Origin of the sequence: Acidovorax sp. (assembly GCF_034519795.1) — a bacterium.
In the GTDB taxonomy this organism is placed as follows: domain Bacteria; phylum Pseudomonadota; class Gammaproteobacteria; order Burkholderiales; family Burkholderiaceae_C; genus Acidovorax.
Genome location: NZ_JAXHOB010000012.1, coordinates 397124 through 617436 on the forward strand (window position 1 = coordinate 397124; position 220313 = coordinate 617436).

At 67.9% G+C, this 220313-nt stretch carries 223 protein-coding genes and 2 pseudogenes (2 of these 225 running past the window's edge); 100 read left to right on the forward strand and 125 right to left on the reverse strand.

The genetic code is table 11. The features are described from left to right. The 4 genes in view from kaiC to U5N23_RS15340 are tightly spaced (at most 5 nt apart) and all read left to right on the forward strand, a layout consistent with a single transcriptional unit that may run on beyond the window. Positions 1-286, forward strand: the 3' portion of a protein-coding gene (gene kaiC / locus U5N23_RS15325; RefSeq protein ID WP_322593644.1) for a circadian clock protein KaiC. The gene continues 1448 nt to the left of window position 1, outside the view; only the last 286 of its 1734 coding nucleotides appear in the window; the start codon falls outside the window, past its left edge; it ends in the stop codon at positions 284-286. Positions 287-291: 5 nt separating this feature from the next. Next, positions 292-618, forward strand: coding sequence for a circadian clock KaiB family protein (locus U5N23_RS15330; RefSeq protein ID WP_322593645.1), 327 nt, complete (start codon positions 292-294; stop codon positions 616-618). A gap of 5 nt (positions 619-623) precedes the next feature. Further along, positions 624-962, forward strand: a complete 339-nt coding sequence (locus U5N23_RS15335) for a circadian clock KaiB family protein (RefSeq protein WP_322593646.1) — start codon at positions 624-626, stop codon at positions 960-962. After that, positions 959-3268: an ATP-binding protein gene (locus U5N23_RS15340; protein WP_322593647.1), complete on the forward strand. Its 2310-nt coding sequence runs from the start codon at positions 959-961 to the stop codon at positions 3266-3268. Before U5N23_RS15335 ends, U5N23_RS15340 begins: the two co-directional genes overlap by 4 nt. A gap of 90 nt (positions 3269-3358) precedes the next feature. Here the strand turns inward: U5N23_RS15340 and U5N23_RS15345 are convergent, their stop codons facing one another. From U5N23_RS15345 to U5N23_RS15385, 9 genes are all read right to left on the reverse strand, one after another. Further along, on the reverse strand, positions 3359-3610 hold the full coding sequence (locus U5N23_RS15345) for a hypothetical protein (RefSeq protein ID WP_322593648.1): 252 nt from the start codon (positions 3608-3610) through the stop codon (positions 3359-3361). Positions 3611-3722: 112 nt separating this feature from the next. Beyond that, on the reverse strand, positions 3723-5675 hold the full coding sequence (locus tag U5N23_RS15350; protein WP_322593649.1) for a response regulator: 1953 nt from the start codon (positions 5673-5675) through the stop codon (positions 3723-3725). A 3-nt stretch (positions 5676-5678) separates the two neighbouring features. Continuing rightward, positions 5679-6542, reverse strand: coding sequence for a sensor histidine kinase (locus U5N23_RS15355; protein ID WP_322593650.1), 864 nt, complete (start codon positions 6540-6542; stop codon positions 5679-5681). Beyond that, positions 6539-7543 (reverse strand): ATP-binding protein, encoded by a 1005-nt coding sequence (locus U5N23_RS15360; protein ID WP_322593651.1) that lies wholly within the window; start codon positions 7541-7543, stop codon positions 6539-6541. Before U5N23_RS15360 ends, U5N23_RS15355 begins: the two co-directional genes overlap by 4 nt. Then, positions 7534-7938, reverse strand: coding sequence for an anti-sigma regulatory factor (locus U5N23_RS15365; RefSeq protein ID WP_322593652.1), 405 nt, complete (start codon positions 7936-7938; stop codon positions 7534-7536). The genes U5N23_RS15360 and U5N23_RS15365 overlap by 10 nt, the downstream gene beginning before the upstream one ends. Further along, positions 7928-8302, reverse strand: coding sequence for an STAS domain-containing protein (locus tag U5N23_RS15370; RefSeq protein WP_322593653.1), 375 nt, complete (start codon positions 8300-8302; stop codon positions 7928-7930). Before U5N23_RS15370 ends, U5N23_RS15365 begins: the two co-directional genes overlap by 11 nt. Positions 8303-8318: 16 nt before the next feature. Next, positions 8319-9170, reverse strand: coding sequence for an STAS domain-containing protein (locus U5N23_RS15375; protein WP_322593654.1), 852 nt, complete (start codon positions 9168-9170; stop codon positions 8319-8321). Positions 9171-9338: 168 nt separating this feature from the next. Continuing rightward, positions 9339-12167 carry a PAS domain S-box protein gene (locus U5N23_RS15380; protein ID WP_322593655.1) on the reverse strand — a complete coding sequence of 943 codons (2829 nt, stop codon included), beginning with the start codon at positions 12165-12167 and terminating at the stop codon, positions 9339-9341. A 114-nt stretch (positions 12168-12281) separates the two neighbouring features. Continuing rightward, positions 12282-13367: a sensor domain-containing diguanylate cyclase gene (locus U5N23_RS15385; RefSeq protein ID WP_322593656.1), complete on the reverse strand. Its 1086-nt coding sequence runs from the start codon at positions 13365-13367 to the stop codon at positions 12282-12284. A gap of 202 nt (positions 13368-13569) precedes the next feature. On the opposite strand from U5N23_RS15385, the gene U5N23_RS15390 reads away from it, so the two are divergent. The 8 genes from U5N23_RS15390 (at position 13570) to U5N23_RS15425 (ending at position 18758) form a co-directional block, all read left to right on the forward strand. Beyond that, positions 13570-13773 (forward strand): BLUF domain-containing protein, encoded by a 204-nt coding sequence (locus U5N23_RS15390; RefSeq protein ID WP_322593657.1) that lies wholly within the window; start codon positions 13570-13572, stop codon positions 13771-13773. A gap of 200 nt (positions 13774-13973) precedes the next feature. Then, positions 13974-14258 (forward strand): BLUF domain-containing protein, encoded by a 285-nt coding sequence (locus U5N23_RS15395; RefSeq protein WP_322593884.1) that lies wholly within the window; start codon positions 13974-13976, stop codon positions 14256-14258. A gap of 212 nt (positions 14259-14470) precedes the next feature. Continuing rightward, the gene (locus U5N23_RS15400) at positions 14471-16129 is read left to right on the forward strand and encodes a methyl-accepting chemotaxis protein (protein ID WP_322593658.1); all 1659 of its coding nucleotides are present in this window, start codon (positions 14471-14473) and stop codon (positions 16127-16129) included. Between the two features lie 294 nt (positions 16130-16423). Next, positions 16424-16633 carry a hypothetical protein gene (locus U5N23_RS15405; protein WP_322593659.1) on the forward strand — a complete coding sequence of 70 codons (210 nt, stop codon included), beginning with the start codon at positions 16424-16426 and terminating at the stop codon, positions 16631-16633. A 120-nt stretch (positions 16634-16753) separates the two neighbouring features. Further along, positions 16754-17107: an RNA-binding protein gene (locus U5N23_RS15410; protein WP_322593660.1), complete on the forward strand. Its 354-nt coding sequence runs from the start codon at positions 16754-16756 to the stop codon at positions 17105-17107. Between the two features lie 200 nt (positions 17108-17307). Further along, positions 17308-17760, forward strand: coding sequence for an Hsp20/alpha crystallin family protein (locus U5N23_RS15415; RefSeq protein WP_322593661.1), 453 nt, complete (start codon positions 17308-17310; stop codon positions 17758-17760). A gap of 28 nt (positions 17761-17788) precedes the next feature. Then, entirely contained in the window at positions 17789-18193 is a 405-nt protein-coding gene (locus U5N23_RS15420) for an Hsp20/alpha crystallin family protein (protein ID WP_322593662.1), read from the forward strand. 52 nt (positions 18194-18245) lie between these two features. Then, positions 18246-18758: an Hsp20/alpha crystallin family protein gene (locus U5N23_RS15425; protein ID WP_322593663.1), complete on the forward strand. Its 513-nt coding sequence runs from the start codon at positions 18246-18248 to the stop codon at positions 18756-18758. Between the two features lie 98 nt (positions 18759-18856). On the opposite strand, the gene U5N23_RS15430 is transcribed toward U5N23_RS15425, so the two are convergent. Then, positions 18857-19084, reverse strand: a complete 228-nt coding sequence (locus U5N23_RS15430; protein ID WP_322593664.1) for a hypothetical protein — start codon at positions 19082-19084, stop codon at positions 18857-18859. A gap of 90 nt (positions 19085-19174) precedes the next feature. Further along, positions 19175-19990, reverse strand: coding sequence for an EAL domain-containing protein (locus U5N23_RS15435; protein WP_322593665.1), 816 nt, complete (start codon positions 19988-19990; stop codon positions 19175-19177). 208 nt (positions 19991-20198) lie between these two features. Between U5N23_RS15435 and U5N23_RS15440 the strand changes: the two genes are divergently transcribed. Both U5N23_RS15440 and U5N23_RS15445 read left to right on the forward strand, forming a co-directional pair. Next, positions 20199-20696: a hemerythrin domain-containing protein gene (locus U5N23_RS15440; RefSeq protein ID WP_322593666.1), complete on the forward strand. Its 498-nt coding sequence runs from the start codon at positions 20199-20201 to the stop codon at positions 20694-20696. A 100-nt stretch (positions 20697-20796) separates the two neighbouring features. Beyond that, positions 20797-21180: a hypothetical protein gene (locus U5N23_RS15445; protein ID WP_322593667.1), complete on the forward strand. Its 384-nt coding sequence runs from the start codon at positions 20797-20799 to the stop codon at positions 21178-21180. A gap of 169 nt (positions 21181-21349) precedes the next feature. On the opposite strand, the gene U5N23_RS15450 is transcribed toward U5N23_RS15445, so the two are convergent. Beyond that, complete coding sequence (locus tag U5N23_RS15450; protein ID WP_322593668.1) at positions 21350-22450, reverse strand: YihY/virulence factor BrkB family protein; 1101 nt, start codon at positions 22448-22450, stop codon at positions 21350-21352. Positions 22451-22647: 197 nt separating this feature from the next. Here U5N23_RS15450 and U5N23_RS15455 point away from each other — a divergent pair, with 197 nt between their 5' ends. Continuing rightward, a complete protein-coding gene (locus U5N23_RS15455) occupies positions 22648-23097 on the forward strand; it encodes a CBS domain-containing protein (RefSeq protein WP_322593669.1) in 450 nt (149 codons plus the stop codon). Here the strand turns inward: U5N23_RS15455 and U5N23_RS15460 are convergent. Next, positions 23094-24026 (reverse strand): restriction endonuclease, encoded by a 933-nt coding sequence (locus U5N23_RS15460; protein ID WP_322593670.1) that lies wholly within the window; start codon positions 24024-24026, stop codon positions 23094-23096. The genes U5N23_RS15455 and U5N23_RS15460 overlap by 4 nt on opposite strands. Positions 24027-24218: 192 nt before the next feature. Here U5N23_RS15460 and U5N23_RS15465 point away from each other — a divergent pair, with 192 nt between their 5' ends. From U5N23_RS15465 to U5N23_RS15490, 6 genes are all read left to right on the forward strand, one after another. Next, positions 24219-25850: a hypothetical protein gene (locus U5N23_RS15465; protein WP_322593671.1), complete on the forward strand. Its 1632-nt coding sequence runs from the start codon at positions 24219-24221 to the stop codon at positions 25848-25850. Positions 25851-26052: 202 nt separating this feature from the next. Next, positions 26053-28275 (forward strand): putative bifunctional diguanylate cyclase/phosphodiesterase, encoded by a 2223-nt coding sequence (locus tag U5N23_RS15470; RefSeq protein ID WP_322593672.1) that lies wholly within the window; start codon positions 26053-26055, stop codon positions 28273-28275. Positions 28276-28423: 148 nt separating this feature from the next. Next, positions 28424-28666 carry a hemin uptake protein HemP gene (gene hemP / locus U5N23_RS15475; RefSeq protein ID WP_322593673.1) on the forward strand — a complete coding sequence of 81 codons (243 nt, stop codon included), beginning with the start codon at positions 28424-28426 and terminating at the stop codon, positions 28664-28666. Positions 28667-29220: 554 nt separating this feature from the next. Further along, positions 29221-29403, forward strand: a complete 183-nt coding sequence (locus U5N23_RS15480; RefSeq protein ID WP_322593674.1) for a hypothetical protein — start codon at positions 29221-29223, stop codon at positions 29401-29403. A 270-nt stretch (positions 29404-29673) separates the two neighbouring features. Beyond that, a complete protein-coding gene (locus tag U5N23_RS15485) occupies positions 29674-30045 on the forward strand; it encodes a hypothetical protein (protein ID WP_322593675.1) in 372 nt (123 codons plus the stop codon). Positions 30046-30136: 91 nt separating this feature from the next. Continuing rightward, a complete protein-coding gene (locus U5N23_RS15490; RefSeq protein ID WP_416208616.1) occupies positions 30137-30538 on the forward strand; it encodes a VOC family protein in 402 nt (133 codons plus the stop codon). Here U5N23_RS15490 and U5N23_RS15495 read toward each other — a convergent pair. The 4 genes from U5N23_RS15495 to arsA all read right to left on the reverse strand — a co-directional run bounded on the left by U5N23_RS15495 (position 30535) and on the right by arsA (position 35696). Further along, positions 30535-31737, reverse strand: a complete 1203-nt coding sequence (locus U5N23_RS15495; RefSeq protein WP_322593677.1) for an MFS transporter — start codon at positions 31735-31737, stop codon at positions 30535-30537. The genes U5N23_RS15490 and U5N23_RS15495 overlap by 4 nt on opposite strands. Before the next feature lie 38 nt (positions 31738-31775). Further along, a complete protein-coding gene (locus U5N23_RS15500; RefSeq protein ID WP_322593678.1) occupies positions 31776-33248 on the reverse strand; it encodes an NAD(P)-binding domain-containing protein in 1473 nt (490 codons plus the stop codon). Positions 33249-33314: 66 nt separating this feature from the next. After that, complete coding sequence (locus U5N23_RS15505; RefSeq protein WP_322593679.1) at positions 33315-33635, reverse strand: metalloregulator ArsR/SmtB family transcription factor; 321 nt, start codon at positions 33633-33635, stop codon at positions 33315-33317. 54 nt (positions 33636-33689) lie between these two features. Further along, complete coding sequence (gene arsA, locus U5N23_RS15510) at positions 33690-35696, reverse strand: arsenical pump-driving ATPase (protein WP_322593680.1); 2007 nt, start codon at positions 35694-35696, stop codon at positions 33690-33692. 514 nt (positions 35697-36210) lie between these two features. Between arsA and U5N23_RS15515 the strand changes: the two genes are divergently transcribed. Further along, the gene (locus U5N23_RS15515; RefSeq protein WP_322593681.1) at positions 36211-37689 is read left to right on the forward strand and encodes a SulP family inorganic anion transporter; all 1479 of its coding nucleotides are present in this window, start codon (positions 36211-36213) and stop codon (positions 37687-37689) included. Positions 37690-37699: 10 nt separating this feature from the next. Then, positions 37700-38557: a universal stress protein gene (locus tag U5N23_RS15520; RefSeq protein WP_322593682.1), complete on the forward strand. Its 858-nt coding sequence runs from the start codon at positions 37700-37702 to the stop codon at positions 38555-38557. 66 nt (positions 38558-38623) lie between these two features. Here the strand turns inward: U5N23_RS15520 and U5N23_RS15525 are convergent, their stop codons facing one another. From U5N23_RS15525 to arsC, 8 genes are all read right to left on the reverse strand, one after another. Continuing rightward, a complete protein-coding gene (locus U5N23_RS15525; protein ID WP_322593683.1) occupies positions 38624-39514 on the reverse strand; it encodes a sterol desaturase family protein in 891 nt (296 codons plus the stop codon). Between the two features lie 17 nt (positions 39515-39531). Continuing rightward, complete coding sequence (locus tag U5N23_RS15530) at positions 39532-40092, reverse strand: arsinothricin resistance N-acetyltransferase ArsN1 family B (RefSeq protein ID WP_322593684.1); 561 nt, start codon at positions 40090-40092, stop codon at positions 39532-39534. 46 nt (positions 40093-40138) lie between these two features. Continuing rightward, positions 40139-40618 (reverse strand): MarR family winged helix-turn-helix transcriptional regulator, encoded by a 480-nt coding sequence (locus tag U5N23_RS15535; protein ID WP_322593685.1) that lies wholly within the window; start codon positions 40616-40618, stop codon positions 40139-40141. A gap of 99 nt (positions 40619-40717) precedes the next feature. Further along, positions 40718-41431 carry an arsenical resistance protein ArsH gene (arsH, locus tag U5N23_RS15540; protein ID WP_322593686.1) on the reverse strand — a complete coding sequence of 238 codons (714 nt, stop codon included), beginning with the start codon at positions 41429-41431 and terminating at the stop codon, positions 40718-40720. Between the two features lie 32 nt (positions 41432-41463). After that, positions 41464-41958, reverse strand: a complete 495-nt coding sequence (locus tag U5N23_RS15545; protein ID WP_322593687.1) for an arsenate reductase ArsC — start codon at positions 41956-41958, stop codon at positions 41464-41466. A 43-nt stretch (positions 41959-42001) separates the two neighbouring features. Next, on the reverse strand, positions 42002-42505 hold the full coding sequence (locus U5N23_RS15550) for an arsenate reductase ArsC (RefSeq protein WP_322593688.1): 504 nt from the start codon (positions 42503-42505) through the stop codon (positions 42002-42004). A 147-nt stretch (positions 42506-42652) separates the two neighbouring features. Then, positions 42653-43051 (reverse strand): helix-turn-helix domain-containing protein, encoded by a 399-nt coding sequence (locus U5N23_RS15555; protein WP_322593689.1) that lies wholly within the window; start codon positions 43049-43051, stop codon positions 42653-42655. A 47-nt stretch (positions 43052-43098) separates the two neighbouring features. Then, on the reverse strand, positions 43099-43530 hold the full coding sequence (arsC, locus tag U5N23_RS15560; RefSeq protein ID WP_322593690.1) for an arsenate reductase (glutaredoxin): 432 nt from the start codon (positions 43528-43530) through the stop codon (positions 43099-43101). Between the two features lie 115 nt (positions 43531-43645). Between arsC and U5N23_RS15565 the strand changes: the two genes are divergently transcribed. Further along, the gene (locus U5N23_RS15565; protein ID WP_322593691.1) at positions 43646-44932 is read left to right on the forward strand and encodes an arsenic transporter; all 1287 of its coding nucleotides are present in this window, start codon (positions 43646-43648) and stop codon (positions 44930-44932) included. A 67-nt stretch (positions 44933-44999) separates the two neighbouring features. Here U5N23_RS15565 and U5N23_RS15570 read toward each other — a convergent pair whose 3' ends face one another. From U5N23_RS15570 to U5N23_RS15590, 5 genes and pseudogenes are all read right to left on the reverse strand, one after another. Beyond that, entirely contained in the window at positions 45000-45131 is a 132-nt protein-coding gene (locus U5N23_RS15570) for a hypothetical protein (protein ID WP_322593692.1), read from the reverse strand. Positions 45132-45506: 375 nt separating this feature from the next. Then, positions 45507-46184, reverse strand: a complete 678-nt coding sequence (locus U5N23_RS15575) for a hypothetical protein (RefSeq protein WP_322593885.1) — start codon at positions 46182-46184, stop codon at positions 45507-45509. Positions 46185-46195: 11 nt separating this feature from the next. Further along, entirely contained in the window at positions 46196-47212 is a 1017-nt protein-coding gene (locus U5N23_RS15580) for an MlaD family protein (protein WP_322593693.1), read from the reverse strand. Positions 47213-47233: 21 nt separating this feature from the next. Then, entirely contained in the window at positions 47234-48034 is an 801-nt protein-coding gene (locus U5N23_RS15585) for an MlaE family ABC transporter permease (protein ID WP_035204758.1), read from the reverse strand. Positions 48035-48292: 258 nt separating this feature from the next. Then, a pseudogene (locus U5N23_RS15590) lies at positions 48293-49208 on the reverse strand (NADP-dependent oxidoreductase). On the opposite strand from U5N23_RS15590, the gene U5N23_RS15595 reads away from it, so the two are divergent. Further along, positions 49101-49409 (forward strand): hypothetical protein, encoded by a 309-nt coding sequence (locus tag U5N23_RS15595; protein WP_322593893.1) that lies wholly within the window; start codon positions 49101-49103, stop codon positions 49407-49409. The pseudogene U5N23_RS15590 and the gene U5N23_RS15595 sit on opposite strands and share 108 nt — an antisense overlap. Here U5N23_RS15595 and U5N23_RS15600 read toward each other — a convergent pair. Next, on the reverse strand, positions 49381-49986 hold the full coding sequence (locus U5N23_RS15600; RefSeq protein ID WP_322593694.1) for a TetR/AcrR family transcriptional regulator: 606 nt from the start codon (positions 49984-49986) through the stop codon (positions 49381-49383). The genes U5N23_RS15595 and U5N23_RS15600 overlap by 29 nt on opposite strands. Positions 49987-50053: 67 nt before the next feature. On the opposite strand from U5N23_RS15600, the gene U5N23_RS33145 reads away from it, so the two are divergent. The 3 genes from U5N23_RS33145 to U5N23_RS15615 all read left to right on the forward strand — a co-directional run bounded on the left by U5N23_RS33145 (position 50054) and on the right by U5N23_RS15615 (position 51916). After that, on the forward strand, positions 50054-50317 hold the full coding sequence (locus U5N23_RS33145) for a bluetail domain-containing putative surface protein (RefSeq protein WP_416208617.1): 264 nt from the start codon (positions 50054-50056) through the stop codon (positions 50315-50317). Positions 50318-50441: 124 nt separating this feature from the next. Continuing rightward, on the forward strand, positions 50442-50681 hold the full coding sequence (locus tag U5N23_RS15610) for a hypothetical protein (protein WP_322593695.1): 240 nt from the start codon (positions 50442-50444) through the stop codon (positions 50679-50681). Between the two features lie 89 nt (positions 50682-50770). Continuing rightward, positions 50771-51916, forward strand: a complete 1146-nt coding sequence (locus U5N23_RS15615; RefSeq protein ID WP_322593696.1) for a hypothetical protein — start codon at positions 50771-50773, stop codon at positions 51914-51916. A 20-nt stretch (positions 51917-51936) separates the two neighbouring features. Here U5N23_RS15615 and U5N23_RS15620 read toward each other — a convergent pair whose 3' ends face one another. Continuing rightward, complete coding sequence (locus U5N23_RS15620; protein WP_322593697.1) at positions 51937-52398, reverse strand: MerR family transcriptional regulator; 462 nt, start codon at positions 52396-52398, stop codon at positions 51937-51939. 80 nt (positions 52399-52478) lie between these two features. On the opposite strand from U5N23_RS15620, the gene U5N23_RS15625 reads away from it, so the two are divergent. The 4 genes from U5N23_RS15625 (at position 52479) to U5N23_RS15640 (ending at position 55938) form a co-directional block, all read left to right on the forward strand. Beyond that, a complete protein-coding gene (locus tag U5N23_RS15625; RefSeq protein WP_322593698.1) occupies positions 52479-54647 on the forward strand; it encodes a heavy metal translocating P-type ATPase in 2169 nt (722 codons plus the stop codon). Beyond that, complete coding sequence (locus tag U5N23_RS15630) at positions 54644-55255, forward strand: hypothetical protein (RefSeq protein ID WP_322593699.1); 612 nt, start codon at positions 54644-54646, stop codon at positions 55253-55255. The genes U5N23_RS15625 and U5N23_RS15630 overlap by 4 nt, the downstream gene beginning before the upstream one ends. Then, positions 55252-55647, forward strand: a complete 396-nt coding sequence (locus tag U5N23_RS15635; protein WP_322593700.1) for a DUF3703 domain-containing protein — start codon at positions 55252-55254, stop codon at positions 55645-55647. The genes U5N23_RS15630 and U5N23_RS15635 overlap by 4 nt, the downstream gene beginning before the upstream one ends. Before the next feature lie 105 nt (positions 55648-55752). Continuing rightward, on the forward strand, positions 55753-55938 hold the full coding sequence (locus U5N23_RS15640; RefSeq protein ID WP_322593701.1) for a CsbD family protein: 186 nt from the start codon (positions 55753-55755) through the stop codon (positions 55936-55938). A 53-nt stretch (positions 55939-55991) separates the two neighbouring features. Here the strand turns inward: U5N23_RS15640 and U5N23_RS15645 are convergent, their stop codons facing one another. Beyond that, positions 55992-56876 (reverse strand): YihY/virulence factor BrkB family protein, encoded by an 885-nt coding sequence (locus U5N23_RS15645; RefSeq protein WP_322593702.1) that lies wholly within the window; start codon positions 56874-56876, stop codon positions 55992-55994. 31 nt (positions 56877-56907) lie between these two features. After that, on the reverse strand, positions 56908-57444 hold the full coding sequence (locus U5N23_RS15650) for a pyridoxamine 5'-phosphate oxidase family protein (protein ID WP_322593703.1): 537 nt from the start codon (positions 57442-57444) through the stop codon (positions 56908-56910). Positions 57445-57690: 246 nt separating this feature from the next. On the opposite strand from U5N23_RS15650, the gene U5N23_RS15655 reads away from it, so the two are divergent. Further along, the gene (locus U5N23_RS15655) at positions 57691-58266 is read left to right on the forward strand and encodes a hypothetical protein (protein ID WP_322593704.1); all 576 of its coding nucleotides are present in this window, start codon (positions 57691-57693) and stop codon (positions 58264-58266) included. Between the two features lie 43 nt (positions 58267-58309). On the opposite strand, the gene U5N23_RS15660 is transcribed toward U5N23_RS15655, so the two are convergent. From U5N23_RS15660 to U5N23_RS15700, 9 genes are all read right to left on the reverse strand, one after another. Next, positions 58310-59305: a Bug family tripartite tricarboxylate transporter substrate binding protein gene (locus tag U5N23_RS15660; RefSeq protein WP_322593705.1), complete on the reverse strand. Its 996-nt coding sequence runs from the start codon at positions 59303-59305 to the stop codon at positions 58310-58312. A gap of 113 nt (positions 59306-59418) precedes the next feature. Further along, positions 59419-60219 carry a class II aldolase/adducin family protein gene (locus U5N23_RS15665; RefSeq protein WP_416208618.1) on the reverse strand — a complete coding sequence of 267 codons (801 nt, stop codon included), beginning with the start codon at positions 60217-60219 and terminating at the stop codon, positions 59419-59421. A 22-nt stretch (positions 60220-60241) separates the two neighbouring features. After that, entirely contained in the window at positions 60242-61798 is a 1557-nt protein-coding gene (locus U5N23_RS15670; RefSeq protein WP_322593707.1) for a fumarate hydratase, read from the reverse strand. A 7-nt stretch (positions 61799-61805) separates the two neighbouring features. After that, positions 61806-62798, reverse strand: coding sequence for a Bug family tripartite tricarboxylate transporter substrate binding protein (locus U5N23_RS15675; protein WP_416208623.1), 993 nt, complete (start codon positions 62796-62798; stop codon positions 61806-61808). A gap of 25 nt (positions 62799-62823) precedes the next feature. After that, the gene (gene maiA / locus U5N23_RS15680) at positions 62824-63480 is read right to left on the reverse strand and encodes a maleylacetoacetate isomerase (RefSeq protein WP_322593709.1); all 657 of its coding nucleotides are present in this window, start codon (positions 63478-63480) and stop codon (positions 62824-62826) included. Continuing rightward, a complete protein-coding gene (locus U5N23_RS15685; RefSeq protein WP_322593710.1) occupies positions 63477-64463 on the reverse strand; it encodes a fumarylacetoacetate hydrolase family protein in 987 nt (328 codons plus the stop codon). Before U5N23_RS15685 ends, maiA begins: the two co-directional genes overlap by 4 nt. A gap of 31 nt (positions 64464-64494) precedes the next feature. Beyond that, the gene (locus U5N23_RS15690; protein ID WP_322593711.1) at positions 64495-65460 is read right to left on the reverse strand and encodes an MBL fold metallo-hydrolase; all 966 of its coding nucleotides are present in this window, start codon (positions 65458-65460) and stop codon (positions 64495-64497) included. 25 nt (positions 65461-65485) lie between these two features. After that, the gene (locus tag U5N23_RS15695) at positions 65486-65692 is read right to left on the reverse strand and encodes a DUF2783 domain-containing protein (protein WP_322593712.1); all 207 of its coding nucleotides are present in this window, start codon (positions 65690-65692) and stop codon (positions 65486-65488) included. Next, complete coding sequence (locus U5N23_RS15700) at positions 65667-67319, reverse strand: FAD-dependent oxidoreductase (protein WP_322593713.1); 1653 nt, start codon at positions 67317-67319, stop codon at positions 65667-65669. The genes U5N23_RS15695 and U5N23_RS15700 overlap by 26 nt, the downstream gene beginning before the upstream one ends. Before the next feature lie 162 nt (positions 67320-67481). Between U5N23_RS15700 and U5N23_RS15705 the strand changes: the two genes are divergently transcribed. Then, a complete protein-coding gene (locus U5N23_RS15705) occupies positions 67482-68282 on the forward strand; it encodes a helix-turn-helix transcriptional regulator (protein WP_322593714.1) in 801 nt (266 codons plus the stop codon). Here U5N23_RS15705 and U5N23_RS15710 read toward each other — a convergent pair. The 4 genes from U5N23_RS15710 to U5N23_RS15725 form a co-directional block, all read right to left on the reverse strand. Further along, a complete protein-coding gene (locus U5N23_RS15710; RefSeq protein ID WP_322593715.1) occupies positions 68277-68894 on the reverse strand; it encodes an exopolysaccharide biosynthesis protein in 618 nt (205 codons plus the stop codon). The two genes, U5N23_RS15705 and U5N23_RS15710, sit on opposite strands and share 6 nt — an antisense overlap. Positions 68895-69015: 121 nt before the next feature. Continuing rightward, positions 69016-71538: a cbb3-type cytochrome c oxidase subunit I gene (locus tag U5N23_RS15715; RefSeq protein WP_322593716.1), complete on the reverse strand. Its 2523-nt coding sequence runs from the start codon at positions 71536-71538 to the stop codon at positions 69016-69018. Between the two features lie 838 nt (positions 71539-72376). Further along, entirely contained in the window at positions 72377-73297 is a 921-nt protein-coding gene (coxB, locus tag U5N23_RS15720; RefSeq protein WP_322593717.1) for a cytochrome c oxidase subunit II, read from the reverse strand. 35 nt (positions 73298-73332) lie between these two features. Further along, positions 73333-73695, reverse strand: coding sequence for a c-type cytochrome (locus tag U5N23_RS15725; protein WP_322593718.1), 363 nt, complete (start codon positions 73693-73695; stop codon positions 73333-73335). Positions 73696-73757: 62 nt separating this feature from the next. Here U5N23_RS15725 and U5N23_RS15730 point away from each other — a divergent pair, with 62 nt between their 5' ends. Further along, positions 73758-74642 carry a c-type cytochrome gene (locus tag U5N23_RS15730; RefSeq protein WP_322593719.1) on the forward strand — a complete coding sequence of 295 codons (885 nt, stop codon included), beginning with the start codon at positions 73758-73760 and terminating at the stop codon, positions 74640-74642. Between the two features lie 155 nt (positions 74643-74797). Here the strand turns inward: U5N23_RS15730 and ggt are convergent, their stop codons facing one another. Continuing rightward, positions 74798-76432 (reverse strand): gamma-glutamyltransferase, encoded by a 1635-nt coding sequence (gene ggt, locus U5N23_RS15735; RefSeq protein WP_322593720.1) that lies wholly within the window; start codon positions 76430-76432, stop codon positions 74798-74800. A gap of 86 nt (positions 76433-76518) precedes the next feature. Then, positions 76519-77511, reverse strand: coding sequence for a tripartite tricarboxylate transporter substrate binding protein (locus U5N23_RS15740; protein ID WP_322593721.1), 993 nt, complete (start codon positions 77509-77511; stop codon positions 76519-76521). A gap of 133 nt (positions 77512-77644) precedes the next feature. Here U5N23_RS15740 and U5N23_RS15745 point away from each other — a divergent pair, with 133 nt between their 5' ends. Both U5N23_RS15745 and U5N23_RS15750 read left to right on the forward strand, forming a co-directional pair. Continuing rightward, positions 77645-78580 carry a LysR family transcriptional regulator gene (locus U5N23_RS15745; RefSeq protein ID WP_322593722.1) on the forward strand — a complete coding sequence of 312 codons (936 nt, stop codon included), beginning with the start codon at positions 77645-77647 and terminating at the stop codon, positions 78578-78580. 558 nt (positions 78581-79138) lie between these two features. Further along, positions 79139-79810: a YitT family protein gene (locus U5N23_RS15750; protein ID WP_322593723.1), complete on the forward strand. Its 672-nt coding sequence runs from the start codon at positions 79139-79141 to the stop codon at positions 79808-79810. A gap of 174 nt (positions 79811-79984) precedes the next feature. Here the strand turns inward: U5N23_RS15750 and U5N23_RS15755 are convergent, their stop codons facing one another. Both U5N23_RS15755 and U5N23_RS15760 read right to left on the reverse strand, forming a co-directional pair. After that, positions 79985-81208, reverse strand: coding sequence for an EAL domain-containing protein (locus U5N23_RS15755; RefSeq protein WP_322593724.1), 1224 nt, complete (start codon positions 81206-81208; stop codon positions 79985-79987). A 305-nt stretch (positions 81209-81513) separates the two neighbouring features. Beyond that, a complete protein-coding gene (locus U5N23_RS15760; RefSeq protein ID WP_322593725.1) occupies positions 81514-85089 on the reverse strand; it encodes an EAL domain-containing protein in 3576 nt (1191 codons plus the stop codon). Positions 85090-85264: 175 nt separating this feature from the next. Here U5N23_RS15760 and U5N23_RS15765 point away from each other — a divergent pair, with 175 nt between their 5' ends. The 8 genes from U5N23_RS15765 to U5N23_RS15800 all read left to right on the forward strand — a co-directional run bounded on the left by U5N23_RS15765 (position 85265) and on the right by U5N23_RS15800 (position 91723). Further along, complete coding sequence (locus tag U5N23_RS15765) at positions 85265-85717, forward strand: hypothetical protein (RefSeq protein ID WP_322593726.1); 453 nt, start codon at positions 85265-85267, stop codon at positions 85715-85717. 243 nt (positions 85718-85960) lie between these two features. Further along, a complete protein-coding gene (locus tag U5N23_RS15770) occupies positions 85961-86278 on the forward strand; it encodes a hypothetical protein (protein WP_322593727.1) in 318 nt (105 codons plus the stop codon). Then, the gene (locus tag U5N23_RS15775; RefSeq protein WP_322593728.1) at positions 86275-87711 is read left to right on the forward strand and encodes a TolC family protein; all 1437 of its coding nucleotides are present in this window, start codon (positions 86275-86277) and stop codon (positions 87709-87711) included. The genes U5N23_RS15770 and U5N23_RS15775 overlap by 4 nt, the downstream gene beginning before the upstream one ends. A gap of 1 nt (position 87712) precedes the next feature. Further along, positions 87713-89104 carry a copper oxidase gene (locus tag U5N23_RS15780; RefSeq protein ID WP_322593729.1) on the forward strand — a complete coding sequence of 464 codons (1392 nt, stop codon included), beginning with the start codon at positions 87713-87715 and terminating at the stop codon, positions 89102-89104. A gap of 18 nt (positions 89105-89122) precedes the next feature. Continuing rightward, the gene (locus U5N23_RS15785; protein ID WP_322593730.1) at positions 89123-89644 is read left to right on the forward strand and encodes a cupredoxin family protein; all 522 of its coding nucleotides are present in this window, start codon (positions 89123-89125) and stop codon (positions 89642-89644) included. Positions 89645-89667: 23 nt separating this feature from the next. After that, a complete protein-coding gene (locus tag U5N23_RS15790; RefSeq protein ID WP_322593731.1) occupies positions 89668-90159 on the forward strand; it encodes a DUF411 domain-containing protein in 492 nt (163 codons plus the stop codon). Beyond that, a complete protein-coding gene (locus U5N23_RS15795) occupies positions 90156-90551 on the forward strand; it encodes a copper-binding protein (RefSeq protein ID WP_322593732.1) in 396 nt (131 codons plus the stop codon). The genes U5N23_RS15790 and U5N23_RS15795 overlap by 4 nt, the downstream gene beginning before the upstream one ends. Positions 90552-90631: 80 nt before the next feature. Next, positions 90632-91723 (forward strand): hypothetical protein, encoded by a 1092-nt coding sequence (locus U5N23_RS15800; protein WP_322593733.1) that lies wholly within the window; start codon positions 90632-90634, stop codon positions 91721-91723. A gap of 53 nt (positions 91724-91776) precedes the next feature. On the opposite strand, the gene U5N23_RS15805 is transcribed toward U5N23_RS15800, so the two are convergent. Together U5N23_RS15805 and U5N23_RS15810 are read right to left on the reverse strand one after the other, a co-directional pair. Beyond that, a complete protein-coding gene (locus tag U5N23_RS15805) occupies positions 91777-94440 on the reverse strand; it encodes a hypothetical protein (protein WP_322593734.1) in 2664 nt (887 codons plus the stop codon). Between the two features lie 182 nt (positions 94441-94622). Next, positions 94623-97178, reverse strand: coding sequence for a hypothetical protein (locus U5N23_RS15810; RefSeq protein WP_322593735.1), 2556 nt, complete (start codon positions 97176-97178; stop codon positions 94623-94625). A gap of 166 nt (positions 97179-97344) precedes the next feature. On the opposite strand from U5N23_RS15810, the gene U5N23_RS15815 reads away from it, so the two are divergent. Beyond that, complete coding sequence (locus U5N23_RS15815; RefSeq protein WP_322593736.1) at positions 97345-98391, forward strand: P1 family peptidase; 1047 nt, start codon at positions 97345-97347, stop codon at positions 98389-98391. A gap of 36 nt (positions 98392-98427) precedes the next feature. On the opposite strand, the gene U5N23_RS15820 is transcribed toward U5N23_RS15815, so the two are convergent. Continuing rightward, positions 98428-98568: a diguanylate cyclase domain-containing protein gene (locus U5N23_RS15820; protein WP_416208619.1), complete on the reverse strand. Its 141-nt coding sequence runs from the start codon at positions 98566-98568 to the stop codon at positions 98428-98430. A 33-nt stretch (positions 98569-98601) separates the two neighbouring features. Next, positions 98602-99411 (reverse strand): hypothetical protein, encoded by an 810-nt coding sequence (locus U5N23_RS15825; RefSeq protein WP_322593737.1) that lies wholly within the window; start codon positions 99409-99411, stop codon positions 98602-98604. A gap of 190 nt (positions 99412-99601) precedes the next feature. Between U5N23_RS15825 and U5N23_RS15830 the strand changes: the two genes are divergently transcribed. Beyond that, positions 99602-100444, forward strand: coding sequence for a FadR/GntR family transcriptional regulator (locus U5N23_RS15830; RefSeq protein ID WP_322593738.1), 843 nt, complete (start codon positions 99602-99604; stop codon positions 100442-100444). 16 nt (positions 100445-100460) lie between these two features. Here the strand turns inward: U5N23_RS15830 and U5N23_RS15835 are convergent, their stop codons facing one another. Further along, positions 100461-101141, reverse strand: coding sequence for a nitroreductase (locus tag U5N23_RS15835; protein WP_322593739.1), 681 nt, complete (start codon positions 101139-101141; stop codon positions 100461-100463). Positions 101142-101248: 107 nt separating this feature from the next. Between U5N23_RS15835 and U5N23_RS15840 the strand changes: the two genes are divergently transcribed. Genes U5N23_RS15840 through U5N23_RS15860 form a run of 5 tightly spaced genes read left to right on the forward strand, consistent with a single transcriptional unit; the run spans position 101249 to position 105903 of the window. Next, positions 101249-102523 carry a CoA transferase gene (locus tag U5N23_RS15840; protein WP_322593740.1) on the forward strand — a complete coding sequence of 425 codons (1275 nt, stop codon included), beginning with the start codon at positions 101249-101251 and terminating at the stop codon, positions 102521-102523. A gap of 11 nt (positions 102524-102534) precedes the next feature. Then, positions 102535-103728, forward strand: a complete 1194-nt coding sequence (locus U5N23_RS15845; RefSeq protein ID WP_322593741.1) for a thiolase family protein — start codon at positions 102535-102537, stop codon at positions 103726-103728. Beyond that, positions 103725-104180, forward strand: coding sequence for a Zn-ribbon domain-containing OB-fold protein (locus U5N23_RS15850; RefSeq protein WP_322593742.1), 456 nt, complete (start codon positions 103725-103727; stop codon positions 104178-104180). Before U5N23_RS15845 ends, U5N23_RS15850 begins: the two co-directional genes overlap by 4 nt. Positions 104181-104226: 46 nt before the next feature. Beyond that, entirely contained in the window at positions 104227-104703 is a 477-nt protein-coding gene (locus U5N23_RS15855) for a MaoC/PaaZ C-terminal domain-containing protein (RefSeq protein ID WP_322593743.1), read from the forward strand. A gap of 42 nt (positions 104704-104745) precedes the next feature. Then, entirely contained in the window at positions 104746-105903 is a 1158-nt protein-coding gene (locus U5N23_RS15860; protein WP_322593744.1) for an acyl-CoA dehydrogenase family protein, read from the forward strand. Between the two features lie 96 nt (positions 105904-105999). On the opposite strand, the gene U5N23_RS15865 is transcribed toward U5N23_RS15860, so the two are convergent. The 3 genes from U5N23_RS15865 to U5N23_RS15875 form a co-directional block, all read right to left on the reverse strand. Next, entirely contained in the window at positions 106000-106335 is a 336-nt protein-coding gene (locus tag U5N23_RS15865; RefSeq protein ID WP_322593745.1) for an NIPSNAP family protein, read from the reverse strand. After that, positions 106332-108086 (reverse strand): FAD-dependent oxidoreductase, encoded by a 1755-nt coding sequence (locus U5N23_RS15870; protein ID WP_322593746.1) that lies wholly within the window; start codon positions 108084-108086, stop codon positions 106332-106334. Before U5N23_RS15870 ends, U5N23_RS15865 begins: the two co-directional genes overlap by 4 nt. Positions 108087-108170: 84 nt before the next feature. Continuing rightward, positions 108171-109139, reverse strand: coding sequence for a tripartite tricarboxylate transporter substrate binding protein (locus U5N23_RS15875; protein ID WP_322593747.1), 969 nt, complete (start codon positions 109137-109139; stop codon positions 108171-108173). A 221-nt stretch (positions 109140-109360) separates the two neighbouring features. Between U5N23_RS15875 and U5N23_RS15880 the strand changes: the two genes are divergently transcribed. Genes U5N23_RS15880 through U5N23_RS15890 form a run of 3 tightly spaced genes read left to right on the forward strand, consistent with a single transcriptional unit; the run spans position 109361 to position 112204 of the window. Further along, entirely contained in the window at positions 109361-110773 is a 1413-nt protein-coding gene (locus tag U5N23_RS15880) for a hypothetical protein (protein ID WP_322593748.1), read from the forward strand. Next, positions 110770-111894 carry a CaiB/BaiF CoA-transferase family protein gene (locus tag U5N23_RS15885; protein WP_322593749.1) on the forward strand — a complete coding sequence of 375 codons (1125 nt, stop codon included), beginning with the start codon at positions 110770-110772 and terminating at the stop codon, positions 111892-111894. Before U5N23_RS15880 ends, U5N23_RS15885 begins: the two co-directional genes overlap by 4 nt. Before the next feature lie 13 nt (positions 111895-111907). Further along, positions 111908-112204, forward strand: a complete 297-nt coding sequence (locus tag U5N23_RS15890) for a hypothetical protein (RefSeq protein ID WP_322593750.1) — start codon at positions 111908-111910, stop codon at positions 112202-112204. 304 nt (positions 112205-112508) lie between these two features. Here the strand turns inward: U5N23_RS15890 and U5N23_RS15895 are convergent, their stop codons facing one another. Further along, positions 112509-113723 carry a hypothetical protein gene (locus U5N23_RS15895; protein ID WP_322593886.1) on the reverse strand — a complete coding sequence of 405 codons (1215 nt, stop codon included), beginning with the start codon at positions 113721-113723 and terminating at the stop codon, positions 112509-112511. A gap of 122 nt (positions 113724-113845) precedes the next feature. Next, positions 113846-114907: a saccharopine dehydrogenase NADP-binding domain-containing protein gene (locus U5N23_RS15900; protein ID WP_322593751.1), complete on the reverse strand. Its 1062-nt coding sequence runs from the start codon at positions 114905-114907 to the stop codon at positions 113846-113848. Between the two features lie 88 nt (positions 114908-114995). Here U5N23_RS15900 and U5N23_RS15905 point away from each other — a divergent pair, with 88 nt between their 5' ends. Next, positions 114996-115634: a TetR/AcrR family transcriptional regulator gene (locus U5N23_RS15905; RefSeq protein WP_322593752.1), complete on the forward strand. Its 639-nt coding sequence runs from the start codon at positions 114996-114998 to the stop codon at positions 115632-115634. Between the two features lie 26 nt (positions 115635-115660). Here U5N23_RS15905 and cydX read toward each other — a convergent pair whose 3' ends face one another. The 6 genes from cydX to petA form a co-directional block, all read right to left on the reverse strand. Next, entirely contained in the window at positions 115661-115810 is a 150-nt protein-coding gene (gene cydX / locus U5N23_RS15910) for a cytochrome bd-I oxidase subunit CydX (protein ID WP_322593753.1), read from the reverse strand. Between the two features lie 9 nt (positions 115811-115819). After that, complete coding sequence (gene cydB / locus U5N23_RS15915; RefSeq protein WP_322593754.1) at positions 115820-116974, reverse strand: cytochrome d ubiquinol oxidase subunit II; 1155 nt, start codon at positions 116972-116974, stop codon at positions 115820-115822. 14 nt (positions 116975-116988) lie between these two features. Then, entirely contained in the window at positions 116989-118575 is a 1587-nt protein-coding gene (locus tag U5N23_RS15920) for a cytochrome ubiquinol oxidase subunit I (protein WP_322593755.1), read from the reverse strand. A gap of 40 nt (positions 118576-118615) precedes the next feature. Then, entirely contained in the window at positions 118616-120316 is a 1701-nt protein-coding gene (gene cydC / locus U5N23_RS15925) for a thiol reductant ABC exporter subunit CydC (protein ID WP_322593756.1), read from the reverse strand. Next, the gene (gene cydD / locus U5N23_RS15930) at positions 120313-122019 is read right to left on the reverse strand and encodes a thiol reductant ABC exporter subunit CydD (protein WP_322593757.1); all 1707 of its coding nucleotides are present in this window, start codon (positions 122017-122019) and stop codon (positions 120313-120315) included. The genes cydC and cydD overlap by 4 nt, the downstream gene beginning before the upstream one ends. Before the next feature lie 124 nt (positions 122020-122143). Then, positions 122144-122752, reverse strand: a complete 609-nt coding sequence (gene petA, locus U5N23_RS15935; protein ID WP_322593758.1) for a ubiquinol-cytochrome c reductase iron-sulfur subunit — start codon at positions 122750-122752, stop codon at positions 122144-122146. Between the two features lie 373 nt (positions 122753-123125). On the opposite strand from petA, the gene U5N23_RS15940 reads away from it, so the two are divergent. Then, positions 123126-123572 carry an OsmC family protein gene (locus tag U5N23_RS15940; RefSeq protein ID WP_322593759.1) on the forward strand — a complete coding sequence of 149 codons (447 nt, stop codon included), beginning with the start codon at positions 123126-123128 and terminating at the stop codon, positions 123570-123572. A gap of 58 nt (positions 123573-123630) precedes the next feature. On the opposite strand, the gene U5N23_RS15945 is transcribed toward U5N23_RS15940, so the two are convergent. After that, a complete protein-coding gene (locus U5N23_RS15945; RefSeq protein WP_416208624.1) occupies positions 123631-124953 on the reverse strand; it encodes a sigma-54 interaction domain-containing protein in 1323 nt (440 codons plus the stop codon). A gap of 375 nt (positions 124954-125328) precedes the next feature. Here U5N23_RS15945 and U5N23_RS15950 point away from each other — a divergent pair, with 375 nt between their 5' ends. The 6 genes and pseudogenes from U5N23_RS15950 to U5N23_RS15975 all read left to right on the forward strand — a co-directional run bounded on the left by U5N23_RS15950 (position 125329) and on the right by U5N23_RS15975 (position 132125). After that, positions 125329-125523 (forward strand): DUF2892 domain-containing protein, encoded by a 195-nt coding sequence (locus U5N23_RS15950; protein WP_322593760.1) that lies wholly within the window; start codon positions 125329-125331, stop codon positions 125521-125523. A 33-nt stretch (positions 125524-125556) separates the two neighbouring features. Next, positions 125557-126434, forward strand: a pseudogene (locus U5N23_RS15955) (MBL fold metallo-hydrolase). Positions 126435-126485: 51 nt separating this feature from the next. Then, positions 126486-128153 carry a TIGR01244 family sulfur transferase gene (locus tag U5N23_RS15960; RefSeq protein ID WP_322593761.1) on the forward strand — a complete coding sequence of 556 codons (1668 nt, stop codon included), beginning with the start codon at positions 126486-126488 and terminating at the stop codon, positions 128151-128153. Positions 128154-128165: 12 nt separating this feature from the next. Next, positions 128166-129953 (forward strand): SulP family inorganic anion transporter, encoded by a 1788-nt coding sequence (locus tag U5N23_RS15965; RefSeq protein WP_322593762.1) that lies wholly within the window; start codon positions 128166-128168, stop codon positions 129951-129953. A 75-nt stretch (positions 129954-130028) separates the two neighbouring features. After that, positions 130029-131324, forward strand: coding sequence for an HD-GYP domain-containing protein (locus tag U5N23_RS15970; protein ID WP_322593763.1), 1296 nt, complete (start codon positions 130029-130031; stop codon positions 131322-131324). Between the two features lie 39 nt (positions 131325-131363). Continuing rightward, complete coding sequence (locus tag U5N23_RS15975; RefSeq protein ID WP_322593764.1) at positions 131364-132125, forward strand: hypothetical protein; 762 nt, start codon at positions 131364-131366, stop codon at positions 132123-132125. A gap of 43 nt (positions 132126-132168) precedes the next feature. Here the strand turns inward: U5N23_RS15975 and U5N23_RS15980 are convergent, their stop codons facing one another. From U5N23_RS15980 to U5N23_RS15995, 4 genes are read right to left on the reverse strand one after another with little or no spacing between them, the layout of a single operon-like run. Continuing rightward, positions 132169-132606: a methyltransferase family protein gene (locus U5N23_RS15980; RefSeq protein ID WP_322593765.1), complete on the reverse strand. Its 438-nt coding sequence runs from the start codon at positions 132604-132606 to the stop codon at positions 132169-132171. A gap of 26 nt (positions 132607-132632) precedes the next feature. Further along, positions 132633-133133 (reverse strand): hypothetical protein, encoded by a 501-nt coding sequence (locus U5N23_RS15985; RefSeq protein WP_322593766.1) that lies wholly within the window; start codon positions 133131-133133, stop codon positions 132633-132635. A 17-nt stretch (positions 133134-133150) separates the two neighbouring features. Continuing rightward, positions 133151-133531 carry a rhodanese-like domain-containing protein gene (locus U5N23_RS15990; protein ID WP_322593767.1) on the reverse strand — a complete coding sequence of 127 codons (381 nt, stop codon included), beginning with the start codon at positions 133529-133531 and terminating at the stop codon, positions 133151-133153. A 54-nt stretch (positions 133532-133585) separates the two neighbouring features. Next, the gene (locus U5N23_RS15995) at positions 133586-134464 is read right to left on the reverse strand and encodes an MBL fold metallo-hydrolase (protein WP_322593768.1); all 879 of its coding nucleotides are present in this window, start codon (positions 134462-134464) and stop codon (positions 133586-133588) included. A gap of 131 nt (positions 134465-134595) precedes the next feature. Between U5N23_RS15995 and U5N23_RS16000 the strand changes: the two genes are divergently transcribed. The 6 genes from U5N23_RS16000 to U5N23_RS16025 all read left to right on the forward strand — a co-directional run bounded on the left by U5N23_RS16000 (position 134596) and on the right by U5N23_RS16025 (position 137561). Further along, positions 134596-134940, forward strand: a complete 345-nt coding sequence (locus tag U5N23_RS16000) for a metalloregulator ArsR/SmtB family transcription factor (RefSeq protein ID WP_322593769.1) — start codon at positions 134596-134598, stop codon at positions 134938-134940. Beyond that, the gene (locus tag U5N23_RS16005) at positions 134930-135361 is read left to right on the forward strand and encodes a YeeE/YedE family protein (protein ID WP_322593770.1); all 432 of its coding nucleotides are present in this window, start codon (positions 134930-134932) and stop codon (positions 135359-135361) included. Before U5N23_RS16000 ends, U5N23_RS16005 begins: the two co-directional genes overlap by 11 nt. Positions 135362-135379: 18 nt before the next feature. Continuing rightward, entirely contained in the window at positions 135380-135826 is a 447-nt protein-coding gene (locus tag U5N23_RS16010) for a YeeE/YedE family protein (RefSeq protein ID WP_322593771.1), read from the forward strand. Between the two features lie 25 nt (positions 135827-135851). Next, positions 135852-136502 (forward strand): DUF599 domain-containing protein, encoded by a 651-nt coding sequence (locus U5N23_RS16015; RefSeq protein WP_322593772.1) that lies wholly within the window; start codon positions 135852-135854, stop codon positions 136500-136502. 98 nt (positions 136503-136600) lie between these two features. Then, on the forward strand, positions 136601-137227 hold the full coding sequence (locus U5N23_RS16020; RefSeq protein WP_322593773.1) for a TetR/AcrR family transcriptional regulator: 627 nt from the start codon (positions 136601-136603) through the stop codon (positions 137225-137227). A gap of 46 nt (positions 137228-137273) precedes the next feature. Further along, positions 137274-137561, forward strand: a complete 288-nt coding sequence (locus U5N23_RS16025; RefSeq protein ID WP_322593774.1) for a hypothetical protein — start codon at positions 137274-137276, stop codon at positions 137559-137561. A 44-nt stretch (positions 137562-137605) separates the two neighbouring features. Here the strand turns inward: U5N23_RS16025 and U5N23_RS16030 are convergent, their stop codons facing one another. Continuing rightward, positions 137606-138148: a peroxiredoxin-like family protein gene (locus tag U5N23_RS16030; protein WP_322593775.1), complete on the reverse strand. Its 543-nt coding sequence runs from the start codon at positions 138146-138148 to the stop codon at positions 137606-137608. 61 nt (positions 138149-138209) lie between these two features. Between U5N23_RS16030 and U5N23_RS16035 the strand changes: the two genes are divergently transcribed. Continuing rightward, positions 138210-139001: an AraC family transcriptional regulator gene (locus U5N23_RS16035; RefSeq protein WP_322593776.1), complete on the forward strand. Its 792-nt coding sequence runs from the start codon at positions 138210-138212 to the stop codon at positions 138999-139001. A gap of 145 nt (positions 139002-139146) precedes the next feature. Here U5N23_RS16035 and U5N23_RS16040 read toward each other — a convergent pair whose 3' ends face one another. The 4 genes from U5N23_RS16040 to U5N23_RS16055 form a co-directional block, all read right to left on the reverse strand. Beyond that, the gene (locus tag U5N23_RS16040) at positions 139147-139650 is read right to left on the reverse strand and encodes a DUF1801 domain-containing protein (protein ID WP_322593777.1); all 504 of its coding nucleotides are present in this window, start codon (positions 139648-139650) and stop codon (positions 139147-139149) included. 315 nt (positions 139651-139965) lie between these two features. Then, a complete protein-coding gene (locus tag U5N23_RS16045; protein ID WP_322593778.1) occupies positions 139966-140280 on the reverse strand; it encodes a putative quinol monooxygenase in 315 nt (104 codons plus the stop codon). Then, entirely contained in the window at positions 140280-141299 is a 1020-nt protein-coding gene (locus U5N23_RS16050; RefSeq protein WP_322593779.1) for a zinc-binding alcohol dehydrogenase family protein, read from the reverse strand. Before U5N23_RS16050 ends, U5N23_RS16045 begins: the two co-directional genes overlap by 1 nt. 51 nt (positions 141300-141350) lie before the next feature. After that, complete coding sequence (locus U5N23_RS16055) at positions 141351-142475, reverse strand: alkene reductase (protein ID WP_322593780.1); 1125 nt, start codon at positions 142473-142475, stop codon at positions 141351-141353. 156 nt (positions 142476-142631) lie between these two features. On the opposite strand from U5N23_RS16055, the gene U5N23_RS16060 reads away from it, so the two are divergent. Beyond that, on the forward strand, positions 142632-143549 hold the full coding sequence (locus tag U5N23_RS16060) for a LysR family transcriptional regulator (protein WP_322593781.1): 918 nt from the start codon (positions 142632-142634) through the stop codon (positions 143547-143549). A gap of 18 nt (positions 143550-143567) precedes the next feature. On the opposite strand, the gene U5N23_RS16065 is transcribed toward U5N23_RS16060, so the two are convergent. Next, a complete protein-coding gene (locus tag U5N23_RS16065) occupies positions 143568-144989 on the reverse strand; it encodes a PLP-dependent aminotransferase family protein (protein WP_322593782.1) in 1422 nt (473 codons plus the stop codon). A gap of 169 nt (positions 144990-145158) precedes the next feature. On the opposite strand from U5N23_RS16065, the gene U5N23_RS16070 reads away from it, so the two are divergent. Beyond that, positions 145159-145284 carry a hypothetical protein gene (locus U5N23_RS16070; protein ID WP_322593894.1) on the forward strand — a complete coding sequence of 42 codons (126 nt, stop codon included), beginning with the start codon at positions 145159-145161 and terminating at the stop codon, positions 145282-145284. Between the two features lie 38 nt (positions 145285-145322). On the opposite strand, the gene U5N23_RS16075 is transcribed toward U5N23_RS16070, so the two are convergent. The 4 genes from U5N23_RS16075 to U5N23_RS16090 all read right to left on the reverse strand — a co-directional run bounded on the left by U5N23_RS16075 (position 145323) and on the right by U5N23_RS16090 (position 150601). Further along, positions 145323-147575: an EAL domain-containing protein gene (locus U5N23_RS16075; RefSeq protein WP_322593783.1), complete on the reverse strand. Its 2253-nt coding sequence runs from the start codon at positions 147573-147575 to the stop codon at positions 145323-145325. Further along, entirely contained in the window at positions 147572-149821 is a 2250-nt protein-coding gene (locus tag U5N23_RS16080) for an ATP-binding protein (RefSeq protein WP_322593784.1), read from the reverse strand. Before U5N23_RS16080 ends, U5N23_RS16075 begins: the two co-directional genes overlap by 4 nt. A 327-nt stretch (positions 149822-150148) precedes the next feature. Beyond that, positions 150149-150379 carry a hypothetical protein gene (locus U5N23_RS16085; RefSeq protein WP_322593785.1) on the reverse strand — a complete coding sequence of 77 codons (231 nt, stop codon included), beginning with the start codon at positions 150377-150379 and terminating at the stop codon, positions 150149-150151. A gap of 18 nt (positions 150380-150397) precedes the next feature. Then, a complete protein-coding gene (locus U5N23_RS16090; protein WP_322593786.1) occupies positions 150398-150601 on the reverse strand; it encodes a hypothetical protein in 204 nt (67 codons plus the stop codon). Between the two features lie 103 nt (positions 150602-150704). Between U5N23_RS16090 and U5N23_RS16095 the strand changes: the two genes are divergently transcribed. The 3 genes from U5N23_RS16095 (at position 150705) to U5N23_RS16105 (ending at position 154535) form a co-directional block, all read left to right on the forward strand. Continuing rightward, positions 150705-151670, forward strand: a complete 966-nt coding sequence (locus tag U5N23_RS16095; protein ID WP_322593787.1) for a DUF6910 family protein — start codon at positions 150705-150707, stop codon at positions 151668-151670. Positions 151671-151684: 14 nt separating this feature from the next. Beyond that, entirely contained in the window at positions 151685-152413 is a 729-nt protein-coding gene (locus U5N23_RS16100) for a phytanoyl-CoA dioxygenase family protein (RefSeq protein ID WP_322593788.1), read from the forward strand. A gap of 139 nt (positions 152414-152552) precedes the next feature. After that, positions 152553-154535, forward strand: a complete 1983-nt coding sequence (locus tag U5N23_RS16105) for an NACHT domain-containing protein (RefSeq protein WP_322593789.1) — start codon at positions 152553-152555, stop codon at positions 154533-154535. Positions 154536-154609: 74 nt separating this feature from the next. On the opposite strand, the gene U5N23_RS16110 is transcribed toward U5N23_RS16105, so the two are convergent. Further along, on the reverse strand, positions 154610-155449 hold the full coding sequence (locus U5N23_RS16110) for a LysR family transcriptional regulator (RefSeq protein WP_322593888.1): 840 nt from the start codon (positions 155447-155449) through the stop codon (positions 154610-154612). Positions 155450-155575: 126 nt separating this feature from the next. On the opposite strand from U5N23_RS16110, the gene U5N23_RS16115 reads away from it, so the two are divergent. Beyond that, positions 155576-156007 carry a hypothetical protein gene (locus U5N23_RS16115; RefSeq protein WP_322593790.1) on the forward strand — a complete coding sequence of 144 codons (432 nt, stop codon included), beginning with the start codon at positions 155576-155578 and terminating at the stop codon, positions 156005-156007. A 54-nt stretch (positions 156008-156061) separates the two neighbouring features. Here the strand turns inward: U5N23_RS16115 and gor are convergent, their stop codons facing one another. After that, on the reverse strand, positions 156062-157456 hold the full coding sequence (gene gor, locus U5N23_RS16120; protein ID WP_322593791.1) for a glutathione-disulfide reductase: 1395 nt from the start codon (positions 157454-157456) through the stop codon (positions 156062-156064). A gap of 124 nt (positions 157457-157580) precedes the next feature. Then, on the reverse strand, positions 157581-158333 hold the full coding sequence (locus U5N23_RS16125) for a type II CAAX endopeptidase family protein (protein WP_322593792.1): 753 nt from the start codon (positions 158331-158333) through the stop codon (positions 157581-157583). 131 nt (positions 158334-158464) lie between these two features. On the opposite strand from U5N23_RS16125, the gene U5N23_RS16130 reads away from it, so the two are divergent. Beyond that, positions 158465-158920: a hypothetical protein gene (locus U5N23_RS16130; RefSeq protein ID WP_322593793.1), complete on the forward strand. Its 456-nt coding sequence runs from the start codon at positions 158465-158467 to the stop codon at positions 158918-158920. Positions 158921-158926: 6 nt separating this feature from the next. Here U5N23_RS16130 and U5N23_RS16135 read toward each other — a convergent pair whose 3' ends face one another. The 4 genes from U5N23_RS16135 to U5N23_RS16150 form a co-directional block, all read right to left on the reverse strand. After that, positions 158927-159670, reverse strand: coding sequence for a CPBP family intramembrane glutamic endopeptidase (locus U5N23_RS16135; RefSeq protein WP_322593794.1), 744 nt, complete (start codon positions 159668-159670; stop codon positions 158927-158929). Between the two features lie 62 nt (positions 159671-159732). Further along, the gene (locus U5N23_RS16140; RefSeq protein ID WP_322593795.1) at positions 159733-160821 is read right to left on the reverse strand and encodes a sensor domain-containing diguanylate cyclase; all 1089 of its coding nucleotides are present in this window, start codon (positions 160819-160821) and stop codon (positions 159733-159735) included. Positions 160822-160936: 115 nt separating this feature from the next. Next, positions 160937-161329, reverse strand: coding sequence for a copper-binding protein (locus tag U5N23_RS16145; RefSeq protein ID WP_322593796.1), 393 nt, complete (start codon positions 161327-161329; stop codon positions 160937-160939). A 37-nt stretch (positions 161330-161366) separates the two neighbouring features. Next, positions 161367-162818, reverse strand: coding sequence for an MFS transporter (locus U5N23_RS16150; RefSeq protein WP_322593797.1), 1452 nt, complete (start codon positions 162816-162818; stop codon positions 161367-161369). Between the two features lie 121 nt (positions 162819-162939). On the opposite strand from U5N23_RS16150, the gene U5N23_RS16155 reads away from it, so the two are divergent. Further along, positions 162940-163830, forward strand: coding sequence for a LysR family transcriptional regulator (locus U5N23_RS16155; RefSeq protein WP_322593798.1), 891 nt, complete (start codon positions 162940-162942; stop codon positions 163828-163830). A gap of 152 nt (positions 163831-163982) precedes the next feature. On the opposite strand, the gene U5N23_RS16160 is transcribed toward U5N23_RS16155, so the two are convergent. From U5N23_RS16160 to U5N23_RS16205, 9 genes are all read right to left on the reverse strand, one after another. After that, the gene (locus U5N23_RS16160; RefSeq protein WP_322593799.1) at positions 163983-164798 is read right to left on the reverse strand and encodes a helix-turn-helix transcriptional regulator; all 816 of its coding nucleotides are present in this window, start codon (positions 164796-164798) and stop codon (positions 163983-163985) included. Positions 164799-164883: 85 nt separating this feature from the next. Next, a complete protein-coding gene (locus U5N23_RS16165) occupies positions 164884-166443 on the reverse strand; it encodes a cryptochrome/photolyase family protein (RefSeq protein WP_322593800.1) in 1560 nt (519 codons plus the stop codon). Beyond that, complete coding sequence (locus tag U5N23_RS16170) at positions 166440-167792, reverse strand: DASH family cryptochrome (RefSeq protein ID WP_322593889.1); 1353 nt, start codon at positions 167790-167792, stop codon at positions 166440-166442. The genes U5N23_RS16165 and U5N23_RS16170 overlap by 4 nt, the downstream gene beginning before the upstream one ends. Beyond that, positions 167789-167962 (reverse strand): DUF2256 domain-containing protein, encoded by a 174-nt coding sequence (locus tag U5N23_RS16175; RefSeq protein ID WP_322593890.1) that lies wholly within the window; start codon positions 167960-167962, stop codon positions 167789-167791. Before U5N23_RS16175 ends, U5N23_RS16170 begins: the two co-directional genes overlap by 4 nt. A gap of 26 nt (positions 167963-167988) precedes the next feature. Beyond that, positions 167989-169011 (reverse strand): NAD(P)/FAD-dependent oxidoreductase, encoded by a 1023-nt coding sequence (locus tag U5N23_RS16185; protein ID WP_322593801.1) that lies wholly within the window; start codon positions 169009-169011, stop codon positions 167989-167991. Next, positions 169008-169589: a lipocalin family protein gene (locus tag U5N23_RS16190; protein ID WP_322593802.1), complete on the reverse strand. Its 582-nt coding sequence runs from the start codon at positions 169587-169589 to the stop codon at positions 169008-169010. The genes U5N23_RS16185 and U5N23_RS16190 overlap by 4 nt, the downstream gene beginning before the upstream one ends. Positions 169590-169669: 80 nt before the next feature. Further along, complete coding sequence (locus tag U5N23_RS16195) at positions 169670-170608, reverse strand: fasciclin domain-containing protein (RefSeq protein ID WP_322593803.1); 939 nt, start codon at positions 170606-170608, stop codon at positions 169670-169672. Positions 170609-170727: 119 nt separating this feature from the next. Further along, complete coding sequence (locus U5N23_RS16200; protein WP_322593804.1) at positions 170728-171183, reverse strand: fasciclin domain-containing protein; 456 nt, start codon at positions 171181-171183, stop codon at positions 170728-170730. Positions 171184-171320: 137 nt separating this feature from the next. After that, on the reverse strand, positions 171321-172214 hold the full coding sequence (locus tag U5N23_RS16205) for an NAD(P)/FAD-dependent oxidoreductase (RefSeq protein WP_322593805.1): 894 nt from the start codon (positions 172212-172214) through the stop codon (positions 171321-171323). A 109-nt stretch (positions 172215-172323) separates the two neighbouring features. Between U5N23_RS16205 and U5N23_RS16210 the strand changes: the two genes are divergently transcribed. Together U5N23_RS16210 and U5N23_RS16215 are read left to right on the forward strand one after the other, a co-directional pair. After that, positions 172324-172782 carry an Rrf2 family transcriptional regulator gene (locus U5N23_RS16210; protein ID WP_322593806.1) on the forward strand — a complete coding sequence of 153 codons (459 nt, stop codon included), beginning with the start codon at positions 172324-172326 and terminating at the stop codon, positions 172780-172782. Between the two features lie 339 nt (positions 172783-173121). Beyond that, complete coding sequence (locus U5N23_RS16215) at positions 173122-173490, forward strand: DUF1428 domain-containing protein (protein ID WP_322593807.1); 369 nt, start codon at positions 173122-173124, stop codon at positions 173488-173490. 284 nt (positions 173491-173774) lie between these two features. Here U5N23_RS16215 and U5N23_RS16220 read toward each other — a convergent pair whose 3' ends face one another. The 3 genes from U5N23_RS16220 to U5N23_RS16230 form a co-directional block, all read right to left on the reverse strand. Continuing rightward, positions 173775-174497: an SDR family NAD(P)-dependent oxidoreductase gene (locus U5N23_RS16220; protein ID WP_322593808.1), complete on the reverse strand. Its 723-nt coding sequence runs from the start codon at positions 174495-174497 to the stop codon at positions 173775-173777. Between the two features lie 310 nt (positions 174498-174807). Continuing rightward, positions 174808-175215 (reverse strand): hypothetical protein, encoded by a 408-nt coding sequence (locus tag U5N23_RS16225; RefSeq protein WP_322593809.1) that lies wholly within the window; start codon positions 175213-175215, stop codon positions 174808-174810. A 196-nt stretch (positions 175216-175411) separates the two neighbouring features. Further along, the gene (locus U5N23_RS16230; protein WP_322593810.1) at positions 175412-176317 is read right to left on the reverse strand and encodes a LysR family transcriptional regulator; all 906 of its coding nucleotides are present in this window, start codon (positions 176315-176317) and stop codon (positions 175412-175414) included. Positions 176318-176432: 115 nt separating this feature from the next. On the opposite strand from U5N23_RS16230, the gene U5N23_RS16235 reads away from it, so the two are divergent. The 5 genes from U5N23_RS16235 (at position 176433) to U5N23_RS16255 (ending at position 180338) form a co-directional block, all read left to right on the forward strand. Continuing rightward, entirely contained in the window at positions 176433-176825 is a 393-nt protein-coding gene (locus tag U5N23_RS16235) for a RidA family protein (RefSeq protein ID WP_322593811.1), read from the forward strand. A gap of 341 nt (positions 176826-177166) precedes the next feature. Continuing rightward, positions 177167-178135: a porin gene (locus U5N23_RS16240; RefSeq protein ID WP_322593812.1), complete on the forward strand. Its 969-nt coding sequence runs from the start codon at positions 177167-177169 to the stop codon at positions 178133-178135. Positions 178136-178346: 211 nt separating this feature from the next. Continuing rightward, positions 178347-178934 carry a sigma-70 family RNA polymerase sigma factor gene (locus U5N23_RS16245; RefSeq protein WP_322593813.1) on the forward strand — a complete coding sequence of 196 codons (588 nt, stop codon included), beginning with the start codon at positions 178347-178349 and terminating at the stop codon, positions 178932-178934. Next, on the forward strand, positions 178931-179677 hold the full coding sequence (locus U5N23_RS16250; protein ID WP_322593814.1) for an anti-sigma factor domain-containing protein: 747 nt from the start codon (positions 178931-178933) through the stop codon (positions 179675-179677). Before U5N23_RS16245 ends, U5N23_RS16250 begins: the two co-directional genes overlap by 4 nt. Before the next feature lie 106 nt (positions 179678-179783). Then, positions 179784-180338 (forward strand): tetratricopeptide repeat protein, encoded by a 555-nt coding sequence (locus U5N23_RS16255; RefSeq protein ID WP_322593815.1) that lies wholly within the window; start codon positions 179784-179786, stop codon positions 180336-180338. A gap of 18 nt (positions 180339-180356) precedes the next feature. Here the strand turns inward: U5N23_RS16255 and U5N23_RS16260 are convergent, their stop codons facing one another. Further along, positions 180357-181289, reverse strand: a complete 933-nt coding sequence (locus tag U5N23_RS16260) for a LysR family transcriptional regulator (RefSeq protein ID WP_322593816.1) — start codon at positions 181287-181289, stop codon at positions 180357-180359. A 127-nt stretch (positions 181290-181416) separates the two neighbouring features. Here U5N23_RS16260 and U5N23_RS16265 point away from each other — a divergent pair, with 127 nt between their 5' ends. Together U5N23_RS16265 and U5N23_RS16270 are read left to right on the forward strand one after the other, a co-directional pair. Next, positions 181417-182004, forward strand: a complete 588-nt coding sequence (locus U5N23_RS16265; RefSeq protein ID WP_322593817.1) for an NAD(P)H-dependent oxidoreductase — start codon at positions 181417-181419, stop codon at positions 182002-182004. Beyond that, positions 182001-182855, forward strand: coding sequence for a pirin family protein (locus U5N23_RS16270; RefSeq protein WP_322593818.1), 855 nt, complete (start codon positions 182001-182003; stop codon positions 182853-182855). Before U5N23_RS16265 ends, U5N23_RS16270 begins: the two co-directional genes overlap by 4 nt. Here U5N23_RS16270 and U5N23_RS16275 read toward each other — a convergent pair. From U5N23_RS16275 to U5N23_RS16290, 4 genes are all read right to left on the reverse strand, one after another. After that, entirely contained in the window at positions 182852-183418 is a 567-nt protein-coding gene (locus U5N23_RS16275) for a hypothetical protein (protein ID WP_322593819.1), read from the reverse strand. The genes U5N23_RS16270 and U5N23_RS16275 overlap by 4 nt on opposite strands. Positions 183419-183438: 20 nt before the next feature. Beyond that, positions 183439-184266: a thioredoxin family protein gene (locus U5N23_RS16280; RefSeq protein ID WP_322593820.1), complete on the reverse strand. Its 828-nt coding sequence runs from the start codon at positions 184264-184266 to the stop codon at positions 183439-183441. Positions 184267-184393: 127 nt separating this feature from the next. Next, positions 184394-185086 (reverse strand): hypothetical protein, encoded by a 693-nt coding sequence (locus tag U5N23_RS16285; RefSeq protein WP_322593821.1) that lies wholly within the window; start codon positions 185084-185086, stop codon positions 184394-184396. A 51-nt stretch (positions 185087-185137) separates the two neighbouring features. After that, entirely contained in the window at positions 185138-186424 is a 1287-nt protein-coding gene (locus tag U5N23_RS16290) for a helix-turn-helix domain-containing protein (RefSeq protein WP_322593822.1), read from the reverse strand. An 89-nt stretch (positions 186425-186513) separates the two neighbouring features. Between U5N23_RS16290 and U5N23_RS16295 the strand changes: the two genes are divergently transcribed. The 3 genes from U5N23_RS16295 (at position 186514) to U5N23_RS16305 (ending at position 188149) form a co-directional block, all read left to right on the forward strand. Beyond that, positions 186514-186993 carry a MarR family winged helix-turn-helix transcriptional regulator gene (locus U5N23_RS16295; protein WP_322593823.1) on the forward strand — a complete coding sequence of 160 codons (480 nt, stop codon included), beginning with the start codon at positions 186514-186516 and terminating at the stop codon, positions 186991-186993. 29 nt (positions 186994-187022) lie between these two features. Next, positions 187023-187424: a DUF1398 domain-containing protein gene (locus U5N23_RS16300; RefSeq protein WP_322593824.1), complete on the forward strand. Its 402-nt coding sequence runs from the start codon at positions 187023-187025 to the stop codon at positions 187422-187424. A 104-nt stretch (positions 187425-187528) separates the two neighbouring features. After that, a complete protein-coding gene (locus U5N23_RS16305) occupies positions 187529-188149 on the forward strand; it encodes a hypothetical protein (RefSeq protein WP_322593825.1) in 621 nt (206 codons plus the stop codon). Here U5N23_RS16305 and U5N23_RS16310 read toward each other — a convergent pair. From U5N23_RS16310 to U5N23_RS16320, 3 genes are read right to left on the reverse strand one after another with little or no spacing between them, the layout of a single operon-like run. Next, the gene (locus U5N23_RS16310; protein ID WP_322593826.1) at positions 188101-188484 is read right to left on the reverse strand and encodes a RidA family protein; all 384 of its coding nucleotides are present in this window, start codon (positions 188482-188484) and stop codon (positions 188101-188103) included. The two genes, U5N23_RS16305 and U5N23_RS16310, sit on opposite strands and share 49 nt — an antisense overlap. Before the next feature lie 16 nt (positions 188485-188500). Beyond that, positions 188501-188947, reverse strand: coding sequence for a hypothetical protein (locus tag U5N23_RS16315; RefSeq protein ID WP_322593827.1), 447 nt, complete (start codon positions 188945-188947; stop codon positions 188501-188503). A gap of 23 nt (positions 188948-188970) precedes the next feature. Beyond that, positions 188971-189366, reverse strand: coding sequence for a hypothetical protein (locus U5N23_RS16320; RefSeq protein WP_322593828.1), 396 nt, complete (start codon positions 189364-189366; stop codon positions 188971-188973). A 197-nt stretch (positions 189367-189563) separates the two neighbouring features. Here U5N23_RS16320 and U5N23_RS16325 point away from each other — a divergent pair, with 197 nt between their 5' ends. After that, positions 189564-190610: a helix-turn-helix transcriptional regulator gene (locus U5N23_RS16325; RefSeq protein WP_322593829.1), complete on the forward strand. Its 1047-nt coding sequence runs from the start codon at positions 189564-189566 to the stop codon at positions 190608-190610. A gap of 254 nt (positions 190611-190864) precedes the next feature. After that, complete coding sequence (locus tag U5N23_RS16330) at positions 190865-192481, forward strand: tannase/feruloyl esterase family alpha/beta hydrolase (RefSeq protein ID WP_322593830.1); 1617 nt, start codon at positions 190865-190867, stop codon at positions 192479-192481. A 41-nt stretch (positions 192482-192522) separates the two neighbouring features. Here the strand turns inward: U5N23_RS16330 and U5N23_RS16335 are convergent, their stop codons facing one another. From U5N23_RS16335 to U5N23_RS16365, 7 genes are all read right to left on the reverse strand, one after another. Further along, positions 192523-193248 carry a Fic family protein gene (locus U5N23_RS16335; RefSeq protein WP_322593831.1) on the reverse strand — a complete coding sequence of 242 codons (726 nt, stop codon included), beginning with the start codon at positions 193246-193248 and terminating at the stop codon, positions 192523-192525. After that, complete coding sequence (locus tag U5N23_RS16340) at positions 193241-193756, reverse strand: type IV toxin-antitoxin system AbiEi family antitoxin domain-containing protein (protein WP_322593832.1); 516 nt, start codon at positions 193754-193756, stop codon at positions 193241-193243. Before U5N23_RS16340 ends, U5N23_RS16335 begins: the two co-directional genes overlap by 8 nt. 197 nt (positions 193757-193953) lie before the next feature. After that, the gene (locus tag U5N23_RS16345; RefSeq protein WP_322593833.1) at positions 193954-196128 is read right to left on the reverse strand and encodes a TonB-dependent siderophore receptor; all 2175 of its coding nucleotides are present in this window, start codon (positions 196126-196128) and stop codon (positions 193954-193956) included. Between the two features lie 277 nt (positions 196129-196405). Further along, positions 196406-197623: a PepSY-associated TM helix domain-containing protein gene (locus U5N23_RS16350; RefSeq protein WP_322593834.1), complete on the reverse strand. Its 1218-nt coding sequence runs from the start codon at positions 197621-197623 to the stop codon at positions 196406-196408. 59 nt (positions 197624-197682) lie between these two features. Beyond that, a complete protein-coding gene (locus U5N23_RS16355) occupies positions 197683-200199 on the reverse strand; it encodes a TonB-dependent siderophore receptor (RefSeq protein ID WP_322593835.1) in 2517 nt (838 codons plus the stop codon). A gap of 277 nt (positions 200200-200476) precedes the next feature. Next, positions 200477-200896, reverse strand: a complete 420-nt coding sequence (cutA, locus tag U5N23_RS16360) for a divalent-cation tolerance protein CutA (protein WP_322593836.1) — start codon at positions 200894-200896, stop codon at positions 200477-200479. Between the two features lie 914 nt (positions 200897-201810). Continuing rightward, positions 201811-202716 (reverse strand): LysR family transcriptional regulator, encoded by a 906-nt coding sequence (locus U5N23_RS16365; RefSeq protein WP_322593837.1) that lies wholly within the window; start codon positions 202714-202716, stop codon positions 201811-201813. A gap of 70 nt (positions 202717-202786) precedes the next feature. Here U5N23_RS16365 and U5N23_RS16370 point away from each other — a divergent pair, with 70 nt between their 5' ends. Then, the gene (locus U5N23_RS16370) at positions 202787-204109 is read left to right on the forward strand and encodes a sulfatase (protein WP_322593838.1); all 1323 of its coding nucleotides are present in this window, start codon (positions 202787-202789) and stop codon (positions 204107-204109) included. A 79-nt stretch (positions 204110-204188) separates the two neighbouring features. Next, positions 204189-205223 carry a tripartite tricarboxylate transporter substrate binding protein gene (locus tag U5N23_RS16375; RefSeq protein WP_322593839.1) on the forward strand — a complete coding sequence of 345 codons (1035 nt, stop codon included), beginning with the start codon at positions 204189-204191 and terminating at the stop codon, positions 205221-205223. Positions 205224-206162: 939 nt separating this feature from the next. On the opposite strand, the gene U5N23_RS16380 is transcribed toward U5N23_RS16375, so the two are convergent. Next, on the reverse strand, positions 206163-207146 hold the full coding sequence (locus tag U5N23_RS16380; RefSeq protein ID WP_322593840.1) for a FecR domain-containing protein: 984 nt from the start codon (positions 207144-207146) through the stop codon (positions 206163-206165). A gap of 7 nt (positions 207147-207153) precedes the next feature. Then, positions 207154-207675: a sigma-70 family RNA polymerase sigma factor gene (locus U5N23_RS16385; protein WP_322593841.1), complete on the reverse strand. Its 522-nt coding sequence runs from the start codon at positions 207673-207675 to the stop codon at positions 207154-207156. Between the two features lie 117 nt (positions 207676-207792). Between U5N23_RS16385 and U5N23_RS16390 the strand changes: the two genes are divergently transcribed. Further along, complete coding sequence (locus U5N23_RS16390) at positions 207793-208548, forward strand: phytanoyl-CoA dioxygenase family protein (RefSeq protein ID WP_322593842.1); 756 nt, start codon at positions 207793-207795, stop codon at positions 208546-208548. Between the two features lies 1 nt (position 208549). Further along, positions 208550-209164 carry a hypothetical protein gene (locus U5N23_RS16395; RefSeq protein ID WP_322593843.1) on the forward strand — a complete coding sequence of 205 codons (615 nt, stop codon included), beginning with the start codon at positions 208550-208552 and terminating at the stop codon, positions 209162-209164. 64 nt (positions 209165-209228) lie between these two features. Here the strand turns inward: U5N23_RS16395 and U5N23_RS16400 are convergent, their stop codons facing one another. After that, positions 209229-211259 (reverse strand): DNA/RNA non-specific endonuclease, encoded by a 2031-nt coding sequence (locus U5N23_RS16400; protein ID WP_322593844.1) that lies wholly within the window; start codon positions 211257-211259, stop codon positions 209229-209231. Next, positions 211154-211915, reverse strand: coding sequence for a hypothetical protein (locus U5N23_RS16405; protein ID WP_322593845.1), 762 nt, complete (start codon positions 211913-211915; stop codon positions 211154-211156). Before U5N23_RS16405 ends, U5N23_RS16400 begins: the two co-directional genes overlap by 106 nt. A 14-nt stretch (positions 211916-211929) precedes the next feature. On the opposite strand from U5N23_RS16405, the gene U5N23_RS16410 reads away from it, so the two are divergent. Together U5N23_RS16410 and U5N23_RS16415 are read left to right on the forward strand one after the other, a co-directional pair. Next, positions 211930-212736, forward strand: a complete 807-nt coding sequence (locus tag U5N23_RS16410) for a lectin (protein ID WP_322593846.1) — start codon at positions 211930-211932, stop codon at positions 212734-212736. Positions 212737-213057: 321 nt separating this feature from the next. Next, positions 213058-213561: an EF-hand domain-containing protein gene (locus tag U5N23_RS16415; RefSeq protein ID WP_322593847.1), complete on the forward strand. Its 504-nt coding sequence runs from the start codon at positions 213058-213060 to the stop codon at positions 213559-213561. Between the two features lie 110 nt (positions 213562-213671). On the opposite strand, the gene U5N23_RS16420 is transcribed toward U5N23_RS16415, so the two are convergent. The 5 genes from U5N23_RS16420 to U5N23_RS16440 all read right to left on the reverse strand — a co-directional run bounded on the left by U5N23_RS16420 (position 213672) and on the right by U5N23_RS16440 (position 219457). Further along, positions 213672-214370, reverse strand: a complete 699-nt coding sequence (locus U5N23_RS16420) for a hypothetical protein (RefSeq protein ID WP_322593848.1) — start codon at positions 214368-214370, stop codon at positions 213672-213674. 5 nt (positions 214371-214375) lie between these two features. Continuing rightward, positions 214376-215992 carry a DUF2235 domain-containing protein gene (locus U5N23_RS16425; RefSeq protein WP_322593849.1) on the reverse strand — a complete coding sequence of 539 codons (1617 nt, stop codon included), beginning with the start codon at positions 215990-215992 and terminating at the stop codon, positions 214376-214378. Positions 215993-216234: 242 nt separating this feature from the next. Then, positions 216235-216798 (reverse strand): S8 family serine peptidase, encoded by a 564-nt coding sequence (locus tag U5N23_RS16430; protein ID WP_322593850.1) that lies wholly within the window; start codon positions 216796-216798, stop codon positions 216235-216237. A gap of 66 nt (positions 216799-216864) precedes the next feature. Next, positions 216865-218685, reverse strand: a complete 1821-nt coding sequence (locus tag U5N23_RS16435; protein WP_322593851.1) for a S8 family serine peptidase — start codon at positions 218683-218685, stop codon at positions 216865-216867. Positions 218686-218836: 151 nt separating this feature from the next. Next, the gene (locus tag U5N23_RS16440; protein ID WP_322593852.1) at positions 218837-219457 is read right to left on the reverse strand and encodes a LysE family transporter; all 621 of its coding nucleotides are present in this window, start codon (positions 219455-219457) and stop codon (positions 218837-218839) included. A gap of 118 nt (positions 219458-219575) precedes the next feature. On the opposite strand from U5N23_RS16440, the gene U5N23_RS16445 reads away from it, so the two are divergent. Next, positions 219576-220061, forward strand: a complete 486-nt coding sequence (locus U5N23_RS16445; protein WP_322593853.1) for an Lrp/AsnC family transcriptional regulator — start codon at positions 219576-219578, stop codon at positions 220059-220061. Positions 220062-220135: 74 nt separating this feature from the next. After that, on the forward strand, positions 220136-220313 hold the start of the coding sequence (locus U5N23_RS16450) for a glutathione S-transferase family protein (RefSeq protein ID WP_322593854.1). It continues 524 nt past the right edge of the window; only the first 178 of its 702 coding nucleotides appear in the window; its start codon is at positions 220136-220138; the stop codon falls past the right edge of the window.

Here is a 220313-nt window from a genome sequence, read left to right on the forward strand (position 1 = left end):
ACGCATCGCGCACGAGGCGCAGGTGCAGGCCGCCAATGAGCTGCGCGGGCGCGACCACGAGCGCCGCCTGCGCGATCTGGCCAACCGCCGCGAAGCGCTGGACGCGCAGATCGCGGCGCTGAATGCGCAGTTGCTGGAGCGGGCCGGAGAGGTCGAGTTCGCCATCGAGCGCGAAACCATGGAGGCCCTGGGCGCGCAGGAACGTGCCCGCAGCATTGCGGCCAGGCGCGGTACCGCCAGCACCGGCGGCAAGGCCGCCTACCAACCCGCGTCGGGCAAAGGATGATCGATATGGCAAGCCCCACTACCCTGCGCGAAAGGCCCGCTGCCGCGCCGCTGAAACCCGAGTGGCAGCTCAGGCTGTATGTGGCCGGCTCCACCCCCCGGTCCAGCGCCGCGCTGGACAACCTCAAGCGCCTGTGCGAGACGCACCTGGCCGGGCGCTACAGCATCGAAGTCGTGGACCTGCTGCTCAACCCGCAGTTGGCGGCGGGCGACCAGATCCTGGCCGTGCCCACCCTGGTGCGCAAGTTCCCCGAGCCGATCCGCAAGATCATCGGCGACCTGTCGAACGAAGAGCGCGTGCTCGTCGGGCTCGATGTGAAGCCCCTCGTTTGAACTCCATGGCCACTATCGGAACCCCGCATGCCCAGCCCGCTCCGCCCGCCGAGGTTTCGCCGCCCAACGACTACCGGCTCTACGTGAGCATGGCGTCTCCGATCTCACTGCGCGCCATTGCCAATGCGCGCCGCATCCTGAACGAAGCGTATCCCGGCACCCACCAGCTCACGGTGCTGAACATCGCCGAGCATGTGGATCTAGCGCGTGCCGACCAGATCATCGTCTCGCCCACCTTGCTGCGCCTGGCGCCGCTGCCGCAGCGCCGCTTCATCGGCGACCTGTCGGACCTGGACCGCCTGCGCAGGGCCTTCGGCGTGCTGCCCGCACGGGGGGCCGCATGACGGCCGACGGATTCGACCCCACCCCGGGCCTGGGCATCCAGACCGACTTGGCCGCCGAGAACGCCACGCTGCGGCTGCGGCTGCAGGAGCTTGAGGAAACGCTGCATGCCATCCACACCGGCGATGTGGATGCGCTCGTGGTCAACAACGCCATCTACACGCTGGAGAGCGCACACGCAGCCACCGACCAGTTGCGCCAGGACGTGCTGGGCCAGATGGAGGATGCCGTCTTCGCTTTCGACCAGGATGGGCTGGTGATGTACATCAACGCCGCCGCCGAGCAGCTCTATGGCGTGCGGTCCTCCGATGTGCTGGGGCAGCCCCGGCAATTCATCTTTACCGAGATGCCCGGCCTGGGCGAGCCGGATGTGCCACCTGCCGACCCCGGGGCGCTGGCCACCCTGGGCACATTGCACCGCCTGAACGATGGCCGGCTGATCGATGTCGAGGCCGTGGTCTCGCCCCTGCTTGGCCCGCTGGGCCGGCCCCTGGGCTCGCTGGCGGTGGTGCGCGACATCACCCAGCGCCGGCGCGCGGAGCACTGGCGCAACCTGCTGGCGCGCCTGCCAGAGCGACTGCGCGAGGTGGGCGACCTGCCGGGCATGGCGCGGGAAGCGGCGCGCCTGCTGGGCGAGACACTGCGCCTGGCGCGTGTATGCTACGGCACCATCGATGGCACCGGCGAGCTGTGCACCATCGACCAGGACTGGTGCGTGCATGGCCTGGCCACACTGGCAGGCACCTGGCGCATGCACGACCTGGGTTCCGTCGCCGATGGCCTGTGGCAGGGAGAACCGCTGGTGGTGGCCGACACCGGGGCCGACCCGGACCGCTACCCCGAGGGCACGCTCGATACGCAAGGTGTGCGCGCCTTGCTGAGCCTGCCGCTGATCGAGCAGGGCAAGCTCGTGGCCATCCTGTTCCTGCACCATGCCGACGCGCGCCACTGGAGCAGCGAGGAAATCGACTTCGTGCGCGAGTTTGCCGAGCGTATCCGCTCCGTTTCCGAGCGGGTGCGCAGCGCCAATGCACTGGCGCTGAGCGAGGCCCGGCTGCGCGATGCGAATGAAAACCTGGAAGCCGCCGTGGCGGCGCGCACGGGCGAGCTGATGGCGGTGGAAGAGGCGCTGCGCCAGTCGCAGAAGATGGAGGCCGTGGGCCAGCTCACGGGCGGCATCGCGCACGACTTCAACAACCTGCTGGGCGCCGTGAGCGCCAGCCTGCAGGTGCTCAAGGTGCGCATGCGCCAGGGCAAGCTCGACCAGGCCGAGCGCTACATCGCGATGGGCCAGGACTCCGTCAAGCGCGCCGCCGCGCTGACCCAGCGGCTGCTGGCCTTTGCCCGGCGCCAGACGCTGGACCCCAGGGCCACCGACCTCAACCGGCTGGTGGCCGGGCTCGAAGAGCTGGTGCGCCGCTCGGTGGGGCCGGACGTGCAGGTCGAGTGCACGGCCGCCGAGGACCTTTGGACCACCCGGGTGGACCCCTCGCAACTGGAGAACTCGCTGCTCAACCTGTGCATCAACGCGCGCGACGCCATGCTGCCCGGCGGCGGGAACCTGTCCATCGCCACGGCCAACATTGCGGCCACGAACGATGTGCTGCGCAGCCTGGGCCTGCCTGCTGCGGACTACGTGTGCCTCTCGGTCACCGACACCGGCTCGGGCATGCCGGCCGAGCTGATCGAGCAGATCTTCGACCCCTTCTTCACCACCAAGCCCACCGGCCAGGGCACGGGCCTGGGCCTGTCGATGGTGTATGGCTTCGTGCGCCAGTCGGGCGGCCATGTGCGCGTGCAGTCCGAGGTGGGCGTGGGCACCACCATGCGCCTGTACCTGCCGCGCCATGACGGCCAGGTGCTCGAAGACGCGGCCGACGGCACCGCCGATACCGTGCAGCAGGGCGAGGGCGAGACCCTTCTGGTGGTGGAGGACGAAAGCACCATCCGCACGCTGACCGTGGAAGTGCTCAAGGATGCTGGCTACCTGGTGGTCGAGGCCCACGATGGCGCGAGCGCCCTGCGCACCCTGCAAGCCATGCGCCGCGTGGACCTGCTGATCACCGACGTGGGCCTGCCCGGCGGGCTCAACGGCCGCCAGGTGGCGGACGCAGCCCGCCAGGACCGGCCTGAATTGAAAGTGCTGTTCATCACCGGCTTCGCCCAGAACGCGGCGGTGGGCAACGGCCTGCTCGATGCCGGCATGGAGGTCATGACCAAACCCTTCGAGCTCACGGCCCTGGCCCGGAAGGTGCGCGACATGATGGACGGGCAGACCGACCGCACGCGGGCTGGCGGGCCCGGGTAAGAGACGGCACCGCCGAAGCAGTGTCGGCTGCGCCTGTTGCGCAGCGCGGGGTCTCGGGATGTGCAGGCCATGCAGGGCATGGCATGCCCGTCATTCGGAGGAATCGGACGGCCCGGCGGCCTTTGCCAGCGACGTGGCGGGTGCCGCCTGGGCCTGCACCTCGGCGGCCTTGCTGCGCCAGAAGCCAGGGTCCATGCTGTTGGCCAGCACCATGGCCAGTACCAACAGCGCCCCCACCACTTCGGCGTACAGCAGGCCCCGGCTTTCCCATGGCGAAACGGGCTGCGGGAACTCGCCGGCAGGGCGGCGGCCAGGGGTGGCGGGCGGGGGCTGGATGGTCACGGCATGCTCCTTGGAAGTGGGTAGCTGAAAATAAGCTGCGCCACGTCCCGGGCTTGTCAGACGGCATCCCCAAGCGATGTCATGCAGGCAAAAAACCTGCCGGCACGGCCGATCAGGCGAGTGCCTGGAGCAGCAGGTGCGGCTGCAAAGGCTTTCCCATGTGCTGATCGAAGCCTGCGGCGAGGGCGCGATCACGGTCCTGCGGGCGGGCGAAGGCCGTGAGGGCAATGGCGCGCAGGCGCGGGTGGCCTGCCGCAGCCTCCATCTCCCGGACCTTGGCGATCAGGTCATGGCCGTCGCGCCCGGGCAGGCCAATGTCGCTCACGAACAGGTCGGGCCAGGCCTTGTCGAACTGGGCGATGGCAGTCTCGTAGCTGTCTGCGACGCGCACGAGCGCACCTTCGTCGGACAGCACGATGCTCAGCATTTCGCTGGTGTCGGCGTTGTCGTCCACCACCAGGATGTCCTTGCCCTGAAGCAGACGGACTTCCTTGCCAAGGGGAAACGCTTGCCCGCCCTCGCTGGGTGCGCTGGGCTCCTCGTAGGCCACCATCAGGCGGGCCGTCATGGAAGTGCCTTTGCCAGAGCCTTCGCTGAACGCAGAAATGCTGCCCTGGTGCAGTTCCACCAGGTGCTTGACGATGGAAAGGCCCAGGCCCAGTCCGCCATGCGCCCGGTTTCCGGGGGTACCGCTTTGCGTGAAGCGCTCGAACAGGAAGGGCAGGAATCCATCGGCAATGCCCACCCCATGGTCCTTGACGACCAGCGTCAGCACATCCCCATCGCGCAGCAGCCGCAGCTCGACCGTGCCGCCTGTCTCGGAGAACTTGATCGCGTTGGTCACCAGGTTCCACACGATCTGCTGGAACCGCGTGACGTCCAGCCATGCAGGCTCGTCGGTGTCATCGGCCTGTACCGACAGCACGATGCCCTTGGCCTGGGCCAGATCGCGCAGCGCATCCAGCGAAACGCGGGTCAGCTCCATCGGGTGGGCCCACTCGCGGTGCAGGCGCAGCTTGCCGGACGCGATGCGGGAGACATCCAGAATGTCGGAAATGATGCGCCCCTGCGCCTTGGCCCCGCGCTCGATCGAGTCGATGCCGCGCTTGAGCATGTCGGCACTGCAGTTGGGGCGCTTGAGCATGTGCACCCAGCCGGTGATCAGCGTGAGGGGGGTGCGCAGTTCGTGCGACAACACGGCCACGAAATCATCCTTGGTGCGGCTGTGCCGCTCGGCCAGCACGCGCGCGGCCTGTTCGCGCTCCAGGAGTTCCTCGCGACGGCGTTCGAAATCGATCCGCTCGGACAGGTCGGATGCAATGCCGATGCGCACGCCGGGCTCCACATGGCTGGACATGCTCCAGTCCAGCAGCATCTGCTGCCCATCGCCCCGCACCATCGGAAACTCGCCCTTCCAGGCGATGTCTTCGGCGCTCTCCAGCCGGGCCTTCACGAAGTCTTTCCAGGCTTCGGGCACCAGCTCGGCCACCGCCATGCCGATCAACTCACCGCGCGGGCGCTGGATGAGCGCTTCGGCGGCGGGATTCACGTCTGCAAAGCACCCCGCGGAGTCGATCAGCATCATGGCCACGGGCGCCTGCCCGTAGATGGCACGGAACCGGCTTTCGCTGCGCCGCAGCTCTTCTTCGGCGGTGCGCGCCCGTATCAAGGCCTGCAAGGTGGCCACCATCAAGGGCGGCTCGGCCGGGTGCACCATGTAGGCGTCGGCCCCCGCATTCAGGCCTGCCACCTTGTGCTCGCTCTTCATGTAGGTGGCAGACAGATGGATGATCGGGGTCAGCGCCGTGCGCATGTCCGCCCGCAAGACCCGGCAGACGTCGAAGCCGTCCATGTCGGGCAGATGGACATCCAGCACCACGGCCGAGATGTTTTGCCTGGCAGCGGCTTCGATGGCTGCCCGCCCCGTGGCCGCCTCATCGGTCTGAAAACCCGCTGCACGGATGACGCGCGCCGTGGAATAGCGCGTGACGGGGTTGTCATCGACCACCAGAACGGTGTGCAGGCTCCGGTCAAGGCTTGGCAAGATCACTCCAGAATGGGGCATGGCTCACTCGGCTGCAGTGGCTTTTGCCGGCAGCAGCTGCGCGGGCACGATGACCGAAAAGACCGAGCCTTCCCCCACCACACTGCTCACCTCGATGGATCCCCCGAGCAAGGAGGCCAGTTGCCTGGACAGTGCCAGGCCCAGTCCGGTGCCACGCAGTCGTTTCTGTATGGGCGCATCCACCTGGGTGAAGTCATTGAAAAGGGCCGGAATATGCTCCTGAGCGATGCCGATGCCGGTGTCGGACACGGAAAAGCGCACCATGTCGCCCGCCTCGCGGACCGCAGACACCCGCACTTCACCGTGCGCCGTGAACTTGAGGGCGTTGGAGATGAAGTTGCGCAGGATCTGCGACAGCTTGCGGTCATCGGTGTACAGCCTGGGCAAGCCTTCTGCCTCCTCGAACACCAGGTTCAGCGCAGCGTTGTCCAGGATGGGCTTGAACATGCCACGCAGCGCCGTGAAAAGGTCCATCATCTCGAACCACTCGGGGGAAATATCCACCCGGCCGGCTTCGATCTTGGCCAGGTCCAGCAGGTCATCGACCATGTTGGAAAACTCCTGGCAGGTCGTCTGGATGAACTCGACCTGGCGCTCCTGCTCGGCAGTGAGCGGGCCATCCACATGGTCGAGCAAAAGCCGCGCAATGCTGAGCGTGGCGCCGATGGGCGTGCGGAACTCATGGCTCATGTACGAAAGAAAGCGGCTCTTGAGCTGCGTGGCATGCTTGAGTTGCTCGGCCTGCTCATCGAGCTCGGCATAGAGCGCCACCACGCCGCGGTTGGTCTCTTCGAGTTCGGCGCGCAGCGCCAGAACTTCGGCGCGGCATTGATCCAGCTCGGCCTGGGTCGCTTCGCTCACGGTCATTCTCCCTGTTTCACCACGACCACGGTGGCGTCGTCCCGGCCCCGCGTGTGCTGCCAGAGCAAAGCGGCCGCAATCAATGCGGGATCGCGCTGCAGCAGCGGCACCAGGCTGTCGGCTTTCCACCGCGATGCAATGCCATCGCTGTGCACCACCGTCACGGCGTGCGCGGGCACTTCGATGCTGGCCACGTCGGGCCTGCGGACCTGCACCCCCACGGTGCCATGCTGCGTCATCAGGGACTTGTCCGAAACCCCTGAAATGACACGCCCCATGACATTGCCGGCACCGGCATATTGCAGGCCTGACGTGTCGTCCATCTGCAGCACGAGGAGCGCTGCCCCGCGTGTGGCCTGCAAGCCGGCATGGGCATCGTTGAGCAGGGCCTGCAGGGAGGCAAACGGGTTGCTGGCAAACACATCCAGCGCAGCGTTGGCCGCCACTGCGGCATGCGGCCCATGGCCCAGGCCATCGGCGACCACCAGAGACACCTTGTCGCCGTCGAAGGCAACGGCCCAGGCATCGCCGCACACCGTTTCACCCGGGGCGGCCAGGCTCACCGCACCCAGCCTGGGCGGAGCCAGGGGCCCCTGCGCAGCAGGCCGCACGCGCGCCAGGCACAAGGTCCCCGCGCCGCTCGAATGGATGCTGAAATCGTTGGCCAGGCGGCGTATCGCTCCCAGGCCCGTGCCTGGGGACCCGGAGCCGGTGGACACCCCGTCCTGGATGGCGCGCTGCACGTCGGCGATGCCGGGGCCCTTGTCCAGGGCGATGATCTCCACCTCCAGCGCTGCGTTCTTGATGGCGATCCACAACTCGCCCTGCACGGCATGGCGCAGCAGGTTGGTGCCCAGTTCGGTCACGACCAGCGACAGGCGCCCCGCATCCACCTCGGACCAGTCCCAGTCCTGCACCGCACGGGCGCAGTAGCGCCGCGCCTCCCCCACACAGCTCGCGTCCGTGATCTGGAAGGGGCGGTGGATCCAGCTGCGTATCACTTCCATTGGGTGATGCTCACGCGCGTCCCGCGTCCAGGCGCAGAGTCGATCTCGAAATCACTGACCAGGCGCTTGCTGCCGGGCAGGCCCAGGCCCATGCCAGAACCCGAGGTCCAGCCATCGGTCATGGCCAGCTTCAAATCGGCGATGCCGGGGCCCTCGTCTTCAAAATGCAGGACCAGGCCCATGCGGGGCCCGGCTTGCAGCACCTCCCAGCGCATGCGCCCTCCTCCGCCATGGATGAGGGTGTTGCGAGACAGCTCACTGGCCGCCGTGATCATCTTGGTCTGCTCGACCAATGACAACTTCAGGAGCTGGCACAGCGCGCGCACCGTCTGGCGACTGGCCACGACCTGCTGCTCGGACGCAAGGGGAAGGGTGCCAACGCGCTCAACCGACAAGGCCGCTCTCCTCGCGCGCCCGGCGCAGCACTTCCAGGCCGCGCTCCACGTTGAGCGCGGTTTTCACGCCCTCCAGCGACAGGCCCAGCTCCACCAGGGTGATGGCCACGGCAGGCTGCATGCCCACGACGACGGTGGTGGCCGACAGGATGCGTGCAATGCCGGAAATGCTGGCCAAAATGCGGCCCACAAAAGAGTCCACGATCTCCAGCGCCGAGATGTCGATCATCACGCCGCTGGCGCCGGTCTTTGCGATGCGTTCGGCCAGGTCGTCCTGCAGGGCCAGGGCGGTCTGGTCGAGCATGTCCACCTGGATCGTGACCAGGAGGGTGGAGCCCATGCGCAGGATTGGTATGCGTTCCATAGGGGTTCCTGCTGGCTTAGGCCTGGCGCGTCACGCGCCAACCGGTGCGCTGCAGTGCCAGCGACAGGGCGTCGGCCAGGCTGGCCTTGGTGCTGATGCCCTGCAGGTCGATGCCCAGGTGCACGATGGTCTGCGCGATCTGCGGCCGGATGCCGCTGATGATGCAGTCGGCCCCCATCAGGCGGATGGCCGTCACGGTCTTGAGCAGATGCTGGGCCACCAGGGTGTCCACGGTGGGCACGCCGGTGATGTCGATGATCGCCAGCTCGGAGCCGGTCTCCACGATCTTCTGCAGCAGGGTCTCCATGACGATCTGGGTGCGGTTGCTGTCCAGGGTACCGATCATGGGCACCGCCAGCACCCCTTCCCACAGCTTGACGACGGGGGTGGACAGCTCCAGCAGCTCTTCCTGCTGGCGGTTGATGATCTCCTCGCGGGCATGCTGGAACGTGGTGGCTGTGAACTGCGCCATGCTGTCCACCAGCTTTGTCAGGCCCCAGAACGCAGCCATCAGCTGCGCACTGTCGCCCCCCGCCGCCCGCGTCTGCAGCCCGCCGAGCAAAGGCTTCTTGAGCGCGAGCACGAACACGCTGGTGTCACCCGCGGTCTGGCCTTGCGCCGCACGCGAGCGCGACAGGGCAGAAAGCACCTGCTGCAGCGGCGACCAGCGGGGGTCGCGAAAGGACTCGACGTCGGCCCCCCCTTGCAAGGATGCGCCAAAGGCAGCGACCACCTCCGTGGCGTCTGCCGTGGCGGACTTCGCCAGGTCGGGGTTGCTGGTGCGGGCCTCGGCGATCCAGTCCTGTATCAATGCCGCACTGTGGGGGGCTTGCAGCGCGTCAAGGATGTACGTGGTCAGGTTGTTCATGAAATCGGTGGATCCGTGTGCGCGAGGCCTTCATGCCCTTGCGTGGGTTGTCGTAAAAATTTGTAGCACCAGGGTACAGCCTAAACAGGGCCGGGACGCGACCCGTGCACTCTTCGCGGCGCTGTCCTACGCGCACTGGCACCAAAACAACCTTGGGCGGGTCGCCATTCACCCCTCGGGATGCTCACGGGCGCCCAGCATCTGCCTGAGCTTGCGCGCCAGGTCTTCGCGCGCATAGGGTTTGCTCAGCAGCGCCACCCCGGCATCGAGCCGCCCGCCATGCACGATGGAGTTCTCGGTGTAGCCCGAGGTGAACAGCACCTCGATGTTCGGCTGCACCAGCCGCGCCTTGCGCGCCAGCTCGGGGCTGCGCAGCGGGCCGGGCATGACGACGTCGGTGAACAGCAGGTCGATCTGCACGCCGCTCTCCACCACCGCCAGGGCGCTGTGCGCGTCGGGCGCCTTGAGCACCTTGTAGCCCATGTCGGTGAGCAGCTCGACCACGGTCTCGCGCACCTGGGCATCGTCCTCCACCACCAGGATGGTCTCGGTGCCCCCCTCCACCTCCACCAAAGGCTGCAGCCCGGCAGCCAGTTCGGACTCCAGCGACCGGGGCAGGTACAGCCGCACCGTGGTGCCGTGGCCCACCTCGCTGTAGATCTTGATGTGGCCGCCGCTTTGCTTGACGAAGCCGTACACCATGGACAGGCCCAGGCCCGTGCCGTGGCCCTCGGGCTTGGTGGTGAAGAAGGGCTCGAACACGCGCTGCACGATGTCTTCGGACATGCCGCAGCCGGTGTCGGACACGGCGATCATCACGTACTGGCCAGGCACCACGTCGCCGTGCGCCAGTGCATAGGCATCGTCCAGGCTGGCGTTGCCGGCCTCGATGGTCAGGCGGCCATGGCCCTGCATGGCATCGCGGGCGTTGATGGCCAGGTTGAGCAGCGTGTTCTCCAGAAAGCTGGCGTCGGCCAGGGTGTTCCACAGGCCGCCGGCCACCACCGTCTCCAGCTCCACCGCCTCGCCCAGGGCGCGGCGCAGCATGTCGTTGAGCTCACGCAGCAGGCGCCCGGCGTTGAGCACCACGGGCGACAGCGGCTGCTTGCGCGCAAAGGCCAGCAGGTGCGAGGCCAGCTTGGCCCCGCGCGCCACGCCGTCCAGCGCGCCGTTGATTCGGCGCAGCGCCGCCTCGTCGGCGGCCAGGTTCTTGCGCAGCAGGTGCAGGTTGCCGGAGATGATCTGCAGCACGTTGTTGAAGTCGTGCGCCACGCCCCCCGTGAGCTGGCCCACGCTCTCCATCTTCTGCGACTGGTGCAGGGCAGCCTCGGTGCGGCGCAGCGCCTCCTCGGCAGCGCGGTCGGCGGTCACGTCGCGGCCCACGGCGTGGATCTCGCCGGCCTCCGGCACGGCGGTCCACATCAGCACGCGGTAACTGCCATCCTTGCACCGGTAGCGGTTGTCGAAGCGAAAGGTGGTCACACCGCGCGCCAGGCCGCTCATCTCGTCGAGGGTGGCGGCCTGGTCATCGGGGTGCACCAGGTCCATGAAGCTGCGGCCCAGCAGTTCGCTGGCCTGCCAGCCCAGCAAACGGGTCCACGCAGGGTTGACGGACAGCACCGTGGCCTCGAAATCGGCCACCAGCATCACGTCGGTGGACAGGCGCCACATGCGGTCGCGCTCGGCCGTGCGCTCGGCCACTTCGCGCTCCAGGTTTTCATTGAGGTGGGCCAGCGCCATGGCGGCGGCCCGCTGCTCCTCGATGTCGGTGTTGGTGCCCACCCAGCGCACAACGCTGCCGCCCTCGTTGCGCAGCGGCACGGCGCGCGCCAGGTGCCAGCGGTAGGTCCCATCGGACCGGCGCAGTCGAAATTCGGTTTCATAGCCCACGCCGCTGGCCAGTGCCTGGGCCCACTTCTCACCAGCCTGGGGAAGGTCGTCGGGGTGCACGATGCGGGCCCAGCCGGCGCCCAGCAGTGCGGCCGGCAGCAGCCCGCTGTACTCGGGCACCTTGTCGTTGAGCCAGTCGAGCAGGCCGTCCGGCCCGGCCGCCCACACCTGGTTGGGCATGGCCTGCGCAAACACCTGGAACTGCGCCTCTCGGCGACTCGCCTCTTCCTCGGCCAGAACCCGCGGCGTCACGTCGGAGCCCTGCACGAAGATGCCGGCCACCTGGCCCTGCGCGTCGCGCAGCGGGTGGTACATCACATCAATGTAGCGCCTTTCGTACGCGCCGTCGGGCGGGCGCTGCAGCGTGGCAGGCAGCGCCGTGCCGAAGAATGGCTCACCCTTGCCATACACCTGGTCGAGCAGTTCGAAGAAGCCCTGCCCTGCAATCTCCGGCAGGGCCTGGCGCACCGGCTTGCCCAGCACCGGGCGGTGCCCCACCAGCTGCATATAGGCCGGGTTGGCCAGCTCGAACACATGCTCCGGCCCATGCAGCAGGGCCATGAAGCCCGGGGCCTGCTCGAACATGCTGCCCAGGCGCTCGCGCTCGCCCTGCACGCGCCTTTCGGCCTGGACCTTGGCCGTGGTCTCGGTAAGGATGGCCATCACCCCCACCGGCTGGCCTTGCCCGTCGGGGATGGGCGAATAGTCCAGGTCCAGGTACACCTCTTCCGGCACGCCGTTGCGGTGCAGCACGAGAAACTGGTCGCGAAAGCTCAGCGTGCCGCCCGCCAGGCATTCGGTGATCACGCGGTCGTTGAAAGCCTCGGCCTCGGGCCAGGCCTGGCGCGCAGGCATGCCCAGTATCTCGGGATGGCGTGCGCCGGCGATGGCGGCATAGCCATCGTTGTAGAGCAGGATGCCTTCGTGCCCCCACAGCATGGCCATGGGCACGGGCGAGCGCAGCATCAGGTCCACCGCCACGCGGACGCTGGGCGGCCAGGCATGCTCGGGCCCCAGTGCCGTGGCGGACCAGTCGAATCGGGCGAAGGCCTGGCGTACGGGGATCGTGGGCTCGACAGGCGTGGCAGGAGGTGGAGCGCTGTACATACACAGTGGGTTGCAAGGGGCCGAAAACGCACGCTGGTGCACGGTGCCGAGGGCAGGTTCCAGGCGAGATCCTGGCAATACAGCAAAGAGAGACCTGCGGGATTCTCACATGGTTCAGGCCTGGGCCACCCTGTTTCGGCCCGCCTCCTTGGCCGAATACAGCGCCGCATCGGCCCGGGCATACAGGCTGCAGGCGGCTTCCCCGTCCTGCAGGGTGACCGCGCCGATACTGATGGTCACGCCGCCGTGGGCCCCTGGCGCCTGGGCCACTGCCAGGCGCATTCGCTCGGCCACCTCGAAGGCGCCCTGCGCGCCCGTGTTCGGAAGCAGTACGGCGAATTCTTCCCCGCCCACACGGGCAACGATATCGATGACCCGGGCGCCCGCGCTCAGGACCTGCCCGATCATCTGCAGCACCTGGTCCCCGGCATCGTGGCCCAGGCGGTCGTTGATGCGCTTGAAGTGGTCCACGTCCAGCATCAGCAGGCTCAGCGGCGAACGGTGGCGCTCCACGATGGCCAGCTCCAGCGCCAGGCTGTGGTCGAACGCGCGCCGGTTGCGCAGGCCGGTGAGCGAGTCCGTCGTGGCCAGTTCGGCCAGGGCGCGGTTCAGTTCGTCCACCCGCTGCAGTTGCTCCAGCAGGCGCGCGTTGAGCGCGTCCGATTCGCGCACGGCCCTGCGCAGCTGGATTTCACGCATGGCCGAATGGGCCAGCTCGGTCAGGACTTCGACGTCGGTCTCGGTCCATTGCCTGGGCTTGAAGTCCACCGCGCAGAAACTGCCCAGCACCTGCCCCTGGGCAGTCACCAGAGGAATGCCGGCATAGGCCCGCACCCCCAGCGAGCGGACGGTGGGGACGTCGCAAAAGCCCGCCAATTGCGTGACATCCGCGAGCACCAACGGCCCATCGGACACCATGGCATGGTGGCAAAACGAACGGCCCTCCAGCTGGCGTGTGGTGTTCAGCGGCTCGCCCAGGCCGAAGGCGCTTTTGTAGAAGTCCCGGCTCGCATCCACCAGCGACACGAAGGTGACGGGGGCCCCGGTAAGCCTGGCCGCCAGGCGGGTCAACCGGTCAAAGCTCTCTTCGGGCGGGGTGTCCAGCAGGCCGGTGTCCCGGACCGCCGCGACACGGCCTGGATCCGCCAATGCCGCCAGGATGCTGGCTTCGTCTGCGGGAACGGGAGACGGTGTTTCCATGGGACGCAGCACCTTGTAAAAGTATCGGGACGTTACACGATCGCCCGAAGCGGCGCCCGGCGGGATGCAAAGCCCCTGAACACCCTCGAAGCCAAACGGGCATCCATCCCCTGCGTGCAATGGCGAGCGGATTGGCGGGGTATTCGCGCCCCGCACCACCTTGTCGCCCAGGGCTGACACACTCGGCGCCTCGGAGGCAAACATGTTGATACAACTGATCTACGCGAGCCGCTGCTCGCGCGTTCTGGGGCCCGCAGATGTCAAGGACATCCTGGGTGCATCGCAGCGCAACAACACCCGCGCGGGCATCACGGGTGCGCTGCGCCTAGGGCGTGTCATCAATCATTTCGCCCCCGCGCTGGCCCCGGCATGCGGATGGATGCGCGAAGCGCGGCGCAGCCAATAGCGGGCTATTGGCAAGCCGAGCGACAAAGCAGACGCCGCATGCCGGGGCCAGCCCGCAGGGAAAGCCTGCAGCGCAGCGCATTGCGGCGTTGCCCTTCGCTTGTGTAGCCGTGCTACACGGCACTCAGGGCGCCTTGCATTGCACCGCGCTGCAGGCTTTCGCGGGGGTGAAATGATTGATGACACGCCCTAAACAACGGCATCTTTCTGCAGTTGCTCGAAGGCGACCGCACTGCGGTGAATGCGCTGTACCACCGACTGCTCAAGGATGAGCGCCACCGCGACACGGCGATCCTGGACATGAGCGAAATCCCGCACCGCCGCTTCACGGGTTGGTCCATGGGGCTGATCGCATCCCTGGAGACCAACCGGCAGTTGTTCCTCAAATACTCGGGCACGGCGGATTTCGACCCCTACACCATGAGCACAGCGAGCCTGCGCAGCTTCTTCGAAGAGATCCTGCAGAACGTGCGCTGGCTGGAGTAGGTGGATTCCAGCCCCTGCGCGAGCGTCCACGCGCCTTGCAGCGCTCCAATGGCTGTGCCCTTACTATCGGGTAAATAGAATTTACCAATCAGTCATTTTATGACCAGTTGGTAAATTCGTGATGAAATGTAAATGCCCATGCGACAGCCGACGCGCTGTCGACATGCGGTTTTTTCCCTCGTCGTCACCATTCCCCTCTGAGGCACTCTTCAATGCATACGTGGAAAATCAGTCACCGTCTCATGGCCGGCTTTGGCCTGGTGATCGTGGCCTTGCTGGGCATGTCGATCTACAGCGTGATCATCGCGCGGGGCATCGACAGCGCATTGACCGCCAATGCGACGCAGAACGCAGCCATCCAGCGCGCAGCCATCAACTTTCGGGGCTCGGCCCATGACCGCTCCATCGCCGTGCGCGATGTGGTGCTGGCGCCCAGCGAAGAGGCGCGCAGGAAGGAGGTCGAATCCATTGCGCGGCTGGCAGATTTCTACGCCCAGTCGGGCGCCCAACTCGATGCGGTACTCAAGGCAGCCAGCCAGGTCCCCCCGGAGGTCGGGCCCATGGTGCAGGCACTCAAGGACATAGAGGCACGCACCGTGGCCACCACCGGCAAAGTGGTGGCACTCATGCAGGCGGGCGATCGCGCCGGCGCGGAGGCCCTGCTCTGGACCGAAGCCAAGCCGCAGTATGAACAGTGGCTGGCAGCCGCCAACAGGCTGATCGACTACGAAGAAGCCCGCATCATCAAGAACAGCAACACCGCCAACCAGGATGCCAGCCAGTTCACCGGCGTGATGCTGTCCATCACCTTGCTGGCCGTGCTGATCAGCGTGGCAGCCACGGTGACGGTCTCGCGCAGCATCGGCCGCGAGTTGGGGGCAGAGCCCAGCGAAGTGCGGGCGCTCGTGCAATCCATGGAACAGGGCAACCTCACGGTCGCCGTGCATGTGAAGCCGGGGGATACCAGCAGTGTGATGGTGGCGGTGAGGGACATGCAGCAGCGCTTCCACGAACTGGTGTCGGCAGTGCGCGACAACATCCAGCAACTGCGCGTCGCCAGCGACCACATCAGCAGCGGCAACCAGAACCTTGGCAACCGGACCGAGCAGGCCGCCAGCAGCCTGGAACAAACGGCGGCCAGCATGGAAGAACTCACCGCCACCGTGCGCCAGAGCGCCGACTCGGCTCGCCAGGCGAACCAGTTGGCCACGGCAGCGGCCGGCACCGCCACCAAGGGCGGCGAGGTCATGCAGCAGGTGGTCAGCACCATGCAGGACATCCACCACAGCAGCAAGAAGATCGCCGACATCATTGGGGTGATCGATGGCATCGCGTTCCAGACCAACATCCTGGCCCTCAATGCGGCGGTCGAAGCCGCGCGGGCGGGGGAACAGGGGCGCGGCTTCGCGGTGGTGGCATCCGAAGTGCGCAGCCTGGCCCAGCGCAGTGCCGCCGCCGCCAAGGAGATCAAGTCGCTGATCCAGAACAGCGTCGAGAAGGTGGATTCAGGCACCCAACTGGTGGCCAATGCAGGCGCGACGATGGATGAAATCGTCCAGGGCGTTCAGCGCGTCAACGGCATCATCGGCGAGATCAGCACCGCTGCCGCAGAGCAGAGCGACGGCATTTCACAGGTGAACGTGGCGGTTACCCAGCTCGACCAGATGACCCAGCAAAACGGTGCTCTGGTGGGCGAGAGCACCACGGCCGCAGAGAATCTGCGCGAGCAGGCCCGGCGCCTGGCCGAGCTCGTGGCGGTGTTCCAGGTCGCTGGCGGTGGCGCAGCAGACCACTCGGGCGCCTACAGCCCACAGAGCGTCCCCGGCGCCCTGCAGTCAGCGCACAGACCCCGTCTTGCACGGGTAACGTGAAAGCGGCTTGGGACGGGAGAATTTCCGCACCCAAGCCTTCATGGAAAAAAAGAATATAAATTTGCAATTTAATAAAAAAAGGCAATATAATCGGGGCTGTTGCAGTGAAGGCTCTTGACGAAAGCTTGCACCGCAACGCTCGCCGGATGGCTCCCCGCCCTCGGCTTGCGCCTTTTGCGACCTCTGTCGCCCGTGTTGGTCTGTAGAGCTGCAGCCAACCGCGTTTGTTGATGCTCACGCAGGCTTACGGGCCTGTGATCCTGACTGAACCAGATTCCAAAAACCGCCATTTCCATGGGCAAGTTCGTCGTATCGCCCGCGACACACCCGACCGACTGCGGCAACTTCCGCGCCTCATTTTCGGTCCATCGATCCCAGGGCAACGGCAGCTACTGCCGCGTGTTCCGCTTCGACAAAGCCTTTGCCTCGCGCGAAGCCGCCCGGCTCTATGCCGTCACCCAGGGCTGGCTGCAAACGTGCATGCCGCACCCTCCCACGTGCTGATGCTCTGCTGACCGCAGACGCCATCCACCCCCTCCCGTTGCGGCCGGCTTGCGGCCCGCACACCCCTCTCCCCAACGGTGCGTCACTCGTTGCGCGCCTTCACTCCGAAAGGCTCTTCTCATGAGCAGCAAAATCTATGTGGGCAACCTGCCCTATTCCGTGACCGACTCGACCCTGGAAAGCAATTTCTCCGAGTTCGGCAACGTCACCTCGGCCAAGGTCATGATGGACCGCGAAACCGGCCGCTCCAAGGGCTTCGGCTTCGTGGAAATGGCATCTGCCGAAGTCGCCCAGGCGGCCATCACCGCACTGCACGGCATGTCCGTCGACGGTCGCTCCATCGTCGTGAACCTGGCGCGCCCTCGTGAAGAGCGCAGCGGTGGCTCCGGTGGTTACAGCGCCGGTGGCTACACCTCGGGCAACCGCCAGGAAACCGGCTACGGCACGGGCGGCTACGGCGGCGGCCGCTACTGATCCAGTAGCTCTGTGCGAAAAACCGGCTCCTTCGAGCCGGTTTTTTTTCGTCCCGACTTTCGTCGATGGACCTCCAGACGGTGCCCGGGGCAGCAACAAAAATCCCCTCTTGAAACCTCTTGAGGAGGCTCTATTTCTGCAATCGAACCGGCGGGGGGCGGTCTCCGGCCGGTGTCATTCAACCCAACGGAGGACACACCATGTATGTATCGTTGTTGAGTCAACCGAGCAGCCTGTTCGGCCCATTCGAGCGGCTGCGCCGCGAACTGGATGACGTTTTCGGTGCACCGGGGCTGCCCAGCAGCATCCGCTCGGTCAACGCGGGCACGCTGCCTGCGATCAATGTGGGGCGCACCCCCACCAGCGTGGAGGTGTATGCCTTTGCGCCGGGGCTGGAGGCCTCGAAGATCGACGTGAGCCTGGACCGGGGCGTGCTGCGCATTGCGGGCGAGCGCGCGTCCGGCATCCCCGCGGCCGACCCCAAGGTGCAGGTGTATGCCAGCGAGCGCAGCGTGGGCTCGTTCACGCGCACGGTGTCCTTGCCGGACGACGTGGACCCGGCCCAGGTGAATGCCAGCTACCGCGACGGGGTGCTGCAGATCAGCATCGCGCGGCGCGAGTCGGCCCAGCCCAGGCGCATCACCGTGCAATGACCCCCATCGCATCCCCAGGAGAACCATCATGAGCGAACAGAAACAAGTGGCCACCACCTCTTCGCCTGCATCCACTTCGGCGGCGGCCGACCGCGATCCGCAGCGCGCGCTGCTCCCAGCCGTGGACGTGTTCGAGGACAGCGCCGGCATCACGCTGCTGGCCGACATGCCCGGCGTACCCAAGGAGCAGTTGGAGCTGAAGGTCGAGGGCGAATCGCTGCTGATCGAAGGCAGCGTGCGGCCCCACGCAGCCGACGGCCTGGAGGCCATCTACGCCGAGCTGCGGGTGCCGCGCTACCGCCGCAGCTTCACGCTCAGCCGCGAACTGGACACGGCCCGCATCGAGGCCAGCCTGAAGGACGGCGTGCTGTGCCTGCGCATCCCCAAGCAGGCGCATGCGCAACCGCGCAGGATCGCCGTGACGGCAGGTTGAGGGCGAGGCCGACGCAGATTGCAATGACAGTCTTGTTCAGAAAGGAGGAAACATGAACCCCATTGCAGAACAAGCCGCCCAAGGCGCTGGACAGGCCGGCAGTGCGCTGTGGCAAGCATGGAACAAGGTCGCCAGCCGGGCCAGAAGCGCCCTCGCGCGCCTTTGGTCAGCGCCAGCCAAAACCGACCGGCGCGGGCCGCCAGCGCCGCTCAGCGCAGTGCCGCGATTGAGGGGATGGGCCTTCACGACGGCGCACATCTTCGATGGCCCCAGCAAGGTGGTCGTGCGCGTCGAGGCCCCCGGCATGCGCCGTGAGGACTTGCGCATCAAGCTCCATGGCCATGTGCTCACCGTGTGGGGCGAAAAGCGCATCCACCAGGCCGGCGCTGTGGGCCGCTGGCACATCACGCGGTATGCCTGTGGCCCTTTGCGCCGCGACCTGTCGCTTGCGGCGGCGGTGGATGCCTGCAACAGCAAGGCCAGCTACCGCGACGGGGTGCTGCGCATCGAGCTGCCCAAGTCCGACGCGGTACGGGGCGGTGCCATTGCGTTGCACCTGGCCTGACAGCCTGCGCTGCCCTTGCAGCACAACGATCCGCCCGGCTTCGTCCGGGCGATTTTCATGGCACAGCCGCTCAATGGCGTGGTAAAGGCTTGCGCATTTCAGTGCAGCTGGCGCCCGTCTCCCTGGGCGCCGGCTCGCTCGGGCGCGCGCAAGCCCGCTTCCAGGAGCGTGGACGTGCGCTGCACCCGCCGCAGTGCCTCGCGCGCAAGGAGATAGGCGTCGGTCTGCAGCTGCGACAGGTAGCGCAGCGATGAACCGCTGCGCCGGGCCGCACCACGGCTGGCACGGTCTGCTCCCGAAGAGGGAGATGGGGAATGCGAATTCATGGTCAAACTCCTTTCTTGGAAGGTGAGACTAGTGCTCGTGGCAGGGGTGGCGCGAGGCCGGGGAAATGATAGGAAATCACCGCCGGAATTTCAAGACCGGGCGCCGAACAGGGAGGCGTCCACCTGGGCGATGGAGCGGAAGGCCGGCCGGGCGAACAGGTAGCCCTGCATCAGGTGGATGCCTGCATCGCGCAGAAAGTCGCGCTCCGCGGGCGTCTCGATGCCTTCGGCAACCACCTCGATGTCCATGTCCTTGCACAGCGACACCAGGCTGCGCACGATGGCCTGGCGCGCCCGGTTGGCGTCCACGTTGCGGACCAGGTCCATGTCGATCTTGATGATGTCGGGCTGGAAGTCGGACAGCAGCTTCATCCCCGCATACCCGGCCCCGAAGTCATCGATGGCGGTCTTGAACCCGCAGCGCTTGTACTCGCGCAAGATGGATGCGAACCAGGGCCCGTCCTGCACGCGCTCGCCCTCGGTTACCTCGAAGATGATCTGGTCAAGCGGAAAGTGGTGGATGCGGGCGGCCTCCAGCGTCGTGCGGATGCAGACCTCGGGCTTGTAGATGGCGTTGGGCAGAAAGTTGATGGAGACCGGCTCGCGTATGCCCAGCTCGCTCGCCCCCTTGATGGCCTTGACACGGCAGGCCTGGTCAAAGCGGTAGCGGTTGCCGTCGTTGACCTGGGACAGCACGGTCATGGCGCCCTCGCCTGCCGGCCCGCGCACCAGGGCCTCGTGCGCGAAGACTGTGCGGCGCTCCAGGTCCACGATGGGCTGGTAGGCGTAGTCGAACTGAAAACCCAGCTTCTCCCCTTTGCCGCAGTCCTCGCAGTCCTGCCGCGTGCCTTGCAGCGGGATGAAGTCGGCGGGGAAACCAGGGTTTGCGTTGGATAGGGGCAGCATGGTTGCAGTTTAAGGGCGCAGAAAGGCTGGTGCTGCCCCGGGTTTTTGCCATGCCAGCCGGCAGCGCGAACGCAAGCAGCACGCAGCAGTGCGCACGCCCCGATTGCCGCCGATTGCTGCTGCTCCTACGTGCGCTGCGAGGCTGCACCTACAGTGCCGGCGCGCCCGCCGCCCAATGATCAAGGCCCCACTATCTACGGAGCCCACGATGCCCACCACCACCCCAGCCCGCCGCGAGAAAGATGCCTGCGACCTGCTCGATGCAGACCACAAGGCCGTCAAGAAAATGTTCAAGGAGTACGAGGAGCTCATGGAGTCGAAGGCCCGCGCTGCCAAGCAAAAGCGCCTGGAACTGGCCATGCAGATCTGCAAGGAACTGACCGTGCACGCCCAGATCGAGGAAGAGATCTTCTACCCCGCCGTGCGCGCCGCCATCAAGGAAACCGACCTGCTGGCCGAAGCCGAGGTGGAGCACCAGACCGCCAAGGACCTGATCGCGCAGATCGAGGCCGCCACGGAGGTGGACGAGCAGTTCGATGCCAAGGTCATCGTGCTGGGCGAGTACATCGACCACCACGTGAAGGAAGAGCGCAACGAGATGTTCCCCAAGGCCCGCGCGGCCAAGAAGCTCGACCTGGTGTCCATGCGCGATGCGCTCGAGGCGCGCAAGACCGAGCTGATGGAAGCCGAGCTCGCGCCCGCATAAGTTCTGCGCAGGGGGCCTTCGGGCCCCTTCTTAAAGATGGCGCGCCAGGCCCGTACGAGCGCGGATGCCGCTCAGCCGCCCTATTGCCGGAGTCCCGTGGATGCGCCTGATCCTTACCTACCCGGAAGATGCCAAAAGCCAGGACATGGCCGATGCCGCCGTCGCTGCGGCGCGCAGGGTTTGCGACGAGGCGCAAGAGCATCCCTACATGGCGTGGCGCGACCACTCCATGGTGAACTCGGGGCTCCACATTCCAGGATGGGTGTTCTCGGACACGGAAGTCCACGCAGCGCTCGTATGGGCCAAGGCCCTCTACGCCGCAGAGCACTACCTGACCGTACCCGAATACTGCAGCGTGGAAATCGAGGTCGAATTCGAGCCTGGGGATACGGTGCCCGGCGATCTGCCCGGCCCCGACCGCAGGGTGCTGCGCGAATGCTGGTACTGGCGCATGCACTCCAGCGCCACAAGAAGCGCGCCGTGAGCACGGTTGCAGCCACGCCGCAGCACACCAGTGCGCATGTGCAGTGGCCGCTCTCGCGGCAAGACACCTTGCGGCAATTGCCTCGGCGCTTTAGGCAGCAATTCTTTCCGCTGGAAATCCCGAAACCCACCGAGTGACCGGCCAGGCTCGGGCGCCGGTAGCTGCAGCGTCAGCCTTGGCCGGCGCGCACGCGCCGCTTTCTGCCATCGATCCATTGCACGGCGGCAGCGCGCGCGGCAAAGAGCCCTCCGACCAAGGCCACCAGGGCGATGCGGGTGGCCAAAGGAAGATCTTCACCATGGCCACCGCCCCGCGCGGCAACCGGGACCGGGTCGGCAGGCAAGCCCATGGGCGGGTGCGTGGCTTCGGGCACGGGGTCCTCGCTCTTCACCGGGGTTTCGGGTGCCTGGGTCTTGGGCGCATCGCGGTGCGAGCCGTACTCGGTGGCATACACCTTGGTGAACTCGGCGCCCAGCAGGAAGATCTGCGCCGCGTAGTACACCCAGATCAGGATGATGGCGATGGAGCCGGCCGCGGCATAGGTGGAGCTGAGGCCGGCCTTGCCCACGTACAGCCCGATCAGCACCTTGCCCAGCTCGAACAGCGCCGCCGTGACGGCGGCCCCCACCCACACGTCGCTCCAGGCAATGCGCGTGGAAGGCATGAGCTTGAAGATCATGGCGAACAGCAGGGTCTCGACCACCACCGAGAGGGCCATGTTGAGCCCCTGCAGCACGATCTCCCAACCCGGCAGCAGCGCCGAGAACCAGGTGCCCAATGCGGCTACCGCCGCACTCACGGCCAGCGATGCCATGAGCAGGAAGGCCAGCCCCAGGATCAGGCCGAACGACAGGAAGCGCGCGCGCAGCAGGCCCCACAGGCCGCTGGGCTTGGCTTTCTCGGGCACATGCCAGATGCGGTCGAGTGCGCTCTGGATCTCGGCAAACACGGTGGTCGCGCCCACGACCAGAAAGACGATGCTGATGCCGCTGGCGACCACGCCCTCGGTGGGCTCGCGCGCGCTGCTGACCAGGCCCTGGATGGCGGCCGCGCCATCGCTGCCCACCAGGCCCGATATCTGGCCCTGCAGCGCCCCGCGTACGGCCTCCTCGCCAAACACATAGCCCGCAATCGCGATCACGATGACCAGCAATGGCGCAATCGAAAAAGCCGTGTAGTAGGAGATGGCGGCCCCCATGCTGGGGGCGTAGTCGTCCACCCAGGCCATGGCGGTCTTTTTGCAGATATCGAACAGGGTGGAGAGTTTCATGGCGGGTAGGGGCAGTGTCTGGGCCATTTGTACCTGCGGACAAGACAGCGGCGTGTAGGCAATGAGCGCGCCCGTCGCCCATCTCGCGGGGTCAGGCAGCAGCCTTGTATGCAGCGCGTGCGAAAAGCTTGTGCTCCTACAGACGCCACCGCAGCGCCGGCATAGATTGGACCCTTTGCCCCTCAAGGAGAACCCGCATGACAACCGTATCCGACGTGATGACCCGTGGCGTGCGCAGCCTGGCGCCTACCGACAGCGTGGTGCTGGCGGCCCAGGCCATGGAAGAGCTCAACGTGGGGGCCATCCCCGTGTGCGAAGGTGATCGGCTGGTGGGCATGGTGACCGACCGCGACATCGTGCTGCGCTCGGTGGCGCAGGGCGGCAATGCCGGAACCACCCAGCTCAAGGACGTGATGAGCAGCGACGTGGAGTCGACCCGCGAGGGCGAATCGATCGATGCCGCGCTGCAGCAGATGTCGCGCGCACAGATTCGCCGCCTGCCGGTGCTGGACGGCGACCAGCGCCTGGTGGGCATTCTGTCGCTGGGCGACGTGGCGGTGAAGGAGCGCGGTGAGGCCCTGGACGTCGCCGCGTCCCTGTCCGATATCTCAGCACCAGCCCAGCCAGACCGCTCAGGTCAACCCTAATCCACCTGCCGCACCCCGCGGCATGCCGGGAAGGTGGAGCAGCCCCAGAATGCGCCCCCGGCATTGTTGCCCGTGCGCGCGATGCGGCGAACCATGCCGCAGCCGCACTTGGGGCAACCGGGCTGGGCACTGGCACTGGCAGGGGCGCCGGCCGGGGCGGCTGCGGCGGACTGGGCCGATGGCACGGGCGGGGGGGCCGGCGGTTCGTGGTGCACCCCGCCATGGGCGGCGATGACCGCCGCCACCGCTGAGCGGGACTGCTGCGCCTGTTGGAGCATGGCCAGCAGGCGCGGCCCGTCCACCAGTTGCAGGTTGCGCCCCTGGGTGAAGAGCCTGGCGTCGTTGGTGAAGCGCCCCGAGGTCACCACGAAGCCGCCCGTGGCGCCCCGCGCGGCCATCACGCCGTAGAGTTCGCGCACGGTTTCCACACCCACCTTGAAGGCCTTCCACTGCTTGCACTGCACGAAGAACTTCTCGCCGCCCCGGGTGAGCACCAGGTCCACGCCGCCATCGGGCCCGCCGCCGCCGGTCTCGGCCACCTGAAAGCCCTGCAGCCGGTAGGCCTCGCCCACCAGCATCTCGAACTCGGTCCAGGACATGCCGTCGATGGTGCTTGCAGCGGGCGCCTGGGCCACCGCGTCCACCAGGGCCCGGCGCTGCCGGCGCCGCCAGGCCGACAGCGCTGCACCGCCCAGGCAGACCACGGGCGCCACGTACTGGGCCATCGTCGCCAGGCCGCCGAGCAGCGCGCCCTGCACCATGGCCCCGATCTGGCCGGGCCGGGGCGGGGCCGGCTGGCTCAAAGACGCCGCCAGCTGGCTGAGCAGCAGGTAGCTGAGCACTGCCAGCCCCAGGCCTGCCCACCAGGGCAGCAGGGCGATGAGGTCCATGGTGTCTTCCAGGGGGCTGTTTTTGGTGCGCCGTGCCATGGTGGGTTTGCTCCCGGTTGCTGGGTGTTGTACGCATTATTCGAAACAGGGGGTGCTTGGCTAGTTTTGAATTGCACGGCACTGCGCTCACAGGCCAGGCCACTATTTCTCTTGACGCGCCGCGCGCGCACACAGACCATCGCGCACCTGCAGTCCGCCTGCGGCGGATGCACCACCGGGAGCGCGATCGACATGCCTGCTGCGACCTACAAGGCCCCCTACTTCCCCATCGTCTATGTGCGTGGCTACGCCATGACGCAGGGCGAGATCGACCAGACCACGGCCGACCCGTTCTGCGGGTTCAACGTGGGCTCGACGGTGCACCGGGCCGTGCCCGACAGGCGCAGCAAGCCGCGCAAGCACGTGTTCGAGTCGCCGCTGGTGCGGCTGGCGTCGGAGTACGGCTATGCCGATGCCTACGAGGACGGCTACGACATCGTGGACCCCGAGTGGGCCACCACGGCCGATGGCAAGCCCACGGGCCACGTGCTCACGGGACAGAGCATCATCATCTTTCGCTATTACGACAGCGCCTCGACCCTGCTGGGCGATGGCAAAACGCCGGACATCGAGGGCTTTGCGAAGGAGCTGAGCCGGTTGCTGGCGCGCGTGCGCGAGCTGGTCTGCGCCAACCCGGCGAATGCGGTAGCGCCTGCGGACTTTCGCTGCTATCTGGTGGCACATTCGATGGGCGGTCTGGTGTGCCGGGCCATGCTGCAGAACCCGGCGCTGGACCCTGAAGGCATGCGGCCCCAGGTGGACAAGTTCTTCACCTACGCCACGCCGCACAACGGCATCGACGTGGCGGGCATCAACGCGCCGGCCTGGCTCTCCGCCATGGACATCAGCAACTTCAACCGCAGCCAGCGCATGGTGCAGTACCTGGACCTGGCGCCCGCCTACGCCACGCACCAGCGCGTGGACCTGCTGCCCGAAGCGCGGTTTCCGTCACGCCGGGTGTTCTGCATGGTGGGCACCAACCGCCTGGACTACGAGGCCGCGGCCGGCCTGTCGCGCACCTTCGTGGGCAACGGCAGCGACGGCTTGGTGCGCATCGAGAACGCCACGCTGCACGGCCTGAACGCCGACGGCAGCGTGGGCGAGCCCTGTGCCAAGGCGTTCGCCTACCGGGCGCACTCGGGCTTCTTCGGCATCGTGAACAGCGAGGAGGCGTTCCAGAACCTGGCGCGCTTCCTGTTCGGCGACGTGCGCGTGGACCTGTGGGTGGACATCGAGGACATCCGCCTGCCCACGGCCGTGCAGGCCCAGGTGGACGCGGGCCAACAGGTCAACGCGCTCTACCAGATGGAGCTGCGCGCCTCGCCGCGCGGCAAGCTGTGGTACCTGACCCGGCGCACCGCCGAGGAGGACTCGGTGGCCTGCATGGCCCACGCCAATTGGCAGAGCGACCGCCACCACTACCTGTCCAGCGTGTTCCTGGCCAACAGCGCGCGCGTGAACCCGCGCCGCCGCTCGCTGGCCTATGGGCTGGAGTTCGGCGTGCGCGCGCCCGACTACGAGATCGAGAAGCGTCTGTGGATCAACGAGCACTACGAGGGCGGCTACCTGTTTCGCAACGCGCTGATCCTGGAGATGGAGCCCCCACCCAACGACGCCACGCCCTGGAAGGTGAAGTATTCCTGGCAGGGCACGGGCATGGTGCAGGCGCAGACTGTGCTCGACGTGCAGCCGCTGGGCGACGGCCGGGTGGAGGTGGCGATCCCGTTCGACAGCTACACCGTGGACGGGCGCGGCACGCAAAAGCCGGCGCACCCCGGCGTGCGTGGGCAGTTGCGCTTCGTGATATCGGCCTGGAACTCGTAGGCCCCCGCAGCCGCCCGTGGCAATAAACATGGCGGTGTTTTGAACGGCCCGTGGTAGAAGTTCAGGACGATCACTAACTTTCCCGGAACCGGTCGATTCTGTCAGCGCCGTCTTACAGCGCGGACCACGACAAGCGGTTATTTTGGGGATGTGGCACGCGTCTCCGGGGGCGGAGACTTGGCCACGCTACCTGGAGGCTCGCATGAAGTGCCCCCCTACCCTGCAGAGCGAGGAGGCGCGGCTGCAGGCTCTGGCAGACCATGGCCTCGAACGCGAACAGGCGCTGCCCAGCCTGGACCCGGTGGTACGCATTGCAGCGCGCATGTTCGGCATGCCCGTGTCGGCCGTGAACATGATCGGCAGCGACCATGTGTTCTTCGCGGCCAGCATTGGCGCAGGCGAACTGGACATGGGCCGCGACGTCTCCTTCTGCGCCCATGCCATTGCGCAAGGCGGCGTGATGGTGGTGCCCGACACGCTGCAGGATGAGCGCTTTCACGACAACCCCCTGGTCACCGGCCCGTCCAACGTGCGCTTTTACGCCGGTGTGCCCCTGCTCTCGCCCGAGGGCCATGCCATGGGCGCGCTGTGCGTGCTCGATGACCGCCCGCACGACGACTTCAGCGCGGAAGACCAGGAGCGCCTGCGCGAGCTGGCGCGCATGGCCTCCGACCGGCTGGAGCTGCACCGCATCGAGACCTCATCCGAGCGCACACGGCCCTCGTTCGACGAGTACGCGGGCAACTCCACCACGCCGGTGGTCTGGTTCGACGAGCAGCGGCGCGTCGTGGCCATCAACACCGCCGCCGCCGCACTGCACGGCTACCACCCGGCCGAATGCGTGGGCCAGCCGCTGGACCTGCTGCTGGCCGAGCAGGAGCATGCCACCCTGCGCGAGGGGATTGCGCGCGCGGTAGAAGCGGCTTCGATGCAGGACCTGCAAATCCCCACCGAAGTGTGCGGGCGGCGCAAGGACGGTACGCATTTCATGCTGGGGATTGCGCTGTTCATCTGGCGCCACAACGGGCGCCTGCGCTTCGAGGCGGTGCTCAGGGACCTGACGGCACAGAGGCGCGAAGAGGACGACCTGCGCCGCCAGGCCAACAGCGACCCGCTGACCGGCCTGGCCAACCGCGCCTGCTTCTACCGTCGCGTGCAGGAGGCTCTGCTCGGCCCCTTGCCGGATGCCGCTGCCGCCGTGCTGATGCTGGACCTCGATGGTTTCAAGGACCTGAACGACACGCTGGGCCATGCCGTGGGCGACGGCATCCTGCAGGAGGTGGCGCATCGGCTGGCCCGGCTGGCAGGCCACGCACTGTTCAAGGCGCACCAGAGCCGCGGCCCCATTGCAGCCCGGCTGGGGGGCGACGAGTTCGCCCTGCTGCTGCCCGGCGTGGCTGACCCCGATGCCGCCAACCAGTTGGCCCAGCGCGCCATCAGCGCCATCCACCAGCCCATCACAATCGCCGGGCACGAGGTGCGCGTGGGTGCCAGCTGCGGGGTCTCCGTGGCGCCCCTGCAGGCCCACGAGGCGCTGGAACTGGTCGGCAACGCCGACCTGGCGCTGTCGCAGGCCAAGGCCGAGGGGCGCGGGCGCAGCTTCGTCTTCGCTCCCGCCCTGCGCATGGCAGCGGTGGCGCGGCGCCTGTACGGCATGGAGCTCGACCGGGCGGTGGGCCAGGGTGAGTTCGTGCTGTTCTACCAGCCCCAGGTGCACCTGGAGGACGGCTCGCTCTCGGGCGCCGAGGCACTGATTCGCTGGCAGCACCCGCAGCGCGGCCTGCTGGCACCGGCCGCCTTTCTGCCCGCGCTGGAAGGCGGGCCCCTGGCTGCCAGCGTGGGCTCGTGGATCCTGGACGAGGCCTGCGCGCAGGCGGCCTACTGGCGGCGCAACGGCGCGCCCACCCTGCGCGTGGGCGTGAACCTGTTCGGCGTGCAGTTCCGCGTGGGCGACCTGGCCGCCGAGGTCATGGAAACCCTGGCGCGCCACGGCCTGCCGCCCGATGCGCTGGAGCTGGAGATCACCGAGAACATCGTGCTCGACCACGACGACGTGGTGCCCGGCATGCTGCGCCGCCTGCGGGACCAGGGCGTGGGCATCGCCTTCGACGACTTCGGCACCGGCTACGCATCGCTGAGCCTGCTCACCACCTACCCGCTCACGCGCATCAAGATCGACCGCGCCTTCGTGCAGGGCATGCTGCAGTCGCGGCGCGAGGCCTCGGTGGTGCGCGCCATCCTGGACATGGCGCGCAGCTTCGACCTCCAGGCCATCGCCGAAGGCGTGGAGACACAGGCGCAGTGCGAGCGCCTGCGCAGCGAGCACTGCGGCGAGGCCCAGGGGTATCTCTTCGCCCGGCCCATGTCGGTGCAGCAGTTCGGCGAAGCCTATGGGCTCGGCGCGCTGCGCAAAGCCACCGCCTGAGCGCTGCCGCAGGTGCTTCGCGCTCTGCAGATTTACCTATTGTTTCAAAAGCTAATGAGACACATTCTCATTTAATACCCTATACTTCACCCATACCGCAGAACAGCACCCGCTACCCAGTCCACCAACCAACCGATTCCTGCACACCATGTCGACACTTGCCATGCCTCGCCCCGTCCTTCGACTGCAGCGCCCCGTGGCGCCGCGCGCGTCGGCAGTTGCCGATGATGCGACGGCGCAGGCGCCGGCCGAGTCGACAGCTGCAGGTTTTCTGCGCAGCATCAACAGCGCCACCATGCTGGGCACGGCCAAGGTCGTGAACATCCTGCACAACGGCTCGGTCTACCAGCTCAAGACCACTAAGCTCGGAAAGCTGATTCTGACGAAATAGGTTTCATCGTGGGGAGACTCCCGGGACCTCAGTCTCGAAGGGTCTTTTTTTGCTAGCCACCCGTAACCCGGCAGCCATGCTTTTTTTCCCCGCGCACAACCCCTGTCATCACAGGCCCGACCACCAGCCATCCGCACCCAAGGTGCCACAGTCTGGCGCCACGCCCCCGCAGCATGTGGCGCCTTCTCTTTCCCCCTTCCCGCCGGCGTGACGCATCGCGTTACATGCCGGCGCCTGCACTGCCTTGACGGGCGGTTTTATGCCGTGCCCAGGCCCAGACAAGGGGCCGCTTGCAAGCATCTGCAACAGCTGCAGCCACCGCGTGTTTGCAGGCCTTGCAGGTGGGCAAGAACCCACCGCATTTCAGGAAGGCGCAGCCGCCTTTGGCACCCGCACGCAACCACCCGTAACAGCCGTCACAGACCTCATGAATCGCTGTTGTCTTACACACGGAACTGGGACACTTTGCTGAAATCAAACCACTGGCCATTGAGGCTGGTTGGGGTCATTGAGGCCCCTGCCCCGGATTGTTTTCACCCACCAGGAGTCGTGCCATGAAATTCCATCACCTGCCTCCCCGCATGCGTGCCGCTGCCGCGTTTGCGGCGACCGTCGTGCTGGCCTTCCTGGCGGCGGCAACCCTGCTGATGCCCGACATCATGGTGCAGTCGGTGGACTCCATGGTCCGCCTGCCCGGCGGTGTGGAGCAGATCCTCACGCAAGGATTCCCCGGGTAAGGATGCACGTGGTGCGTGAGCCCAGGGGCCCTGCGGGTGCCCTGGTATTCGCCGCGATTCGTGGATCCTCTGCCTGCGCATTCGCTGCAGGCTTTCCATCCACCTGGGTGTCCAGCAGCCTTTCGCGCGCCGGGCACGCGCAAATCACCCCCCAAACAAGGCGCCAACGCAACGCCGGTGCGGAGCCTGCTGGCAAAAAGAGGAGCACGAGAGTACCATCTGGCGCGCACACCGGAATTTCCGGCGCTGCACACCCGTAGGAGGAATACCGTGAACCCACGTTTCCTGACCCCTGGCCACCAAAGCCCGGCCGTTCTGGCCACCACCCTGGTGCTCTCCCTGTCGGCCCTGCTGGCAGGTTGCTCCAGCCCCCGCGAAGGCTCGCTCGACGAATTTGCCCGCTGGCACGACCAGGCCAGGGCGCAAGCCCAGGCCGGCGCGCTGATGTGGAGCGAGTTCTACAAGCAGAGCTTTGACCGGCTGACCGCCCTGCCCCCCTCGATGCAGCAGGACACGCGGCTGGAGAACACCGTGCTGCTGCTCTCCACCGCGCGCAAGTACGAGTCCAGCGAAATCACCGCCCTGCAGTTCAACACCGAACGCGAGCACATCGAGACCCAGCTCGAAGCGCGCCTGCGCTGAGCCTGGCGCGTCACCCCAGGCCCCGCGACGATGAAGCGCGGTGGCCCCTGGCATGCCAGGGCGGTGCCAGCCTTTTTCCCTCTGCCCACCCATGCATATCCATCTTCGAATCGCACGCCCCGTGAGCGATCTGGCCCGCTCGGTGGCCCAGTACACGCAAGGCCTCGCAATGGAGCAACTGGGCAGCTTCACCGACCACGACGGCTTTGACGGAACCATGCTCGGCACTCCCGGCGCCGGCTTTCACTGCGAGTTCACTGTCTGCAAAAGCCACCCGGTCGTACCGGCACCGACGCCTGAAGACCTGCTGGTTTTCTATGTTCCGGAGCCCGAAGCCTGGCGGGCACGCTGCGAGGCCATGCGCCGTGCAGGCTTCGTAGAGGTGCCGTCTTTCAACCCCTACTGGGGCCAGTCAGGCCGCACCTTCGAAGACCCCGATGGCTACCGCACTGTCATCCAGTGCGCCGCATGGGGCGGAAACAAGCCGGCTTAGGCTTCGCGTGCGCGGGGCCCGGCACCGGCTGGTGATGCCACCGCCAGCAGCGCGAGGAAGGCCGCGACACCCAGCCCGGCAGACACCCACAGCGCCCCCGCCCCCAGCCGGTCCAGGCACAGGCCGAACAGCCATGGCGCTGCCGCCTGCGCGATGCGCGCCGGCACCATCAGCAGCCCCTGCCGATGCCCGTAGCCCGCCGGGCCGAACAGCACCAGCGGCAGCGTGCCCTTGGCAATCGTCAGGATGCCGTTGCCCGCGCCATGGAACAGCGCGAACACCGCCGCCACCGGTGCCCCGGCCACGGCCAGCAACCCAGCGCCCAGCGGGTGCATGAGCGCCGCCAGGCGCGCGGACAGCAGCGGGTGCACGTGGCGCAGCAGGCCGAACTCCAGCAGGCGCCCCGCCACCTGCGCCGGCCCCACCAGGGCGCCCACGGCCACGGCGGTGGCCAGCGTGGCGCCGCCCTCCTGCAGCAGGCGCGGCAGGTGCGCCGCCATGGCGGTGCTGGTGAACCAGGTAGCGGCAAACACAAAGGCCAGCAGCACCGTGGCGCGCCGGGCATGGGCAGGCGCCGCATCGGCCGCAGGCGCTGCGGCGCCGGCTGCCGTGCCCACGGGGGCTGCCTCGGCCGCCGCCCTGCGCGGCGTCCACGCATTGAGCGGCAGCCCCAGCACCAGGTGCAGCGCAGCCCAGGCCCAGCAGGCACCGCGCCAGCCCCACTGCGACTCCATCCACATCGACAGCGGCCAGCCCACCGTGCTGGCGAAGCCGGCGATCAAGGTGATGCCGGTGATCGAGTTGCGCGCGTTCTTGCCGTGCAGGTGCACCAGTGCGGCAAACGCGGCCTCGTACAGCCCGCTGCCCATGCCGATGCCGAGCAGCACCCAGGCGGCAAACAGGCTCCACGGCCCTTGGGCCATGGCCAGAGCGGCCAGCCCGAGCGCAAACACGCCACTCGTGGCCATCAGCACCGGCCGGCCACCCCAGCGGTCAATGCTGCGGCCCGCATACGGCCCCAGGAGCGCAGAGACGACGAGTGCGCAGGAGAAGGCCGCGAACACCATGGCCACCGAGATGCCCATGTCCCGTGCCATGGGCACGGCCAGGATGGCCGGCAGGTAGTAGGTCGAGGCCCAGGCCAGGGTCTGGGCCGTGCCCAGGCGGGCGACGGTGGTTGCTGATTGAAGGCGTTGCAATGGGTTTCCTCTTTCTTATGCCACGGCCGAGATGGACATCAGCCGCAGCATGGCGCCCTGGCTGGCGCCACCTGCGGCAAGGGTGCGGCCTTGGCCGCTGCGGGCGCCACCGCCGAGCTACAGCCACACCCCGCGCTGCCTTGGGCCTTCTGCGCCTCATCCAGCGCGCAGCAGGCCGATGTGTCTTGCACGGCGGGGCCACCGCAGCAAGCCGAGGCAGCCGAAACCTGCCCCGTTGGCGGTTCGGCAAGGTCCACCGAGCACACGCCCGTCTGCGGCAGGTCGAGCTGTACCTGGTTCGCCGCCACCCAGTCGCCGGCAATGGCGGCCACCACCGAGCGCGCCTGCTCATAGCCCGTGGCCATCAGGAAGTTGGGCGCACGCCCGTAGCTCTTGGCGCCGATGGCATAGAAGCCGGGCTCCGGATGGGCCAGCTCCCGGTGGCCGTGGGGCCGCACGGTGCCACAGCTGTGCAGGTTGGGGTCGATCAGGTCGGCCAGGGCCTCGGTGCTTTCGATCCAGGGATCCAGGCGCGTGCGCAGTTCGCGCGCCAGCGACAGATCGGGGCGCGAGCCCGCGGCCACGATGATTTCGTCGATGCCCTCCACGGGGGCCACGGTCGGATCGATGGCGCGCACGGTCATGCGGCCCGCGACCCGCTCCACGGACTGCACGCCAAAGCCCAGGTGCAGGACGATGCGCTGCTGCCCGACGAGGTCGCGCAGCCGGGTGCCCAGGGCGCCGCGCGCCGGCAGCCCATCGGCACTGCCGCCGCCGAAGGTCTTGCGCAGGTCCTTGCCCCGCACCGCCCAGTGCACGCGGGTACCAGGTTCGTCGTCTGCCAATGCGGCCAGCGCCAGCAGGTTGCCGGCAGCGGAATGGCCCGCCCCCACCACCACTACCGAGCGGCCTGCATACCGCCCACGGGCAGCCCCGAGGATGTCCGGCATGCCATAGGCAATGTGCTGCCCGGCAGCGCGCTCGCCCAGGGCCGCAAAGCCATGGATGCCCATGGGATTGGGCTGGCCCCAGGTGCCCGACGCGTCGATCACGGCCTGGGCCTGGATCTCTTGCACCCCCTCGGCGGTCTGCACCACCAGCACGAAGTCCGCATGCTCCCGTCCAGCCGTCTTGACCTTGTCGAAGCCCGCGCGCGAAATGCCCAGCACCTGGTGGCCGAAATGGATGCGCGGCGCAAGCGCCCTGTGCGCCGCCAGCGGCCCCAGGTAGCGCTCCACCAGTTCGCCGGCTGTGGGCAGGCCATCGGGATCGGGCATGGCCCAGCCGGTGCTTTCCAGCAGCGCACGCGCCGCCGTGTCCACGTTGTAGCGCCAGGGCGAGAACAGGCGCACGTGGCCATACGACTGCAGATGCGCGGCAACGCCGGATCCGGCCTCAAAGACCTCCACCGCCAGACCGCGCCCGACCAGATGGGCAGCGGCCGCCAGCCCGATGGGGCCGGCACCGATCACGGCCACCGTGAATGCAGAGGAGGATGTGGAATCAGCCATGGGGATCTCCTTCGTATTTCGTAGATTAACGAATATTCATGACAAAAAGAAGAGGCCTCGGCCTCCTCACAGGGACTGGACCAGTTGCTTGAGCTCGGCGAGCCGCGCAGGGTTGATGCAGTAGCAGGTGCGCTGCTCCTCGGCGGAGCCCAGGATCAGGCCCGCCTCCTTGAGCACCTTCACGTGCTGCGAGGTGGTGGACGGCGCCAGGCCCACCACATCGGCCAGGCTGCCGAAGTAGCACTGGCCATAGCTCGACAGGTGGCGCAGCAGCTGGATGCGGGCCGGATGGGCCAGCGCCTTCAGCAGCATGGCCAGCTCGGCCGTGCGGTCATCATCGAGCAGGACCAGGACGTCCACTTCTTCTTCACCAGGGCAGCAGGACATGGCGGCTCTCTTCATTCGTAATTTTACGAATGATCGATCTTTGGATCAACCATGTCAAGGGTGCTGACCAGGCAAAGCCGAAATGACCAGTCTGGACAGTTCGGCAACGCCCACCGGCGCACGGGTCAGCCAGGGAATGGTGAAGGTGCGCTGGGCCAGGCCATCGGCCATGCGTGCCATCTGCCTGCGCTCGCCATCGAGGCGGGCCGCGAGCAGAGGGTCGCGCGTGCCCGCCGCCAGAACGCTCTTGTTGAGCACCCATGCATAGGGCTCGATGCCGGCACGCCGAAGGTCCTCCTGCAGCGCTGCGGCCTGCGACACGGGCGTGACCTCGGGCAGGGCCACCAGGATGATCCTGGTGTATGCCGCATCCTGCAGCCGCATCAAGGGCGTGACGAGCCGGCCCGCACCATGCCCTTCGAACTCGCGCACCATCTGGCGGTGGTAGGCGCCAGTGGCATCCATCAGCAGCAGGGAGTGCCCGGTGGGCGCCGTGTCCAGCACGACGAAGGCGCTGCGCGCCTCGCTGACGATGCGCGAGAAGGCGTGGAAGACAGCGACCTCTTCGGTGCACGGCGAGCGCAGGTCTTCCAGCAGCAGCGCCTGTTCCTGGGCGTCCAGACCGGGTGATTTGGCGGCCATGATCTTGTCCACGTAGCGCTGCGTTTCGACCTTGGGGTCGATCCGGTCGACGCGCAGGCCCGGCACCTGGCCATCGAGCGTGCCCTGCAGGTGGGCGGCCGGATCGGTGGTGCTCAGGTGCACGGTCTTGCCGCGCTGCACCAACCCCAGCGCCAGGGCGGCGGCGACGGTGGTCTTGCCCACGCCGCCCTTGCCCATCACCATGATCAGCCCGTGGCCGGCAGCGGCCAGTTCATCGGCCAGGGCGGACAGACCCGGCAGGGGGGCGGTGCGCTCGGTGGCCGGCGCCGGGCGGGGCGCGGCGTGGTGCACTTCCGTGGACAGCAGCGCCCGCAAGGCAGGAAGGCCGACCGTGTCGAAGCTGCGCAGCGGCACCTGGTCCTGGGGCAAGGCGCGCAGGGCGTCGGGCATTTCGGCCAGGGCCTGCTGCCCCAGGCTCTCGATGGCGACGGCCACCCCATCCATGCGCTCGCTGGCGTGGAACACGCCGTTGACCACGAGCCGCTGGTTGTTCAGCCCCAGCGCATGCAGTTCCTCGCAGGTTCGCGCCGCCTCGGCGATGGCGCCCTTGTCCGGCCGGGCCACCAGAACCACCGTGGTCCTGGCAGGGTCGCTCAGGGCGTCGAGGGCCGCCTTGAAGCGGGCCTCCTGCATCTTCAGGCCCGAGTGCGGGCCCAGGCAAGAAGCCCCGCGGTCATTGCCGTCCAGAAAGCCACTCCACGCCTTGGGCAGGCTCAGGAGCCGCAGGGTATGCCCCGTCGGCGCGGTGTCGAAGACGATGTGCTCGAATGCCCCGCCGTCGCCCGACAGCAGGGAGGCGAACTCGTCGAACGAAGCAATCTCGGTGGTGCAGGCGCCCGACAATTGCTCGCGCACCGTCGCGCGCTCGGCATCGCTGGCGCCAGTGCCCATCTGCACCAGCACGCGCTGGCGGTAGGACTCTGCCGCCGTGTCGGGGTCGATGTTCAGCACCGACAGCCCCGGCGCACCGGGCACCGGCGTGGGGATGTTGCGCAGCGCGATGCCGAGCATTTCGTCCAGGTTCGACGCGGCATCGGTGCTGACCAGCAACACCTTCTTGCCGCCATCGGCGAGCGCCAGCGCAGCGGCCGTGGACAGCGACGTCTTTCCAACCCCGCCCTTGCCGGTAAAGAACAGGTGGCGGGTGGGATGGCTCAGAAACCCCATGGGCTTCAGCCAGGCCTGCACCTGCTGGTGCGATGGAACCCCGCCGCTGTGCACCACCCGGCCGTCGATAATGACGGCGGGGGTGGCCATGACACCGGCGCGCCGGATTTCTGCCATGTCCTCGATCTGAAGGATCTCCACCTCGACCCCCGCATCCCGTGCGGCCCGTTCAATGGTGCCGACCGTGCTGTGGCATTTGCTGCAGCCCGGTCCGAAAACTGTGATTTGCATGTGCTGCCTTGGTGCGTGGGGGTGGCATGGTGGAGGATCTGCGGCCTGTATGACTGGGCATGGCGGCCTTTCTGGCACCCTGATTGGGCACCGTCCGCTGCACGAGGAGCTGACCTGGATCGAGTCCACGGCAAGCGGCAGGAAACCAGCATAGGCCTTGGGCGCCCGGCGTCTGTGCGCCGTCGCACCGAGGGGCCATTTTGCCGCGCGCACCGGTGCCTGCCTGTTGCACGACCCCTCGGCCGCGCCCGTCTACAATGGGGCCGTGCTGCAACCGCTCCAGAAATGCTCAGAAGCCACGGTGTTCGTTCCGAACCGTGAGCTGCCGCTTGGGTATTTCTGCTCCGTCACTCCGCCATAGCCTGGCGCGCTTCAAGTCCCTTCTCTAGCGGACTTTCTCTCTCTTTTTACGTGCTTCCTCGCTGCCTTCTGGCGGCTTGACGCTGCGCATTTCTCTCGTTGTTTCCGTAGTCTGCAGCGCATCGGCGGTCGTCGGTGGCGTTGCCTTTTTCCCATGAATCTTTCTTCCATCCGGCAAACCTGGTTTGCCAATGTCCGGGGCGATCTGCTTGCGGGCATCGTCGTTGCGCTGGCGCTCATTCCCGAGGCCATCGCGTTTTCCATCATCGCGGGGGTGGACCCCAAGGTGGGGCTGTACGCCTCGTTCAGCATCTGCGTGATCATTGCGTTTGCCGGCGGCCGGCCAGGCATGATCTCGGCGGCCACGGGCGCCATGGCGCTGGTCATGGTGACACTGGTCAAGGACCATGGCCTGCAGTACCTGCTGGCAGCCACGGTGCTTACGGGGGTGCTGCAGATCCTGGCGGGCGTGCTCAAGCTGGGGGTGCTGATGCGCTTCGTCTCGCGTTCCGTGATCACGGGCTTCGTGAATGCGCTGGCCATCCTGATCTTCATGGCGCAACTGCCCGAGCTGACCAACGTGAGCTGGGTGGTGTACGCCATGACGGCAGCGGGCCTGGCCATCATCTACGGCCTGCCCTACCTCACCAAGGCGGTTCCCTCACCCCTGGTGACCATCGTCGTCCTTACCGCTGTCTCCATCGCCATGGGGCTGGATATCCGCACCGTGGGCGACATGGGCGAGTTGCCCAGCAGCCTGCCGGTCTTTCTGTGGCCCGACGTGCCGCTGAACCTGGACACCCTCAAGATCATCTTGCCCTATTCGATGACCTTGGCTGTGGTGGGTTTGCTGGAGTCGATGATGACGGCCTCCATCGTGGACGACCTCACCGACACCCCCAGCAACAAGAACCGCGAGTGCATGGGCCAAGGCGTTGCCAACATTGCCACGGGCTTCATCGGCGGCATGGCGGGCTGCGCCATGATCGGCCAATCGGTCATCAACGTGAAATCGGGCGGACGCGGGCGCCTGTCGGCGCTGACGGCAGGGGTTCTGCTGCTGGTGATGGTGGTGTTCCTGGGCCGCTGGGTCAGCCAGATCCCGATGGCCGCCCTGGTGGCGGTGATGATCATGGTCAGCATCGGCACCTTTAGCTGGGATTCGGTGCGCAAGCTGCGCGAGCATCCGCCCAGCTCGTCCATCGTGATGATTGCCACGGTGGTGGTGACAGTCTCGACACACGACCTGGCCAAGGGAGTGTTTGTGGGGGTGCTGCTGTCGGGCATCTTCTTTGCGCACAAGGTGGGCCGGGTGCTGCGTGTGGACCGCAGCAGCGAGGACCAGGGCCGCACGCGGGTGTACGGGGTGGTGGGGCAGGTGTTCTTCGCATCTTCCGAAGCCTTCCTCTCGGCCTTCGACTTCAAGGAGGTCGTTCCCCGTGTCCGCATCGACGTGACGCGCGCACACTTCTGGGACATCACCGCCGTTGGCGCACTGGACAAGGTGGTGCTCAAGTTCCGGCGCGAGGGCACAGAGGTCGAAGTCATCGGCATGGACGAAGCCAGCAGCACGCTGGTGGACCGGTTCGCCGTCCACGACAAGCCCGGCGCTGTCGAACAACTCATGCACTGAGGAGATACCCATGAAGAAGGTTTACGCTTGCATCGATGGCCTCACGACGACGCCCGCAGTGATCGACTGGGCCGCCTGGTCGGCCCGGCGCCTGGAGATACCGCTGGAGCTGCTGCACGTGCTGGAGCGCGACCCCGACATGGCCGCCGTGAGGGATTTCAGCGGTGCCATCGGCTTGGGTGCCCAGGAGACGCTGCTCAACCAGTTGAGCGACCTGGATGCCCAGCGCGGCAGGCTCGCCCAGGAAGCCGGGCGCCAGATGCTGACGAGCGCACAGGAGCGCGCCCGCTCTGCAGGGGTGAAGCAGGTGGACGGGCGCATGCGCCACGGCGAGGTGGTGGACACGGTGCTGGAGATGGAGCCCGATGCGCGCCTGTTCGTGCTGGGCGATCACCAGCGCGCAGGCAAGACCGGAAAGCTGCACCTGGACCACCATGTGGAGCGCGTGGTGCGGGCGGCGAAATGCCCGGTACTCGTGGCCACGACCGGGCAGTTTGCAGAGCCCACGCACTTTGTCCTTGCCGATGACGGCAGCGCCACGGCCACCAGGATGGTGGAGACCGTAGCGCGCAGCCCCCTGCTGGCCGGCCTGCCCTGCACCATCGTCCGGTGCGGCCCGGACAACCCAGAGACGCGCCGTTCCCTCGTAGAGGCCCAGCAGATCCTGCAGGCTGCCGGCTTCACGGCCGGTGCGCAATCGCTGCAGGGCGAGGCGCACGAGGCGATACCAGACTGGCTTGCCACGCAAGGGGCGTCGCTGCTGGTGATGGGCGCCTATGGGCACTCCCGCATCCGCCACCTCGTGGTGGGCAGCACGACGACCACCTTGCTGCGCCTGAGCCCGTGCCCGGTGCTGGTGCTGCGATAGGAGGACATCGCGCCGGAGCAGGCGCGGCTGCGCCAGGTCGCCCTGTGATCCGGCGGGTAACCGCGTTCAGGCGCGGCAGCACCCCGGCAGGAACATCGACTTCAACTGGACCCAGTAGCCCGCACGCGCCGGATAGCGCGCGCTGGCCGCAAACAGGCCTACCCGCGCCGGGTCGTTGCCTGCGGGCGTGTAGCGAAAGGTGCCGAAGACCTGGTCCCACAGCACGAAGGCGCTGCCGAAGTTGGAGTCACCCTCGCTGCTTTCGGTGGAGTGGTGCCAGCGATGTACTTCATTGGTACTGAACACGTAGTTGGCCCAGCCGCTGCGCAGATCGAGGTTGGCGTGCTGCAGCATGAGCACTGGTTGCGAGATGGCGAGGTAGCACAGGATCGCCTCGGCCGAAAAGCCCAGCAGCAGGGCCGGCAGCATCGACAGGGCGAAGTTGATGGCGTGGTTGAGCGGGTGAAAGCGCAGGTTGTTGAGCGCGTACAGGCGCTCGCTGCCATGGTGCATGGCATGCAGCCACCACAGCGGCGCCAGCCTGTGGTGCAGCCGGTGCGCCCAGTATTTGCCGAACTCGATGAAGAGCGCTGCCAGAACGACCTGCAGTGCAAAGGGCAGGTTTTGCAACCACGCCGAGCTGCCTGTATTGCCGGGCCCGCTGTGCCCATAGACTGCGAGCAGCGCCAGCGTGCCCAGCAGCTTGAGCAGCGGCTCCACCACCGCGACCAGGGTGGCTGCGCTGGCCCAGTCGGTGGCGCGGTCTCCGTTCGGCTGGTTCCAGCGGGTCCGGTAGGGGTAATAGCGCTCCAGCACGCTGGCCAGCAGCAGCGTCAAAACCGAGGCGAGCAGCACCACGGGCTCCAGCGGGCCCCCGGCAGCGCGGACGGCGGCGAACGCACCCAGACCGGCCACAGCGACCAGAACCAGGAGATGGCGGGACAAGAAGACGGGCATGGTCGGTCCTTTCGTGGTCAGACCTGGAACGCGTCGGTGGGGTGCGCCAGGGCATCGAACTTCAGCGGGACGGCGGGCTGCGCCGGCGACTGCAGGCTGCACTGCCACCAGCCCACGTCGTGCCACTGCCCGTGCTTGAAGCCGACCTGGCGGTACACGCCCAGCGCCTCGAAGCCCACGGACTCGTGCAGCGCCACGCTGGCCTGGTTGGGCAGGGCAATGCCGGCGAATGCCTGGCAGTAGCCGAGCCCGACGAGGATGCGCTTGAGCTCGCCATACAGACGCTTGCCGGTGCCCTGCCCCCGCGCGTCCTCGCGGATGTAGGCCGTGGTATCCACAGACCACTGGTAGGCCGGGCGCTCGCGGTGCTTGCTGGCATACACGTAGCCGTTGACCCGGCCCTGCGCGTCCTCGCTGACCAGCCAGGGCAAGGTCTGCAGGGTCTGGGCGATGCGTTCGCGCATCTGCTCCACGGTGGGCACCTCCAGCTCGAACGAGATGCTGGTGTGCTGCACGATGGGCGCATAGATGGCGGTGATGGCGTCAGCGTCGGTGGGTGTGGCGGTGCGGATGGTCATGGGTCAGCGTCTGGTGGTACAGGGTGAAGAAAGAGCACGGCGCTGTTCAGCAGCACGGCCCCGCGTCCTTGGGCGGGCGCGGCAAGGTGCAGCAAGGCACGGCCTGGTCTTGCCGCAGCGCCTTCATGAGCAATTGCAGCGACTTCTCGACGGCGGCGCGGTCGCGCTCGCTCAGGCACCCGAGCAACTGCGCCGCGTGGGCGTCCAGGGTGGTGTTCAGTTCGCGGACCCTGCCCTCCCCCTCGGCGGTGAGCGTGACCAGCCAGCTGCGGGCATCCGCCGGGTTGGGCTCCTTGCTCACCAGGCCGCGCACGGCCATGGCCTCCACCGCGCGCGAGACCCAGCTCTTTTCCAGGCTGACCCGCGCGCCGAGCTCGGACAGTGGCAAGGGCCCTGAGCGCCCCAGCTCGGTCAGCAGGTGGCACTGCGTATTGGTGGTGTGGCTGCATTCGGCCACCACGCGCTGGGCGCGGGTATACATGCGGGCCACTTCGCGCAGCAGGGCTCCGGAATCGGCAGCGGTCATTTGGGTGTGTATAGCAACTAAATCACAACAGGTTAAGCACCGCACAGTTAGTTGTCAATAGCAACTTCATGGGCGAGCCGGACCCTTGCGGGACAGGGCTCAGATCGATGCCTGGTTGACGCGGCGCATCAGCGCCTCACCCGACTCCTTGCGCTCGCTGTAGCGGTCCACCAGGTACGGCGACACGTCGCGCGTGAGCAGGGTGAACTTCATGAGTTCTTCCATTACGTCCACGATGCGGTCGTAGTAGGCCGAGGGCTTCATGCGGTTGTCGTCGCCGAACTCCTGGAAGGCCTTGGCCACCGAGGACTGGTTGGGGATGGTGAGCATGCGCATCCAGCGGCCGAGCACGCGCATCTGGTTCACGGCGTTGAACGACTGCGAGCCGCCGCACACCTGCATCACCGCCAGGGTCTTGCCCTGCGTGGGGCGCACGGCCCCCTGGGCCAGCGGGATCCAGTCGATCTGGGTCTTGAGGATGCCGGTCATGGCGCCATGGCGCTCGGGCGAGCACCAGACCATGCCCTCGGACCAGGCGGCCAGCGCGCGCAATTCCACCACCTTGGGGTGCGTGTCCGGCGCGCCGTCGGCCAGCGGCAGGCTTTCGGGGTTGAAGATTTTCACCTCGGCGCCCAGCGCCGTGAGGATGCGTGCGCCCTCCTCGGTGGCCAGGCGGCTGAACGAGCGCTCGCGCAGGGAGCCGTAGAGCATGAGGATGCGCGCGGGATGGGTGGACGCCAGCGGTGCGGACAAACGCGCGGCGTCGGGCACCTGCAGCAGTTGGGCGTCGATGTGGGGCAGGTCAGAAAGCATGGGGCAGGCCGTGGTGCGGTAATGGTGGATGCTCAGCTGTGTGCGATCCGGTTCAGCTGGGTCTGCAGGTCGGCGTCGCTCAGGTCGGCCAGGGGCAGCTCCAGCAATTGCAGCATGCGGTAGCCGATGGCCTGGCGGGTGATCTCGAAGGCCTGGCGTTTGGCCTCGTCGCCGCCCTGGGCATTGGAGGGGTCGGGGTAGCCCCAGTGCATCTGGATGGGCGTGCCCGGCCAGTACGGGCAGACCTCGCTGGCCGCGCTGTCGCAGACGGTGATGACGATGCGCATCACCGGCGCCTCGGCGGCGGTGAACTCGTCCCAGCTCTTGCTGCGAAAGGCGTCCGTCCTGACGCCCGCGCTGGCCAGCGCTTCAAGCGCCAATGGGTTGATGCGGCCACTCGGTGCGCTGCCGGCGCTGTGGGCCTGCACGTCCAGGCCGCGGACCTTGGCCAGGTGGTTGAGCATGCCTTCGGCCAGCACGCTGCGCGCGGAGTTGTGCGTGCAGAGGATGAGGATGTGGGTGGTCATGGTCGTGGAAGGGAATGGAAAAGGGAGCTGTGCCTTGTGGGGGTCAAGCCTGCCCGATCTCCTGGACGTGGCGCTTGATGGCCAGGGCGTCGAGCTTCTCCAGGGGCAGCGCCAGCAGCAGCTCGATGCGCCGCTTGAGGATCAGCGCCGTGTCACGAAAGGCCTTGTCCACCTCTTCGGTCGTGCCCTCGGCCGACGAAGGGTCTGGCACGCCCCAGTGCGCGCTCATGGGCTGGCCCGGCCAGATGGGGCAGACCTCGCCCGCGGCGTTGTCGCACACGGTGAACACGAAGTCCAGCTCAGGGGCGCCTGGCTTGGCGAACTCTTCCCAGTTCTTGCTGCGGGCATCGGTTGCCGGCACATGCAGGCGCTCGAGCGTGGCCAGGGCCAGGGGATTGACGGTGCCCGAGGGGAAGCTGCCGGCCGAGTAGCCCTTGAAGCGGGTGCCGCCAAAGTGGTTCAGCAGGGCCTCGGCCAGGATGGAGCGGGCGGAGTTGTGGGTGCAGATGAACAGCACGTTGTAGGTCTTCTCGGTCTTCTCGGTCATGGGAATCTCCTGAATGGGCGTGGATGGCGCTATGGACGCATTGGACGCGGTTGAAGGACTGGGGGGGGGAGGTGATAGATTTCAACAATTCATTAAATATTGAATTGATGACCGCACAGCGACAGGCGTTGGTTGCCCCATGGCCTGCTACGCTGGCGCGGCTGCTCTGGCGCGCTTGCGGGCGGCTGCGGGGGCGGCCCCATCCGCTGGGGCCGTGCAACTGGTCTTGCCCTTGCCAGGCAGCTCCACGCACAGTTCGGGGTTGCCCGCGCAGCACTCTTCGGTCAGGTAGCCGATCAGATCGACCATCAGCGCCAGGTTGGCCCGGTAGCGCTGGTAGCGGCCCTCCTGCTCCACGGTGAGCAGCGAGGCGTGCGTCATGCCCTTGAGGTGAAAGGACAGGTTGGTGGGCGGCACGTCCAGCGCCGCCGAGATCTCGCCGGCCACCATGCCGCCGGGCCCCTGCTTGACGAGCAGGCGGAACACGTCGAGCCGCACCGGGGAGGACAGCGATTCGAAGACGGCGGTGGCGGCGGTTTTTTGCACGGACTGACTATACAAGAGCGGTTGGATGGCGGCGAAGGCCCAGGCAATCAAGCGACCCGGCGGCCCTGCGCGTCGATGACCAGCTCGCCATCTTCCTTGGCGAACGGGCCGGGCAGCGCGGGCAGCAGGTCCAGCACCGCCTCGGAGGGGCGGCACAGGCGGGTGCCTGCGGGCGTGGCGACGATGGGCCGGTTGATGAGGATCGGGTGGGCGAGCATGGCGTCGAGCAGGTGGTCATCGGACAGCGTGGCGTCGTGCAGGCCCAGCTCGTCGAAAGGCGTGCCCTTTTGCCGCAGCAGCGCGCGCACGGGGATGCCCATGGCGGCGATCAGCTCGGTGAGCTTTTCGCGGCTGGGCGGCGTCTTGAGGTATTCGACGACGGTGGGCTCGATGCCGGCGTGGCGGATCATCGCGAGCACGTTGCGCGACGTTCCACAGGCCGGGTTGTGGAAGATGGTGTGGTCGGTGGAAGCTTGCATGGCATCAATAATACAACTATTATTGAAATGTTCAAGCGCTTCGTTGCATTGCCCCCCTGTCGCGGGCGGCTGCGGGCCGCATTCATCCAAACCACCACCAAGAAAGAGGGAACAGATGCTTCTGGCTCTGTCGATATTCGTCGCCACCATCGCGCTGGTCATCTGGCAGCCGCGCGGGCTGGGCATCGGCTGGAGCGCCAGCGCGGGCGCCGCCGTGGCCCTGCTCACCGGCGTCGTGCAGGTGTCCGACATCGCCGTGGTCTGGCAGATCGTGTGGAACGCCACGGCCGCCTTCATCGCCATCATCATCGTCAGCCTGCTGCTGGACGAGGCGGGCTTCTTCGAGTGGGCGGCCCTGCATGTGGCGCGCTGGGGGCGCGGCAGCGGCCGCATGCTGTTTGCGCTCATCGTGCTCTTGGGCGCGGCTGTCGCGGCGGTGTTCGCCAATGACGGCGCGGCACTGATCCTGACTCCCATCGTGATCGCCATGCTCGCGGCCCTGGGCTTTGGCCCCGGCGCCACCCTGGCCTTCGTCATGGCGGCGGGCTTCATTGCCGACGCAGCCAGCCTGCCGCTGGTGGTGTCCAACCTGGTGAACATCGTCTCGGCCGACTTCTTTGGCATCGGGTTCAACGAGTACGCCTCGGTCATGGTGCCGGTGAACATTGCCTCGGTGGCGGCCTCGCTGGCCATCTTGCTGCTGTACTTTCGCCGGGAGATTCCGGCAACCTACAACCAGGACCAGCTCAAGCTGCCGGCCGCTGCCATCCGCGACCCGGCCACCTTCAGGACGGGGTGGGTGGTCCTGGTGCTGCTGCTGGTCGGCTTTTTCGGGCTGGAGCCGCTGGGCGTGCCGGTCAGCGCCACCGCAGCCGCAGGCGCCGTGCTGCTGCTGGCTGTGGCGGGCCGGGGCCACGTGATCAGCACAAAGAAGGTGCTGCGCGAGGCGCCCTGGCAGATCGTCGTCTTCTCGCTGGGCATGTACCTGGTGGTGTATGGTCTGCGCAACCAGGGCCTGACCGCGTACATCAGCCAGTTGCTCGACGCCTTCGCCGCCTACGGCATCTGGGGCGCGGCGCTGGGCACCGGCCTGCTGACCGCCGTGCTGTCGTCGCTCATGAACAACATGCCCACGGTGCTGGTGGGCGCGCTGTCCATCGACGCATCGAGCGCCACCGGCGTGGTGAAGGACGCGATGGTTTACGCCAACGTGATCGGCAGCGACCTGGGGCCCAAGATCACGCCGATCGGCTCGCTGGCCACGCTGCTGTGGCTGCATGTGCTGGAGCGCAAGGGCATCCTCATCGGCTGGGGCTACTATTTTCGCGTGGGGGCGGTGATCACGGTGCCCGTGCTGCTGGTCACCCTGGCGGCGCTGGCGCTGCGGCTGTCGCTCAGGTAGGCCCCCCAAAGAGGCGGGCCGGCACCCAGGGGTACCGGCCCGCCGTCATTCAGCCAGGTTCAGCCGCTCAATCGCAGCAGCCCAGCATTTGCAGGCAGCACTCGGCCAGTTCCGTGCAGCAGCCGGACTGGGCCATGGCCATGCCGGCCATCGACAGCAAGACAGCGGCCACGCTGAATTTGAAAAGTTGCTTCTTCATTGGAAAACTCCTGAGGGGATTGGATAGAAAAAAGGGAAAACAGGGAACCATCCAAGCTCAATCAGGTGGCCTCCACACCGAGGCATTCCAGGACACCCACTGCGACCGGGCGCCCAGGGGCCAAGCCGAATCCACGGACATGGCGCTCAAAGGGGCATGCGGGGCCGCCATCAACGGCGTGCCACAGGGCTGGCAGCCAGGCATGGCGCAGGCACTGCCGTCATCGCAATCGGCCATGCAGCAATGGCCGTACGAGGCAATGCTGGCCGACACCGTCTGGGTCAGGAAAGCACTGCCCAGCAGCAACAAGCAGATGGCAAGAATTCTTCGCACGCTGCGAATGTACCGCAGCGCCCCGGTTTCATGCGGCGCGCATCATTTGCCCATGCTGGCGCCCGCCTGCTCCACCACCGCCACGCGCCGGCGCAGGCGCTCTGCCGCGTCCTTGTCCCCCACCGCCTCGGCACGCTGCACCTGCAGCAGCAACCAGGCCATGAGCGGGCGGCGCCAGCCCTGGGCCGATGCGGTGTCGGTGGCCGTGGCGATGGCCGCCGGGTCGGCACGGCCGGCCTGCAGCAGAGCGCCGGCGGCGACCAGGCGCGAGAGCGGGTCTTCGATGGCGGCCAGTGCAGCGCCGCTGGCCCCTGGCGCTGCCACGGCACGCTGGGCGGCGGGCAGCCGCGCTACATCCTGCGCGGCCAGGGGGCGGCCGGCCAGGTAGTCGGCATAGGCGCGCTCGGGCGGGGCGGCGTCCTGGCGCAGGGCCTCGAAAGCGGTGCAGGGCTCCACCGCCAGACTGGCCACCTGGGCGGCGCAGCGCAGCAGCTCCAGCCGGGCCAGCAGGTCCGGGCGGCCGGTGCGGGCCACCTCGGCGCGGGCACGCTCCCATTCGAGCTTGTCGACGCGGGCATTGCCCGAGAGGTAGGCATCGAGCGCCTTCTGGGCAGAGCCGTGGGCGTTCATCTCCCATTCGGGTTCGGGCGGCTTGTTCGCGCAGCCGGCAAGGAATGCACAGACCAGGGTAGCGGCGAGAAGGCTTCGCGCAAAGGGCATCGTCTTGTGGTTCATGGCAGCTTGATCTCCCGGTCGCGGGCGAACGGCCATTTGCGGTTGATTTCGGTGACCAGGCTGTCGATCTTGCGCAGGTTGCTTTCCACCTCGGCGCGCAGGGCGCCCAGGTCGTTCGTGGCCTCGCGGGCATTGGCGCCCACGGCCTGGGCTTCGACCAGCACGGCGTCGACCTTCTTGAGGCTGGTGCGCGTGTCGGCCAGCAGGTCGTTGACCTGGCCCACGGCGGCGCGCAGCTCGGGCACCAGCGCATCCTTGCTGTTGCCGTCGCCGCCGAAGACCTGGCGGTCGGCGCGCGTGGCCAGGGTATCCAGGCGCGCCAGCAGGGTGTTGGTGCGGTCCAGCGTGGTCACGAGCTTCTTCGCGTCGCTCTCGCTGCCCATGAGGGCGCCCAGCACACCGCCCGGGCCATTCAGGCGCTCAGTCAGTTGCTGCACGTTGGAGAGGGTGCTGCCCAGGGCGGCGTCCTGCGCGGTCAGGTTGTTCAGGTTACCCAGCAGCTCGCGCGCCGAGGCCATGAGCTGCGGGATCTCGGCCGTGGCATCGCCGCGCAGCACGGGGCGCACGGCGCCATTCTCCAGTGGCGGATCGGTGAGGATGCCGCTGTAGGCGCGGATGTTGGTGCCGCCCACGATGCCGCGCACCAGGGTGAACACGCTGGAGCTGCGCAGCCAGTGCGCGTCCTTGCTCGGCACCTCGATGGTGATGCGGGCATTGCCCTCGTTGGCCAGCTCGATGCGGCGCACCCGCCCGATGGGAAAGCCCGAGAACGTCATGTCCATGCCCACCACCACGCCCTCGGAATCATCGGCCGTGAGCACCAGGGTCTGCGTGGGCTCGAACACGCCGCGCGCATACATCAGGAACAGGCCCGAGCCAACGATGAGCGCCAGCGTGAACATCAGCAGCGCCGCGGCCTTGATCTCCAGGTAGGCCACGGGGCGCAGCGTCTCCGGTGCGGAACCCTCGGTCGTCGGCGGCGGCGGTGCAGGCGGTGGTGTGCGGTCGGTCATGGGGAGTGTTGTTGTTATGGGTCAGTAGTAGTTGCCCATCAGCGAGGCCACTTCGATCAGCAGCAGCACCGCGAACATGCGCGCCAGGCCGCCCAGTTCCGAGTCGGGCTGCCCCCGGCCCTCGGCGTCGTACAAGCCGGCGGCCATGGGGATCAGTGCCACGGTGAGGCTGAAGAACAGTGTCTTGAGGGCGAACAAGGTGGTCACGCTGGGGGTGAACACGCGCCCGAACATGCGCGTGTAACCCCCCGCCTCGGCCAGGTTGAAGCCGTACACGCCCAGGTAGCCCATGACCAGCGCCACCACGCAGCTGAGCGCGGCCAGCGTGATGCTGGCGAACACCCCGGCCACCACGCGCGGCAGCAGCTCCACGCGCACCGGGTCCGAGCCCTGGCGGCGCAGCTCGTCGAAACGCCCCGACTGGCGCAGCAGGGCCAGTTGCGTGCCGTTGGGAATGGTGGCGCGCATGGCCACGAAGAGTGCGGCGGTGAGCGGGATCAGCTCCAGCACCAGCACGCGGATCACCATCTCCATGGCGTAGCGCGAGAGCCCGTAGCTGAGCGCCGTGACCACCACGATGCGCGTGAGCACCAGGCTGATCAGCGCCGCCAGCACCGTGAAGCCCAGCAGCACCGGCGCCGTGTCCAGGTACAGGTGGCGCGCCAGCGAGCGCCGCGTGGCGCGCCCGTAGCTCGACGGCGAGAGCACCAGCACCAGCACCACCGCCCCCAGGTACAGGATGCGCCACCACGCCACGGCCCAGCGGCGCACCGTGCTCCAGGCACGCTCGGGCAGGGACAGGCCGGGCAGGCGATTGATCATGAGGGACATGATAGCGGCGGGGGTACCACTTCCCAAGGAGATGGCCCGCGCCAGCCATCGGGCATTTGCATCGCCTACCGCTTGTGTTGCATGACCGGGCAGCTACACATTGCATAGCAGACGATACATGCGCTCACATGCTGCCGGTTTGCGGGCGTTCTGCTGCAGGGCCGCAAGGCCGGCCCACCGAACCCAAGCCCCGGCCTATGGCGGGCCGAACAGGTTCGGGCGCCAGCGCTTCGGCTGCGGCCACACCTCTCACCTGAGCTGGATGACCACCTTGCCTTTCGCACGGCCCGATTCGACATACGCCAGCGCCTCGTTCGTGGCGTCGAACGGAAACACCTTGTCGATCACCGGGCGGATGGCTCCGGTGTCGATGAGGCGGGTGATCTCCCGCAGTTGCCCGCCATCGGCCCGCATGAAGAGGAAGGAATAGCCGACGCCCAGGCCTTGTGCCCGCCGCCGCACGCTGGCGCTGATCAGGCGCAGCAGCAGCCGCACGATGCCAGGCGCCCTGCTGCCCTTGGCGAATGCCGGGTCTGGCGGGCCGGAGATGGAAATGAGCTTGCCGCCGGTCTTGAGCACGCGCAGGGATTTTTCGAGCGCCTTGCCGTCCTGGCTGTGCAGGACCAGGTCGTAGCCGCGCAGCAAGGTCTCGAAGTCCTGGGTGCGGTAGTCGATGGCGAGGTCGGCGCCCAGGCTTTTCATGGCCTGCGCACTGGCTGCGCCGGCGGTGGTCGCAACGCTGGCGCCCAGGTGTTTGGCCAACTGGATGGCGAAGCTGCCCACCCCCCCCGGAGCCCGCCTGAATGAAGACCTTCTGCCCGCGCTGGAGCCCGCCCCGCTCCACCAGGGCCTGCCATGCCGTGAGCCCCACCAGGGGGATGGAGGCAGCTTCCACCATTGACAGGCCTGCGGGCTTGGGTGCCAGCGAGGACTCCTTGACCGGCACGAACTCGGCGAAGGTGCCGATGCGGAAATCATCGGCCCGGGCATAGACCTCGTCGCCGACCTTGAACTGGCGCACCTGCGGGCCGACCTCCACCACCACCCCGGCCACGTCGTGGCCCAGCACCAGCGGCAGGCGGTAGGGCAGGATGGGTTTGAACTCTCCATTGCGGATCTTGGCGTCCAGCAGGTTCACCCCCGCCGCATGCACCTCCACCAGCACCTCGTCATCGCGCAATTGCGGTCGGGGCAGGTCGGCCAGGCGCAAGGCGCGCTGTTTGCCGTAGCGCTCAAGAAGGAAGGCTTTCATCGTGTGTCCTTGCGGGTTGGCGTATTTCGAATGATGATCATCATATTAAAAGGCAAAAAAAAGCCCGCGGTTTGTACCGCCGGGTTCAGGGCGCGGAAGGAGTCAGGTGCTTGAGGGCTGCTTCGCGCAGGCCGTCCGACAGCGCGGGCTCGTCCACCGCACGCGCCAGCAGCAAGGCCCCGACCATGGTGGCCACGGTGGCCAATGCGCGCTCGTGGGCGGCGGGCTGCCCCCAGTCCGGTGACTGGCGGGCGATCAGATCGACCACTTCCTTGATGTGCCGGGTGGCGGCCCGCCGCACCTCGGGCGCCTGGCGCACGGTTTCGGAGCCCAGCGCGGCCAGGGGGCAGCCGAGCTCCACCTGCTCCACATGCTCCCGCGAGAGGTAGCTGCCGAGCATGGACGCCAAGGCCATGCCCGGCGGCACGCTGGCCACCACGTTGGCGGCAGCGGCGGCGGACTCCGCACATGCCTTCGCCGCAGCTTCGGCCAGCATGGCCTCGCGGGAATCAAAGTGCGCGTAGAAGGCGCCATGCGTGAGGCCCGCCTCCTTCATGATGTCCGCGACCCCCGTACCGTCGTAGCCACTGCGGCGAATGGCGCGCGCCGCCACGGACACGATGCGCTCGTGCGTGGCCTCCTTGGCAGCGCTTCTGGCAGTGGTCTTGCTATTTCGCATGATACATATCATACAACTTTAGCGCGCAGCGTGCACGGCGGCCTGCCCCCACATACGGACCAAGAGGCGCCTGTTCGCCATGAGTACCTGCCTGACGCCCTGGGACCTGCACCTGCACCTGTCATCATGGCCATCGTGCACTGGGGCGACGTGCACATGGCAGGCAAGGCAGGCCGCCCTGGCCGCCAGTACGGCCGGCGCGAACAAGGCCATCGCCTTTGGCTACGGCAGCGACACCTACATCGTGGTGAACGACGCCACGGCGGCGCTGGGCAGCCAGGATGGCCTGGTCCGGTTGAATGGGGTGCCGGTGGTGGGGGATGGGGATTGGCCGGTGGTGTAGAGAGCACTGCAACATGCGGACTGCATCCGTGCAGTACATCACGCTCATCCGGGCTAGCGATCGCCCAGATGGCGCTTCTGGGCATAGCATGGCCGCAGTTGAAACATTTGCAACAGGTGCCGGCATGAACACCCCTTGGCCTCCCAACATCGAACTGCATGGTTCTGTCTACATGGTGAGGCCCGTCACTTTGCGGCAGCGCGCGCCGGTGCCCCACAGCATCTTCATCTTCGACGAAGAAGGCTCCCCGGTCCTCACCGTGCGGGGGCCCTGGGCCAGCTACCCGGAGGCACTCGAAGTCGCCGACGGCCAGCTGCGGCGGCATGTGTCCCCGCCCCCTGTGAACGTGTTCGGCGGACATTGATCGGGCACTGAAAAAAGAGTGCAAACTCGCCGCATGTCCAGCAGCAGTGCCAGGGGGTGGCAATGGGTTACAGGGCTTCTTGGATCAGCGTGGCCGCCAAGGCCGGCGCGGACGTTCTTGCCGAGCTGGGTTTGACCGACAGTGCACAGCCTGTGCAGCCAGGTACCGTGCCCCTGGCGGGCGCACATTTGGCCAACGGCACGTACGTCATCGTGTTCAGCGAGTTCTTTCATCCGATGATCGATCCGCTGTTGATGAAAGTCCTGTCGCTGAACTGCATCGTCGTCGGGTGCGCCGAGGACGAGAGCACCAACGCCTCGATGGCGTTTCTCTGCCGCGATGGGGCGCGGGTGTGGACGGTCTCCCATGTCCTGTCGGAGGGCGGCGACCACCTCGGCATCGAAGGCGTTGCGCCCAGGGCGCTGGCGCCCTTGCTGCAGGCAGCGCTCCAATCGCGTGCGGAGCACGGCCACGATGCCGTCTTCGGCGTCCCTGCCGCCCTCGCGGAAGAGGTGTGCGGTTTTCGGCACAGGGGGCGGCAAAACGGGCCTGCGCCCGTGTTCACACAGCTCGACCGGAGATTCGCGGACATCGATGCCACACTGGGCGAACTCGTGCACGCTGCGGCGGCTGTGCTGCAGGCCGCAGGCTACGTGCAAGAGGACGCCAGCCGCCCCGGTCTTTTCACCAAGACCACCGAGCATGAACGGATCCAGGTGTACCTTCGCCAGTCGACGACGCCGGAAATAGGAGTCATGTACTTCGACGTGCGCGCCGAAGTGTGCAACCGGTATGTAGACGGACTGATGCACCAGGCGGTGCCGCAGCTGCACGCCACGCAGACGGCGGTGCTGCGCTGGTCAGGCGCATTGGATGGGGACAGTGCAATGACAACCCCCGCCGAAGTGGCCGCATACCGATCACAACTCCAGAGCGCGTTCTCGCCATGGCTGGACCGGCTGCACGACCTGGTGGCGCTGGAGGCGCTGGTCAACGGCCACCCACCCTATGGCAGCGCGATGGGAGAGGCCACGCAATGCCATTTCGATGGCGACACCGGCTACTCCCGGCTGATCCTGGCGTACCTTGCCTCCAACCCGCGCTTCGAGGACATGGTGGTGCAAACCGAGCGCGCCCTGTCGCGTGGCAAGCCTGACCCGAAAAGTGACCTGAACAAGGTCTGCAACCACTTGCGAGCGCACGCCAAGCCAGTTTCACGGGCGACCGTGCGCTGAGTCAGTCCCTGGCCGTCTCATCAAACATGCCGCTTGGCCGGCGCCGGCCCTGGCGGCGCCACGGGCTCGGCATCGGCGCGCTCGTGCAGCGCGTCGATCACATGGCAGTGCCCGTCGGTGCCATCGCAGCGGCGGCGCAGGGCGATCAGGTCGCGCTCCAGGGTCTTCAATTCCTGCAGGCGGATGCGCACGTGGCTCAGGTGCTCGTCCAGCGTGTCGCACGCCGTGTGGTCGGCACCGGCGGCCGAGCGGTCCAGTGCCAAGAGGGTGCGCACCTCGCCCAGCGACATGTCCATGGCCCGGCACTGGCGGATGAAGCGCAGCTGGTGGATGTCGGCATCGCTGTACAGGCGGTAGCTGCTCTCGCTGCGCGGGCCGGGCGCAAGCAAGGCCTCTTTCTCGTAGTAGCGGATGTTGGCGGTGGAGACACCCGAGCGCTGGGCGGCCTCGCCGATGCGTAAGCTTGCTGTGTCTGCTGGCATGCGCTTGACCTTCAAGTGACTTCAAGGATTCCAATCATGGCATGGCGGATCGCAGTCCGCCCCCGCAAAGGAAAAAAGCCATGACAGAAACCAGCCGATCCACGGCACCTCAAGCCCCGCCGCAACCAGGGTCCCCGGCGCCCGTGGCCTTGCCCATGCCCAAGGCAGGCACGGTTCGCCGTGCGCCGCAGATCAATGTCTCTTGCTGCAACCCCGGAGCCAGTTGCTCGGACGACGCGGCACCGGCCAAGGCCGCTGCCGCGCCGCACAGCCACGAAGGCCATGACCACAAGGCGCATGCCGACCACGAAGGGCATGACGGCGGGCATGAAGGCCACGAGCACGGCGCCCTGCCCGGCTGGGGCCGCATTGGCGCGGCGCTGGTGGCAGCCACCGGGGCCGAGCTGGCCCACCTGCTGGGCCCCGATACGCCCATCTGGCACGGCGCGGGCATGGCGCTGGCGGCAGCCGCCATCCTGCTGGCGGGCCTGGGGGTGTACAAGAGCGGCATGCGCTCGCTGCTGCGCGGGCAACTGGGCATCAGTGCGCTGATGGCGGTGGCCGTCACCGGCGCTTTCGCCATCGGCCAATGGCCCGAGGCGGCGATGGTGATGGCCCTGTATGCCCTGGCCGAGCGCATCGAGGAAGGGGCTGCGGGCCGCGCGCGCAATGCCATCGGCTCGCTGCTGGCGCTGAGCCCGGAGCAGGCCGACGTGCAGCAGCCCGATGGCCAGTGGCGCAGCGTACACGCGGCCGAGGTGGCGCTGGGTGCCACGGTGCGCGTGCGCCCCGGCGGCCGGGTGCCGCTGGACGGCACGGTGACCACCGGGCGCGGCGCGGTGGACGAATCCAGCGTCACCGGCGAAAGCCTGGCCGTGGACAAGACCCCCGGTGACCGCCTGTACGCCGGCACCCTGAACGCCCAGGCCGAGATGCTGATGCAGGTGACCTCGGCGGCAGGCAACACCACGCTGGACCGCATCATCCGCTCGGTGGAAGAGGCCCAGGCCAGCCGCGCCCCTACGCAGCGCTTCGTGGACCGTTTCGCCGCCATCTACACCCCCGCCGTCTTCGTGCTGGCCGTGGTAGTGGCCGTGGGTGCGCCGCTGCTGCTGGGCTGGGGCTGGCTTGACGCCATCTACCGCGCGCTGGTGCTGCTGGTGATTGCCTGCCCCTGCGCGCTGGTGATCTCCACGCCGGTCACCGTGGTCAGCGGGCTGGCGGCTGCCGCGCGGCGCGGCATCCTGGTCAAGGGCGGGGCCTGGCTGGAGCAGGCGCGCGGCATCCGCGCCGTGGCCTTCGACAAGACCGGCACCATCACCGCCGGCCGCCCGGTGCTGGTGGGGCAGGCGCAGTTTGGCGACGATGCCGCCACCGACGTGGCGCGCGCGCTGGCGGGCCGCTCGGACCACCCGGTATCGAAGGCCATCGTGGCCGGGCTGGGAGAAGCACAGGCCTCGCTGCCTGAAGTGGAGGACTTCACCGCCCTGGCCGGGCGCGGTGTGCAGGGGCGCATTGGCGGCAGCACCTGGCAGCTGGGCAACCGCCGCGCCATGCAGGAGCGCAACCTGTGGACCGACGCGGTCGAGGCCGCCGCCGCCGCGCACGAAGCCCAGGGCCGCAGCGTGACCCTGCTGGCCGACGCCGGTGCCGTGCGCGCCCTGTTCGCCGTGGCCGACACTCTGCGCCCGCAGGCCGTGCAGGCGGTGGCCGACCTCAAGGCCCTGGGCATCGTGCCAGTGATGCTCACCGGCGACCATGCCGCGGCGGCCCAGGCCGCTGCACAGGAGGCCGGCATCGACCAGGTGCAGGCCAGCCTGCTGCCCGAGCACAAGCTCGCCGCCATCGCCGCGCTGCAGCAAAAGCATGGCATGACGGCCATGGCGGGTGACGGTATCAACGACGCGCCCGCGCTCGCCAAGGCCGACATCGGCTTTGCCATGGGCGCTGCCGGCACCGACGTGGCCATGGAGACGGCCGATGTGGTGATCATGAACGACGACCTGCGCCGCGTGGCCGAGACGGTGCGCCTGTCGCGCCGCACGCACACTGTGCTGGTGCAGAACATCACGCTCGCGCTGGGCATCAAGGCCGTGTTCTTCGGCCTGGCGCTCACGGGCCAGGCCACCATGTGGATGGCGGTGTTTGCCGACATGGGCGCCAGCCTGCTGGTGGTGGCCAACGGCCTGCGCATGCTGCGGCCCGAGCAGGGCACCACGCCCTCCATTGCACAGGACAAGCCGGCATGAGCAGCGACGCAATCACCACCACCTCCGGTGCCGCCATCGCCGCCGCCATGGGTACCACCGGGATGGGAGCACCCGCCAGCGCCCTGCCGCAACCGCCCGGCTGCCTGCGCATACGCCTCACCACCACCCTGCCCGCCCCGGCCGACTGGGTGGCCAAAGAGCTGCAGACCACGGCCCTGTTCCGCTGCATCACCGCCCCGCTGCTGCAGTTCACCACCGTGCACGGCCCCTGGCCTGCGCACTGGCCCCTGGGCGATACCGAGCTGCGCCTTGCCCTCTTCGGCCTGCTGCCCATGGGCCGCCAGACCGCGCGCATCAGCGTGCACCCCTGCGACGGCATCCCCGGCGCCTGGCCCCTGCTGCGCGACGACGGCACCGGCCAGTTGATGCGCGTGTGGGACCACCGCATCACCGTGCATCCCCTGCCCGGCGCCACTGAAAGCACCTGCTACACCGACGAGGTGTTCGTGCGGGCACGCTACCTGCCGTGGGTGATGACGCCACTGTCCGCAGCGTTTGCCTGGCTCTTCTACCGCCATCGGCAGCGGCGCTGGCGCAAGCTGGCACGCAGCCACGCCGGCCCGCAGCACCCCGGGGCATCCGCATGAACGGCCAGCCACCCCAGGCGCCCGCGCTGCAGCGCCCGGCGTTCGACCATCTCCTGGCCCTCTTTGCGGCCAGCGCAGGCGAGCCGCCGGCCGCGCGCTGGCCCTGGCTGGAGGCGGCCCACGTGCTGGGCCAGACCCTGCTGGGCCTGCACTGGCGCTCGCACACCGCCATGCTGCGCTACGCCCTGCAGTTGCGCGACGGACGGGAGGTGCTCGGCCAGCTGCTGCGCCTGGCGCTGGTGCCGCTGGGACACCTGCTGCAGCGCCTGCCCCTGGGCAACATCGGGCGCGCGCATGTGCCTGCGCTCAGGCCCATGGTGCCAGGGCAGGACATCACGGAGCGTATCCATGCGGCGCTGCGGGCGGCGGATGCTGAGGCGGCATGGATCTGAGCAGCGCGGAGACACGCTGACGGGGTGCCTGCTGACACGGGCAAGTGGCACGTCGGCCGATCATCTGCCTTACCGCACGTTCCGCGGTGCCAACGAAAGTGACCCATGAACAAAGACCAAATAGCAGGACGCGCCACCGACATCAAGGGCCAGGTGAAGGAAGCCGCAGGCAAGCTCGTGGACAGCCCCAAGCTCCAGGGCGAGGGCCTGGCCGACCAGGCCATGGGCAAGACCCAGGCGAAGGTGGGCGACGCCAAAGAGGCCGTGAAGAAGGCCATCGACAAGATCTGACCCTGCAGATCTGGCGCGGAACAAGCGGCCTGCGGGCCGCTTTTTCCTGCCGGTCAGGCGGGGGCTTCAGCCGCCGCTGGGCCGGGCGTCTTCTCGCGCAGCACCGCATTGACCTCGGCGCCGAAGATCAGTGTCGTGGCGCTGATGTACAGGAACACCAGCGTTGCCACCACGCCCGCGAAGCTGCCATAGACCAGGGCGAGCTTGCCGGCGCTGCGCAGCGAGTACGACAGCGTGGCGGCGGCCAGCGCCCACAGCACGGCCCCCACCACGGCGCCCGGCAGCACCGTGCCGATGCGCTGGGGAATGTCGGGCAGCCAGCCATACAGCAGCGCGTAGAGCATGGTCAGGGTGATGCAGGCCGCACCATAGCGCACGCTGTCGTACAGCCAGACCACCTGGTTCGCCCCCTCCACGCTGGACACGACGAACTGCCAGATGCGCGGCATGATGATGACGGAGCTGAAGATGACCAGCACGCCAAAGCCCACGATCACCGTGAACAGCGTGACCTTGATGCGCGCCTTCCAGAACGGCAGGCCGCGCGCGATGCCGTACGAGCGGTTCAGCGCCGAGCGCACGGCCTGCATGCCCGACGATCCCGTCCACAGCGTCACGATCAGCCCCACCGTCAGCAGCGCCTGGTTGCGCTGGGCCAGCACCTGCTGGATCACCGGCTGCATGGCCTCGCGCACGAGCTGGGGCGCGTAGCCCATGACCCGTTCGGCCAGCGCCGCCGCGTCGCCCGGCTGGCCGAAATACCCGGCAGCGGCGGACAGCAGGATCAAGAGCGGAAACATGGCCAGCACCGACGAGAACGCCAGGCTGCCGGCCTGGTTGGCGCTCTGGTGCAGCACATAGTTGCGCACCGCCAGGATCAGAACCCCCAGCACCGGCATGCGGATGAGCGCCCGGCCCAGGCGCCGAAAGCCTTGCATGGAAATCGTCACCAAGAAACTGGCAGGCGCATCAGGGGCGAAGCTGCCCCTCGACGGAGTCGTCCAGCGTCTTGCCGATGGCGGCGCCGATCACCATCTTGGTGGCCGCCACCAAGCTCCCGTGCTTGTTGTCCCAGTAGTAGCCGGATGCGGGCACGACCTGGATCACCGTGATGCGCGGATCGTCCTTGCCCCCGGTGAACCAGGTCTTCATGACCGGGTTCCACAGTTCGCCGATCAAGGCCTTGTCGCGGTGGATGGTGGCCGTGCCTTCCAGCACCAGAAAACCTGAGTGCTTGGCGCCTTGCAGGAAGATGCGTACCTGCGGGTCGGCTTCGATCTCGCGATTCTTGTGGCTGTCCGATGCGCTCAGAAACCACAGGTGCCCGGCCTCGTCGGCCTTCTCGATGCCCATGGGCCGCGTGCCCTGCGTCTCTCCATCGGGCGCATTGGTGCAGAAGAAGCAGGAGCCAGCGTCCTTCGCCATGTCCTGGATGCGCCTGGCGGCATCGCCGCCAGCGAGGTGCTGGTGGGTCTCTTCTGGCTGGTTGTTGTTGATCGAGTCCACGGGAGTCTCCGGTTGATGGATGGCTCCAGAGATTGAACCTGTGGCCCTCGCCAGCCTTTGTAGGAGGCGGCCAACGGCCTGCGCCATCCATTGCGACGTGCGACGCTTCAAACGGGGACATGTGTAGGAGGACAGCGCGTCCGCCCTGCCTCTCGCTCCGGTGTGTGTCCAATCTGGTTAGAGTGAAACGAACCGCACGCCGCAGCCCCGAGGGCGCGGCGCACTGTTTGCACGAAAGGCAAAAAAATGAAGATGCTTCACATCGCCACCGTCTGCCTTGTCCTTGCCGGATGCCAGGCAGGCCCCCCGGTACAGCGCAGTGCCGCAGACGACCCCAGCGCCATCTGCCTGGCCGGGATGGACAAGCACGGCGCGCTGGAAGTGCTCAGGCCTCGGATTGGAAGCGCTGCCAATGCACAGACAGCGACGCCAGACCTGCTGACCAGCACCGCCATCCCCACCGCCGAGGAGAAGAAGGCCATCCAGTCCTGGGCGGGCCTGCGCCGGGAGTGCGTGAACGCCGGGGCGGAGTTCCGGCTGAAGAATGCCCCGCCCGCCTACGCCGACCTCGTGGAGGAAGAGAACGCGCGCTTCACCGTGCTGCTCTCGCAGCTGTATGCGGGCCAGGCGGGCTATGGGCGCTTTCTCACCGAGCGCATCGCGCTCGACACCGAGATGAAGAGCCGGCTCAACAACGCGCGCGGAGAACACGAGCGCGCCAACGCGCCCATCCGCCAGGAAGAGGCAGCCCGCAGGCGGGCCGAGCTGACCAGCGCGCTGGCCGTGCTGCAACTGGCCCCTGCACCGCCAGGCAAGAACTGACCGGCTCGGGCACCCCCGGCAGGCCCCCGACCGCAGTGCGCTCTCAGGATTCCGCAGTGAAGCCGATGGCCTTGACGATAGGCCCCCAGCGCTCTCCGTCGGCCTTGAGCAGGGCCGCCAGTTCGGCGGGAGTGGACGAGCGCGCCTCCAGCCCCATCGCAGCCAGGCCGGCGACCACGTCCTTGTCGGCCAGCGCGGTGCGGATGGCGGCATTGGCCTTTTGCACCACATCGGCCGGCGCCTTGCCGGGCAGGAAGAAGCCGAACCATTCGTTGTAGGCCATGTCCTTGTAGCCCTGCTCGGTCAGCGTGCTGACATTGGGCATGAACTTGTTGCGCGTGGCGCCCGACGTGGCCAGCACGCGGATCTTGCCGCCTTGCAAATGCGGCAAAAACTCGCCCACCGGGGCAGAGACGGCGGCGATCTGCCCGCCCAGCAGGTCCAGGATGGCCGGCTGCGAGCCGCGAAAGCCGACATGGCGCATGTCGACCTTGCCCGCGCGGCTGATCAGCTCGCCCACGAAGTGCGGCACCGAGCCCGGTGCGGGCGAGCCGAAGTTGGCGCCCGTGGGGTTGGCCTTGCACCATTCGAGGAACTCGGGCACCGTCTTCACCGAGGCGGGCACCTGCGGGCCTACGGCAAACCCCATGTCGAACACCACACCCAGCGAGACGGGCGTCACGTCGGTCACCGGGTCGTAAGGCAGCTTCTTGTAGGTATGGGGGTAGATGCCCAGCATGGACATGGGCGTGGCCAGCAGCGTGGCGCCGTCCGCCGGGGCGGCCTTGAGCGTGGCGATGGCGATCTGCCCGCCCGCACCGGTCTTGTTCTCGACCACGGCCGACTTGGCATAGCCGCCCGTGATCTGGGTCGCCACGCGGCGCGCCAGGGTGTCCACCGTGCCGCCGGCGGCAAAGCCGGCGAGGATCTTCACGGTGTCGAGCGCCTGGGCCTGCGCCATGAAGGGCAGCGTGCCTGCGGCGCCGGCCAGCGCCAGTTGCAGGATGTCGCGGCGGGAGGTTTCGGGGGAAAGGCTCATGGTGTGTCTCCTGTGCTTGTTGTGCAATCAATGCGTGCGAAACGGTGGCGGCAACCCCTGCCCGGTGGATGCCACTGCCCGAAGATGGTACGTGAAAACCGGGGCCACCCGGCCTAGAAAATACCCGTCCGTGGCGCCACCAGGTCATGAAGCCCCAGCCCCGCCCGGCGCACCGCGGCCCAGAACAACTTGGCATGCAGGTCGTTGTCCGGGTCGGTCAGCCCCACGTCGCGCGCCGATACCGCGAGCGCCTGGGGCGCGATGGGGGTGTTGGCGCCAGCCATGGAATCGGCCAGCACCTGCACCTCGCAGGCGCGCTGCAGCACATAGTTGAAGTAGAAGGCCTCGGGCAGGCTCCGGCCCGTCACCAGCAGACCATGGTTGCGCAGGATCAGGCAGTTGCTGGCGCCCAGGCTCTGCACCAGGCGGTCCTGCTCGCCCGGGTGCACGGTGATGCCCTCGAAGGCGTGGTAGGCCACGTTGCCGCTCAGGAAGGCCGAATAGAAGTTGTTGAACTTGAGGCCCTCCTCCTTGCACGACACCGCCACGCCCGCCGTATGGTGGGTGTGCAGGATGCAATGCGCGTCCCCGCGTGCTGCGTGGATCGCGCTGTGGATCACGAAGCCGGCGCGGTTGACGGGGTAGTCCCTTGCCCCCACCGGGTGGCCCTGCAGGTCGATCTTTTGCAGGTTGTTCGCCGTCACCTCGCCGTAGTGCAGCCCGAACGGGTTGATCAGGAAGTGCGCCGCCGGCCCGGGCACGCGCACCGTGATGTGGTTGAAGATCTCCTCGCTCCACCCCCGGGCGTGGAACACGCGGTAACACGCCGCCAGTTGCACGCGCAGGCGCCACTCCTCGGGCTCCATGCCTGCAGGGCGGGCAGCAGCCAAATCTCGTTCATCGAACATCGTCATCTCCTTGTGGCCTGGAGCGTTCTCAGACGCTCTCCAGCGTGATTGTCTTTCGTGCCACCTTCGCAATGCGCTTTTTCCACTCCGCCGGCCCGGTGATGTGCGCGCTGGTGCCCCCCGCATCCACCGCCACCGTCACCGGCATGTCCACCACGTCGAACTCGTAGATGGCTTCCATCCCCAGGTCGGCAAAGCCCAGCACCTTGGCGGTCTTGATGGCCTTGCTCACCAGGTAGGCAGCGCCGCCCACGGCCATCAGGTAGGCGCTCTGGTGCTTCTTGATCGCCTCGATGGCCACAGGGCCGCGCTCGGACTTGCCGATCATGGCGATCAGGCCGGTCTCGGCCAGCATCATCTCGGTAAAGCCGTCCATGCGCGTGGCGGTGGTCGGGCCGGCCGGGCCCACGGCCTCGTCGCGCACCGGGTCCACCGGGCCCACGTAGTAGATCACGCGGTTGGTGAAGTCCACGGGCAGCTTTTCGCCCCGGGCCAGCATGTCCTTGATGCGCTTGTGCGCGGCGTCGCGGCCGGTAAGCATCTTGCCGTTGAGCAGCAGGGTATCGCCGGGCTTCCAGCTGGCCACTTCTTCCTTGGTCAGGGTGTCGAGGTTGACCTTCCTGCTCTTGTTGTAGTCGGGCGCCCAGTTCACGTTGGGCCACAGGTCCAGCGAGGGCGGGGTCATGTACACCGGGCCCGAGCCGTCCATCACGAAGTGCGCGTGGCGCGTGGCCGCGCAGTTGGGGATCATGGCCACGGGCTTGCTGGCCGCGTGCGTGGGGTACATCTTGATCTTCACGTCCAGCACCGTGGTCAGCCCGCCCAGGCCTTGCGCGCCAATGCCCAGGGCGTTGACCCGGTGGTACAGCTCCAGGCGCATCTCCTCGACCTTGTCGAGTTTGTCGCCGCGCGAGGACTTGGCCTGCAGCTCGTACATATCGAGGTCGTCCATCAGGCTTTCCTTGGCCAGCAGCACTGCTTTTTCTGCCGTGCCGCCGATGCCGATCCCGAGCATGCCCGGCGGGCACCAGCCGGCGCCCATGGTGGGCACGGTCTTGAGCACCCAGTCGATCACGCTGTCGCCGGGGTTGAGCATGATCATCTTGCTCTTGTTCTCGCTGCCGCCGCCCTTGGCCGCGACGGTGATGTCCACCGTGTTGCCGGGCACGATCTGCGCGAAGATCACCGCAGGCGTGTTGTCCTTGGTGTTCTTGCGGTCGAACTCGGGGTCGGCCACCACGCTGGCGCGCAGGGTGTTGTCGGGGTGGTTGTAGCCACGGCGCACGCCTTCGTTGATGGCGTCTTCCAGGCCGCCGGGAAAGCCTTCCCAGCGCACGTCCATGCCCACCTTCAAGAACACGTTGACGATGCCGGTGTCCTGGCAGATCGGGCGCTGGCCGGTGGCGCTCATCTTGCTGTTGGTCAGGATCTGGGCGATGGCGTCCTTGGCCGCGGCGCTCTGCTCGCGCTCGTAGGCGCGCGCCAGGTGGGCGATGTAGTCGCTGGGGTGGTAGTAGGAGATGTACTGCAGCGCAGCAGCAACGGACTCGACGAGATCGTCGTATTGGATCGTGGTGGTGGTCACGGGCACCTCAATCGACCTTGATGCCGCGCTCGCGGATCAGCTTGCCCCAGCGCTCGCGCTCGGTGCCCACGTAGGCGGCCATCTGCTGCGGGGTGCCCGGCGTGGGCTCCACGCCCATCGCCAGCAGCTTGCCCTGCACGGCCTCGGACTGGAGCGCGGCGACCAGGGCGGCGTTGAAGCGCTTCACGTCCTCGGGCAAGGTGGCCGTGGGCACCGTGAGGCCCTGCCACGAATAGGCGTCGAAGCCGGCCAGCCCCTGCTCCGCCAGTGTCTGCAACTGGGGCAGCACGCGCGTGCGCCCCCCGGTGGTGACGCCCAGCGCCCGCAGCTTGCCGCCCGCGATGTGCGGCAGCCCGCTGGCCGAGTCGATGAGCATGCAATCCACCTGGTTGCCCAGCAGGTCCTGCACCGCCGGCGCTGCGCCGCGGTAGGGCACATGCACGAGGTTCAGGCCCGTGCGCTCGCGCAGCAGCTCGGTGGCCAGGTGGTGGGCCGTGCCGGCACCGGGCGAGGCATAGGTCACGCCCTGCAGGCGGGCCTTGGCCCAGGCGAGGAACTCCTTGAAGTTGCTGGCCGGCACGCCGGGCGCCACCACGAGGATCAGGGGAAAGCGCGCGATCATGCCGACCGGCGCCAAGTCCCGGGCGGCGTCGTAGCTGAGCTTGTCGAAGAGCGCAGGGTTGGCGGCCAGGGTCGCGAAATCGCCGCTGAACAGGGTGCGGCCCCGCTCCCGCGAGCGCGCCACGTAGTCGGCCGCGATGTTGGTCGCCGCGCCAGGCTTGTTGACGATGACGATGGCCTGCCCCAGCGTCTTTCCCATGGGTTCGGCGATGAGCCGGGCCACCACGTCGGAGCCGCCCCCGGCGGCATAGCCGACCACCCACTCGATGGGTCGGTTGTCCGCGCCGTTGGCGCCGGCCAGCCGGGACAGGGGCAAGAGGCAGGCACTCGCCAGCAAGGCGCGTCGCGCGGGCATCGAAAGCACGGGGTTTGGTTTCATCATCAGGTTCTCCATCGGTGGTGGTTCAGTGGGCATCCGCCTGGCTGGCGGGTTGGGCGCGTTGGAATGCGGGCAGCTCCATGCAGGCCGCTTCGATGTGCCGTACGCGGCCGTAGGGACGCAGGTCGGTCTCGAAGCGCCGCGCATTGAACAGCTGCGGCACCAGAAAGCAGTCGACGATGGAAGGCGAGGCGCCCAGCGCGTAGTCGCCGACCGTGGGCACGCCCTGCAGCTCGGCCTCCATGCGGGCCAGGCCCTCGGCACACCAGTGGCGGTACCAGGTGTTGACCTCAGCTTCGGGCAGGCCGAGCGGGCCACGCAGGTACTTCAGGACGCGCAGGTTGTTCAGCGGGTGGATCTCGCAGGCCACGAGCTGGGCCAGCGCGCGGGCGCGCGCCTTGCCGGGCTCGTCGGCGGGCAGCAGCGGCACGGCCGCGAACCGCGCATCGAGGTATTCGATGATGGGCTGCGACTGCTGCAGCCGCAGCCCGTCGATCTCGAGCAGCGGCACCAGGCCGAAGCTCGCGATCTCGCGGTAGGCCTCGCCGCAGTGCTCGCCGGCCGCCAGTTGCCAAGGCACGGGCTCCCAGGCCAGACCCTTGAGTTCCAGCGCGATGCGCACGCGAAAGGCCGCAGAGCTGCGAAAGTAGGTGTGCAGGCGCAGCGGCGCCGGCGTGCTCATGCAGGCACCCCGCCGATGCGCACGGTCTGCGCGATGGCGCCGAACAGGCTGTGCCCATCCGGGTCGCGCATCTCGATGCGCACTTGGTCGCCGTTGCGCAGAAAGGGGGTGAGCGTGGACGCACCGCCCAGCTGCTCGCGCACCCGGCGCTCGGCCAGGCAGCTCACGCCCGCAGCCGGGTCGCGGTTGGACACCGTGCCGCTGCCGACGATGGTGCCCGCCACGAGCCGGCGCGTGCGCGCGGCATGCGCGATCAGCCGGCCGAAGTCGAAATCCATGTCCACGCCGGCATTGGGCGCGCCCAGGCGCTCGCCGTTGAGCATGGACACCAGCGGCAGGTGCAGCTTGCCGCCGCGCCAGTGCGGGCCCAGCTCATCGGGCGTGGCGAACACCGGGGACAGGGCCGTGGCCGGCTTGGACTGCAGAAAGCCGAAGCCCTTGGCGATCTCGGGCGGGACCAGGTGGCGCAGCGTGACATCGTTGGCCAGGCCGACCAGGCGCACCGCGCCGAGCGCGGCTTCTGCGCTGCAGCCCAGCGGCACGTCACCGGTGATCACGACCACCTCGGCCTCCAGGTCGATGCCAAAGGCCTCGTCGGCGGCTTCGATGGGGTCGTGCGCGCCCAGGAAATCGTCGGACCCGCCCTGGTACATCAGCGGGTCGCGGCGCAGTTCATCAGGCGTGTCGGCGCCGCGCGCGCGCCGCACCAGCTCCACATGGTTCAGGTAGGCCGATGCATCGAGCCACTGGTAGGCGCGCGGCAGCGGCGCCGCGCAGGCCTCGGGGTTGAATGCTTCGAAGGCGCCCTGGCGGGCCTCCAGTTCGTCGGCGACCCGTTGCAGTGCGGGGTGCATGCGGTCCCATTGGTCGAGCGCGTCCTGCAAGGTGGGGCATTCAGAAAGAGCCCGCATGCGCTGCAGGTCGCGGCTGACGACGACAAGCTGTCCGTCGCGCCGGTGGTTTCGGAGGGTGGCGAGTTTCATGGGGAGGTGTCGGTCGGAGGTGTCGTGGGGTTCAGGGCTGAATGGCGGCCCACATCTCGCGGTCGCGCACATCGGTCCAGATCCGCGGGTTGGCGATGCCCTGCGCTTCGTCATAGGCGCGCGACACGTCAAAGGGAATGCAGTGCTCGTAGATGAACACGTGGCCGAACACGGGGTCCATCACGCGCCGCGTGTCGGCATAGACCTGCTGCAGCGTGTGGCCGGCGGCCACGCCGTCGCGCGCGCACTGCAGCAGGGTCTGCACCCAGCCGCGCGTGTACTCGATGGCGCCCAGGCTGTCGGCCGCCGTGCGCAGCGCCGGGCCGCGGCCGGGCACGAGCTGCTGCGGCTTCAAGGCAGCCAGCCGGTCCAGCGTGGCAGGCCAGGCCGCCAAATGTGCATCGCCGGTGTAGACGCCGGCATTGAACTCCACCAGGTCGCCCGAGAAGACGATGCCCTGTGACGGAATCCAGACGATGGAGTCGCCGCTGGTGTGGCCGGCCCCGAGGTGCAGCAGGCGCACCTCCAGGCTGCCCAGGTGCATGGTCAGCTCCTGGTCGAACACCATGGTCGGCCAGGTCAGGCCGGGAATACTCTCCTGGGCCTGGAACAGCCGCGGAAAGCGGCCGATCTCCGAGGCCATGTCCTCGGCCCCGCGCTCGACGATGAGGTCACGCGTCGCCCGGCTGGCGATGACGTTGACCGCGCCCTCGGGCACGAAGCCCGCAGCGCCGAGCACGCGCACGGCGTGGTAGTGGGTGAGCACCACGTGGCGGATGGGCAGGTTGCTCACCTCGCGGATGCGGCGCACCAGGGCGGCGGCCATCACGGGGGTGGCGGTGGCGTCGATGACCATCACGCTGTCGTCGCCGATGATCACGCCGGAGTTGGGGTCGCCCTCGGCGGTGTAGGCCCAGGCGTTGGCGGACAGCTGGGTGAAGCTGGTGGTCTTCTCGGCCAGGTCGGCCTGCGATGCGAATGCGGTGGAATGGCTCATGCTTTCTTTCAATTCAAGGGGGGATTCAGGGCAGTGCTGGTTGCAGGCTGCGGCCAGCGGAGCGGGCCACGCTGGCGATGGCGGCCTGCAGCCGCGTGGCGTCGTCCACTTCGGCCGCGAGCGCCAGCACCAGGCGGGCGAGCAGGTCGCTCTGCACGGCGGGGGTGGCGGCGTCGGTCAGCGCGATCAGGGACTCCAGTACGTCGTCAAGCTGTTGTTGCGTGCAGGTCATGGACAGGGGTGGGTGGTGAGTCGGTGGGAAGGGGCGCGAGGGCAGCGGCCAGCAGGGCCGGCACCAGCGCGGGTTGTTGGTGTGCCAGGCGCGTGGCGACATGCTGGTCGGGCCGGATGAGCCAGGCCTCGCCGCTGTCCGCCCCCACCCCGAGCTGGCGCAGCAGCGCTGCGCGGGCCTGTGCATCGCAGGCCGGGGCGAGAAAGGCCACGGTCAGCAGCGGGTGACTCACGGCGGTGAGTGCAGGCGGCAGTTGGTCGCCAAACACCAGCAGGGTGAACCAGGGGCCCAGCAACTGGTGCAGGCTGCTCGTCTCGGCCAGCCGCACGTCGGGCAGCGCATCGCCCTCCCCTGCGCCGCCTGCGAGCAGCGGCGAATCGGTGTAGCGGCAGGGGGCCGACAGCCTGCCGGTGTTGATGCAGCGGGCCGCCCAGGCACAGTCCGGCGCCATGGCGATGATGGCGTCACGCCAGAGCCGGGCCGATGCATGGCCTTGCGGATGCACGAAGCGCGAAGACCGCCGTGCCTGGCGGATGTTCTCGAAGGCGCCCTGCTTGCGCTCGGTGGAATAGGTGTCCAGCAGCGCCTCGTCGGCGCCCTGGTTCAGCACAAGGGCCAGCTTCCAGGCCAGGTTGTCCGCGTCCTGCACGCCACCATTGCCACCGCGCGCGCCGAAGGGCGCGACCAGATGGGCGGCATCACCGGCAAACAGCACGCGACCGCTGCGCAGATGGTCGAGGCATTCGTGCCGGTAGGCCCAGACCCCGGACCAGGCGATCTCGAACGCCAGTGCCTCGCCGAACAGTGCCTGCACGCGGCGGCGCATGGCCTCGGGCGTGGCGGCCTGCACCGCATCCTCGTCATCGCGCAGCTGGAAATCCAGCCGCCAGGTGTCGTCGGCCATCTTGTGGCGCCAGACCGCGCGCCCGCCATTGGCCGATGCGTCCAGCCAGGTCCAGCGCTCCTGGGCCCAGCCGCAGCCGGGCGCCGTGATGTCGATGATGATCCAGCGGTCTTCGGTACGGTCATGCACCACGGGCTCCAGGCCCAGCGCGGCGCGGCAGGGGCTGGAGGCCCCGTCGCAGGCCACGGCCCACTGCGCATCCAGTGCATAGGGCCCATCGGGGGTGCCCACGGTGAGGCGCACTCCGCCCGGGTGCTGTGCGATGTGCCCGACCTTGTTCAGCCAGCGCAGCTCGGCCAGCGGCTCGGCCTGCAGCGCCTCGACCAGGTACTGCTCCACGTAGTACTGCTGCAGGTTGGCAAAGCCGTTGTGGCGCAGGTCGGGCTGGTCCTGCAAGGTGTAGGAGGTGACCGGCTGGTCCTTGGCGAGCACGCGCGCCACGTTCCAGGCGACGCCCTTGGCGGTGATGCGCCCGGCGACGCCCAGGCGCTCGAAGATGTCCAGCGTGCGCTGCGCCCAGCACATGCCGCGCGATGCCAGGCCGCGCACGCCCACGGTGTCGTCGTCGTCGAGCACCAGCACGGGCACGCCGCGGCGCGCCAGGTCGAGCGCCAGCGACAGGCCGGTCAGCCCCCCGCCGATGACCACGGCGGGGCGGGAATCCTGGGGGTTCCCGTCCAGTTCGGGCGGGCGGCGGTAGGGGTAGCGGGGCAGGACGTGCATGGCATCTCGGCGTTGACTGAGCTGCCATTCTGGAAAGCATCGTGTCCCCTGTCTGTCCCCTCGCAAGGGGACATGCGTGCGCCCAGGGTCTGTGGCATCATTTCAGGAAAGCGCGCCTGCGTACCCCCACGCAAGGCAGAGCGCACAGGAGACAACAACACCATGGATTGCATACCCGCGCTGTCGACGCGCGATGCCTGGCTGGGGCATTGCGTGGCGGACATCGGCAGGCCCGGTTTCCACGCCCGCCTGCTGCAAGGCATCCACACCGTGCTCGGCGCCGACCATTTCAGCCACCTGAGCTACGACCACCAGGGCCGCATCCGCCATGCGGCGGCGGCCAGTGTGTGCGACCAGCGTCTGATCGACTCCACCACCGACATCTACGTCAAGCACCTGTACCAGCGCGACCCCAACTATCCGCTGGTGCGCGACAACGCCCCGGAGGCCCCTGGCCAGGGGCCTGACCTGCGGCTTTTGCGCATGTCGCCCACGAGCATCGGGGATACCGAGTACCGGCGCGTGCTGTTCGACGAGCCGGGGTTCACCGGCAAGGTCTCGTTGCTGGGCCAGTGGGGCGACCGCAGCTGCTACCTGAACTTCTATTTTTCGCGGGTGCCGCTCGACATGGGGCGGGCCTCCACGCTGCTCGGCCAGTACGGCAGCACGCTCATGGGCCTGGCCTGCCGGCACGACGAGCTGGCGTTTCCCGAAGAGGAAGAGGAAGAGGAGGAGGAGCGCGATCCGTGGAGCACGCTGTCTCCGCGCGAGCGCTCCACTGCGCAGTTGCTGATGGACGGATGCACCGCCAAGGAAATAGGCCGCACGATGGACCTGTCGCCAGCAACCATCGTCACCTACAAGGAGCGCATTTTCGCCAAGCTGGGCGTGGGCAGCCTGCGGGAGTTTCTGGCACTGGGCAGGCCGCCCGAGCAAAGGCGCGCTCAGCGGCACCTTTCATAGCAGGTGCGTGACCAGCAGCCCTGCCGCGCCGCAGGCCAGCAATGAGGCCACCACCATCAGCGCGCCATCACGCACCAACAGGGCCAGGCCAATGAGTGCGATAGCCCCCATGGGGGCCGAGGCGGCGAACGGAATCATCTCCAGCGGCGGCACCATGCAGGCCAGCGCGATGCAGGCCAATGCCGCCAGGCGAATCCCCAGGCCCGAGGTCAGCCAGCGCAGCCGGCCATGGAACCAGCGGTCCATGCGCGCGGCCATGGGTCGCGCACCAGCGACCATACGCTTCATCCTGGCCGCGGCCACCCCGCGCCGCGCCACCCACCCGGGCATCCACAGGCGCTTGCGGCCGCTGAGCATCTGCACGGCGAACAGCACTACCACGGCAGCCAGGGCCGTGGCCGTGCCCGGCACACCGCCCAGGGGCGATATCTCGACCAGCGCTGGCACCAGCAGAAACGGCCCGTAGCTGCGCGGGCCCATGGCGTCGACCATGTCGGCCACCGTCACACGCCCGTGGGTCTGCGCCAAGCCGTCGAATTCATCGAGGATCTCGCCGAGGGTGTCGGGGCTGGAGGACGCAGCAGCCCCTCCATCGGTAGCGGCAGCAGCCATGTCAGCAGTTCGGGATGCACTCATGCGCCCAGCATGGAGACCCGCCCCGCTGCGGGCTGCCAGACAGCACCCCGTGCGCGCGTGGGAAGCCGGCGAAGCGGCCACCCCTGCGTGGCACCGGTCACATCAGCGATGGGAGCACCTGCACCACCAGCGCCCCCACGATGCCCTGCACCGTCACGTAGTGCCAGAACAGCACGGTGTTGTCGAGCGTGGCGCGGGCGCCCTGCTGCAGGTGCCCGGCCAGCGAGCGGGCCAGCAGGTAGGCCCCCATGATGAGCAGAATGCCCACGTGCATCGCCTGCCAGCCCAGCAGCGCGGCGACGGTGGCGCTCCAGGCATCGGCGCGCGGGCTCAGGCCGGCCTGCAGGTGGCCCATGAATTCGAGCGCCATGGCCCCGCAGGCGCAGGCCGTGGCCAGCACCGTGGCCACGCGCAGCCAGAACTGCGCGGATGAAGCCTGGGCGAAGGACCGCTGGGCCGCCCACAGCAGCCCCGAGCCCAGCAGCCACAGCGCCGCCGACGATGCCGGCCACGCCACCTGCGGCAGGGCCGCGCCCGGTGGCGGGCAGACATCGGCCGCCATGGAGACATGCAGGTGCGCAAAGGTGGCCGATGCGAACACGCTGGCATCGACGCACAGCAGCACCACCACCGCCCACCACGAGTGCGACTGCCGGCCCACCAGGCGCGTGGGCAGGAAGACGCCGGCCACCACCTCGGCCGTTGCCGCAGGCACGGCCCGGTCGGACTGCCAGAGCCAGACCACCATGGCCACCAGGGCGATCACGCCGCACAGCACGGCCGGCACCACCATCGAGACCGTGAGCAGCAGGAAGAACCCGGCCGTGCCCGCCGCCGCGATGAAGGGCGACCAGCCGTCGCCCGGCAGCAGCAGCAGCTGGCGCGGCGTGGCGTGCACAGCGCTGGTGACCAGCGACTCGCGCCCGCCGAAGACGGTGCGCGGCAGCCAGTAGGCGCCCTGCTCCGCCGCTTCGCGCAGGCCCGGGTGCTGCCACAGCGGCTCGCGCGAGCTGACGGGCGGGATGCTGCGCAGCCCGTACTCGCCGCCCGAGGCCCATTCCAGCGTGGGGGCGTTCCAGGGGTTGGCGGGCGGCCCTTTGCCGCGCAGGAAGGCGCGTACCAGGTCGCCGAAGCACAGCACCACCCCGAGCGCGAAGACGAAGGCCCCGATGCTGGACAGCAGGTTGGGCCACTCCCAGCCCAGGCCCGCGTCGTAGGTGTACACCCGGCGCGGCATGCCCATGAGCCCGGCGATGTGCATGGGAAAGAAGGCCAGGTTGAAGCCCCCGAACATGAGCCCGAACACCCAGCGCCCCAGCCGCTCGGACATGCGGTGGCCCTGGGCGACCAGCGGCAGCCAGTAGTACAGCCCCGCGAACACCGGGAACACCATGCCCCCGATCAGCACATAGTGCAGGTGCGCCACGATGAAGTACGTGTCGTGCACCTGCCAGTCGAACGGCAGCACCGCCACCATGATGCCGGTGAGCCCGCCCAGCACGAAGATGGCATGAAAGCCCACGAGGAACAGCGTGGGTGCATTGGCCTCGACACGCCCGCGCCAGAAGGTGGCGATCCACGAGAACACCTGCACCGCACTGGGCACGGCCACGGCGAAGCTCGCGGCCGACACCAGGTGCATGGTGAACGAGCCCAGCCCGGCGGTGAACATGTGGTGCACCCACAGCGCAAAGCTGAGCAGCCCCACGCCCAGCAGCGCGGCCACCACCCAGCGGTAGCCCACGATGGGCGTGCGCGCCAGCGCGGGCACCATCATCGACACCATGCCCGCGGCGGGCAGAAAGATGATGTACACCTCGGGGTGGCCGAAGAACCAGAACAGGTGCTGCCACAGCACCGGATCGCCCCCGCGCGCGGGGATGAAGAAGGGCCAGTCGAACGCGCGCTCCATCTCCAGCAGCAGCGTGCCGGCGATGATGGCCGGAAACGCGAACACGATCATCAGCGCCGTGACCAGCATGGCCCAGGCATAGATGGGCATGCGCGCGAGCGTCATGCCCGGCGCGCGCGTGAAGAGGATGCCGATGATGATCTCGATGGCCCCGGCGATGGCCGATATCTCGATGAAGCCGATGCCCAGCAGCCACCAATCGGCTCCCACCCCGGGCGAATGCTCCTTGCCCGTGAGCGGCGGGTACATGAACCAGCCGCCGTCGGGCGAAGCCCCAAAGAAGATGGTGCCAAAGAACACGATGCCGCCGATGGCATAGGCCCAGAAGCCATAGGCCGACAGGCGCGGGAACGGCATGTCGCGCGTGCCGAGCATGCCGGGCAGCAGGTACACGGCCATGGCTTCGACCACGGGCACGGCGAAGAGGAACATCATCACCGTGCCGTGCATGGTGAAGATCTGGTTGTAGGTGGCGGCCGATACCAGGTCGGCCTGGGGCACGGCCAGCTGGGCGCGCATGATCAGGCCGAGCACGCCGGCGAGGACGAAGAAGAGCAGCGCGGTGCCGATGTAGAACAGGCCGACCTGGGTGTTGTTGACTGCGGAGAGGAGGCGCCAGCCGGACGGGGGTTGCCAGGCGCGTTCGAGGGCCTCGCGTTCGCCGGCGGGGCGGGGCGAGGGGTTGAGGGGTGGGGGTGCTTGTGTCATGTTGCGCCCCGTTGTTGACTGGTGCTATGGCCGTTTGTCTGTGGTTGCGTTGTGCCTTGGTTGAGGGCGGGAGCCGGGATGTGCGCCCGGCGGCGCAGTAACTTTCTCTTGCGTCGCCAAGAGAAAGTCACCAAAGAGAAGGCGACCCCCAGTCTGCGTCCCCCATCGCCTTGTCGGGCGATGGGGGCAACCTGCGATGCTCGGGCCTGGGGTGGCGTCGCGGAACTCGCTGCGTTCTTCGAACTCCGCTCAAACATCCGCGACGAGCTAGAGCACGAAGTGCGTGTGTCCTGCGGCACACGCACCCACCCCAGGCCCTGCGCTTCTCGGCGCAGCCAGCAGGGGTGGGGACCGGGTACCTGACGGCTGCTGCTGCGCAGCTGCGCCTGGGGTCGGGGACGCGCGCGGTGCGCGCTGCCGACGGGCGGCGCAGCCGCCCTTGCGAGCCGAGCGCAGCGAAGGACCACAGGCCGAGCGAAGCAATGGCCCGTATGGAGCCCGCTCCCACCCCCTTCTGACCGTGCCGAGAAGCGCAGGGCCTGGGGTGAGCGCGTGCCGAAGGACACGCGCCTCGTCATCTGGCTCGCCGAAGCTGTTTGACCGGAGCTGCCTCGCAGAGGCAGCGCAGGGAGTTCTTCGGCGTCACCCCAGGACCGAGCATCGCAGGCTGCCCCACTCGCCCACCGGGCGAGTGGGGACACGGGCAGCGGGGTCGCCTTTCTTTGGGGTACCTTTCTTTGGCGACTCAAAGAAAGGTACCTCGGCCGCCGGGCCGAGACCCGGCCTCCACCCTCAAAACAAGAACAGGCACCACCACGAACAGACGAACGCCAGCACATCATTTCAACGCCCCCAACCACTGCACCAACGCATCCAGATCCCCCTCCGACAAGCGCGCATAAGAAGGCATCCGCGCCCCCGGCTTGACCTCATGCACCTGCGCCAACCACCGCTTCATCTCCAAAGGCCCATTCCTCAAAGTCCCCGAAGCAATGAACAACCGACTCCCCACATGCGTCAGATCCGGCCCCAGCTTCGACCCCTGCGCCACCCCCCGCACGGTATGGCACACAGCACATTTCTGCGCATCGAACACCGCCCTACCCGCCTGCAAACCAGGCGCCAATGATGAAGAGACCACAGCAGGAGCGGCCTGCCCCGCCAGCCACGCATCGAACTCCCCAGCCTCCATCGCCACCGCATGCAAGGCCATCCGCGCATGCGCCTCCCCACAAAATTCAGCACACTGCCCCCGGTACACCCCCGCCCGCGACGCCTGCAGCAACAAATGGTTCACCCGCCCCGGCACCATGTCCATCTTGCCCCCGAGCTCCGGGATCCACAGGCTGTGGATCACCTCCGCGCTCGACAATCCCAGGTACACCGGCCGCCCCACGGGCATGCGCAGCTCGTTGGCAGTGGCAATGGTGGCGCCGCTCACCGGGTCGCGGTAGCGGATCTCCCACCACCACATGCGGCCCGTGACGGAGATGACCAGCGCATCGGCCGGCGGCACGGCCTTCCAGGGCGGGGCGCGGTGCAGGCTGTAGAAGAACAAGGCGGTCAGCACCACCAGCGGCAACACCAGCCCGCCGCCGGCCAGCCACCACAAGGACCGTACCTCGCCCCCGCGCCGTTTGCGAAACAGCGCCCAGGCCAGCAGCGCCATGGTGCCCACGAAGAGCAGCGTGGCACCGATGATCAGCACCCAGCTGACCTCGGCAATGGCCTGCGCGGCCGGGCCGGCGGGCGACAGCACGGGGACCAGGGTGGATGCAACGGTCATGCCATGCCTCAGCGCTGCTCGCTCAACCAGGCCGCCATGTCGCGCGCGTCCTGCTCGGGCACGCCCATGTCGGGCATGGTGGTCGATGGCACCAGGGCCGAGGGCTGCGCGATCCAGCGCGCCAGCAGGTCGGGCCGGTTGGGCACGCGGCCCGCAATGTAGCTGCGCAGGCCATAGGCCGCGAGCGGCGGGCCGTCGGTGCCACGCGCGCTGGCGATGCCCGGGATGGCATGGCAGGCGCCGCACTGGTACTGCGCGATCAGCAGGGCGCCGCGCCGCGCATCGCCCAGGGCCCGGCCGGTGGACGGCGCATCAGCACCGCCCAGGGCCGCCACGGGCCATGCCAATGCACAAGCCAGGATGTACAGCATGCGCCTCATGTGCATCCCCACGTCCTACAGCCCTGCGCATGGCACAACCACATAATGATCCGATGCCCCACCGACGACGGACCGTCTACGCCACCCTCTTCGCCACGCTGCTCGGCGTGGCGGTGCTGGCCGCCGCAGCCGGCCTCGCCACGGTCTACCTGGGCCTGTACAACGTGGCCGCGAGCGAGCAGCACTTCAAGCCCGTGTACCAGTTGCTCGAAAGCGCCATGCACCAGTCGGTGAAGCTGCGTGCGCGCAGCAGCGTGGACGAACCGCCGCCCTTCACCGAGACCATGGTGCTGCGCGGCGCGGGCTGCTACCGCGACCAGTGCCTGCAGTGCCACGGCGGCCCCGGCGTGGCGCAGGGCGACATCGGCAAGAGCATGCAGCCCGTGCCCGGCCCGCTGGTGGATGCGGCGCGGCGCTGGAGCACCAAGGAGATGTACTGGCTGACCCGCCACGGCATCCGCATGAGCGGCATGCCCGCCTGGGAGCACCGGCTCGATGAAGAGGAGCTGTGGTCCACCGTGGCCTTTTTGCAGCGCCTGCCCGACCTGGATGTGGCCGCCTTCCAGGCCATCACGCTGGAGCAGGTGGACGGCGCGCGCAGCGCGGGCACGATTGCAACCTGCGGCGCGGCGCGCATGGCCGCTGCGCCGCCCGCCACGGGCAATGCTGTGCTGGGCCGCCAGGCCCTGTACCAGCATGCCTGCAACGCCTGCCACAGGATTCCTGGCGTGACCGGGCCCGAGACGCATGTGGGCCCCTCGCTCGCAGGCTTTGCATTGCGCAGCAACATCGCAGGCGTGCTGCCGCACACCCCCGACAACCTGGAGCGCTGGCTGCGCGAGCCGCAAGCCGTGAAGCCCGGCACGGCCATGCCGGCCATGGGCCTGAGCCCTGCCGACGCGCGGCACATCGCCGCCTACCTGGCCGGGCTCCAATAGGCGCCGCAAGCACTCCCGCCGCGCCAGCGGGCAAGGCAGTCGGGTGCTGGCAGAGGACGGAAGGCGCATGCACCCCACTGTCCGTGCCCGCCCCAAGCCCCCCTGTCAGCCACGCACTGACGGCCTTGTAGGAGAAGGCCTGGTGCCCTGGGTTGTCACGCAATCGCAGTGCCGTACACGACCCCATCACGCCCCGGATCGGCGCCGCCATGCAACGCACCGTCGGCCCCGATCTGCACGCCGTGCACCCAGCCGATGGTGTAGTTGTACGGGTTGCGCAGCACCTCGTAGCCCTGGGCCTGCAGTTCGCGCGCCACGTAGCGCGGGATGCGGTTGCACACGTCGATGGAGTTGCTGGTGGACGAAAAGCGCGGGGCCGACACTGCCTCCTGCATGCCCATGCCGTGGTCGATGAGGTTGAGCAGCACCTGCAGCACGCCCATGGCGATCTGCGTGCCGCCGGGGGCGCCCAGCACGATCTCGGGCTTGCCGTCCTTGAAGACGATGCTCGGGCACGACGAGGTGAAGCGGCTCTTGCCCGGCTGGATGCTGCCGGCCCGGCCCGGGCGCGGGTCGAACACGCCCATGCAGCCGTTGTAGAAGAAGCCCATGCCCGGCGTGATCACGCCCGAGGGCATGGCCAGCGAATGCGTCATCGACACGCAGCCGCCTTCGCCATCGACCACGCTGATGTGGGTGGTGTCCTTGGGCACCGGGGCGCCCAGGTTCACGCGCTCCACGCTGTGGCGCTTGCCGGCGCGGATGTCGGCGGCCACGCGGGCTGCATTCTCCTTCGACAGCAGCTGGTCCAGCGGCACCTCGACGAAGGCCGGGTCGCCGATGTGGCGGTCCTTGTCGGTGGTGGCCCGCTTCATCACCTCGCTCAGGATGCGCAGGTACTCGGGGCTGTTGTGTTCGAGGTCGCCCAGGGCGAACTCTTCGAGGATGGTCAGCATCTGCAGCAACATGGCACCGCCGCCCGGTGGCTGGTTGGTGGTGACCACGCGGTCGCGGTAGCGGCCCACCAGCGGTGCAGTGCGGCGCACTTCGTAGCGCTTCAGGTCGTCCATGCTCAGCAGGCCGCCCAGCGACTGCACGTGCTCCACCATGCGCCGGGCCAGCTCGCCTTCGTAGAACGGGGCGATGCCCTCTTCGGCCACCTGGGCCAGCACCTGGGCGAAGTTCTCGTTCACGATGGGCGTGCCGATGGGTTTGGCGCTGCCGTCGGCGCGGCAGTACAGGGCGCGGCCCTCGTCGCTGTGGTGCAGGCGGTCCATGTTGCTGGCGCGGCCGGCCAGGGTCTGGTCGATCCAGAAGGAGTACATGCCGGGGCGCACGAAGTAGCCATCGCGCGCCCAGGCGATGGCGGGCGCCACCACCTCCTTCCACGGCAGGCGGCCGTGCGCGCTGTGCATGGCCGCCAGGCCCTTGAGCGTGGCCGGCGTGCCGATGGACTGCGCGCCGATGTCGTTGACCCGGCCCTTGAGGATGAAGCCGAAGCCGTCCTTGGTTTCGCCTTCAAGCAGATCGGCCCACATGTCCTCGCGCGCGGCCAGCGGCGCGGGGGCGTGGAAGTCGAAGTACTCATGCGCCTCCTTGCCCGCCTTGCCCGGCAGGAACACCGCCGCCGTGCCAAAGCCCGCGATGCCGCACATCAGCGGGTCCACCACGGTCTGCGACAGCGCGATGGCCACGGCGGCATCGACCGCATTGCCGCCGGCGCGCAGGATCTCGATGCCGGACTCCGCCGCCTCGGGCTGCGGGCAGGACACCATTGCTTGTTTTTTCATCGGGAGACTCGGGAAAGAATGAAACAGAGGAAAGCGGCTGCGCGGCGGCCACCATGGATGGTGACCGCCGCGAAGGGCAGCCGGATTTACTTGGGATTGAGGTTCAGCGCTTCGAGCGTCGGGCCCCAGGCCTTGGTGTCGCGGCGCGCCACGTCCATCAGTTGGCTGGCAGGGCCGGCCATGGAGATGGCGTTCATGCCCTTGAGCTTGGCCTGCACCTCGGGGCTGGCATGGAAGGCGCGCGTGCCCTCGTGCAGTTTGGCGATGATGGCGGGCGGCGTGCCGGCCTTGGCGACAATGCCGCTCCAGCCCATGGTGTCGAAGTCCTTCACGCCCAGCTCGTTGGCGGCAGGCACGTCGGGCAGCTCGGGCAGGCGCGAGGGGGCCAGCACCACCAGGGGCACGATCTTGCCGTTCTTGATGTGCGGCAACGCCGAGCCGCCCACGGGCGCCATCACCTGCGTCTGCCCGCCGATGGTGGCCATGAGCCCGTCGGGCTCGCCCTTGAAGGGCACGTGCACCATGCTGATACCGAGCTTCTTCTGCAGCAGCTCCACCGCCAGCTGGGTTGAATTGCCCAGGCCCGAGGACGAGAAGTTGAGCTTGTCAGGGTTGGCCTTGGCGTACTTCACCAGGTCGTCGAGCGACTTGAAGCCCGTGGCAGGGTTGGCCACCAGGATGAAGGGCACGGTGCTGAGCATGCCCACGCCGACGAAGTCCTTTTCTGGATCGTAGGGCAGCGGCTTGTAGACGAACTTGTTGAGCACCATCTGCGAGACGCCGCCGAACATCAGCGTGTAGCCATCGGCCGGCTGGCCGAGCACCTGCTGCGCGGCAATGATGCCGCCGGCGCCGGGCTTGTTCTCCACGGTGATGGTGGCATTGATGGCCTTGCCCGCATGCTCGGCCCACAGCCGTGCCACGGTGTCGGAGCTGCCGCCCGCCTGCTGCGAGACGACCAGGCGGATCGGGCGGCTGGGGTAGTTGGCGTCCTGCGCCTGGGCGGCAGGCAGGGCGGCCAGCGACAGGGCGAGCGCCACGGCCTTGGCGGCGGCAGCAAAGCAGAAAGGTTTCTTCATATCGGCAATCTCCAGGGGTAGGCGGCGGGAAGGTGGCAGCTTGGTGAAAGTGCTGCCTGCATGCCGGCAATTATTCGGCTCAGGTGCCCCGGGGACCAGTGAATTCGCGCGATGGATCCATTAGCATTCACTCATGACTGCATACGACCAAGTGGCATGGGCCCGCCGGCTCAAGGTGAAGCATCTGGAATCGTTCATGGTGCTGGACGATGCCGGCACCCTGACCGAGGCCGCCGCGCGCATGCACATGACGCAGTCGGCCATGTCGCACTGGCTGGCCGACCTGGAGGAGCTGGTGGGCACGCAGCTGGTCACGCGCGGGCGGCGCATCCAGCTCACGCCGGCCGGCATCATCATGAAGCGCCTGGCCATCAGCGTGCTGGGCGACATCTCGCGCACCCAGGCCGAGCTGGGCGCCCTGGCCGAGGGCCGCACCGCGCGCCTGCATATCGGCAGCGTGTGGGCCGGCGTGGCGCGCGCCATACCGCAGGCGCTGGTGGAGTTCCAGGCGCTGTACCCCTACATCTCGGTCACCGTGTCCGAAAGCCCGCTGACCCAATTGCTCGAAGGCATCGACAACAAGCAGCTCGACGTAGCGGTGTGCTCCCTGGACTCACGCGCCTACAAGGACGGGCTCGAACACCGCGAGCTGTTCGACGACAACGTCTGCCTGGTGGTGGGCCGCGCCAGCCGCCATTGGGACGCCAAGGCCCCCGTCCGCCTGATCGACCTGGTCCACGACCACTGGATCATGCCGCCCAAGGGCACGCTCACCCGCTCGCAGCTCGACGCCGCCCTGCTCGACGCCGGCGCCACCTGGCTGCTGCCCAAGGTCGAAACCGCCGCCATCACCACCCTGCAGGCCCTGGTGCACCAGGGCGACTACATCGGCGTGTGCTCGGAGGCCATGGCCGAGTACCAGGTGGCCCTGGGCAATATGCGCATCCTGCCGCTGGACCGGACGATCCGGTTTGGGCCCGTGGGCGTGATCTGGGCGAAGGACAACACGTCGGAGGCGGTGCGCTTGTTCGTGGAGCATATTGCGGCGGTGGTGGGGCGGGCTGAATAGCCACGGCTTATGGACGAGCGGGAAGGCCGACGTCAGCCGTCTACAGCGTTCGACCCATTGGTCCCCGGGCAGCCAAAGGCGGCCAGCAAGGCCTTGAGCAGATCGACTGGGTGCTGCTCGGCCGTTACGGCCCCGAAACGCTTAATGACGACCGCAGTGCTGGCGGGGTCGATGCTCCCCATCGGCGAGTCCATCTCGCTGCGCCTGGGAAACAGCTGTGGCCGGCCACGTTGCGGTAGCGCAAGGCTGCCGGCGGGCGGCATGCCCTGTTTCTCCTAAAATCGCCCGTACATCAGGCAAGAAGGCCGCGCCAGGCCCACCGACCCTTGCCCCGATGGAAGCCAGCCCGTGGCGTCGGGCTGGCTTCGCTGTTCTTGGCTGCATCTCACTCCAGCAGACGCTGACCATCATGGACCGCCCGGCAACACCCGTCGCGAGCCTGACTTGCCCCGCTTCCAAACGACTCCATCGGTTTGACCCACGACAAGCCCGGCACGCGGCTTGCGTGGTTCAATCCATGCCCCGCCCAGTGACTCCCTAGCCCGCCCTGCCCTCGCCATGACCAGTCCCACCCCCTCGTCCGTTGCTGCGCCCAACACGCCCCCTGCGGCACCTTCCCCGACCACCGCCGCACCACCTGCCCCCCACACCCCCACCGAAGACGCCGTAGCCATCTTCACCGGCGTGCTGCTGATCTCCGTGGGCGTGGCCTTCTTCACCAGTGCCGGTCTGCTCACGGGCGGCACGGCGGGGCTGGCGTTTCTGGCGCACTACGCTACGGGCATTGGCTTTGGCAAGCTGTTCTTCGTGGTCAACCTGCCGTTCTACTGGCTGGCGCTGCGCAAGCTGGGGCGGGCGTTCACGGTCAAGACCTTCATCGCGGTGCTGCTGCTGTCGGCGCTGACCGAGCTGCAGTCGCAGTTGCTGCAGTTCGCGCAGCTGCAGCCGCTGTACGCGGCGATTGCGGGCGGCACCATCACGGGCACGGGGTTTTTGGTGCTGTTTCGCCACCGCTGCAGCCTGGGCGGCGTGGGCGTTGCCGCGCTGTATTTGCAGGACCGCTATGGCTGGCGTGCGGGCAAGATCCAGATGGGGGTGGACTGCTGCATTGTGCTGCTGGCGCTGTTCACCGTGGAGCCGCTGCGCGTGCTGTGGTCGATTGCGGGTGCGGTGGCGCTCAACCTGGTGCTGGCCATCAACCACCGGCCGGGGCGGTACATGGGGACCTGAGAAGGTGTGAACGAACCCGCCTTGCCCGCTCATCCCGCCACAACACGCGCGCTCGTCGTTGCAAATGCTCGCCATAGCCCAAGCTATGGCTGCGCTTTGCGCCTAGATCGCACGCGTTATGGCGGCCTGCTCGGACACGCCGGATTCATTCATACCTTCTGAGCGTTCCCCCCCTCACGATACCGTATCGGAAAAATCCGGCCGCACGTCCAGGGGCGTCCACTCCATGTCGCCGCAGATGATCAGGCGCTGCCCGTCACGCTCGAAGCCCACGGACAGGGTGATGCACATGCTCAGGCTTTGCATGGTGCGGTAGGGGCGCGTGACCTGGACCACGCCGGTGTCGCCCAGGGCGCGGCGAAAGTACGGCCGGCGCGACCAGCGGGCGCCCGTGGTGTCGCGCAGCGGGGCGAAGGCGTCGCGCTCGGCCAGCACCGGCCCGCGCCCCCGCGAGAAAAGGTTGGTACCCACCTGGTGGCCGCTGGCGTCGAGCAGGTAGCAGACATCGGCGTTGGGCAGTGCGAGAAAGGCGGCGCAGGCCTCGCCCAGGGAGGCACCGGCCTGCATGCGGGTGCAGGCATGGAGCATGGCCTGCACGTAGGGCTGCAGGCGGTCGCGGTACTCGCGGCGCTGCTCGTGCCAGCGGTCGCCGCACAGGGCCCAGGTGTCTTCGATCTCTGCGCAGGTATAGGCGGGGGGCAGCAACTGGGCGGCGGGGCGGCCGAAGAAGTAGCCCTGCACGAAGTCGGTGTCGGAGTCGAGTGCGACGACGGCCTCCTCGCGGCGCTCGATGCCCTCCATGAGGACCAGCGCGCCGCATTCGTGCAGCAGCGAGACCATCTGGGTGGTCACGCGCCGCACGGTCTGGCTCTGTGCAGCCTTGACGACCACGCTGCGGTCGAGCTTGACCAGCGTGGGCGCCAGGGAGAACACCCGATCGAAGTTGGAGTGGCCGGCGCCGAAGTCGTCCAGCGCCAGCAAGAAGCCCTGGGCCTTGAGCTCGCGCACCTGCGCTTCGAGATCGACATGGTCATCGATCGCGGTCTCCAGGATTTCGACGACGATCTGGTGGGGCGCCAGGCCCGATTGGCGGCACACCTGCTGCAGGCGCTGCGAGGCAGACACCGCGTTGCCGCGGGAAAAGATCGAGGCATCCACGTTCAAGAACAGCCAGTGCGCCTGCCGCGGAAAGCGCGCAAAGCTGCCCGCGTGCATTTCGCAGGCGGCCACATCGAGCGCGGTCCGTTCTTCGACCGACTGGCAGCGTGCGAAGAGTTCTGGCGGCGGCACGGGCGTGCCGTCGGGCATGGTGCCGCGAAGCAGAGCCTCGTAGCCGACCACACGGCGATGGGCCAGGCTGAAGATCGGCTGGAAGTGGGATTTCAGCGAAATCGTCACGGGAGGGATACCCTGCCGATGCACGGACCGCCCTTTTTGGCGGGCCTGGGCGCGTGGGAGACTGCAGACGGGGCTGGGTGCATGGGCGTCGTGATGGATAGGAGTGCCTATATTCTTCAACGTCTCTGTAAAGCCGCGCCAACAGGATTGGGCGCGGGCTCCAGGAACCTGGCCGGCGGTGAGGTCAATGCCCGCCAGGCCAGCCGAAGTATGTGCATTTTTCGTGCCACCCGCTCCAGGGCCAGTGCCGAAGGCGCTGCCATCGCGGTGGGTATCCCCTGTTACCAGAGCCCCGCCCGGGGCTGCTACGCACCGCCACCGTAGCGCTGGTCCATCAGCTGCTCGAAATTCTCCAGCGGCACCGGCCGGCTGAACAGGTAGCCCTGCCACAGATTGCAGCCGTGCTGCGCCAGGAACTCGCGCTGGGCCGTGGTTTCCACGCCCTCGGCGATGACGTCGATGCCCAGGCTCTGCGCCATGCCGATGATGGTCTGCACGATGAGCGCGTCGGTCTGCTGGATGCCGATGTTGCGCACGAAGCTCTGGTCGATCTTGAGCTGGTCCAGCGGCAGCCGCGTGAGGTAGGACAGCGAGGACTGCCCGGTGCCGAAGTCGTCCATCGAGAAGCCCACGCCCAGCGCACGCAGCGCGTTCATGCGGGCGATGGTGTGCTGCACGTTGTCCAGCGCCATGCTCTCGGTCAGCTCCAGCTTGAGGCGGTCGGCGCGAGCGCCGGTTTCGCTGAGCACGGCAAACACCTGGTCGACGAAGTCGCCCTGGCGGAACTGGCGCGCGCTCACGTTCACGGCCAGCTGCAGGTGGCTGCGCGCGGGGTCGTCCTGCCACCGGCGCAGCTGCAGGCAGGCGGTGCGCAGCACCCACAGGCCGATGGCCAGGATCTGCCCGGTCTCTTCGGCCACGGGAATGAACTCGCCGGGCATGACCAGGCCGCGCTCGGGGTGCTGCCAGCGGATCAGCACCTCGGCACCGATGGCCCGCTCGCCCTGCCCCACCTGCACCTGGTAGTACAGGCGAAACTGCTCTTCGGCCAGGGCAGCGCGCAGGTCGTTCTCCATCGCGGCTCGGGCGGTCACGGCGGCCTGCATGCGCGGGTCGAAAAAGCGCACGGCGTTGCGCCCGGCGGTCTTGGCCGCGTACATGGCCAGGTCGGCACGCTTCATGAGTTCGTCCACCGACTGGCTCTGCCCGCTGAACAGCACGGCACCGATGCTGGGCGTGCTGTGCACGTGGTGCAGGGCCAGTTGGTAGGGCTGGTTCAGCGCGGCCAGCACCTTGGTGCCTACCGTCTGGGTGTGCTCGGCCGCCTCGGTGGGCTCGCTGCTCATGCCCTTGAGCAGCAGCAGGAACTCGTCGCCGCCCAGGCGCGCCACGGTGTCGCCCTCGCGCACGCAGGACTTCAGGCGCTGGGCCACCTGCTGCAGCAGCACGTCGCCCATGTCGTGGCCCAGGGTGTCGTTGAGGGTCTTGAAATGGTCCAGGTCCAGGCACAGCAGCGCGCCGTACTGGCCTGAGCGGGCGCTGCTGGCAAAGGCCTGCTGCAAGCGGTCCATCATCAGGCGGCGGTTGGGCAGCAGGGTGAGCGGGTCGTAGAAGGCCAGGTGCTCGATCTCCCGTGCGGCGGCGGCCTTCTGCGTGATGTCGCTCAGCGAGGCCACGTAGTGCGTGAGCCGCCCCTGGGCGTCCTTGACGGCCGTGATGCCCATCTGGTGCAGGTTCACCTGCCCGTCCTTGCAGCGGTTCCAGATTTCGCCGCTCCATTCGCCCACGCTGTCCAGGGTCCGGCGCAGGCCGGCAAAAAAGGCCTCGTCGTGCTGCCCCGAGGCGAGGAAGCTGGCACGCCGGCCCACGGCGTCGGCACTGTCGTAGCCGGTGATCTTGGTGAAGGCGCGGTTGGTGCGCAGGATCACGGTGTCGGCATCGGTGACCAGCATGCCCTCTTGCGACTCGAAGGCGATGGCGGCGATGCGCAACTCGCGTTCTGCATTCTTGCGCTCGGTGATGTTGTTGCCGATGCCCCGGTAGCCCAGGAAATTGCCGTCCGCATCGAACATCGGCGTGCCGCTCACCGAGACCCACTCCACCGCACCGCCGGTGGACCGGCGGGGGTACTCGAAATCGCGAAACTCGCGGTGCTCGCGCAGGGTCTGTTCGTGCTGCTCCCAGTCCACCGCAATGCCCTCCGACGCAGCGACCCCGCCGCCGTCTTCGGTGGCCACCTCGCGCCGGGTCTTGCCCACATGCCACTGGGGGCCCGGCAGGGTGCGCCTGGCGGCCTCGCCCTCCAGCGTCACGAAGCGCAGCTGCGCATCCTGCTCCCAGTACCAGTCGGAGGAGAGCATGGTGAGCGTGCGAAACCGCGCCTCGTTGTCTTCCAGCTGGCGGCGCACGCGGTACGGCTCGGTCACGTCGCTGAACACCAGCACCACCCCGGTGATCCCGCCCGCTGCATTGCGGATGGGGGCCGCGCTGTCGGCGATCTGGTACTCGGTGCCGCCCCGGGCGATCAGCGTGGTGTGGTTGGACAGCTCCACCACCTGGCCGCTGGCCATGACCAGTTGCACCGGGTCTTTCGATGGCTCGCGGGTGCGCGCATTGACGATGCGAAACACGTCCGCCAGCGGCCGCCCCCGCGCCTCGCGCAGGGGCCAGCCGGTCATCTGCTCGGCCACGCCGTTCATGCGCACCACCTGCCCGGCGGCGTCGGTGGCCACCACCGCGTCGCCAATGGAGTCCAGGGTGATGGCCAGGTTTTCCTCGCTGTGGCGCAACTCGCCCTCGGCCTGCTGGCGGGCCTGGGCCATGTGGTTGAAGCGCTGGGCCAGCTGGGCCAGCTCGCGAAAGCCCGTCTCGGGCACCGCAGCCACCTGCTGGCCCTGGGCGAGCTGGTCGGTGGCCCGCAGCAGCCGGGCCAGCGGCTTGCCCACGCCGCGGCGCACGCCTTCATGCGCCAGCATGAACGAGGCCAGCAGGCCCAGCAGCAAAAAGCCGATGTCGCGCCACATCTGCCGTGCGACCTGGGCATACAGCGCATCGAGCGGCACCGACAGGCGCATGCTGGCCACCGGCCTGCCCTGGGATTCGAGCAGGGGCCGCGCCACCTCGATGTAGCGGGCGCCGTTTTCGGTCTCCAGCAGGCTGGCGCCGCCGCGCAGGGCCTGTGCGCCGGCCCCCGGCTGGGGCAGGTCGGGCTGGGTGCCCAGCTCCTGCGGATCGGGCGGAAAGCGCGCGATCACCCGGCCATCGGGGCCGAGCACGCGGGCCACGGCCCCCTGGGGCAGGCCCAGCTCGTGCAGGCGGCGGCTCCACCAGTCGAGCGACACCACGGCCACCGCCGCGCCCAGCACGGCGCGGGTCTCGGGGTCGATCAGCGGCTGCGCAAAGCTCACGCTGGCCAGGCCGACCGCCGGGTCCACCTGGAAGTTGCCGACCGAAAACTCGCGCGCCACGATGGCCCGCAGGAAGTGGGGCTGGTCGGTGAGGTTCACCGGCACCCGGGGCGGCACGGCGCTGCAGCGCAGATCGCCATCGGCGCGCGGCAGGCCGATGTTGATGTAGGTGGCGTTGAGCGCCAGCACCTCCGCCAGGTACTGCGAGCAATCGGGGGCGTCGAGCTGCTGCGCCCGGCGGGTCGTGGCCAGTTGCTGCAAAAAGGTGCGCGTGGTGTCGATCAGGCTCTGCTGGCTGTAGGCCAGGGTGCGGGTGATCAGCAACGCATTCTCGCGCGCCGCAGCCACCGACTCCTCGCGGTTGGCCTTGGCCTGGTAGGCCACCAGCACCAGGGCGGGCAGCGTGGCCACCAGGATCAGCAGCCGTATCCTGGCGGACAGGGAGCCCGTAGCCAACGGCGGCAAAGCAGGCATGGGGCCTTTCGCGAAAGAGGAAGGATGGGCAGGCAGCCGCTCAGCCAGCGGCGGCCGCAAAAACATCTGGATACATCGTAACCCCTGGCGGGCTGCGCGCGGCGGGTATGCGGGTAAACCATTCGACGCGGCGGCGCTTGCGGAACTACTGGGGCAATAGTCTTATCATTGCAGGATGCGTCGCGGCCCCCTGTTCTATCTGCTGATGGTGGTGCTGGTCCTTCGGGGCCTGGTGGGCACCGCCATGGCCGCAGGCATGCTGCCCATGCAGCATGCGCCGGCTGCAGTGGCGCAGGTTGCGGCGGCAGACCACCATGGGCAGCACGAGCACGCATCCACAACCGATGCAGCCCACACCGCAGACCATGGCAGCCTGCATGGTGGCGGCCATGGCGGCACCGATGTGGCGGCGCTGGCCTGCGACGGCAGCACGCCTGCCAGCACCGGCTGCGCCACGCACAGCCAGCACGCCAACTGCACGGCCTGCGAGATCTGCCACACGGCCCTGATGGAGCCACCGGCCATGCCGGCCGCGCCCCTGCCCCTGCTGGGCGGCGCTCCACCTGCGGCCGCCACCCCGTTCGACAGCGCCACCGCCGCGCTGGCCATCAAGCCGCCCATAGCGTAAGGCTGCACCGGGGCCTGTTCGGGCCGTTGCAGCAGCGCCTGGCAAACCCCTGCCCACCACAGCGGCGCCCCTTGTGCGCCGTTGCCGTGGCGCATGGGCTTGCGCTTCGCCCCCTGCCTGAACTGCCCCCACCCCGAGCCCGCCCGCGCCTGCACGCTCCAACAGCGCCGGTATCCCCGATACCGCGCGCACACCGCAGGCCATGGCGCCGTTCCCTTCCCGCTTTTTTCTGGAGACCGCACCATGCGCGACCTCTTGCCCGTTCTTCGCTGGCCCTTGCTGCGCCCCCTGGGCTGGCTGGCCCTGTTGCTGCCCACCATGGCCGGGGCACAAGCGCCCGCCATGGCCGACCCGGCCCCAGCGGCAGTGCCCCAGGCCCCCCACGCACCGCTGGCTCACACCCCCATGCAGCCGCAGCCGGGCGTTGATACCCCCTTGGCAGACTGGCGCACCGCCCACCAGGCCGTGGCCGCCTTCCCGCGCGGCCATGCCGACATCGTGCGCTGGGAAGCTGGCCAGGGCGCGGCCCCGGCGGCCCACCACCAGGGCCACAAGCCATGAGCGCGACCGCACGCACGCTTCCCCGCTGGTCTGCCCTGGCCCTGGCCGCCTGGCTTACAGGCTGCGCCAGCGTGTCGCCCGACGGCTTGCGCGGCGACATGCAGACCCTTGCCCAGGGCCGCACCGGCATCGCCGATGCCGCCCTGCCCGCCGCCGACCCCGCCGCGCGCGACCAGGCACGCCAGGCCACTGGTGCCTGGCTGGCCCAGCCGCTCACGCAGGATGCTGCCGTGCGCATCGCCCTGCTGCACAACCCCGGCCTGCAGGCCCGCCTGGCCGCGCTGGGCGTGGCCGATGCCGAGCGCGTGCAGGCCATCACCCTGCCCAACCCGCAGTTCTCCATCGCGCGGCTGACCAACCGCCATGAGCGCGAGATCGAGCGCACGCTGGCATTCAGCCTGCTGGACCTGGTGACCCTGCCCTGGCGCATGGAGCGCCAGGCCGAGCGCATGCAGGTGGCCACGCTGCAGGCCGCGCAGGAGGTGGTGGCCCTGGCCGCCGACACGCGCCGCGCCTGGCTGCGCGCCGTGGCGGCCGAGCAGGTGGCCGCCACGCACGAGCGCATGGTGGAGGCCGCCGAGGCCGGTGCCGAGCTGGCGCGCCGCATGGCCCGCGTGGGCAATTTCAGCCGCCTGCAGCATGCGCGCGAACGGGCCGTGCTGCAGGAAGCGAATGCCCAGCGCGCCCGCGCGCGCCTGGCTGCCGCCACCGCGCGTGAGCAGCTCAGCCGCAGCATGGGCCTGTGGGGCACGCAGGCCCAGTACCAGTTGGCCGGGCAGTTGCCGGCGCTGCCCGCCACGGCGCTGCCTGCCGATGGGATCGAGGCCACCGCGCTGCGCGAGCGCCTGGACGTGCAGGCCGCGCGCCGCCAGCTCGACACCGAGGCGCGCCAGCAGGGCTGGGCCCGCGCGGGCGCCGTGTTCGGCGACATCGGCATCGCCTACAGCCGCAACACCGCCACCGAGCGCGAGAGCGGCCACCGCGAGACCACACGCGGCTGGGAGCTGGATGTGCCGCTGCCCCTGTTCGACTGGGGCGGCGCTGCGCGCACCCGCGCCCAGGCGCGCGTGGAGCTAAGCGCCGCCACGCTGCAGGACACGGCCGTGCGCGCCCGCAGCGAGGTGCGCAGCGCCTGGCTCACCTACCGCACCGCGCTCGACCTGGCACGCCAACAGCGCGAGGAGGTGGTGCCGCTGCGCCAGCTCATCGCCCATGAAACCACACTGCGCTACAACGGCATGCTCGCCAGCGTGTGGGAGCTGCTGGCCGAGGCACGCGCCAGCACGCAATCGGTGGCCGGCGCCATCGAGGCGCAGCGCGACTTCTGGCTGGCCGAGACCGATCTGCAGCTGGCCCTCACGGGCACCTCGCCCGGTGCCTTGCAAGGCCTCGCATCGAGCGCCGCCACCCCTTCCACCCCACCAGGCCATTGACATGCAAAGACGCCATTTCTTCACGGCCGGCGCCGCCACGGCCGTGGCCACCGCCGCCGTCAGCCGCGTGGCCCTGGCCGCGCTGCCCGAGCCCGCCATGCAGGCCAGTGCCGACACCGCGCCGCCGCTGCACCCGCAGAGCGGCCGACCCTACAACCCCGTGGTCACCTTGAACGGCTGGACCGCGCCCTGGCGCATGAACGCCGGGGTCAAGGAGTTCCACCTGGTGGCCGAGCCCGTGGTGCGCGAGGTCGCGCCGGGCTTTGTGGTCAACATGTGGGGCTACAACGGGCAAAGCCCCGGCCCCACCATCGAGGTGGTGGAGGGCGACCGCGTGCGCATCTTTGTCACCAACCGCCTGCCCGAGCACACCACCATCCACTGGCACGGCCAGCGCCTGCCCAATGGCATGGACGGCGTGGGCGGGCTGAACCAGCCGGCCATCCAGCCGGGCAAGACCTTCGTCTACGAGTTCGTGGCACGCCGCCCCGGCACTTTCATGTACCACCCGCACGCGGACGAAATGGTGCAGATGGCCATGGGCATGATGGGCCTGTGGATCACCCACCCCCGGGCCGCGCACCCGCACATCGCCACGGTGCAGCGCGACTACGCCTTTCTGCTCAACGCCTTCGACGTGGAGCCCGGGGCGCGCACGCCCAAGGTCAACACCATGCTGGACCACAACATCTGGTGCTGGAACAGCCGGGTCTTCCCGGCCATCAGCCCGCTGGTGGCGCGCCAGGGCGAGCGCGTGCGCATCCGCGTGGGCAACCTCACCATGACCAACCACCCCATCCACATCCATGGCCACGAGTTCGAGGTGACCGGCACCGACGGCGGCCCCGTGCCCAAGGGCGCGCGCTGGCCCGAGGTGACCACCGACGTGGCCGTGGGCCAGATGCGCCAGGTGGAGCTGATCGCCGACGAGCCCGGTGACTGGGCCTTTCACTGCCACAAGAGCCACCACACCATGGGCGCCATGGGGCACGACGTGCCCACCATGATCGGCGTGGACCACAAAGGCCTGGTCGGCAAGATCCAGAAGATCGTGCCCGACTACATGGTGATGGGCGAGCGCGGCATGGCCGACATGGGCGCCATGGAGATGCCGCTGCCCGACAACACCTTCCCCATGATGACCGGCACCGGCCCCTATGGACCGCTGGAGATGGGCGGCATGTTCACCACCTTCAAGGTGCGTGCCAACCAGGCTGCAGGCGACTACCGCGACCCCGGCCACTACGCCCAGCCGCCTGGCACCCAGGCCTATGAATGGCAGGGCGCGCCCGCCGCCACGCCGGCCCCGCCACGGGCCACCACGCCAGGCACCGCGCCCGGTGCCGCCAATGCACGCAAGCCTGCGGCAACCGGCGGCAGCCACCAGCATTGACCCCTTCTGGAGCAGACCATGAAAATTGTTCTTACGTCCCGCCGCCTTGCCATGCACCTTGTTGCCGCCGCCCTGCTGGGCGCCACCGGTGCCGCCTGGGCCCATGGCAACACACCCCATGCGGCTGCATCCAGGGCCACGCTGCCCGCCCAGCAACAGGACTGGGGCATTGCCGGCAGTGCCAAGGCCGTGCAGCGCACCATCACCCTGCGCATGGGCGACGACATGCGCTTTGCGCCCGCCCACATCGAGGTGCGCGAAGGCGAGACCGTGCGCCTGGTGGTTCAGAACCGGGGTCAGTTGCTGCACGAGATCGTGCTCGGCACGCAGGCCTCGCTGGCGCAGCACGCCGAGATGATGCTCAAGCACCCTGGCATGGAGCACGACGAGCCCTACATGGCGCATGTGAAGGCCGGCCGCAAGGGCGATCTCGTGTGGACCTTCAACCGCCCCGGCCGCTTCGACTTTGCCTGCCTGATCCCCGGCCACTACCAGGCCGGCATGGTGGGCACCATCAACGTGTTGCCCCGCAAGGGCTGACCCTGGAACAGAAAGGACACCCCATGACCCACACACCAACCGCCAGCACCCGCCGCGCGTGGCTGACCATGCTCGCCGCAACCGCGTTGCCGATGGCAGCAGGGGCCGCGGCCCCCACGCCGGTCGAGGTCTGGAAAGACCCGAACTGTGGCTGCTGCCAGGACTGGGTGGACCACATGCAGGCCAATGGCTTTGCCGTGAAGGTGCACGACACCGGCAACAACGCCGTGCGCGCCCGCCTGGGCCTGCCGCAAAAGCTGGGCTCGTGCCACACGGCGCTGGTCGGCGGCTACCTGGTCGAAGGCCATGTGCCCGCCAGCGATGTGCGTGCCCTGCTGCAGCAAAAGCCCGATGCGCTGGGCCTGGCCGTGCCGGGCATGCCCATCGGCTCGCCCGGCATGGATGGCCCCGCCTATGGCGGCCGCAAGGACAGCTATGCGGTGCTGCTGGTTGCACGCAACGGCAGCACCCGCGTTTTCAAGAACTACCCCGGAAATCACAAGGCATCGACATGACCCACCACACCACCCACCCACTGCGCATCGCCCTGCTCGCCACCACACTCCTTTTCAGCGCAGCAACCGCCTTCGCAGGCGACGACCATGACCATGGCGAGGACCATGGCAGCCACGCTGCGCCCGCCGCGGCCCAGGCAACCAAGGCCCCTGCCGCTGCCACCGCAGACCTGAGCGAAGGCGAAGTCGTGCGCTGGGACGCCGCCAGCGCCAAGGTCACGCTGCGCCACGGCCCCATCCGTAACCTGGACATGCCGCCCATGACCATGGTGTTCCGCGTCACCGATCCGGCCCAGGCCGCGCAGGTCAAGCCCGGGGCCAAGGTGCGCTTTCGCGCCGAGCAGCAGGCCGGCGCCTATGTGGTGACGCGCATCGAGCCGGTGGCCAATTAGTGTCAACAGGCCCTAAGCGCTCGCCGTCTCCCTACAATCCCGCGTCATTGATAACTGATCGATCGAGGAGAGGGAGATACATGAGCACCACACGGCGAAGCGTTCTTGCGGCCCTGGGCGCCCTGCCCTGCACATTGCTGGCGCAGGCTCCAGCGTCGGCAACGGCGGGCCCCCGGGCCGGCATCCACCCCTGGCTGGAGGTGGGCGACACCGTCGTGGCCGATGTGCTGGCCAACGGCAAGGTGGTGGCGCAGCTGAACCACCAGGCCACCCAGCCCGGCCTGCTGCGGCGGCCGGCGCTGGTCTGGGCCCTGCCCAAGGGCCTGCAGCGCGTGCAGTTGCGCGGCAACCTCACGCGCGCCGGCAAGACCACGCCCTTCAACAAGACCTGGACGGTGCGCGACATGGCCAGCGTCTCGGCCCCGCTGTACGAGCAGGGCAAGCCCTGGATCGAGCGCGTGCGCGGCCTGGCCCAGCGGCTGGAGGAAGACACGGTCACGGTCGAGCGTGCCAAGCCCCCTGCCGGCAAGAAGCCCCCAGCAGCCGCGCTGCAGGACCTGGAAAAGCGCCTGGGCGCCCCGCTGCCCGCCATGGTGAAGCTGCTGGCCGACTGGCGCGTCGAGGTGGGCGACTCGCACTTTGTGCACCCTTCCTCGATGACCACCGTGACCGACATGCTGCTGCGCCAGTGGGACTATTCGCCCAGCGGCCAGGACGGGCTCGACAGGATCCTGCCTGCCCCCGTGCGCGCACGCTACGACCGCAGCCTGGCGGTGTTCGTGCATGTGGGCGACGGCCTGGGCGCCCTGGCCTGGGACCCTGCCGATGTGACCGCAGGCGAGCCCACCCACACCTGGGGCGACCAGGGCAACCCCGGCGCCCAGCCGGGCGCCACCAACGAAGGGGTGTGGTACTGGCTGCACCAGGAGTACCTGCGCAAGCCCTCGCTGCTGCTCGACGAGGACTACCGCCCGCGCAATGCCGAGGCTGCCTTCACCCATGTGCTGCAGCGCCTGGCCTTCAGCGAGGTGGAAGAGGCCGCCAACGACAAGGAACTGGTGGTGGACAGCGCCCTGCCGCGCGCCAACCTGCTGCAGCTGCATTTTGACGAGGAATCGCGGCAGCCCAGCCTCTGGCTGCGCAGCTACGACAGCTACTACACGCTGTTCTGACGGGTGCGTGCGCCCGCAGGGCCGGGGCGGGGGTTCTCAGCACCGCTGCCCCGTCAATACTCCGACGGCAGGACCATGCCGGTCGCGTCGGGCCCCACTTCCAGCACCTCGCGAAAGCGCCGGGCGGCCAGCATCTCGTCGACATCGCGCCCGTAGCCTATGTACAGGCGCAGGCCCGTGAGATCGGAGCCTTGTTGCAATTGCTGCGGCCGCAGATTCAGCGGCACGGCCTGGGCCTCGCGGCCCAGCTCACCGCCGCTGGCCACCGCGGGCACCGGCCAGCGCAGCGGGCTCCAGGTACCCTGGTCATCGAGCTGCACCCAGACGCCCTGGCCCAGGGGCCCGGCGGAGGCCAGGGCATACACATTGGCGCCCGGCGGCGTGCCGGCGCTGCCGAACACATCGCCCGCGAACGACAGGCTGCGCAGGTTGCCCGTCAGTTGCGTCTTTACCCGGAACGGGGGGCGGTTGGCAGCCACCACATTCTGTGCAGCGGGGTCCAGATCCAGGTCACCGGTGCCGGCTTCATTGACCACGGGGATGGGCTCTGCCGCACTGGCGTAGGCACCGGATCCCAGTTGCCCCTGCCGGCCCTGGCCCAGGGCCCACACCGTGCCATCCGCCAGGCGCAGGTGGACAGTGCCGCCGCGACGGGCGGTCGCCACGGTGTCGGACCGATCCTCGTCCACCCCCATCGATACCTCCTTGATGGGTGCGTGAAACTGCAGGCGCCGCCCACGGTGCTCGTTGAACAGCTTGCCGTAGCACTGTGCGGAGCCATCCTGCAGCACGGCGCAGACATTGAAATCCCCCGCATGGATGGAGACGGCCTTGTGCGGCAGCGGCAGCACGATGGGGGTCCGCACGAGCCACTGTCCCCGGTTGAGCCCCGCACTGTCCTGCCCGGAAATCCCGAACATATGCTGCGCACCCCAGAACCATACGCTGCCGGACGCGTCCAGCGCGTACGCCGCACCATAGCTCCCGTCGGCCGTCGCCACCTGGGTGATGGTGTTGGGCAGCCCCTGCACCTTGCGGGGTACCGACGACGCGACCAGGGACGCATGGACATCGGAGCCCTGGAAGGGAGGGAAGATTTCGCGGCTGCCGCCAATGGTCCAGACCGACCCGTCCACACCGAGGATGGCGCCATGCCCGTTGCCCCCCGCAGACACGCTGCGCGCAAGCGGCAGGCCCGTGGAGCCCCCCACCACCGCAGGGCGGCTGTGGGGCACCGGATCGATACCCCAGCCCCCTGAACTCCAGACCTTGCCAGCGGCATCCACGGCCAGCCACTGGCCCTGCGCCGCCGCGAGCTGGGTGACCGGCGCGCCCAGCGGAATGTGCGTGGGCGTCTGCACAAAGCTGCGCCCCAGCAAGCTGGCCTGCCCGTCGTACTGCACGGCGCCCAGGCCCCAGCGGAAGATCCGGCCGTCAGCCAGCAGCGCGTGGCTGCCTGCCTCGCTCGCGTGCACGCTGAGCGCAGCGGAAGGCAGGGAGAGCTTGCGCGGGCTGGCGATCGATTCGGACCCACCGGCCGCATCGGCGGCAACCGCCAGGTGCAGGCTGGTGTTGGACCCCATGGCATGGAGCTTGCCGTCGCGCGTGATGTACATCAGCACCGGCAGCACGCCCCTCAAAGAGGTGTTGTGGCCACTGGCATCGACCACGCCCGTGGCGACACGCTCCACCGCCATGGGCGGGCCCCCTGGAATCTCGACCGTGGGGACATACCGCCAGCGCCAGAGGTCGCCCTCGGCCGTCCATCCCATGGGGCCGCCGCCGCCACGAAGCACCTTGTGCAGCTTCACGCCGGCCTTCTCCATGTCCGGGTGGATGCTGTCGCGGACAGCGAAGGGATCGTAGGCCTGTGCCCAGCGCTCGGCCGGGCAATGGGTGAGCCCCTGGGACGGCAGCCCGTCCGGGATGCGGTGGGGGTCGCTGCCCCACACCCACAGCAGGCCACCGGCATCCTTGGCGATCACGCGCGAGACCGGGCCCAGGGCCGGCAGGCCGGGGTGGCTGATTGGCCCCTGGGCCTCGAAGATGAAGTCCACGATGGGCGGCACACCGCGCATGGCCACCGGCGCCGGGGCCGCAGCGCCGCCCGCGCAGGCCGCACCTTCGCCCCAGGACCAGACCACGCCCTGCTCGTCGAGCGCCACGGTGGCGCGCTGCTGGTGATCGATGCGCACAAGCCGCGCGGGCACCTGTGCGGCGCGCTCGGGCACGGCCACGTCCACGCCGGACGGCAGCGGCCCCCACCACCAGGGCTGTCCGTCCTTGTCGATCAGGAACGAGGGCGCGGCGTCGCCCCCGTTGGCGATGTATACCGCCCCCTGAAAGACCACCTGGGGCTTGGCCCGGTCGGCCCGCGTTCCATCCCCCAGCTGCCCCCTGGCGTTGGTCCCCCAGCTCCACACCTGGCCCTCTTCGTCCAGCACCAGGGCGGTGGTCCTGCTGGTGCGCACGGCAATTGCCTTGGCCGGCAGCGGAATCTCGCGCGCCGTGCTGGCGTAGATGGTCTTACCCTCACCCAGTTGGGCCAGGCGGTTGTCGCCCCAGGCCAGCACGCTGCCGTCGGCCTGCAGCGCCAGGCCGTGGCGCGCGCCGGTGGCGATGGTCTGGGCCCATGCGCTACCCGGCAGGCCCGGGCCCGCCAGCAGCGCAGACAACAGGCAGCCCGCAGCCCGACGCCATGGTGGTGGAGTCGTCATGGTGATCTTCCCTTCCTCTCTTTGTCGGCCTATGGTGGAGCGGGCCGCAACGCCCATCGGTGGCGAATGCCGCGCACCACGGCACCGTCACATACCGCTGTGGCGCCTTCGGAAGGAAACCATGCTATGCCGCACCGCCAGGCAGCGCCCTCCCCCTGCGGGATAGGTCAGACACGGAGCGGTCAATCTTCGGGCGCCAGCTCCAGCACCTCGCGATATCGCCCCGCGGCCAGCATCTCGTCCACGTCGTGGCCGTAGCCGACATACACACGCAGGCCCGCCAGGCCCGAGCCCGGAAACTGCTGCAGGAGGTGGGCGAGTGGCACCGACTGGGCTTCGCTGGCCAGTTGCACGCCACTGGCCACGGCCGGCACCGGCCAGCCCAGTGGGCCCCACTGGCCCTGCGCATCGCGCTGCAGCCAGGTGACGCCCCCGGCCATCACGTACACCTTGCTGCCCGCTGGCGTGCCGGCGCTGCCGAACACCTCCCCATCGAACGACAGGCTGCGCAGATTGCCCGCCAGCCGCGTCTTCACGCGAAACGGGGGACGCGTCGGCGTTGCCACGTTGGGCGCGGCGGGGTCCAGGTCGAGGTCGGCGGTGCCGGTCTCGCTGAGCACGGGCACGGGCTGCACCGCATTGGTATAGGTACCGGAGCCCAGTTGCCCGCCCTGCCCCTTGCCCCAGGCCCAGACCGTGCCGTCGATCAGCCGGAAATGTGCAGTGCCTTCGCGCTCGCCATCCACGCTGATGGACACCTCGCGCACCGGTGCATGCAGGCGGAACAGCCGGCCCTGGTGTTCGTTGAACATCCGGCCACGGCAGAAGGCCGCTCCGTCATCCAGCGTAGCGCAGAAGTTGTAGTCACTGGTATGGATGGAGACGGCCTTGCCCGGCAGAGGCAGCACGAAAGGAGCCTTCGCCATCGGGCCCAGCAAGGCATTCTGGCTGGCTTCGCGCGCTCCCAGCCCATAGCCATGGTAGCCCCAGTACCAAACGGAGCCTGAGGCATCCAGCGCAAAGAAACCGCCGACACGGGTGCCCGCTACCTGGGCGATGGTCGATGGCAGGCCGCTGACCTGGGTGGGAACGAATGCTTTGGGGGCACCGGCCGAGGCGCTGGTCCATGCCCCCCGGCTCCATACCGTTGCGTCCACGCCCAGCAGCAGACCGCCCCGCGCGGCGATGTCCCGCACGGCGGGCAGCCCCGTGGTGCGCGGGACCATGGCCGGGCGCAGGTCCTGCGCCGTGGCGCCCTGCTCCACCGGGGTCGTGCTCCAGACATTGCCGCTGGCATCCAGCCCCATCCACAACTCGTTGTCCGTGGCCAGCTTCACGAAGGCAACGGGCGCATCCACCAGCGAGGGCAGCGGCAGCATCGCCGGCCATCGAACCCTGTCCTGGCTGCCGTAGCGCGGGTCCCCAGAGCCCCAGCGGAACACCTTGCCATCCTTGAGCAGCGCGTAGCTGCCGTTGGATTGCGTGTGGACACTGGCCGCCGGGCCGGGTAGCACCACCTTGCGCGGGCTGGAGTAGGAGTCCACATCGCCATCGGCCACACCGTGGTGCAGCCTGGCATTGGTGCCGCGCACATGCAGCCGGCCATCGCGGGTGATGTACATCAGCCCGGGCAGATAGGCATCGGGCCCGGAAGAATAGGCGCCCGCCTCGACCACGCCGGAAGCCACCTGCGCCACGTTGTACTTGGTATGGCTATCGTCCTGGTGGGTCCACAGCCACAGGTCGCCACCTTGGGTCCACCCGTAGTAGAACGCCTGCTGGCTCACATCGATGGTCTTGGACCGTGCCTGGTCCACATAGCTGAGCACGACGCCCAGGTTGCGCAGTTCGTCGGGCCCGGTGTAGGCGGCCTCCATCACGCGCTGCGCGTCGGCGGACTGGGCCGGGGGGCAGAAATCCTTCCACACGGGCCAGAGTCCTTCGAAGCCGCCCGTGATGAACTCCGATCCCCATGCCCAGTACCGGCCATCGCGGTCCTGCGCGTAGACCAGGGAATGGGGAGGATTGCGGCCATACATGTTGCCGTAGGTCTGGTCCGTGAGACTGAAGCGGCGGATCGGCGGCACGCCACGCATCGCCACCGGCCCGCTCAGCGCTGGCGAGCCGGTGCAGGCCACGCCCTCGCCCCAAGCCCACACCACGCCCTGCTCGTCGAGCCCGGCCGATGTGGAGCCCTCCTGCATCAGCGCGGTAAGCCGCCCGGGAATGGCGGCGGACTGCACGGGTTGCGCCTGCACCGCGCCGGACGGCAAGGGACCCCACCACCAGGGCTGGCCATCGCGGTCGATCAGGGTCGAGGGGTACAGATCACCGCCGTTGTAGCTGATCTGCGCCGCGTTGCGGAAGATGACCTGCGGCGTGGCGCGGTCGGCCAGCGTGCCATCGCCCAGCTGCCCCTTGCGGTTGGTGCCCCAGCTCCAGACATTGCCCTCCTCGTCGAGCACCAGGGCATGGGCGGCACTGGTCTTGAGGGCCACGGCCCTGGCGGGCAGCGGGATCACCCGGTCCGCGTCACTGTACGCGGTCCGCCCCTGGCCCAGTTGCCCCTGGCGGTTGTCGCCCCAGGCCAGCACGGTGCCGTCGGCCTGCAGCGCCAGGCCATGGCGTGCGCCGGTGGCGATGGTCTGCGCATGCACGGCACTGGTGGATGAAGCCCAGCCCGCCAGCAGCGCGGGCAGCAGACAGGCCAAAGCACGACGCCAGGGTGGTATCGCCATGGTGATCCTTCCGCTCTCTTGTGTTATCGGCCGATTGTGGTGCGGTGGCCCCGGGGCGCTGGTGATACCGGTCACGTTCCAAACACACCGTTACAACGTGGCCAAAACAGGTCGATCTGTTCCTGGCGCCGTGCCCTCGTATCCCCAACGCCCATAATCTCAGGCCATGACGACCCCAGCAACAAGCGCCCCCGCACCCCTCCCCTCCCATTGCAGCGATCACCCGGACCAAGACGCCGGCAGCATCACCCGCGTGCCCGGCATCGAGGTCGGCCATTTCACCGACACGCGCAGGCCCACCGGCTGCACCGTGATCCTGGCGCGCGAAGGCGCGGTGGGCGGCGTGGACGTGCGCGGTGCCGCGCCCGGCACGCGCGAGACGGACCTGCTCGACCCGTCGAACCTGGTGGAAAAGGTGCACGGCATCATGCTGGCGGGCGGCAGCTCGTGGGGGCTCGATGCCGCCAGCGGTGCGGTGCGCTGGCTGGAAGAGCGCGGCATCGGCTTCGATGTGGTGGTGGGCCGCCTGCCGCTGGTGCCCGGCGCCGTGCTGTTCGACCTGCTGGTGGGCGACATGCGCATCCGCCCCGATGCGGCGGCGGGCTATGCGGCGTGCGAGGCCGCCTCGCGCGCCGACCCGGCCGAGGGCAATGTGGGCGCGGGCACGGGCGCCGCCGTGGGCAAGATCTTCGGCATCCACAACGCGATGAAGGGCGGCATCGGCACGGCATCGGTCACCGTGGATGGCGTGACCGTGGGCGCGCTGATCGCCTGCAACGCCCTTGGCGATGTGATCGACCCCGATACCGCCCAGGTGATCGCGGGCGCCCGCACCGACGATGGCCGCCAGCTGCGCGACACGCGCCGCGCCCTGCTGCGCGGCGAGGCACCCAAGCCCCTGCTGGCCGGAACCAACACCACCATCGGCGTGATCGCGACCGATGCCACCATCACCAAGGTGCAGGCCCACCGCCTGGCCGTGGCCGCGCACGATGGGCTGGCGCGCAGCATCAACCCGGTGCACACCATGTCCGATGGCGACACGCTGTTCACTCTGGGCACGGGCGTTGCGGGCAAGAACCCGGGGATGATGGTGCTGTCGACCATGGCGGCCGAGGCGACGGCGATTGCCACGGCGCGGGCCGTGCGGGCGGCGCGGTCTATCACCACGGCCGAGGGCCTCTACCTGCCGTGTGCGGGCGATCTGAAGTAAGCGCCTGGGGCCTGGTTCGGCAGCCAGGCTGCGCGCTCACACCACTTCTATGCGGTTGCGCCCATTCTTCTTGGCCGCATACAAGCGCTGGTCCACGGCATCGATGAAGTCTGCAGGCTTGGCGTAGCCGCCCGGCATAGCGGTGCCCACTCCGATGCTCAGGTCGGACATGTCCATGGTGATCGCTCGCTATCGATTCCCGGCACGGGCTCAGCTTACCGCCACCGGGCGGCTGTGCACGGTCGCAATCCCATTCCAGTACCAGTAGAAGAACCCGCCCTCGGTCTGCAGCAGCGTGTGCGTGGTGATGCTGTTCTGGCGGATATCGCCCCAGCAGGCGCGGGCCGAGTTGCGGTTGTTGTGCAGGTCGATCACGGCCGCCGGGTCATTGCTGGCCGGCTTGGGCGGCACATAGAGCGCGCTGCCGCGCGGCACCCACAGGTCGGCCAAGCGTATCTTGCCCAGCGCCGGCCAGTAGCGGCCCACCGAGATCACCAGCGGCTGGGTGGGGTCGGTGGAGGCGAACACATGCGGAAAATCATGGTGCTCCAGGTCGGTACAGACCACGCTGAGCAAGGCATCGCCCGTGCCCTGGTAGGGTGACCAATGGCCGGCGAAGACACCGTATTCGTACTCCACCTGCTGCAGCGCGGTGACCGGGCTCTCGATCCGCACCGCCTGCCCCGGCTCCACCAGCGTCATGCCAAAGGCCGCCGCGATGCTGCGCGTGGCCCACAGCGGCGCAAACTCCACCTGCTCGGCCGCAAAGCCCAGCTGCGTTTCCACACCCCAGGGCGGCGTGGGCTTGACGCCCAGCACGTCGGCCACCAGGTACTCGCGGCCCACGGCCAGGGCCGGGTCGGTGGCGGCAGGCGTGAGCGGCGTGACATCGGCGGGCGGCTCGGTCAGGTACACCGGCATGCCGCCGTCGTTGTAGAAGAACGGGGTCTTGGCGGTATCGACCTGGGTTTCGTAGATGTCCTTGATGAACAGCGGGGCGTCGAGGTGGGGTCCGGGCATCAAGGCGTTCCTGGTTGGCGTTAGCTGGCAGCTTTCGGCGCAGTCCACTCCACTATAGCCTCGCGAGATGACAGGGCCGCCCTCCATGCCTGTGTGCCCCCCCGGCCTGCGCGCCCCCATTGCAATGGTCCTATCATTGGCCCAATTGGTCTGATATTCTCGGCCATACCGAACACAATCGAGGTTTTCCTTGTCGTCCAAGCCCGCTCCCGAAGTCCACGAAGCCGCCGTCGCCCCCACCTTCCGCGCCATACGCTCCACGCGCGCGTTCGAAGAGGTGGCCGCGCAGATCCGGGAAGAGCTGGCCAAGGGCCACCTCAAGGTGGGCAACCGGCTGCCGTCGGAGCGTGCGCTGTCCGAGCAGTTCGGCGTGGCCCGCAACACCGTGCGCGAGGCCCTGCGCTCGCTGGAGAACGCCGGCCTGGTGCGCCTGCAAAAAGGCGCCAGCGGAGGCGCCTTCATCTCCGAAGACAGCGGCGAGGCCATCACCACCGGCATGCTGGACCTGTACCACTTGGGCTCGATCCAGCCCGCGCACCTGACAGAAGCGCGCATCTGGCTGGAGGGCATCATCGTGCGCGAAGCCTGCCTGCGCGCCACCCCGGCCGACCTGCAGGAGCTGCAGCGCAACATCGAGGAGGCCGAGGACGCCATCGCGCGGGGCGACTTCGGACGCCGGGCCGAGGTGCATTTGCACTTTCACCGGATCCTGGCGCGCATGACGGGCAACCCCATCATGGTGGTCGTGATGGATGGGGTGCTGTCGGTACTGCGCCGCTACATCGAGTCCATCGGCGAGTACGAGAACGCCTTCGTGCTGCCCTCGCGCAAGCGCTTCATGAAGTTCATGGAAGCCAGGGATGTAGATGGCTCCGTCGCCGAGATGGAGGCCAGCCTCAAGCGCCTACAGCGCAGCTACCTCTCGCATGCCCTGCAGGCGGCCCAGGACGCAGCCGCAGCGGCGCAACTCCCTTCGGCGAATTCTGCCGCCAAGGTCGCTCCCCGGCCTCGGGCCGCGCGCAAGCCTGCCTGAGCATCGCCCAATCGGTTCACTGCGTCACCCAGGCTGCCGCCGTGGCGACATCGGCACGGCGGGTACGGAACCCATTGGCTGGATGGGCCGCATCCGCATAGCCAAAGGATATGCCGCAGACCACGCGACGGTCGTCTCTCAGCCCGAAGAACTCGCGCAGCAGTGCTGAGCGTGAGGCCAGCGCGGCCTGCGGGATGGTGGCCACGCCCAGGCTGGCGGCGGCCAGCAGGAAGTTGGCCACATAGGCGCCGCAGTCGACTGCGCCGTACACGCCCAGCGCCTCGTCACTGGTGATGATGGCCACGTGCGGCGCGCCAAACAGGCGAAAGTTCTCCTGGGCCTGGCGGGCCGATGCATCGCGGTCGCCGCGCGCAATGCCCACGCTGTCGTACAGCGCAAACCCGCACTCCCTGCGCCGCTCCTGGTAGACGCCCTGGTATTCCCGGGGCCAGGGAAAGTCCGACCCCGCCCCGCTTTGCGGCGCAGCGCCCAGAGCCTGGCGCAGCCGCTCCGTACCCGCATCTTCGGTGATGTGTATCTGCCAGGGCTGAGAGTTGCACCACGAGGCGGTGCGCTGCGCCATCTGCAGCAACTGTTCCTGCACCGGCCTAGGCACGGGATCGGGAAGAAAAGCGCGGCAGCTGTGGCGCGCATTGAGAAGCGTGGTCAATACCGAGGAAGAGTTTTCGGGGGTCATGGCGATGGCTCCTGATCAAAGGGTTGGCGAAGGTTGATGCACCGGTCTTGTGGATTCCGATGGATCAATAGTACAATGGTTCTACCAAAAACCATCGGAACCTTGCCGTGTTTGACCAACAACGAATCGATGCCCTGCCTCCATACCAGAGCGCGCCGGCCAGCGCCCAGCCCGTGCTGGCCGGCCTGCGGGTGGTGGACTTCACCCATTTCGTCGCCGGACCGCTGGCCACGATGACGCTGGCCGACTTCGGGGCCGACGTGGTCAAGATCGAGTCCCCGGTCAAGGGCGACGACTTTCGCCACTACCCCACGGTGGACCCGGAGATCCCCGCCCAGGGCGGCCCCTACCTGTGGACCAACCGAAACAAGAAGAGCCTGGCGCTGGACATGAAGAGCGCGGCCGGCCTGGAGATCGCACGCGCCCTGATCGCCGGTGCCGACGTGCTGGTGGAGAACTTCTCCTCGGGCGTGATGGAGCGCTTCGGCCTGGACCATGCGACCTGCCTCGCACTCAACCCCCGCCTCATCTACTGCTCCGTGTCGGCCTACGGCCGCGAGGGCGCCTATGCCGACCGGCTCGGGTTCGACCCCATCGTGCAGGCCGAAAGCGGCTTCATCTCGATGAATGGCTACGACGACCGCCAGGGCGTGCGCACCGGCGCCGCCATCATGGACACGGCCACCGCCATGTCGGCCACCAACGCCATCCTGCTGGCACTGCTGGCGCGTGCGCGCGACGGCAAGGGCCAGCGCATCGAGGTGGCGCTGTACGACACAGCCATCCTGATGACGGGCTTTGGCGCCATGCAACACCTGACCACCGGCTACGAGCCGCGGCGCAACGGCAACGTCAGCCCCGACACCTGCCCCTCGGGCGTGTTCATGACGGCAGACAAGCCGGTCTATATCAACTGCGGCAACGACAAGATTTTCCAGCGCCTGTTCGGGCAGGTGTTCGAGCGCCCCGACATCGCCGATGACCCGGTGTACTCGCAGCGGGCAGAGCGCCTCAAGCACCGCGAGGCGATCTTCAAGATCATGGACGAGGCCTTCGCCCGCCACCCCTGGAGCCACTGGGCTCCGCGCCTGCGCGCAGCCAGCGTGCCCCACGGCCAGGTCAAGACGCTGGGCGAGGCCCTGGCGTCCGACGAATCGCGTTCGCGCGGCCTCATCACGCGCATTCCCCACCCTGTCAAGGGCTGGGTGCCCAACATCGCTACGCCGCTGCGCCTCTCGCGCACCCCGGCCGTGGCACCGCAGGCCGCACCCGCTGTGGGCGAGCACTCCGAAGAGGTGCTGCGCGACACCCTGGGCTACGACGACGCCCGCATTGCCCGCTTGCGCACTGAGGGCGCCTTCGGACCCTGCGCCGCCGCATGAAGGGGGCAGCCATGAGCCGCAACGTCGCCATCATCGGCACCAGTGCCATCCCCATTGGGCGTCACCAGAGCGCAGACGACGCCGAGCTGCAGACCTTGGAGCACGAGATCATGACCCGCCTGGTCTCTGAAGCCGTGCGCGACGCGGGTGTGGCCAAAGAGGACATCCAGTCACTGGTCTTCACCCTGCCGCGTCCCTACACGCGCCAGAAGTATTTTCACACCTTCCTCATGGGCCAGTTGCGCCTGGCCTGCCGCGGCAGCGTGATGGAGGTGATGGGCAACGGCATGACTGCGGCGCTGGCCTTCGACAAGGCCTGCGACGAGATCCTGCTGGGTCGCGCCAGCGTGGCGCTGGCCCTGGGCATCAACATGGAGAGCGCCGTCTCCGCGTCCGAGCACATGATGAGCAGCATGCGCACCACGGGGGACGTGGATTTCCACACCTCGGCCGGCTTCACGCCCATCGCCTGGTATGCCATAGACGCCATGCGCTACATGCACGAGCATGGAGCCACGCGAGAGCAGTTGGGTTCCGTGGCGGTGAAGAACCGTTACCACGCCTCGCTGAACCCGCTGGCGCAGTACCGCAAGCCGGTGTCGCTGGAGGAGGTGGTGGGACAGCGCCCCATCGTTGAGCCGCTGGGCCTTTATGATGTGCCCCCGCGTGGCGACGGCGCGGCCTGCATCGTGCTGGCCAGCGAAGACGTGGCACGCAGCCTGGGCAAGCCCTATGCCGTGGTGCGCGGGCGCGGCTTCTGCCACGACGGCACGCACCAGATCAGCGACGTGCCCAACGACATGATCGCCTTCGACTCGGCGCGCGACGCAGCGGCCACCGCCTATGCCCAGGCGGGCGTGGGTCCGGCCGACATCGACTTGGCCGAGCTGTATGCGCCCTGCACCATCGTCGAGGTGCTGGTGAGCGAGGCCCTGGGCCTGCAGCCGCGCGGCCAAGGCGCGCGCGCCGCCTTCGAGGGCGAGACGCGGCTGGGCGGGCGCATACCCATCTCCACTTCGGGCGGGCTCACCTCGCGCGGGCACCCGGCCTACGTGACCTCGCTCTACAACTACATCGAGCTGGCCGACCAACTGCGCGGCCGCGCCGGCGCGCGCCAGGTGCAGGGCGCCCGCCTGGGCCTGGCCACTGGCGAGCTGGGCAACTACAACGCCGCGCTGATCCACATCCTGGAGGCCATGCAATGAACGACCACGCAGCGACCGATCCATCCCTGCCGCGCATCGCCATGGCGGGCCCGCGTGCCTACCCGCCGCGCCGCTCCGAATTCACCCGCCACTTCTGGGACGGGCTGCGCCAGGGCACCTGGCAGACCAGTTGCTGCCAGGACTGCGGGCGCCAGACCTTCCCACCCAAGCCGCTGTGCCCGCACTGCTGGTCGCCGCAGGTGGGCTGGAGCGCCCTCGCCCCGCGCGGCATGCTGTATTCGTGGACGCGCATCCACGCCGCGCCCGCCGTGTTCACGGCCGAATCGCCCTATGCCGTGGGCATAGTCGACCTGGCCAGCCAGATCCGTGTGGCCTGCCGGCTGGTGGACATGCCGGGCCTGGACTTCACGCCAAGCATGCCCATGGAGATGGTGGTGCTGGACTACGAGGACGGCCCGCTGTTCGCCGCCCGGCCCACGCCATCCCCCTGAACCGCATTTTTCGCCAACAACTACCGCCACAAGGAGGCAACACACCATGCGAGGCCAATGCATTGAAGAATTCGCAGCCGGCGACGTGATCGAAAGCCGCGCCCGCACCGTCACCGAGACCGACGTGGTCACGTTTTCCTGGGTATCGGGCGACGTGAACCCCATGCACACCGATGCCGTGCACAGTGCCAAGTCCCCCGTGGGCCAGCGCATCGCACACGGGGCGCTGGGCCTGTCCATCGCCACAGGGCTGAGCGCCGGCCTGGGCTACCTGGAAGGCTCGGCCGTGGCGGCACTGGGCATCGACGAGTGGAAGTTTCTCAAGCCCATCCTCTTCAACGACACCGTTCACCTGCGCGCCACCGTGGTGTCGGCGCGCCCCACCTCCAAGCCCGACCGGGGCGTGTTGGTGCGGCGCATGGAGCTCATCAACCAGCACGGCGAGGTGGTGCAGAGCGGCCTCATGACCACCATGGTGCTCACCCGCGCCGGCCGCGACGCCGTGCGTGCCGCCCAGCACTGATACCGCTCCTATTTCTCCCCCCGTTTCAAGGAACCCCTTTCCATGTCCGCACCCCTGATCAACACCAACGGCCTGAGCGAAGAGCAGCGCATGATGCGCGAAGGCGTCCTGGACCTGCTTGCCAGGCACCTGCCCTGGGAGCGCATCCGCAAGATGGACGAGACGCGCGAGTTCCCCCACGAGGCCTACAACGCGCTGGCTGAGGCCGGCTACATCGGCCTGTTCTACCCCGAGGAGCTGGGTGGCATGGGTGGCAGCTTCAAGGACATCGCCGTGCTGCTGGAAACCATGGGCTACTACTACACCGGCATTGCCCAGGCCGTTACCACCACAGCCATCTATGCGGGCATGCACGTGGCCAAGTTCGGCACGCCCGAGATGAAGAAGGAGATCGTGCCCAAGATCATCTCCGGCGAGGTCAAGCTCGCGCTGGCCATGTCGGAGCCCGGTACGGGCTCGGACGTGGCGGGCATCAAGACCTCGGCCGTGCGCGAGGGTGACGAGTATGTGATCAACGGCAGCAAGGTATGGATCACCTGCGCCCACGTGGCCGACTACGTGGTGGCCATCGTCAAGACGGACACCCAGGCCCGCCACAACGGCATCAGCACCATCCTCGTGCCCACCAATGCCAAGGGCGTGGAGGTGCGACCCCTGTCCATGCTGGGGCGGCGCACCTCGCATGCCAACGAGGTCTTCTTCGACAACGTACGGGTGCCCGCTGCCAATCTCTTCGGCGGCGAGGGCCAGGCCTGGAAGAACATCATGAAGGCCCTGGGCCTGGAGCGCCTGGGCCTTGCCGCCATCTCAGCCGGCCATTGCTTCAAGATCACCGAGTATGCGCGCGACTACGCAAGGGAGCGCATCCAGTTCGGCAAGCCGATCTCGGAGTTCCAGGTCATCCAGCACAAGCTGGCCGACATGCTGATCATGGCCGAGACGGCGCGCCAGTCCATCTACCGCGTGGCGGAGCTGCTGGACGCGGGCCAGCCGGTGGTGACCGAGGCCTCCATCGCCAAGATCGTGTGTACCGAGAACAACTTCAAGTGCGCCGACATCGGCATGCAGATCATGGGTGGCGCCGGCTACTCGATGGAATACGACATGCAGATGTTCTTCCGCGACTCGCGCGTGGGCCCCATCGGCGGCGGCACCAACGAGATCCAGCGCAACATCGTCGCCAAGCAGCTGGACCTGTGATTCGGCGAGGGCTGCCATCCGGTAGCCCTGTTCGGCCACCCCATGAAGAAGGACCGCCGCGGCGGTCCTTTGTCGTTGAGAACGCTACCCGCGGGATCAGGCGGGCACAGCTTTCAGCGGCACCGAGCGGATCAGCCGCGTCTCCTGCGCGGTGATCAGGTGGCCCGAGGCCGCCAGGTACGCCGGGAAGTCCGGGTGCGCGTCGCGCGCCCGGCTGCGGCGCTCGTAGTCGGCCAGGTCCTCGTAGGCCCACAGGTGCACGAACTGGTTCTGCGGCCCCACCACGCTGGTGTAGAAGCCGAGCGGGTGGCCCAGGGTCTGCAGAAGCACCGGCATGGCCAGGCGGTGGAATACCTCAAGGAACTGCGGCATCTGGCGCAGGGAGATGGTGTAGATGCGGTGGTCCACCAGGGGCAGTGCAGCCGGTGTCATGCGGGCACCGCCTCGTTCGCGGTGGCGGGCGCCGCGGCGGCAGCTCCACCGCCCGTTTGGCCGGCAATGTGCAGGCCCGTCAGGTAGCCGAAGGCCATGTTCGGTCCGTGGGTGATGCCGGCGCCGGGGTAGTTGCCGCCCATCATGCTGGCGCGGTCGTTGCCCACGGCGTAAAGGCCGGGTATGGCGCTGCCATCGGGGCGCAGCACCTCGCCCGCCACGCTGGTGCGCAGGCCATCGAAGGTTCCCAGGTCACCCATGACGAGCTTGATGGCGTAGAACGGTCCCTCCTGCACCGGGGCCACGCAGGGGTTGGGGCGCTGGGCAGGGTCGGCCAGGTAGCGGTTGAAGCTGGTGCTGCCGCGCGCGAAGGCCGGGTCCTCGCCACGCACGGCGCCGGTGTTGTACTCGCGCACGGTCTGCTCCAGTCCTGCGGCATCGATCCCGGCGTGCGCGGCCAGCTCGGCCACGGTTCGGCCCTGCAGCAGGTAGCCGTTGCGCAGAAAGCGGCCAATGGGCATGGGCGCGGGCTTCACGTAGCCCAGGCCGTACTTGCCCAGCGTGGCCTTGTCGCAGATGAGCCACATGGCCGTCTCGGGCAGGTCCTTGCAGGCCTGCACCATGGCCGCGCCCACGTCGTGGTAGGAGTTCGATTCGTTGGTGAAGCGCCGCCCGTTGGAGAGCACGCCGATCACGCCGGGCTTGTAGCGGTCCAGCAGGTGCGGGAACACGCCCACCTCTCCATTGCCGAAATCGACGCGGGTCACCGGCATCCAGGCCGACGGTTCCTGGAACCGGATCTCCATGCGCGCGCCTGCGGCTTCGGCCATGCGGATGCCGTCGCCGGTGTTGGATTCCGGCGTGGGAGAAAGATGCCCGTGTCCCCGGCGCACGTGCGGATAGGCCTGGGCGATGCGCTGCAGGTCGTGCGGGAAGCCGCCACAGGCCAGTACCACGCCCCGGCGCGCGTGCAGCGTGCGCTCGGCTCCGCCCTGCCCGCCCTGCACGGCCACGCCCACGGCGCGGTCGCCCTGCATCACCACCCGGCTCGCGGCGGTTGAGGTGAGGATGGGGATGCCCATGTCCAGCGCCGACTGGGCCAGCCGTGCCGCCAGCGCATTGCCGCTGGTGACGTTGATGGCGCGGCCATACAGCGCCAGCTCGCGCAGGTGGCTGGCCAGCCGCTTGGCGACGTACAAGAAGGAGGTGAGCGACTTGGTGGCCTGGAAGAAGTGCTTGAGGTCGGCGTTGGACGAGTTGAACATCATGCCCATGAAGGTAATGCTCTTGAGCGGTGGCTTCAGGCGCTTCATGTCCTTGCCCAGGCCGCGGATGTCATAGGCCGCGGCCAGGATGGAGCGGCCCACGTCCACGCCTCCGGGCGCGTCGGGGTGGTAGTCGGGGTACAGGGTGGGCACGAATTTCATCTGCGTCGTGCGCTCCATGAAGTCCACCATCTGCGGGCCGTACTCGATGAAGGCGCTGGCGCTTTCTTCGTCGTAGAAGCGGCCGGTCTCGTGCATCAGGTAGGTGCGCACGGCCTCGACCGAGTCGGCCGCGTTCTGCCGACGGCCATGGTGGTTCAGCGGGATCCACAGCACCCCGCCCGACAGGGCCGTGGTACCGCCGAAGACGGGCTCCTTCTCCAGCACCACCACGTTCAGGCCGCGGCTTTTGGCGGTAATGGCGCAGGTCAGCCCGGCGGCGCCGGAGCCCACCACGATCAGGTCATATTCGGTGTCCATGCTCATTGCAATGTCTCGTTCTGGGTAAAAAAAGCCCCGCCTGCGCTGCCGGCGGGCGGGGCGGGGCACAGTGCTGTGCGGCCTGTAGCGTCAGTCGGCCTTGATGCTGTACTTGTCGATCACCTCGCGCCACTGCGCGGTCTCGCGGGCCATGATGGCGCCGAACTCCGCGGGGGTGGATGTCAGCGGCACAGCGCCCGTGGGCAGCAGGCGGGTGCGCAGTTCACCGTCGGCCAGTACCTTGCGCACGGCGGCGTTGAGCCTGTTCACCACGCTGTCGGGCGTGCCAGCCGGGGCCAGCAGGCCGAACCACACTTCGGACACGAAGCCGGGCACCGTCTGGCTGATAGGCACCGCCCCCGGCACCACCGGGGACGGCGTGGCGCTGCCCACGCCCAGCAGGGTCAGGTTGCCCTGGGCGACCTGGCCCAGCATGGCGGCAGACGGCGTGGTCAGCAGCATCTGCACCTCGCCCGATCGGGCGGCCATGGTGGTGGCGGCCTCGCCCTTGTAGGGGATGTGGGTGACCTTGAGGCCGGCCATGCTGGACAAGCGCGCGGATGCCAGGTGGCCGTACGACGCGGTGCCGGCCGAGGCGTACATCAGCGGGTCGGACTGCTTCTTCGCGTGCGCGATGAACTCGGCCAGGTTGGCGGCCGGCACGCTCTTGTTGGTGACAAGCACCATGGGCACGCTGGTCACCGTGGTCACGGGCTTGAAGTCCTTGATCGGGTCGGAATCTGCCTTGGCGTTGAGCAGCGGCGCGATCACCACGCCGTTGTTGGGGTACAGCAGGGTGTAGCCATCGGCCGCCGACTTGGCCACGTACTGCGCGGCGATGACGCCGGAGGCGCCGGGCTTGTTCTCCACGATGATGGGCTGGCCCAGTTCCTTGCCCAACTGCACCTGGATCATGCGCACCTGAGCGTCGCTGGTGCCCCCCGCGGGGTACGGCACGACGATGGTGATCGGCCGTGACGGGAATTTGTCCTGGGCACATGCGGCGCCTGCGGCCAGAGCGGCAAGGCAGAACATGAGGACGCGCTTTGATGGGTTCATTCGATGTCTCCAGAGGTTGAGTCGCTTCTACGGCTTCTACGCCATACAGGTCAGGCATGGCGCCAATCTTCATTGCTGCCCATTTTATGTCAAGGGTTCAATGGTTGGTCCAATGATTGTATAGTGACTGCATGGAATCTGACAAACGGCTTTACAAAAACTCGGCGGGACAGCCCGTCGGCGCCGCCGCGACACCGATGCATACGGCCGCAGCAATCCCCATGGGCGCGGGCCTGGGTGCATGGCTGGTGCCATGGCTGATGCTGGCCATTCCGGTGCTGGCACTGGTGGATGCGGCGCAACGCGCGCCGGGCTGGCCGCTGGCGGGGCTGGCGGCAGCGAGCGCGATGTTCCTAGCGCTGGAGGGGCGGCATGCGAGCGCCGCCGTGCGCCGCACTTCGCTGGTGCTCGTGGCCATCACGCTGTGCCTGCTGCCCTGGATCGACGCGCCGCTGCAGGCGCTGCAGCGCGGGGTACGCATCGGCGGGCTGATCGCCTCGCTGCTGGTCACGGTGAACCTGCTGTCGCGCGTGGCGCTGCGCATGCCGAGGGTGCGAGCCGTGGTGGGCGGGCTGTACCGGCTGCCCGCGCAGCGCCGCTACATGGGGCTGACGGTGGCAAGCCAGTTCTTTGGCGGGCTGCTGGGCCTGGCCGGCATTGCCATGATGATGGAGATGGCCGCGCGCGAAGCAGACCTCACCGGCGCGGAAAAGCTCTCGGCTTTCTCGGCCATCGCGCGCGGCTATGCGGCCGTGAGCCTGTGGAGCCCCATCTACAGCAACATGGGCATTGCGCTCGCCTTGTATGGCGGGCCCGACTGGGTGGGGGTGCTGCCCTATGTGCTGGCGGTGTCGGCGCTGCTGGTGGGCCTGGGACTGCTGGTCGAGCACTGCGGCCGGCGCGGGCCTGCCGCCGAGCCTGCGAACGCGCCGCAGCAACCCGTACTGCACCAAGCCGCCCTGCTTCGGCTGGCGCTGCCGGTGCTGGCTGCCATGCTGTGCTTTCTGGGGTTCATGGTATTGGCCAGCAGGCTGCTGGCGTTGCCGATCTCGTCGGTGATCATCGCCAGCACGCCCGTAGCCGCTTGGGTGCTGAGCGTGGCGCTGGCCGCCCCGGGCCGCCGGCGCTTGGCGCAGGGCACGCGCCTGCTGGGGACGGATTTCTTGGGCTTTCGCACCATGGTGGGCGAGGTGATGATGTTCTTCGCCTCAGGCTGCGCGGGCACGGTGATCGCCAGCGCCATCCCCGCCGCCTGGACGGACACCGTAAGCCTGTGGGTGGCGGGCGCGCCGGTGCTGGGCTGCCTGTTCGTCTCGGGCGCCATCGTGCTGCTGTCGGCCACGGCCATCCACCCCATGCTCAGCGCGGTGCTGGTGGGATCGAGCTTCTCTCCCCTGCTGCTGGGCCTGCCCGTGGTGGCGCACCTGTGCGCGCTGCTCACCGGCTGGGGGCTGGCCATCATCGTGACGCCGTTCTCGGTGCTCAGCCTCATGGCCAGCCGGCACTCGGGCATTCCCATCCTCACCATCAGCCTGCGCGCGAACCTGTCGTTCGTGCTGCTCGCCATTGCCGTGTCGGCCGTGCTGCTGGGCGGCATGGCCAGCCTTCTTCTTCATCCCAGACCACTGCCATGAGCCATCTGCTGTCCTCCTCCCTCCCTTCATCTGCCTCCGGCCCGCTGCGCGGCGTGCGCGTCGTCGAATTCGCGGGCCTGGGGCCGGCGCCCTTCGCCTGCATGCTGCTGTCCGACATGGGGGCCGAGGTGGTGCGCATAGACCGCCCTGGCACCCTGCCCACGGACCCGCACGACATCACCGGGCGCGGCCGCCGCACCGTGCTGCTGGACCTCAAAGACCCTGCCTCCATCGACCAGGTGCTGGACCTCCTGGCGCATGCCGATGTGCTGGTGGAAGGCTTTCGGCCCGGCGTGATGGAACGCCTGGGCCTTGGCCCTGAGGCCGTGGCCCGGCGCAACCCGCGCCTGGTGTACGGCCGCATGACCGGTTGGGGCCAGCACGGCCCGTTGGCGCAGGCCGCGGGGCACGACATCAACTACATCGCCATCACCGGTGCTCTGGCTGCTATCGGCGCGCCCGGCGGCGCACCGGTGCCCCCGCTCAACCTGGTGGGCGACTATGGCGGCGGCAGCTTGTACCTGGTGGCCGGTCTGCTCGCAGCGCTGCTGGAGGCGCGCGCCAGCGGCCAGGGCCAGGTGGTGGACGCAGCCATCTGCGACGGCGCGCTCTCGCTGATGAGCAACAACCAGTCGCACCGGCTGCGCGGCCTGTACCGCGAACAGCGCGGCAGCAACATGCTCGATGGCGGTGCGCCCTACTACACCACCTACGAGACCGCGGACGCGCAGTACGTGAGCATCGGCCCCATCGAGCCCAAATTCTTCGCCCTCCTGTGTCAGATGATCGGCCTGCCCGAGACGCTGTGGGACGCACAGCACGACCGTGCCCGCTGGCATGCCCTGCGCGACGCCATGGCCGCCGTGTTCCGCACGCGCAGCCGCGCGCAGTGGTGCGAGCTGCTCGAAGGCACCGACGTGTGCTTTGCCCCCGTGCTCACCCTGGCCGAGGCAGCCGCTCACCCGCACCTGCGGGCGCGCCAGGCCATCGTGGAGGTGGCAGGCGTGCCCCAGCCCGCTCCCGCACCGCGCTTCTCGCGCACGCCATCGGCCATCCAGAGCCGGCCCGACAGCGCGCTGCAGCTGAACTCCGCGCAATTGCTCGCCGACTGGGCCCGCTGACAAAGACACGCCCATGGTGAGGACGCGCTGGATCTTCCCGCCCCCGTGGACCAACCGCCGCCGCGCCGAGCAGGTCGCCATGCCCCTGGCCTGGGATGCCGACCACCTGATCGGTCTGGCGCGCGAGAGCATGGTGCGCGGGCACTACCGCGTGGCCATGCAGCGCACGGTGATGGTGGAGGCCGGCGGCGTGGCCCTGCCGCAAGACTTGGAAGACCTGGTCAACCGCCTGTGGCCGGCCCTGCCGCTGCGCGAGCAGGCGCGTATCCATTCGCTGGCGCTGGCGTGGGCGCATTTCGTGCGGCGCTGAGCGCCTGCCGCAGCGCACCTGTCCTCAACGCTGCCCGCCCCCACCCGCGTGCCAGTACCAGAACAGTGCTACCTCGCGTGAGCCCGTCGCCAGGCCCCGGTACGGGTTTGCGTCGAAACCCCTGAGCACGAATCCGCAGGCCTAGTACAAGCGGCAGGCGGCCACGTTGTTGTTCTGCGTCTCCAGCACCATGCCCGCCAGTTGCTGCGCACGCGACCCGGCGATGGCGTGCATCACTCGCCGCCATCGCGTGCCCTTCAGCAGCATATGGGCGCCAAGAGGCCTGGTGCCGCCCTGCCCCTGCTCAGCGCCCGAGCTTCGCCCGGAGTCTATCCAACCCCTTGCGGGCCAGTTCACCCGTGCGCTGCGCCCCCTGCTGGACTTGTTCTGCTGTGGGCAACGCCTCCTGCGCTGCGCGGGTGGCGCTGCGCAGGGTCTCGGCCGCCTGGCCTGTCAGCTCGCCGCCGCGCTTCTTCAATTCCTCCACCTGCTCGGCACTGGGCATCTGGCCCTTGGTCCAGCTGGCGGCCTTGCCCACGGCGCCCGCAATCTGTCCGGGCAGTTCGGTACCACGCATTCTGAGTTCCTCCATCTGCTGCACGGTTGGCAGCTGTTCCTTGGTCCATGTGGCCGCCTTGCCGGCCGCACCGGCCACCTGGCCGCCATAGTGGCCCGCATGCTCCCTGGCCCGGCTCCAGACCTTGGCCACTTCGCCGGGGGGCGGTGTCTGCAGGGTCTGCTGCACCTGGGCCAGCAACTGCCGCTCGGGCTCGGCCAGCGGCGCCCCGCCCGCCTCCAGCATCTGCGCCAAAAAGCGGCCCATCTCCGCCGCGATCACCTTGTGGTTGCAATCCGGGTTGGCATGCAGGAAGGCCGAGAGTTCACGCGCCAGATCACCAGGCACCGCATCGGCCAGGCCGGGCTCGATGGAGGCCATGGCCTGGGTGACGAAGCGATCATCCAGCCCCCACTCGTCCACCAGATGCGCTGCCAGGAACGCGCGCCGCTGCGGCGGCACTGTGCCATCGGCCGAGGCGGCCAGCCGCAGCGACAGCGGCGCGATCAGGTCGAACAGGGCCAACCCCAGCGTGTCCAGCGGGGTGTTGAGGTAGCGGGGGATCTCGATGACCCGGCTGCCCTTGGAGTGGCCGAGCCAGCGGTACATGCCATAGCAGGCACCGCCCGAGGCCAGCGCGGCAAACGCCACCCAGCCCACGGGCGTGGCCGCCGCGCCCACGCCCAGCGCCCCCATCAGACCCGAGGGCGCAAAGAACGCCGATGCCACCAGGCTCGATTTGGCGATGGCCGCCCCGGCGCCGGCCGCGCCCAGCACATCCCAGAGCTCGCGGCCCCGGTTCACCATGCGCAGCGAGGCATAGGCGTTCTCGCCGATGGCCAGCCTGGCCTTGAAGCGCAGCGGCTCGGCCACGATGCGCTCGACACCGTCCAGGCCTGGCATGGCCTGTTGTCTTTCTTGCTGCTGCAGCAGCAAAGCGTTGGGTTCTTCATCCTTGGCCATCTCGCTCACACTGCAACTCCCTTGGTTGGTGGATGGGTCATTGCCTTGGATGATCGCATGGGGGCTGGCAAAAACCCAATCCAGTTTCCATGGCAAGCCGCAGGGGCATGGCCCCTGCCCCATCACCCACCAAAATCGAGCTGCAGGTACCTGGGCGCCAGCGCCTGCAAAAACGAGCGCGCATCGCCCAGTTGCCCCGCCGACATGGCCCCGGTAAGCCCTCCGTCGGCAGCCAGGATGCGCTCCACGGCCTGCGCCGCCAGTGGGCCGGTGATGGCGTAGATGTCCTGCCCGCTGGCGCTCGCGCGGCGCTCTTCACCGCCCCAGCGCACCACCACCTCGACCAGAAAGCGCTGGGCCGAGCGGCCCGATGCATCCACCGCCACGGGCGCCGGCGTATCGGCGGCGCGCAGCTCGGTGAGCGGGGTCTCGTTCATCCACGCCGGCACGTCGGGCACGCGGATGTGGTGGGCGATGGTGACGGCATCGGCGCTGGAAAAGCCCACCACGGCCTGCTCGCCGAACGGTGCGGCAAACGCCCAGGTCTTGCGCGGGGCCACGGCGGGCGGCGCCTGGAACTGGCCGTTGGCATACACGACGTGGCGGCCGGCGTTGCGTACACCGGTCTTGCGCGTGCCCTCGGTGGGGTGCCAGCTGTCCAGGGCGATATGCACTTCGATGGCATCGGCGTCGGGCCAATCGCCGAGGACGCTGGTGGCGAGCAGGTCGCCCAGCGCGCCGTAGAAGGCCACGGCCGGTGCGGCGCACAGGCCGGCTGTGGCGAAGCGCTCGCCCCACTGCCCGAATACCTCGCGCGCCGTGGGCTGCTCGGCCGACACGTCCACGTAGTGCACGCCGGCCTGCACGGCGGCCTGCAGCAGCTGGGGCGCGCTGTCGGCAAAGGGGCCGGCGCAGTTCACGACCAGGGCACTTTCGGCCAGCAAGGCCGCGAGGGCTGCGGCATCGCCATCGAGCCCCTGCACGCGCAGCTGGTCTGCGGGCGCATCGGGGAATGCGGCCTGCAGCTTGCCCAGATCGCGCCCGGCCAGCAGCACGGCGTGGCCCAGATCGCGCAGGGCCTGCACCACGAAGCGCCCGGTGTGTCCGGCAGCGCCGTAGACCAACACCGGGCGGGATGCAGCTGAAGAAGACGAAGATGGAGCGGTGGAGGTGTTGTCGATCACGATACAGACCTGTACGTTTTGTTGAAATTGGCGTGATGCTACATACAGGTCTGTATCGTGTCAACGCCGGGTATGGGATAATGCGGGCATGAGCCCCACCGCCGCCCGCAAGACCACCAGCGCAGCCCCTTCAGACCCGGGGGCGCTCACCGCCGCGAACACGCCGCCCATGGGCGATGTGCAGCAGCGCATCCTCGACACGGCCTGCCAGCTGTTCTATGCCGAGGGCGTGCGCGCCGTGGGGATCGACCTCGTCATCGAACGCGCGCAGATCGCCAAGACCAGCCTGTACCGCTACTACCGCACCAAGGACGACCTGGTCGCCGCCTTTTTGGAGCGCGAGGACCGGGAGTTCTGGCAGCAGTGGGACGAGGCCGCTGCACCGCACGCCCCGGATGCCGCCGCCGAGCTCGACGCCCTGCTCGCCTGGGTCGGCGAGCGCGTGGCGCGCCCCGGCTACCGCGGCTGCCCGCAGCTCAACGTGGCAGCGGAGTTTGCCGACCCGGCCCACCCGGCCCGCGCCATATCGGCCGCGCACCGGCTGGAGCAGCGCAAACGCCTGGCTGCGCTGTGCAAGCGCATGGGGCTGAAAAAGCCCGAGGTGACGGCCTCGCAGCTCTCGCTGCTGGTCGATGGTGCGTTCAGCAGCGGCTCACTGCTGCTGGGCGACAGTGCGGGCAAGGTGCTGCGGGCGGCTGGGCGGGCGCTGGTCGAAGCGGCGGGCTGAGGGCCGCGGCGCCCGCACAGCCGCTGCTACAGGCGCTCCTGCCCCGTGGAGGGCTCAGGCGTGGCGAGCGTCTCTCTGCGGACGGCGTCGTCGTCCATGAGCTCGTACCACATGGCATTGAGAACGGCAAAGGCGGCGGCCAGCGGCAGGCCGAGAATCCAGGCGAAGTACCACATGGCTGTTTCCTAGTAGGCGTGTCCGCTGTGATCGCGGATGGCGTTCTGATCGACCTTGCCCCACAGCACGTGGTAGACCCACGTGGTGTACGCAAGGATGATGGGCATGAAGATGCAGGTGGTGACCAGCATGATGAACAGCGTGAGGTGGCTCGACGACGAATCCCACACCGTCAGGCTGGCACGCGGGTCGATGGATGAAGGCAGGATGAAGGGGAACATCGACGCGCCCACGCTCAGGATGATGCCGGCGATGGAGAGCGAGGCCGCCAACAGCGCCAGGCCACCCCGGCGTGCACCCAAGGCCAGCAGCGCACCGGTGGCACCGATGAAGCCTGCGGCAGGGGCCCCCATGGTCCAGGGGTGGGCCGCATAGTTGGCGAACCAGGCGCCGGCATGCACCTCGGCGGTTTTCAGGAGCGGATTGGAGGGCCCGGTGGCATTCACCGCACTGGTGATGCGGTAGCCATCGATGAAGGCCCACAGCAGCAGGCCAGCCACGCTGTAGAGTGCCATCGTGGCCAGGGCAGCCAGCATGCCCCAGCGCCGCGCGCGGTCGGCCACCGGTCCTTCGGTCTTGAGCACCAGCCAGGCGGCCCCGTGCATCACGAGCATGGCCACCGACACGGCGCCGGCCAACAGCGCGAACGGGTTCAACAGCTCCAGAAAGCTGCCGTCGTACCGGATCTGCATGCTGTCGGTGAGGCGAAAGGGAACCCCCTGCAGCACATTGCCCAGGGCCACGCCGAAGATCAGTGCCGGCACGATGCCACTGAAGAACAGTGCCGCATCCCAACGGCTGCGCCACTGAGGCTCCTCGCGCTTGCTGCGGAACTTGAACGCCACGGGGCGCAGGATCAGCGCCGCGAGGATGACGAACATGGCCAGGTAGAAGCCCGAAAAGGAGACCGCGTACAGCTGCGGCCATGCGGCAAATATGGCACCGCCTCCGAGGATCAGCCACACCTGGTTGCCCTCCCACACGGGCCCCACGCTGTTGATGACGACCCGGCGCTCCAGATCGGTGCGGGCCACGAAAGGCAGCAGAATGCCGCTGCCCAGATCGAACCCATCGGTGACGGCAAAGCCCACCAGCAGCACGCCGATGAGCGCCCACCAGATCAGGCGCAAGGTGTCGTAGGTGATCAGTTCATGCAGGATCATGGTGAACTCCGGGTTCAGGTGGGCATGCCGGGTGCGGTCACCGGGCGGTGTGTTTCGCCGACATGCGGCAGGTTCTCTTGCTCTGGGCCGGTGCGTATCACCTTGAGCAACAGCTTCATCTCGATGACCAGCAGCACGGTGTAGATGGCCACGAAGCCGGCCAGCGTGAGGAGCACGGTCGCCACCCCGAGGTCGGACACGGCCACGGCGGTCGGCAGCACACCCTCGATGATCCACGGCTGGCGGCCTACTTCCGCCACGAGCCAGCCCGCTTCGATGGCGATCCAGGGCAAGGGGATGGCGAGCACGGCGGCCTTGAGCAGCCAGCGGTGGCGGTCCAGCCTGCGCCGGGCCGAGAGCACGAAGAAGGTGCCCGTCAGCAGGATCAACAATCCTCCGATGCCCACCATCACGCGGAACAGCCAGAACAGGGGCGCCACCTGTGGCACGGTGTCCCATGCGGCCTTCTGGATTTGCTCGGGCGTGGCCTGGCGCGGGTCGTCGACATAGCGCTTGAGCAGCAGGGCGTAGCCCAGGTCCGCGCCGTGCTCCTCGAAGGTGTCGCGCACACCCTGCGCGACGGCCGTGGTGCTGCCGGCAGTGCGGATCACCTGCAGCGCATCGTAGGCCTTGATTCCGCTGGCGATGCGCAGCGCGGCACGGTCGACCAGTTCGTTGATGCCCGGAATCACACCGGTAAGCGAGCGCGTGCCGATCAGCCCCATCACGGCCGGGATGTGCACTGCATAGTGGGTCTCACGGGCCTCCTGGTCGGGGAAACCGAACGCCGTGAAGGCGGCGGGCGCGGGCTCCGTCTCCCACATGGCTTCGATGGCGGCCAGCTTCATTTTCTGGTGCTCGCTGGATTGGTATCCGCTTTCATCGCCCAGCACCGCCACCGACAGCGCCGATGCCAGGCCGAAGGAAGCCGCCACCGTCATGGAGCGCTTGGCAAGCTCGGCATGTCGCCCCTTGAGCAGGTACCAGGCGGAGACGCCCAGCACGAACACGGCGGCACAGACATACCCTGCCGAGACGGTGTGCACGAATTTGGCCTGGGCCACTGGGTTGGTCAGCACGGCCATGAAGTCCGTCACTTCCATGCGCATGGTCTGCGGGTTGAAGGCCGAACCCACGGGGTTCTGCATCCAGCCATTGGCGATGAGGATCCACAGCGCCGAGAAATTGGAGCCGATGGCCACTGCCCAGGTGGAGATCAGGTGCCCCACCTTGGACAGCTTGTCCCAGCCAAAGAAGAACAGGCCCACGAAGGTAGCCTCCAGGAAGAAGGCCATCAACCCCTCAATGGCCAGCGGGGCGCCGAAGATGTCACCGACATAGTGGCTGTAGTAGCTCCAGTTCATGCCGAACTGAAACTCCATCACTACACCGGTGGCCACCCCCATCGCGAAGTTGATGCCGAAGAGGGTGCCCCAGAATTTGGTCATATCACGCCAGATCACACGGCCGGTCATCACGTAGACGGTCTCCATGATCGCCAGCAGGATGGACAGCCCCAGCGTGAGCGGCACAAAGAGGAAGTGGTAGAGCGCGGTGACGGCGAACTGCAGCCGCGAAAGCGCAACGATGTCGAGGTCCATGGGTTTTTCCTTTGTCTTACTCTTCTTTGCCTGACCCAGGCTAGTCCGGCCGCAACTGAAGCAGCGCTTCGTCAAACGCCTTGCTCCCGCGCGCAAGCTCGGCAACGGTGCTGCCGTCTCGCACGACGACCAGCCGGTCTGCCAGCGCGGCTTCGCGCCGCAGATGGGTCGCAATCAGCAGGCTGCGCCCGCAGGCGCGCCTGCGCAGGCGCTGCAGCACGTCATGCGCGGTGGCGGTATCGAGTGCCTCGGTGGGCTCGTCGAGCACCCACAGGGGTGCGTCGCGCAGCAGCAGCCGGGCCAGGGCCAGGCGGCGCGACTGCCCGCCCGAAAGCCCGAGCCCGCCCTCTCCGAGCGGAGTGTCCAGTCCACGGGCCAGTGCACGCACATCGTCGGCCAGCCCCGCATCGTGCAGGACGGCCCACAACCGGGCATCGTCCGCTTCGGGGGCTGCCAGCAGCAGGTTGCCGCGCAGGCTGTCCTGAAACAGCTCGGTTCGCTGCGTCAGCAGGCAAGGGCTGGCGAAAGACACGGTGCCGCTTTCGGGCGCCAACTCGCCCGTGGCCACGGCCAGCAGGCTGGACTTGCCAGCGCCGCTGGGCCCGATCAGCGCCACGCGCTCGCCCACCTCCAGGCAAAGGCTGGCATGGCGCACCGCAGGGTCGGGGCTGCCGGGGTAGCGCGCCACGATGTCCACCATGCGCAGCGCGACGGCTGCGGGGTCTTCATGCGCGGCCAGTGGGACGCCGCCAGACGGCTGCATGCGCGGTGCCAGGCGCCTGGCCGCCAGCCAGGTGCGCCCGGCCTCGGCGGCACCCCGCCGCAGGGCGGCAAACGGCTCCATGGCAGTGAGCGCCACCAACAGTGCCAGCGCTGCGGCGGGTGCGCCCAACACCCCTTGCGTGACCAGGGCGCCCACGGCCAGCAACACGGCGACCAGGGTCAGGGTGCCCGCGCACGCGTAGCCCAGGCCGGCCGCCGTCTCCAGGCGATTGAGCGCAAGGTCGGCTCTGGCGAGGCGTTGGTCGATGCGCGCGAGCGCCTGCAACTGCGCACCGACTTGGCCGACCATGACCAGCTCGGTCTGGCCTTCGACGAGGTCTATCGTGCGGGCGCGCAAGCGCTCCACTGCATGGGCGCGCAGAACCGCCGGACGGCGTGCCTGGCGTGCAGTCAGCCAGGCCATGCCCAGACCGGCACCGATGAGCCAGGTTGCCAGGGCCGCCCCCAGTCCACCATGCAGGGCACCCACCACCAGGCCCGCCAGCACGGCGGCCCCCAGCGCCGCGCTGGCAGGAGCCACGAGCCGCAGGTAGACCGACTCCAGGGCATCAATGTCCGATGTCAGCCGGAACAGCAGCCGACCCGGCCGGCGCAGCAGCGCGCGGGCGGCATCGGCCTGGGCCCAGCCAAGAAAAAGCTGCACCCGCAACGCCGCCAGCACGGCAAAGGTGGCATCGTGCGTCACCAGCCGCTCCGCATAGCGCGATCCCGTGCGCCCCAGCGCCAGCAGCCGGATGCCCGCCGACGGCGCGAACACGTCGAACATGAATGCCGTGGCAGGCACCAGCCCGGCCAGCGCCGTGGCGGTGATGAACCAGCCCGACAGCCCCAGCAGGGCCATGCCCGCCAGCACCGTCAGTGCTGCCAGCAGGGCGCCGGCCGCCAGCAGCCGCCTGTGCGTGGGCTGCGCATACCGCCACAGCAGCAGCCAGGCGCCCGGACGCTTGCGCGCACTCATGCAGCCTGCTCCAGGGCGCAGCCATCGAGTCGGACCACGCGGCCCATTCGGGCCGCGAGCGCCGGGTCGTGGGTGGCAACGATCAGGGTCTTTCCCCTGGCCATCGCAACCAGGGCCTCTCCCACCTGGCGGGCGGTATCGTTGTCCAGGTGCGCAGTGGGTTCGTCGACCAACCACAGGTCCGCCGAGCGGTTGGCTTCCAGCCGGGCCAGCGCGAGCCGTGCCGTCTCACCGCCCGAAAGGCCCTGCCCGCCCTCCCCCAAAGCCGCATGAGGCCGGGCGTGCACCACCGAGCCGAGTTGCGCGCGGCGCAGGGCGCCCTGCACATCCAGCGCCGAGATGTCTGCGCGACCCAGTGATACGTTGGCCTGAACGGAGTCAGCAAACACATAAGGGTGCTGCCCCATCCAGCCCATGCGCTGGCGCAGCCTGGCGGCGTTGTTGTCGGACAGCACCTCTGCGCCAATGAGGATCTCGCCCCGGTCTGCTGCCACCAAACCTGCCAGCAGGGACAGCAGCACCGTCTTGCCCGAACCGCTGCCACCGAGCAGCGCGACGTGCTCTCCAGCGGCCACACGCAGATTCAGCCCCGCGAAGAGGGGGGCCTCGCCGGGGTGCCAGAAATGCAGTCCGCGCACCGCGACCGAAGGGGCGGCCCCCGCAGGCACGGGATGCAGGTCCGAGCCCGGGGAGACAGTTGCCCCGCCTGGCAGCGCCACCCCTGGCCCCACCAGGCGCTGCAGCGCCTGCAGTGCCGACTCGCCGGCGGCCCTGTCGTGCCAGACGGCGGCCAGTTCGCGCAGGGGCTCGAAAAATGCCGGCGCGAGCAGCAGTACGAACAGCCCCTGCCCCAGCCCCAGTCGCTGCCCCCAGGCACCGAAATCCAGCGAACCCAGCAGGTGAAATCCTACGTAGACGGCCACCATGGCCACGCCCAACGCCGAGAATAGTTCCAGCACGGCAGACGACAGAAAGGCAATGCGCAACACCGCCATGGTGCGCCGCCGAAGCGACTGCGCCGAGTCATCAAGCTGCAAAGCAGTGGTGTCCACCGCCTGCAGCGCGCGCAACGTGGCCAGGCCCCGCAGGCGATCGAGCAAGAAGGCATTCATGCCACCGAGCTCCAGCATGTGCGCCTTGCTGGCTGCCTGGGCCCCCTTGCCGGCGAGGACCATGAAGAGCGGAATCAACGGCACTGTGAGCATCAACACGAGCGCCGCCACCCAGGTCTGGCTGGCCACCGCCACCAGCAGGATGGGCGTCACCACCACCACGCGCCAGCGCGCCGGCTGGTAGCGCGCGAGGTAGGGGACCACCATCTCGGCCTGTTCGGCGAGGGCACTCGCAGCCATGCCCGAGGCCACGCGGCTGCGGTCCAGCGGCGTACCGGTGCACAGCGAGGCGGCGGCCGTGGCACGCAAGCGGGACACGTGCGTGCGCGCTCCCGCGTAGACACGGCGCAGCGCCCACGCCTCGGCCACCGCACGCAGCAGACCGAACACGAGAATGCCGACAGCAGGCCCCCACACGGCGTCCATGCCAGCGCCCGATGCCAGCGCCTGCAGCGCCCAGGCCAGCAACGCTGCCTGAGGAAGCCAGAGCAAGGCGGCAGCACCGTAGACAGCACTGCCCACCGCGTCCACGGTGAGCGATTGCAGTCGGGGTGCCGCAGGGGCTGCGGCCGCCGTGGGTGCTTGTGTCATGGGGTCGCTTCCCTCCCGTGCGCGCTGCAGGCCCACACCCGGCAGGGTTCGGCCCGACGCAGCATCCCTCGCCACCGGGGCCGGTGACAATGCGGCGTAGGGTGCGTTGCGCACGGCCATGTTGTCAAGCGGCAATTGCGTCTTCGCCGATCACCAGGCGCGTATCGCCCGCAAAGCGGTGGGGCGGGATTTCAAGGTTGGTGGGCGCCGGCTTGTTCTTGTAGACCCGGCCCGCACCATCAAATGTGGAGCCATGGCAAGGACAGAAGAAGCCGCCCGGCCAATCACTGGGCAGGCTGGGGTTGGCGCTGCCGGCGGGCAGCGCCGTCGGAGAGCAGCCCAGATGCGTGCAGATGCCGATGGCGACGAAAATTTCCGCCTGCAGCGCGCGCTCTGGATTGCGTGCATAGGCGGGCTGCTGGCCGGCCGTCGAGTGCGGGTCGGCGAGCTGCGCATCGTGCCCCCGCAAGGCCGCCAGCATGGCCGGAGTGCGGCGCACCACCCAGACCGGTTTGCCCCGCCACTCCACGGTTTTTGCGCCACCCGGCGGAATGTCGGAGGTATCCACCTCGACCGGACCGCCCGCCGCCCTGGCACGCTCGCTGGGCGCCAAAGAGGACACGAGTGCGGCGGCGGTTGCAATGCTGGCAATGCCGCCTGCGCATCCAGCGGCCAGCAGCCATTGCCGCTTGTCGGCGTCATGCCCGCAGGGTATGGAAATGGATGTATTCATGGTGGCTCCTGGTATACCGGCGGCCATGGCATGGCAGTGGCAGGTGCCTTGTCTTCACAAGAAGCGTGCCAGAGGCGCGGGGCCTGCGGCACATGCAGGCATGTCCGCGCAGACACTGGGCGGCAGGGGGGCCGGCGTCTGAATGCGGCATGCCTGCATGCCCCGGCGCTGCCAGCATGGCAGCACTCTGGCAGATGGTGGCAGCGAATTGGCGGTGACGCACTGCCACGTGTCCACCCATGCCAGCGCCGCCGCAACCCTGTCCGACGGCAGGCGCGCGTGGCATGGCTTTTGCCTGCCCTGAGCACATGCAGGGGCAGCGCAAGCCCCCTTCTTCAGGGCCTGACAGCAGGCCGAAACCCCAGGAGACCCCATGAGCGATGCCATGCAGACCGTGCGCCTGACCCAGGTGCTTGACTACCAGTTCGAACTGGACTTCGGCGATACCATTCCCCGCCTGTTGGCCGATGAGCCGGTGCCGCTGGGCACTGGCAAAGGGCCGTCTCCAGTGCAGTTGCTGGCCTCATCCGTCGGCAACTGCCTGTCCGCTTCGCTGCTTTTTGCCTTGCGAAAATTCAAGCAGCAACCCGGTCTTGTCTCTTGCAATGTCCGGGCCGAAGTGGGGCGCAACGCCGATGGCCGGCTGCGTGTGCTCTCCATGGCGGCGACCCTGCAACTGGGCATGCCTGCCCGGGCGCTGGAGCACCTTGATCGCGTGCTGGCCAGCTTCGAGAGCTACTGCACCGTCACGCAAAGCGTGGGCGCCGCCATTCCCATCGAGGTAGCGGTGCTGGACGGCGACGGCGTGCGCCTGAAATGACTGCAGGCCTGCAGTACTGGGTGACGCTGTCGGGGCTTTTGGGGGAGCGCTGACCGGATCAGGCCAGCCCCAGGGCTTTGAGCCGGCGGTACAGCGTGCGCTCGCTCATGCCCAGATGCTCCGCCAGTTCGCGCCTTGTCCCCGGGAAGCTGGACAGCAACTGCGCCAGATCTTCTTCGCCGCCGCCCGCCGTTGGCCGAGCAGGGCCGCCAGGGGGCACTGGCGCGGGGCTTCGGGGCCAAGGGGTTGGGTGGCCGAATTCCGGTGGCAGGTGCTCGGCGCGCACGATGCCGTCGTCGGCGAACAGGCGGGCCCGTTCCAGCACGTTGCGCAGCTCCCGAATGTTGCCGGGCCAGGTGTGGGCCTGCAGGCGTGCCATGGCCTGTGCGTCCACGGAGATGCTGTGCCGGGCGGGGCCTGCGCGCTGCAGGAATGAGTCCACCAGCATCGGGATGTCGCCCGGACGGTCACGCAAGGCCGGCAGATGGATGGGAAAGGCGCTGATGCGGTAGTACAGATCCTGCCGGAAGCGCCCATCGACCACCATCTGCTGCAAGGGCTTGTGGGTGGCGGCCACCAGGCGAAAGTCGGCCTTGTGCGTTTCGACGCTGCCCACGCGGCGAAAGGTTCCCGACTCGATGAGCCGCAGCAGCTTGACCTGCATGGACAGGGGCACATCCCCCATTTCATCGAGGAACAGGGTACCGCCCTCGGCCGTCTCCACCAGGCCCTTCTTGCGTGCATGGGCGCCGGTGAAGGCGCCCTTCTCATAGCCGAACAGTTCGCTCTCGAACAGGGTTTCAGTCAGGCCTGAGCAATCGACCACGACGAACGGTCCATGGGCCCGGGCGCTGGCCTCGTGCACGGCACGTGCAAAGAGTTCCTTACCCGTGCCGGATTCGCCCAGCAGCAGCACCGGCAGCATCGATGGCCCTACGCGCTGCACGCACGACAGTGCGGCATTGAAGGCGGGCGAGCGCCCCACCAGGCCCTCGGCGCTGGGCCGCGCAGAGGCATTGCGCACGGTGACCAGGCGCTCCACGTAGGCCACGACTTCGCGGTCCGCACCAAGGATGGGGCGCAGTTCCACATCGACATGCTCGGGCCCGCGGGGCGTGTGGTGGATGTGCAGCACGCGGTCAGGGCCCTTGAGCTCGAAGGCACGCCTCATCGGGCAATGCTCGCCCGCCTGATCGCACGGCACGCTGTAGTGGTGCGAGATGCGGTAGCACTTGTGGCCGATGTAGGGCCGGTCCGCCGTGCCGAACTGCCGCTGGTAGGCGGTGTTGGCTGCCAGGATGTTGTACTGCGGGTCGAGCACGATCATCGGCTGCCCATCGTGCTCCAGGTAGGAAATCAGCGCCTGCACTTGCGCAGGCATGCGCAGCCCGCCCGCCGGCCCGGCAGACGGATGCTGCTCGGCGGTCGCCGGGTGGCTCGGAGCGATGGGGGTGATGGGGGCAATCGACATGCGGCAAGCCTTTCGGGGTGCGCCGATTGTGCGCCCGTCTGCCATCTCTGCCAAACCATCCCCTCGACTGCCACGCCTGGCAGTCGGCGCCCCGCAGGTGGCAGCACCAGGGTCTGAGTCGCGCCCCATTGCAGAAAAAAAATCCTTATGGAACAGGCACTTGCCAAATTTCAGCCGAGGTACACAGGGTGGCACGCTTCTTGAAATAACAGAGCAGGTGGCAGCGATGTCGTTGTTGCCAGGCGCCCCCAGGCGTCGCGCCCCACCCCCACAAGGAGACACACCATGAAGAGAAACGAAGGCACCATCGACCGCGCCGTGCGGGTCATCGCAGGCCTGGCGCTGATCGCTCTGGCAGCCACCGGCACCGTTGGCGCCTGGGGCTACATCGGCGTCATTCCCCTGCTCACCGGCGCCATCGGCCTGTGCCCGCTGTACTCGCTGCTGGGGATCAATACCTGCCCGGTCCACCGGCGTTGAGCCAAGGTGGTCGCCATGCACACACCCACTGCCATGCACGTCGAAGGCTTCTTCGACCCCGCCACCTGGACCGTGAGCTACATCGTCCTGAACCGGAGTACCCGGCAATGCGCGCTGGTGGACAGCGTGCTCGACTACGACCCGAAATCAGGTCGCACCTCGCACACCACGGCCGACCAGTTGATCGCACGGGTGCGTGAACTCGGCGCCACGGTGCAATGGATCCTGGAGACGCACGTACACGCAGACCACCTCTCGGCAGCACCCTATCTCCAAGAGCAATTGGGTGGGCAACTGGGCATCGGGCAGCACATCACCACGGTGCAACAGGTGTTCGGCAAGTTGTTCAATGCGGGGGAGACTTCGCCCGCGATGGCCGGCAGTTCGACCACCTGTTCGCCGATGGCGAGACCTTCCTCATCGGCAGCCTGCAGGCACGCGCCATGCATACGCCGGGCCATACGCCGGCCTGCATGACCTTTGTCGTCAGCGACGAACAGGCCGTGGACCGGCCCATGGCCGCCTTCGTCGGCGATACGCTGTTCATGCCCGACAGCGGCACGGCGCGCTGCGACTTCCCCGGTGGCGATGCGCGCACCCTCTACCGCTCGATCAACAAGGTGCTGGGCCTGCCGCCCGAGACACGCCTGTACATGTGCCACGACTACCAGCCGGGCGGCCGCGAGGTGCAGTTCGTCACCACCGTGGCGCAGGAGCGCGCCACCAACATCCATGTGCGTGACGGCATCAGCGAGGAGGAGTTCGTTGCGATGCGCCACGCGCGCGACGCCACCCTGGCCATGCCGACGCTGATCCTTCCTTCGGTGCAGGTGAACATGCGCGCCGGCCAATTGCCCGAGCCGGAGGGCAACGGCACGCGCTACATCAAGATTCCGCTGAACGCGGTATAGACCGCCTGCGCCAGAGCCTTCCGACAAGGCCGATCCACCAGGAGACAAACCATGGACATCAAACCCCTCACGGCCGAGCTCTCGGTCGCACCCCAGCTCGCCGCAGCCGACATAGACCGCATTGCTGCCGCAGGCTTTCGCTCGGTGGTCTGCAATCGCCCCGACGGGGAAGGCGCAGACCAGCCTCTTTTCAGCGAGATCGAGCGCGCAGCGCAACAGGCCGGGCTGCAGGTGCGCTACCTGCCGGCACAGTCGGGCAAGGTCACCGACGAACAGGGCCAGGCCTTCGGCACCCTGCTGGCCGCGCTGCCCAAGCCGGTGCTGGCCTTTTGCCGCACAGGAATGCGCTCCACCACGATGTGGGCGCTCTCGCAGGCCGGCAGGCTGCCGCTGGCACAGATCATCGACCATGCGGCGCAAGCGGGCTACGACCTCAAGGGCGTGGTGCGGCGCATCGCCAACGGCGGCAAGACACCCCTGGATGTGGCCGACGCAACGCACGAGGTGGTGATCGTCGGCGGCGGGGCGGCAGGCATTGCAGTCGCGGCCAGCCTGCTGGCGCGCAGCCCGGGGCTGGACATCGCACTCATCGATCCGGCCGACGTGCACTACTACCAGCCGGGCTGGACGATGGTCGGCGCTGGCGTGTTCAACGCCGCCACCACCGCCCGCACCATGGCTTCGGTGCTGCCACGCGGCGTGCACTGGATCAAGGCGGCCGTGGCGGCCTTCGAGCCCGAACGCAACGCGGTCATCCTCGACGGCTGCCGCGTGGTCCGCTACAGCCAACTGGTGGTCTGCCCGGGCCTCAAGCTCGACTGGAACGGCATCGAGGGCCTGCCCGAGACACTGGGCCGCAACGGGGTCACCTCCAACTACCGCTACGACCTGTCCCCCTACACCTGGGATCTGGTGCAGCGCATGCAGGGCGGTCGGGCACTTTTCACACAGCCGCCCATGCCCATCAAGTGCGCTGGCGCACCCCAAAAAGCGATGTACCTCAGCGCCGACCACTGGCGCCGCACGGGCGTGCTGCAGTCCATCGACCTCCAATTCTGCACGGCAGGTGCCGTGCTGTTCGGCGTGGCCGACTATGTGCCGGCGCTGATGGAGTACGTCAAGGCCTATGGCATCGGCCTTCAGTTCACGCAGAACCTGGTGGCCGTGGACGGACCTGCACGCCAGGCACGCTTTACCAGAACCCACGCCGACGGCACGAAGGAGGCTGTCACGCTCGACTTCGACATGCTGCACGTTGTGCCGCCGCAAAAGGCGCCCGACTTCATCCGGGTGAGCCCTCTGGCCGATGCCGCTGGATGGGTGGACGTGGACCAGGGTACCCTGCGGCACCGATCGTTCGCCAATGTTTTCGCGCTGGGCGACGCCGCCAGCACGCCCAACGCCAAGACGGCGGCCGCAACGAGAAAGCAGGCTCCCGTGGTCGCCCACAACCTGCTCGCCACGCGGGGCGAGCTCACGGGCGAGGTAGCCTACGATGGGTATGGCTCATGCCCGCTCACGGTGGAGCGCGGCAAGATCGTGCTGGCCGAATTCACCTACGGCGGCAAACTGGCGCCGAGCTTTCCGAAATGGTTGATCGACGGCACCCGGCCATCGGCCATGGCCTGGTACCTCAAGGAACGCCTGCTGCCACCCCTGTACTGGGATGCCATGCTCAAGGGGCGTGAATGGATGGCCCAGCCCGAGATGGTGGGCTGACCGCACATGGCCATGCCAAGCACCTGGCGGAGGTGGCTACCCTCCCTGCCCATTGCCGACTGGGGTCGGCGCTACGACCGCGAGGCCCTGGTGGGCGATGCGGTGGCGGCGCTGATCGTGACCATCATGCTCATTCCCCAGGGCCTGGCCTACGCGCTGCTGGCGGGCCTGCCGGCCGAAGTCGGTCTGTACGCCAGCGTCGCGCCGCTGCTGCTCTACGCTGTGCTCGGCACGAGCCGCGTGCTGGCCGTGGGTCCGGTGGCCGTGGTGTCGCTGATGACGGCCGCCGCCATTGGTGAGCATGCGGTGGCGGGCTCGCCCGCCTATTGGTCGGCGGCCATCACCCTGGCCTTTCTGTCGGGCGCCATGCTGCTGGCAATGGGCCTGCTGCGGCTGGGATTCCTGGCCAACTTCCTGAGCCATCCGGTCATTTCTGGATTCATCTCCGCATCGGGGCTGCTGATCGCCGCCAGCCAGCTCAAGACGCTGATGGGTGTCCAGGCAGAGGGCCACGGTCTGGTGCCGCTGTTGGCGGCGCTGGCCGGGCAGGCAGCACACACCCATTGGCTGACCCTGGCCGTGGGCTTGCTCACCATGGGCTTTCTGTTCTGGGTGCGCAAGGGCCTCAAACCGCTGCTCACGGCCTGGGGCTTGGGCCCCCGCCTGGCCGACGTGATCGCCAAGGCCGGCCCCGTCGCCGCCATTGCCGCCACGACCGGCCTGGCCTGGGGGCTTGACTGGCAGGCCCAGGGTGTGAAGATCGTCGGCACCATTCCGCAAGGGCTGCCACCACTGACCCTGCCCGAATGGGACCCCGCGCTGTGGCGGCAACTGGCGCTGCCGGCATTGCTCATCAGCATCGTCGGCTTCGTCGAGTCTGTGTCGGTGGGGCAGACGCTGGCCGCCAAGCGGCGCCAGCGCATCGAGCCCGACCAGGAGCTTGTGGCACTGGGGGCCAGCAACCTGTCTGCCGCACTCACGGGTGGGTTCCCCGTCACCGGCGGGTTTGCCCGCTCGGTGGTCAACTTCGATGCGGGTGCGCGCACCCCCGCAGCAGGGGTGTTCACCGCGCTTGGCATCACCCTGGCTTCACTGCTGCTCACCCCGGCCCTGTACTACCTGCCGCAGGCCACGCTGTCGGCGACCATCATTGTCGCCGTGCTGTCCCTGGTGGATCTGGGAATGCTGAAACGGACCTGGCACTATGCCAAGCCGGATTTCGCAGCCGTGGCATCGACCCTGATCGCCACGTTGGCGCTCGGGGTCGAGACCGGCCTGGTGGTGGGCGTGGGCGTATCGCTCGCGCTGTACCTGTGGCGCACCAGCCGACCGCATATCGCCACCGTGGGCCTGGTGCCGGGCACGCAGCACTTTCGCAATGTGCTGCGCCATGCCGTGGTAGTGAGCCCGCGGCTGGTGAGCCTGCGCGTGGACGAGAGCCTGTATTTCGCCAACGCCCGCAGCCTGGAGGACCGGGTGAACGATGCGGTAGCGACCATGCCCGAGCTGCGCCATGTGGTGCTGCAATGCTCTGCCATCAACGACATCGATGCCAGCGCGCTGGAAAGCCTGGAGGCCATCGACCACCGGCTGAGGGAGGCCGGTGTGGCGCTGAGCCTGTCCGAGGTCAAGGGCCCGGTGATGGACAAGCTCCAACGCACGGGCTTGCCCAGGCAACTGGGCGGCGGGATCTTCCTCACGCACTACCAGGCGGTCAGCACGCTGGCGCCTGAAGTGCTCGAACTTGCGCCACCCGGGCAATGCCCCCCTTGTTGCCGGCAAAGCAATGGAGAAGAATAGGCCAACCCCGTCTGGCGGTGCCATCGGCCCGATTCCCACTGCCGCGCACGCTCCCAGCCCCCACAGGACACACCCATGCTCAAGCGCATCAGCATCCAGCACCTTGGCTTGGGCATGTATGTGCACGATTTCTGCGGCTCCTGGATGGACCACCCGTTCTGGCGCGCCAAGTTCGTCTTGAAAGATCCCAAGGACCTGGCGCGCATCAAGGCCGCGTCCATCGAAGAGGTCTGGATCGACACCTCCAAGGGCCTGGACGTGGCGGCCGGTGTGCGCTCGGTCTCGCGCGAGGAGGCCGACTTCCAGGTGGAGACCGATTTCGGCATGCTCGACAAGCTGCCGCCCCTGCAGGTGGACCCGCCCTCCCCGCCTTCGCCTCCCCCTGCACCCCGGCGCGCGCGTGGCCGGGCTGCCGCCAGCATGCACAGCGAGTTGCAGGCAGCTGCCTCGATCTGCGGCGAGGCCAGGCAGGCCATGGTTTCCATGTTCAGCGAGGCGCGCATGGGCAAGGCGGTCGATTCGGAGAACGCCCGCAGCCTGGTCGAAGAAATTTCGGACTCGGTCACCCGCAACCCGGGCGCCCTGATCAGCCTGGCCCGCCTGAAGACGGCAGACGACTACACCTACATGCATTCGGTAGCGGTGTGTGCGCTGATGGTGGCGCTGGCCAAGCAGATCAACCTCAATGAAGAGCACACGCGCGTGGCCGGCATGGCAGGGCTGCTGCACGACCTGGGCAAGGCGGCCATTCCGCTGGCCGTGCTCAACAAGCCGGGCAAGCTGACGGATGCGGAGTTTGCCGTGGTGCAGAGCCACCCCGTGCAGGGCTATCTCATGCTGCAGGAGGGCGGCAGTGTGGAGGCTGCGGTGCTCGACGCCTGCCGCCACCACCACGAGAAGATGGACGGCTCAGGCTACCCCGACAAGCTCAAGGGCGAGCAGATCACCCTGATCGCGCGCATGACGGCCGTGTGCGATGTGTACGACGCCATCACCTCCGACCGCCCCTACAAGCGCGGCTGGGACCCGGCCGAATCGCTGCGCCGCATGGCCGAATGGACCAAGGGGCACTTCGACCCCCGTCTGTTCCAGGCCTTCGTCAAGAGCATCGGCATCTACCCCGTGGGCTCGCTGGTGCGGCTGACGTCCGGGCGCATCGGCGTGGTCACCGAGCAGGGCCAGCAGTCGCTGACATCGCCCAAGGTCAAGGTGTTCTTCTCCACCAAGTCGGACCTGCGCATCCCGCCCGAGGTGGTGGACCTGGCGGCGCCCGGCTGTGCCGAGAAGATCGTGGCACGCGAAGATCCGGAGAAATGGAAATTCCCGGACCTCAACGAGCTGTGGTCGGGTTTTTCGGGGAAGGCCTGGTAAGTGGCCTTTCACCTGACGGCAGATACCTGAAAAGTGAACATGAAGAAAATCAGCATTCGACGTACCGTGGGCGCCGTGGCCCTGACCTGCGCCACCGCAGTGGCGGCCACCAGCCTGCCCTGGGGCTTTGTGCACCATGGCGATTTTCGGCGCATGTCCCACACAGGCGATACCGCCGGCAAGGTGGCCCTGGCGGCGCTGCCGCAGTTGCCGGGGACCTGGGGGGTGGGTGCCAGCGCCGGGCTGCGGGGCGAGATCGTGCAGATCGATGGGCGCCTGCTGGTCAGCCTGGGCAGCGACCCACGCGGGGCCGCCCAGGCACCGGGCCCGGATGCCCAGGCCACCCTGTTCGCCAGTGCCAGGGTGGCGCAGTGGACGGACCTGCCAATTGCCGCAGACATGGACGCGCAGCAGTTCGAGGCTTTTTTGCGCCAGCAGGCCACGGCGCTCGGCCTGTCGCTGGAGCACCCTTTCGTGTTCCGCGTGACGGGACGCTTTGCGCCGCTGAAGTGGCATGTCGTCACCGGCGAAGCCCCACCGGCAGCAGGCCACCACCGCCCCGGCGGGCACGGGTCGCCGGCGCACGGGGCCCGGCCGCATTCGGGCATGCGGGTATTCGACCAGCCGGATGCTGCCGGGCAACTGGTGGGCGTGTACAGCGGCGCAGCGCTGGAGGGGGTGGTGTCGCACCCCGGGGAGCGCCTGCACCTGCACTTTGTCGACACGCAAGAGGCCGTTTCAGGGCATGTGGATGTCTACGCGGTAAAGGCAGGCTCGGTGCTCAAGCTGCCCGTGCGCTGACCAGGGCCGCAGGCCAGGGCAAGGCCCGGCCCGCGCGGCAGGGCTACCAGAGAAAGGGCACGAAGCGCCAGGTACCGGCGCTGTAGGCAGCATACCCAGCGTGCTCCTGCCGCATCCAGCGCTCTTCCAGCAGCGCCTTGGCGGCCAGTACAGCGAGCAGCGCGGCCGCGCACAGCCAGGCCGATGGAACGCCTGCGGCCCAGGCGCAAGCCGCGCCACAAAGCAGCACGGCCGAGTACATCGGGTGCCGAATCCAGCGGTACGGCCCATGGCTGACCAGCCGTGCGCCAAGGCGCGGGGCCGGTCGGACATTGAAATTGCCCGGCCGGTTGGCCCACAGGGCCCACGCGCCCAGCAGGGCGCTGGCTGCGGCCAGGCCCCAGGCCCCTGCGGGCACAAGCCCCTGCACCAGCGCCGGCAGCCCACTGGCGGCCAGCAGCGCGATCAGGGTCAGTTGCGCCGTCACCAGGGCTGTGCCCACCCGCCTTCTCCAGGCTGCGGCCGCCATCACCGCGCGCAGGCGCCTGCGCCCGCTTCACCTGCCATGCACTGGTGGCCCCGCACGAAGCGCCGCGAGGTGAACCCGATGCAGGCCCCGAAGAGGATGTGCCCCGCCAGACTGGGCCAGATGGTGGGCCAACCCATCTGCCAGGGCGTCGCGTCAGCGAAATACAGGGGCAGCGCCAGCGAATTGACCGCCACGTAGTACAGCGCGCCGTAGGCCGCACCGGCGGCCAGCGGCCAGCGCGACGCGCGGGGGGCCCAGAGCAGCAGCACCAGCAGGGGCAGCGCGGACAGCCAGCCGATGACCAGGTGCTGCAGAAAGATCTGCCAGGGCTGGGGATCGTCGAGATAGAGCCCGGCAAACTTCGGCCCGTAGTGGCCTATGCGCAGGCCCAGCGCCTTGAACAGCGGCGACAGCGGCACGATGACCAGCGAGGCGATGGTGCCCGAGCGAACCGCCTCTTTGAGCAGTGCGGGCACCAGTGCAGGAGTCAGAGCAAGCATGCGCACGGGCATGCACCTCAGTCGAACGAGGGCTGCTCGGGCAGCACGATGGGCAGGCCCGCCTGCACCCAGGCCTCGAGGCCCCCGGCAATGGATTGCACGTTCAGGTAGCCCATGGACTGCAGCGAGCGCGCGGCCAGGGCAGCGCGGCCGCTGGTCTTGCAGTAGAGCACCATGCGCAGGTCGCGCCGCTCGAAAGCCGGGTTGCCGGCAAGCCGGAACTCCAGCACGCCCCGGGGCATGCCCACGGCGCCCTGCAGGTGGCCGGCGGCAAACTCGTCGGCCTCGCGCACGTCGATCAGCAGGTCGGCGGCGCGGATGGCGTCTTGCGCCTGGTCGATGGGCACTTCGGTGACATGGGCCTTGGCCTCGGCCACGAGCTCGTGTGCGGTTTTCATGGTGTCAACTCTCCTGGTTGGGTTGCGGTAGGCAGGGCTGCGCGGCCTCGGTCGTCACAGCGCATTGAGCGGTATGCGCAGGTAGGCCACGCCGTTGTCGTCCTTGGGCGGCAGGTCACCGGCGCGGATGTTGACCTGCACCGAGGGCAGGATCAGCACCGGCATCTCCAGCGTGGCATCGCGGCGGGTGCGCATGGCGACGAATTCGTCCTCGCCCACGCCGTCGTGCACGTGGATGTTGTGCGCGCGCTGCGCGGCCACCGTGGTCTGCCAGGCGGGCTCGCGGCCGGCGGGCGGATAGTCGTGGCACATGAACAGGCGCGTGTCGGGCGGCAGGGCCAGCAGCCGGCGGATGGACTGGTACAGCGTGTGCGCATTGCCGCCCGGGAAGTCGCAGCGCGCCGTGCCCACGTCGGGCATGAACAGGGTGTCGCCCACGAACACGGTGTCGCCCACCTGGTAGGCCATGCAGGCCGGGGTGTGGCCCGGCACCGCCAGGGCCTGCGCCTGCAGGCTGCCGATGCGAAACGCCTCGCCATCGGCGAACAGGTGGTCGAACTGCGCACCGTCGGCACGAAAGCCCGGCTCGAGGTGGAAGATGCCCTTGAACACCTGCTGCACCTGGGTGATGGCGGCGCCAATGGCGATCTGCCCGCCCAGCACGTCGCGCAGGTGGTGCGCGGCCGTGAGGTGGTCCGCATGGGCATGGGTTTCCAGAATCCACTGCACCGTGAGATGCTGCGCGCGCACGAAGTCGACCACCTTGCCGGCCGATGCGGTGCGCGTGCGGCCAGCCTTGGGGTCGTAGTCGAGCACCGGGTCGACGATGGCGCAATGCCCGCCCGGGTGGTCGAAGACCACATAGGTCACCGTCCAGGTGGCGGGGTCGAAGAAGGCTTGAACCTGGGCTTGTGCGATGTCTTGCGGTTGCATGGGAGTTGTCCTTGCGCAATCAATTAAGATGTTTATAGTTTATTGACAGATATTTTGTTTGTCAATAAACTATCGACCAGGACATTGATCCACCTCACCGCAACCCACAACCCACAACCAATGGAGCCCCCATGCAGGCCGAAGCCACTACAACCCCCATGGACCTGGAAAGCCTGCGCCGCTCGGCCGACAGCGCTTGCCGGCTGATGAAGGCGCTGTCCAACCCCGACCGGCTGCTGCTGCTGTGCCAGCTCACCGAGGGAGAAAAGCGCGTGGGCGAGCTGGAGGCGCTGGTGGGCATCGCCCAGCCCACGCTGTCGCAGCAACTGGGCGTGCTGCGCGACGAAGGGCTGGTGACCACCCGCCGCGACGGCAAGCACATCTACTACCAGATCGCCAGCCCCCAGGCGCTGGCCGTCATGCAGACCCTGTTCGAACAATTCTGTGCACCCAAGGAGACCCCCCATGCAGATTGACTGGAACCATTTCACCCCCTGGGCGGCCCTCGCGGGCGGCATTGTGCTGGGGCTGGCGGCTGCCGCCTTCGTGCTGCTGCATGGCCGCATCCTGGGCATCAGCGGCATCCTGGGCGGACTGCTGCACCCACGCAGCAAAGACGTTGCGTGGCGCGTCGCCTTCGTGCTGGGCATGCTGGCCGCCCCCCTGCTCTACCGCCTGGCGGTGGGCGCGAGCGAAGTGCGCATCGACGCCGGCTGGGGCATGGTGGTGCTGGCCGGGTTGCTGGTGGGCGTGGGCACGCGCTATGGCTCGGGCTGCACCAGCGGCCACGGGGTGTGCGGCCTGTCGCGCCTGTCACCGCGCTCGCTGGTGGCCACGCTGGCCTTCATGGGCGCGGGCTTTGTCACCGTCTACCTCATCCGCCACGCGCTGGCCTGATCACAGAGAGACCGATCCATGAAACTCCAACGCATTTCCGAATTCTGCATCGGCCTGGTCTTTGGCCTGGGCCTCATCATCTCGGGCATGACCGACCCGGCCAAGGTGCTCGGCTTTCTCGACCTGGCCGGCCTGTGGGACCCCTCGCTCGCCTTCGTGATGGGTGGCGCCATCCTGGTGGGCGTGTTCGCATTCGCCGTGGCGCGCAAGCGGACCACCAGCGTGCTGGGCGGCGCCATGCAGTTGCCCACCGCACGCCACATCGACCGGCGCCTGGTGCTGGGCAGCCTGCTCTTCGGTGCCGGCTGGGGCATCGCGGGCTTTTGCCCCGGGCCGGCCATCGTGTCGCTGGGCGCAGGCGAGCCCAAGGCTTTGGTGTTCGTGCTGGCCATGCTGGCGGGCATGGGCGCCTTCGAGTGGCTGGAGGGGCGCAAGCAGGCGCGCAGCGCACCCCAGGCGGCTTGAGCGGGCTTGAACGCGCTTGACCGCCATGACCACCAGCCCCTGGCTTGCCGCCATCGCCACCCTGGGCATCATTGCCGCATACGAGGGCTGGCTGGCCATTGCGCAGCGCCTGGCCCCGGGACGGCTGGCACGCACGGCCCACGCCTCGTTGCGCGAAGACTGGTTTGCCGCCATCTCGGCGCAGCCGGGCTCCGAGATCCTGGCCGTGCAGACGCTGCGCAACTCGCTGATGTCGGCCACCATGACGGCGTCCACCGCGGTGCTGGGCCTCATGGGCGCGCTGTCGCTCACCGCCCCCACGCTGCACGCCACGCTGGGCGCGGCCGCCGCCGGCACGGCCGATTGGCCGCATGTCACGCCACGGCTGGCGATGGAGCTGGTGCTGCTGTGCCTGCTGTTCGCCTCGCTCGTGGCGTCGGTGATGGCCGTGCGCTACTACAACCATGCGGGCTTCATCGGCGGCATGCCCCTGGGCGCCCCCCAGCGCCAGCGCTGGGCCGCCGCCGGCATCGCCTATGTGCGCAAGGCCGGCCTGCTCTACAGCTGGGGCCTGCGGCAGCTGATGCTGCTGGTGCCGGTGGTGGCCTTTTTGCTGCACCCGCTGGCGGGCGTGGTGGGGGCGCTGCTGGTGGTGGCGGCGTTGCTGCACTTTGACCGGTTTACGGCCGGCGAATGAGGGGCGGAGCAACGGGCGCCGGCCGGCGCAGCGCTGCCCCTTGACTCTCTAGGACGGTTGACCTAATAATTAGGTCAACCGTCCTAATCACTCCGCCCGTGACCGCCCCCGAGCCATCGACCCGCCAGCGCATCATCGAGATGGCCGACCGCCTGTTCTACCAGCGCGGCTTCGAACACACCGCGTTTGCCGACATCGCGGGCGCGCTGCAGATGTCGCGTGGCAACTTCTACTACCACTTCAAGACCAAGGACGAGATCCTGGCGGCGGTGATCGCCCACCGCGCTGCACAGACCCAGGCCATGCTCGAAGGCTGGGCCCGCCAGGGCGCCACGCCCGCCGCGCGCCTGCAGTGCTTTGCGCAGATGCTCATCGACAACCGGCACGACATACAGCGCCATGGCTGCCCCGTGGGTACGCTGTGCGCCGAGCTGGCCAAGCTCGCCCACCCTTCACAGGGCGATGCAGGCATGGTCTTCGGCCAGTTCAGGCAATGGCTGGCGGCGCAGTTCCAGGCCCTGGGGCGTGCCGGCGACGCCGATGCCCTGGCCATGCACCTGCTGGCGCGCAGCCAGGGCATTGCGGCACTGGCCAATGCGTTCCACGACGAAACCTTCATCCGCCGCGAGGTGGCGCAGATCGGGGCCTGGGTGAACTCCCTCGCAAGCCCCGGCGCACGGCGCGGCAAGCCCGGCAGCGGCGGACGCGCCGCCCGCACGGGCTGAAAAACCAGCCACTTTCACCCCCCCGTATCGACACCAGGAGCGCTCCATGCACATCGTCTATCTCAGGTTCGGCCCCCAGCGCGCACAGGCGGGGCAGTGGATGGCCGGGCACAAGGACTGGATCGAGGCCGGCATCCGCGATGGCGTCTTTCTCATGGCTGGCTCGCTGGACCATGCCCAGGGCGGCGCGGTGCTGGCCGCCAAGCTCACCCGGGAAGAGCTCGCCGCCCGCGTCCAGCAGGACCCGTTCGTGGTCCACGGCGTGGTGGTGCCGGAGATCCATGGCATTGCACCCTCGCGCATGGCCGAGGGGTTTGCTGCGCTGGCGGGGTAGGCGCGCGCGCCCCGTCTGCCCTGGCGCCCCGCGGACGCGCTGCGCTACACCGCGCCCGTGTACTCGCCGCGCGCCGGGTAGTCGTTCTTGATCACGAAGTCCAGCGCCCCGAGCATCTCGGCGAAGCTGGGCCGCACGAAGGGCATGGACTGCACGGACAGGTAGTAGATCGAGTGGTCCGGCCGGACGAGGAACACGCCGGGCTCGGAGAACAACGCAGGCTCCTCGATACCGATGGAGGTCTTGCCGCGCCCGCTGGACAGGTACAGCCCCCAGTTGCGCGCCACCTCCAGCGGCAGCCCGTAGCCGATGCGCAGCTGCGAGGCACCGATCTTCTCGGCCATGGCCTGGGCGCGGGTCGCATCGTCCGAGCTGATGGCGATGGTGCTCACGCCCCGCTCGGCAAACGCGGGCGTGAGGCGCTCCAGCTCCTTGAGGTAGGTGGCGCAGATGGGGCAGTGCAGCCCGCGGTAAAAGCCGACCAATGACAGGCGTTCGGGCTTGTCGCTGCTCAGTTCGAAGGTGCTGCCCGACACGGTCGGGACGCGCAGCGCGGGTGCTTGCTGGCGGGGGATGGGCATGGGCATGGTGGACTTCTCAGGTTGGTCAGGCTTGCCTGCAAGCCTTGAATGTTCCACACTTCAGACCATGAAAAGTACCGAATGCATGATCCAGAGTTCCGACCTGGGCAAGGTGGACCGGCTTGCAGCCTTCGTGGAGACCTTCAGGCTGCGCGCCTCGGCCGTGCAGGCCGGTCAGGCGGTGCACGGGCCCTGCCTGCTGCTAGCAGGGCCCGTGGATGGGCAAGGCCATGGCGGGGAGGAGCGCATCGTCGTGCGCCTGCATGGTGGCGGCGAGGCACCGCACGACCTGCGCGTGGCGGTGGCCATCGAGTTCGACAATGCAAGCAACCCGCTGATGGCGGCCATGCCCGAAGAGCTGAGCGTGCCGCTGCGGACGGCCCCCGCCCTGCACTGCACGGCCCAGGCTTTCCTGTCGGAGGTGCAGGGCAACCGTTGCGGTCGCATGGCGGCGCTCAACCGGCTGGCCGAGGTGATGGTGCTGATGGCCCTGCGGCAGGTGATCGATGCGGGCACACGCCAGCCAGGGCTGTTTGCGGCACTGTCCCATCCACAGCTTCACCGGGCGCTGGTGGGCATGCACGACCACCCCTCCAGGGCATGGACGGTGGACCAGCTGGCGCAGCACGCCGCCATGTCGCGCACGCAGTTCATGGCCACCTTCCGCCGTGTGGTGGGCACGACGCCCATGGCGTACCTGGGCTCCTGGCGGCTGACGCTGGCGTGCCGGCAACTGAAGTCAGGCCAGCCGGTCAAGGCTGTTGCCAGCCGTGCAGGGTTTGGCAGCGCAGCGGCGTTCTCGCGGGCATTCTCGCGCGCCTATGGGCATGCCCCGGTGGCGCTCAAGCCCTTGGGATGAGCGGCGGCCCGCCCGGCCAGCGCGCCGGCCTCTCAGCCTCTCATACGGATTTGCCTTCGATCGTATACCTAGGCGGGAGCCGCAGACAGTGCTGTAGCACGGCAAGGCGGACCAACGACGTTAGACGGTTGAAGGCAAAGCCGTATCAGTTCTTGCCCCACCCCGGCAGCGCCGCCGCCTGCCGTATCCACGCCACCATCTGCGCCTCGTCCAGCCCGCCTTCGTGCACGTTGATCCAGCGCGCGTCCTCGCCCGAGCCACCTTCAGGTGCGTGCTTGAGCGATGCGCCCTTGAAGAAGCTCACCTTGATGAACTTGGCGAACACGTGGTACCCGAGGAACCAGCCCTGCCCCGCGATGCCATAGAACGGCGAGTTCCAGCGCACGGCCTTGGTCACCTGGGGCACGTTGGCCTCGACCAGCGCGTCGAGCCGGGCGCACAGGCTGCGGCGCCAGTCGTCGGGGATGGCGGCGATGTAGGCCTGCACGGGAGCGTCGCCGTCGGCCTTGGCGATCTGGGGGTTGTCGCCAGACAGCAGTACGGGCTTGGCCAGTGCAGCGGCGGGAAGCTTCTTGGCAGGCGCAGCCTTTTGGACGGGCGCTGCGGCTTTCTGGGCGACGGCAGTGGGCTTTCTGGCCGGGGCTGCCACATTCCTGGTTGCCGCAGGTGCGGGTTTGGCCAGGGCTGCGGTCTTCTTCGTAGGGGTTGGGGCTTTCCCAGGCGTCTTGGCCGGGGCTTTCACTTTTGAAGGTAGAGACTTCACCGCTGATGCCTTGCGGGCAGGCGGCTTCGTCTCTGGCTTGCTGGTGGCCATGGTGTTCACTCCCTGTGAATGGCAGGTCAGCCACCCCTATGGGTGATTGCCTGCCTATAAAAAGAGTGCGAAGGGTACCAGTCCTTTGTGAAGTAGAGAACCTGCTGCACAAATCCCGGTGGCCATGGCGGCAGCGAATGCGGCCTGGGTTCAGGCCACCGCAGTCAGATAGATCAGTTGCAGTGGCCGATCGAGCAGCTCGTCGAAGCGCTTCGCAAACGCCCGGAAGTACGGCATGGCGATGTGTGCATCCAGCGCCGCCCGGTCGGTGAACGACTCGCGCATGTAGAAAGTACCCGGTGCATCGGCCTGCTCGAACAGGGTGTAATCGAGGCAGCCGGGCTCCTGGCGGGTCAGCGGCACCATGGCCTTCAGGGCTGCGCGCAGTTGGTCGTGCTGATCCGCCTTGGCGTGCAGAACGGCCAGGCTGACCAGGGGTGGGGTTGGCTGTTGCTGCGCCATCATCACGCCCACCCTTCCAGCACCACCTTGCCACGCGCCTTGCCCGATTCGAGCAGGGCATGCGCCTTCTTCAGGTTGTCGGCATTGATGCTGCCAAAGCGCTCGGCCAGCGTGGTGCGCAGCAGGCCGGCGTCGACCAGGGCGGCCACCTCGTTGAGCAGGTGGTGCTGGCCGACCATGTCGGCGGTGCCGAACAGCGAGCGGGTGAACATCAGCTCCCAGTGGATGGAGACGGACTTGCGCTTGAAGGGCATCACGTCGAGCGCCTTAGGGTCGTCGATCAGGCCGAACTTGCCTTGCGGTGCGATGGCTTCGAGGATCTGCGCCAGGTGCTCATCGGTCTGGGTCAGGCTCACGATGTAGTCCACGGTGGGGAAGCCGATGGCCTTAAGCTCCTGGGCCAGCGGCTTGCTGTGGTCGATCACATGGTGGGCGCCCAGCTCTTTCACCCAGGCCTGGGTTTCGGGGCGCGATGCGGTGCCGATCACCGTGAGGCTGGTGAGCCGCGAGGCCAGCTGCGTCATGATGGAACCGACCCCGCCCGATGCGCCGATGATCAAGAGCGTCTTGCCTTCTGGCTTCTTGCCGGGGGCAATGCCCAGCCTGTCGAACAGCATCTCCCACGCGGTGATGGCCGTGAGGGGCAATGCAGCGGCCTGGGCGAAGTCGAGCGTCTTGGGCGCATGGCCCACGATGCGCTCGTCCACCAGGTGCAGCTCGGCGTTGGTGCCAGGGCGGGCGATGGAGCCGGCGTACCACACGCGGTCGCCGGGTTGGAACAGGGTGACGTCGGGGCCCACGGCCTTCACGATGCCGCTGGCGTCCCAGCCCAGCACCTTGTAGGGCTGGCCATCGGCCGGAGCGCCGCTGTTGCGCACTTTGGTGTCCACCGGGTTCACGGAGATGGCCTTGACCTCCACCAGCAGGTCGTGGCCCGTGACCACGGGTTCGGGCAGGGTGATGTCGAGCAGCGACTCGGCGTTGCTGATGGGCTGGGGCTTCTGGTATCCAACGGCTTTCATGGGAAGGGTCCTTTCAAGAGAGGGTCAACAACAAGAATCGGTATCCGGGGCTCAGGCGACTGCCTCGGCAGCAGCCTCGTACGGCGCATAGTCGCTGTAGCCCTGCGCACTACCGCCGAACAGCGCCTTGGCGTCGAACGCGGCCAGCGGCAGGCCATCGCGCAAGCGCCGGGGCAGATCGGGGTTGGCGATGAAAGGCCGGCCAAAGGCCACCAGGTCGGCAAAGCCATCGCTCAGCACCTGGCTGGCGCGTGCAGCGTCGTAGCCGCCGGCCACGATCACCCGGCCCTGGTAGGCCTGGCGCAGCGCGATGCGGAAGGCATCGGGGATCTGCGGCGCATCGGCCCAGTCGGCCTCCACCAGGTGCAGGTAGGCCAGGCCCATGGCGTCAAGCTGGCGCGCCAGGTGCAGTATGGTGGGGATGATCTCGGGGCAGTCCATGCCGCGCTGGGTGATGAAGGGCGCCAGCCGCATGCCGGTGCGCTCGGCACCGGCCTCGCTGGCCACGGCGGCGGCCACCTCCAGCGCAAAGCGCGTGCGCCCTTCCAGCGTGGCGCCGGTGTAGGCGTCGGTGCGCTGGTTCGAGGTGGTGCGCAGGAACTGGTCGATCAGGTAGCCATTGGCGCCATGGATTTCCACGCCGTCGAAACCGGCGCGCATGGCATTGGCGGCGGCGCGGCGGAAGTCGCCGACCACGTCCGCGATGTCCTGCTCGCTCAGCGCGCGCGGCACCGGGCTGTCGACCATGCGGCCCACGCCATCGGCGCCCGCCACCCACACCTGGGCCTGGGGCGCAATGGCCGAGGGTGCCACCGGCAGTCCGTCGGCATGGAAGCTGGCGTGCGACATGCGGCCCACATGCCACAGCTGCAGCACCATGCGCCCGCCCTCAGCATGCACCGCATCGGTCACGCGGCGCCAGCCGTCCACCTGCGCATCGCTGTAGATGCCGGGGGTGAAGCTGTAGCCCTGGCCCTGCGGCGAGATCTGCGTGGCCTCGCTCACGATGAGGCCGGCGCTGGCGCGCTGGGCGTAGTACTGCGCCATCAGCGCATTGGGCACATCGCCCGGCTGGCTGCTGCGGGCGCGCGTCATGGGCGCCATCACGATGCGGCTGGGCAGGGCCAGCGGGCCCAGTTGCAGGGGGCGGAACAGAGGGGACGCGGTGGCGGTCATAAGCTTGGACTCCGGTGACTGATGAGGGTGGGCGGCGACAGTGCCGTTGACATGCCGCAATGGTCCGCCTTTGCGCCCGATTGAAAAACCCCTACCCCATTGAAGCCACTTTCAATAAAATATTGAAGATCAAGCCATTGCCCTGCCCCTTCACCCATGAAAGCCCTGCAAGACCTCGACATCTTCGTGCGCACCGTGGACAACGGCAGCCTCTCGGCCACCGCCCGCGCGCTGGACCTCACGCCCGCCGCCACCAGCGCGGCCCTCAAGCGCCTGGAGGCCGAGCTGGGCGTGCAGCTCTTCGTGCGCTCCACACGCAGCCTGCGGCTCACGCAGCAGGGCGAGCAGTTCCTGGAGCAGTGCCGCCCGGCGCTGGCCGCGCTGCAGCAGGCCGGCCAGCAACTGGCGGCCGGCGAGCAGGCGCTGCGCGGGGTGCTGCAGCTGTCGGCCCCGTCGGACCTGGGGCGCAATGAGCTGCTACCCTGGCTGCACGCGTTCCAGGAGCAGCACCCGCAGGTGGACATACGCCTGCAGCTGTCGGACCGCGTGGCCAATGTCTACAGCGACCCGGTGGACGCCGCCTTTCGCTATGGCAAGCCGCCGGACTCGGGCCTGGTCGCCCTGCCCCTGGCGCCCGGCGTGCGCCGCGTGCTGTGCGCATCGCCCGCCTACATCGAGCGGCATGGCGCACCGACCACCCCGCATGAACTCACGGGGCACGACTGTCTGTGCTTCATGCTGGGCGACGAGGTGCATGACCGCTGGCGCTTCACGCCCGGTGATGGCGGCCCCGAGGTGACCGTGCGCGTGCGCAGCGTCAACGTGTCGAACGACGGCGACGCCGTGCGCCGCTGGGCCCTGCTGGGCAAGGGCATCGCGTACAAGGCGGGGCTCGATGTGGCGGCGGATCTGGCCGCGGGCCGGCTGCAGGCGCTGTGCCCGGGGTGGACCACGGAGCCCACGCCGCTGTTCCTGGTGGTGCCCAGCCGCCGCCAGCTCACGCCGCTGGTGCGGGCGCTCAGGGACTTCGTGGCGGCGCGCACGGCGGTGCTGGAGGCATCCCTGGGCCGCTGAGGACCAACACAGGCATGGCTACACGATGCCCGTGGCCCTGGCCGGGCGATGCTCTTCCTGCAGGATGGCCGAGAGCTTTTCGAGCGCCACGCGCAGTTGCTCCTGGCTCATGGCCCCGCCGAGCGATATGCGCAGGGCCTTGTGCACGGACTCGTCGGCACGGAAGGCATCGGCATCGGCAACGCCCACGCCACGCTGCTGCGCGATCTGGATCAGCCGGTACGGATCGGCCAGCGGCGACAGCTCCAGCCACAGGTGCAGGCCATGCGGGTGGCACTGCACGCCCGGGGGTAGCAAGCGGCCCGCCAGGCGTTGCCGTTGCGCCAGTTCGTGGCGCACCAGCTTGACCATGTCATGCGCCATGCCGGTCTCGATGGCATGGGTGGCCACCGCCGTCATCCACGAGGCCGGCATTAGGCTGATGGAGCGCAGGGCATCCAGCACCGGTGTGATCGCCGCCCCGTGCGGCATGGCGATGAAGGCCGTGCGCAGGCCGGGCGCCAGGCACTTGGACAGGGTGGAGATGTAGTGGACGGGCGCGCCGTGCTTGGCGCTGGACTGGCCCGACAGTGCAGCCAGCGGGGCCGGGGCATCGCCGGCGATGCGCCAGTACGGATCGTCCTCGATGATGGCCAGCCCATGCCGGCTTGCCACCGCATGCAATGCGGCGCGGCGCTCGGCCGACAGCGTGCGCGTGGTCGGGTTGTGGATGGTGGGGTTGAGGTACAGGACGCGCGCACCGCCGCGTGCGCAAGCGTCCTCCAGCGCATCGGGCGACATGCCTTCGGCGTCGGCGGCCACCGCCAGCACCGGCCGGTCCAGCGCCTGCGCCGCAGCCAGCAGGCCCGGGTAGGTCAGCCCTTCGGTGAGCACGCCGTCGCCAGGGCGTGAGCAGGTGAGCAGCAAGGCCGCCAGCGCCGACTGCGCCCCGGGGCAGACGACGATGCGCCCAGGGTCCACCGCCCCCAGCATGGGCTGCAGCCATGCCGCGGCGGCCTGCCGGTCCACCAGCGCACCGGCGCCCACGTGGTAGCCCATCAGGTCGCCGCTGGCCATGCGCTCCTGCGCGTGCGCGATACCGGCCTTCATCAGCTGGGCAAAAAAGGGGCTGTCCAGCAGCGGCGGGATGTTCATGCCCAGGTCCACCGTCATGTCCTGGCCCAAGGCCTTGCGCTTGATGTACGAACCGCCCGCCCCCTGCGCCTCCAGCAGGCCCAGCGCCCGCAGCTCAGAGTACGCGCGGGTCACGGTCGTCAGGTCCACGCCCAGTGCCGTGGCCAGTTCGCGCTGCGGCGGCAGGCGGTCGCCCGGGCGCAGCACCAGGTCGTCCACCGCCGTGGCGATCTGCCGCACGATCTGCTGGTAGCGGGCCCCGCCTTGCTCTATCAATGGGCGGATCCATGCCCGGTTGGGGTTCTTGAGCTTGCGGGCTGCCTCCATCTTGTATGGCTCCTTTGAATTTTCTACGCAGACAAGCTTGGCACAAATCCATACAATAACAACATGCATGGATTTTTCCAACCGTTGCCCGGATTATTTCTCCAGCAGCGTTTCGAGGCTGCGCCTCTCACGGTGGACCGTGCCACACCATAGCCAGGAAATACTCAAAATGGATTGGGTCCCCGTCGTCTTCATCACCTTCAAGGTTCTCGTGTTCGGCACGGGCATGTTCTTCGCCATCAAGTGGCATTACGACCAGGGCAAGAAGGAAAAGGACAAAGACAGGGAGAAATAACGCGACCTGCGGACGAGGGTTCCCGGACTTGCGGCCCCTCAGCCGGGCGGGCCGGCCAGCGGGCCGAAGACGCTGGCCGATAGGTCGCGTGCGGACATCCAGCGCAGCACGTCCCTTGCGGGCATGGGGGCCGCGATGTGAAAGCCCTGCAGCAGATCGCAACCTTGCTCGCGCAGCACCTGCATCTGGGCCTGCGTTTGAACCCCCTCGGCCACCACCTCCATGCGCAGCCCGTGCGCAAGCTGGATGATGGCCTGCACCACGTGGCGCGCCTGCTCGCTGCTGGCCAGGTCGGTGACGAAGCTGCGGTCGATCTTGAGCTGCTGGGCGGGAATGTGGCGCAGGTGCGCCAGTGACGAGTAGCCGGTGCCGAAGTCGTCGATGGACAGCCGCACCCCCAGCGCCGCGATGCGTTCGAGCGTGGCGCGCTCCTGCACGGAGTGCTCCATCATGGTCGATTCGGTGATCTCACACACCAGTTGAGAGGGGCGTACCCGGTGCGCCGCCAGGGCCTGGCCGATACGGTCCACCAGATCGGGCTGGCGCAACTGGAAAGGCGACAGGTTGATGGACATGCGGCAATGCAGGCCCTGCCCTCGCCACTGCGCGAGCTGGGCACAGGCCGTGTCGATCACCCAGTTGCCGATGGCGCCGATGAGGCCATAGCGCTCCGCCAGTGGAATGAAAAGCTCAGGGCTCACCTGCCCGAATTTGCGGTGCTTCCAGCGCAGCAGGGCTTCCATGCCGCGCACCCGCCCCGACACGCAATCCACCTCGGGCTGGTAGTGCAGCGCCAGCTCTCCGCGCTCCAGCGATTCGCGCAGCGCCTGCCGCATCAGGACTTCTTCGGCCCCATCCTCGGACATGGATTGTTCGTACAGCACGCAGCAACTGCCGCCGGCACGCTTGGCCTCGTACATCGCCGCGTCGGCGCAGGCCAGCAGGCGGTCGCCCGAGGGCTCCTGCGCGGGGTGCAGCACCACGCCGATGGAGCACGACAGCGAGACCCGGTGGCGGCCCACCGAATACGGGCGCCGCAGCACCTCGATGATGCGGCCGCCCACGCGCATGGCATCCTCGCCTGCCGTGGGCGATTCGATCAGCGCCACGAACTCGTCACCGCCGAGCCGCGCCAGCAGCTCGGCACCCCGCACCACCGACTGCAGGCGCCGCGCCACCTCCTTGAGCACGCCGTCGCCCGCGGCGTGGCCGAAGCTGTCGTTGATGGGCTTGAAGCCATCGAGGTCGATGAACATCACGCCCAGCTCACGGGGCGCCACCGCCCCCACGCCCGCAGCCTCGCCCTGCGCGGCAATGCGCTGCACCAGCTGGTCCAGGTGCTCGTGGCACATGGCGCGGTTGGGCAGGCCGGTGAGCGGGTCCTCGAAGGCCTGGCGCTGCAGCTGGTCGTTGGCCCGGCGCAGGTCGGCATTGGCCTGACGCAGGGAGTCGGCCAGGTCGGAGATGCGGCGCTCGGCCTCCTTGCGCGCGGTGACGTCGCGCGACAGGGCAATGAAGGTGGGGGCCCCCTGCCCCTCCTGCCCGTCGTCTGCCGGCTTGCGCGCCACCGACAGCTCGAACCAGCGCTCTCCGCCAGGCAGGTGCAGGCGGTAGGTGCGCGGGCTGGCATGCCCCAGGGTGCGCGCCTCGGCGGCGGCGGCCAGGGCCAGTTCACGCAGCTTGGGCGAGAGGGCCTCGCCGACCGTGCGGCCCACCAGTGCGCGGTGCTGCGTGGCCAGTTCTTCGGTGGCGGGCGCATTGCACTGGACGAAGCGGCCCTGGGCATCGAGTTCGAACAGCAGGTCGGGCAGCGCATCGAGGATGGCCGCATTGCGCGCCTGCGCGCGCTGCAGGTCGCGCTGGATGCCGAAGTTCTTGAGCAGGTGCCGTAGCCGGTGGCCCAGGATGGGCCAGTTCACGGGCTTGGAGATGAAGTCCGTCGCGCCCGCGGCGTAGGCGTTCTCGACGGACGCCACATCGTCATTGCCCGTGACCAGCACGATGGGCACGAACGGGCCGGCTTCCTGGCGCAGAATGCCGCACAGCTCGTAGCCGTTGAGGCCCGGCATCTCCACGTCCAGCAGCACCAGCGAGCAGGATGCCTCGCGGAAAGCGATCAGCGCCGAGGCCCCGTCCTCGGCCAGCACGGGCTCGAAGCCGAGCTTGCGCACGGCGGCCCGCAGCATGGCGCGCATGCCAGGGTCGTCGTCGGCGATCAGCACGCGGATGGCGGCCGCCGGGGCCATGTCAGGCGCTTGCCCGTCGAGCAGGGCCAGGGCCTCCTTGCTCATGGGTGCGCCTCCAGCACGGCCTGCAGGCCGGCCACGGTGCGGCGGTGGGCATCGTGCAGGTGCGCCAGCCCCTGGCGCACCGCTGGCGCATCGCCCGCGAGCGCACGGCGTTCGACACTGCGCAGGCCTTCGGCCATCTCCAGCGCGCCGGCATGGGCGGCCGAGGACTTGAGGCCGTGGGCCATGCGCGCGATGTCGGCGTGCCGGCCATCGGCCAGGGCCTGCTCCATGTCGGCCAGGCCCTTGGCGGCGGTACCGAGGAAGCCCGTTACCACCTCGCGCAGCAGCCCGGTGCCGCCCTGCTCGTCCAGGTACAGCAGGGTCTCGACCGCGCGCGCGTCGATGGCCGCCGCGTGGTCACCGGCCAGCACCCCGGGATCCTGGGGCCCATCCACAGGCGGGGCACGTTGGGCCTGCAGCCAGGGCGCAAGGGCCGCGGCCAGGGTATCGATGCCATAGGGCTTGGCGATGAAGCCGTCCATCCCGCTGGCGCGGCAGCGGGCGGCATCGTCGGCACCGGCATTGGCCGTGAGCGCAATGATGGGCAGGCTGGCCCCGCGGCCATCGGGCAGGCCGCGTATCGCCCGCGTGGCGGCATAGCCATCCACCACGGGCATCTGGCAGTCCATGAGCACGGCATCGAAGTCGTGCGCGCGCACCTGCTCGATGGCTTGCGCGCCGTCGTGCGCCTCGCGCCAGGCCAGGCCCAGCTTGCGCAGCATGCCCGCCGCCACGGCGCGGTTGACCGGGTGGTCCTCCACCAGCAGCACCGTGCCCTGCAGCCGGGGCACATCGTCCACAGCCGCCCCGGCAGCACCTTCCTCACGGTGGTCGGTACGGGCTGGCACCGGGCCGGCCATGGGCAGCTCCAGTTGCACCGTGAAACGCGATCCGGCGCCCGGCTGGCTGTGCACCGCGATGTCGCCGCCCATGGCCTGCGCCAGGTCGCGGCAGATCGCCAGCCCCAGGCCCGTGCCGCCAAAACGGCGCGTGGTCGATCCGTCGGCCTGGGCAAAGCGCTCGAAGATACGCTGCTGCGCCTCGGCCGGTATGCCGATGCCCGAGTCCTGCACCACGATGTCCACCTGGGCGCGCCCGGCCACCGGCGCTGGCGCCACCCACACCTGCACACCCACCCGGCCCTGTTCCGTGAACTTGATCGCGTTGCCGATGAGGTTGGCGACGATCTGGCGCAGGCGCAGCGGGTCGCCCACCAGTTGGCATTCGGGCATCTGCCACTTCACCTGGGCCTGCAGGTCCAGGCCCTTGGCCAGCGCGGGCTGCACGAACATGGCCTGCGCCTCGCCGATCTCGCGCCGCAGGTCGAAGTCGGCCTGCTCCAGCCGCAATTGCCCGGCCTCGATCTTCGACACATCCAGCACATCGTCGATCAGCGCCAGCAGGTGCCGGCCCGAGGCCTGCACCGCGCCGGCCCACCCGCGCTGCTCGCGGCTCAGGCCGCTGCCCAGCAGCAGCTCGTTCATGCCCAGCACGCCATTGAGCGGCGTGCGTATCTCGTGGCTCATGGTGGCCAGGAACTCGCTCTTGACCAGCGCCATTTGCTCGGCCGCCAGGCGCGCGCGCTCCAGCGCCCACTGGGCCGCATAGTCCTTGCGCACGATGAACTCGCGCCACCAGCCCACTCCCACCGCCAGCAGAAACAGCGTGAGCACGTGGTAGGACCAGTACGCCGCCTCGCCCGCCGACTGGCCGGGGTGCCACCACAACGTGGCGCAGAAGGCCACGAGGATGGACAGGCCCGCCATCAGCGCCCAGCGGAACTGCAGGCCCAGCACAATGAAGCAGTAGAACTCCAGGAAGGTGAAGTTGAGGATGCCGACCCAGGAGTTCAGCCCCTCGCCGCCCGCCGCATCGATGCGCAGCAGGATCCAGAACAGGCACAGCGACAGCGCGACGATGAAGCCCGCCAGCACGGGCTGCCAGTGCCGGCGCACCTGCGGCAGGAAGGTGTACGCCAGGCCCACCAGCAAAATGGGCACAGCCACCTGCAGCCTGAGCGCGTTGACCGCCACCGCAGGGTAGGCGATCCAGTCCACCAGGAAATCGCCCAGCACCAGCAGCAGGCCCAACACCAGCGCGCCCTGTGCATAGCGGTGGTAGAACGACAGGTAGTGCTCGCCAAACGCCTGCTCGAACTGCGCCGGCTCGAAGCGCAGCAACACCCGCAGGCGCAGGGTGGGCGCAGCGTCCTCGGGGGTGCGGGGGGGCCCGCTGGCGGTGCCCATGGCGGGAATTGAATCGGTGGAAACGGGCGGTTTGGGGATATCCTATAACGAACTGTTACTTTTGCGCAGGGGAGATTGGTGATGGCCCTGCGGGCCAGTCGGCGGCCAAGCCGCCGGTGACTGGAGCATCAGAGGCTTGCTCCTGCAGAAGGCGGTGCGCGGCTGCCGCATTGGACGGCGTACCCAGCAGGCACCGCAGCAAGGCCTGCACAGACACGCACCCTTGCCACATGGACAGACCGGGTGGCCGCCTGTTCGGAGCCCCGAAAGAAGTGCCGGAGCCGCCCGCAGTTTGCGCCGCTCGGTTTGGCCGCTCAGTTGGGCCGCTCAGTTGGGCCGCTTCATGATCACCTGGCGCAGCTCTTCGTACTCGCTGCGCGTCACCGCCTGGGCGTCGTAGGCCCGCACCAGGTCGTCGAGCTCGCGGCCCTTGGAGAACTTGACGCCCTCCTGCACGGTCACGCGCGAGGTGCTGCTGCTCACGCAGCCGGCCAGCGATGCCAGGCATGCGCAGACGAGGGTGATGGTGGCAATCCGATGGTTGTTGTGCTTGTTCATGGCGCTGTTCTCACTCACTTACTTCACGCTGTCGATCAGCCGGCGGCGCTGGCTGTCGTACTCGCTGCGGCTCAGGGCGCCGTTGTTGAAGGCACTCTTCAGGTCGATCAGCTGCTGGCCGATGGTTGCCTCGACCGGCGCGCGCACCACCTCGGTCGAACTGCATGCCGGCAGGGCCAGCACGGCCGCCACTGCCAGGAACGCCATGGTTGGGAATTTCATGCACCCTCCTCCTTTGATTTCAGAGGCTGAATCCTAGCCCACTTGCGGCAGGCAGACGGCATGGAAGTGGCTTTGGCGCGCCCTCTTCTTTTCGTCCGCGCACTTGCCTTTCATCTATGCTCCCATCGCCATGCACCTCACGCCCACGCACCTGCAGGACCTGCTGCTCGACCCCGCCACCCACCCGCGCGGCCAGCCGCACCTGAGCGCGGCCAGCGGGCTGGTGCGGGCCGGCGCATGGCTCTACCTGGTGGCCGACGATGAGCACCACCTGGGCCTGCTGCCTGCCGGCGCAGCCGTGCTGCAGCACTTGCCACAGGCACCACTGGTGCAGTTGCACCGCATCCTGCCAGGCGACCTGCCAGCCGAGCCGAAGGCCCGCAAAAAGCACAAGCCCGACCTGGAAGCACTGGCCCTGCTGCCCGCGTCGCCCGCACATCCGAGCGGCGCGCTGCTGGCGCTCGGGTCCGGGTCCAAGCCCAATCGGCAGCGGGGCGTTGTCATCGCGCTCGATGCCACGGGGCGCCCCGATGGCGCTGCGCAGGTGCTGGACCTGTCTGCGCTCTACGCGCCCCTGCGCGCGGAGTTTGCGGACCTGAACATCGAAGGCGCATTCATCGCGAATGACTGCCTGCACCTGCTGCAGCGCGGCAACAAGGGCGATGCGCGCAATGCCTGCATCAGCTACCCACTGGCCCCATTGCTGGCCTGGCTGGCCGGCACGCGTGCAGCGCCACCGGCACCGCTGCGCACCACCTTGTTCGACCTGGGCATGGTGGATGGTGTGCCCCTTGGCTTCACCGATGGCGCGGCGCTGGCCGGCGGTGCTGGCGGATGGATCTTCAGCGCCGTGGCCGAGAACACGGACGACAGCTATGCGGACGGTGAATGCGTGGCATCGGCCATCGGGTGGGTGGGTGCGGATGGGGGGCTGCTGCGCATGGCTGCCCTGGAGGGGACGCCCAAGGTCGAAGGGATTGCGCTGGATGGCGAGAAGCGGCTGTTGATGGTTACGGATGCGGATGATCCGGAGCGTGCGTCGCGGTTGTGGGTGGTCGCACTGGATTGACGGATGACCAAGCCATGCCCCCTGACAATTCAGACAGCGCCCCGCTGACCAAGTCACAGCAAAACACCTTCCGCAGCGAAGGCGTGCTCCACCTGCCTGACTTCATCCCCAGGCCACGGCTCAAGGCCGTAAAGGACAGCATCCTTGCCGAACTCATGCGCCTCAGGATCTGGAGCGGCAGCAAAAGCCTGGGCAGCGCCCTCGACCGCCTGCCCGCCTTCCAGCAGATCGCCCGCCTGTCATCGCAAGTGAAAGTGCCTAACCTGCACGATGCCCTGTGCACGCCCGAGGTGCAGGCCGCCGTCGCCGCACTGGCGGGCGCGCAACCCGTCACCGCACAGGGCGAACAGTTGCTGCTCTCACTGCCGCGCCAGGGCACATGGTCGCTGGCCCAGTTGAACTGGCATGTGGACGTGGCGCCCAAGCCCGACCCTGATGAGGTACCGGGCATCCAGGCGTTCTACGTGATCGATGATGTGGTACCGCAGGGCGGCGCCACCCTGGCGCTGGCGCGCTCGCATCGATTGGCGCCACAGGTCAACGGCGCGCTGCGCAACGCGCTGAAAAGCAGCGGTACAGACCTTGCGCCGGCCCTGGCCGCGTCGGGCACGGCACTGGCCGAGATGTCTGGCAAAGCCGGCGATGTGTTCCTGATGGACATGCGCACACTGCACTCGCCTTCGGTCAATGCGTCGAAGCACATCCGCATGATGGCGACCACGCGCTATCGGATATCGCGCTAAAAATTTTCATTGATTCTAATCGAAATGCAATTTAGTGCTAGGTAGTTTTTCATCCGCAAGATATAAGCACCTCTTGGCATGCTTGATAGAACACCTAGCGCACCTACCAAACCCATCAAACTACCTACCAAAGAGAAAAATGGAACCTCTTTTTACTGGAATTGCGGCCATAGCCCCTGCGGCCGTAGAGGCCATTGCACCTAAAATTATAGAAATATGCTCCGACAAATTTAGAGACTGGAGTCAGGATATAAAAATAAAATTCGGCGAATCATTCAAAACGTCGGTAAGACAAGCCTATGAAAAGCATATGTTTTTCTCATCCGTTGTTTTTCCCAATCGACAACTCAAGTTATACAACTACTATCTTCCACTGACCTTGGAATCGCACAATAGTAAGGGGGACGTTGAAAGCAACACCCTTATAAATCGCTATCCGAGTCATCTGATGGATAAAAAAAAGGACATTTTAGTAGTTGACTCTGCCGGAATGGGGAAGTCAACGATTTTAAAATTTATCTTCCTCCAGGCAATAGAGAGTGGCGCTGGCATTCCTGTTTTTCTTGAACTACGAAAGCTCGACGGGGGTGAAAACGCAATTTTTAGAGCAATACTCGATCAACTCCGATTTGATTTTGATGAAATACAAGAAGGATTGCTGTCAAAATTAATTGAAACCGGTAATTTCATTTTTTTCCTGGACGGGTATGATGAAATATCCGAGGACGTTCGAGCAGAAGTCACATCATCCATTATAGAATTCAAACAGAGAGCAAATAAAAACAAATTTATCATCAGCTCAAGAGACATGCCAGGAGTTAATGCTTTTACCGACTTTTTTAGATACAACATACAACCGCTCAGCCACGACGAAGCATACCTCCTGATTGAAAAATATGGTGAAAATGAAGCCATTAGCAAAGGCCTCATAGAAAAATTAAAGGATGAAGCCAGCGAGCCGATACGAGAGTTCTTAAAAAATCCATTACTTGTTTCATTGCTATATAAGGCCTACGAGTACAAGAAAAATGTTCCACTAAGAAAACACGTATTTTACAGACAAGTATTTGAAGCACTTTTCGAGAACCACGACCTTAGCAAAGAGTCAGGAGAGTTGAATAGAAAAAAGAAAACCGGACTTGACATTCATTTATTTGAGCTTGTTATGCGAGTAGTGGGCGTAAAAACCTTCCAACAGTCAAAAATAGAATACTCCAAAGATCAACTGCTAATATTACTCGAATCGTGTAAAGGCCTAGTTCATCCTATTGAATTCAATCCTCAGTTTTTGCTGGAAGATTTGACTATCGCGGTCCCTCTCTTCACGCTCGACGGCGTAAATATACGATGGCAGCACAAATCACTACAAGAATACTTCGCAGCACTTTATGTGTCTTCTCGCGGCATAGATTTTCACAAACAAACGCTGACAGGAATGTTTAACAACATTAAGGCAGCCTCATATTTAAATTTTTTTAGTCTATTCATTGACATTGATCCTCGCAGCGGTCGAAACATCCTCACCCTACTATTAGTCAATGAGTTACTACGCATTTATGAAGAACAACCGATTTACGATGGAATTCCCGAAATTTTAGCAAGGCATAGGCGTTCATTAAATTCTTCTATGATGCACGTTATAATCAACAGCGAAGAAGACGTAAAAGCATGGAAACATCCTGATAAAGTCACCCCTATAGCGATGGAAAAGGCATCAGCCAAATTAAATGCTTTTGAAAACTTCAAAAGCTCCAGAGGATATTATGTATCAAATTTTCCCGGTTGTTTTTCAAGCATTTCCGCCCGAGGAGTTTTTCTTTCAACAATGGCAAAATTTTGCTTAGGCAATGATTTCAACAAATACACCTTAAAATTGCCCAATTGTGAAGTTTCAACAAACGCCTTCCTTGGACTACCACCATACTTCATCGTTGACAGCAGGCCTGAGAACCCAGCAAATGAGATGAAATATTTTGCATCAGTCAATCAAGCAATTTACAACAATGCAACAGGCGACAATGCAGGTTATTTTCTTGATTTTGAAAAACTAAAAGCTCTCAAAGAAGAAATAATTTCAGAAATTCGAGATTTTTCAATATTGAGCGATGATATTATATTTTAACAATAATTTTCAATGCGCAACTCGACACCATGCAGCCTTTCCCCCAACAATAAATAAAAAGTCAGACCTATCTCTCAAACCGCCATTAATACCGACCCCAACACCCCCACAGCCTCCCTCCCCCGCCCACCCCGCACCCGCGAATGCAACACCACCGGCAGCCGCGGCAACGCCGGCAGCCCCAGCCGCGCCCCCACATCCACCGCCCCCAGCGGCAGCATGCGCGGCGCCAGTGCCGCCACGCCCAGGCCGGCGATGACAGCCGCAGACACAGCCGCCACCCCGCCCCCCACAAACGCCTCGCGCCAGGCAACGCCGGCCTCGTCGAGCAACCGGCTGGCCATCACCCGCACGCCGCAGGGTTCGGCCAGGGTCACGATGGGGAGTGGCTCGCCCGCGCGGTGCTGCCATGTGGGCGCAGCGAACCGCCCAAAGGGCTCTTCGGCCAGCACCTCGCCGTCGTTGTGGTCGGCGTGAAAGCGCACGATCGCCACGTCGAGTTCGCGCCGGTCATACGCCTGGAGCAGGTCGCCCGATGAGCCGATGCGGATCTCGATCACGAGGCCCGGGTCCTGCGCGTTCATGCGCGCGATGAGGGCGGGCAGATCGGGCCCCGCCACATGGTCGCTGATGCCGATGGCAATGCGCTCGCGGTCGCGCTGCTCGGCAAAGTTGGCCAGGGTGCGCTGGTGCACGGCGAGCAGTTCGCGTGCGGGGGCCAGAAACGCCGCGCCGCGTGCCGACAGCTCCACATGGCGCGGCGTGCGCTCGATGAGACGGCAGCCGAGGCGGTCTTCCAGGCGCTTGAGTTTGAGGCTCATTGCGGCCTGGGTGGTCTGCATGGCGTCTGCCGCGCGGGTAAAGCGGCCCAACTCGGCAATGCGGACGAAGGCTTCGACAGCGTCGAGGTCCAGCGGGCGCTGTTGTTGCTAGGTCGGCGGCGGTGGGTGCTGAGAGGGCTTTATCATGTGCAATCGCTGTATCTGCTGGCAGACCATCCCCAGCAACCCAAACGCCGCACAGCGCGAGGAGACCCCACAATGACCATCCCCTGCCAACAAGGCAAGCGTTCTGTCCTGTGCCTTGCACTGCTCTTCCTTGCATGCCCGCAGGCTCAGGCTGCACCGAACAAGGCCGACGGATGGGCGTTTGCAATCTACATGCAAAGCATTGGTGCGCAGATGCTGGCGCGCACCTGCGAGCGCGCCGATCCGGGCTACATGGCGCGCTTCGCTCCGCTGCACATGGCTTGGTCGCAGCAAAATGCTGCTCAAATTGCGCGCGGCGAGCAGGTCTATTTTGACAACCTGCAGTCTGCCCCTGCGCCGCGCGACGAGTCAAAGATTGCGAAGATCGAAGCCGCCCGCAAGGCACTGGCTTCGCCCGCACCAGCAGATTCCACGCCGATCGCCATGACTGATCAGTTGCGCTCGATGTGCGCAGACAATCTCGACACGGTCAGGGGGCGCTGATCGCGCTGCCGGCGGCAGTGCCGGGTGGCGCGGCCAGTGCAGTTGCATTGGCCATCAAACCCGCTCGCCGTTTTTGACACGGTAGCTCGGCTGGTACATGGTCACCAGCTCTTCCGAGGCCGTGGGGTGTACGGCCATGGTGCGGTCGAAATCGTCCTTGGTGACGCCGGCCTTGAGCGAGATGCCCAAGAGTTGCACCATCTCGCCTGCGTCGTGGCCGAGGATGTGGGCGCCCAGCACCTTGCGGCTGGCGGCATCGACGACGAGCTTCATGATCGTCTTTTCCGCGCGGCCCGACAGCGTGGCCTTCATCGGGCGGAACTCGGCGCGGTAGACCTCGATCTCGGCGTACCGCTTGGCGGCATCTTCTTCCGACAGGCCCACGGTGCCGATCTCGGGCTGCGAGAACACGGCGGTGGCGATCAGGTCGTGGTCGGGCGTGGTGGGCTTGCCCCGGTATTCGGTGTCGATGAAGCACATGGCCTCGTGGATCGCCACCGGGGTGAGCTGCACGCGGTTGGTCACGTCGCCCAGCGCCCAGATGCTGGGCACATTGGTGCGCGAGTACGCGTCGACGATGATGGCGCCGCGTTCGTCCATGGCCACGCCGGCCGCCTCCAGCCCCAGGCCGCGGGTGTTGGGGTCGCGGCCCAGTGCCAGCATGATGGTGTCGACGGCGATGGTCTCGCCGTTCTTCGTGGTGGCGATGAGGCCGCCGCCGGCGCCCTCCACCTGGGCCACGTTCTCGATGACATCGGTGAGCAGGATGCGGATGCCCTTGTCCACCATGGCCTTGTGCAGGCCCTGGCGCATGTCGTGGTCAAAGCGCGAGAGGATTTCCTTGCCGCGGTAGATCAGCGTGACCTGAACGCCCAGGCCGTGGAAGATGTTGGCGAACTCGACGGCGATGTAGCCGCCGCCGGCGATCAGGATGGAGCGCGGCAGTTGGGGCAGGTCGAACGCCTCGTTGGACGAGATGCACAGCTCGTGCCCCGGCAGCGCGGCATGCGGGTTGGGCGCGCCGCCGGTGGCGATGATGATCCTCTCGGCGGTAACGGTCTTGCCGGTTGCCACGATGCGCACGGTGTGGGCGTCGACCAGCTCGGCGCGGCTGTCGATGATCTCGGCGCCGTTGGTGTCCAGGCCACGGCGGTACAGGCCTTCGAGCCGGGCGATCTCCTTGTCCTTGGCGGCGATGAGCGCCTTCCAGTCGAAAGTCGGCGTGCCCACCTGCCAGCCATAGCCCGCAGCATCCTCGAAGTGCTCGTGGAACTGCGAGGCGTAGACGAACAGCTTCTTGGGCACACAGCCGCGGATGACGCAGGTGCCGCCAAAGCGGTACTCCTCGGCCACGGCCACCCGCTTGCCGAGCGAGGCGGCCACACGGCCGGCCCGCACGCCGCCGGAGCCCCCGCCGATCACGAACAAATCATAGTCATACGCGCCCATGGCATCTTTTCCTTGTCATTGTGTTCTGCAGCCCGGTGCACGCGCATGCATTGCGCTGCAGGCAATCTACAGGTCGCGTGGGATGGTAAGGCAAGGCTGAACGACGAGGCGCTATAAGGGTTGCTCAGCCGGTGGCCAGCACCATGCCCCCGGCAAAAAGCAGCCAGTCATTGGCGATGTGGGCCATGGCCGACACCGTGAGGTTCTTGGTGCGCAGGTAGGCCAGCGACAGCACCAGCCGCGCCGAGCCGATCACCAGCAGGCACTGCGCCAGGTTCCAGCCGTAGGTGGGCAGGTGCAGGGCGCCGAAGATCAGCGCAGACACCAGCCAGGCCCCCACGATGGCCTGGCCCCGGCCCAGGCCCAGCGGGCCCGACAACAAGGCGAGCACGGCCAGGAAGGGCAGCACGGTGATGATTTCCTCGCCGACGAGCTGGGGTATGGTGCGCGCAAAAAAGGCCACGCGCTCGCCCGTGTCCATGTGCCCGAGCGCGCCGAATGCAGGGTTGGATGTGCCCTCGCCAAACAGGCGGTCGACCAGCAGGGCCACCAACACCGTCACCGCGATGTTGAGCAACGCCACGCCCAGGGCCAGGCCCACGTCGCGCCAGCCCACGCGCCTGAACAGCACCTGCCAGTGCGGCCCGGCCACCGCCCGCAGCACCAGCAAGGGCACCAGCGGGAACAGGATGGCCGGCACCATGGCGCCCCAGCCCCCCCATGCTTTTGGCATGGGCAGGTAGAGCGCGGCAAAGCCCAGCGCGGCGCCCAGCAGCAGCACGCACCAGCGGCCCGCCCCCAGGGCGACCGGCCGGCCGTTGTAGAAAGGAAAGTCGGCGGCGCCAGGCGTGGCTGTGGGGGTCTGCGCAGGGGTCATGGGGGTATGGGCAGGGGGCGGTAGAAAGCGCATTAAAAAACATTTCGGAGGGCCGACACTTCACACTGGCCTCACCGCCGTGGGCAACACTCGACAGGCACATGCCCGTGCGCCCTTTGTACCAGCCCCCAATGAACTTTGCACCCCACCCGCTGCGCCGCGCCGCCCAACCCTTCGTTTTCGCAGGCGCCATCGCCCTGGGCATCTGGCTGTGGCTGAAGCTCGGCGACTTCTCGCTGGCCCGTTGCCCGCCGGACCTGGTCTGGTACGGCGGCGCCAGTGGCGACAAGAAATGCAGTTGGCCCCTGGTGGTCTACCTGGCCAAGGACATCGTTGGCGCGGCCCTCACGGGCGCCCTGCCCGTGCTGCTGTGCGCCGCCGTGGCGCCCATGAACAAGGCGACTACCGCACGCATCGCCGCCATCGGTACCAGCGCCCTGGCGGTGCTGTACATGCTGGTCAGCACGCACAGCCTGCGGCCGGCCGGTCTCGTCATCGCCGTGGGCGCGACCAGCGCCGCGTCGCCCTGGCTTGCGGCCTTGCTCGTGGCGCGTGCGGTGCGACCATCGCGCAGGGCGCTGTGCTGACCCTGCTCAGCCGATCATGGCTCCGAGCAGCAGCACAAAGCCCAGCAGCAACCAGTCGTTGAGGATGTGCGCCAGGGCCGCGACCGACAGGTTCTTGGTGCGCAGGTAGGCCAGCCACAGCACCGCGCGCGAGGTGCTGATGATCACCAGGCTTTGCGCCACGTTCCACCCATAGGTCGGCAGGTGCAGGGCGCCGAACAGCACGGAGGACACCAGCCACGCGCCCACGATGGCGCGGCGCCGTGGCCAGCCCAGCGGGCCGGCCAGCCAGGTGAGCAGCGCAAGGAAGGGCAGCACGGTGAGGATCTCTTCGCCGATGAGGTGCGGAACGGTGCTGGCCATGAAGACCAGCTTCTCCTTCGTGCCCATGCCGGCCAGCGCCTGGATCACCGGATTGGGCACCGCCCCGAAGAAGTGCGAGACGATGAGCGCCACCACCACCGTCACGCCGATGCTGAGGAACACCAGGCCCACGGCCAGCCCCAGGTCGCGCCAGCCCATGCGCCTGAACAGTACCTGCCACTGCGGCCCCGCCACGGCCCTGAGCGCCAGCAGCGGCAACAGCGGGAACACGACGGCCGGGACCACGGCAGCCCAGCCACCGGAAACGCGCCACGCCACCATGGCGGGGATGTACAGCGCCCCATAGGCCGCCGCCAAGGCTAGCAGGACGAAGCACCACTGGCGCGCACCCAGCGCCACGGGCTGGCCGTTGTAGAAGGGGAAGTCGGCACCGGGGGCAGTTGCCACCGTTGGCCCCGTCCCGGCGGTTGCGTTGGCGGCTACGCTGCCCAACCCCTGTGCGCCCGCCATCAGGCCTGCTGCACCCGGTTGCGCCCCGCCTGCTTGGCCGCATACAGCGCGGCATCGGCGCGGCCGTAGATGCGCTCTGCGTCTTCGCCCTCCACCAGCGTGGCGGTGCCCACGCTGATGGTCACGGGCATCTCGGGCCAGGGGCCGCTCTCGACCATCTTGCGGATGCGCTCACCCACCTCCAGCGCGCCGGCCTGGCCGGTGCTGGGCAGGATGACGGCAAACTCTTCGCCGCCCACGCGGGCCACCACGTCCACGGTGCGGGCGCAGGCCTTCATGTGGCCGGCGATGGCCTGCAGCACGTGGTCGCCGCCATCGTGGCCCAGGGTGTCGTTGACGCGCTTGAAGTGGTCCACGTCGAGCATGAGCAGGCTCAGCGGCGTGCCGCGGCGCTTCACCACAGCCAGCTCTTGCGCCATGTGGCTGTCGAACGCGCGGCGGTTGCGCAGGCCGGTCAGGGGGTCGGTGGTGGCGAGTTCTTCGAGCCTCATGTTCAGCTCGTCGACGCGCTGGATCTGCTCCATCAGCTGCTGGTTGACGGAGTCGGCATGCTCCAGGGCCATGCGCAGGCGGATCTCGCGCAGGGCCGAGTGGGCCAGCTCGGTGAGCACGTCCAGGTCTTGCTCGGTCCAGCGCCGGGGCGCAAAGTCGATGGCGCAGAAGGTGCCCAGGGTGTCGCCCTCTGGCGTGAGCAGCGGCACGCCCGCATAGGCACGCACACCCATGGCCTTGACGCTGGGCACGTCGCGGAACACCGGCAGCAGGGTGGCGTCTTCGATCACCAGGGGCACCTTGGTGACGGCCACATAGTGGCAGAAGGTGCGGCCCTTGCGGTCGCGGCTGGCACCAGGGGCCTCGGCGACGGGGCTGACCAGGCTCTTGTGGTAGTCGCGGTCGCGGTCCAGCAGCGAGAGAAAGACCACCGGGGCCCCCGTGAGCCGGGCTGCCAGGCGCGTCAGGCGGTCAAAGTTCTCCTCGGGCGGGCTGTCGAGCAGGCCGGTGCGCTGCACAGCGGCCAGACGCCGGGGGTCGGACAGGGCGTTGAGGATGCTGACGTCATCCGGTGGCGGGGAAAGCGCGAGGTCCATGGAGTGGGGTGTACCGGGGAGTGGTGGACGAAAGGTACATCATCCTCCGGCGCTGTGGATGCATTTTTTTGGGAAGGCACTTACAGCCTTCGCCAGCGGCCGCCCGGCCTCTCAGTCATCGCGCCAGGGCGTTCTGGGGGCGGATGGCGAGCAGAACGTTCTCCCCGTCCACCCGCTCGGCGCGGAACTCCACCCGCGTGCCGGGCTTCAGGCCGTCCAGCAGACGGGCATCGCGCACGCGGTAGCGCATGGTGGTGAAAGGAATTTTCCAGCCCGGTGCGATCTTGATGTGCGCAAAGGTGCTGCGCCCACTGTCCTCCTGCGACAGCGAGCGGAGCTCGCCCTGGGTATGCACCGCAGGGCTGGAGGCCGATGCCTCGGGCGTTGCGGCAGGCGATGGCTGGGCGTGCAGCGGCGCGGCGGCAGCGCACAGCAGGGCCGCCGCGACGGTGAAGTACCGAAGCCTGGGCGCAACAGAAATAGCAACAGCAGCAGCAAGGGCAGTCATGCGCAAAAGCATACTGCAAGCCAGCGCCCGGGGGGCTCTATGCCGAGCGTGAAGCCGCGCGGTGCCGACGCCCGCCCCACGCCAGCGCGATCCCCAGCGCCCCCACCACCAACACCGCCGCCACGCCAAAGGTGGCCTGCATGCCCGCCGCCACCGCACCGGGCTGCGCCGCGACAACGCCCTGCCCGCCCGCGCCCCATGCGAACACGGCACCCATGGCCGATGCGCCGGTGACCAGCCCCAGGTTGCGCGACAGGTTGAGCAGACCCGACACCACCCCGCGCTGCTGCGGCTGCAGGGCGGTGGCGGCCATCACGGCGGTGTTGTTGGCGGCCTGGAACAGCGCGTAGCCGGCGGTGACAACGGCCAGGGGCAGCACATAGCCGGCCACGCCAAAGCCTGCCGGCAGCAGCGCCAGCGCAGCCGAGCCCGTGGCCATGGCGATGAGCCCGGCCAGCGTGGTGCGCTGCGTGCCCATGCGGTCCACCAGCCGGCCGGCCGGCACCCCTGCCAGGGCCGAGACCAGCGGCCCGCACGACATGGCCAGCCCCACCTGTGGCGCAGCCAGGCCGAGCGCGCCCGACAGGTAGAACGGCCCCACCACCAGCGTGGCCATGACCACGGTGGTGACCAGCGCGCCCATGGCAAAGCCGGCGCCCAGGGCCGGGCCCTTGAAGAACAGCGCCAGGGGCACCAGCGGGGCGGCGCCATGTTGCTCTGCCCGGCGCTGCGCGCCAATGAACAGCGCCAGGCCCAGCGCAGCACCGGCCAGCAACGCCGCGTTCAGCGTGCCCCACTGGCCGCGCCCCAGCGTCATGGCCAGCGCATAGGCGGCCAGGGTGGCGGCCAGCAGCGCGGTGCCGGCGATGTCGAAGCGCGGGCGTTGGGCGCCCTCCCTCTCGCGGTCCGCAGGCAGGTGGCAGCGCGCCAGCCATAGTGCGGCTGCGCCCAGCGGCAGGTTGACGAAGAACAGCGCCGGCCAGCCCCAGGCGGCAAGCAGCCCCCCGCCCAGCGTGGGCCCGAGTGCAGTGCCCACGGCCGACATCGTGCCCAGCAGGCCCATGGCACTGCCGGTGCGCGCCGGGGGCACGGCATCGGCCACCAGGGCCATGGTGAGCGCCATCATCACGGCAGCACCCAGGCCCTGCACGGCGCGCGCGGCGATCAGCAGCCACAGCGTGGGCGCCAGCGCGCACAGTACAGAAGCCGCAGTGAAGACTGCAATGCCCGCCAGCAGCAGCCGCCTGCGGCCCAGCAGGTCGCCCAGGCGCCCCACGCTGACCACCGCAGTGGTGATGGTCAGCAGGTAGGCCAGCACCACCCATTGCACCTGCTGAAAGCTGGCGCCAAACGCCTGCGCCAGCGTGGGCAGGCCCACGTTGGCGATGCTGGTGCCCAGCGACGACAGCAGCATCGCCAGCGACAGGCTGGCCAGCACGCCGCGTGGTGGCGCGGCAGCGGGGGTCGCAGGAAAGGTCGTGTGGATCATGGTGCGGCGGCAAAAGCAGAGGAATGCACCGAGGTTAGGGATTTGCCGGCCATGGCGGAAGGCGCAGCATTTGCATTCAATCAGTGCATACAACGCCATGCCAACCCATAATGCCGGGCATATGCCCCGCCCTGACCTGAACCTGCTCGTCACCCTGGATGTGCTGCTGACCGAAGGCAATGTGGCTCGCGCCGCCAGGCGCCTGCACCTGAGCCCCTCGGCCATGAGCCGGGCGCTGGCGCGCCTGCGCGAGACCACGGGTGATCCGCTCTTGGTGCGCGCCGGGCGCGGCCTGGTGCCCACGCCCCGGGCGCTGGAGCTGCGCGAGCGCGTGGGCCAGTTGGTGCACGATACCGAGGCCGTGCTGCGCCCGGCCCAGGCGCCCGACCTGGCGCAGCTCGCGCGCACCTTCACCCTGCGCACCAGCGATGGCTTTGCCGAGACCTTCGGCCCCGCGCTGATCGCCCGCGTGGCCGCCGAGGCGCCGGGCGTGCGCCTGCGCTTTGTGCAAAAGCCCGACAAGGACAGCACCCCGCTGCGCGACGGCGAGGTGGACCTGGAGACCGGCGTGCTCGGCCCCGCCATGGGCCCCGAGGTGCGGGTGCAGGCGCTGCTGCGCGACCGGTTCGTGGGCGTGGTGCGCGCGGGGCACCCGCTGGGCAAGGGCAAGGTGACCACGAAGCGCTACGTGGCCGGGCGGCACATCGCCGTGTCACGCCGCGGACTGGAGCAAGGGCCCATCGAGCAGGTGCTGGGCCCGCTGGGCCTGGTGCGCGACATCGCCACCATCGTGAGCGGCTTTGGCACCGCGCTGGCGCTGGCCCGCGCCACGGATTTGATCGCCACCGTGCCCGAGCGGCACACCGCCGGCCTGCGCGGCGGCCTGCACACCTTTCCCCTGCCCGTGCCGGTGCCCGAGATCACCGTATCACTGCTGTGGCACCCGCGCCTGCATGCGGACCCGGCGCACCGCTGGCTGCGGGGGCTGGTGCTGCAGGTGTGCGCAGCGTAGCGTGCCGGCGCCTGCGGCTCAGGGGCGCCATGGCGCCACCGTATTGCCGTCCGACACCCGTTTTCCAACATTGCGTGTCCGCCCCACGGCAGACTGTCGATTGCCACTGCATGTTGCGCCTGGGCGCACGGCATGGGTCGCGTTTCCAGCCCTCAGACCGCTCCCACCAGCGCCATCAGGGCCTGCGCAGTGGCTGCATCGGCGGGAAAGAACGACTCGATCGCCAGCTCCTGAAGCGTCACGTCCACGGGCGAGCCAAAGATGGTTGTCGTGCTGATGAAGCTCAGCACGCCGGTCTCCGTGCGCAACTGCAAGGGCACGACCACGCCGGACAATTCGCCAGTCGGGGGGGGCCCGGGGTCGGCCACCGGGTAAGCTGCCAGTTCGTCACGCAGCGCCTTGAGCACCGGGTCCCCCGTGGCGGCGATCTGCTGGGCCAGGCGCTCAAGCACATGGGCACGCCATTGCGCCAGATTCACGATGCGCCTGGCCATTCCCTCGGGGTGCAGCGACAAGCGCAGCACGTTCAGAGGATGCTGCAGCAGCGCCGGTTCGGCGCCGGTCCTCAGCAGCGGCGCCAGCGCGTTGTGCGCTACCTGGTTCCAGTGCCGGTCCACCGCCAGCGCCGGATAGGGCTCGTGCCCCTTGAGCACAAGGTCCACCGCACCTCGCGCGGCCACAAGCGCCGGATCGTCCAGCGCGCGCTGGTGGTACATGGGCGCGTAGCCTGCCGCCACCAGCAAGGCATTTCGTTCGCGCAGCGGCACGTCCAGTCGCGCCACCAGGCGCAGCACCATCTCGCGGCTCGGCGCAGATCGGCCGGTCTCCACATAGCTCAGATGGCGCGTCGAGATCTGGGCCTCTTGCGCCAGGTCGAGTTGGCTCAAGCGGCGGTGCTCGCGCCAGTGCCGCAGGTGCATTCCGAAGGAGTCGCGGACGCCGGGGCGCGTCTCAAGGGCAGTGGTCATGCCGCCGATTGTGGCGCGATGCGTCACGGCCACCATGACGTCCAAGGTCATGGACCGTGGCGAGTGGGCGCAACACGCTGCGCGCTTACAGCGCGTCCAGATCCGCGCGCAATTGGCTGGCATGCCCACGCAGCGCCTCCAACTGCGGGCCCTGCATTTTCTGCAGTTGGCGGTACACCATGCCCAGGCGGAAGTTGCTGCCCAGCGTGGCTTCGTTGCGGGCAAAGAAGTCCCAGTACAGGGCGTTGTAGGGGCAGGCGCGCTCGCCCACCTTCAGCTTCTTGTCGTAGTGGCAGCCTTTGCAATAGTCGCCCATGCGGTCGATGTAGGCGGCGCTGCTGACATAGGGCTTGGTGGCCAGCAGGCCGCCGTCGGCGAACTGGCTCATGCCCAGGGTGTTGGGCAGTTCGACCCACTCGAAGGCATCGATGTAGACGCCCAGGTACCAGCGGTGCACGGCGGCAGGGTCCAGGCCGGCCAGCAGGGCAAAGTTGCCGATGACCATGAGGCGCTGGATGTGGTGGGCGTAGGCACCGTCAAGCGACTGCCCCACGGCATGCTGCAGGCAGCGCATGCGGGTGTTGCCGCTCCAGAACCACTGCGGCAGCGGCGTGGTGTGGCCCAGGGCGTTGCGCTCGTCGTAGCCGGGCATGTGGGCCCAGTAGATGCCGCGCACGTACTCGCGCCAGCCCAGGATCTGGCGGATGAAGCCTTCCACCGCCGCCAGCGGCGCGGTGCCGGCCTGCCAGGCGGCCTGGGCGCGCTGCACCACCTCGCGCGGCTGCAGCATCTTGGTGTTGAGGGCGAACGACAGCAGCGAGTGGAACAGGTGCGGGCTGCGCGTGCTCATGGCGTCTTCGTATTCGCCAAAGTGCGGCAGGGTGGTGGCGATGAAGTGGTCGAGCCCGGCCAGGGCCTCGGCCCGGTTTAGCGGCCAGCGCAGCTGCGCTGCCTGCGGGTTGCCAAAGCTCTGCACGCCAGCGGCCACGATAGTGGCCCACAGGGCGCTGTGGTCATGCACGGGCCGCGCATCGGGCGGGGTGGCGGGGGTGCCGGGCCAGGGCTTGCGGTTGTCGTGGTCGTAGTTCCACTGGCCGCCCTCGGGCTCGCCGGCCTCGTCGATCAGCACGCCGTGCTGGTGGCGCATGCGGCGGTAGAAGTGCTCCATGAGCCACTGCTTGCGGCCTGCAAACACCTCGGCCACCTCGCTGCGGCTGGTGTAGAAATGCTCGCTGCCCACGGCCTGCGTGGCAAAGGGCTGCTCTGCGCACCACTGGTGCAGCTGCACGTCGAGCCGCCATTCGTCGGGGTGCTGGTACTCCAGCCGCTGCGCGCCGTAGTGCGCCATGAGGGCGGCCAGGTTGCCGGGCAGGGACTGGCGGTTGCTGGCGTCGTCGATGGCCACGTAGCGCACGCGGTGCCCGGCGCTGCGCAGGTGCCGAGCCAGGTCGCGCATGGCGGCAAAGATGGCGAGGATCTTTTGCGCATGGTGCAGCACGTAGTCGGTCTCTTGCCGCACCTCCATCAGCACGTAGACCACGCCGGCATCGGGTGTGGCAAACCAGCTGTGCTGCGGGTTGAGCTGGTCGCCCAGCACCAGGCGCAGGGTGTGGGCGGGTGCAGGCTCGCGGTCGCTGCCGCTCATGCCGTGCCCCACAGGCGGCGGTAGCTGCCGTCGGCGTCGTGCTCTTGCGTCTGCTTGGCGGGGTTGAAGCGGCGGCCACCGCGCGGGTCGGTGCCGCGCCCGGCGATGTAGAGCCAGTTGCCCTGGTTGCTGCAGGGGTCGTAGTCCACCAGTTGCGATTCGAACCAGGCAGCGCCCGCGCGCCAGTCGCCCTGCAGGTCGTGGATGAGGTAGCTGGCTGCCACCTGGCGCAGGCGATTGCTCAAATAACCTGTAGCGGCCAGCTCGCGCAGGGCGGCGTCCACCAGCGGCTGGCCCGTATCGCCAGCGCACCAGCGCGCGAACCCGGCTGCGTTGTGGGGCGCCAGCGGCTGGGCCGAGAGGCCGCGCGCACGGTACAGGGTGCGCCCGTGCTGCAGGTGCAGCAGCCGAAAATAGTCGCGCCACAGCAGCTCGAACCAGAGCCAGTAGGTGCCCTCGTTGGCGCCGTGCTCGCTTTCGAACCGGCGCAGCGCGGCCATGGCATGCCGTGCAGAGAGCGCGCCCGTGGCCAGCCAGGGCGAGAACTTGCTGGAGTAGCCCAAGCCCGTGAGCCCGTTGCGGGTGGCCTTGTAGGTGTGGGCTTGCCCGCTGGCCAGGTACTGCTGCACATGGGCCAGTGCGGCGGTTTCACCCCCATCGCAGGCGGGGGTGCCGTAGGGGAAGGAGGAGCGCACATCGCAGCCGGCGCCCTCGCCTACCTCGTCACCATGCCCGCCCAGCCCTTGCGCCGCACCCACGGCACCGGCCGTGTGCACGACCTCTTGCCACACCGCATCGGTCAGCGCTGCGGGCGGCGGCAGCAGGGCCGCAGGCGCCGGCAGCGGCTGCGGTGGCTGGATGCCGGCCTGCTCCACCGCCTGCCGAAAGGTGGTGAACACGCCAGGCAGGTCACCCACGGGCCAGGGCAGATCGCACGGCTGCAGCAGGCTGCTGTGCCACACGGTCTGCACCTGCAGGCCGGCTGCGCGCAGGGCGGCCACCTCGGCCTGCTCTTGCGGGGCGGCAATCGCTTCACACACCACGTTGGTGGCGCCCACGGCGCGGGCCAGCGCGGGCAGCACGGCGGCGGGCTGGCCCTGGCACTGCAGCAAGGGGTTGGAGAGCCGGGCCATGCCGGCCGCCAGGTCGCGCAGCGCAGCGCCCTCGAAGGCACGGCGGTGCAGGCCCCGGCGGGCAAAGCCCCAGGGCGTGGCCTCGTCGGCCGGGGGCAGGCAGTGCACGGGCACCAGGTGGGTGGCGCCGCTGCCCAGGGCGGCGGCCAGCGCCCCCTGGTCGTGCAGGCGCAGGTCGCTGCGGAACCAGAAGAGCACGGTGCGGGGGGCGGTCATGGCGTGCCACCGGTTCGCATGTTTCCGGTGGCCTTGCGCTCGTTGCGGCAGCGGTCGGAGCAGTATTTGACCTCGTCCCACACCTTCTCCCACTTCTTGCGCCAGGTGAAGGGCAGGCCGCAGTGCAGGCAGGTTTTCTGCGGCAGCTCGTGCTTCTTGCGCATGCGCATGGGGGGCGATCGGTGGCGTGGGCCGGTCAGGCGGGCCGCAGCATCTGGTGCGCCAGCGCGCGGCCGCTGAGCCAGGCGCCTTCGACCTTGCCGCCGTGCAGCCAGTCGCCGCAAACACCCAGGCCCAGGGCGCGGCTCCACCAGCAGCCCTGGTGCAGCGCGGGCTCGGTGTCGGCATAGCGCCAGCGGTGGGCCGTGGCGGCCACGGGCGGCGGCCCGCTCAGTGCAGCGAACGCGGCCAGCAGGGCGGCGGTGACCGACTCGGCGCTGTCTTCGATGTGCGCCTCGCTCCACTCGGGGCTGGCGTGCAGCAGCCAGGTCTCGGGCCCGGTGCGGCCGGGCTTGCTGCTGTCGCGCGCCACCCAGCGCAGCGGGCCGGCGTTGATGAAGGCGCCATCCCAGGGTAAGGCCACAGGTGCGGCATAGCGCAGCATCAGCGACCAGCTGCCGCGCATGCGGGCGCTGGCGGCCAGCGCTGCGCCATCGGGCGCCACGGGCGCGAGCAGCGCCGCGGCCTGCGGCGCGGGCATGGCGAGCACCACGCGGTCGTAGCGCGCCGCATGCAGGCCCAGCTCTGCCGAGGTGATGGCCCAGCCGTCGCCGGTGTGCTGCAGCCGCTGCACGGTGGTCTGCCACTGCGTGGCCGCGTGGTCGCCCAGGCCCTGCACCAGCCAGGCGGCCGGCGCGGTCATGCGCGGTGTGCCCACAAAGCGCTCCAGCGGGGTGTGCGGCGTGGTCCAGGCCGTGCCGTCAAAGCTGGCCAGGCGTGCAGGCCATGGCGCGGCCACGCCGGCCGCCTGCCAGCGCGCCACCTCGGCGCGAAAGGCCGGGTCGCGTGCGGTGAAATACTGGGCCCCATGGTCGCACTGCCAGGCACCGGTGGCCTCGTCTTGCGCCCGCCTTGTGGCCATGCGGCCCGAGGGGCCCCGGCTCTTGTCCAGCAGATGCACGGCGTGGCCGGCTTGCAGCAGTGCCTGCGCGCACGACAGGCCGGCCAGGCCGGCGCCGACCACGGCAATCTGCAGGCGGGTGTGGGGCGCTGCGCTCATGGCTGCGGGTCGGTGCGTTGCTGGCTCACCCAGATCAGCGCCTGGGTGTCGATGCCCAGCGCGCTGGCGCGGGCGATGAGCTGCTCGCGCACACCCGGGGCCAGTTGCTTGCTGCGCGACAGGATCCAACAGTAGCTGCGGTCGGGCCCCACCACCAGGGCCCAGCCGTAGTCGGCGTCGAGCGCGGCGACGTGGTAGCCGCCGTAGAACGGCCCGAAGAACGACACCTTGAGCGAGGCGGTCTGCGCATCGCCCGTGAACAGCGCCTTGCCCACGGCCTGGCGCCATTCGCCGCCCTGGCTGCCCTTGGTGGTGTCAAAGCCCCGGTTGAGCACGCGCACGCTGCCATCCGCCTGGCGCTGGTACGTGGCGCTCACGTCCGTCATGCCGCGCTCGAAGGAATGGTCGAGCCGCGCCACCTCGTACCAGCGGCCCTCGTAGCGCGCCAGGTCAAACGGCGTGACGGGGGTGATGCCAGGCGGCGGGGCGGTGGATGAACAGGCGGCCAGGGCCAGTGCCGTGGAGGCCAGCAAGACCAGTGCGGCGCGGCGAAGCCAGGGGGATGCGGTGGTGGACATGGGCGATGAACTCAAAAAAGCCGTTGCAGCCCCCAGAAGCCGGCAGGTTTCTGAGGAACTGCGCAGAGGGTGCGGCCAGCCTACTTGGGCAAGAGCACCCGGTCCACCGTATGCACCACACCATTGCTGGCAAACACATCGGTGCCGGTGATGCGGCTGGTGCGCAGGCTCTGGTCGGTGATCACGAGGCTGGGGTTGACCGTGAAGCTCTGGCCCTGCACGGTGGCGATGGCGGTGTTGACGGGCACCTCGGCCTTCAGCACCCGCGCCGGCACCACATGGTAGGTGAGCACGCGGGTCAGCAAGGCGGTGTTGGCAAGCAACGCCTCCTTGGTCAGGCCCAGCTCGGCCAGCAGCGCCGCAAAGGCGGCATTGGTAGGGGCGAACACGGTGAATGGGCCAGGGCCTTGCAGGGTGGCCACCAGGCCGGCGGCAGCCACGGCCTCGACGAGGATGCTGAAGTCGGGCACGGCCATGGCGGTGGCCACGATGTCCTTGTCCGCCGGCAGCAGCACGCGGTCCACCAGGTGCACCACGCCGTTGCTGGCCTGGATGTCGGTGCTGGTGATGGTGGTGACGCGGTTGCGGCCATCGGTGATCTTGAGGCCGTTGGCAGACTCGATCTTGAAGAAGCCACCCGACACCGGGGTGATGGCCTTGCCCAGAGGCACATCGGCGCGCACCACCCGGCTGCCCAGCACGTGGTAGGTGAGCACGGCGGTGAGCAGGGGCTTGTTGGCCAGCAGCGCCTCTTTGGTCAGGCCCAGCTCGGCCAGCAGCGCGGCAAAGGCGGCGTTGGTGGGGGCAAACACGGTGAGGCTGCCCGTGCTCAGCGTGGGCGCCAGCCCGGCGGCCACCACGGCCTCGACCAGGATGCTCAGTTCCGGGGTGTTCTGCGCCAGTTCGACGATGTTGCGCTGGGGTTCGTCGTCGCTGCCCCCGCAGGCCTGGAGCACGGTGGTGCTGGCCCCCAGGGCGGCGGCCAGAAGGACGGTACGGCGGTTGAATGCAGTGTTCATGGGAATCTCTCCTCGCTGTCAGACAGTGGATGAAAAGACAGGGGACATGCCGGACAAGCCCCCTTGAATCTGCGCCACCCGGCAGCTTTGCACGGGCAGGCGCGCAAACCGTGGGCTGCTTACTTGGGCATCAGCACCGTGTCGATGGCATGGATCACGCCGTTGCTGGCGGCGACGTCGGTGGCGATGACCTTGGACTGGTCGACCATCACGCCCATGGTGGTGGACACGGTGATCTCCTGGCCCTGCACGGTCTTGACCTTGCCGGCCTTGACGTCCTTGGCCATGACCTTGCCGGGCACCACGTGGTAGGTGAGCACCTTGGTGAGCGCGGCCTTGTCCTTGAGCAGGCCGTCGAGCGTGGCCTTGGGGATCTTGGCAAAGGCTTCATCGGTGGGCGCGAACACGGTGAACGGGCCGGGGCCCTTGAGCGTGTCCACCAGGCCGGCAGCCTGCACTGCAGCCACCAGGGTCTTGAAGTTACCGGCCTTCACGGCGGTGTCGACGATGTCTTGCGCCATTGCGCTGAAGGTGGCGCCTGCGGTAAGGGCCAGAGCAACCAGGGTCTTCTTCATGATTTCATTCCTCGATAGGGGGATGGAACTCACACGCCAAGATGGGCGCGAAATCATTGTATGACCGTTTGGTAATTATTTCTACCAATTGGTTTTAATAAGACCAATTGGTTTCATCTGATCACAGAAACGCCCTTTCAGTGCCCGCCAAAGATCAGCGATTGGTGCGTGGCCGCGCCCGCCATCGTGCCGTCGCCCACCACCAGGGGCAGCGAGCCGCCCTGGCGCGCCGCATCGCCGCAGGCGTACACGCCGGGCACGGTGGTGGCCTTCATGGCGTCGGTCTTGATGGTGCGGCCCAGGGGCCCGTCTTCGAACTCGCAGCCCAGGGCCTGGGCAATGGGGCTGGCCACTTCCACGCGGGTCAGGGTGAACAGGCCGTCTTGCGCGATCACGCGGCCGTCACGCATCACGATGTCCATGGCGCCTTCGATGCGATCGATGAGCCCCCGCTCCAGCACCACGCCGCGCGCCTGCAGCTGCGCCAGTTGGTCGGCATCGGGCTCGAAGGCGCCGTTCAGGAAGAAGGTGGCCTGGCCCCAGTCGGGCAGCATCAGCGCGACATGCATGGAAAACGGCGACACGCCCAGGGCGCCGATGCGGCCCTGGTTCAGCTCGTAGCCGTGGCAGTACGGGCAGTGGAACACGTGGCGGCCCCAGCGCTCGGCCAGACCGGGCACCTCGGGCAGGTGGTCGATGACGCCGGTGGCCAGCACCAGGCGGCGGGCTTCGATGGCATCAGGCAAGCCATCCACCTCGACGCGAAAGCCCTGCCCTGCCCGTTCGGCAGCCGTCACCTGGCCCTCGCGCCATTGCACCGTCGGGTAGGCCATGAGCTGCGCGCGCCCCTGGGCCGCGATGTCGGCCGCGGGCGTGCCATCTTGCGTGAGAAAGCCGTGCGAGTGCTCGGCAAAGCGGTTGCGGCGCTGGCCTGCGTCCACCACCAGCACGCGGCGGCGCGCCCGCGCCAGTTGGGTTGCGGCGGCCAGGCCGGCATAGCTGCCGCCGATCACGATGGCGTCGTAGTGCATGTTGGGTTCCTTTTGGTTCATGATACTTTTGAAGTTTCATGATAGCCCTGCACGCCAATTCATGCAACTTACAATGATTCAAGACCACACCAGGACTGGACCCACCCTTATGCGCAGTGATAGCCGCTTGTCCCGAATGCTCCACGTGCTGCTGCACATGGCGCGGCACGATGCGCCCTTCACCTCCGAACAGATCGCCGCCATGCTGCAGACCAACCCCGTGGTGGTGCGCCGCACGATGGCGGGCCTGCGCGATGCGGGCTATGTGCGCTCAGAAAAAGGCCATGGCGGTGGCTGGACCATTGCCTGCGACCTGGCGAAGGTGACGCTGCTCGACATCCACAACGCCGTGGGCGGGCCGCACCTGTTTGCCATCGGCAACGGCAGCGACAACCCCGAATGCGCGGTGGAGCGCGTGGTCAATGCCGCCCTGGACGACGCCCTGCGCCAGGCCGAGGCGCTGCTGATCGCGCGGCTGGGGTCGATTGCGCTGGCCGACCTGGCAAAGCAGTTCGATGCGGAGTGCGTGGCCAAGGGGTGGACGGCGCACGGGGCTGCGGGACACTGATACGGATTTGCCTTCGACCGTATAACGTCGTTGGTTCGCCTTGCCGTGCTACAGCATTGTCTGCGGCTCCCGTCTAGCTATACGATCGAATGCAAATCCGTATGAGAGACCGGGTCTCGGCGACGATGGAGTTGCTCGCGGACCATGGACACCTTGCCGAGAGCGCAACGGCAGCGGACGCAGCAGGCGTCCTGCAGTGTCGTCGCACTAGCCACTGGTAAAAAAACATGTCTTTCCAGGCGCCTCATGTCGATTGGGCGTACTGTCGTTCGTCGTGTGATGACGGGGTGCCCACAGGCGGGCACGCCGAATGGTCGTCAACCCAACAGGAGTCAAGACATGTCTTACATCGACGGTTTCGTGATTGCAGTACCCACCGCCAACAAGCAACAATTCATCGAGCACGCGCGCAAGCTCGACCCGATCTTCCTTGAGCTGGGCGCCATCCGGGTGATCGAGGGCTGGGGCGATGACGTCCCCGACGGCAAGGTCACCGATTTCCGCCGCGCGGTCCAGGCCACGGCCGAGGAAACGGTGGCGTTTTCGTGGGTCGAATGGCCGGACAAGGCCACACGCGACGCGGGCATGAAGAAGATGATGGAAGACCCGCGCATGGACCCGTCCGCCCCCGGCAACCCGCCCATGCCCTTCGACGGCAAGCGCATGATCTTCGGCGGCTTTGAACAGGTGGTCGAAGTGAAGGCTTGAGCAGGTGTCGGCATCGCGCAGCACGCGCATGCCTGCGCCCCGGTGCAATCTTTGCGCAGGCCGTTGCAAGGCCCGGTAGCGGCCTGGACACTGCCTGCGCGCTGCGCTGAGCATGCCGGCGAGGACTTCGGGTGTCGCTGATGCAGTTGCAAGGCTGGATGAGACCAGCATCAGCTGTTCGACCGCTGCTTTGGGCCGCCAAGGGCCCCATTCAGCCGCTGCTACGCTGACGGCAACCGGCAAGGAGAGGCCGCAGGGGTGCTTCCGATGCGGAGGTTCTTGGGTCAGGCCCCATGGTCACCAACGTCATAGCGCGCCCCATAGGAGAGCGATGGCAGTTCGAGGATACGACAGGCAGCAGCGGCGACTATCGCGGGCGACACGAGTGCGCCTTGCTCCTTTCGCTTGATAAAGCGCTCGATCTCCGGGAAATCGGACGCTGACGAACCACGGATCAGGGCTTGCATGTCGGTGTCGATCACCCCAGGGTCAATGTTGACTGGAATGAAGGGGTGAGGCTCGGCCTGCTGCTCAAGCGCCAGTGCGCGGATGTAGTTCTCCATGCCCGCTTTCGCTGCACAGTACAGCGACCAGCCCGCGTAGCCTTTCTGTGCTGCTCCAGACGAAATATTGGCCAGTACCTTGCGGCATCTGGTAGCTTGGAAGTGAGCCACGATTTCTGTCAGGACGAGGATCGCGGACGTGAAGTTCGTATTCAGATTGCCCAGTATTGCGTCTCGCTGTTTGCGAGAGGCCGGACCGATCGGGTCGAGAGTTCCGGCATTGTTGATGACCAGCAGTTCTTCGATGTGTCCGCCGCCAAGCGAGGCGAGTGCGGCAGCTACGATTTGATGGCTGCCACTCGGGGAGGAAAGATCTACTCTCACCGAATAGGGGTGAGGAGCGCTGCGAGAAAACTCAAGGACGCGGTAGCCGCGCCCAGCAAGCGCCTCGCAGAGCGCGAGGCCAAGTCCCTTGGAGCCACCAGTCAGTATTGCCAGGCGCATGATGGATGCTCGTTTTGGGCCTAACCTTGATTTAAACCGGCAAAACACCGCATACCCACAACGCCCGTCGTTGAACAAAGTCGCGTGCCGCCTCCGAAAAATTTTTGAAATCTACCAGTTGGCTCATACTGGTGATGGGTGAGCGAGTAACACAGATCCGACAAACCCGACCAAATCCGGACACATCACCAAGATCGCCGTTCATTCCCCAAAGACCGCAAAGGGCCCTGAAAAGTCGTACACATCAACAATGGCTGACTGGACTGGGCGTGGAGCAACCAGCTACATATCACAAAAATGCTCTTATCGTTCATCTAGTCACAAGAGCGCATCGTGCAGATCCCGTTGAGTTGTCGCAGTAGGCCATCACAGTGTGTATTTCAAATCTCATCACGCCGTCAGCCAACTGTTGCTTGGTCAGCTCGCCGTTGAGCACACGAAACTTTCCACCGACTACGCATTTATTGTTGGCCACCCATTCGCCGTAATAGATGTTCGCGGCGCTTCCCTCATAGCCGCAAAAATTTAGCGTGGTGGTTGAAGTTCCGCCTGCTGCAGTGGCCACCTGAAATTCCGCCGTGAGCCTCTCCTGCCGCAATGTCACGTCTACAACCACCGGGCAGATAGCCGACTCCTCACCAATGCAGGATATAGAAAGCTCGCCTGCACAAGCGAGCAGAGGGAGGCCCAGGACCACGGCAGAAATGAGTCGCTGCATAAGCTTCTCTACAGAGGTGCTCTCGCCAAAAGTTAGATGCATGAAACATGCCTCAAATGAAGGTCCGCTTCTCGACCCATAAATGTCATCGTAGCAGCGGCAGCAATGGGCACAACCCAAACCGCCATGCTTTCGGTGCTTGCCCACGCCCCTGCAAAAACCATGGCCTCACCAACGGCTTCGAAAACGGTGCCCCCTACCCGCCCCGCGGCGCATGCACCGCCATCAGCTCCACAACCCAGTCGATGAACACCCGCAGCTGCTTGCTCACATAGCGATTGGGCGGGTAGGCCACATACAGCGGCATGGCATCGATGCGCCAGTCCGTGAACAGCGGCACCAGCGCACCGCTGGCGACATGCTGCCGGGCCATGTAGTGGGGCAGCCAGAGCGCGCCCAGGCCGGACAGGCCCGCAGTGAGGTAGGTGTTGCCGTCGTCGATGGCCAGCACGTAGCGCCCGCCGACCTTGGCTGTCTCGCGGCCTTTGCGCATGGCATAGGGCAGATCTCCGTCCCACCGGTAGCGCACGATGCGGTGGCGCGGATCGCGCAGTTCATCGGGGTGCACGGGCGTGCCCGCCTGTGCCAGGTAGGCCGGCGCGGCATACACCCCCAGCTGCAGGTCGCCCACGTGGCGCGCGACCAGCCCTTGGTCCTTGATCTCGCCGCCGCGCACGACGCAGTCGACGTTGTCGCCGATCAGGTCGACCTTGCGGTCGCTGGCGCCCATGTCGAGCTGGATGTCGGGGAAGCGGGCGTGGAAGGCGGGCAGCGCGGGCACCAGAAGGATGTTGGCCAGGGGGCTGGGCACGTCCACGCGCAGCAGGCCGCGCGGGGCCGTGGGGGCGCCCGGGAGATTGCCTTCGATGTCTTCGAGCTCGGCCAGCAGGCGCAACACCCGCTCGTAGTAGACGGCGCCGTCGGTGGTGACGTTGACCCGACGGGTCGTGCGGTGCAGCAGCTTGAGCTGCAGGCGCGCCTCCAGCTGCTGCACCAGCTGGGTCACCGTGGTGCGGCTCCAGCCCAGGTTGTCGGCGGCCTTGGTGAAGCTGCCCGACTCGACCACCCGCACAAAGGCCCGCATGCCGTCAAACCTGTCCACAGGGCTCTCCCAAAGATTGTTCTTATTTTACAAACAGTGATGCAGGAGGCGGTGGCTTTATCCAAACAATCGCCAGGGCTACAGTGGCTGCACCCACCCACCCATGGAGCCCCCAATGAGCCAAAGCAAAACCATTTTCCCCGCCGGTCGCCAGGATCTGTATGCCAACCACCGGTACTCGGCAGCCATCCAGTCCGGCGATCTGCTGTTCGTCTCTGGCCAGGTCGGCAGCCGCAGTGACGGCTCGCCCGAGCCCGATTTCGAGGCCCAGGTGCGCTTGGCCTTCACCAACCTGCAGGCGACGCTGAAGGCAGGCGGCTGCAGCCTTGATGACATCGTGGATGTGACCACCTTCCATACCGATCCGCAAAACCAGTTCGAGACGGTGCTGGCCGTGAAGAACGATGTCTTCCCCAGCGCGCCCTACCCCAACTGGACGGCGCTCGGGGTGACCTGGCTGGCAGGGTTCGACTTCGAGATCAAGGTCATCGCGCGGATCCCGGTCTGAGCGGGTAGTGGCGGGCGCCTGGTCCACCAGCGCATGCGCTACCCAAGTGCATGGCCGCGTCCGAGATGGCGTCATTGCGGTGCATAACCGCATTTCCGCCCGCGGCATGGTGCCATGTGCCACATTGCCTGTCACATGACTGTCACTGTGGGCCAGCGGTACTTACCCCTGTGGCGGCCCGTGGCAAGGGCCCCTAGCATCCCTCCTCGTTGCAACCTGCAACGATCACAACGTCCTCGGCACCAAACTTGCTGATAGGGACGGCCAGGAAATGCACACCTGCATTGCCTGGCCTGTGAACATTTGTCATCAAACACGATTTGATAGAGGGAACCTTGCCAATGAAAACGATGAATCGCTGCGCCATTGCAGCGCTGGCCCTGGTGGGCACGACTGCTGCGTTTGCCCAGAGCAGCGTGACCCTGTATGGCCGGATCAACACCACGTTCGAGCGCCAGAAGGATGGCGACGTGTCCAAGACCGGGCTGTTCAACAACTCCTCCCGCTTCGGCTTCAAGGGCCAGGAGGACCTGGGCGGCGGCTTGATGGCTGGCTTCCAGCTGGAAAGCGGCTTTGACTCCAGCACCGGCGCCACGGACTCCCGCGGTGTCTTCGCGCGCCAGAGCGAGGTGAACCTCTCCGGCGGCTTCGGCATGGTGCGCCTGGGCAATTTCACCTCGGAGTCGTACTACGCCACGGCGGACTTCATCAGCAACCACAACCACGACACCGGTTCGTCGGCAGATGCGCTGTATGCCTACCCGGCCCGCGACGTGAACAAGATCGCCTACCGCACCCCGAGCTTTGGTGGCGCCACGTTCGAGGCCGGCTGGGCCATGCACGAGGCCGTCAGCGGCACCGGCGGCAAGAACAGCATCGACCTGGCCGCCAACTACGCCATCGGCGCGCTGGGCCTGGGTGCGGGCTACTCCAAGCTCGATGACCAGAGCCAGTTTGCCGTGCGCGCTTCGTACTCGACCGGCCCATTCGTGCTGGGCGCCTATGTGCAGCGCGACAAGAACGCCTTCATCGCCAACGGTGGCAACCGCACCAATGTGCGCCTGTCGGCCGCCTACATCGTGGATGTGTCCGAGTTCCACCTGAACGTGGGCCGCGCCGGCGACTACTCGCGCGTGGACAACACGGCCGCCACCCAGTACACGCTGGGCTACAACTACCACCTGAGCAAGCGCACCAAGATCTACACCTACTACACCCGCATCAACAACAACCAGGCCGCCAACTACGGCGTGTCGGCTGCCGGCAACGACTTCAGCTCGTTCGCCATGGGGGTGCGCCACAACTTCTGACGGCGTCATGCCCGCTGCTGCCCTGACTGGTGGGAGGGCAGACACACAGCCCATTGGCCCGCACTTCACCATGGAGTGCGGGCTTTTTTAGGCCCGGCAATGGTGAACCGCCCCGCTTGCGGGCCGGCGCCTTGCCGACGGCACCCCTCCGCCGCGCTGGTATCCTGCGCCCAGACCAGCCCTCCGCCGGAACACCCGCAACGCTCCACCCATGGCCCCAGACACCCCCCTGCCCGAACTGATGGCGCGCGTTGCCCTGCAGGACCGCGCCGCGTTCAAATCCCTGTACCAGGCCACCTGCGGAAGTCTGTTTTCGGTGGCGCTGCGTATATTGAGGAATGACAACTGGGCAGACGACGTGCTGCAAGAGGCCTACGTGAACATCTGGCACAACGCGGCGGCGTACAGGCCGGTTGCGGGTGCGCCGATGACCTGGATGATCAACATCGTGCGCAACAAGGCCATCGACGCGCTGCGCGCGCGCAAGGCCGAGCGGGCCGCGACCACCGACCTGGGCGAGGAGGCCCCGGACGCCCAGGACAGGCTGGCCGCCGATGCCGCCCACGAGCCCCAGCAACTGCTGGACGACAGCCTGGTGAAGGCGAAGATCGCCGGCTGCATGGGCGCGCTGCCGGCCGCGCAGCGCCAGGCGCTGGCGCTGGCCTACTACCGGGGCATGGTGCACACCGAGATTGCCCAGGTGCTCAATGCCCCGCTGGGCACGGCCAAGGGCTGGGTGCGGCGCGGGCTGGAGCAGCTCAAGTCCTGCCTTGAAGCTGCGGGGGTGACGCAGCCATGAACTACCTGATGCCCGAACGCCTGGACCGGCTGGCCCGCGAATACGCGCTGGGCACGTTGGCCGGCCCCGCGCGGCGCCGCTTCGAGCGCGTGCTGCAGTCGTCGCCCGCTGCGTCGATGGCGGTGGATGTCTGGCGCCAGCGTCTGGCGGTGCTGGAGCTGTCCACCGTGCCCAAGCAGCCGCCCGAGGCGAGCTGGCAGCAGATCGAGCGGCGCCTGTTCGGCACGCCCCAGCCACTGCAGGCGCCATCGGGCTGGCAGCGGCTGCTGCTGGCCCTTCGGGGGCTGCTGTCGGGGCGCACCATCAGCGGCGCGCTGGCCGGCCTGCTGCTGTGCGCGGTGCTGGTGCGCGTGGCGCCCGGCATGCTGGGCCTGGAGCCCCGGGCCGATGCGCTGCCCGCCAGCTATGTGGGCCTGCTGCTCGATGCCGGCGGCAAGCCCACGCTGGTGGCCAGCTCGCGCCGCCAGGGGCGCCAGCTCACGGTCAAGCTGCTGCAGCCGCTGGCCGTGCCAGCCGGGCAGGTGGCCCAGCTGTGGGCCCTGCCCAAGGACGGCGGCGCACCGCTGGCGGTGGGCGTGGTGCCGGCCAGCGGCTCGGCCCGCATCGCCCTGCCCGACACGTCGGAAAAGCTGTTCTTCACGGTGTCGCAGTTGGCGGTGAGCTTCGAGCCCGCAGCGGTGCCGGCCGGGGGGGCGCCCTCGGGGCCGTTCGCGCTCATCGGGCACTGCGTCAAGGTCTGGTGAGGCAGCACGCAAAAAACCTGGCATCCCGGGGATCCGTCTGCCCTTCGCTGCCGTAAGTAGCTTCGGTGCCTTTTGTTTCACCGCCATTTGAAGAAGGAAGAACGCAATGACTGCCCACACCGCCCCCATCTCCCCCACCGCCAGATTGCTCACCCTGTCCGCCGCCACGCTGGCGCTGCTGTTCGCCCAGGCGGCCCAGGCGGCGGACCACCCGCCGGTGTTCCCGGCACGACCCGCCGCAGTACCCGCTGCGGCCCCCGCACCCGCCCCGGCGGCAGACAAGCTGGCCCAGGCACGCTACCTGACCCGGTCGCTGCAGTGGCCGGCGGCGCTCGAAGAACTCAAGCGCATCAACGACACCGGCAGCGCCGACTGGCACAACCTGATGGGCTACACGCTGCGCAGCAGCAAGGCCCCGGACCTGGCCGCCGCCGAGAAGCATTACGCCGAGGCGCTGCGCATCGACCCGCGCCACCGCAATGCGCTGGAGTATTCGGGCGAGCTCTACCTGATGAAGGGCGACCTGGACAAGGCGCAGGCGCGCCTGGCCACGCTATCCACCGAGTGCGGCGCCAGTGGCTGCCAGCAGCAGGAACAGCTGCAGGCTGCGATCGAGCGCTATAAGGCGGCGGGCAACAAATACGTACCGTCGAATTGGTAAGGCAGCGGCCCTCACCCTTCAGCACCGCCCCTCGGGCGTCCTCTCCAGCTCACCGAGCTTGTCCACCACCAGCGCGATGAAGGCCGACACGGCCAGCGGCAGGTGGCGGCGGCTGGGGTACAGCACGGTGAGGCCCTGGCCCTTGCGCTGGTACTGGGGCAGCACGGGCACGAGCAGGCCTGCCTGCACGTCGAGCCGGGACATGCCGGCGGGCAGCAGCGCAATGCCCAGGCCGGCCACGGCAGCGCGGCGCAGGGCCTGGGCGGTGTTGGCGCCAAAGCGGCCGCTGGCCTGCTGCACCTCGTGCACGGCGCCGTCAGGCCCCACCAGGCGCCAGGTGCCGCTGCTGCCTGCATGGCTGGCCGTGATGGCGTCGTGCCCGGCCAGGTCGGCCAGCGTGGCGGGCATGCCGCGCGCGGCCAGGTAGGCGGGGCTGGCCACCAGGCAGTCGCCCCGGGCTGCAAAAAGCTGGCGGCCCACGTAGCCCGAGTCGCCCACCTCACCGCCGCGAAACGCCACGTCGATGCGCTCGGCGATCAGGTCCGAGCGCCCATCGCTGAGCACGAAGTCGAGCCGCACGCGCGGGTGCTCGGCCAGGAAGGCGGCGATCCACTCCATGGGAAAGAAGTCGAAGAAATCTGCCGGCACCGCCACGCGCACACCACCGGTGGGCTCGTCGCTGCCCAGGCGCAGTTCCTGCCCGGCCTCCTGCAGGCCATCGACGGCGCCCGCGCAGCGCTCGTGGAAGGCCTCACCCGCACTGGTGAGGGTGAGCTTGCGGGTGGAGCGCTGCAGCAGGCGCGTGCCCAACTGCGATTCGAGCTGCTGCACGCGCCGGCTCACGGTGTTGGGCGGCAGGCCCTGGCGCCGCGCGGCCTCGGCAAAGCTGCCGCTGCGCACCACCTGCACGAACAGGGCGACATCGTTGAGGTCGAGCGCGGGTGTGGTCACGGATACCTTGCATGAATGGACGAGTGCAATCCCATTGTGCCATCTAGTCAACCAATGGGGTCCGCCCTAATCTTCAGGGCATCGGGGTACATCGCCCCTCCACCCCTGCCAGGAAGGACTTCCACCTATGACAATTTCGCAATTGCCCCACATCGGCATCGTGATCGGCTCCACCCGCGAGGGCCGCTTTGCCGACAAGCCCGCGCAGTGGTTCCACGGCATCGCCAGCCAGCGCACCGATGTCTCGGCCGAACTCATCGATCTGCGCGACTACCCCATGCCCTTTTTCGACGAGGCACTGTCGCCTGCCTGGGCGCCGGTGAAGAACGAGGCCGCGCAGCGCTGGGCGCAGAAGCTGGCCAGGCTGGACGGGCTGGTGGTCATCACCGCCGAGTACAACCACGGCCCCACGGCGGTGCTCAAGAACGCATTCGACTATGCGTACAAGGAGTTCGCGCGCAAGCCCATCGGCTTTGTGGGATACGGCGGCGTGGGTGCGGCACGCGCCGTGGAGCAGCTGCGCCTGGTGGCCACCGAGCTGCAGATGGCCCCCGTGCGCAATGCCGTGCACATGGGCATGGTCGAATTCCTCGGGGTCTGGCAGCAGGGCAAAAATTTCGAGGACTACCCGCACCTGGCGCAGTCGGCCAAGGGCTTGCTGGACGACATGGCCTGGTGGGCCAAGGCGCTCAAGACCGCAAGGGAGGCTGTATGAGCACGAACCTGGCCGAAGCGCCTGCCACCACGGCGACCCGCACCATTGCCTACCGCACGCGCGGCAGCATGCACGGCCCCATCACGCGGCTCGTGAGCCCTGGCGATGTCGGCGAGTGGATCAAGCCCTTCGTCTTTCTGGACCTGTTCGCGTCGGACTCGCCTGCCGCCTTTCGCGGCTTTGGCATGCACCCGCATTCGGGCATTGCCACGCTGACCTACCTGATGGCGGGCGACATGTCCTACGAGGACACTACCGGCAAGAGCGGCACATTGCACGCCGGCAGCGTGGAGTGGATGCGCGCGGGCAACGGCGTGTGGCATACCGGTGCGCCGGTGGGCGATGCGCCTTCGCTGGGCTTTCAGCTCTGGGTGGCCTTGCCCGCTGCGCTGGAGAATGCGCCCGCGCTCAGCCAGTACCTGGCGCGCCAGGAGATCCCGCAGGCCGGCCCGGCCCGCGTGCTGCTGGGCAGCCATGCTGGGGCGCAGAGCCCCATCGAGGCACCCTCGCCCATGACCTACCTGGCCGTGCAGTTGCGCGATGGCGAACACTGGCGCTACGTGCCGCCCGCAGGCCACGCGGTGGCATGGGTGGCGGTGGCAGCGGGTGCGCTGGATGCGGGCGGCGCCGTGGATACCGGGGAGCTCGCGGTGTTCGAGGAGTCGGAAGGCGCCATCGACTTCACGGCCCGGGGCGATACGCACTTCGTGCTGGGCTCGGCCGCCAAGCACCCGCACGAGCTGGTGATGGGCCGCTACTCGGTGCACACCAGCCGTGAGGCGTTGGCGCAGGGCGAGGCGGAGATCCGGCGCATTGGCGCGCAGCTGCGGCAGGAAAAGCGCTTGGGCTAGGCTTGGGCAGGTGTGCGCCGGCGCAGCGCCACCCAGCGGCACACACCCGTGGCCACCAGGCCTGTGACCGCGAGCATGGCCGCAATGTGCACCGCCACCCCCGCAAGCGCCCACCACAGTGGACCCGCTGCACCGGCGCCCTGCTCCACCACACCGCTGCCCAGGCACAGCGGTGCCAGCGCCGGCACCAGCATGAGCCCCGCGCCGTGCAGCGTGGACCCGAGAAACGCACCCAGCACCAGCCCCCCATGCCCGGCCAATGTGCGGGCTTTGCAAGGTGCACGGCGCCACAGGCACACCCCCACCGCCGCCACCAGCAGGCAGCCTGCTGCGGCCTGCAGCACGCTGCGCGGCAGCGCCCAGCCCCACATGACCGCAGCCACCACCAGTGCCACCGATGCGGCATGCCCTACCGCAATGGGCAGCAGCGCGCGCAGCGGCTGCGCCCGGCTGCCGCCAGAGCGCAGGCCCCAGGCGGCTGCGCAGGCCCAGCCGGTGGCGGGGTTGAGCCCATGCAGGGCGCCCGTGCCGGCCATCGCGAGCCAGGGCCACAGCGTGTCCATCCGTGGGCTCCCGGCCTGCCTCAGGCCTGGGCGTGGCAGCAGCCGCCGGCCGTGGCCACGGCAGCGGTCACCGTTGCCGCCAGCGGCGATGGCGCGGGCTGGAATGGCACGGCGCCTTCGTAGCGGTCGTGGTGGCGCACCCAGTCCATCGTGTACTCGGGGTTGCGCTCGTTGCGGCCTGCGGGGGTCAGGTCGATCAGGGGGTAGGCGCCCATCATCACCTCGACCCCGCGGCCGTAGGTCGAGTAGGTATGGAACACGTCGGCGCCCTCGCCCGGCTCCTTGTAGAACACGCTGATGCCGGGCGCCTCTTCGGCCGGAAAGGGCTGCACCGTGTAGTTGTAGGGCACCTCGCCGCGCGCCACCTGCTCGGTGCTGAAGCTCACGCCATAGTCTTGGTTGAAGTCGCTGCCGTGCGATGACACCCAGTGAAAGCGCCAGCCCATGCGCTGGCGAAAGTGCTCGATCTGCGCGAGCGGTGCGCGCGAGACCACCACCAGCGTGATGTCGCGGTTGGCGAGGTGGATGTTCATGCCGTCGATGTGGTCGGCCATGTACGAACAACTCGGGCAGCCCTGCTCCCAGCCGGGGCCGAACATGAAGTGCTGCACCAGCAGCTGGCGCCGCCCGTCGAACAGATCGGCCAGCGTGCGCGGGCCGGTGGTGGTGTCGAACAGGTAGGGCTTGTCCACCCGCACCCAGGGCAGCGCGCGGCGCTCGGCGGCGATACGGTCCTGCTGGCGCGAGAGTTCCTTTTCGCGCAGCAGCAGGGCCTGGCGCGCGACCAGCCATTGGCTGCGCGGGACGATGGGGTGGTGGAGTGAGGGGCTGTGGGTGGCGGTGGTCATGCGGTGCTCCTTCGAAGGGTTGGGGACGAGGCGCCCATGCGCGGCTCCAACTGCCCAACATGGGGCAATTGCTGCACGGGGTTTGGGTGAGATGGGGGAGAGCGGGCCGCGGCTGGCCCGCCGGGCGCTATGCCGCTTTGGTGCGGCGAATTGCGCGGACTTTCCCGCTTTCGCCGCCGCCGGCATAGAACAGGCCGGCGCCGTCGGATTCGAGCCCGCTCACGCCCGTGCCGGCCGGCATTTCCAGGCGCTCGATCACGGCACCGCTGGCGGGGTCGATGCGGCGGATATCGCTGGCATCGCCCTCCCAGGTGCCATGCCACAGCTCGCCATCGACCCAGGTCACGCCGGTCACGAAGGCGTTGGATTCGATGGTGCGGCGAATCGCCCCGGTGGCGGGGTCAATCTGGTGGATCTTGCGGTCGCGGTACTGGCCCACCCACAGGCTGCCCTCGGCCCAGGTCAGGCCCGAGTCGGCGCCCTTGCCCGGCGCGGGGATGGAGGCCACCACGGCGCCCGTGGCCGGGTCGATCTTGTCGATGCGCGACTCTGCAATCTGGTACAGGTGCTTGCCGTCGAACGCGGTGCCCGCATCGCAGGGAACGCCCAGCGTGTGCGTGGTCTCGCCGCTGGCGGGGTCGAAGGCGACCAGGCTGGCGCCCGTGGCGGCCCATACGCGCTGGCCGTCGTGCGTGACGCCGGCCACGGTGCGGGCACCGGCAAAGGGGCCGTACTCGCGCACGATCTCGGCGGGGCGGGCGGGGACACCGGTCGGTGCAATGCGGCTGGCGCTGTCGGGGCTGCAGGTGGTGATTGGCATGGAGTGCTCCGTGTTGGTTCGACCCCGGCTCGGGGGGTCGATGGGTGAACTCTATTCAAATGACAGCGCAGCGGGGAGTAACAAGATTGGCGTGAATCCGGCCAAGGGCGGTGCCAGCCAGCGCTGCGCACGCGCCTGGCCGATGGAGCGCACACGGCCCTGCGCCTGCAGCTCGGCCAGGGCGCGCTGCACGGTGCGCTGGCTGTCGCCCAGCGCCAGCGCCAGGGCCGAGGTGGACCACGCCGCACCATCGGCCAGCAGGGCCAGCAGCGAGGCCTGCTCACCCGCGATGGGCGGCGCCAGCACCGCCACGGAGCGCCCATCCAGGGGCCGCAGCGCAAAGCCGCGCGCCGTGGCCTCGATGCGGGCCCACGGCTTGACCAATGCGCGCAGGCGGCCGAGCTCCACGCGCAGCCGGGCGCGGTGGGTGTCGTCTGGGTGGCGGGTGCGAAAGGCGCTGGCGATCAGCGCGTCGCGCTCGGCATCTCCGGGCCAGGCCTGGACCAGATCGCAGGCCAGGGCGAACAGAATGGGCCGGCGCGCGAGGGACAGCCAGGTGGGGGCCGCACCGCCCTCCCCCTCTTCCTCCACCACCGATCCCGATCCCAGCCGGTGCCGGCAGGCATCGACCACCAGCACATCCGAGGCCAGCAGCGCCGCCACTTCGTCCAGCCGCAGCAACTGCTCGCGCGCCACACCGCCGCCATCGCCATCGCCTGGCAGCAGGCGCCGCGCGGCGGGGCGCTGCAGCGCGGCCAGGGCCTCGTCGACCTCGGCCAGCAGCGCAGGCACGCGGGCGCGCGCTGCCGCTTCGCGCGCCTGGGCCAGCGCATCGCGCGCCGCCGCCACGCGCAGCGAGCGCAGGGCCAGTTCGGCCAGCGTGAGCCCCGCCACGGCCGCCAGCGCGGGCGGCATGCCCGGCTCCCGCAGGTCGATGGGGACCAGCAGGGCGCCGGCCTCGCCCAGCCGGCCCATCAGCAGCCACTGGCGCGCGGCGATGAGCCGGGCCTGCAGGGCATTGGCCCGGTCGCCCCGGGCTGCAAGCGCAGAGGCCGCAGCCACCAGGGCATGCGGCGGGCCGTTCAGGTCGCGCAGGGCCAGGGCCACCTCGGCCTCGGCCACCACGCAGCGGGCGCGGGCCAGTTCCTCGTGCACGCCAAAGCCCCTGGCCGCGCGGCGCAGCAGATCGCGTGCACGCGGGTGCTCGCCCAGCTGCGCCATGGCAATGCCGCGCAGCGCCAGCGCAGGCGGGTCATCGCGCAGGGCCACCCGCTGCAGCGCGCCCAGCGCATCGCCGGCGGCAAGCGCACGGGCGGCGGCGGTGATCAGGGAATCCATGGTGCGGCAGGCTACACGACTGCGGCACTTGCAATTTGTTTCCCAAGAAACTATATTTCAGCCACAGATAGTTTCCACAGAAACAAAGCATGAAGAAAAACCCATCGCCCCACCCCAGCCCGCTCGAAGCCCACCTCGGCTACTGGATGCGTTTTGTCTCCAATCAGGTGTCGGCCGGGTTCCAGCAGGCGGTGGATGCATCGGGTGTGTCCGTCACCGACTGGGTGGCGCTGCGCACGCTGTTCGATGCGGACGATGGCGACAACCCCGCCACCCACGCCACGCTGACCCAGTCCCTGGGCATGACCAAGGGCGCCGTCTCCAAGGTCGTGGCCCGGCTGGAGGACAAGGGCCTGGTGGCGCGCGCGGGCGCGCCAACGGACGCGCGCAGCCACACCCTGTCACTCACGCCCACCGGCCGCGCCCTGGTGCCCGTGCTGGCCGCCAAGGCCGATGCCAACGACGAACAGTTCTTTGGCCACCTGCCTGCGGCCGAGCGCCAGCGCCTCGCGCGCCTGCTGCAGGAGATGGTGCGCCTGCACCAGTGGCAGGAAGTGCCGCGCAGCTGATTCCGAGAACCCATCACAGCGAGATGCCCATGAACGAAACGACCATCGCCACCATCGAACGCTGCGCCCAATCCTCCAAGGACGGCACGGCCCATTTCGGCGCCATCGTGCAGGCCCTCAGCGAGGCCGGCGTGGAGGCGTATTTTGCCGACTACCGCAGCAACGCGACCACCTACTACCTGCCCCGCGGTGAGACGCATGCCGTGGCCCTGCATCCGCCTGCCACGCCCATCGCACAGGGCTTCGACGCATCGGGGGTGCAGGCCGCCATCCGGGGGGCGCAGCGCGGCGAGGTGATGTACCCGGAGTTCCTTGAGCTCTCACGCGCAGCGGGCTGTGTGGGCTACATGGTGTGGCTGGCAGGGCGGCATGTGAGCTATTTCGGCCGCAAGGGGGAGGTGCATTGGGAGCAGTTTCCGGACGGGAAGTAAGCACAGCAGACGATCTCCTCGCAACCAGAGCACCGCAATGCACTGCGCAGCCAAGGGCCTTTCGCCATGGGCCTTGGGCCGTGCCCTGTGCATAGAATTTCGCCATGCCCCGCCCTCGCCCTCAACTCACGCCAGCGCAGCTGAAAAGCATTGCCGCCCATTCGCGTGGGCAGATCTTGAATGAGGCCAGGCAACGGGAACTCGACGCATCGCTTGCCGGCCTGCAGCGCTCCTTCGCCGAGTCCGAGGCGCGAATGAAAAAATTGCAGATGACCACCGCCTGGTGGGACCGGTATGGGCATTGGTTTGCCCGTGCCGCGCTGGTTCCCGTCGTGGTCCTGGCTGTCGGATTGATCTCCATGGTGGCCACCGGCCTCTGGAGTGGCGAAATCAACGTGATTTCCAGAAGCAGCAAAGCGATGGCGGGCCGGATAGATAGCCCCGTTGCCTACTGGCTGGCGGTTGTCCACCACTCGCTCATGTCAGCGTTTGTCACGTACGTGGCCGCCGTGGTGTTTCAGCTGTCGCGCTCCCGGATGGAACCCGAAATAAGCGCATCGGATACGGTGGAACTCTTCGAAGTCACTGCGCAGTCCAGCGATCTCCAGCCGGTGGCTGGCTCCTCAGACATGTCGCTGCACACCTTCGATCCCGATGCACGTCACGGAAAGGCCGATCACCCCGCCGCCACGGCCTCGATCTCCAACAACCACGCCTCGTCGTAGATACCGGCGATGATGACCGTGAGCGCCGGCGCATGGCCGCCCAGCGCGCGCCGCCGCGCCTCGCCATTCTCCTGGGCGTACTGGCGCGATGAGAGAAACGTGGTCACCTTCACCAGGTTGGCCACGCCCATGCCCGCGGCATCGAGCTGGGCCAGGATGTTGGCCCACACCAGGTCGGCCTGCTCGGCGAAGCTCTCGGGCACCCCACCGTCCCGGTCGACCGGAATCTGCCCGCTGATGACCAGCCAGCGTGTGGCGCCCTGCACGTCGAGCGCTTGGGAATAGCCACCAGAGGGGGGCCGTGCCTGGGACGAGTTGACGGGGGTGGATTGCATGGGTGGATATCTCCCGCTATAGCCTGGCCGCATGGGCCCGGTTCATCAGGTTCTCGACCAGCGGATGCTCTCGCAGCGGATTGAGCCGCCCGCCCGCGGGACTGAGCCCGATCTTGCGGCCAAAAGCGGTGGACCGCACGAAGTGCAGCGTCATGATTTCGGGGCTGGAATTTCTCGTGCCCTCGACCATGCGCAGATTGGACAGGGGTATCTTGTCGGTGGTTCGGCCGCGCTTGATCACCAGGTGGTCACCCCCGTCATAGACCTCATCGGCCAGATCGGATGCGGTCAGCCAGGTCACCACCCAGGTGAATACCGTGATACCGCAGGCTTCCAGGACGATGCGCAGGGACAGGCCGCCTTCTGTGATCGAGCGCGTGACCAAAATGACCAAGCCCACCCCGATCAGGGTGATCGGGCCCATCTTGAAGGCGGGGGTGAGTGAAGAGGACAGTTGTCTCATCTGGTTCCTGGCCCGGAAGCCCCTTACGCGCCAACCCCCTCCACCGACACCTCTTCGAACCCCGGCTCCTGTGCAATGAGCCCATGGAAAAAAACCAGGCACGGATCGTCGCCGACCATCTTCGCCTTGCCCAGCACGCGCTCCTTGAGCGAGCGGTGCTTGGTCAGCGACAGCACCCATTCGTGCTTGCCGTCTTCGCTCTCATTGGCGGCGGCGCCGACCATGTAGGTGCGGCCCTCCCAGCTCACATGCGCGTACCAGCCCCAGTCCTCGGCGTCTGCGTCGGTCATGTCCAGGTGGGCGGGCACGCGCGTGCGCAGCCATTCGAGCAGGGAATGGCCCCGGATGGGGTTGATGGGGTTCTCGGGCTCCCGCGAGACGTCGAAGAGCCGCGTGAGGAAGTGGATGGCAGGTTCCATGGGTATGCAGGTTGGCAGGGGGACGGGCCAGGCACTAGTCCAATGACCTGGCCAGCCTACCACCTCGGCATGACCCCGCAAACCGAATTCTGACCATGCCCCTCGCCCCCTGCGGGGCGAATCTGCGTACCATGCCGCCTGCCAAAGAGCCGATCAAGCGAACGAGCACAACCACATCCCAGGAGACAGGCGCCACCATGCAGGCCCACCCTACCGCCACCCCGCGCACGGCAGGACATTCCGCGCCGGTCTTCGAGCCTTTGCGCGCGCTGAGCGCCAGCCTGCTGCAATTGGCCGCCGTGGCGCGCACCACGCCGCCGCAGGCCCTGCTGCAGGAGGCACTGGAGACCCTGCGCACCTCCCTGGTCGGGTTCGATACCGCCTGGTGGGGCGAGGTGTCGCCCGGCCATGCCGATGCGCCGCCGCGCAACTGGCTGCATGGCAGCATCGGTCTGGCCAAGGGCTTTGCCACGGAGTGGAATGCGCTGGCCATGGCCGATGTGTTCGCCCAGCAGTCCATGGACCGGCTGGGCGTGGTGCTGCGCGAGAGTGCCGACGACCTGCCCGCGCAGCCGGGCGTGGCGATACCGCCGGACATCGAGGCCTTCTGCCGGCGCCACGGCCTGTACCACTGCATGGCGGTCACGGTGGCCATGCCGCGCAGCGGGCTGATGTTCTTCGTGAGCATGTACCGCGGCCCGGGCCGACCGAATTTCACGGACCAGGAGGCGGTGCTGTTCGGCGAGTTCGTGCCGCACCTGCTGGGCCACTGGCAGCACCGGCTGGAGCAATTGCAGACGGCGCCCGCAGGCAACGGTCCGTGGGACAGCTATGCACTGGCCGATGCGGACGGCCAACTGCTCTTCGTGGGCCTGCGCGTGGGGCTGGCGCTGCAGGCGGCCTACCCGGACTGGTCGGGCACCGCCCTGCCCCCGGCACTGCTGGCGGCCATGCCCGCCACGCTGCCGGGCAGCCTGCTGCTGGGCCGCGCCTGCCGGCTGCGGCTGGAAGCCTGTGGGCCGCTGCTGGCGATCAGCATTCCGTCGCCCCACGCCAGCAAGCCGCCGCTGGCCCCGCGCGAACTGAGCGCGGCCACGCTGTACGCGCACGGCCATTCGTACAAGGACATTGCCGCCACACTGGGCCTGACACCGGCCACGGTGCGCACCTACCTGCGCAGCGCCTATGCGCAGTTGGGGGTGCGCAACAAGGTGGAACTCGTCGCCGCGCTGCGCCGGCAGTGACATCAGGGCTGCGCTGAAAGGCGCGCTTCGTGGGCACTGGCACTACCGAGGCCAGTGCCCCCGTGCAAGGGCCGCCCCGCCGCACCGGGGGCGTCCCCCTTCCAGGGGGAAGGCGCGAAGCGACTCAGGGGGTGCCTAGTACTTTCCCAGGCCCTCTGCATTTGCAGAGGCGTCAAAACACCCACCCGTCCCTATCGTTGCGCCCGGAGCCCCAAGGCTTCGGAAGAACCAAGCAACAACAGGAGACGCATTCCATGTTTTCGATCCCACCGACCGCCGGCACAGCCAGCGGCCGCCCTGCCCTGCTCGCCGCCACCCTGACCGCCCTTGCCCTCACCGCCTGCGGCGGCAGCGACAGCAGCGCCCCCGCCGCCAGCCAGCCGCTGGCCCAGGCCTGCCCGACCTACCGCACGGCCACCCTGCCCCATGGCGCCACGATCACCCGCACCGAGCTGCGCGCGGCCGAGGGCCTGCTGCCCGAGGTGTGCATCGTGCGCGGCGAGATCGTCTCGTCGCCCCAGTCCACCATCCACTGGGCGGTGGAGCTGCCGGCCGGCACGGTGTGGAATGGCAAGACGCTGACAGTGGGCGGTGGCGCGTTCGACGGCTTCATCCCTACGGACGACCCGTGGTACCAGCACATCATCGGCGCGTCGGCCCAAACGTATGTGAAGATGAGCTCGGACTCGGGCCACCTGGCACCGGGCTTTGCCTGGGGCGCGAGCGATGTGGCGCTGCGCAACCATGCCTTCGACGCCAACCACTTCGTGCTGGAGGTGGGCACGGCCATCGCAAGCGACTTCTACGGCAAGCGCCCCACGCGCCGCTACCACATCGGCCACTCCAACGGCGGGCGCTCGGCCCTGGCCGCCACGCAGAACTACCCCAAGGACTATGACGGCGTGGTGGCCATGGAGCCCGCCATCAGCCAGCAGGCGCACCAGGCCAACCTGGGGCCCACGCTGCTGCGCCACGTCTTCTCCAAACCCGAGAACTGGCTGAGCCCCGCCAAGATCGCGCTGTACGCCCGGGCCGAGACTGCGGCCTGCGACGCGCTGGACGGCCTGGCGGACGGCATCATCGGCAACGTGGCGGCCTGCAACTACGTGCCCACCGAGCTGCTGTGCAAGGGGGCCGACAGCGACAGCTGCCTGACCGCCGGGCAGATCGAATCGGTGCGGCTGATCTATGCGCAAAAGGATGTGCCGGTGACCCTGTCACAGGGCGCGCGCGGCTACCCCGGCTTTGGCCGCGGCGGTGCCGCCACATCCGACTGGGAGGCCTATGTGTTCGGCCCCAGCTTCGAGGCGCGCGATTCGTTCAACTACATGGCCGTTTCCGCAGCCGCACGCCTGGTCGAGGGCAACCCCGCTGCCGACCTGCTCCAGCACGACCCCACCCGCTACCAGGCGTCGTACCTGCGCCTGGCGAACATGATCGACGCGACCAACCCCGACATATCGGCCTTTGCCGACAACGGCGGCAAGCTGCTGATCTGGTACGGCATGGGCGATGCCTGCGTGTCGGTGTACCGCACGGCCGAGTACCTGGACAGCGTGCGCCAGCGCCTGGGTGCCAGCAAGGTGCAGGGTTTTGCGCGCATGCTGACTTCGCCCTCCAACGGCCACAACCTCGACGGCCCGGGCACCGACCCGGTGAGCATCGACCTGCTGGCCGCCATGGATGCCTGGGTGGAGCGCGGCACCGCGCCCGACAGGCTGGTGGCCACGCGCTACGAGCCCGCCGACCCGCGCGCCGGCCGGCAGATCCCGGTGCTGCAGCGCCCGGTGTGCGAGTACCCGAAGTTCCCGCGCTTCGACGGCAAGGGCGACCCGGCGAAGGCGGAGAGCTTCAGCTGCTCGGCGGTGTGAGGGTGAAGGACTTCTGCTGCCCCGCAGCAGAAGTCCATCGCTCACGCCGAGCGGTACCCGCGCCTGCGCTCAAAAGCGGCGTATCCATCGGCGACCTGCGGGTCGGCGTACCTCGCCACTGCATCCTCGTGGGCGCCCAGACCATCGAGTCCGGGTAGGGCCGCTACGGCGGTCTGCCATTGCCCACGCGCTATGGGCCGGCCGATGAAGGGCGCCAGATAGGCATCCAGATGGCCTGCATTGGGATCCTCGATCTCGCGCGCAAGTGCCTGGAGGTAAGGGGTTTTTCGGGTGCGGCTCCAGTCAACGGACATGCCTGCCCGAAAGCACAGTTCGGCATGGACCAGCAGCATGGTCCGGCCGTTGCCATCGAGAAAGGGATGGCCATAGGCGAACAGGCCCATGATGAACCCGGGGCGGGTACGCATCTGCGTCTTGTCCTGCCCACGGGCCAGCCCATCCTCGACCGCACGCCGGCAGTCTTGTGGATGGCAAAAATACACAGCCCCTTTGATGATGGCCTTCTCCGGCATCAACTCGGCACGGTCTTTGCCCGCCCACGGGTAGAGCGCCTCGAACAGCAGCCGATGCACGGCCAGAAAATCGCTGTAGCCAATGCGCTTGCACTGCGCCAGATACGCCAGTGCCGAAGGAAGCTGCGCCCTGAAAAGCGCATGCTCAACCGCATGGACGATGGCAAGGTCCTTTTCCGCCCCCGTGTTGTGCAGATAGCCTGCGGTTTCGAAATCGCCAAACGGGTCAAACATGCGCTTTTTTGAGCGTGCGATGGTGCTCCATGACCAGCCGGGCCATGTCACCCGCAGAGAGCTTGCCTGCGCGGGTGAGCGCCACCAGCAGGTCGTCCGTGGAATCGCTGGAGACTTCGTCTCCTGCCAACTCGGTGACGGCCGCCGCCCACCGATCGCTGAACGTCGGCACATAGGCAATGCCCAGGCGCTTGGCCAGTGCGATCACATGGCGCGCCGTGGGCGTGATGGCCCGCGCCTGCCGCTTTTCTTGCACCGCCAGTTGATGGCGCGCCTGGATTTGCCGTGCGCGCGCGCTCTCAAGGAGCGCCTGTTCGCCCAACATGGCAAGCTTTGCCGGGTGGGCATACACGCCACGACCGATGCGCTGGATCAGGCCTTTGCGGCACAGCCCGTTGAGCGCCGCAGACACCTGGCTGTCACTGCCCAGGTCCTTCAGGTCAGAGCGGAGCAACAGACCGTCGCGGCGGGGGCGGATCGATTGCAGTATGCGGCCTTGGATGTCCATGTGGCTCATTGTAAATCAGACTGTTTTTCCTTTCAAATCATGCACTTGTGCGCAAACAGAACGCCGGACGAGGCGCTTGTCCACGAAGCCGCCACCATGGACAGGGCGATAGCCCGCGCAACGCAAAAAGCCCCAACCGGGCGCTTTGCAGCGCCAGCCGGGGCCTTCCGCTATCGACCTGAGGGGCTCACATCCGATCAGTAACTCGCCCGCAGCGTCACGCTCGCATTGCGCGGCTCGCCGAAGAAGTTGCTGCGGCCCGTGGTGTACACGCGCTGCCAGTAGACCTTGTCGGTGAGGTTGTTGAGGTTGAGCGCTATGCTCCAGCGCGGATCGATGCGGTAGCTGATGGCGGCGTTCACCACGCCGAAGCCGGGGCGGTGGGTGTTGGTGGTGGCGTTGCCGCCGCTGGCGCTGCTGTAGGCATTGACGCCCGCGCCCACGCTCAGACCGTCGAGCAGTCCTTCGTTGAAGCGGTACTGCGACCACAGCTTGACGCTGTGGTGCGGCGTGAGCGCGTTGAGCGGCAGGCCGCCGCTCGATGTGTCGCGCACGTAGCGGTTCTCGTTGTAGGCGTAGCCGGCGTAGACATTCCACTGCTTGGTGATGCGGCCCGAGGCTTCGAGCTCCACGCCCTTGCTTTCGACCTCGCCCTGGGCGATGGAGAAGCCGGTGTTGACCGGGTCGGCCTGCGCGCGGTTGACCTCGCGGATGCGGTAGACGGCGGCGTTGGTGGTCAGCGCCCGGTCGAAGAACTCGCCCTTCACGCCCACTTCGAGCTGCTTGCCAACGATGGGGTCGATCACGCCGCCGCCAAAGGCCAGCTGCGTCTGCGGCGTGAAGGCGTCGCTGTAGCTCACGTAGCCCGAGACCTGCGGCGTGAACGCATAGGTCAACCCGGCATAGGGGCTGAGCTTGTGGTCCACCTGGCTGGTGGTCCAGGCGCCGGTGGTGGGCAGCAGGTTGCGGCTTTGCGTGTCGTACCAGCTCACGCGGGCGCCCAGCACCACGGTCAGCGGGTCGGTGATGCGCAGGCGGGTCTGGCCGTACAGGCCGTACTGCGAGGTTTCGGACTGCGAGCGCGCCGTGGCCGGGCGATCGGGGTACGGCACGGCCGAGTGGTCGGGCGCATACACGTCCTGCACGTAGTAGTTGGCATAGCGGCCCGAGATGGAGGCATTGGTGTTGCGGCGCCAGTCGGCACCCACCACCACATCGTGCTTGCGGCCCAGGGCGTTGAAGCTGCCGGTGAGGTTGGCGTCCAGCACGTTCTGCTCGATGCGCGTCTGGTTGAACCACAGCATCAGGCTGGTGCGGCCGTTGGTGGGCGTGACCTGGCCGTTGGGCAGGTACAGGTAGTTGGTGGCCTGGTCGTTGCGGTAGCCGCTCCAGTGCAGGCGGGCGCGCCAGTCGTCGTTGAAGCGGTGCGTGAGTTCGGCGTACACGTACTTCTCGTCCTGCTCGGAGCGGTTCCAGTCCGCGCCCAGCCAGGTGGAGCGCGGCACGTCGAGCAGCGCGCCGGTGGTGTACGAAGGCAGGCCGCCGGTGAGCCAGCCGTCCACCTTCTGCGCGTGCGCGCCGACCAGCAGGCTGGTGGTGGGCGCGAGCTTGAAATCGAGCGAGCCGGCAATCGCATAGCGGTCGCGCTGGGCGCCGCTCTGGTAGGTGCCGCCCTCCTGCTTGGCAGCCGACAGGCGGCCCAGGATGGTGCCGGCCTGGTTGAGCGGGCCGGTCACATCGACCTCGGCACGCTTGGTGGACCACGAGCCAAACTGCACCGCGCCGCGCGCCTGGAAGGTATCTTGCGGGCGCTTGCGCACCAGGTTGACGGCACCGCCGGAGCTGGAGACACCGCTGAACAGCGCCGAGGGGCCGCGCAGCAGCTCCACCCGGTCGAACAGCACGGAGTCCCACGCGGCGGCGGTGCCAGGGGCCGGCACGCCGTCGATCATGTAGTTGTTGATGGCGAAACCGCGCGACGAGTACGAGGCCGATTCGCTGTCGAAGCGCTCGGAGACATAGCCCACGGTCTGCTCCAGCACTTCCTCAACGTTGCGCATGTTCTGGTCTTCCATGCGCTGCTGGGTGACCACGCTGATGGACTGGGGGATCTCCTTGAGCTCGACCGCCGCCTTGCCCACCGTGGCCTGGGTGCTGTTGTAGCGCTCGGTGCCTTCGGTGCTGGTGCGGTCCTGCTGGGCGCGCACGGTGACCGGGGGAAGGTTGGAGGTGGTGGCGTTGCTGGCGGAGGCAGGTTCTGCCGTCTGTGCGCGGGCGGTGGTGCTACCCATGGCGGCCATGGCCGTCACAAAGGCCATCACGGCCAGCGCCACAGGCGCGGGGGTCAGAGGGGATGGGGAAGAAGGCTTCATCGTCATCAGAGGCTTGGGTCATGCAAGAGCGGTTGAAGATGTCCCCATCCCTGCCGCGCAGCGAACGCGCGCACGCAGGCCAGCGACCCCGGCTGCGCACAAGGCAGCCGCGGAGCAGGCGGTGGGTGGGGAAGAGCGATTGGCTGGCGCAGGTGCGGACCGTCCCTTTGGGGCGGCGCACTGCCGGGCCGGGGGAGGCCTCTGGCGCTGGCTGGTGCTACGGCAGCTGCCGTAGTGAGAATCGTTTCATTCTATAACAGAATGAATACTTACCAAATCAATTGCTGCATTCCAGGGCCCGCTCCCGGGCAGTCACGGGGTTGCCCTGCGCTGCCCGGGCCCGCCGCCTCCCCCACCAGATCACCACCCCCGTCACGCTGAGCAGCGCCACCGCCAGGCCCAGCACGGTGACCAGGATGCGCCCCGGCAGGCCCGCGATGCGGCCCGAGTGCAGGGGGAACTGCAGGCGCATGAACAGATCCCCCGCCGTGCCCTCGCCCGGCACGCGCTGGCCGGCCAGGGCGCCGGTGGCACCGTCGAAGTACAGGCGCGGCGGGCCCAGGCCGGGGCGGCTGGTGCCGGGCACATAGAAGTCCACGCCGTAGAGGTCGAAGGCCGGGCGATAGGTGAGAAAGCCCGGCGGGTCGGGCCAGCCGCGGCGCAGGCCTTCGGCCCGGGCCCGCTCGACGATCTCGGCCCGGTCCACCGGGGGCGGCGCCTGCTGCGCGGGCGGACGGCGCGGGCGCTCGTCGAAGGGGCTCGCGCTGGTGCGCGAGAAGACATTGACCACGGGCTCCATGACCTCGTCGTGCAGGTTCATGGCCACCGAGGTGACGGCCAGGATGAGCATGAGCGCCCAGACCCACACGCCGCCGGAGCGGTGCAGGTCGAAATTGAGGGTGCGCGCACCGCGCGACCAGCGGAAGGTGAAGGATTTGCGCCAGGCGCGCCAGCGCGGAAAGGCCAGCCACAGCGCGATGAAGCAGTCCACCACCCAGAGCATGGCCACCGCGCCCAGGAACCACACGGCCCAGTCCACACCCCAGGCGCGCGGCAGGAACAGGGTGTGGTGCAGCTTGTACATGAAGGGCACGACATTCTCGCGCGCGAGGGATGCCTGGCCCCAGGTGCGCGTGCCCTGCACTGCGGCCGTGGCGGGGTGCACGGCCATCTGGTCGAAGGCGAGCACGTATGGCTGGCCGGTGGCGGCATCCATGCGCGGCGCCACCATCATCACCAGGGTCTGGCCCGGCGCGGCGGCCAGGGGCATGAAGCTGATTTGCAGCTTTGGGTGCGCGGCCTCCACGCGGCGTGCGACCTCGGTGGAGGGCAGCAGTGGCGCATCCGACGGCGATGCGTAGTGAAAGCCCGGGTTGAGCCAGCGGTCGAGCTCGTGCTCCCACGCGATGATGGAGCCCGTGAGCCCGGCCACGGTGAGGAACACGGCCATGAACAGGCCGGCCCAGCGGTGCAGGAGTACCAGCAGTTTGCGCATGGCGCTTCAATGCAGCGGGAAATGAAAGCGGCAGGCGCCCTCCTCTTCCCGCACTCGAATCAGAACCGGTACGCTGCCGCCACCCGCACTTCGCGCCCAAAGCCCAGCGCGCAGAACTCCGCGCCACCGCGGAAGGTGTTGCACTGGGTGCGGTAGCGCTTGTCGGCCAGGTTGCTCACGTTGAGCGACATGCGCCAGGCGCCCACGTCGTAGGCGGCCATGGCGTCGAACAGGGTGTAGCCGTCGTTGGTGGGGATGGGGCCGGCCGCCACGCGCAGCTCGCCCACCGTGGCGCTGATGTGGCGCATGCCCAGGCCCACTTCCAGCGGGCCGCGCTGGTACTTGCCCCAGAGCGATGCCACATGCTCGGGCGTGGCGCCGGGGCGCTCGCCGACTTCGAGCGCATTGTTGCTGCGCGTGACCTTGGCATTGAGGTAGGTGTAGGCACCGATGACCGAGAAGCCCCCGCCCACGTCGCCCGAGCCCTGCAGCTCCAGCCCGCGGCTGCGCACCTCGCCGGTCTGCACGTCGAAGCGCGGGTTGATGGTGGAGGGGGTGCGCACATTGCGCTTGCGCAGGTCGAACACGGCGGCGCTCAGCGTGTAGCCAGCGCCTTGCGGTGCGTAGCGCACGCCCACCTCGGCCTGGCGCGCGGTCTCGGGCTCGTAGGGCGCACCATTGGCGTCCACCGCCGTCACCGTGGTCAGCGGTGGCTGGAAGGCGGTGTTGAAGCTCACGTACGGTGCCAAGCCGTTCGGAGCGAGGTAGATGGCGCCCGCGCGGCCCGTGAAGGCGTTGTCGCGCCGGTCCACCACGGTGGTGGCAAAGGGGGCGTCGCCGGTCAGGCGCGCGTCGTACCTGGTGTCGATGCGGGCCGTGTCGTAGCGGCCGCCCAGGCTGAACACCCAGCGTTCGCCCAGTTTGATCTGGTCCTGCAGGTACAGGCCCACCTGGGTGTTGCGCGCCAGGGCGCGGTCGCTCAGGTAGTTGTTGCCCCAGTCGGGCTGCACGAACACGGGGTTCACGAGGTCGATGGGCGCCACGGCGCCGTTGAGCGAGTGGATGCGCCAGTCGAGCCTGGAGTGGTAGTAGTCGAGCCCGGCCAGCAGCTGGTGCGAGACATCACCGCTTTTCAGGCGCGCCTCGACATGGGTGTCGATCACCAGGGTTTTTTCGGCGTCGGGCCGCACCATGGCCAGGCGGGCCATGCTGCGCTGGTCGGCCATGAGGCCGCGGTTGCGCATCTCCAGGCGGTGGTTGCTGCCGTCGAGGTAGCGCAGGTGGTGGCGCACGGTCAGGCTGTCGCTGAACGCATGCTCCAGCAGGTAGCCGAGCGACCAGGCCTCTTTGTGGTGGCCCGAACCCGGGCCGTTGACGTTGATGCGCTCGCTGGCCGCGCCGAACGGTGTGTTGCGGTAGTAGGGAATGATGTAGCCCGTGTCGTCCTCCTGGTGGTGGGCCAGCAGCGTGAGCGTGGTGTGCTCGCCCTGCAGCGTGAGCGCAGGGGCCACGTAGGTGCGGTCGTTGCGCAGCCCGTCCCACTGGGTGCCGGCCTCGCGCTGGAGCACGGTGAGGCGGCCGAGCACAGTGCCCTGTTCGTTGAGCGCACCGCCGATGTCGGCTGCGGCCTGGCGGCGCTCATGGCTGCCCAGCTCCACGCCGACTTCGCGCTGCATGCCGGCGCGCGGGCGCTTGGTCACGGCGTTGATGAGGCCGCCCGGGGCCGACTGGCCGTAGAGCACCGAGGCCGGGCCATGCACCACCTCCAGCCGCTCCAGGCCATAGGGCTCCAGGTTGGTCATGAAGCCGTTGTGGATGAGGCGCATGCCGTCGCGGTACAGGCCGGTGCCGGTGAGGTAGAAGCCGCGGATGGAGACGTCGTCGTCGGTGATGCCGTAGTCCGCCGGGCGCACGCCTGCGCTGTAGCGCACGGCCTCGGCCACGCTGGAGATGGCCTGGTCGCGGATCTGCGCGGCGCCGATGGTGGAGACCTGCTGCGGAGTTTCGAGCACGGGCACGTCCATCTTGGTGGCGCCAGCACCGCGCGTGGCGCGGTAGCCCTCCACGGGGCCCCAGGCGGCCTCGCGCTCGGCGGTCACGCGCACGGCCGGCAGTTGGGTGTCTGACGAAGATGATGTGCGACCTGCCGCCGGCGCAGGCACTGGGGTGCCTCGGCGCAGCGTATAGCCGCCGCCGCTGCGCGGCACGGCTTCGAGCCCGCTGCCGGCCAGCAGGCGCGCAAAGCCGTCTTCCACCGCCGCCACGCTGCCCTGCAAGCCGGGGCTGCGCAGGCCTTCGGTCAGCGCGGGCTCGAACGACAGGGTGACGCCGGCTGCGCCGGCATAGCGCGAGAGCACCGGGCCGAGCGGGCCGGGCTGGATGTCGTAGGCGCGTTGCGCTGGCGCGGTGGGCGCGGCGCCTTGGGCCCGGGCCGTGGATGCGGCCCCTGTGGCAGCAGCCGCGATGGCGATCCCCATGCACAGCGCGTGCGCGGCGCGGGCCAGCGGCGTGGCTCGGGTGGTCAGGGCTGAATCATCCTGGTGCAGCGGCGTGCTGCGCAACATAACGGGCGCCATGCGCGTTCTCCTCGGGTTGGCATCGGTTGGTGGTTGACACAGGGGAGCGAGGCGGACCGCCCACGGGTGGGTGGGGCTGACGCATCAGCCGGTCAAGCTGCTCCTTCCGATACCTGCCGAATGGCCGCGGAAAAAGGGACACGGTTGGGGAAGAAATTTTTGCGGCGCGCGCGCATGGCAAGTCTGTCCGGCCGGGATTGCCGGCGCCAGCGGTGACTCGCCTGTGTCTCCGTGGGCGGGCGCTGCTGCGCCCTGCCCCAGCCCGAGCCCGAGCCTCTCAGGCCATGGCCATCGCGGGCTGGCGGGCGGGCTGTTGGTGGTGCTGCTGTTGCTGCTGCATCAGTTGCTCATCGACCCAGCAGCCGTATTCGGCCGAAGCCTGCACGGGCTGCACCACCAGCTGGGGCAGCGTGTAGGGGTGCTGTTTGCGCAGCAGGGCCATCAGCGCGGGCATGGCGCTCTCGGCGGTCTTGCAGGCCACGCGCAGTTCGCGGCATTCTTCCAGGGCGCCTTCCCAGTGGAAGTAGGCGGTGATGGGCTCCACCTGCACGCAGGCGGCCAGGCGGGCGTGCAGTACCGCGTGGGCGAGGCGTTTGGCTTCGGCTTCGGTGGCGACCGTGGTCGTGACCATGAGGATTTCGCGAAGGGCTGGTGCTGCGGCTGGCGCGGCGGCGGCGGGGCTCGGAATGGTCATCATGCTGGTCTCCCGAAGGGGGTGTGACGGAGCTGGGTCGGGCAGTCTGCCACAGGTGGGGGGTGCAGGTCCAGTGGCCCTGGTCCTGGTCCTTGGGCGATGGTTGCTGTGTGCTTTGGGTGAGGGCGGAGGCCGGGTCTCGGCCCGGCGGCCGAGGTACCTTTCTTTGCGTCGCCAAAGAAACGTACCCCAAAGAAAGGCGACCCCGCTGCCCGTGTCCCCCTCGCCCGGGGGCGAGGGGGCAGCCTGCGATGCTCGGTCCTGGGGTGACGCCGAAGAACTCCCTGCGCTGCCTCTGCGAGGCAGCTGCGGTCAAACAGCTTCGGCGAGCCAGACAACGAGGCGCGTGTCCTTCGGCACGCGCTCACCCCAGGCCCTGCGCTTCTCGGCACGGTCAGAAGGGGGTGGGAGCGGGCTCCACTCGGGCCATTGCTTCGCTCGGCCCCAACTGCCTCGCTGCGCTCGGCTCGCCAGAGTGATCGCGCCCAACCTGTCGGCAGCGCGCACCGCGCGCGTCACCGACCCCAGGCGCAGCTGCGAAGCAGCAGCCGTGTTTGTCCCCGCTCCCCACCCCTGCTGGCTGCGCCGAGAAGCGCAGGAGCTGGGGTGGGTGCGTGTGCCGAAGGACACACGCACTTCGTTGTCTAGCTCGTCGCTGCTGTCTGAGCGGAGTTCGAAGAACGCAGCGAGTTCAGCGACGCCCACCCCAGATCCGAGCATCGCAGGTTGCCCCCGTTCGCCCGACAGGGCGAACGGGGGACGCAGACTGGGGGCCGCCTTCTCTTTGGTGACTTTCTCTTGGCGGCCAAGAGAAAGTTACTGCGCCGCCGGGCGCACACCCCGGCCTCCGCCCTCAACCCAGGCACGCAACCAAAACAGACAACGAAAAACCCATCACCACCACCCGAAGCGATCCCTCATAAACGCCCGCTCGCCTGCGCAAGGATGAAGTCCTTGACCAGCACCATGGAGGCATCTTCCAACAGCGCGCTGCGGCACCACAGGTAGATGTCGCGCGGGGGCGGTACCACCGCGACTGGCAGGGCCAGTTCGACCAGGCCGTAGAAAGGCGCCAAAAACCCCAGCGGATAGCGCGGCAGCACCGACAGGTGGCGTCCCTTGGAGAGGATCTCCAGCACCATGTGGGCATCGCCCATCACGGTGACCTCGGTATGGCGCGCCTCCACCCCGGCCTCGCGCAGCATGTCGCGCACGGGCGCATCGAACGGGGACGCCGTGCCCATGCCGAGCCAGTCCACATCGCCGCCCGCGGCCAGAACGCCTGTGCGCGCCAGCGGGTGCGCCTGGCCGCAGAAAACGCCCACCGTGTCGTGCACCAGCAAGAAGCGTTCGATGCCTGCAGGCGGCTTGTCCAGCCATGAGGGGGCGATCACCAGATCGTGCCGGCCGTCCACCAACTGGTCCACCAGCAGGTGCGGGCGGTCGCTCTGCACCGAGAAGGCGCGGCCCGGCGCCACGGCGGCCAGCCCGGCCACCAGGCCTGGCACCAGCGCGGCCCCTACCAGCGGCCCCGTGCCCAGGCGGATGGTGTTGCGAAACCCGCCGCGGTGGCGGGCGCAGGCCTCCTCGGCATCGCGCACGCTGCGCGCAATGGCCCGGCCTTCGCGCGCCAGCACTTCGCCCAGCGCGGTGCTGCGCACACCGAAGCGGCTGCGCTCGAACAGCTGGCCGCCCGCGCGCGACTCCAGGGCCTGCATGTTGTGCGTGAGCGTGGGCTGCGTCAGGTGCAGCACCTGGCTGGCCTTGCTGATGGAGCCGCATTCCAGGATGGCGGACAGTTGCAGCAGATGGCGGGGGTCCATAGATTTATTTAAGTTGAAACACCCAAATTTCAATTTTACAAAGAATGGAGCTGCCGCTAACGTCAGGGGCATGCAACCCAACATCATCTACATCGTGGCAGACGACCTGGGCTTTGCCGACCTGGGCTGCTATGGCGGACGCCAGGCGCAGTTCGGCGCGGTGTCGCCCCACATCGACGCCCTGGCCGCCGGCGGGCTGCGCCTGACGCAGGGCTACGCCAACTCGCCCGTGTGCTCGCCCACGCGCGTGGCCCTGGCCACCATGCGCTACCAGTACCGTGTGCGCGCCGGCATGGAGGAGCCCATCAACAGCCGCAGCAAGGGCAGCACCGTGCTGGGCCTGCCGCCCGAGCTGCCCACCCTGCCCTCGCTGCTGCGCGAGGCGGGCTACGCGACGGCCCTCATCGGCAAATGGCACCTGGGCTACCCGCCGAGCTTTGGCCCGCTGCGCTCGGGCTACGACGAGTTCTATGGCGTGATGGCCGGCGGTGTGGACTATTTCAGCCACTGCGCCGGGCGGGGCGACCACGACCTGTACCTGGGCGAGGAGGAGCACCACGAGCCCGGCTACCTCACGGACCTGCTGTCGGACCGGGCCGTTGGCCATGTGGGCCGCATGGCCGAGGGCGCGCGGGCGGGCAAGCCCTTCTTTCTGAGCCTGCACTACACGGCCCCCCACTGGCCATGGGAGACCCGCGACGACGCGGCCCTGGCGGCGCAGGTCAAGGACAACCTGTTCCACCTGCACGGCGGCAATGTGGAGACCTACCGCCGCATGATCCACCACATGGACGAAGGCATCGGCCGGCTGGTGGCCGCGCTGCGCACCGAGGGCCTGCTGGAGAACACGCTGATCGTCTTCACCAGCGACAACGGGGGCGAGCGCTTTTCGGACAACTGGCCCCTGGTGGGCGGCAAGATGGACCTGACCGAGGGCGGCATCCGCGTGCCGTGGATCGCCCACTGGCCGGCCGTGATCGCAGCGGGCGGCACCAGCGCGCAGCAGTGCATGGGCATGGACTGGTCTGCCACCCTGCTGGAGCTGGGCGGCGGCGTGCCGCACCCGCAGTACCCGCTGGACGGCGTGTCGCTGGCCCGCATCCTGCGCGACCCGGCGGACACGTTCGAGCGGCCGCTGTACTGGCGCATGAACCACCGCACCCAGCGCGCCCTGCGCCGGGGGCCGTGGAAGTACCTGAAGGTGGACGAACACGAGTACCTGTTCCACCTGGAGAACGATGCGCGCGAGCGCGCCAACCTGGCCCAGCACGAGCCCGCACGCTTTGCGCAGATGCGCGACGACTGGCTGGCATGGAATGCCTCCATCCCCGAGATACCGGCCGATGCCACCGTGAGCCTGGGCTATTCGGCCAAGGACATGCCGCAGAGATAGGCAGGCAGGCGCGCAGGTAGGCAGACAGAAAAACAAAAGCCGACACAGCCCTCAAAACAATACCCAAGGAGACAAGACCATGACCCTCACCCATCCATGCCTGCAGTCGGGTACCCGGCGTGGCGCACTGCGCCCCGCCACCCTGGCAGCAGCGTCGTCCCTGCTTGCCTTGCAACTGGCTGCACCCGCCCATGCGCAGGACACGGCCAAACCCGCCTGGCCCAGCCGCCCCGTGACCCTGGTCGTGGGCACGCCGCCGGGCGGCGCCATCGACGCCTATGCACGTGCGCTGGCCCACGAGCTGGGCAAGGTGACGGGCGGCACCTTCATCGTGGACTACAAGCCCGGCGCCAACGGCAACATCAGTGCCGAATACGTGCAGAAGGCCGCGCCGGACGGGCACACGCTGTGGATCGGCACGCAGGCCATGGTGACCATCAACCCCAGTGCCTACGCCAGCCTGCGCTGGAGGCCGGCGGACTTTCGCCCCATCGCCAAGGGCGTGGAGGCACCGCTGGTGCTGGTGGCCCACCCCTCGGTGCCGGCGCGCAGCTTTGCCGACCTGGTGAAGTGGACGGCGGCCAACCCGGGCAAGGTGTCCTACGGCTCGTACAGCCCGGGAACGCCCTCGCACTTTCTGGGCTTTCAGATGAACGAGCGCTTCAAGACCGACATGGCGCACATCCCGTACAAGGGCTCGGCACCGCAGGTGGTGGACCTGGTCGGTGGCCAGGTGCCCGTGGGTTTTGCGCAGATGCAGACCGCGTTGCCCCAGGTGCAGGCCGGCAAGCTCAACGCGCTGGCCGTGACCAGCCCCGAACGCTCGCGCCACATGCCCCAGGTGCCCACGCTGGCCGAGCTGGGCTACAAGGACCTGAACACCACCATCTGGTTCGGCCTGCTGGCCGCCAGCGCCGCGCCCAAGCCGGTGCTGGACGCCATCGAGGCCGCGACTGTGAAGGCGCAGTCGGCGCCGGACTACCGCAGCAAGCTCGATGCGCAGGGCTTTGATGTGCCCACTGAGCACGGCGATGCATTCGCTCGCACGATCGCTGCGGAAACTGTGCGGTGGGCGGGGTTGGTGAAGGCTACGGGGTTCAGGGCCAACGATTGATTTCGAGGTGGGTTTGGTAGATGGTGCCGCAGTCGCTGGTCGTCGATGGTTGCTGCGTGCTTTGGGTGGGGGCGGGAGCTCGTTGGCAGTGCGCCATTGATGGTGCTTGCGATGGTTGCTGCGTGCTTTCGTTGAGGGCGGAGGCCGGGGTGTGCGCCCGGCGGCGCAGTAACTTTCTCTTGCGTCGCCAAGAGAAAGTCACCAAAGAGAAGGCGACCCCGCTGCCCGTGTCCCCCTCGCCGGTGGCGAGGGGGCAGCCTGCGATGCTCGGTCCTGGGGTGACGCCGAAGAACTCCCTGCGCTGCCTCTGCGAGGCAGCTCCGGTCAAACAGCTTCGGCGAGCCAGATGACGAGGCGCGTGTCCTTCGGCACGCGCTCACCCCAGGCCCTGCGCTTCTCGGCACGGTCAGAAGGGGGTGGGTGCGGGCTCCATACGGGCCATTGCTTCGCTCGGCCCGGTGCGCCGTCGCTGCGCTCGGCATGAGCAGAGCGGTTGCGCTCAACCCGTCGGCAGCGCGCCGCGCGAACCGACCCCAGGCGCAGCTGCGAAAACAGCAGCCGTGCGGTACCCGCTCCCCACCCCTGCTGGCTGCGCCGAGAAGCGCAGGGGCTGGGGTGGGTGCGCGTGCCGCAGGACACACGCACTTCGTGCTCTGGCTTGCCGATGCTGTTTGAGCGGAGTTCGAAGAACGCAGCGAGTTCATCGGCACCACCCCAGTTCCGAGCATCGCAGGCTGCCCCCGTTCGCCCGACAGGGCGAACGGGGGACGCAGACTGGGGGTCGCCTTCTCTTTGGTGACTTTCTCTTGGCGACGCAAGAGAAAGTTACTGCGCCGCCGGGCGCACATCCCGGCCTCCGCCCTCAGCAAAAGAGCCGAAGCAACCATCACCATCGCTCCCGCCGCCTCGCCTCGCCCGGCATGGCATGCCATCAAAGCATCAAACCGGCACCAGCGTCACCCAGTACCTGGTGCGCGTAACCACCTGCACCGGCAACGTCTCACGCAACATGGCCAGGATGTACTCCGTGTCCTGCAGCTGAAACGCCCCCGAGATGCGCAGCGCCCCCACAGCCGGATCGCAGCGCACGATGCCCGGGCGGTAGCGCGAAAGCTCTGCCGCAAAGTCGTCCAGGCGCATGCCATCGGCATACAGCACCCCCTGCGCCCAGGCCAGGGCCTGCTCGCCCAGCGCGGTGGGCATCTGCACGCCGCTGGCGGTGAAGCGGCACTGCTCGCCCGCCTGGATGACGCGCTGTGGCGCGCCATGGCGCGGCGTGACCTCTACCGCGCCTTCGGCCACGGCCAGGTGCACGGTGTCCTCATCGAGCAGGCGCACGGCAAAGCGGGTGCCCAGGGCGCGCAGCCAGCCGCCGGGCGTCTCCACGCGAAAGCTGCGCGCGGCAGCATCTGCGGCGGTGGTGACCAGCACCTCGCCGGCACGCAGGCGCAGCAGGCGCTCATTCGCGCCCAAGGCCACGTCGAGCGCGCTCGCGGTGTTGAGCAGCACCTGCGAGCCATCGGCCAGCGTCACGCTGCGCCGCTCGCCCGTGGCAGTGCGGTGCTCGGCCGTCCACTGCGGCCAGGGCATGTGGCGCCAGCCCAGGTAAGCGGCGGGTGCCGTGGTGCCCACCAGGGCCAGCACGCGCAGCGCGGCGCGGCGGTTGGTGGCGGCCGTGCGCTCGGCGCGGGCCAGCACCGGCAGGCCCAGGCCTGCGGGCACGGCGCCCAAGGTGCGCGACAGGCGTTCGGCGCGTTGCCAGGCCTGCTCGTTGGCGGCATGCTGCGCGCGCCAGGCGGCCAGGGCCTGCCAGTCGCCGGGCCGGGCCTGGCCGGAGTTCAGGCGCACCAGCCACTGCGCGGCCTCGCGCAGGGCGGCGCGGCCGGGGATGTCGTCAGGGTTGGCGGAGGTGCTGCGGCCCATGGCTCATTCATTCCATGGCCAGCAGGCAGCATTCGAAGCCCTGGGCCATATAGCGCTTGACGGTGCGCTCGCTCACCTGCAGCTGCAGTGCGATCTCGGCATAGCCCAGGCCCTCCAGCTGCGACAGCAAGAATGCCTGCCGCGCCTTGGGCGCCAGGCCATCGAGCATGGCGTCGATCTCGTGCAGGGCTTCGAGCACCAGCGCGCGCTCTTCGGGCGACGGTGCCAGCGGCGCGGGCATCAGGGCCAGCGCGTCCACATAGGCATGCTCCAGCGCACGGCGGCGCCACAGGTCGGACACCAGGCCCTTGGCGATGGTGGTGAGGTAGGCGCGCGGCTCGCGCAGGCCCTGCAGTGCCTGGGGGCGCAGCAGCACGCGCACGAAGGTGTCCTGCGCCAGGTCGGCCGCCTCGTCCCTGCAGCCCAGCCGCCGCTGCAGCCACGCGCGCAGCCAGCCGTGGTGGTGGCTGTACAGCGTGTGCGGGTCGTGGTGGTGGTGGTGAACCAGGCCTGGGTCAGCTGTGCTCATGCGGCAGGGATGGGCGAAGAAGGTTGGGGTGTCGCAGAAATTATAATTGAGAACAATTCTCAATTCATGGCGTCGACACTCTTACCTGCCAAGGAATACGCCCGCAACACACCCCCCATGCCATTTGATCTGCAACGCTATGAATCCTGCGGCTACGGCGTGGTGCGCGATGCCGTGCCTGCGGACCTGCTCGCCGCCATGGGCGAATGGCTCGCCAGCGCCGAAAAGGCGGCGCGCCAATGCAGCGCCGCAGAGCAGGCACGCGATCTGGCGTACGAGAAGGACCTGCCCGACGCGGGCCGCAAAGGCGTCTCGGCCACCGAGGTCGGCGATGCGATCTTCATCCTGGGCGACCTGTGCCGCTACGCACCGCAGTTCAGCGCCCTGCTCCGCCTGCCGGCCCTGGTACACGCCTGCACCCTCGCGCTGCGCAGCACGGAGCTGATTGCGCACTTCATGAACGCGACCACCAAGCACCCGCGCTTTGGCCGCGCCATCGGCTGGCACCGGGATTTTCCGAACGGTTACCTGAGCGGCACGGATTCACGCTTTCTGCGCGTGATGGTCTGCCTGGATGGCATGGCCGAGCATGGCGGCGCCACGCGGTTTTTGCCGGGCAGCCATCGGGTGGATGATGGGTACGCCATTGCGGAAAAGCGCGGTGGAGCGAAGCACCCGTATGCCGCGCACCATGGAGTGGCGGCCGAGTGCGGGCCAGGCGATCTGGTGCTGATCCACCCCAAGGTGATCCACGGCGGGCCGGCCAATACCTGCGACGTGACACGGCGCAATGTCATCGTGCAGGCGGGTGTGGCGGGGATGGAGCTGGTGGGGGAGCAGGAGGCGGTGACGGGGTGGCGGTTGACTTTGTGACATGACCGCCTGGTCCAGATACCCGGCACAATGCTCCAGTACCTACGCATTCCAGACCATGGCACGCTCCACGATTCCACCCAAGGCAGGGCGCCTGCTCGCAATGGCTGCGCTGGCCCTTCCCGCCAGCGCAGCCCTCGCCGCCCTTGCCGCCGATATGCCCGCGAACATCCTGGAGCTGCACACCCGCTGCGTTGCCGGCACGGCCGGCATCGACCTGGTGTTCGGGCTGCGCAACCGCAGCGAGCGCACGGTCTGGGTGTCGGGCGATACGGCGCCCTGGGCAGCGGCGTTGCGCAGCCTGCGCATCACGGCAGAACGCCAGGGTGCGAATGCACAGCCGCTGAAAGGGCCTGTCGCAGGGGGGTACGCACCTCCCTCAGGCTCTGTCAGGGTCATGCCTTCAGCCAGTGCCGAAGGAACGATCTCGCTGTCGCGCGCCTTCCCCGATCTGGCGCAGGCGGCGCAGCAGGCCCCGGTGCGCATTCGGTGGACATGGCAGGGCTTGATGGGGGAATCGGCAATGGCCGGAGCATGGAGGCCTACCGCCAGGTTCGAAGGGGAAGTGACGGTGCAGGGATCAGCCTGCTCGCTGGTGAGCACGAGGCGGCTTTGAGCAGGCCATCCGGGAATCTGACACACCCGAGACGTGGCGTCGCACCCGCAAAAAGAGCCTGGCTCTAACGGTAGGTGTCGGCTGCCGCCAGCACAGCGAACGACAGCCCCGTGCGCTCTTCGATGGTGGCGATGGAAGTCTGCTGGTAGGCTCCGAAATCGATTTCTTCGGTGATCGGGCCGTGCTCGCGGATCTCGTCGGACTGGTCCAGGATGAAGCCTGCAGCCTTGAGCTGGCCGCGCTCCACCCAACCCACCACCTTCCAGAAGCGCGTGGGCACGCGCATGCCCTTGCGGCGCTGGGCCGCAGGTACGCCGGCCTTGAGCTCGTTGAAGAACTTGTCTTCCACATCGAAGATGGGGCCGGCAAAGTACGACACCCTGTGGCCAGCCTGCAGGTGGTCCGAGATCAGGTCTTCCAGGTCGCCCCATTCCACGTTGTTGAAGTTGCCGATCATGGGCGTGGCGTTGGTGATGACGAAGGAATGCTTGTCCGCCTGGTCGAGTTGGTCTTCATCCTCGCCCTGCACGGCGTCCTCTCGCTTGAAGAGGTGGCCACGCTGCATGGCGTTGCTGAAGATCGCATCGTCGGGCTGGTACCGGTCGTCCATCCGCGGGTCGAAGGTCCAGGCCGGTCGCTTGGGCATCTTCCCGTCCATCACGTTCTTCCACAGCAGCTTTCCGTCCACGTTGGCTGCGGCGAAGATGGCGGTGCGGCGCCTGGCGTGCATGAAGACGCTGTAGTTGCGGTACTTCAGCTCGCGCTCGTCGCTGTCGATCAGGGTCGCGGTGGCGCGGCCCACCTCGTAGGACATGTGTGCCAGCGGGACCTCGATGCCTGCGCCCAGGAAATGGGGGTCATAGCCCGTGGCGCCATCAAAGAAGGCCAGCGGTCGGCGAACCAGCTTTTCCTCGGTGCCGCCCGACGCGTCGGACAGCGGCTGGGGAATGCCCAGCACCGCAGTGGCCATCTGCACCGGCCCGGCCAGCGGGTCCCTGGCCACGGCGCGGACTCGGGACAGGATGGCCTGCGCAGGCGCGGCGTCGGCGCCCTGGGCGGCGGCCTTGTCCTTGAGTGACGCAAAGACGCGGCTGATGCGCGTGCCCTCGTTCGTCTCATAGGCAATGGCCGCCCTGGAGTCTCCCTGGCGCGCGGGCGTGTTGTCGCGGCGCATGACGGTGGGCTTGCCATTCACCAGTTCGATCCTGGGCACCCCTCCCCGGTGCAGGGCGACCACGAACCACTCGTCGGTGCAGACAGGTGATCCCGACGAGCCGCGCAAGGTGTCCGAGCCGTAGTACAGCGAGTTCTGGTCGGCGCTGCCTGCGATGCGGTCCTTGGGGGGCTCCATGAAATAGTTGTCGCGGATGACGATCTTCTTGCCCTGGCCCAGCGGGTGCTGGAGGATGTTGGCCGCCTGGCGCCTGTTGGGGTCGACCTTTCCGGTCTCCTCAAAAAGCCGCAGGTAGCCGAAGTCGCTCAAGGCTTCGCCCTGCCCGGTGGCTGGCGCCACGGCCACGAACGCATAGTCCAGGTCCTTGTCCGCCAGAAAAAGCTCCGCAGGATTCAGATCGAACAGCTTGGGGGTGCGGGGCTTGCCGTCCAGCCCGTCTTCGTAGTCGAACGACACGAAGGATGCCACGGCGTAGTCCACCGACTTGAGTACATGCCAATTCGTCAACAGCAGCCCGGGTGCCACCAGGAAGCCCGTGGCATCGCCCTCCTCGTCGACCACTCCACGCACGGTGATCTTGCCCACCGCACGTGCCGCCAGCAAGGCGATGTGCAGGTAGCGGATGGGGCGCAGATCGTTGTCGCCAAACGCGATCTCCTGGCCTGCGATATCGGCTGCCAGCAAAGGCGGCAGCTCAGCCGGTGGCGCATCGGGAACCGGGGGTTCGGCCAGCCGCGCCTTGAAAGCGGCATTCGCCAGCACCCCCAGGCGCTCGGACTTGGAGGTGAACCTGTGGGCATTGGTCACACCGAGCTTCAGGCGCTCCTGCACCACCTGCTCGATGGGCGCAGCGACCTGCGCCTGCTGGAAGCTCTGGAATCGCCGTGCCGCGGCTTCGAGATCTGCGAGTTGGATGCCCATACGCCCTCCTGTCGGTGCCATTTTTTAGCACCTTCGTATGACAACGGCACCACAAAAAATGGCAGGCCCGACGCTGGCAGCGCCGTTTTCCACCAGCGACGGGCCCGGCACCCATCCGGCCCTGGGTCTCTGAAAGGCCCGCGCGCCGCCAGCACCAACCCGCCCACCAGCAAAAACACCACCCACGACAGGTGTCTGCCCCGCGTGAAAACCAGCGGAAAGACGGCAGACACCAGGGCGGTGATGCCGATGACCAGCAGCAGCTCGTCCCGGCCCAGCGGGCCATGGCCCAGCGCAAACACCAGGTACGCCAGGGCCCACCAGGCCACCGTGGTCAGGTGCCAGGCAAAGCGCAGCGTGCCGGCCGTGAAGGCCGTGCTGCCCAGCAGCTTGGGCAGGCTGTCCGCGCGCCGCAGCAGGCGCACGAGGATGTAGCGCTCGCCCAGGATGGAGTGGGCCAGGCCGGTGAGCCAGATCAGGGCGGCAGCGAAAGCAAGCATGGTTGAACGACCTCGGGTGTGCGTTGAACCATGATAGTTACCAAGTGGTGGCCCGGCCTGCGCCGGCGCGACACGGCAAGCATCCATAATGCCGACGAAGAGATGCCGGCCCGCCCCGGGGCGAGCCAGCGCGATTGCAGTAACCCATTGCAACAAGGAGGATAGAAACCATGAAAAAGCACCCGACCCGCCCAAGGCACGCCTGGCTGCTGTGCGTGCCGCTGATGCTGGCCACCCAGGCCGCGCAGGCCCAGGACCAGTTCGTGGACCTGCGCTCCGACGGCGGCTACACCTCGGCCCGCCTGGCGGACGATGTGACCCAGGTGGACCTGGCCGAGCAGACCCAGGGCGCCTGCCGCTTCAACCGCACCTGGGGCTACGACCTCACCAACCGCGAGCTGTGGACCAATGGCGGCTGCGGCGGGCGCTTCAAGGTCACGCGCAGCTACGCCCAAGGCAATAACAACAACTCCAACAACGCAGGCGCAGCCGTCGCGGCCGTGGCCGCGATTGCCGGCATTGCGCTGCTGGCCAACCACAACAAGCACGACAACGACCGCCGGCCGGACTACCCGGACTACGGCAATGGTGGTGGCGGCGGCCGGGGTGGCGAGATCCGCGTCAACGGCAACCTGTGCCTGGACGTGAGCAAGGGCAATTTCCGCCCCGGCAACGCGCTGCAGGTGTTTGCCTGCAACGGCACCGATTCGCAGCGCTTTCGCGTAGGCCGCGGCGGCGAAATCCGCGTGCGCGACTTCTGCCTGGACGTGGAGCGCGGCGACCCGCGCGACGGCGCCCGGGTGGTGCTGTGGTCGTGCTCGGGTGCCCCCAGCCAAAGCTGGACGACGCGCGGCGGACAGATCGTGAGCCAGCTGTCCGGCAAGTGCCTGGACGTGGTGGACGGCCAGATTCGCCAGGGGCAACCGGCCATGGTGTGGCAGTGCAATCGCAGCCCCAGCCAGCGCTGGTGGTGGTAGGAGCGTCTTAAAAAACTCTTCTGGCGTTGTTGCTGTGTCTTGTCGTACTACTCGTACTGCCTGCGACACAGCGCTTGGTGCGCTGTCCCGCAAATACATGCCCATAAAACCGAGTCTTTCACGCCATGGCGGCGTTGCAAATCCTCGCGATAGCTACGGCTATCGCTGCGGTTTGCGCCTGGCCCTGGCGCGAAATCCATCGGTTTTATCCGGGCATCCATTTGCGGGACAGCACACCGCCAGAACCGTTTCGCTGAGTTTTTTCAGCCGCTCCACAGCGGCCTTCACGATCTAAGCAGCAACAGCCAAGAGGATCACCTCATGACACTGAAAAACCGATTTGTACCCCTGCTTTGCGCAGTGGCCTGCAGCCTGACCTTTGCAACGGCGGCCACCGCCCAGACCGCTGAGGCACCCGCTGCCGCCAAGCCCGCCACAGCAGCACCCCACGCCCACAAGAAGGGCTCGGGCCGCTCCCCTGGCGAGCGCCTTCAGGCCATCTGCACGGCGGCCGACCTGGACCACGATGGCAACGTGTCGCTCGACGAGTTCCACCAGGACATCGTGCAGAGCTGGCACAGCCTGGGGCCCGACGCCAGCGGCCATGTCGTCCTGGCCGAGCTGGCCCACGTGCCGCGCATGGGCAAGGGCCGCATCAAGCGCCTGACGGCCACCGACAAGGACGGGGATGGCAAGCTGTCGTTCAAGGAAGTGGTGGAGGCCCGCATGGCCTACTACGACGCGGCCGATGCGGACAGCAACGACCTGCTGTCGGTGCCGGAGTGCGTGGCGTTTGAGAAGAAGCGGCGAAGCGGCAAGCAGTAGAGCCCTTTCCGCCGCTGCCCTGGCGCCGCCCCCTTGGCGGCCCACTTACTTCCCAGGGCCTGACCTGCAGGGCGATGGCCTCAGGAGCGAAGTCGCAGCCCCTGCGGGAATCAAGGCACTCCCGTGGCGGAGCACAGCATTTCAGTGCTGCCGCTCTCGCGCTTGATCACCACGAGCAGGTTACCGAAGTTGTTGCCATAGAAGTGGTATGCATCATTCACATGGAGCGACAACTCCCCCGCCATGCACGCGAGCCGCGAGCCACTGAGCACATGCTTTGTATGGCGGCTTTCACTGGCAGTGGCCATCAGGGCAAACCAGTTTTCCTTCTTGGTTATTTTCATGCTCCCCATCAATCGGGCAATGAGACTACCTGTGTCCCCTTGTGGTGCCGGCGTCTTGCGCCCCTTGTCATACAGGGTGCGTGACGCAGCCTCAGGAACGAAAATCCTGTAAGCCCCATTCGGCACCAGCATGAGGCCGGTTCCATTGCCAGTTTCTTCAGGATGGACACCCGATTGCACGACAAACCAGCAACTTGATCCTTCCTCAAGCCCATGCAAAAGGGGCACCTCGAATTGAGGATTGCCTTTAGGTGGGTCTCTTGGCGCCGGTTTCACGTTGCCTGGCAGATTCCGGCACGGCGGCATGCGTGGGTCGGTTTCCCATACCGACGCAAAAGGCAACGGCTGGTCGATGCGATGCTCATCGAATCCGTTGGATCCGCAGCCCGCCAGCAAAGCCAGTGCGCCGATGGAAAGTGCGGCCAGGCCGGATCGCGTGTGCAGACAAAAGGTCTTGATGGGCATGGTGGTCACTGGGCAGGGCCTTGCGGCATGTCTTCACAGGTCTTGCTGGTCGGGCTCCATTGCCTGACCTTGACTTGGGCCGCTCCAACAGGGCACAGAGCCCCGGGGGGAACAAACACCTGCCGCAAGACGGGAGGGTTGGCCAGTTCCGTGTCTGGCGCCACGCAAAAAGAGCCCGTGTGGCGCAGGTCCAGGTACCGGTTTTCGTTGGCGCGTGGCGGCATGGCCACGCGGCGCTTGGCCACGCTAGGGTGCATGCACAATTGCCCGGCAAACTGCGCCATGGGCTCATGCACCCCTGCGTCGCCACAGGCCGCCGGATCACCCGCCAGACTGCATGCCTTGGCCTGACCCAGGGCATAGGCGGCCAGATTGCGGTTGATGCGGTGGTACATGGCAGACATGCTGGCCTCCGGGTCGTGGCTGCTGCCATAGACGTCTTCTCTGACCTTGGTGCCCGCTGGCAGCAAGCGGAACCTGGCCTCGATCCCAGTTTCAACCTGCTCCAGCATGGTGATCATCCAGTTCAGGCTCAGGCCCGATAGGTCCGACCCTACATAGCCCCCTCCCACGTCCGAGTGGGCACCAGGAAACCAGACCTCTTCGATCCTTTTGGGCTCTCCTTGCAGTTCACTGTGGGTCACGGTCGCGGGGGTGCCGCTTGCGCAGTTGTCGTATATCTTGGCCAGTGGATCCGTGCGCTCAGGCAGGCGCTTGTTGCCCACCAGGTGCTGGCGCGTGACTAGCAGGGGCGTGAAGATCCACTCCCGGTTGTCGTCCAGCGACACGGCATGCAGCACGTTCTCGACGTTGTGCAACTGATCGCCGTACCTCTGGTTGGGCTCGTCGATGTCAACGTGCAGTGCCCGTATGTCGCCTTTGTGCAGGAGCCGTGCGGGCCAGCCAGACACGCCGCCGCCCAGTGCGCCCACGGTGTCCCACAGGCCGAGCACCGCTACCGGGCGGGACTTATAGGCCGTGGTTCCATCGGAGTTCGGGCCGCCGCGCACGCGGGCTATGGTGCAGGGGTAGCGACGGTGCAGAAATGCCTCGCGCATCTCGTCATACATCGCCGAGGCGTACTGGACCTGTTCCGAGAAGGTGCGGGGTGTCAAATCGGCGGCGAGAGTGAGCTGCGGCGGTGCATCGGGCAGGCCCACGTACTGCATCATGGACGCCAGCACCCGCGCCTGGTAGGCACCGCGGCTGAAGCCAAAAATGTAGACTTTGTCTCCCGCACGGTAGTTGTTGAGCAGGAAGTTGTAGGCCAGCACCACCCTGCTCTGCGCCCCCAGGCCCAGGCCTGCCCCAAAGGCATCGTTGCCGACGCCCACGCCTTCCACGTACAAGGTGGATAAATGGGGTTTGTCCTGCAGCGACACCATCGAGTGCAGCCGTTTCACGTTGGTGCTGCTCTCCGCATCGTTGGCGGTGCCGTCGAAAAAGATCGCATGCGTCCTGGGGCCTAAGCTGGCCGCAAGCTGCGCGCCCTTTTTTCCGGGCACTGGATCAGCCCCGAACTGGATCAGCTGCTGCTGGTGGTAGATCCCAGAAGAGCATCCCAACAGCCCAAGCACAGCTACGCTCGCCAGCAACAGGCGCCAAAATTGTTTTGCAAGCATCCCAACCCTCTAACATGTTTCTTTTCAGTTACACATTAGAGGAAGGTATCGCTGCCTTGGCAAGCAAAGATTGGCACAGGCTTGGAACCACCGGCATGCGCCGGCTGATACCACGGACAGGTTGAAAAGCGGGCGTTCCAGAACATGGGACATGGGGTGGTGCGTAGGCAGCTCACGGGCTGCGCACCACACACACAGCCACGCCCCTTGCGAGAGGCGTGGCGGGCCCTTCAACGGTCAGCTCAACGCGCTGCGGTTTGCTTCCACCAGTTGGGCATGGCCGCCAGCACCTCGCCACCCGCCTTGAGGCTGTTGGCCAGCTCCAGTGCGGCGCTGCCGGGGGCTGTGGCGATCAGGTACCAGTTGCCCATGGTACCCAGGCGCTGGGCTACCGTCAGGCCCTTGGCCTGGGCCCAGGCGCGCACCTGGGCGTCGCTCCAGTCGGGGTTGAACTTCACGACCACGCCGCCGGGCAGTGCCATCAGCCGGCCTGCGGGGGAGTTGCCCTCGCGGTACACGGGCGAAATGTGCGTGCCGGCAGCGCCCTTGGCCACGCTCTGGTTGGCGGGCTGCAGCTGCACCAGGGGGGCGGGGCTGGCGCCCTCGCCCACGCTGCGCGCCTGCGCACTGCCGGTTTCAGGGATCGGGGTGATGACGGCGACCAGGCTGGTGTCGAGCGTGATGGTGCGCTGGGTGTCGCCGTCGAAGTAATGGGCCGTGGTGGCGGCCAGGGCGCCGGCGGCCACCGCGCTGGCGGCCAGGGCCAGTGCGGCAAGGCGCAGGAGAGAGAAAGTGGGGAGCTTCATGGTGTGAGGCCTATGCAGGTATTCGGTGAAATGGGAGGTGTGCGGTGGAACAGGGGGCGCTGCCCCTCAGTAGCCATAGGCCCTGATGCTCCAGGCCGAGACGCTGCCGGTCTCGCCGGTTCTGCCGTCGCGCACGGACAGGGTCCAGTTGCCGTCGGCGGCCTCGCCCATCAGGCGCGCGATGCCGAAGGTGAAGCCCGCTTCGAGGGCGGCGCCACAGGTGACGGCGTTGGCCGCCGTGTCCTTGCAATCGCGCACCACCGATACCGTGCTGCGCGTGCCGGCAGGGCTGGTGAGCGTGATCTCCAGGTCGCCCACGTTGGTGTGGCTGGAGGTGATGGCCAGGTCCACGAACTCGAGCTTGCCGATGCCACTGCCCTGCAGCGTGAGGCTGCTGGTGGCGGTGGCGCCGTTGTCGGCAATGGCCACAGGGCTGCCCAGCGTGGCGGCCTGGGTGGCAGTTTTCTGCGCGGGCAGCAGCGCCCAGCCTGCGGCGGCGCGCACGGCGGCCAGCGCGTCGATGGCGCCGTAGCCGTACTCGTGGTTCACGTGCAGGCCGCCGCCGTTGGTGGCCCAGCCGGCGTTGGCGGGGTCGGTCTTGCGCGCGGTGCGGGCCAGGATGGCGCGCACATCGCGCCAGGTGAGCGCGGGGTTGGTCTCCAGCAGCAGCGCGGCCACGCCGGCCGCCTGCGGCGTGGCGGCCGAGGTGCCGTTCATGCAGCGCGTGTAGTTGGTGCTGCCCGTGATGTCCTCGGGCTTGTTGCCGTCGTTGTAGCCGCCGGCGCCCGATACATCGGTGGTGGTGGTCGTCTGGGTGCTGCAGAACTCGCCGCCATAGGCCGTGACCAGCACGTTGGAGCCCGGCTCGGAGTACGAGGAGCGCTGTCCCTGGTCGTTGAGCGCGCCAATGGCCAGCACGCCCTGGAAGTTGGCCTGGCCGTCGTAGTCCGAGCGGTCCTCGGGCGCGCCGTTGCCTGCGGCCCAGGTGTAGATGGCGCCCTTGCCGCCCCGGCCCGTGCTGATGCCGGTGCGGATGGCGTCGCGCCACAGCTCGTCGGCCGGGGACAGCAGGCCATTGCTGTCGGTGGCGCCGTAGCTGTTGGTGTAGATGTGGTTGCTGGCCAGGTCCTTGGTGATGGCATCGGCGCCGAAGGCACCCGTGGTAGCCGACAGCAGGTTGTAGCCCACCAGGCGCGCGTTGAAGGCCACGCCCGTCACGCCCAGGTTGTTGTTGCCGATGGCCGCCGCCAGGCCGCCGCAGCTGGTGCCGTGCGGGCTGGTCGAAGACGATGGATCGCCATAGGCATTGGTGCGGTAATCCCAGCTCTTGCCGGCCACCACGCGCAGGTCTTCGTGGAAGATGTCCAGGCCATCGTCGATCACCGCGATCTGCACGCCCGTGCCGGTGGCCAGTTGCCAAGCCTTGCCGATGTTGAGGTCTTCGCCCGCCAGGGCGGCCGGGCCGCCCGCGCCACTCTGGCCCGTGTTCCTGAGGTGCCATTGGCGGCTGAACAGCGGGTCATTGGGCACCAGGGCCGGCAGCGGCCCGCCCCCGCCCACGCTGACCAGCCCGCCCACCGTGATCACCACGTCGTAGAAGGACTGGCTGCCCACCGTCAGCGTGGCGATGGTGAGCTGCCCGTTGGACGGGTTGAAGCTGTCATAGCTGCGGTTGGGCCCCGTGGCGCTGAAGCCCAGCACGCTGCCCACGGTGATGACGACGTTGTCGTACTTGGTGTCCCCCACCACCAGGCTGCCGATGCGCACCTCGCTCGGGCGGTCGGGCGACCAGGTGGTGGCCGCACCGGCCAGCCCGCAGGCGGCCAGCAAGGCGGTGGCAAGCGCCAGGCGCGCAGGCCTGCCGATGGTGGATCGTGGAAGACGCATGGAAGACACCCCTGTTGGTTTTGAATTGATGGCGGCGGCGCTCGAACGTTGCACCGCCACACGATTATCGAAACCGCCCGGGGTTTTCACCAGCGAAATATGGAGGCGCTGCCCGCCGGACCGCCGCCATGCGATCAAATACACATCCGTCTCAGCGAATACCGGCGGCCAACCGCCCTCCCAGCCCAACCAGGGCCACACCCGCAATCCGTGTGGCCAGCCGCCGGGCGCCGGGAAACGCCTTCAGGCGCACCGCCACCAGGTTGCCCACCAGCACCAGAGCGGTCTGGTAGGCCAGGCTCAGCACGGTGACGTGCAGCATCATCAGCGCCAGCGTGGCGCCGGGGGCGCCGGGTTTGAGGAACAGCGGAAAGAACGCGACGAAGAACAGGATGACCTTGGGGTTGGTCAGGCTCACCAGCAAGGCGCGGCGAAAGTACACCCCCACCGCCTGCGGGCGCGCGGGCGCGGCATCCACACCACCGGACTGGCGGCGCAGCAGTTGCACGCCCATCCAGCACAGGTAGGCAGCACCACACCACTGCAGCCCCTGAAAGGCCAGGGGCTGCGCCTGCAGCAGCGCAGCCAGGCCGGCCGCTGCCGCCAGCATGAACAGGCCATCGCCCGCGAGGGTGCCGAGCACCGCAGCCATGCCCGCGCTGCGGCCGTCGCGTGCCGTGGCGTCGAGGATGGCGATGGTGCCAGCGCCGGGAACGGCCTGGAACACCAGGATGGCGGCGATGAAGCTGGCGTAATTCTGTATGTCGAACATGGTGCAAATGCGGCTGGCTTGATGATGCGGATGCACCGATCATCTGCCGCCGGAACCCGGTGGTACAGTGGATTGCTACGGCCCATCGGGCCTGGACCCCGCTTTTTTCTGGTGAAACATGGCTCTGACAAGAACCCAGGCCCACGAGCTGGACGATGCCGCCTGGCGCCTGCTGGGCGCACTGCAGCGTGACGCGCGCGCACCGCTCAAAGTGCTGGCCGTGGCGGCCGGCCTGTCCGTGGCCGCCACGGCGGAGCGGCTCAAGCGGCTGCAGGATGCGGGCATTGCGCAAGGTTTCACCGCGCAGCTGGACGCCGCCAAGGCCGGCTACCCGGTGCAGGCCACCATCGGCATCACCGTGGCCCAGCCTGCCAAGAAGCCCCTGCTGGACCGGCTGCGCGCGGCCCCCGAAGTGCTGGAATGCCACCACGTGGCGGGCGCCGATTCGTACGTGATGACTGTGGTGGCCACCAGCCTGGCCGACCCGGAGCGCTTCATCGGCACCATCAACCAATACGGCGAGACGCGCACCTCCATCGTGTTCTCCACCCCCATCGCGCGGCGCGGCCTGGTGCCGCCGGGCACAAGCGGGCGCGCGCCGTAGCCGCATGGGAAACCGCCCGCGCCCGCGTGGTACCGTGCGCCTTCGATCCACCTCCCCCGCAGGAAGAGACCCGGATGAACCAGCCCGCCCCGCATGAACCCCAGGCCACCGCAGCAGCGCCACCCGTGCTCTACGGCCACCCCTTCTCGTCGTACACGCAGAAGGTGCTGATCGCGCTGTACGAAAACGCCACGCCCTTCGAGTTTCGCGTGCTGGGGCCCGATGCGCCGCAGCATGCGGCGGCATGGCTGG

Excerpts from the sequence above, each read along its gene's own strand:
- U5N23_RS15330 (WP_322593645.1), top strand. The coding sequence starts at position 292 with ATGGCAAGCCCCACTACCCTGCGCGAAAGGCCCGCTGCCGCGCCGCTG.
- U5N23_RS15335 (WP_322593646.1), top strand. The coding sequence starts at position 624 with ATGGCCACTATCGGAACCCCGCATGCCCAGCCCGCTCCGCCCGCCGAG.
- U5N23_RS15340 (WP_322593647.1), top strand. The coding sequence starts at position 959 with ATGACGGCCGACGGATTCGACCCCACCCCGGGCCTGGGCATCCAGACC.
- U5N23_RS15350 (WP_322593649.1), bottom strand. The coding sequence starts at position 5,675 with ATGCCCCATTCTGGAGTGATCTTGCCAAGCCTTGACCGGAGCCTGCAC.
- U5N23_RS15355 (WP_322593650.1), bottom strand. The coding sequence starts at position 6,542 with ATGACCGTGAGCGAAGCGACCCAGGCCGAGCTGGATCAATGCCGCGCC.
- U5N23_RS15360 (WP_322593651.1), bottom strand. The coding sequence starts at position 7,543 with ATGGAAGTGATACGCAGCTGGATCCACCGCCCCTTCCAGATCACGGAC.
- U5N23_RS15370 (WP_322593653.1), bottom strand. The coding sequence starts at position 8,302 with ATGGAACGCATACCAATCCTGCGCATGGGCTCCACCCTCCTGGTCACG.
- U5N23_RS15375 (WP_322593654.1), bottom strand. The coding sequence starts at position 9,170 with ATGAACAACCTGACCACGTACATCCTTGACGCGCTGCAAGCCCCCCAC.
- U5N23_RS15380 (WP_322593655.1), bottom strand. The coding sequence starts at position 12,167 with ATGTACAGCGCTCCACCTCCTGCCACGCCTGTCGAGCCCACGATCCCC.
- U5N23_RS15385 (WP_322593656.1), bottom strand. The coding sequence starts at position 13,367 with ATGGAAACACCGTCTCCCGTTCCCGCAGACGAAGCCAGCATCCTGGCG.
- U5N23_RS15390 (WP_322593657.1), top strand. The coding sequence starts at position 13,570 with ATGTTGATACAACTGATCTACGCGAGCCGCTGCTCGCGCGTTCTGGGG.
- U5N23_RS15400 (WP_322593658.1), top strand. The coding sequence starts at position 14,471 with ATGCATACGTGGAAAATCAGTCACCGTCTCATGGCCGGCTTTGGCCTG.
- U5N23_RS15405 (WP_322593659.1), top strand. The coding sequence starts at position 16,424 with ATGGGCAAGTTCGTCGTATCGCCCGCGACACACCCGACCGACTGCGGC.
- U5N23_RS15410 (WP_322593660.1), top strand. The coding sequence starts at position 16,754 with ATGAGCAGCAAAATCTATGTGGGCAACCTGCCCTATTCCGTGACCGAC.
- U5N23_RS15415 (WP_322593661.1), top strand. The coding sequence starts at position 17,308 with ATGTATGTATCGTTGTTGAGTCAACCGAGCAGCCTGTTCGGCCCATTC.
- U5N23_RS15420 (WP_322593662.1), top strand. The coding sequence starts at position 17,789 with ATGAGCGAACAGAAACAAGTGGCCACCACCTCTTCGCCTGCATCCACT.
- U5N23_RS15425 (WP_322593663.1), top strand. The coding sequence starts at position 18,246 with ATGAACCCCATTGCAGAACAAGCCGCCCAAGGCGCTGGACAGGCCGGC.
- U5N23_RS15430 (WP_322593664.1), bottom strand. The coding sequence starts at position 19,084 with ATGAATTCGCATTCCCCATCTCCCTCTTCGGGAGCAGACCGTGCCAGC.
- U5N23_RS15435 (WP_322593665.1), bottom strand. The coding sequence starts at position 19,990 with ATGCTGCCCCTATCCAACGCAAACCCTGGTTTCCCCGCCGACTTCATC.
- U5N23_RS15440 (WP_322593666.1), top strand. The coding sequence starts at position 20,199 with ATGCCCACCACCACCCCAGCCCGCCGCGAGAAAGATGCCTGCGACCTG.
- U5N23_RS15445 (WP_322593667.1), top strand. The coding sequence starts at position 20,797 with ATGCGCCTGATCCTTACCTACCCGGAAGATGCCAAAAGCCAGGACATG.
- U5N23_RS15450 (WP_322593668.1), bottom strand. The coding sequence starts at position 22,450 with ATGAAACTCTCCACCCTGTTCGATATCTGCAAAAAGACCGCCATGGCC.
- U5N23_RS15455 (WP_322593669.1), top strand. The coding sequence starts at position 22,648 with ATGACAACCGTATCCGACGTGATGACCCGTGGCGTGCGCAGCCTGGCG.
- U5N23_RS15460 (WP_322593670.1), bottom strand. The coding sequence starts at position 24,026 with ATGGCACGGCGCACCAAAAACAGCCCCCTGGAAGACACCATGGACCTC.
- U5N23_RS15465 (WP_322593671.1), top strand. The coding sequence starts at position 24,219 with ATGCCTGCTGCGACCTACAAGGCCCCCTACTTCCCCATCGTCTATGTG.
- U5N23_RS15470 (WP_322593672.1), top strand. The coding sequence starts at position 26,053 with ATGAAGTGCCCCCCTACCCTGCAGAGCGAGGAGGCGCGGCTGCAGGCT.
- hemP (WP_322593673.1), top strand. The coding sequence starts at position 28,424 with ATGTCGACACTTGCCATGCCTCGCCCCGTCCTTCGACTGCAGCGCCCC.
- U5N23_RS15480 (WP_322593674.1), top strand. The coding sequence starts at position 29,221 with ATGAAATTCCATCACCTGCCTCCCCGCATGCGTGCCGCTGCCGCGTTT.
- U5N23_RS15490 (WP_416208616.1), top strand. The coding sequence starts at position 30,137 with ATGCATATCCATCTTCGAATCGCACGCCCCGTGAGCGATCTGGCCCGC.
- U5N23_RS15500 (WP_322593678.1), bottom strand. The coding sequence starts at position 33,248 with ATGGCTGATTCCACATCCTCCTCTGCATTCACGGTGGCCGTGATCGGT.
- U5N23_RS15505 (WP_322593679.1), bottom strand. The coding sequence starts at position 33,635 with ATGTCCTGCTGCCCTGGTGAAGAAGAAGTGGACGTCCTGGTCCTGCTC.
- arsA (WP_322593680.1), bottom strand. The coding sequence starts at position 35,696 with ATGCAAATCACAGTTTTCGGACCGGGCTGCAGCAAATGCCACAGCACG.
- U5N23_RS15515 (WP_322593681.1), top strand. The coding sequence starts at position 36,211 with ATGAATCTTTCTTCCATCCGGCAAACCTGGTTTGCCAATGTCCGGGGC.
- U5N23_RS15520 (WP_322593682.1), top strand. The coding sequence starts at position 37,700 with ATGAAGAAGGTTTACGCTTGCATCGATGGCCTCACGACGACGCCCGCA.
- U5N23_RS15525 (WP_322593683.1), bottom strand. The coding sequence starts at position 39,514 with ATGCCCGTCTTCTTGTCCCGCCATCTCCTGGTTCTGGTCGCTGTGGCC.
- U5N23_RS15530 (WP_322593684.1), bottom strand. The coding sequence starts at position 40,092 with ATGACCATCCGCACCGCCACACCCACCGACGCTGACGCCATCACCGCC.
- U5N23_RS15535 (WP_322593685.1), bottom strand. The coding sequence starts at position 40,618 with ATGACCGCTGCCGATTCCGGAGCCCTGCTGCGCGAAGTGGCCCGCATG.
- arsH (WP_322593686.1), bottom strand. The coding sequence starts at position 41,431 with ATGCTTTCTGACCTGCCCCACATCGACGCCCAACTGCTGCAGGTGCCC.
- U5N23_RS15545 (WP_322593687.1), bottom strand. The coding sequence starts at position 41,958 with ATGACCACCCACATCCTCATCCTCTGCACGCACAACTCCGCGCGCAGC.
- U5N23_RS15550 (WP_322593688.1), bottom strand. The coding sequence starts at position 42,505 with ATGACCGAGAAGACCGAGAAGACCTACAACGTGCTGTTCATCTGCACC.
- arsC (WP_322593690.1), bottom strand. The coding sequence starts at position 43,530 with ATGCAAGCTTCCACCGACCACACCATCTTCCACAACCCGGCCTGTGGA.
- U5N23_RS15565 (WP_322593691.1), top strand. The coding sequence starts at position 43,646 with ATGCTTCTGGCTCTGTCGATATTCGTCGCCACCATCGCGCTGGTCATC.
- U5N23_RS15570 (WP_322593692.1), bottom strand. The coding sequence starts at position 45,131 with ATGAAGAAGCAACTTTTCAAATTCAGCGTGGCCGCTGTCTTGCTGTCG.
- U5N23_RS15575 (WP_322593885.1), bottom strand. The coding sequence starts at position 46,184 with ATGCCCTTTGCGCGAAGCCTTCTCGCCGCTACCCTGGTCTGTGCATTC.
- U5N23_RS15580 (WP_322593693.1), bottom strand. The coding sequence starts at position 47,212 with ATGACCGACCGCACACCACCGCCTGCACCGCCGCCGCCGACGACCGAG.
- U5N23_RS15585 (WP_035204758.1), bottom strand. The coding sequence starts at position 48,034 with ATGATCAATCGCCTGCCCGGCCTGTCCCTGCCCGAGCGTGCCTGGAGC.
- U5N23_RS15600 (WP_322593694.1), bottom strand. The coding sequence starts at position 49,986 with ATGATATGTATCATGCGAAATAGCAAGACCACTGCCAGAAGCGCTGCC.
- U5N23_RS33145 (WP_416208617.1), top strand. The coding sequence starts at position 50,054 with ATGAGTACCTGCCTGACGCCCTGGGACCTGCACCTGCACCTGTCATCA.
- U5N23_RS15610 (WP_322593695.1), top strand. The coding sequence starts at position 50,442 with ATGAACACCCCTTGGCCTCCCAACATCGAACTGCATGGTTCTGTCTAC.
- U5N23_RS15620 (WP_322593697.1), bottom strand. The coding sequence starts at position 52,398 with ATGCCAGCAGACACAGCAAGCTTACGCATCGGCGAGGCCGCCCAGCGC.
- U5N23_RS15625 (WP_322593698.1), top strand. The coding sequence starts at position 52,479 with ATGACAGAAACCAGCCGATCCACGGCACCTCAAGCCCCGCCGCAACCA.
- U5N23_RS15630 (WP_322593699.1), top strand. The coding sequence starts at position 54,644 with ATGAGCAGCGACGCAATCACCACCACCTCCGGTGCCGCCATCGCCGCC.
- U5N23_RS15635 (WP_322593700.1), top strand. The coding sequence starts at position 55,252 with ATGAACGGCCAGCCACCCCAGGCGCCCGCGCTGCAGCGCCCGGCGTTC.
- U5N23_RS15640 (WP_322593701.1), top strand. The coding sequence starts at position 55,753 with ATGAACAAAGACCAAATAGCAGGACGCGCCACCGACATCAAGGGCCAG.
- U5N23_RS15645 (WP_322593702.1), bottom strand. The coding sequence starts at position 56,876 with ATGCAAGGCTTTCGGCGCCTGGGCCGGGCGCTCATCCGCATGCCGGTG.
- U5N23_RS15655 (WP_322593704.1), top strand. The coding sequence starts at position 57,691 with ATGAAGATGCTTCACATCGCCACCGTCTGCCTTGTCCTTGCCGGATGC.
- U5N23_RS15660 (WP_322593705.1), bottom strand. The coding sequence starts at position 59,305 with ATGAGCCTTTCCCCCGAAACCTCCCGCCGCGACATCCTGCAACTGGCG.
- U5N23_RS15665 (WP_416208618.1), bottom strand. The coding sequence starts at position 60,219 with ATGACGATGTTCGATGAACGAGATTTGGCTGCTGCCCGCCCTGCAGGC.
- U5N23_RS15675 (WP_416208623.1), bottom strand. The coding sequence starts at position 62,798 with ATGAAACCAAACCCCGTGCTTTCGATGCCCGCGCGACGCGCCTTGCTG.
- maiA (WP_322593709.1), bottom strand. The coding sequence starts at position 63,480 with ATGAGCACGCCGGCGCCGCTGCGCCTGCACACCTACTTTCGCAGCTCT.
- U5N23_RS15685 (WP_322593710.1), bottom strand. The coding sequence starts at position 64,463 with ATGAAACTCGCCACCCTCCGAAACCACCGGCGCGACGGACAGCTTGTC.
- U5N23_RS15690 (WP_322593711.1), bottom strand. The coding sequence starts at position 65,460 with ATGAGCCATTCCACCGCATTCGCATCGCAGGCCGACCTGGCCGAGAAG.
- U5N23_RS15695 (WP_322593712.1), bottom strand. The coding sequence starts at position 65,692 with ATGACCTGCACGCAACAACAGCTTGACGACGTACTGGAGTCCCTGATC.
- U5N23_RS15700 (WP_322593713.1), bottom strand. The coding sequence starts at position 67,319 with ATGCACGTCCTGCCCCGCTACCCCTACCGCCGCCCGCCCGAACTGGAC.
- U5N23_RS15705 (WP_322593714.1), top strand. The coding sequence starts at position 67,482 with ATGGATTGCATACCCGCGCTGTCGACGCGCGATGCCTGGCTGGGGCAT.
- U5N23_RS15710 (WP_322593715.1), bottom strand. The coding sequence starts at position 68,894 with ATGGCTGCTGCCGCTACCGATGGAGGGGCTGCTGCGTCCTCCAGCCCC.
- U5N23_RS15715 (WP_322593716.1), bottom strand. The coding sequence starts at position 71,538 with ATGACACAAGCACCCCCACCCCTCAACCCCTCGCCCCGCCCCGCCGGC.
- U5N23_RS15725 (WP_322593718.1), bottom strand. The coding sequence starts at position 73,695 with ATGCTGTACATCCTGGCTTGTGCATTGGCATGGCCCGTGGCGGCCCTG.
- U5N23_RS15730 (WP_322593719.1), top strand. The coding sequence starts at position 73,758 with ATGCCCCACCGACGACGGACCGTCTACGCCACCCTCTTCGCCACGCTG.
- ggt (WP_322593720.1), bottom strand. The coding sequence starts at position 76,432 with ATGAAAAAACAAGCAATGGTGTCCTGCCCGCAGCCCGAGGCGGCGGAG.
- U5N23_RS15740 (WP_322593721.1), bottom strand. The coding sequence starts at position 77,511 with ATGAAGAAACCTTTCTGCTTTGCTGCCGCCGCCAAGGCCGTGGCGCTC.
- U5N23_RS15745 (WP_322593722.1), top strand. The coding sequence starts at position 77,645 with ATGACTGCATACGACCAAGTGGCATGGGCCCGCCGGCTCAAGGTGAAG.
- U5N23_RS15750 (WP_322593723.1), top strand. The coding sequence starts at position 79,139 with ATGACCAGTCCCACCCCCTCGTCCGTTGCTGCGCCCAACACGCCCCCT.
- U5N23_RS15760 (WP_322593725.1), bottom strand. The coding sequence starts at position 85,089 with ATGCCTGCTTTGCCGCCGTTGGCTACGGGCTCCCTGTCCGCCAGGATA.
- U5N23_RS15765 (WP_322593726.1), top strand. The coding sequence starts at position 85,265 with ATGCGTCGCGGCCCCCTGTTCTATCTGCTGATGGTGGTGCTGGTCCTT.
- U5N23_RS15770 (WP_322593727.1), top strand. The coding sequence starts at position 85,961 with ATGCGCGACCTCTTGCCCGTTCTTCGCTGGCCCTTGCTGCGCCCCCTG.
- U5N23_RS15775 (WP_322593728.1), top strand. The coding sequence starts at position 86,275 with ATGAGCGCGACCGCACGCACGCTTCCCCGCTGGTCTGCCCTGGCCCTG.
- U5N23_RS15780 (WP_322593729.1), top strand. The coding sequence starts at position 87,713 with ATGCAAAGACGCCATTTCTTCACGGCCGGCGCCGCCACGGCCGTGGCC.
- U5N23_RS15785 (WP_322593730.1), top strand. The coding sequence starts at position 89,123 with ATGAAAATTGTTCTTACGTCCCGCCGCCTTGCCATGCACCTTGTTGCC.
- U5N23_RS15790 (WP_322593731.1), top strand. The coding sequence starts at position 89,668 with ATGACCCACACACCAACCGCCAGCACCCGCCGCGCGTGGCTGACCATG.
- U5N23_RS15795 (WP_322593732.1), top strand. The coding sequence starts at position 90,156 with ATGACCCACCACACCACCCACCCACTGCGCATCGCCCTGCTCGCCACC.
- U5N23_RS15800 (WP_322593733.1), top strand. The coding sequence starts at position 90,632 with ATGAGCACCACACGGCGAAGCGTTCTTGCGGCCCTGGGCGCCCTGCCC.
- U5N23_RS15805 (WP_322593734.1), bottom strand. The coding sequence starts at position 94,440 with ATGACGACTCCACCACCATGGCGTCGGGCTGCGGGCTGCCTGTTGTCT.
- U5N23_RS15810 (WP_322593735.1), bottom strand. The coding sequence starts at position 97,178 with ATGGCGATACCACCCTGGCGTCGTGCTTTGGCCTGTCTGCTGCCCGCG.
- U5N23_RS15815 (WP_322593736.1), top strand. The coding sequence starts at position 97,345 with ATGACGACCCCAGCAACAAGCGCCCCCGCACCCCTCCCCTCCCATTGC.
- U5N23_RS15820 (WP_416208619.1), bottom strand. The coding sequence starts at position 98,568 with ATGGACATGTCCGACCTGAGCATCGGAGTGGGCACCGCTATGCCGGGC.
- U5N23_RS15825 (WP_322593737.1), bottom strand. The coding sequence starts at position 99,411 with ATGCCCGGACCCCACCTCGACGCCCCGCTGTTCATCAAGGACATCTAC.
- U5N23_RS15835 (WP_322593739.1), bottom strand. The coding sequence starts at position 101,141 with ATGACCCCCGAAAACTCTTCCTCGGTATTGACCACGCTTCTCAATGCG.
- U5N23_RS15845 (WP_322593741.1), top strand. The coding sequence starts at position 102,535 with ATGAGCCGCAACGTCGCCATCATCGGCACCAGTGCCATCCCCATTGGG.
- U5N23_RS15850 (WP_322593742.1), top strand. The coding sequence starts at position 103,725 with ATGAACGACCACGCAGCGACCGATCCATCCCTGCCGCGCATCGCCATG.
- U5N23_RS15855 (WP_322593743.1), top strand. The coding sequence starts at position 104,227 with ATGCGAGGCCAATGCATTGAAGAATTCGCAGCCGGCGACGTGATCGAA.
- U5N23_RS15860 (WP_322593744.1), top strand. The coding sequence starts at position 104,746 with ATGTCCGCACCCCTGATCAACACCAACGGCCTGAGCGAAGAGCAGCGC.
- U5N23_RS15865 (WP_322593745.1), bottom strand. The coding sequence starts at position 106,335 with ATGACACCGGCTGCACTGCCCCTGGTGGACCACCGCATCTACACCATC.
- U5N23_RS15870 (WP_322593746.1), bottom strand. The coding sequence starts at position 108,086 with ATGAGCATGGACACCGAATATGACCTGATCGTGGTGGGCTCCGGCGCC.
- U5N23_RS15875 (WP_322593747.1), bottom strand. The coding sequence starts at position 109,139 with ATGAACCCATCAAAGCGCGTCCTCATGTTCTGCCTTGCCGCTCTGGCC.
- U5N23_RS15880 (WP_322593748.1), top strand. The coding sequence starts at position 109,361 with ATGGGCGCGGGCCTGGGTGCATGGCTGGTGCCATGGCTGATGCTGGCC.
- U5N23_RS15885 (WP_322593749.1), top strand. The coding sequence starts at position 110,770 with ATGAGCCATCTGCTGTCCTCCTCCCTCCCTTCATCTGCCTCCGGCCCG.
- U5N23_RS15890 (WP_322593750.1), top strand. The coding sequence starts at position 111,908 with ATGGTGAGGACGCGCTGGATCTTCCCGCCCCCGTGGACCAACCGCCGC.
- U5N23_RS15895 (WP_322593886.1), bottom strand. The coding sequence starts at position 113,723 with ATGGCCAAGGATGAAGAACCCAACGCTTTGCTGCTGCAGCAGCAAGAA.
- U5N23_RS15905 (WP_322593752.1), top strand. The coding sequence starts at position 114,996 with ATGAGCCCCACCGCCGCCCGCAAGACCACCAGCGCAGCCCCTTCAGAC.
- cydX (WP_322593753.1), bottom strand. The coding sequence starts at position 115,810 with ATGTGGTACTTCGCCTGGATTCTCGGCCTGCCGCTGGCCGCCGCCTTT.
- cydB (WP_322593754.1), bottom strand. The coding sequence starts at position 116,974 with ATGATCCTGCATGAACTGATCACCTACGACACCTTGCGCCTGATCTGG.
- U5N23_RS15920 (WP_322593755.1), bottom strand. The coding sequence starts at position 118,575 with ATGGACCTCGACATCGTTGCGCTTTCGCGGCTGCAGTTCGCCGTCACC.
- cydC (WP_322593756.1), bottom strand. The coding sequence starts at position 120,316 with ATGAGTGCGCGCAAGCGTCCGGGCGCCTGGCTGCTGCTGTGGCGGTAT.
- cydD (WP_322593757.1), bottom strand. The coding sequence starts at position 122,019 with ATGACACAAGCACCCACGGCGGCCGCAGCCCCTGCGGCACCCCGACTG.
- petA (WP_322593758.1), bottom strand. The coding sequence starts at position 122,752 with ATGAATACATCCATTTCCATACCCTGCGGGCATGACGCCGACAAGCGG.
- U5N23_RS15940 (WP_322593759.1), top strand. The coding sequence starts at position 123,126 with ATGAGCGATGCCATGCAGACCGTGCGCCTGACCCAGGTGCTTGACTAC.
- U5N23_RS15945 (WP_416208624.1), bottom strand. The coding sequence starts at position 124,953 with ATGCCTGCGCAAGTGCAGGCGCTGATTTCCTACCTGGAGCACGATGGG.
- U5N23_RS15950 (WP_322593760.1), top strand. The coding sequence starts at position 125,329 with ATGAAGAGAAACGAAGGCACCATCGACCGCGCCGTGCGGGTCATCGCA.
- U5N23_RS15960 (WP_322593761.1), top strand. The coding sequence starts at position 126,486 with ATGGACATCAAACCCCTCACGGCCGAGCTCTCGGTCGCACCCCAGCTC.
- U5N23_RS15965 (WP_322593762.1), top strand. The coding sequence starts at position 128,166 with ATGCCAAGCACCTGGCGGAGGTGGCTACCCTCCCTGCCCATTGCCGAC.
- U5N23_RS15970 (WP_322593763.1), top strand. The coding sequence starts at position 130,029 with ATGCTCAAGCGCATCAGCATCCAGCACCTTGGCTTGGGCATGTATGTG.
- U5N23_RS15975 (WP_322593764.1), top strand. The coding sequence starts at position 131,364 with ATGAAGAAAATCAGCATTCGACGTACCGTGGGCGCCGTGGCCCTGACC.
- U5N23_RS15985 (WP_322593766.1), bottom strand. The coding sequence starts at position 133,133 with ATGCTTGCTCTGACTCCTGCACTGGTGCCCGCACTGCTCAAAGAGGCG.
- U5N23_RS15990 (WP_322593767.1), bottom strand. The coding sequence starts at position 133,531 with ATGAAAACCGCACACGAGCTCGTGGCCGAGGCCAAGGCCCATGTCACC.
- U5N23_RS15995 (WP_322593768.1), bottom strand. The coding sequence starts at position 134,464 with ATGCAACCGCAAGACATCGCACAAGCCCAGGTTCAAGCCTTCTTCGAC.
- U5N23_RS16000 (WP_322593769.1), top strand. The coding sequence starts at position 134,596 with ATGCAGGCCGAAGCCACTACAACCCCCATGGACCTGGAAAGCCTGCGC.
- U5N23_RS16005 (WP_322593770.1), top strand. The coding sequence starts at position 134,930 with ATGCAGATTGACTGGAACCATTTCACCCCCTGGGCGGCCCTCGCGGGC.
- U5N23_RS16010 (WP_322593771.1), top strand. The coding sequence starts at position 135,380 with ATGAAACTCCAACGCATTTCCGAATTCTGCATCGGCCTGGTCTTTGGC.
- U5N23_RS16015 (WP_322593772.1), top strand. The coding sequence starts at position 135,852 with ATGACCACCAGCCCCTGGCTTGCCGCCATCGCCACCCTGGGCATCATT.
- U5N23_RS16025 (WP_322593774.1), top strand. The coding sequence starts at position 137,274 with ATGCACATCGTCTATCTCAGGTTCGGCCCCCAGCGCGCACAGGCGGGG.
- U5N23_RS16030 (WP_322593775.1), bottom strand. The coding sequence starts at position 138,148 with ATGCCCATGCCCATCCCCCGCCAGCAAGCACCCGCGCTGCGCGTCCCG.
- U5N23_RS16035 (WP_322593776.1), top strand. The coding sequence starts at position 138,210 with ATGAAAAGTACCGAATGCATGATCCAGAGTTCCGACCTGGGCAAGGTG.
- U5N23_RS16045 (WP_322593778.1), bottom strand. The coding sequence starts at position 140,280 with ATGATGGCGCAGCAACAGCCAACCCCACCCCTGGTCAGCCTGGCCGTT.
- U5N23_RS16050 (WP_322593779.1), bottom strand. The coding sequence starts at position 141,299 with ATGAAAGCCGTTGGATACCAGAAGCCCCAGCCCATCAGCAACGCCGAG.
- U5N23_RS16055 (WP_322593780.1), bottom strand. The coding sequence starts at position 142,475 with ATGACCGCCACCGCGTCCCCTCTGTTCCGCCCCCTGCAACTGGGCCCG.
- U5N23_RS16060 (WP_322593781.1), top strand. The coding sequence starts at position 142,632 with ATGAAAGCCCTGCAAGACCTCGACATCTTCGTGCGCACCGTGGACAAC.
- U5N23_RS16065 (WP_322593782.1), bottom strand. The coding sequence starts at position 144,989 with ATGGAGGCAGCCCGCAAGCTCAAGAACCCCAACCGGGCATGGATCCGC.
- U5N23_RS16070 (WP_322593894.1), top strand. The coding sequence starts at position 145,159 with ATGGATTGGGTCCCCGTCGTCTTCATCACCTTCAAGGTTCTCGTGTTC.
- U5N23_RS16075 (WP_322593783.1), bottom strand. The coding sequence starts at position 147,575 with ATGAGCAAGGAGGCCCTGGCCCTGCTCGACGGGCAAGCGCCTGACATG.
- U5N23_RS16080 (WP_322593784.1), bottom strand. The coding sequence starts at position 149,821 with ATGGGCACCGCCAGCGGGCCCCCCCGCACCCCCGAGGACGCTGCGCCC.
- U5N23_RS16085 (WP_322593785.1), bottom strand. The coding sequence starts at position 150,379 with ATGAACAAGCACAACAACCATCGGATTGCCACCATCACCCTCGTCTGC.
- U5N23_RS16090 (WP_322593786.1), bottom strand. The coding sequence starts at position 150,601 with ATGAAATTCCCAACCATGGCGTTCCTGGCAGTGGCGGCCGTGCTGGCC.
- U5N23_RS16100 (WP_322593788.1), top strand. The coding sequence starts at position 151,685 with ATGCCCCCTGACAATTCAGACAGCGCCCCGCTGACCAAGTCACAGCAA.
- U5N23_RS16105 (WP_322593789.1), top strand. The coding sequence starts at position 152,553 with ATGGAACCTCTTTTTACTGGAATTGCGGCCATAGCCCCTGCGGCCGTA.
- U5N23_RS16115 (WP_322593790.1), top strand. The coding sequence starts at position 155,576 with ATGACCATCCCCTGCCAACAAGGCAAGCGTTCTGTCCTGTGCCTTGCA.
- gor (WP_322593791.1), bottom strand. The coding sequence starts at position 157,456 with ATGGGCGCGTATGACTATGATTTGTTCGTGATCGGCGGGGGCTCCGGC.
- U5N23_RS16125 (WP_322593792.1), bottom strand. The coding sequence starts at position 158,333 with ATGACCCCTGCGCAGACCCCCACAGCCACGCCTGGCGCCGCCGACTTT.
- U5N23_RS16130 (WP_322593793.1), top strand. The coding sequence starts at position 158,465 with ATGAACTTTGCACCCCACCCGCTGCGCCGCGCCGCCCAACCCTTCGTT.
- U5N23_RS16140 (WP_322593795.1), bottom strand. The coding sequence starts at position 160,821 with ATGGACCTCGCGCTTTCCCCGCCACCGGATGACGTCAGCATCCTCAAC.
- U5N23_RS16145 (WP_322593796.1), bottom strand. The coding sequence starts at position 161,329 with ATGACTGCCCTTGCTGCTGCTGTTGCTATTTCTGTTGCGCCCAGGCTT.
- U5N23_RS16150 (WP_322593797.1), bottom strand. The coding sequence starts at position 162,818 with ATGATCCACACGACCTTTCCTGCGACCCCCGCTGCCGCGCCACCACGC.
- U5N23_RS16155 (WP_322593798.1), top strand. The coding sequence starts at position 162,940 with ATGCCCCGCCCTGACCTGAACCTGCTCGTCACCCTGGATGTGCTGCTG.
- U5N23_RS16160 (WP_322593799.1), bottom strand. The coding sequence starts at position 164,798 with ATGACCACTGCCCTTGAGACGCGCCCCGGCGTCCGCGACTCCTTCGGA.
- U5N23_RS16165 (WP_322593800.1), bottom strand. The coding sequence starts at position 166,443 with ATGAGCGGCAGCGACCGCGAGCCTGCACCCGCCCACACCCTGCGCCTG.
- U5N23_RS16170 (WP_322593889.1), bottom strand. The coding sequence starts at position 167,792 with ATGACCGCCCCCCGCACCGTGCTCTTCTGGTTCCGCAGCGACCTGCGC.
- U5N23_RS16175 (WP_322593890.1), bottom strand. The coding sequence starts at position 167,962 with ATGCGCATGCGCAAGAAGCACGAGCTGCCGCAGAAAACCTGCCTGCAC.
- U5N23_RS16185 (WP_322593801.1), bottom strand. The coding sequence starts at position 169,011 with ATGAGCGCAGCGCCCCACACCCGCCTGCAGATTGCCGTGGTCGGCGCC.
- U5N23_RS16190 (WP_322593802.1), bottom strand. The coding sequence starts at position 169,589 with ATGTCCACCACCGCATCCCCCTGGCTTCGCCGCGCCGCACTGGTCTTG.
- U5N23_RS16195 (WP_322593803.1), bottom strand. The coding sequence starts at position 170,608 with ATGAACACTGCATTCAACCGCCGTACCGTCCTTCTGGCCGCCGCCCTG.
- U5N23_RS16200 (WP_322593804.1), bottom strand. The coding sequence starts at position 171,183 with ATGAAGAAGACCCTGGTTGCTCTGGCCCTTACCGCAGGCGCCACCTTC.
- U5N23_RS16205 (WP_322593805.1), bottom strand. The coding sequence starts at position 172,214 with ATGCACTACGACGCCATCGTGATCGGCGGCAGCTATGCCGGCCTGGCC.
- U5N23_RS16210 (WP_322593806.1), top strand. The coding sequence starts at position 172,324 with ATGCGCAGTGATAGCCGCTTGTCCCGAATGCTCCACGTGCTGCTGCAC.
- U5N23_RS16215 (WP_322593807.1), top strand. The coding sequence starts at position 173,122 with ATGTCTTACATCGACGGTTTCGTGATTGCAGTACCCACCGCCAACAAG.
- U5N23_RS16220 (WP_322593808.1), bottom strand. The coding sequence starts at position 174,497 with ATGCGCCTGGCAATACTGACTGGTGGCTCCAAGGGACTTGGCCTCGCG.
- U5N23_RS16225 (WP_322593809.1), bottom strand. The coding sequence starts at position 175,215 with ATGCAGCGACTCATTTCTGCCGTGGTCCTGGGCCTCCCTCTGCTCGCT.
- U5N23_RS16235 (WP_322593811.1), top strand. The coding sequence starts at position 176,433 with ATGAGCCAAAGCAAAACCATTTTCCCCGCCGGTCGCCAGGATCTGTAT.
- U5N23_RS16240 (WP_322593812.1), top strand. The coding sequence starts at position 177,167 with ATGAAAACGATGAATCGCTGCGCCATTGCAGCGCTGGCCCTGGTGGGC.
- U5N23_RS16245 (WP_322593813.1), top strand. The coding sequence starts at position 178,347 with ATGGCCCCAGACACCCCCCTGCCCGAACTGATGGCGCGCGTTGCCCTG.
- U5N23_RS16250 (WP_322593814.1), top strand. The coding sequence starts at position 178,931 with ATGAACTACCTGATGCCCGAACGCCTGGACCGGCTGGCCCGCGAATAC.
- U5N23_RS16255 (WP_322593815.1), top strand. The coding sequence starts at position 179,784 with ATGACTGCCCACACCGCCCCCATCTCCCCCACCGCCAGATTGCTCACC.
- U5N23_RS16265 (WP_322593817.1), top strand. The coding sequence starts at position 181,417 with ATGACAATTTCGCAATTGCCCCACATCGGCATCGTGATCGGCTCCACC.
- U5N23_RS16270 (WP_322593818.1), top strand. The coding sequence starts at position 182,001 with ATGAGCACGAACCTGGCCGAAGCGCCTGCCACCACGGCGACCCGCACC.
- U5N23_RS16275 (WP_322593819.1), bottom strand. The coding sequence starts at position 183,418 with ATGGACACGCTGTGGCCCTGGCTCGCGATGGCCGGCACGGGCGCCCTG.
- U5N23_RS16280 (WP_322593820.1), bottom strand. The coding sequence starts at position 184,266 with ATGACCACCGCCACCCACAGCCCCTCACTCCACCACCCCATCGTCCCG.
- U5N23_RS16285 (WP_322593821.1), bottom strand. The coding sequence starts at position 185,086 with ATGCCAATCACCACCTGCAGCCCCGACAGCGCCAGCCGCATTGCACCG.
- U5N23_RS16290 (WP_322593822.1), bottom strand. The coding sequence starts at position 186,424 with ATGGATTCCCTGATCACCGCCGCCGCCCGTGCGCTTGCCGCCGGCGAT.
- U5N23_RS16295 (WP_322593823.1), top strand. The coding sequence starts at position 186,514 with ATGAAGAAAAACCCATCGCCCCACCCCAGCCCGCTCGAAGCCCACCTC.
- U5N23_RS16300 (WP_322593824.1), top strand. The coding sequence starts at position 187,023 with ATGAACGAAACGACCATCGCCACCATCGAACGCTGCGCCCAATCCTCC.
- U5N23_RS16305 (WP_322593825.1), top strand. The coding sequence starts at position 187,529 with ATGCCCCGCCCTCGCCCTCAACTCACGCCAGCGCAGCTGAAAAGCATT.
- U5N23_RS16310 (WP_322593826.1), bottom strand. The coding sequence starts at position 188,484 with ATGCAATCCACCCCCGTCAACTCGTCCCAGGCACGGCCCCCCTCTGGT.
- U5N23_RS16315 (WP_322593827.1), bottom strand. The coding sequence starts at position 188,947 with ATGAGACAACTGTCCTCTTCACTCACCCCCGCCTTCAAGATGGGCCCG.
- U5N23_RS16320 (WP_322593828.1), bottom strand. The coding sequence starts at position 189,366 with ATGGAACCTGCCATCCACTTCCTCACGCGGCTCTTCGACGTCTCGCGG.
- U5N23_RS16325 (WP_322593829.1), top strand. The coding sequence starts at position 189,564 with ATGCAGGCCCACCCTACCGCCACCCCGCGCACGGCAGGACATTCCGCG.
- U5N23_RS16330 (WP_322593830.1), top strand. The coding sequence starts at position 190,865 with ATGTTTTCGATCCCACCGACCGCCGGCACAGCCAGCGGCCGCCCTGCC.
- U5N23_RS16335 (WP_322593831.1), bottom strand. The coding sequence starts at position 193,248 with ATGTTTGACCCGTTTGGCGATTTCGAAACCGCAGGCTATCTGCACAAC.
- U5N23_RS16340 (WP_322593832.1), bottom strand. The coding sequence starts at position 193,756 with ATGGACATCCAAGGCCGCATACTGCAATCGATCCGCCCCCGCCGCGAC.
- U5N23_RS16345 (WP_322593833.1), bottom strand. The coding sequence starts at position 196,128 with ATGAAGCCTTCTTCCCCATCCCCTCTGACCCCCGCGCCTGTGGCGCTG.
- U5N23_RS16350 (WP_322593834.1), bottom strand. The coding sequence starts at position 197,623 with ATGCGCAAACTGCTGGTACTCCTGCACCGCTGGGCCGGCCTGTTCATG.
- U5N23_RS16355 (WP_322593835.1), bottom strand. The coding sequence starts at position 200,199 with ATGGCGCCCGTTATGTTGCGCAGCACGCCGCTGCACCAGGATGATTCA.
- cutA (WP_322593836.1), bottom strand. The coding sequence starts at position 200,896 with ATGATGACCATTCCGAGCCCCGCCGCCGCCGCGCCAGCCGCAGCACCA.
- U5N23_RS16365 (WP_322593837.1), bottom strand. The coding sequence starts at position 202,716 with ATGGACCCCCGCCATCTGCTGCAACTGTCCGCCATCCTGGAATGCGGC.
- U5N23_RS16370 (WP_322593838.1), top strand. The coding sequence starts at position 202,787 with ATGCAACCCAACATCATCTACATCGTGGCAGACGACCTGGGCTTTGCC.
- U5N23_RS16375 (WP_322593839.1), top strand. The coding sequence starts at position 204,189 with ATGACCCTCACCCATCCATGCCTGCAGTCGGGTACCCGGCGTGGCGCA.
- U5N23_RS16380 (WP_322593840.1), bottom strand. The coding sequence starts at position 207,146 with ATGGGCCGCAGCACCTCCGCCAACCCTGACGACATCCCCGGCCGCGCC.
- U5N23_RS16385 (WP_322593841.1), bottom strand. The coding sequence starts at position 207,675 with ATGAGCACAGCTGACCCAGGCCTGGTTCACCACCACCACCACGACCCG.
- U5N23_RS16390 (WP_322593842.1), top strand. The coding sequence starts at position 207,793 with ATGCCATTTGATCTGCAACGCTATGAATCCTGCGGCTACGGCGTGGTG.
- U5N23_RS16395 (WP_322593843.1), top strand. The coding sequence starts at position 208,550 with ATGACCGCCTGGTCCAGATACCCGGCACAATGCTCCAGTACCTACGCA.
- U5N23_RS16400 (WP_322593844.1), bottom strand. The coding sequence starts at position 211,259 with ATGGGCATCCAACTCGCAGATCTCGAAGCCGCGGCACGGCGATTCCAG.
- U5N23_RS16410 (WP_322593846.1), top strand. The coding sequence starts at position 211,930 with ATGAAAAAGCACCCGACCCGCCCAAGGCACGCCTGGCTGCTGTGCGTG.
- U5N23_RS16415 (WP_322593847.1), top strand. The coding sequence starts at position 213,058 with ATGACACTGAAAAACCGATTTGTACCCCTGCTTTGCGCAGTGGCCTGC.
- U5N23_RS16420 (WP_322593848.1), bottom strand. The coding sequence starts at position 214,370 with ATGCCCATCAAGACCTTTTGTCTGCACACGCGATCCGGCCTGGCCGCA.
- U5N23_RS16425 (WP_322593849.1), bottom strand. The coding sequence starts at position 215,992 with ATGCTTGCAAAACAATTTTGGCGCCTGTTGCTGGCGAGCGTAGCTGTG.
- U5N23_RS16430 (WP_322593850.1), bottom strand. The coding sequence starts at position 216,798 with ATGAAGCTCCCCACTTTCTCTCTCCTGCGCCTTGCCGCACTGGCCCTG.
- U5N23_RS16435 (WP_322593851.1), bottom strand. The coding sequence starts at position 218,685 with ATGCGTCTTCCACGATCCACCATCGGCAGGCCTGCGCGCCTGGCGCTT.
- U5N23_RS16440 (WP_322593852.1), bottom strand. The coding sequence starts at position 219,457 with ATGTTCGACATACAGAATTACGCCAGCTTCATCGCCGCCATCCTGGTG.
- U5N23_RS16445 (WP_322593853.1), top strand. The coding sequence starts at position 219,576 with ATGGCTCTGACAAGAACCCAGGCCCACGAGCTGGACGATGCCGCCTGG.